Origin of the sequence: Flavobacterium notoginsengisoli (genome assembly GCF_042686225.1) — a bacterium.
GTDB lineage: Bacteria > Bacteroidota > Bacteroidia > Flavobacteriales > Flavobacteriaceae > Flavobacterium > Flavobacterium notoginsengisoli.
The window spans coordinates 1-230,686 of the sequence record NZ_JBHUOT010000003.1; the positions used below are offsets into that span (position 1 = coordinate 1).

Here is a 230,686-nt window from a genome sequence, read left to right on the forward strand (position 1 = left end):
ATGAAAATCTTTGCCAGCAGCAGAAATTAATAAAATCTGTTCCTGGAGTAGGTCAGGTTTTATCTTGGACATTATTATCAAAAACAGAAGGTTTTACAGTTATAACAGATCCAAGAAAAATGGCATGTTACAGCGGAGTCGTTCCTTTTGATTTTCAATCTGGAATATCATTAAAAAGAAGACCCAAAGTATCAATGCTTGCTGATAAAAACTTAAAGACTATTTTGCATATGGCTGCAATGAGTGCAATCCGATTGGATAATGACTTAAGAAAATACTATATCAGAAAGGTTAATGAAGGGAAAAATAAAATGAGCGTTTTAAACGCTGTAAGAAACAAAATAATCCATCGAGTTTTTGCAGTAATAAAAAACCAAACCTTTTATAAAAAAGACTTGGTTTTATCATAGAAATCGGAATGACAAACTGTGTGGGACTAAGCATGAGAAACTAAGTGTTTAATGTTACGTACAGTAAAAAAATAAATTATATTTGAAACTGCTTTACAACTGTATTACATGCCAAATAGCACAACTGCTTCGGGCTATTTTTTAGATAAAATAGCATCCTTAAACTTTGATCTGTTTTTTACCAAAAGAAATAGAATTTTACTACATCTTTTAATGTGGCTTGGATTTTCTGTTTTACTGTTTTTAAGCTATGTAATCGGTTATCATTTGGTGTATTCTGATGCTGTTTTGCTTACGGTCAGAATGGCTTTGGTTAATATCATTGTCTTTTATATGTTGTTTTATCTGTTGCTTCCAAAGATTTTTTCGGGAAGCAAAACCAAAATTATAGTGCTTTTAATCTTGGTTTTTCCGATTTCGATCTTTCTTTGGATGGCTTCTACGTACTTTATTTCCCTTTTGTATTATGCTTTAGGTCTTGAAGTTAATTTTGGAGAATTAAAAGGCGTAATCAAAATGAGTACAGAACAGACTTTTTTGGAAGCTGTTTCCTTAAAAAGAATACTTTCGCAGACGATCATTATTATTTCATTGCTTTCTCCTTTTTGTTTTGCTAAAATTCTGGTTGAAATTGTAAAACTATACCATAAGAAATTTCAGGTAGAGAAAGAGAAAATGGCATTGGAAATTCAGAATATTCAAATGGAAAAGGATTTTCTGAAAGCGCAATTGAACCCCCATTTTTTATTTAATACTTTGAATAATTTATATGGATTAACGGTTAGAAAAGACAATCTCGCTCCTGAAATCATTCTAAACCTTTCGGATATTATGAGTTATACTTTGTATGAATCAAATACTGAAATTGTTCGTTTGGAGAAAGAACTGGATTTTATCCAAAATTATATTGCATTAGAAAAGATGCGTTATGCAGATGAAGCCAATATTCAGGTTAACATACAAGGAGAAAATCAAACAGCAGGACTTTTTATCGCTCCGTTACTGACTTTCACTTTCATTGAAAATGCTTTTAAATACGGATTAAAAAGCACTCAAAATGCCTTTGTAAAACTGGATATTAAGATTGAAAACAACACGTTTTGGCTTAGTTTAGAAAATGATGTTGATGAGAGTTTTACAACTGAGAATTTCGGTGGAATAGGAGTAGAGAATGCCCGTAAACGTTTGGAATTATTGTATCCGAATCAATATGAACTGGAAATTAAAAATCTAAAATCTTCTTTTAAGGTTGATTTAAAAATAGTTTTAAGAAAGTAATGGAAAAGTTGAAATGTATTGTTGTAGATGACGAACCGATTGCGAGAGATATTATTGAATCTTTTATCAGCGAAATCGCTTTTCTGCAATTGGAAGCTTCATTTGGAGAACCTGCAAAAGCTTTAATGCACCTGCAGGAAAATACAATTGATATTGTGTTCAGTGATATCGAAATGCCTAAATTCACAGGTTTAGAACTGGCACAAGCGCTTACCAATCCTCCTGTTATTATTTTTATAACCGCACACCGCAATTTTGCTTTGGACGGATTTGAAACCGGTGCTTCAGATTATCTGGTAAAACCCGTACGTTTCGATCGTTTTTTAAAAGCGGTAAATCGCGCCAAAGAATACCTTTCATTAAAGAAAACAGCTTCTGTGCATCAAATCAATTCAGATCGCATTTTTATTAAATCGGAAGGAAAACTGATTAAGATTTTATTGAATGAAATCCTTTATGTAGAAGCGCAGGACGATTATTTGAAATTTGTCATTAACGGCGGATCTTACACGACTTTAGGGACTTTAAAAGCAATGGAAGAAGTTTTGAAACTTCCGATGTTCTTTCGCGTTCAGCGTTCTTTTATCCTAAATCTGGAAGCAGTCAGAAGTCTCAACGGAAATATGATCGAATTGATTGATGGGAAAAACATTTCTGTGGCTTTGAATAAAAAGGAGGAATTGTATTTGTTGTTGGGAATTAGATAATTTTTTTTAACCGCAATCCCGATAACTATCGGGAGCAAAGGATTTTCGCAAAGAAACGCAAGGTTTAGTTATTACATTTTATTCTAAGTTCGCAGAGAGATAACTAAAAGCTCCAATTTTCAAACATAGCCCGCGGTTTCAACCGCGGGGACGTCCAGATATGCATTGTGCTATATACATTGCGTTCCTGCGGTTGAAACCGCAGGCTATGTTTTTAAAAACATTCTGCATTTAGTTTTTATAACTCTATACTATTCCTTAAAGTTTGGCATTAAAAGAAATGTAGCAAAGATTGGCAATTAAGCAATTGCTATGTGTTTTGATGCAAATGAAATGCCTTTTTGCGTTAGTAATATCTATGTTTCTATGTGTTTAAAAAATGGCTTTGCGAAATTTGTTTTTTAAAGATTGTGTTACACGTCCCATTTTCAAATATAGCCCGCGGTTTCAACCGTGTGGACGTCCAGATATGCATTGTGTTATATACATTTTGTTCCTGCGGTTGAAACCGCAGGCTATATTTTAAAAACATTTTGACTTAGTTTTTTATAACTCTTTACTATTCCTTAAAGTTTGTCATTGCAAGAAACTCAACAAAGATGGCAGTTAAACTTTAAACTATTGCTATGTGTTTTGATGTAAAAGAAATGCCTTTTTGCGTCAGTAATATCTATGTTTCTATGTGTTTAAAAAATGGCTTTGCGAAATTTGTTTTTTAAAGATTGTGTTACACGTCCCATTTTCAAACATAGCCCGCGGTTTCAACCGCGGGGACGTCCAGATATGCATTGTGTTATATGCGTTGTGTTCCTGCGGTTGAAACCGCAGGCTATATTTTAAAAACATTTTGACTTAGTTTTTTATAACTCTTTACTATTCCTTAAAGTTTGTTATTGCAAGAAACTCAACAAAGATGGCAGTTAAACTTTAAACTATTGCTATGTGTTTTGATGTAAATGAAATGTCTTTTTGCGTCAGTAATATCTATGTTTCTATGTCTTTAAAAAATGGCTTTGCGAAATTTGTTTTTTAAAGATTGTGTTACACGTCCCATTTTCAAATATAGCCCGCGGTTTCAACCGCGTGGACGTCCAGATATGCATTGTGTTATATACATTGTGTTCCTGCGGTTGAAACCGCAGGCTATATTTATAAAGATTATAGAATTAGTCAATTACTCTAATTATCTAATTGGCATATTATTTAATCAGCGATTCGTCTGAATATAATCCGATGGCGACATATTAAAATGCTTTTGGAAATTTCTCCCGAAACTTGTTTGTGATTTGTAACCTACCATTTCGGCGATTTCGTACATTTTATAGTTTTCATTTAAAAGTAGTTCGGCGGCACGTTTTAAGCGAACGATATTAATTAACTCGTTTGGACTTAAATTCGTGATGTCTTTGATTTTTCGGTATAAAGTCGAACGGCTCATGTTCATGATTTCGGCAAGCGATTCTACACTTAAATCCTGATCCGTGATGTTTTTCAGGATTTCGTCGTCGAGTTTTTTCAGGAACTTTTCGTCGGTTTTATTGTGGGCGATGCTTTTAATGTGCGAAAGGGGAGAACTCGCATAGTAATTCATAATCTGTCTTCGGTTTTCGATTAGATTATTGGCCTGCACTTTTAAATAATCCATAGAAAATGGTTTCGCGATATAAGCATCGGCGCCCACTTCGAGTCCGTCAATTTGTGATTTTAGAGAGTTTTTAGCAGTCAATAAAATAACGGGTATATGACTCGTTTCCAGATTGGTTTTGATGGTTTTACACATCGTAATTCCGTCCATAATTGGCATGGAAACATCTGAAATTACCAGTTGAATGTTTTCGTTATGAATAATTTTTAATGCTTCTACGCCGTTTTCGGCCTTTAAAATAGCGTAAGTTCTAGCCAATTCAGTAGTAATAAAACTCAAAAGATCTTCATTATCTTCAACCACCAAAATCTGTGCTTTTTCGTTTTTGATTTCAACAGTCTCTTTTGGGATTTCGGTTTCTTCTTCCTCTTTTTTAGAATCGGCATAAAGCATAAATTCCTGTTCCTGATGTAAGGGAACGGTCAATTCGAAAATGTTATAATTTAAATCTTCAACTAATTTCAAATTTCCGTTATGCAATTGTGCCAGCGAATGCGCTAGCGAAAGCCCAATTCCAGTTCCTGAAGCCGTACTCCTGTCGTCGACTCTAAAGAAAGGCTCAAAAATTTTGTCTTTTAAATGAATCGGAATCACATTTCCATCATTTTTTACAATTAAAGTCAGTTTCTTTTCATCTCTAAATAAAGAAATGATGACTCTTTTATTAGAATATTTAATGGCGTTATTAATTAAATTGCTCAGAATCTTTTTAAAAGCTTCCTTGTCTACAAAAGCATGAATGTCTTTTTCGCCCAATTGTAATTCAAATTCCAATTCACGTTCTTCAATTAACTGGCTGAATCTTAGATGAAAGTTTCGAACCATGGACGAAATATTCGCTTCGACAAAAGTCAGTTTCAATCCACCGATTTCAGATTTTCTAAAATCAAGTAATTCGTTAACCAATTTCAATAAACGGGAAGTGTTTTTCTTCATAATCGAAAGATGCTGGGGTACTTCTTTCGATTCGTATTCCATGCCTAAAAGTTTCTCCAAAGGCCCCTTTATCAAAGTCAACGGCGTTCTGATTTCGTGTGCTACATTCGTAAAAAAATCAATTTTAGCCTGATAGATTTCTTTTTCTTTTTCGTCATTCAAATGCTTGATTTTGCGGTTATTCTTAATTTGAGTCAGGTTTTGAGAATAACGAATGATGTAGTAGAATCCGGCACAGATTAATATGAAATAAAGAATATAAGCCAAAGTACTCGCATAAAACGGTGGCAGAATCGTGATTTTCAGTTTCACTTCCTTACTCCAAACGCCAAAACTATTTAAGGATTTTACTTTAAAAACATAATCGCCAGGCGCCAATTCGGTAAAGAAAACCTTGTTGTTTCTTCCTAAATAAACCCAATCATTGTTTACGTTTTCCAATTGAAACCAATATTCGGTCAATTCTGGCGCGGTATAGTTTAAAGAAGCAAATTCGAGATTAAATGAAGACTGACTGTTGTTGAGTTCCAATTCGTCCAGAAACGAAATTGATTGCGAAATAGGCGAGTCGGGACTGTTTACTTCGATATCCTTATTATTAATCTGAAGATTGGTGATATAAATAGAAGGAGTGTATTTGTTCTTTGTAAAATGCTTCGGATTAAAACTGATCATTCCGTTTAGGTTTCCAAAATACATATCGCCGTTTGCATCTTTAAAAGCCGAATTGTAATTGAACTGATCGCTCAATAAACCATTTGCAGTAGTAAAAATCTTGATGGTTTTATGATCCGGGCCAAATTTTACCAAACCTTTAGAAGTCGTTAGCCATAAATTTTTAGCATCATCTTCTAAAATGGAATAGAAAACGTTGCTTGGCATTCCGTTTTTGGTCGTAAACTTGGTAAAAGTGTGTTTTTTTCGATCCACCAGATTTAAACCGTTTTCAGTCGCAATCCATAAATTTTTGGAACTGTCTTCAAAAATAGCATTCATGGTATTGTTGCTGATTCCTTTCGGATTTTTATAATCATAGGTAAAAACCTCTTTCTTTTTGGTTTTTGGATTATAAAACAACAAACCGTCGCGATAACTTCCCGCCCAAAGATTCCCGTGGCTGTCTTCTTTAAAATTGGTATAATGAAAAGTCTCCGGAAAGAATTTCAGGATTTCAAAATTATCAGCCTGTTCATTATAACGGTAAAGTCCGGATGTAGTCACGACAATCAGGTCGTCATTTTTCATTTCATAAAAAGAAAAAATAAAGTTGCTGTGCAGACCGCTTCCATCATTGGCACTGTAATGTTTCAAAACTCTGCCGGAATTTCGATCCAAAACATCTAGGCCATGTTCAAAAGTTCCGACCCAGATTTTGTCTTTTCTGGGCATTAAAGCATGAATATTATAATAAGAAACCGGATAAGAAGTAAATTTTTGTGTTTTCGGATTGAAACGATTTACGCCTGCATCTTCCGTTCCAATCCACAAATCACCGTGATCATCTTTGTGAATTTCTCTGACAGCGCTTCCGCTAATGGAATTCTGACCTTCCTGCGGAAAGTATTTTTTAAACTGGGTATATTGTTTTTGATGGTAATTGACACCGCCAAAATAAGTTCCAATCCAGACACCATTTTCCTTATCAATTAAAATAGAGTAGGCCGCATTATCTGAAATCGCGTACGGATCATTATAATTCTTTTTAAGATTAATAACAGTTTTTGTCTTTAGATTATAAACATAAACACCGGATTCGCTGGCAATCCAAAGTTCATCATTTCCTCTTTTTTTGAACTGACGTACAAAAACGGGTTCTTTAATGTCAAATTTAAGTTCGTTTGTCGTTTTGTTTTTTCTATTGTAAATCAGAATTCCGTCGTCTTGTGTTCCAATTACGATGTTTTCGGGATCAACAGCATAAATTACCGTAATTCTGAAATTCGCTTTATTCGCTGGCGGATTTAAGGTAATATTTTCAAAAGAATGATTTTCTTCTGAATAATGATAGATTTTATTTAAAGAAGAAGCCCAAATTTCTCCTTTATAATCTCGTGTTATAGAAGTAGACACAAAATATTTGTTTGGGTTGAAAGTGGTCATTTCTTTCTTATTTGGTGCATACTTATACAAAATGTTGCCCGAAATGAACCAAATGTTGCCTTTTAGGTCGTGATTGATGTCATTGATACGATCATTAATGGCTTCATTCAAAATCGAGAAACGATCCAGCTTCTTGTCATAATGATATAAACCTTTATCGGTTCCAACCCAGATGGTGCCATTATTTTCATGTAATGACTGAATATAATTGCTTCCAAGACTGTGAATCGGATCTCCATTGCTTCTGTATGTCTTAAAACGATAACCATCGAAACGGTTCAAGCCATCTTTTGTGCCAAACCACATAAAACCGTCATTGTCTTGTAATGAGGTTAATACGGTATTGTTAGAAAGCCCTTCTTCGACCTGAAAATGTTTAAAATAATATTCCTGAGCATTTGAAAAATGTATCGAAAAAATGCTGAAAAGTAAAAAAAGAAAGAATTTACGCATAAGCTGTTTTTTTAGGCTGAAATCAATGTTTCTGCAAATCGTCTCAATATTCTACAAAATGTTGCAAGGCTTGTTGATATTGACCTTTTTTGTACAATTTGAATCATTTGCGAGAGATATTGACACAAATGAAGCATTTTATTTTGAATAAAAAGCGCCTAATTTGAATTTTCAAATAAATGATATTGATAAAATTTTAAGGTTAAAAATAAACTATCAATAAAATAAAGTTTGAAAAATCTAACCATTAATAATTTTGAAACAAAATGAACAATTTATTACTAGAAAAGAATATTGATTCTTTACTTGTTCGATTTCCGGACGATTAAAAACGCAATATTTCCAACCAAACCACAAAAAGAAATGAAACTATCTAAAATGCAAAAATCAATGAAAACAAAGCTCACTCACTTTTTAACGAAGAGATATTACCTCTTAGTTTTCTTTAGTTTATTACTGCAGTCCGCTTTTGCCCAACAGATCACGGTTACGGGAAAAGTCACAGCCGCTTCGGGAGAAGCGATTCCTTTTGCGAATGTTTTAATAAAAGGAACACAAAATGGTGCCGCTACAGATTTTGACGGAAGCTTCAAAATTGCAGTCGGCGGGAATCAAACATTAGTTTTCAGCTCGCAAGGCTACAAAACGACAGAAGTTGCAGTTAACAACAGAACTTCAATCAATATTACTTTAGAAGAAGATGCCATGAAACTCAATGAGATTGTTGTGGTAGGTTATGGATCGCAGCAAAAGAAAGATCTTACCGGAGCTGTTTCTTTAGTAAAACCGGAAGAAATTCAAAAACGTCAGGTTACTACAGTGGCAGACGGATTACAAGGTTTAGTTACGGGAGTTAAAGTTCGCGGTGGAGGACGTCCCGGGCAGGAAGCGAATATAGAGATTCGTGGTCTTAAAAATCTTCAAAATACAAATCCTTTGTATGTAATTGATGGCTTAGTAACCACGGGGAATAGAGATTTTAATCCAAATGATATCGAAAGTATTCAGGTTTTAAAAGATGCTTCAGCAGCCGCTATTTATGGTTCAAGAGCAGCAAATGGAGTAATCATCATTACAACTAAAAAAGGAAAAAAGGGCCCGCTTCAGGTTGAAGTTTCGGCAAAAAGCAGTTTTCAAATCATGCCGCGCTACAATTTGATGGGAACTGAAGAGTTTGCCAAATGGAATAATATGGCCTACGATAATGCTAAAGCAGATAGTGGAGGAAATACTATATACGATAGGCAAAATCTTAACATGGCAGTAAATACGGATTGGCAGGATGCTACATTCAGAACCGGAATGATTCAGGACTATAATGCTAGTTTCTCCGGAGGAAACGAAAATTCTACGTTTTTTATGTCCGCAAATTATTTTGGAAATGAAGGAACTGTTATTGGAACTGATTTTGACAGAATTTCATTCCGCGTTAACTCAAGTGGTACAAAAGGAATTTTCAGTATTGGAGAAAACTTGGCCATCAGTAATTCTAAAACAGATGAAATGTCTGGAAACCCAATTATTGATGTGTATAGAATGACACCAACAATTCCGCTTTATGATGCTTCAAATCCAGGAGGATATGGTTACGGAAAACAAGGAGTTGCAGATACTTTTGGTACAAACCCTCTGGCAATTGCTGATTTTGCGAATACAACAAATGAAAATTTCAGAATTAGAGGAAACATCTGGTCTGAATTAAAATTTGCTCCTTGGTTGAAATATCGTTTCAATTTTGGTTATGAAACGAGTTTTGATTCCTATAAATTCATGAGAAAAGTAGGAAACTGGACTTTAAACCAGCCGATAGATCCATCCCAGACAGATCAGAACAAGGGAAGATCGCAGACAACATTGTTTGAAAATACTTTGACTTTCAAAAAAGAATTCGGCAAACATGATATTACAGTTTTAGTTGGTCAGACTTTTCAAAAAGACAAATACGATCAAATTTATGGCACAAAGAGAAATCTTCCAATGAATTCTGGTACTGGACAGTATTATGAAGTTTTAAATCAGGGAGATTCGCCGGTAGTTGGTGGTTTTATTAATGAAGCAGCACTTGCATCATATCTGGGAAGAATTGAATACAATTATGACAATCGTTATTTATTGAATGCTGTTTTAAGACGTGACGGATCATCAAGGTTCAGTGATGAAAACAAATGGGGTAATTTTCCTTCTGTTTCTGCAGGATGGAGAGTAAGCAATGAATCTTTCTTTAAATCTGAATTCATTAAAGATTTGAAGTTACGAGCAAGTTATGGAGAATTAGGTTCGGGTAATATTGGTTACTACGAATACAAAAGCTTTGTGAATAATTTTGGAGCTATTGTGTTAGGTAATGATCAGAATCTATTTTCTTCTGCTGCTCAGGTAAAATTATCGAATTCACAACTGCGTTGGGAAAAATTAAAACAAACCAATTTTGGATTAGATTTAGCGGTTTTAAATAACGATTTACGTTTTACGGCAGATTATTTTATTGCCCGTACACAAGATGTATTGTTTGGCTTCCCGATTTTATTGACTACTGGAAATGATGGCGGAAATCCAATTTCAAATGCTGCAACTGTAGAAAATAAAGGCCTTGAATTGGAATTGGCTTACAGCAAAAAAATCAACGAATTTTCTTTTAATGCTTCTATCAACTTTACAAAAGTAAATAACAAGCTGGTTTCGTTAGGAAATGGTCAAAATGAAAACATTTCAGGAAATACCATCACAAGAGCAGGTAATCCAGTTGGAATGTGGTATGTGCTGCAGACTGATGGATTGTTTCAAAACCAACAGGAAATTGACAACTACAAAAATGCAAATGGTCAGGTAATTATGCCAAATGCTGTTCCAGGAGACATTCGTTTTAAAGATGTGAATGGAGACGGACAAATTACAAGTACAGATAAAGCTATTGTGGGAAGTCCGTGGCCAGAATTTGAAATGGGTTTAAATGCAGGAGCAGAATACAAAGGTTTTGACTTTTCTATGAACTGGATCGCTTCGCATGGTGCCACTGTTTACAATGGATTTAGAAGTGTTGTAGACAGATTTGATGATAACAGTAATTACAGAGCTGGAATTCAGCCTTGGACACCAGAAAATCCTAATACTGATTTTCCTAGAGTGACAAAAGGTTCTACACTAAATTCAAGAGGAGATAGTGACCGTTTCTTAGAAAACGGAGATTTTATCAGATTGAAATATATCGGATTTGGATATAATCTGCCTCAAAGTGTTTTAAAGAATTCAGGTATTTCGAGAGCGAGATTGACGTTGTCGGCACAAAACATTCTTACCATTACAAAATATAAAGGTTTAGATCCTGAATTTACAAATAGTAATATTTTCGAAAGAGGTGTAGATAATGGTGCTTTCCCAAATCTTAAAACGTATTCACTTGGTGTTGATTTTAGCTTTTAATTAAAAAAATAGCATAATGAAAAAAATAATTATACTAACCGCAGCTTTTCTAGGTCTTATTTTTACTGCTTGTGAAAACGAACTAGACCTGAACAGCCCTAATGATATAACAGTTGACCAATATTGGAAAACTGAAAGTGACGCACAAGCAGGTGTGAACTCCATTTATGCCATGTTTTACAAAGATGGTCTTTGGGCAAGATGGATGTATTTCCGTTTAGATTTGACTTCTGATGAAGGTTATAGTGTGAGTCCGTGGACGGAATTGGCAGATTGGACGAGGTTCAATTACATCAATTATAATTTTTGGGAAGGAAACGCTGTAACATGGAGAGACAGCTATAAAGCAATTTTTAGATGTAACCAGGTTTTAGCGAATGTTCCAAATATCACTTTCCAAAATGAAGATGATAAAAAGAAGATTATTGCTCAGGCTAAGTTTTTCAGAGCCTTACATTACTATTATTTAGCCGTGATTTGGGAAGATGTTCCATTGGTTTTAGATCCGTCTACACCAGCAGATTTGCCACAACAAAAAAAGGTGGATGAAATCTGGGCTCAGATTGAAAAGGATTTGAATGAATCTTTTGATGATTTACCAGCAAAATGGGGAGCAGATCAGACAGGAAGACCTGATAAAGGAGCCGCAAAAGCATTTTTAGCAAAATTATACATGCAGCAAAGAAAATGGTCTGATGCGAAAACAGCTCTTGAATATTTAATAACAGGCCCTGGAGCAAGATACAGTTTGGTGGCGAACTACAGAGATAATTTTACAGACGTAAATGAAAACAACAGCGAATCTGTTTTTGAAATCCAGTTTGGAGATCAAAGAAAAGGAGGAACTGACGAAGCACAAAATGCAGCAGTTTCCAGTAACCGTTGTCAGTTTTTTGCGCCAAGAGGAATTGGATGGTCTGATGGACAAGCTCGTTTTTGGTTAGTGAATGCTTTCAAAGAAGAAAAAAATAAAGATGGCAATCTGGACATTCGTTTAAGATGGACTTTATATTATCCTGATTTATTAGCTGATTTTGGAGACAAAACCTATAACAGAAACTGGGAATGGAACAATAATGAAGCCTGGTTCAGAAAAGGAAGCCGTGATTATTATAGAGATAATGAAGACTACTACAGCCAGGTAAACTACAGATTGGTTCGTTACGGTGATATTTTATTGCGCTATGCCGAAGTTTTAAACGAATTAGGAAGTACTGCCGAAGCTTATCAATATGTTGATCAGGTAAGAGCTCGTGTAAATATGAATCCTTTAGCAACAGCGCATCCTGAAATTGGAAACGACCATGACAAGTTCCTAGAGCGTTTGAAAATGGAAAGAGTTTTAGAATTATGTGGAGAAAGTGTTCGCTGGGAAGATCTAAAACGTTGGGGAGATTTAAATACTCAGGCTGCTGTTGATAAAATTGCGCTTCGTGATTCTGATTTTAAAAACTTCAAAGTGGGGAAAAATCACAGAATGCCAATTCCGCAAAGCGATGTAGATAATAATCCAAATCTGGAGCAAAACTCAGGATATTAAAACTAATTTTTTGAGGGAATCAGATTTATTGGTCTGATTCCCTTATCATAAAGAACAATTGTTCATAATAACAATATTGAAATGAAGAAAGTAAAATTGTGTCTGACAGTAATGTTGGCAGGATTAGTATTGCTAAGCTGTAACAACAAAAAGAGTACTTCTGAAGAAAAGAAAAATGAAACCGCTGCGGTTGAAAAAAGAGAAATCTGGACAAAAGATCAGGCCAATAAATGGTATGCAGAACAGCCTTGGTTGGTTGGGGCAAATTATTCTCCCAGCACAGCTATAAATCAGTTAGAGATGTGGCAGTTGGATACTTTTGATCCAAAAAGAATTGATCAGGAATTAGGCTGGGCAGAAAATTTAGGCATGAACGTTATGCGTGTCTATCTGCACGATTTGTTGCATGAACAAGATGCAGAAGGTTTGTACAAACGCATGGATCAGTTTCTTGAAATTGCAGATAAGCATCACATTAAAACGCTTTTTGTACTGTTTGATTCTTGCTGGGATCCGTTTCCTGCTTTAGGAAAACAAAGAGCTCCAAAACCGCATACTCACAATTCAGGCTGGGTGCAGTCTCCGGGACAAAAAGCGCTTCAGGATAAAACACAATATCCTCGTTTAGAAAAATATGTAAAAGAAACGGTAGCTCATTTTAAAGATGATAAAAGAATCTTAGGTTGGGATGTTTGGAACGAACCGGATAATATGACAGGACCATCATACGAAAAAGTAGAAATCAAAAACAAAGTCGATTTGATTCTGCCACTTTTAAAAGATGTTTTTTCTTGGGCGAGAGAAAGCAATCCATCACAGCCATTAACTTCAGGAGTTTGGGTCGGAGACTGGAGCGACGAAGCGAAAATGAAACCAATGCACAAAATGCAGATTGAGCAATCTGATATCGTTTCTTTCCACAATTATGATAAACCAGCAGATTTTGAAAGAGTGGTGAAACAATTACAGCGTTATGGAAAACCATTGATCTGTACAGAATACATGGCAAGACCAAACGGAAGTACTTTCGAAGGATTTTTGCCTCTTGCCAGAAAATACAATGTTGGTATGATCAACTGGGGATTTGTGGACGGAAAAACACAAACCAAATATGCGTGGGACAGCTGGACAAAAACATATACGGCAGAACCAAAACTATGGTTTCACGACGTATTGCACACAGACGGAACGCCATATATTCAAGCAGAAACAGATTTGATTAAGAAAATGACTGCTGAAGCGAATAAGAAGAATTAGATAATTGTTTTTGCCACAGATTAAAAGGATTTTTTTAAACACATAGAAACATAGTTTTTGATTGTCTATAAAAAAGGCATTTCATTGTAAATAAAGCACATAGTTCTATGTGTGAAAGCTAGCTTCTTTTGTAATCTTGAACAGAAAGAATAAAATCTATTTTTCTATGTGTTTAAATTTTCAGCACAAAGATTAAATCATTTTAATCCTTTTAATCCTTTTAATCTGTGGCAAAAAAAAATAGTGAAAATTAGTTGAATTCGTGGCAAAAAAACTAAAACTTATCAGCAATGAAAACACACAAAATAAAACAACTCTTTTTTCTAGCGGTGATTTTTGCCAGCTTTTCAGCGAAAGCACAACAGCCAGACCCGCCTGGACAGGTAAAAGGAAGCGAAAAACCAAAAAATGAAGCCTATCTTTTTGCGCATATGACGCATAACGATTACGGCCGATTGTATTATTCCGTAAGTTTGGACGGATTGCATTGGGAAAATCTAAATAATGGAAAACGCGTTTTTGAAGAATACAAAGGACACCCGGATATCTGCAAAGGACCAGATGGGAAATATTACATTGCAGGAAATACAGGAGACGATGCGAAAAGTATCAATATTTGGGTTTCTGACGATTTAATAACCTGGAAAAAACACTCCGATTATACGCCTGATTTAAAAAGCACGCCTGATTATTCAAACGCTTTACAGCGAATTGGCGCGCCAAAATTGTATTACGACAAAGATTCAGAAAAGTTTATCATGACTTGGCACACGCCACATTTGGAAGGAACCAAAGAAGACGGAGAACGTTATTGGGCAAGTCAGCGCACTTTGTATGTTTTGTCTAAAGATTTAAAAACTTTCGAAGGAACGCCAAAACGTTTATTCGATTGGGATATGGGAACAATTGATGTTTTTATTCGTAAAGTCGGCGATTCCTATTACGCCGTGATTAAAGACGAAACGTATCCAACTTTATATTGGACAACCGGAAAAACCATCCGAATTGCCAAATCAAAAAATCTTTTAGGACCTTATTCTTTGCCCCAGCAATCTATCAGTCCAAACTTTAGAGAAGCGCCAATGTTGATTCCTTCTCCAGATGACAAAATATGGTACATGTATTACGAACAATATCCAGGAGTTTCATATGGATTATCTATCGCGGATAACCTAAACGGACCTTGGTTTCAAGCTTCAGGCTACACTTTTTTCTCGGATTGGGACAAATACAGTCTCCCGGAAAAAGTGCGCCACGGCTGCATGATTACAATCTCTAAAAAAGAATACGACAGTTTGGTGAAGAAATTCGGAATTGTGAAAGATGTTAGAAGTAAAAAGTAAAAAGTTGAGAAGGAAAAACTCAGTAACATTTTACATTTTCACATCTCACATTTTACCAATTAAAAATATGGTTAGTTAAGTTAGTTTAGTTCAGTAATTATCGGGCTTATGTGGAGATGAGCCCGGTAATTCATTTTCATTTAGAAGAAAATCATGGCATTATTTAATTAAAAAAAGCCAAAAATATATACAGCATGAAAAGAAAAAGTATCCTTTTTTTAGCGTTGTTATCCATGTGTGCAGTAAATGCGCAATGGAAACCTCAAGGCGATAAAATCAAAACCAAATGGGCAGAACAGGTTGACCCGAATAAAACGTTACCTGAATATCCTCGTCCAATTATGGAGCGTAGCCAATGGAAAAACCTGAATGGTTTATGGAATTACAGTATTCAGGAATTTGGAAAAGCAGCACCTTCAAAATATGATGGGCAGATTCTGGTTCCGTTTGCGGCCGAATCAAGCTTGTCTGGCGTGATGAAAGAAGTTGGTGCTAAAAATGAACTTTGGTACGAAACTCAATTTTCGATTGAATCGGGCTGGAATGGAAAAAATATTCTTTTACATTTCGGTGCTGTAGATTGGAAAACAGAAGTTTTTATTAATGATGTAAAAGTCGGTTCGCATACGGGAGGTTATACACCGTTTTCATTTGATATTACGCCATTCATCAAAAAAGGAAAAAATCAAAAACTGGTTGTAAAAGTTTGGGATCCTTCAAATGACGGGCCTCAGCCAAGAGGAAAACAAGTTAAAAATCCAGAAGGAATTTGGTATACGCCAGTTACCGGAATCTGGCAGACCGTTTGGATTGAGCCTGTAAATGCTAAAAATATTACAACATTAAAAACAACACCAAATATCGATCAAAATGCTATCAGTATTAAAACTGAGGTTAACGGAGCGGAAAAAGGAGATTTAGTAGAAATTTCTGTTTTTGATAATGGAAAAGAAATCGCTAAAGAAAAAGCGGTTGTGGGCGAAAGCAATGATATTGTTTTGAACGCACCAAAATTATGGTCGCCTGAAAGTCCGTTTTTGTATCAGACCAAAATTAGTTTAATCAGCAAAAACAAAGTCGTTGATGAGGTGAAAAGTTATTTTGCGATGCGTAAAATTTCTTCCAAGAGAGATGAAAATGGTATCATGAGAATGCAGTTAAATAACAAAGATTATTTCCAGTTTGGGCCGTTAGACCAAGGCTGGTGGCCTGATGGATTATATACAGCGCCAACTGATGAAGCTTTGAAATATGATATTATTAAAACCAAAGAATTAGGTTTCAATATGATTCGTAAACACGTAAAAGTGGAGCCGGAACGCTGGTACACACATTGCGATCAGTTAGGGATTCTAGTTTGGCAGGATATGCCGAGCGGAGACGATCAGCCGGTTTGGCAAAACAGAAAGTATTTTGAAGGCACAGAATTACAGCGTTCGGCAAAATCAGAAGAAATCTATAGAAAAGAGTGGAGAGAGATTATGGATCATTTGTATTCGTATCCAAGTATTGTGGTTTGGGTTCCGTTTAACGAAGCCTGGGGACAATTTAAAACCGTTGAAATTACCGAATGGACGAAAAATCACGATTCAACCCGTTTGATAAATTCTGCCAGCGGTGGAAACCATTTCCAAACAGGAGATATTTTGGATTTACACAATTATCCGGGACCAGATATGTATTTGTATGATGCCAGAAGAGTTACGGTGTTAGGAGAGTATGGAGGAATCGGTTTACCGCTTGAAGGACATCTTTGGAGAGCAAATGACAACTGGGGTTACATCAAATTTAAAAATGAGATAGAAGTTACCGCCGAATACAAAAAGTACGCGGAAATCCTTCGAAAATACGTTAAAACGGGATTCTCTGCTGCAGTTTATACTCAGACAACAGATGTGGAAGGTGAAGTAAACGGTTTCATGACCTACGATCGAAAAGTAGACAAAATGGATTTTAAAGCTGTGAACAAAATTAATACGGAGGTTATCAATGCTTTGAATTAGAGTTAAATTTATTTCTCTCGCAGATTTTGCAGATTACGCTGATAAAAAAGATCTGCAAAATCTGCGAAATCTGCGGGAGAAAATTCAAAGACTAACAAAAAACTAAAAATGAAAAAATATCTAATCCTTTTCCTGTTCACAACAATAAGTTTCGCACAACAGAAAACATTCACAAATCCAATATTGCCGTCGGGAGCAGATCCTTACAGCACGTATTACAAAGGATATTACTATTACACCAATACGCTCGGAAATAAACTGGTTTTATGGAAAACAAAAGACCTTTCGGATATCAAAAATGCCGAAAGCAAAGTGATTTGGACACCACCAAAAAACACGAATTATTCGGCTGAAATCTGGGCTCCTGAATTTCATATTATAAACGGAAAATGGTATTGCTATTTTGCTGCAGATAATGGCGATAACAACAATCACAGAATGTATGTTTTGGAAAATAAATCATCAGATCCTTTTAAAGGGAATTTTGAGTTTAAAGGAAAAATTGCTGCCAAAACCGATAAATGGGCAATTGACGGAAATGTTTTCGAATATAAAAAACAGCTTTACATGATATGGGCAGGCTGGGAAGGAGACAAAAACGGACAACAGAATATTTACATCGCTAAAATGAAAAATCCGCTGGAAATTGATGGCGACCGCATTATGATTTCTGCTCCAACAAACGATTGGGAAACGCACGGTGCTTTGCATGATGATGTAAATCCGCCTCAGGTAAATGTGAACGAAGGACCGCAGTTTTTAGAAAGAAATGGTAAGATTTTCATTGTGTTTTCTGCAAGCGGGTGCTGGACCGATTTTTATGCTTTAGGATTATTAACCTTTAACGGCGGAGATAATCTGCTAGATGCGAATGCCTGGAAAAAATCTCCTGAGCCTATTTTTAAACAATCAGAGAAAAATAAAGTTTACGCGCCGGGACATAATTCATTCTTTAAATCTCCAGATGGAAAAGAAGATTGGATTTTATACCATGCCAATTCAAATCCTGGAGAAGGCTGCGGCAACAAAAGATCACCAAGAATGCAGAAAATTGAATGGGATGCCAACGGATATCCAGTTTTAGGCGAGCCAGTTAGTGAGGGAACGCCATTGGCTATTCCTTCAAATTAAATCATTTCAAAAAGATAAAAATGAAAAATATTCAAATTGCAGCAGTTTTGTTGCTGGCACTTTTGCAATTCAATTGTAAAGACGCTAAGAAAGGAAATACAACTTCAAAGGAAACTTCTGAAATTACTACAGATTCAGCAAAAACAGTTTTAGAAACCAAAAATTTCGATACGATTATCGACGGCAAAAAAGTGGGTTTGTACTGGATTGAAAATAAAGGAATAAAAGCCGCTTTTACCAATTACGGCGGACGTTTAGTAGGCTTGTGGGTAAACGATAAAAACGGAAAACCTACTGATGTAGTAGTGGGAATGAACAGCGTAAAAGGCTTTAAAACTTCAACTGAACCTTACTTTGGTGCAACAATTGGGAGAGTAGGCAACAGAGTTGCATTAGGCAAATTCACACTGGAAGGAAAGCAATATCAGATTCCGTTAAATAATGGAAAAAACGCATTACATGGCGGTGTAAAGGGATTTCAGGATGTAGTTTGGAATGCTGAAAAGACTAATGAAAATACTTTGGTTTTTACCTATGTTTCTCCAGATGGTGAGCAAGGTTTTCCCGGAAATTTAAACGTAAAAGTAACTTATACGCTTACTGATGACAATGCTGTAAAAATGGAATATGAAGCCACTACAGATAAAACGACGATTGTGAATTTAACCAATCACGCCTTTTTTAACTTAAACGGAGAAGGAAGCGGTACAATTTTGAATCACGAATTACAGATTTACGGAGACAAATTCACACCTGTTGATGAAGGTTTAATTCCGAGTGGTGAATTAAAATCAGTACAAAATACACCTTTCGATTTTACGTCAAAACATAAAATTGGCGAAAGAATCGAAACTAAGGACGAACAATTGAAATTTGGAAAAGGTTATGATCATAATTATGTCCTTAATTCGAATAAAAAGGACGGATTTGTTCATGCTGCAACTATTAAAGGAGATATTTCAGGTGTTACTTTAGATGTTTGTACAGAAGAGCCTGGAATACAGTTTTATAGCGGAAATTTCATGCAGAGTAAAAACGTCTTTAAATCGGGGGCTAAAGATGATTTTAGAACTGCCTTTGCTCTTGAAACACAGCATTTTCCAGACGCTCCAAATCAGCCAAAATTCCCTCAAATCACATTAAAAGCGGGAGAGAAGTACCACACGGTTTCTTTGTATAAATTTTCTGCTGAAAAGTAGGGTATAAAGTTATAAGTTAGGGGTTAAAAGTTAGGAGTTAGATAATGTTTATAGAGAGACTTTTTTTGAAAATAGAAATGTCTTTTTTGATGCAAAATGATTGTTCTTTTATGGATTTCTTGTCATAGAGGTTTTCTATAGTAAAGGTTTAACTATTTGATTTTTAGTTTTTAAATAAAATTAATTAAATAAAAAGTTTAATAATGATTATGAAAAAATATTTTAGCTTGTTTGCGCTGTTTTTTGTCTTTGTCTGCTGTTCTCAGGAGAAAGAAACGGCAAAAAAAACGACTTCAAAAGACAAACCAATCTTGTTGGCAGATCCAACAATTTTTTACGAAAATGGAGTTTATTATTTGTACGGAACAACAACCGGAGAAACACCATTAAACGGAGAAGGTTTTATGGTTTATAGTTCAAACGATCTTAAAAAATGGAAAGGTCCTGTTGGAGCACAAAATGGTCTGGCACTTAAAAAGGGAGACGCTTTTGGAACGAAAGGTTTTTGGGCGCCACAGGTTTTTAAATACAATAATAAATTCTACATGATTTATACTGCAGATGAAAATATTGCCCTCGCAAGCAGTGAAAGTCCGATTGGGCCATTTAAAAGCGATTTAAAAGCTCCAATGTTTAATTTGAGGAATCAGATCGATCCATTTGTTTTTGTTGATGAGGATGGCAAAAAATACCTTTATCACGTGCGTTTGACTAATGGTAACCGAATCTTTGTTGCAGAATTGAAAGATGATCTCTCAGGAATTAAAGAAGAAACACTGAAAGAATGTATTTCAGGAGTTCTTCCATGGGAAAATACAGAAAATGTTTCATGGCCGGTTACAGAAGGACCGACTGTTTTAAAGCATAATGATGTTTATTATATGATTTATTCTGCAAATGATTTTAGAAATCCGGATTATGCAGTTGGTTATGCGACAGCAAAAAGTCCATATGGCCCTTGGGAAAAATCTGCGGATAGTCCAATCATAAGCAAAAAAGATGTCGGAATTAACGGAGTTGGTCATGGTGATGTTTTTTATACAAAAGATGGAAAAATGAAATATGTTTTGCATACACATTATAGCAATAACGGGGTTTCACCAAGAAAGGCAGGAATTGTCGATATTGATTTTGAAGGCAATAAAATCGAAGCAAATACTAAAAGTTTTGTTCTGCTGAAGGAATAAAAAATGCGATGATTTTAGAGTTAGTAACGAGAAAAGAGATGCTTTGGACATCTCTTTTTTTTGGAATCACTTTATCGGTTTTTATAGTATTTAACAGAGATATAATCTAAAAAATTGTCTATTTCAGTACAGATTCGTAAATTGTTGCAAATTACAAATCATGACTCAGAAAATTGAAGATTTAATTCCACACAGAGCCCCATTTTTATTTGTTGATGAAATTATCTCTTATACAGCAGAAACTATTATTGGTTTAAACACTTTTACCCAAAAAGATGCATGGCTACAGGGCAGTTTTCCGGATTTTAATTATGTTCCGGGAACTATTTTAATTGAAGCTATGGCGCAATGCGGCGGTGCAGGCGTAAAATTGCTAGGTCTTGCTGATGGTGTTTTTGGTTTGGTGAGTTTAGATAATATTGAGTTTTTTGCTGGTGTCGAATTTGAGAAACTAGTAAAATTTGTAGTGAAAAATATTCGCATAAGCGAAAAAATTATCAAACAGTCGGGAGAGGCTTTTTCAGATGATAAGCTGATTGTAAAAGGAGAGTGGCTGTGTGTTAAATTACAATAATCACAAAATAATTTTAAACATAAGGGTTTTGAGCACAATAGAATTCTTAACACGACTTGTTGTAGCGGCCATTGCAGGATTAATAATTGGTTTTGAAAGGCAATGGCATCATAAAGAAACGGGATTGAAAACCAATACGCTTGTAGCAATAGGAGCTGCTGCTTTTGTACTTCTTTCAATTAAAGTGGCGGAAACCGAAGCAATATCGACGTTACCCGAATCACCGCACAAGTGGTTATGGGAGTTGGTTTTTTGGGTGCCGGTGTTATCTTTCGCGAAGGTGACAATGTGCACGGATTAAATTCGGCGGCTACAATATGGTGTAGTGCTGCAATTGGAAGTATTGCGGCTTCGGGTTATTTTTTGGAAGCTTTGATTTGTACATTTTTGGTAATTGGAATTAATACGGTTATTGAACCTATTGATAATTGGCTAAAAAACAGAAAAGGTTAAATATCAATTGCAATGACAATAGCAATATCAAAAAAACAATATCAAATAATCTAAAATCTTAACATTACATTTTGGTGATGATGAATTCGCTTCTTCGGTTCATTTGATGCTGCACATCGGTACAAGGAACACCGTTGGAGCAGTTATTAATTAGTTGGGTCTCTCCATAACCAATAGCACTTTCAATTCTTTCAGGTTTAACTCCCTGCGAAATTAGATAATCTCTTGTGGCTTTTGCTCTTCTGTCGGAAAGTTCGAGATTGTATTGATCGTTGGCACGAGAATCGGTGTGAGACTCTATTTTTATTACAACATTGTTGTACTGATGCATTAAGAGAACGACTTTATTTAATTCTATTGCAGCATCGTAGCGAATATCTGATTTGTCTAAATCAAAGAAAATAATACCGATTTTTATTTTTAAAACACCATTTTCTCTTGCTATTAAAGCGGGATCTAAGCCAATTAAGGCTTCAGTTTTTCCGGAACTGTTTGCGGTGATGATGGCTTTTGTATTCTTGTTATAGTTTTCTTTTGAAACTTCGATTGTATAAGGAGTGTTGCAATTTACATTGTTATTAAAATCAAATTTCCCGTCCAACTGGGAAACGGTTTCAGCGACTTTTATACCATTTGAATTTTTTAGAGTTACCATTGCGCCAGCGATTCGATTGTTTGAAATAGCATCAAAAACATAACCGTTTATGATTTGATTGCAGGAACGTTCAAAGGAGTAAATATCATCATCGCCCTTTCCTGTTTTTCTGTTAGAACATACAAAACCTTTATTAGTGGTTTCATTAACGATATAACCAAAATCATCTCGATTACTGTTTAAAGGTGCTCCGAGATTGGCAGGATTATCAAAAACACCATCATTTAATCGACTTTCGAATACGTCCAGACCTCCTAAGCCTAAGAATCCGTCAGAAGAAAAATAAAGCGCCTGATCAGTAATGTATGGAAACATTTCGCGACCGGGTGTATTTATTTTTTCGCCCAAATTTTTAGGTTCAGAAAATTGGTTATTACCTAAAATATCAACCACAAAAATATCCGTAGAACCTATTGTTCCCGGCATATCAGAAACAAAATAAAGCTTTTTCCCGTCTTTACTAACTGATGGATGTCCAGCCGAATAATCATCACTGTTAAAAGGCAGTTCTTTAATGTCTGTCCATTGTGTGGTTCCGCCTTGGTTTTCGATAGCCGTAGCCGAATATATTTTAAGATTATTGATGCCTTTGCTGTCGCGTTTTAGTTTGCCGTTATAGTTATTTCGGGTAAAATAAATCGTTTTTTCATCGGGAGAAAAGGCAATGCAGGCTTCATGATATTTTGTGGTAATATCTTTTCCGAAACGCTCTTTAAAAGTAACATTAGACTGTGTTTCGCTTATTTTTCCTAATTGCATGTTGAGATAAGGCTGATCGTTCCAGCCGTATTTATCTGTTTTTAAATAAGAAGAATCAATAGTTGTAGAATAAACCAAATCACCTTTGTAATACATTGGACCAAAATCAGAATAGGCTGAATTAATATCCAAATTTTCGAGTATAAACGAAGGTTTGATGTTTTCAATATCTTCTAATGTGATATTTTTAAGAGAAAAATTCTTCGCTCTTGCATCGGTTGATTTTTGTTTCTCAGCGAAAGCCTTCATCCATTTTTTTGCCAGTTCATAGTTTTGAATTCCCTGTAAGGATTGCGCATAACGAAATAGATATTCAGCAGAAACCTCATTTGGGTATTCTGAAATTAGTTTTCCATACCATTTTGAAGCACTTGACATTCTGGTATTGAAATAATAAGCATCTCCAAGTTTTTGAAGTATTTCTTTTGAAGCATCTCCGTTGTTTATAGAAAGTTCATACGATTTGGCAGCCTCAACATAATACATCTTATCAAAAAGAGCATCGGCAGTTTTGTTTTTGGTTTGTGAATAAATTAGCTGCGCAACCAATAATGCGAGTATAGTAATTGTTCTTTTCATAGACTATCCGTATTAAAAGAATCTTGGTGATTTTAATCCTTTTTTGCGTGAAACCAGTTCAAAACGAAGCATAATTTCGTGCGTACCGCTATTGTAATTCTGTAATGCGGTTGTAGTATAATCATAAGCATAACCAGCCATAATCATCGGTGTGATTTGTATTCCGACAAGTCCGCTTACAGAATCTGATGTTCGGTAAGAAGCTCCGAGTGTTACGGCATTGTTGAACATGAAATTGGCTGAGAAATCGGCAATGATAGGAGCACCTGCAACATATTTTACTAAAACAGCAGGTTTGAATTTGGTATGTGCCGAAAGATCAAAAACAATTCCTCCAATCAAATACAGATGGATTCTTTCATTAACAAGATCATCGGCAATATCATCGTACGTATAACGCTCTCGGGTCATAAAATTGGGAATCGAAAGTCCAATGTAATCTCTCTCTCCATGCCAATATAATCCGGCACCCACAACAGGGAGAAATTTATTAGTTATGTTTTCACGAAATTGCACATCGGGATCTTTATGGCTTCCTTTAGACCAATCGATATTTATAACGCGTCCACCGCCTTTTAATCCGAATGAAAGCTTATGTGTTTCGCCCGATTTAATGGTATAAGAAAAATTAGCATCTAAGTATTGCTCTTCAGTTGGTCCGATTTCTTCATTTACGATTGAAATCCCAAGGCCTACATTTTTTCCGAGAGGTGTATCTAATGAAAAACTTTGTGTATCCGGCGCACCTTCAATTCCAACCCACTGTGTTCTGTAAATTCCTGTTATAGCTAAATGTCCCAGTGAACCTGCATAGGCAGAATTCACCGTGAGTGTATTATACATGTACTGTGTATATTGCGGGTCTTGCTGTGCAAAGGCTCCATATACCGAGAATAGAGTTATTATCGCGAAAACCTTTTTTATATTTTTAATCATAGCCAATTATTTTTGGTTAATCCTGATTTTAATTTTGTTTTTCTGAATGATTTTATTTCAGATAAATCCATCCGGAGGTTTTTTTAGATCCATCTCCTAAATCGAGAATATAGAAATAGGTGCCTTCGGGAAGCGTTTTGGCAGAACCGTCAGCTTTTCCGTCCCAAGTATTGTTATAGCCTTTTTTATAATATACCAGATTCCCCCAGCGGTTAAAGATCTCCAGTTGATTGTTTGGATATCTGTCTATACAGTCAATGTAGAAGAAGTCGTTCGTACCATCGTCATTTGGAGAAAACTCATTGTAAATTTTCAAACAATTTGGAGAAACGGTTGCACTGTCCTGATTGTTTGATGAATTGGTGTCAATCTGATCCAGTTTTATTAAATGAGCTGTATTTAAATAATCATTAAAGTCAACCACTTTTACGACAATCGTCAGCGTTTGTAAAGTACCACTATTGATTGATGGAATATTCCACAAACCGGTTTTAGCATCATAAGTTCCAGAAGAGAGCGTTGAACTGACAAAGGAATATCCTTTTGGAAGCAGATCCTGAACTTCTACATTCGTTGCCGTAATATTTCCAAAGTTTTCTGCTGTGATGGTAAAAGTTACCTGACTGTCCATAGGGACATCCGTTTGGTCTACTGCTTTGTTTATAGCTATATCGGTAGAAGGAATATTGATGAATTCAGAATCTTCGTCATCTTCACTTTGATCTCCGTTATCATTGTTTGGTTTACTATCCGGATCAAAATGATCACTGGCTGTTACCTGTGCAATATTAACATAATCCTCGCTTTCAAGTCCAAGCGGATTTGATACTGTTACCTGATAGGTTAAAGTGATACCACCTACAGGAACCGTTAGATTGACCCACTTTATTCTGTTATTACTAAAAATGCCGCCATTATTAATATTGGAAATGTTTTTATAACCAAGTGGTATGATATCTTCAACAGCAACTCCGGTAGCAATACTCGGTCCTTCGTTATTCAGTTGTAAGGTGAATGTTACGACTTCATTTACATTTGCATTTTTATTGTTGACCGTTTTTTCTAAGCTCAAATCGGCAATAGCGACTTTGATTTGTAAGCTGTCATAATCATCTTCTGTGGTAATTCCGTTGTTTGGAGTCGAATCAGGATCAGGAAGATTGCTGGCGATAACCTCAGTTGTATTGGTGTATTCACTTGCCACTCCTGATGGAGGATTAACTCGTGTATAAATATCTAACGATTGGTCTGTTCCGGCAGCAACATCGCCGGTGTTCCAAACTCCGGTAACGTAATTGTATAAGCCACTTGTAGGACTGCTCGTTAAATAGGTAAATCCCGGTGGCAGTAAGTCTTTAACCATTACGCCACTCGCATCAGCAGGACCATCGTTGGTAACCGTAACAGTAAAAATAACGGTTGAGCCAACATCATGAATAGCTGTTTCATTGAGTGCTGTTTTTTTAATAGATAAATCGGCCATTACAATAACAGGTGTTACAGAGATGCTGTCGTAATCATCTTCCGTAGTGATGCCGTTGCCGGGTGTACTATCAGGGTCAAATTCATCAGATGTCATAATTTCGGCAATGTTCAGATATTCATTTGAAGCACCAGTTGGACTTTTTACATTCACATTTAATAATAAAGTATGACTGTTTCCCGGCAGAATAATTCCCGGATTCCATTCGCCAGTGGAGCGGTCATAAGCTCCGGAAGTCGAATTGTAAAATATATAATCATAGCCTGATGGAAGTATATCTCTTACTGTTACTCCCGTGGCGATGCTAGGACCTGAGTTGGTTACGGTAATTGAGAATGTAATTTGTGATCCTACATTTGGTGTCAGAATATTATTAATTACCCTTTTCTCAATCGAAAGATCAGCTACTGCAGGAACCGGATTTAGTAAGATAGAACTCATATCGTCTTCACCGCTGACATTATTATTTGGCGTCGAGTCCGGATCTAATTCATTAGAAGCATATACTTCAGCTATATTTTGATAAACACCGGTAGTATTAACTTTTGCAGAGATTAGTAATGACTCAGAACCACCACTTGGAATTGATCCGATATCCCAGATTCCGGTGGTGTTAAAATATTGTCCGGCTGTTGAACTGTATACAATATAATCGTAGCCACTTGGTAATAAGTCTATCACTTTTACTCCTGTTGCAGTTTGTGGTCCACTGTTATTTACTGTTATTTCAAAAGTAATAGTTGCGCCAAATATTGGACTTAAATTACCTCCTATAACTGCTTTCGTAAGTGATAAATCGGCCATAGGGACAACTGGTGTTGTGATGGCTCTTGCATAATCATCTTCGGTAGTAACTCCGTTATTTGGAGTTGAATTTGGATCTGGAAGACTACTCGCGGTTACTTCGGCTGTATTGATGTAATTGCCTGCAGCCTTTACAATTGCTGTTAATTGAAGCGTTTGCGAATCGCCGTTTGCTAAAGAACCAATATTCCATTTACCGGTTGTACTAATATAAGTTCCTTTTGTAGCTGTAAAATTGCTAAATGTATAACCTGAAGGCAGTAAATCAGTAACTTCAACCCCAGTGGCATTTTGCGGACCTTTGTTTGTGATAATTATTTCAAAAGTTACAGCAGATCCAATTAACGGAGTGGTATTACTTACTGTTTTAATTAATGATAAATCTGCAGATTGTCCTAAAGGAGCAGTTGTAACGGTTGCATAATCATTTTCTGTTGGAACCCCATTTCCTGGAGTTGAATTTGGATCGGGCAGACTACTTGCGGTTACTTCAGCAATATTTTCATAATTTCCTGTCGGATTTACAATGGCAGTTATTCTTAATACTTGTGAATCTCCATTGGTAAAGGAACCAATTATCCATTTTCCTGTTACTGCATTATAAGTTCCTTTTGTAGTGCTGTAATTCACAAAAGTATAACCGGAAGGCAGTAAATCGGTCACTTCGACTCCAATAGTATTTTGAGGGCCGTTATTGGTTGCAATGATTTCAAAAATAACCGGTGAGCCTACCAATGGAGTAGTGTTATTTACTGTTTTGGTTAAAGTTAAATCAGCAGCTTGTGCATTTGGGGTGATTGTTGCTGTCCCATAATCATCTTCTGTGGTAATTCCATTATTTGGAGTAGAATCCGGATCAGGAAGTGTGCTGGCTGTTACTTCGGCAACGTTTACATAATTTCCTGTTGGATTTACCAAAGCCAGAATTTGCAAAGTTTCGGATTTTCCATTTACTAAATTGCCTACCGTCCATAATCCTGTTGCTGGATTATAAGTTCCTGTAGAAATCGTAAAATTAGAATAAATATAACCAGAAGGAAGTAAATCTGTAACGGTTACTCCCGAAGTATCCTGCGGGCCATTGTTTGTTACAACCACTTCAAAAGTAACTAGTGAACCTACTAATGGATTGGCGTTGTTTACCGTTTTAGTTAAAGATAAATCTGCAGTTTGTGCGGTTGGTATTATGGTAGCTGTTGCATAATCATTTTCTGTAATAACACCGTTTCCTGGTGTAGAGTTTGGATCCGAAAGATTTGATGCGCTTACTTCGGCTATATTTAGATAATCTCCGGTAGGATTTATAATGGCTGTAATTTGAAGTGTTTCTGATTCGCCATTAATCAAATTGCCAACATTCCATATTCCTGTAGTCGAATTATAAGTTCCTGTAGAAACAGTGAATCCACTAAAAGTATATCCGGAAGGCAATAAATCGGTTACCTGAACTCCTGTATTGTCCTGTGGACCATTATTGGTAACAACAACTGTAAAAGTAACCGGTGAACCTACTAACGCAGTAGTATTGTTTACGGCTTTAGTTAATGATAAATCGGAAGACAGAGTTATCGGAATAACCGTTGCGGTTCCGTAATCATCTTCAGATGTAATTCCATTGCTTGGAGTTGAATCGGGATCGGGTTGATTACTTGCGGTAACTTCTGCGTTATTGATATAATTTCCTAAAGCATTGACTAGGGCATTTATTTGTAAAGTGTAAGAAGTATTTTGCGTTATACTTCCAACGCTCCAAAGACCTGTTGTCGAATCGTAGCTTCCTGCTGTTGTATTGTAGGAAACATAAGTATATCCTGTTGGCAGTAAATCTGTAACTGTAACGCCGTCTGCCGTCTGTGGTCCGGAATTAGTTACCTGAATACTGAAGGTTACCTGTGAACCTACAAGAGGCATAGTATTATTTACCGTTTTTGTCAAAGATAAATCTGCAGCTGTTGCAATTGGAACTGTTACAGCTTCTGCATAATCGTCTTCTGTCGTAATTCCGTTGTTTGGAGTCGAATCAGGATCGGGCTGACTGCTTGCTGTAATTTCCGCGCTGTTAGTATAATTTCCAGTGGCATTCACTACAGCCGTTATTTGTAATGTATAAGAATCAGATACAGGGATATTTCCAACTGTCCAAAGACCGGTTCCCGAATTATAATTTCCTGTAGTAGCACTATAGGAAACGTATGTATAACCAGAAGGTAATAAATCGGTAACAGTAACACTATTTGCTTCTTGCGGTCCAGAATTCGTTACCTGAATACTGAAAGTTACCTGAGAACCTACAAGTGGAGTACCATTATTTACGGTTTTAGTAAGAGATAAATCTGCTGATGTTGGAATAGGAACAGTGGTTGCTGTTGCGTAATCGTCTTCAGTTGTACTTCCGTTGTTTGGAGTCGAATCAGGATCAGGCAGATTGGCAGCCGTTATTTCTGCAATATTGGTATAATTTCCTGTTGGGTTTACTGTTGCTATAAGCTGCAATGTTTCTGAATCTCCATTTACTAAATTACCTACAGTCCATAAACCAGTTGACGCATTATAAGTTCCAGTTGACGCCGTAAATCCCGCAAATGTATATCCTGACGGAAGCAAATCTGTAATTTGAACACCAAAGTTGTCCTGCGGGCCGTTATTAGTAACGACAATTTCAAAAGTAGCAAGTGAGCCAACCAAAGGTGTCGAATTGTTTACAGTTTTAGTCAATGATAAATCAGAAGACTGCTGAATTGGGGTAGTGGTTGCAGTTCCATAGTCATCTTCCGTTGTACTTCCGTTATTTGGAGTTGAATCTGGATCTGGAGTGTCGCTGTTGGTAACTTCGGCAATATTAATATAATCTCCTGTTGGATTTACGATTGCATTAATCTGTAAGGTTTCAGATTCACTGCTTTCGAGTATATCCAAAGTCCATAATCCTGTTGTACTGTCATAAGTTCCGCTTGTTGCATTAAAACTGCTGAAAGTGTAGCCGGAAGGCAGTAAATCGGTTACCTGAACTTGTGCTGCATCTTGCGGGCCGCTATTTGTTGTGATGATGGTAAAAGTTACGGTCGAACCTACTAAAGGAGTTGCATTACTTACGGTTTTAGTTAATGATAAATCTGCTGATGGAAGAACAGGTACAACAACGGCATTATCCTCATCGTCTTCGCTTTGATCTCCGTCATCATTGTTTGGGGTACTGTCAGGATCAGGAAGATTACTCGCAGTTACTTGAGCGACATTAAAATAATTTCCCGTTGGAAGTACTTTAACATCTAAAATAAGCGATTCTGAAACGCCCACATCAACTGTTCCTACGTTCCAAATTCCTGTAGCGCTGTCATACAAACCAGCAGATGAACTGTAATTTACGTATTGAAAACCTGAAGGCAGTAAATCGGTTATCTGAACTCCCGTAGCATTATTTGGACCAGCATTAGAAATAACAAGTTCAAAAGAAACCTGACTTCCAACGACAGGACTTGTATTGCCTGCAACAACATTTTTAACTAAGGATAAATCAGCAGATGGACCAATAAAAGTAATTTCTGTATTATCCTGATCGTCTTCTGAAGCTACATTGTTATTTGGTGTAGAATCAGGATCGGGTAAGTCACTGGCTGTTATTTGTGCGATATTAAGATAATTGCCTAACGGATTGACAAGTGCGCTAAAAGTCAGATTTACATTAGAATTGGCAGCAAGATATAAGTCTTTCCATTCTAAAGTAGCGGTAGCAACTTGATAAGTACCGCCTGTTGAAACTGATCCCGGAATGAGTGTATATCCAACCGGAATTACATCCTGCACATCAACTCCGGTTGCATTTCCAGGACCTCTGTTTAATACATTTAAAGTGAAATCGACTTGCTGTCCTGCTGCGGCAGAAGTTGGTGTTACAGATTTAGTAAGTTCTAAATCGGCTGGTTTTAATGAAACTGTAGCACTGGCCATATCGTCTTCAGGTAGTCCGTTTCCAGGAGTACTGTCAGGATCAAGCTGGTGTGCAGTTTGTATTTCTGCCACATTAATGTAATTGTTTCCTGTTGAAACTACATTCACTTTAGCAGTAATCTGTAAAGCAAGTGAGTTTCCGTTGTTTAAATTGCCAACATTCCAAATACCGGTAGTATTATTATATTTTCCGGCACCATTATCACTTACGTAAGTATATCCGGGAGGAAGATGGTCTGAAACTGTAATCCCTGTTGCATTATTAGGGCCACTGTTAGTTACTCTAATAGTAAATATAACATTGTCGTTTATACTAACCGTTGCAGGTGAAACTGTTTTTTGTAAAGATAAATCGGCAACATCTAATATTATAGAAGCATCATCCTGATCGTCCTCGGTCGCAATATTATTATTCGGTGTACTATCAGGGTCAAATTGATCTGAAGCTATAATTTCGGCATTATTAACATAAGAACCTGTGGCTTTTATTAAGGCTTGAAAAGTGAGAGTAACTCTTCCGCCAACAGGAACCGTAAGGTTATTCCAGGTCACAGTATTATCTCCTAAATTATAAATACCGGCCAGATTAACTGTACCTGGTAATATGGTATATCCGGACGGAATATAATCACGTACTGAAACACCAGTTGCAGTTACGGTTCCGCCTAAAGAATTATTGTTAAATACCTGAATGTTAAAAGTAACTGTATCTCCGGCACTTCCTGTAACTGGAGTTAGTGATTTAGTTAATTCAAGATCGGCCACAGACAATATGGTTAATGTCATGGTATCTGATGAAATCGCACAATTTCCATTACTCACCGTCCATTGTAGCACATAAACTCCAGACACAGTTCCTGTAACCGCTGTAGTAGGAGAGCTGGCATCTGTAAACCCGACAAGACTTGGCCCCGAAACTTGCGTCCAAATTCCTGTACCAACTGTCGGAGCAATTGCATTCATGTTTACAGGAGAAAACTGCGGAATTATTTGATTTGGACCTGCATTGGCAGTTGATGGTAAATCATAAATCGTAATGATTACTCTGTCTTCAGAAGTACATCCTGTAGTTGCAATGGTCCAGCTAAATTCATAAGTACCAGCAATTAATCCTAACATTAAAGAGTTTGGATTGTTTGGAGATGCTATTGTAGCTGTATTTGGTCCCGAAATCTGAGTCCATGTTCCCGTTCCAATACTAGGAGTATTAGCTGCCATACTTACTGAGGCAACATCACATAATTCCTGATCAGGTCCGGCATTTGCAACTGTCGGAGGATCGTCATTGAAAGTGATATCAACAGTATCCGAAGAGGGCTGACACAATGATGGGCTTGTAAATGGACCGTTTGTAACAGTCCACGTTAATGTGTATGTACCTAAAACAGTAACATTTGAAAGGGTTGTCGTTGGACTGTTAGGACTGTCTATCACGGCTACAGCTCCCGCAGGTTGACTAGTGATGGTCCATGTTCCGATACCAACAGTTGGTGGTACGGCATCTGTCTGATAGGTAGTTTGACAAGCTACGGCATCATCTGGTCCTGCATTGGCGGTACTTGGTGCTGCGTTCATTTCTATTCTGACAATATCGGACAATGTTCTACATGATGGACTTTCAAAAACCCATTCTAAAATATATAACCCCGGCACCGTTAATCCCGTAACAGTAGTCAAGGGAGCACTAGGAGTTGTGATTACAGCTACACTTCCCGGCGGTTGAAAGGCAAAACGCCATTCAAAAACAGAAACATCAGCAGGAGGAGTATTTCCTGACAAGGTAGCAGTTCCTCCAACATCAGAAATACAAAGTGTTTGGTCTGGACCAGCATTTGGCGGAATACTTGCTCCGCTGAAAATTTCAACATTAACAGAATCAGATGATCCAGGACAAGTAGAACTGTCAGGAAAAGTTGTTGAGGTAGTCGTATAGGTAAAAACATAACTCGTTCCAGGGACTACAGTGGCATTTGCGATATAGCTGTTAGGCGGTGATTGTGTAATGGTGACGGCTGCAGGGTTTCCAGAAGTACTCGTAAGAGTCCATGTTCCGGTTGAGTTTTCATTTCCTTTCAACTGAATACTGGTTACATCACAATACGTTTGATCTGTTCCCGCATTTGCTGTTGGACTAACTACAACCACCATATCGTCAAAAGTACCTTGGCACAAGAAAATACTTTTAGCAGTAACTGTCCATCTAAATGTATAAGTACCCGCTATGAGTCCGTTAATTACAGTATTCGGATTGGTTGCATCAACAATAGTAGGCTGATTTGGAGCTCCTGTTAAAACAGACCATTGTCCTGTTTCAAAAAAGCTGTCGTAAGTACTGCCTGCCATTGTCACGCTAGTATTGTTACAAATGTTTTGATCTGGACCAGCAACAGCTTGATGAGGAGGGATTCCGATAGTTAAGTTAACATCGTCAAAAGCTTCACCGCAGACTTCAGCATCTACTGTCCATCTAAAAATATAATAACCGCTGTAAGTAAAAGTAAAAACGGCATTAGGATCGTGTATATCACTTATGGTATAACCACCGACACCAGAAATTCTTGTCCAGGTTCCAACTGCACCGCTGCTTGTTGTGGCAGCCATTGTAACGGTGCTACCGCAGATTTCCTGATCGGGCCCCGCATTTGCAGCAGGCGGAGTGTTAGCGATGGTAACGGAGACCTGACTTGTATTAGGCGCACACAGTCTTGTAATAGTTTCTATAGACCAGGTGAAAACATAAGTTCCGTTTCCGGGAACGGTTACTAAAGTGTTTGGATCACTAGTATCGGCAAAAACAACTCCCGCGGTTGGAGTAACAGACCAAAGTCCTACTTCAAATATTCCTGGAGTATTTCCACTCAGATTGAATGAAGTTGTTCCTGCTGGATAACAGGCATCAGGCCCTGCATCAGAAGTTGAGGCTGCTGTAGCATTATTGGTAGCAATATTTACATTATCAGAAACGGCAGCACTACAGGAAGGACCTGGATGAAGATAAGAGATGGTCCACTGTAATTCATATAAAGATGAGTTGGATGTAAAACCAGTGGCTACAGCATTTGGATTATTGACATCTGAAAAAGTAATTGTACTTGGTCCCGAGACTTGACTCCAGGCACCAACTTCTCCACTTTGTACAGGTGTCGCGCCAAGAACTACCTGAGCATTAGCACAAACAATCTGATTTGATCCTGCATCTGGTGTAGCTAATGAACTTCCCGAAACATGAATTGTTACAGTAGAAACCGAAAAACCGCAGGTTGCACCGCCACCTTTTGTAATATATTGAAAAACATAAGTTCCGGGAATAAGCCCTGTTACTTGTGTATCTACGGCAAAATTATCAGCAATTACCGCCGTATTAGGACCGCTTAGCTGACTCCAAAAATGCATGCCGTCACCTGTAATAACACCAGAAAGCAATGTGCTTGTATCTCCACAAGGCAGACTTATATCAGATCCGGCATTGGAAGGAGTTGGATCACCGGAAACCAGAATATTCAAGGTGTCAAAACCCTTATCACATCCAACAGGTGTGCCATTCTGACTTCGTATAAATTCAACCGTATAGTCTCCAGGAGCTGTAAGTGTTAGGGTTAATGAATTTCCCACATCTTGCAAAGCCGTTGGAAAAGGAGCTAGAGGAGAAGTAGAAGGACCGTTGACAATCCTGTATTGATTTACGCCTGTTCCTGTTACAGTAAGCGGAATCGTAAATACTGTAGCATCACAGCTTCCAACAATATCATTACCATTATTGGCAACAATAGTTCTTGTAGGGCCATTATATTGAATATTGTAATCTTTTGTAAAAATACAGCCTGTATTACTATTTGTAAGTGTATATCTAAATGTATAAGGATCACCAGAATCTGAAATATTAGTAACCAAAGTTGTCGGATTGGTTGGTGAAACAATAATGGCACTTGTGTTTCCGGCGATCTGTGTCCATTGTACAGTTTCGCCGGCGTAAAGAGGCGTTTGCGCTACCAAGGTAGCCTGAGTAATAGTATTGTCACAAAAGAAAATATTCTCATCGCCTCCCGGTAATGTTGTGACATCTTGCGTTGCTGCAGGAACAGTGATAGTTACTAAATCATTTCCCGAAGCACAAGGTCCTGTAACTGTCCATCTAAAAGTATATGTACCTTGTACAAGATTAGAAATCGGTGTATTATTAGAACCCGGACTGCTTATAATTGGTGTATTTGGGCCACTGACAAATGCCCATTGCCCATTTTGTCCGTTTAGACCGCATCCTCCATAAGTACCATTAAGGTTAGTACTTTGAGTAGTAGTGTAACAATTACTAAGCGTTTGATCTGGACCTGCCGATACTGGAGTAACACCTCCATAATTTGTTACAGTAATTTGAGACGTAGTCCTACAGCGTTGTCCAGGGGCGTATTCAGCGCCTTCTATTACCCATTGAAGAGTTGTTACACCACAGCTCGTCGCAGGAAGGCTTATTGTTGAGGTTGGTAAATTTGGAAAGTTAATTACAACCCCTGCATTGTTGGCGCCTACTATTTCCCAATGACCTGTTTCTCCCGTGTTTTGGGGAGTATTTGCTGTAATAGATAAGTTTCCGGTACTATTTGGACAACTGGCAATATTACCGCCGGCATTAGCAATTGTTATAGGCTGAACGTTTACTACTTTATCCTGATAGGCTAAAATTCCATCGCCGCAGGTTGCACTGTATCTAAATATATATGTATTTCCTCCTGTATATCCTGTAATTGTTGTGCTTGGACTATTTGGAGTATCAATAACAACTGCCGGACCTGAAATTTGTGTCCATAATACATTGCCTATTATAGGAGAAGGATTATTTCCGGTTAAAACCAATGCATCGGTTTCGCAAATGGTGACATTAAGTACTCCCGCATTCACAGTACAATTTTGAGCACTTATTTTACTAATGTGTAAGACCAATAAAATAAATGCTAAAAAAAGTTTTTTGGAAAAATTACGAAAAGTCGAAGAAACGTAAAATTGAGCCATAAGCAATCAGAATAAAAAAGGCGCTATCATTAATTTTGAAAGCCACCTTAAATTAATAAATTGGGTTATGTATTAATTCGGAGTGAGGTCAAGAAAGAATTATAGGGGTACCTCAAAATTAACGAATGTAGGCTATAGGGTTAGCCGTTTCGATGTTGCATATTATAAAATGAAACAAGAAAATGCATATTGAAACAACTATAAAGTAAAAAATATCTCACATTTTAACTTTTAAGACAGCATTTCGTCGGGTTTAGATGAATGTTGGTTGAAAATGGCTTTAAATTAAATAGTTAGATCAATTGTATTATTTTGTAGATTAGTATCATTACAAAACCTAATTAGTATATTAATTTTAAAACTAGATTGTTATGATTTCAAAAAACACAGATTTTGGATTATTAGTATTGCGTATTAGTATTGGAGGCTTGATGCTTTTTCATGGTGTATCAAAAATTTTGCACGGAATTTCATTCCTTGTAGAAAATATGGGAGCGTTTGCTTATGCTGTTTACATTGGAGAAGTTTTGGCGCCATTGGCCATTTTATTTGGATGGAGAACCAGAATTGCTTCGGTAATTTTAGCAATCAATTGTATTGTAGCAATTGCTGTAGCACATTCAAAAGATATCTTTTCAATTGGAGAACAAGGCGGATATGCAAACGAATTAATAACACTTTATCTTTTAGGTGCCATTGCATTATTTTTTACGGGTGCAGGAAAATATGCAATCTCAAGTACTAATAAATGGGATTGATCTTACTATAAAACAAAACAGAAAAGCTCTAAATCACTGTATTTAGGGCTTTTTTTAAAATTAGATGTTAAATTAAGATACATTCATCTTTAAAAATCTGTTTTTGAGATACTTGTAAATTTAATTAAAATAAATGTAAGTTCTTGTAATAAAGGTTTTTAATCTTTGTATCTTCTTTCGAAAATGCTAACTAATCTTTCCAATGCTTCTTTAGAATGCAGCTGGTCACTATTTTCTAAAGTGTCTTTTGTTGCTTCTGAAGCTCTTTCGATCATTCTTTTTTCAAAATGAGAAATTGCGGTTTTACGATCAGTAAATTGGTCATTTGTTAGAAATTCAGCCAATTCAAGTGCGTCAAGCATAGCAAGATTCGCACCTTTACCGGCAAATGGAGGCATTCTATGTGCTGCGTCTCCAATCATAGTTACGTTGCTTTGAGTTTCCCAAGTTTGATTTAGAGGGAAATAATATTGAGGACGCGGTATAAAATACAATTCTTTAGCTGTCAGAAGTTCATGCCATTCTGAACTCCAGTCTTTATAAACTTTTTTAAACCACTCATAAACAGCTTCATTGTTTTTGAAATCTAAATTTCCTTCCCAAATCCAGTTTTCGGGTAATTTACAGCTTAGCAGAAACATAAGAGAACCATCTCCCTTAGTACCGTACAGTAAGCTTTGTTCATTTCCAAAAGCCAGTACTTTGCCGCCTTTAGAAAAATTGAAAAGATTCGGTGCATTTTCCTCAGCATTGTAAATGGTTCCTTCAATTAAAGTAATTCCCGAATAAATAGGTTTCTCTGCACTTATATAAGGGCGAACTTTAGAATTTGCCCCATCGGCTGCAATAACTATATCGGCATAAGCGGTCGAACCGTTTTTAAAATGTAGTTTCCAGCCTTCTTTTTCTCTTTCCATAAAATCAAACTGACAGTCCCAAACCATTGTTTCGGGTAAAAGGGAATTTAGAAGGATGTTTCTAAGTTCAAAGCGGTCAATTTCTGGTTTTGGTTTTGAAATATCGTCAAGCGAATTTATTACAGTATTTAATTTCTTATGATACTGCTTTTCCTGAAAGGCATGTTCATCAAACTGTAGTTCAAAATCTTTAGTTACAATACGTGCTTTACTCGCGTTAGAACGGACATTAGCATAGAATTCATTTAATAAATCGGCTTCGATTATGGCTTTCAAACCTGAATCTTCATGTAAATCGAGCGGAGAACCTTGTATTCGAATTTCTTTATTTAAATCTCTTTCATAAACCTTTACATTGCTGTTTTTCAGCTGTAAAAGCCGGGCTAAAGTTAAACCGCCCATTCCACCGCCAATAATGGCGACTTGTTTATTTTGTAAAAGCATAGTTTTTTGTTTTAAATCTATGCCGCAAAATTATTGAGACGAAAGTGCCGATAATAGTATAAATCGGTCATTTTTGTTTTGGAACAATTCTTTCGGAAGCGAACCTGAAATCTTTTTAATTTCTTTAATAAAATGAGTCTGGTCTGAAAAATTTTCTTCCGGAAACAATTTTCCCTTTGCTATATGTTCCAATGAAATACGAAAACGAAGAATAGAGCAAAATCCTTTCAATGAAATTCCAAAATATTCAGTAAAATAGCGATTGATCTGTCGGCTGCTCCAGTTCGATTGCTCTGCTAATTCTTTTACTGTCATAGCGCCATTAGTTTCATAGATGAGGTTGAATAGTTTTTGTTTTCGGCTATCGATCTCTTTAACTAATAAAGATTCTATTTTCATTGAAGCTTTTTCGCAGAATAAGTCAAAATCTTCTAAATCAGATTCTTTAAAATCCCAAAAATGATCTTCGAGTATTTTTGCTTCGTTTACAATTGCCGAAATGGACTCATGAAGAATATATTCTACGGCAGGAAGTTTAAAACTTATAACAAAAGTCTGGCTGTTGGCAGGAATTTTTCCCTTTTCGTATTGATGTGTTCCCAAACCTAAAAGCCGAATACTAAAAGGCTGTTCAGGAGACTGAAATAAAGACAAATCAATTCTGCCGTCCGGAAGACCAATTGTTTCAATATCCCGATTTGATTTATTGTGCATACACCAAAAACTATCGACAAATAGCGAAAGATCTTTGTTGGGCTTTTTGGATTTGTAGGCTAAATCATTATGCATTCGTTAAATTTTAAAGCGAAATTAAACAAATTAGTATTCATTAATTTAAAGTTTGATCACTCTTAGACGGCTTATAAAGGCATTTCGAATGTAATAAAAATTACGATGAAAAACTTAACATTGGGTAATGTGTTGGTTTTTAGTTGTTTGAAGTAGGTTTTTTGGTGACATGAAAAACTTAACATTGGCGAATGTGTTTTTCAATCTATCTTTGTTTATTATTTTTTGATGTTAATTTAATGATTTAATAACATTAAAAATTAGTTTATTCAAAAATAAATTTAATCAATTTCTTAAAATTAACAGAATAATGGCAAAAGAAGTGCTTACTAATGAAATCGAGCAAGAGGTAGAAGCTGTTCCAGTTATCTCTAGTGAAGAAAACGAGCAAAAAGATACTCCGGCTCAAGAAACAGAATCAGTTGTAACTGATGCTCCAGAATCTAAAACGAAAGTAAAAAGAGCTCCAAGAAAAACAGTAGAAAAAGAAGCTGTTGTTATAGAAGAGGTAGAAGAGCAAGAAAAAACAGAAGAGGTTGAAGAAGCTGTTTCGTCTGAGATCGAAGAAGAAGCAGTAGAAGAGAATGAAGATAAATCTAAAAAGAAAAGTAAAAAGATGAAAGAAAAAGAGAAAAAACAGGTAGCTGAGAAAAAAGAAAAATTGAAAAAGAAAAAAGCTGCCGTAGCTAAGAGAAAAGAAAAAGCGAAAGATAAAAAGAAGGAAAAAGCTAAAAAAGCAAAACTTAAAGCAAAAGCTAAAAAGAAAGACAAAGCTAAAAAAGCAAAAGATAAAGCAAAAGCGAAAAAGATTGCTAAGAAAAAAGCGAAAAGAACTAAAGCTAAAAAGAATAAGAAAAAATAGTTTTACAATTAAATAGGATAGCAAAACTATTTAGATCAAAAAGTGCCTCTAATTGGAGGCACTTTTTGTTTTTTTCTTTAACATCAGCGTGTCTATTTTTTGAAGAAATTCAGGATCAAACTGAGAATAGGCTCTTAATCTGTATTTTTCATCCCTAATTTTCATGACCAAACGTATTTTTTGCACCATTAGCCAGATGGGTTCATATCTTTTGTGTCCTAATAAATATTGAATTTTAAGAATTGACATTTTTCTATGCGATAAAGTCATTAATTCGATACAGATCATCCAGTATCGTATGGGAAGATTGGAATTTTCCATTACCGTTCCGGATCTTAAACTAATACGGTTGCGGCATTTACGACACTGAAATTTTAAATCATTTTGTCTGAAGGAGTGGGTGTCATGTCCACATTTATTACAAATGATGCCATTTTGTAAACGCTGTTTTTTAAGCTCTTCAATACAGGTAGCTTCATCGTGATATTTTTCGAAATACGCGCGTAATTCCATTTGTCGTTTGGGGTCGTTTGGTTCCCGAAATATAAAATATTTTGAAGAAATGAAAAGAACTATTTTGTGAAAAAATAAAAAAGGAATATTCAATCTGAATATTCCTCTCTATCAGGGTAATAAAAATACGGGTACTACAGTTTTGTTGCGATTTCTTTTTTGTACTTATTTAAAATCGATTTTGTCATACCTAAATTAGCTTTAGTAGAATCTACAGCTAAATAAATAAAGTATTGTTGATTGTCAGAAACGTCAATAATGTGTATCTGAGAGCTCAGTGTAATCATAACATTGTCCACAACCTGGCCTTGTAAATTAAGAGCCTTGATAGCATTCATTTTTGCTTTAACCACTTCAAGGTTGTAGGCTGATGCTAATTCAGGATCAAAATCTGCAACAACAGACTGAGAGTAGTATGACATACCGCTTGCGATTTCAGCTACAGATACAGCGATAAAACCCGGGACGTTTTTTTTTAGGTCTTCACCAAATTGAGTTAAAAAATCAGACATAGTGCTAGAATTTTAATGTGTTGTAATTAGAATGAATTGTTTTGGATCAGACAAAATTAGCTATACAATATTATTTAATTATCCGCTTTTTGTACCTTTTTTGGGTTAACTGATAAAATTAACACTATCTGATTTTTATCTAATTTCATGATTTTTTGAATTTGGATTAATTAAGAGTTCAAAATGAAATATTTAAAAGAAAAATGCTTCTGAAAAAGCATATTCAGCAATTTCAGAAGCATTTTTAACAAAGTGAAAAATTTAATTTTTTACTTGATTTCTGTGATAAATTCGTCCTGTGGAGTTCTTACTTTTTTAAGGTTTACCAACCAGTCGCCCGCTTCGTCTCTGTAACCAAGAGGAAGAATCAAAACGCTTTTAAGTCCTTGCTCGCTTAAACCTAAAAGTTTATCAACTTCAGCCGGAATAAAACCTTCCATTGGAGTAGCATCTACCTTTTGTTCAGCTGCTGCAGCAACAGCTGTTCCAAGCGAAATATAAGCTTGTCTTCCAGCATGGTTTGCGTGCCATTCCTGACCAAGAGGTTCGTACATTCCCCAAAGTCTTTGTTTGTATTCGTCCATTGCACTTGCAGGAATACCTCTTTCTGCAGTTGTTCTTTCAAATACGGCAGAGATTCTTTCTAAACTATATCCGTCCCAGGCAGCCCAGATTAAAACGTGAGAAGCATCTGTAACCTGACTTTGGTCAAAACTTACTGCTCTAATTTTTTCTTTTAAATCTTGATTTGTGATTACAAAAATTTTGTATGGCTGTAATCCAGATGAAGATGGAGCTAGTTTTGCTGCTTCTAAAATATAATCTACTTTTTCTTGCGGAACCACTTGTCCGTTCATTTTTTTTGTAGCGTAACGCCAATTCAATGCTTCTATTAAGGCCATTTTTTTTCTAGTGTTTAAAATAATAATTCAAATGTAAAAACTTTAAGTGTATTTTTGTCATCCAATTACCAAAAGTAACTGTAACATCGAGGTAACTAACAGACACAGTATGATAAAAGAGGCTTTACACGATAAGACAACATGCAATCAAAGATTATTAGCCGTTCAGGATGCAATGGATGTGCTGAATGGAAGATGGAAAATTGCCATAATCGCATCATTATGTTTCAACACTTTAAGATTCACTGATCTTTTACGCGAAGTAGAAGGAATTTCTGGTAAAATGCTAAGCAGGGAACTGAAAAATCTGGAAGAAAATCAATTGGTTACCAGAACGGTTTTAAATACACAGCCTATTACCGTAGAATATGAACTTACGCCATACGGACATACCTTAAAAGAAGTGATTGATTCTCTGGCGAAATGGGGAACAAAACACCGAAAAAAGATTACGGGAAGAGAGTAAATTGAAAAAAGGTTTTAATTTGATTTTAATATATACAGCTAGATTTTAAAATCTCATTTTATCTGCTAATCTGCTATCCCGATAGCTATCGGGAGCGTGAAAAAATTTTTCCCGCAGATTTTGCTGATTCAGCGGATATTTTAAAAGCTAAACTTAGCCTTTCAATTCTAAGGCCCTTTGAAAAAATCCCTGACGTGTTAGGTTTTCTTCGGCCTCTTCAATTGCTTTTAAGAGATTGTTCTGAGTATTCGTAATTTCATTAAGCGCTTTGGACATAATTTCCCAGACGGGCTGCATTTTTACTACTAATTCTTTCCCTTTTGCTGTTAACACAATCAGTCTTTTGCGTTCATCGAGTTTGTCTTTTTTAGAACTGGTGATTTTTTGCTTTTCTAATTCCTTTAATAAACTGATTGTGGAAGGATGGCTGTAACCGATTTCATTGGCAATTTCGACAACGCTCAGCATTTCTTTTACATGCAAAGTATAAATTACAGGAAACCATTTTGGTTCAAAATCAATATTATTATAAGCATAAATCTGTGCGCCGTCTTTGCGTAACTGTTCGCTCAAACGCTGCAATCGGGTAGATATGGCAAGTATGCCGATTTCGTCAATTATATTCATTTTGTTGGTTTTAAAGTCAATTGGCAGAATACATTATCAGGCTTCATTAATGGAAAATCATTTGGAAGTGCTTCCTTTGGAATTGTGATGAAACCATTCTTTTCATAAAAGCGCAATGCTGCCTGTAAGATAGAAACCGTTCCTAAATATAAGTTTTTAATTCCGTTATCCTGGCTGTAAGCAATCAATTCTTCCAGTAATTTCTGGGCAATACCAAATTCTTTTCCTCTAAATTCTTTCCTTACAAACATTTTTCTAATAGCTCCAGCTTCAGGATTAAATTTTACTAAAGCAATAGTTCCAACTAATTTATCATTGATAAATGCGCCAAGAAAAATACCGCCCGGCTTAAAATAGAAATTCTTAATATCCAATAAATCCGGCTGATCTTCTAAAGTCACAGGAACATTAAATTCTTTTTGCTGAATGTTTAATATTAAGTCTACGATTTCTTTTTCGTACTCGTTTTGTATAGGTTGAATTTGCATTTTATTTCTAATAATTAAATATGAGTACAAAACTACGTAGTTGACTACATATATACAAATAAAAAACTGCTGAAGACAGCAGTTTTAAGTGTTTTTTATGATTTTTAAAGTTTAGCTATGTGTTTTATTAAAAGTGAAACGCCTTCTATAAAGCTATAAAATCTATGTCTCTATGTGTTTAAAAAGAAAAGCTTATTCTTTAACCAAAACAATAACAGCCTTATAACCCGTTCCAACATTCCATTCGCTTGACGAAATAACCTGACCTTTATCGTCATAAACTTTAAATTCCGCTGTGTTTGGAGAAGCAAAACCTTCGTTCAACGCTTCAATATCAATTTTGTTGATTCCTTTTTCCAGATTTATTTTCACGCTTTTAAAATCGCCAGTTAGAAAAACTTCTGGTTCAATCACTTTATCGTTCAAATATACTTTTACTTTATCGCCATCAACAAAAGCAGCATCTCGATACATAATGGTAGAAGTAACTGCAGTGGTATTGAAGTTTCCTAAAAACTGATTTCTTCTGTAAAAAATACCCTCGACATTTGATTCTTGTTTGTATCGGTTGGTATCTTTAAAAAGCTCATCCGGATTCACCTGCAACGGTGCTGGTTTCTCTATTGGTGCAGGCGGATTTTCTTTTGGAGCTGCTTCTTTAGGCGGTACAACTTCTTTTTTTTCGGTATTTTTTGGCGGAATGGCTTTGAATTTACTGTTTAACTCCTGAGCATAAATCTGCCCTGAGAAACAAGCAATGGCAGTTATTAAAAATATTTTTTTCATGTTTTATATATTAATCTTGGGGATATTGATTATTAAAAGATTAGACTAATTAGATCTTTATATATAAACATTTTATCAAAACAATTATTGCCTTCTTATGTATTTTTTGTCTAAAAATTAACGTATTTTATTGTTTTTTATAAATTGAATTTTTGTTTTTAAATTAATGATTTTCAGTGTTTTATGTTTATATTTGAATAAATAAAACGAACTGTTATGAAATTGAGTTTTACCTTTTTTCTTTTGGCAATTGGCATGTTTGCTCAGGAGAGCAGAATCAATGCTAATATTCGTAAACAGATTGAAGAATATAACGCTTCTTTTGCTTCTTCCTTCATTAATAAAAAAACAGAAGATCTGATGAAATCTTATACCGATCAATCGATTTTGATGCCGGAACACAGCAGGCAGAGAATCGGTAAAAAAGAGATTGTCGATTTCTATAAACAATGGAAAACCCAAGCCGTCATTACTTCCTATCAAAAAGAAATTGTTGACCTGCAAGATTTTGGAAATTATATTCTTGAAATTGGAACTTTTAATGAAGATCTCAATGTTAAAGAACAAAAACCTTATAGCTATTCTGGAAAATATATGGTTTTGTGGAAGAAATCTTCCATGACAATTGCGTCAGAAATATGGGGATCCAACACTTATTTTGACGATAAACTGATTCCGGAAATTGATGATAGTGCCGTTTCTCCAACTCAGGAAGATACAGCTTCGGATAAGCTTACACTGGAAGTAAAAGAACGAAATGATAAGATTAAAGAATTGGTTCAAAAAAGGCTAGGAGAGGAGCATGCTAAAATGTTCCTGCCAAATGCGATGTATTTAACGTATTACACGCCAATCCTTTCAGGAGAAAAAGAGATAACGCCTTATTTTACAGAACATGAAAAGCCTGGAACTTTAGTCATTGAACAGATTTCAATTAAAACTTCAGGAATTATTTTTGCACAAAAAGCAATTGTAGAATTCGGTTTTTACAGCGTAGATTGGAAAGATGGTGACAGCAAAGGCAATGTAAAAGGAAAAAGCATGAATGTCTGGCAAAAGAATGATAGTGGAGAATTGATGCTTTTTAGACAAATGGTAAATCATGATTGATTGAAATAAGTAATATCAAAAGTTTAGTTTTTTGATTAAGTAATATTTGTAATAGAAATATAAGCAAAAGCCCCAGCGGGGTAAAATATTTATAGAAATCCAATTAAGGAAATGAAAAAAAAGCTCCAGCGGAGCGACATATTTTTTACAATTTATAATATATGTCGCTCCGCTGGAGCTTAGGTTATAGATGTTTTTTTTTTTTTCTATAAATATTGCGCTTCTCCGAAGCTTAAAAAAATGGTTAACTCCTCTCTTTTGTAGTTTTTTTACTTTAAATTATTGTCAACAAAAGTCCTGCAATATTCTTTTATAAGATTTCTAACGTTTCTAAATTGTTCTTCTATTTCAGAATCTGTTCCCGTTGCTTTGGCAGGATCGGGAAAATTGTAATGAAATTTTTGTGCCTTAGTTGGAAAAAACGGACATCTTTCTTTGGCATTGTCACAAACCGTAATAACATAATCAAAATCAATATTATAGTATTCGTCAATGTTATTTGAAGTGTGATTCGAAATGTCAATTCCATCTTCTTTCATAATAGAAATGGCTTTCGGATTTACGCCGTGTGTTTCTACACCAGCGCTGTAAACCAACGCTTTATTACCTGCAAAATCCCTCATATAGCCTTCTGCAATCTGGCTTCTGCAACTATTTCCGGTACACAATATTAGTATTTTCTTTTCCATAATTTAAACGAACAGCCAAATTATATTGATGATGCAGAATTTTGGATCGAATCCAAAAATAAGCTGTAACAACATAACAGAGCTGGTAATAATAATTGGTTTTTTATATTGAATAATTTTGACTTTCATTTCTTAACAGCGTCCTGAATCTGGCGTACAACAAGAAGCATTATCCTGTAATCCTCTTAAGGCTATTTTTTGTTTTTCAGCGGGAATCCCGCACGAATCCTGAGCTAAACAAGCTGTTGTTTTGTTTTTAAGAACAAAGTTTTTTCCGTTAAAATCCAAATCATATTTCCCGATGGTTTGGTTTTGGTATTCTACTTCGATTTCAAGATTTTTAATACCCAGTTTATCTTCAGAAAGCTGAATAATATGCAATAATTTGTTTGGTTTTAAGCGATGCTCAAAATCGTCAGCATTCCAAAGCTGAAAATTTACCACTTCTTCATTCCTAATTACACCACCGCAATCAATAAAATTTTTAGTAATCATTCCGACTTCCGTTACATGGAAATGTTCGGGAACAAAAGTTCCGTTCTCCAATTGAAATTCAACATTTTCTAATGTGGGTAAAATTTCTTTAATTTCTGATAGTTTCATATTATTTATATTTGTTAATTGCAATATTACGATATATGTTTTCAAAAAAAATGCCTTAACAGCATTCTGATTTTGAAAGAGTTTGAGTGATGTTTAAAAAATAAGCATTTAGAATTTCTATTGCTTTTTCATCAATACAGTAACATATAGAGTTTCCTGAGATGTTGCCTTTGATGATTCCGGCATTTTTAAGTTCTTTTAAATGCTGGGAAACGGTTGGCTGTGCCAGTGGAAGCTCATTTACAATATCACCGCAAATGCATTCATTTACTTTAAGTAAGTATTCTAAAATGGCAATCCTTGCAGGATGTCCCAATGCTTTTGCAATAGTTGCAATTTGGTTTTGTGCATCAGTAAAATGTTCTGTTTTAGTTGCTCCCATTTTTTATAAATTTAATATTGCAATATTACGATATAAAGATTTGACGGCAAAGGAAATTTTGAGTTTTTTTTATTTCAATTATTTTTAGCTTAAATGTAATTAAGAATATTCTTGTCAATTAGAATGAAGTATTTATATTTACTTTACATTTTTAAATACTTGACCACAAAAGTTTTAAAATAAACTAACTAACCAAACCAACCCAAAAACAAGATGTCTAAACTAAAAAATGCTCTTTTATTTTTACTGATTTCTACCGCTTCATTTGCACAGCAGATTACCATTAAATATGTCGGAAATAAAGAAACTGTTATAAATCTAACCTCGCAGTCAAGAGAAAATATTTATGATCGCGCAGTTCTGAATACAAACAATCGGGAATTAAAAGTGGATAATAATTCGACTATATCTTGCAACGATATAAATAGAGCCACTTCTATCTATGCGCTGCCAAATGAAACCATAGAATTTGATCTCGACGATAAAGGATTGATTCATTATTATTGTAATGAAAATCCAATCCGTAAATCTGAATCGGAATTTTTAAATGAATCTTTTATAAAATATGGTTCAACTAAAAATCTTCCGAGTTACAATCAGTTAAAAATTATTATGGCATCTGCCAAACTCAACTCTTATTTTGATAAAGATTACATCAAGCAGAAAGAGTTATTAGAAACGTATTATAAAGAGAATAAACTTTCGAAAGAGTTTTACGAATATTTTACTGCTATGTATTGGAGTTTGACTTTATACAATGCTCTGGAAGCTCAACCTTTAAATCCAGCTACATTTACCGCAATAGAAGAGAGTTTCGATCAGGCTGATGTTTTGCTTGATGTACAGGCTTACAGAGAACTTGTTGAGAATTATGTCAAAAAACGAATGAACTTTTTAGGTTTAAAAAAGACTCTTCCGAATGTATTGAACTTTATTTCGGTAAATTTTAAAAATCAGGCTATTATTGATTATTTATTGTACATCAATATGTATTATCCTGTAAACAATAGAGACCAAAAAGTTGTTTTTGATGCAAAAGCACTCGAAATATTTAGAAACAACTGTAAAAATCAAGCTTTTATTTCCAATATAGAAGAGGAGTTAAAACCAACTGCAACACCTTTAGTTTTAAAAGATATAGTGAAAAAATACGAAGGAAAACTGGTTTTGATCGATTTCTGGGCTTCGTGGTGTATGCCTTGCCGAGAGGAACTTCCGAGTGAAAAGAAACTGATGGAAAAGTATAAAGACGTAGCTTTTGTATTTATTTCTATTGATAAAAGTGCAACATCATGGAAAAAAGCAATGTTACAGCACAAAGATATTTTGAATGCGGAAAACAGTCTTCTTATTGCGAAATATGAAAAAGATGAATTACTGAAACAAATAAATGTAACTACAATTCCACGTTACGTATTACTGGGGAAAGATGGAAAAATTATTCATAAAGACGCGCCAAGACCTTCTACGCCTGAAATTGAAACTTTGATTGAAAAGTATTTATGATGTTATAAAGTCTTTCTCATTCGTACCGATAAACTTTTTATTTTGTAAAAAAGTTCTTTCGAATTTGCAGACCCATTATATGCGCCCTATATTTGCGCCTGATTTTGGTCTGTTTTTTCGTCAGAAAAAATAGTTAAAAGGGAATCAGGTGCAAATCCTGAACAGACCCGCTACTGTAAGTTCTACACAAAGTCTTTAAACATTACTAATGTCATTGTCCGCCGCGGCGGATGAGAAGGCCGTTTAAAGATAGAATAAGTCAGGAGACCTGCCACGATCACATAGTTTAAAACTTTCGTGGTATGAAGTTGATGACAAAGATAATGACCAGCTGTTTTACAGCGGGGTCAATTCTACGTTTGTATAAGCATCACAGAAAGTTGATTTAATTCAATTGTGATGTATAATTTGAAAAAAACTTTACTTACCGTTTTTATTTTAGGTCTTCCTTTTTGGCTTCATGCACAAACGGAGAAAGATAGTTCGCGTGTTTTAAAAGAAGTTGTTTTAAAAGGAAAACCGTATCAGGAAGTGATCCCTGTGCAAAGTCTCTCTGGCGTTCTGCTCGAAAAAATGGCGAGTCATAATGTGGCCGATGCGCTTCGTTATTTTGCCGGAACTCAAATTAAAGATTATGGAGGAGTCGGCGGACTAAAAACTGTTGATGTCCGCAATATGGGTACACATCATGTTGGTGTTTTTTATGACGGAATCCAGCTTGGAAATGCCCAAAACGGCGTTACAGATCTCGGAAAATATTCGCTTGACGATATGGAATCGCTTACCATGTATAATGGACAAAAAAGTGAAATTTTCCAGTCGGCTAAGGATTTTGCTTCGGCTTCAGCCATTTATTTAAAAACAAAACGTCCTGTTTTTGCTGGTGATAAAAAGACAAATTTATTGGTTCGATACAAAACAATGTCCATCAATTATCATGATCCGAGTTTTAGATGGGAGCAGAAACTGAGCGACAAGGTGAGTATGAGTGTCAGCTCAGAATACATTAAATCTAACGGACAGTATAAATTTAGATATAAAAGAAAAAATCTCGACGGCACTACCGCTTATGATACCACAGCCACAAGATGGAACAGCGATATTGAAGCACTTCGGTTTGAGTCTGGAGTTTACGGAAAAATCAATAACGGTTCCTGGGATGCCAAAGTGTATTATTATGATTCTGAAAGAGGTGCGCCAGGAGCTATTGTAGAAAATAAATTCAGAGACGGTTTCCGACAGTTTGATAAGAATTTTTTCGGACAGGCTTTTTTAACGAAAGACGTTTCAGAAAAGTATAAATTTCAATTAAAAGGAAAATTCGCTTACGATTATACCCATTACATTGCAAGAGATACAACGAATGTTTTAGGAGAAACGGTAACCGAAGGTGTTCAGTCTGATGACAGTTACTATCAGCAGGAAACCTATTTTTCGGCAGTCAATATGTACAGCATTTTACCAACCTGGGATGTTTCGCTTTCAACCGATTTTCAATACAACAAATTAAACGCAACGAGAAGAGGAATTCAGACACAGTTTTCTTTTCCAGAGCGTTATACGGCATTAGTTTCTTTGGCAACTTCCTATCGATATGAAGGTTTTAAAGTTTTAGGAAATGTACTCGCAACAAGAGTGATCGAAGAAGTAAAATACAATGTCAAAGCACCCAATAAAACCGAATTTACGCCTGCATTATTCCTCGGTTATACTCCTTTCAAGAAATACGATTTCAATTTAAGAGCGTTTGCCAAACGTATTTTCAGAATGCCCACTTTTAATGATTTGTATTACACCATGGTCGGTTCAAGCACTTTGCGACCAGAATATATGAATCAGTATGATGTTGGTTTTACCTATAATTTTCCTGTAAAAGAAAGTTTTCTGGATAAGTTTTCCATTCAGGCAGATGGTTATTATACCTATACGAAAGACAAAATTGTAGCCGCGCCGACAGGAAATCTATTCCGCTGGATGATGACCAATATTGGTCAGGTTAAAGGAAAGGGAATTGAAACCGTTGTGAATTTGGGAACTCACATTCACAAAGTAAATCTGCATGCCAATTTGACTTATACCTATTCTCAAAGTCAGGATTTTACCAAAGTTTCCGGTTTGCAAATGTCTTCTTACGGTGACCAGATTCCATACACGCCTTGGCACAGCGGTTCAGGAATTTTAAATGCGGGTTATGAATCCTGGAATTTCAATTACAGTTTTATATACGTTGGAAAACGCTACAATGGAAACGTCAATAATATCAAAGTAAATGAAGTACAGCCTTGGTACACGCACGATTTGGCGGTTCAAAAATCTTTCCTCTTCAACAAATACAAATTAAATGCAACGGTAGAAGTAAACAATGCATTCAATCAGCAATACGAAGTGATTTACAATTATCCGATGCCGGGCAGAACATTCAAATTTATAATTGGTTTTGATTTATGAAAAAGGGTTTTATAAAAATAATAATTAGCTTATTTACAGCTATAGTATTGGTTTCCTGCAGGGAAGATGAAACAATATTTCTGTCTTCAGATACGAATGTTGCCGTGCCTACAAATGACGGCAATATTGAAGGTTTTTATCTGCTGAATGAAGGGAATATGGGAATGAACCGCGCGAGCATCGACGTTTTCAATTATAGAACAGGAAATTATACCACTGATGTTTATTCCGAAAGAAATCCGTCAGTTGTAAAAGAATTAGGAGATGTTGGAAACGATATTCAAATCTATGGCAATAAGGTTTATGCCGTTATAAATGTCTCCAACAAAGTAGAAGTTTTAGAAAAATGGACGGCAAAAAGAATCAAAAAAATTGATATTCCAAACTGTCGTTATGTTACTTTTTACAAAGACAAGGCTTATGTAAGTTCCTATTCAGGCCCGGTTGCCATTAATCCCAATGCAGAAATTGGTTTTGTTGCCGAAATCGATACAACTTCATTAGAAATAAAAAGAAAAGTGACCGTTGGATATCAGCCCGAACAAATGGTTGTTCATAATGGTAAATTATATGTTGCTAATTCAGGCGGTTATCGTGTTCCAAATTACGATCGAACGGTTTCAGTTATTGATTTAGAGACTTTCACAGAAATTAAAAAAATAGATGTCGGCATTAATCTTTACAGCATGGAGATTGACAGCCGCGGCGATATTTATGTGAGTTCACGAGGCGATTATTACAATACACAACCCAATCTTTTTGTGATTGATACCAAAACAGACGAAAAGAAAATGCAACTCGATATTCCGGCTTTGGGAATGTGTCTGGTTGATGATCTGCTTTATTATTATAGTGTTTCGTGGAGTTATCTCACGAACAGCAATAAGATTACGTACGGAATTTTGGATACCAAAACCAAAAAGATAATCAGCGATAAAATCATTACGGATGGAACCGAGAAAAAAATCATGATTCCGTATGGACTTCAGGTCAATCCCGAAACCAAAGAAATTTATATAACCGATGCCCAAAATTATGTGGTAACGGGTTATATCTATTGTTTTACGCCAGACGGCCGATTAAAATGGAAAACTACAGCGGGAAATATTCCTGCGCATATTGCTTTTATAACCAAAAAATAAAGATATGAATCAGAGATTTTTAAAGTATTGTCATGTATTAACGCTCGCTTTTTTTGTCATTTCACTTGCAAATTGTTCAGGCGGAGATAATGACAATCCGGATTCTGGCGGAGAATCGGTAACGAACGAATTTAAAACCACTCGTTTTTCAATTATTAGTTTGAGTGCTAAAACAAATGTGAGCGCTGATGCCCTTTACAATTGGACAGTTGAAAGTGTTTCTTCAGAGAATTATTCTTTGGTCAACACCACTTCAAAAGAAGCTTTGTTTGCTTCAACTGCTGAAGGAACTTATGAATTTAAAGTTGTTATTACAGATAAAGGAACAACTCAGACTCAAAAAGTGACGGTAATTGTAACGGCTGAAACGAAAGAATTAAAAACATTTATTTCGAAAGTGTTCGAATTTAAACCTGCGCCAGGGCAATTTGTAAATGATCTTCCTGTGGCCAATGACGGCGACTCGGCTGATAGAGTTTTGACAAGAGCTAATTCGTATTTGGCAAAGAAAAACGGCGATCTTATTTCGCTTGGTGCTTTTGGCGGTTATGTGGTTTTTGGTTTTGACCACAGTATTGTAAACCTAAAGGGAAAACGTGATTTTAGGGTTTTAGGAAATGCTTTTTGGGCAGAAGCCAATCCGAATCAGAATGCGGAATTACGAGGGGGAAGCAGTGAAGCGGGAGTTATAATGGTTTCTTATGACAAAAATAAAAACGGACTTCCAGATGACGAATGGTACGAAATTGAAGGTGCCGGCCATAAAATGGAAAAAACAATCCGCAACTACGAAATAACCTATTACAGACCAGATCCTAATAAAATTCCAGTTCCAGGCGGTGGAACAGGAACGGTAACTTTTACCGATTTGGAATACATCTACTGGAAAGACAATCAGGGAAAAGACGGTTATCTGGCACAGAATAATGCTTACAATCATTCCTTGGAATATTGGCCGAAATGGCTGAAAGATCAGGCTTCTATTACTTTCAAAGGAACAAGATTACCAGACAATGCTGTTGATGAAAGCGGTAACGGAAGTTATTATGTCCAATATGCTTTTTTATACGGTTATGCAGACAATGCTCCCAATAATGATGACGATTCGGCAATTGACATTGATTGGGCAATTGACAGCACGGGGAAAAAAGTACAGCTTCCGGCAATAGATTTTGTAAAAGTGTATAACGGACTCAATCAGCAGGCGGGCTGGCTCGGAGAAACTTCAACCGAAATTATGGGAGCAACGGATCTGCATCTTTCAGGAGAAAATATCCCAACAAGATAATTTAACTAGTATCAAATCAATTTATTATAATCATTTTATGAAAAAAAAAGTTACCCAATTTTTATTGTTGGCATTCGCGTTCACTTTTATTGGATGCAGCAGTGATGATAAAGATGAAAACGCTAATGCGATCGACATTACGCTTCAGGAAAAATATGAAACGCCAACTTTTACGGTTTTAGATATCACAGCTTCTGATGCTGGCGCTACTGCAAAGTATGAATGGATTATGACTAAAAACCCTGTAAATCAAGTAACAGATTCAATTGTTGGAGATACAAAAGATTTAAGGTTTACAGCCATTTATGCAGGTTCTTATGAATTTACATTGAACGTAGCAGCAGATAATAAAAAAGGAAGTAAAAGTACAATTGTAACAGTTGTCAACGAAGCTTCAAATTTCAATCCGTACATCACTAGAATTTTTGATTTTGATCCTGCTCCGGGAATGCTTGCCAACGATATTTACAAAGAGGGCAATTCTAAAGAAGATGTAATGAAAACGGCTTTGGGAAGAATCAACGAAACCAATGTAGGCTATTTATTAGACTTAGGCGGTTTTGGAGGTTCTATCGTGGTTGGGTTTGATCATACAGTTTTGAATGTTCCTGGAACAAGGGATTTTAGAGTATATGGAGGAGATGTTTCAAATCCGACAGTTGCAAAAGCCAATCCTCCAGCTCCAGGATTGATTTATGTAGCTTATGACAAAAATAAAAACGGAAAACCGGATGCAGACGAATGGTATGAAATTATCGGAAGTCAGCATGCTAAATCAACTACTCTTAAAAACTTCAAAGTTACTTATAACAAAAAAGCAGCTGGAGAACCTTTGGTTACTTCAAGTGCTCTTTGGACAGATTACGAACATGTTTATTGTGAAAACAGTAAAGGAGACAAGTATTATCTGGAAAGACCAAGAGGTAAAAAAGAATTTTATCCGTTATGGGCAACGCAGACTTCAGTAAGTTATGAAGGATTAAAACTCGATGTAGATTTTAAAACAGCACGTGCAGGCCAAACAACATTATGGTATTCAACACCTCCAGAATGGGGTTATGTAAATGCTGTAAATCCAGATATCGATATTGACTGGGCGGTAGATAAAAACGGAAACAAAGCCAATCTTCCGGGAATCGATTTTATAAAAGTAGTCAACTGTGTAAGCGAACCAATGGGACGCTGTCTGCAGCAATCTTCTATGGCAACTGTATTTGCAGGTGCTGCAGATCTTCATATAGTAAAAAAATACAATTTAAAACAAGCTAATAAATAAGACCATGAAAAAGTATTTAAAGTATAGTTTAGTGCTAATCACTCTTGTTAGCTTTTATGCTTGCAGTAACGACGATTCAAAACAGGACGAAATTGTAGCACCAGTTAAAGATCCTTCGATTACTATAAAGCTAGCATCAGAATTTGCAGTGCCACAATATAATGTTGTTGAAATAGCACCGGAAGTAACATTAGAAAATGCAGAAGGAAAAACTCCAGCATATCAATGGTCTGTAAAAGTTACAAGTAAAGATGGTGCTGTTAAGGATTCAATCATCGGCGAAAGCAAAAACTTATTATTTATTACGCCAAAAGCAGCAGATTATGTTTTAGCTTATAAAGTAACGGTAGATAAAATTGTAAAAGAAGCGTCTGCTAAAGTTACGGTTTCTGAAACTGGTAAAACGTATACTGCTAAGGCTTTAAAACTTATCGATTATTTGCCTGCACCAAATTACGCAATGGAAAGTTATGCAACAAAAGAAGAATCTTTGCAGGCAGTACAAACAAGTTTAAACGAAGAAAGTTCAGTTTATTTAGGAACATTTGGCGGATATATTGTAACCGCTTTTGACCATACAGTTGTGAATGCGTATGGCCAACGTGATTTTATTGTTCAAATGGAAATGGGAAGTGCTACTGTTAAATATTCTCCAGTAAGTATTGCCGTGGCTTATGATGCTAATAAAAATGGGAAACCTGATGAAAATGAATGGTATGAAATCGCAGGAAGTGAGTACTATAAATCAACAACAGTTAAAAACTACGAACTAACGTATAAGAAACCGAATTCAACCGCAACTCCAGTAACGGGAACATTAAGCTGGCAGTACGATACTGCTTATCTTCCTTGGACTGATAACAAAAATGCTTCAGGTAACATTACAAGAACCAATACTAGAAGAAGAAGTAATTACTATCCGGCATGGGTTGGGGATTCTTATACTTTAAAAGGAACAAAAGTTTTTATACCAACAAAAGATGTAAGCGATGGTGCGGGTACAAGTTACAATGTTGGCACTTTTGACTGGGGTTATGGCGGTATTAAAGATCCTTCAATTGATATTTCTTGGGCAGTGGATAAAGAGGGTAAAAAAGTGCATTTACCGGGAGTTGATTTTGTAAAAGTGTATGTACCAACATTTACTGCTTTAGGATCCAGCGATTTGTTGATGAGCATTTTTAAAGAAGTTTCGGATTTAAATTTTCCGAAGAAATAAAATGGAATATTAACCCTAAATTTTATAAATAATGAAAAAAGTAGTTTATTTTTTGACCTTAGGTCTAATGCTTGGATTTTCATCCTGTAGTAGTGATGAGGATGTTTTAAGCAGTGAAAGCGTTAATTCAGTAGTAAATTCTACATCGAAAACAGCAAGAACAGCGGTTACAGATCCTGCAATTGGAACCACAACAACGCTTAACCTAACAAGCGCTTTATTAAGCAGCGGTATTACCACGACAGGAGGAAAGTATTGGGAAAATACCTATGTGGCTAACACCAATTTAAGTGTAGATATTTTTACATTTTCTCACACTGGTACATCGGCTGGTTACAATTACTGGGACGGATTTATTGTGTCTAACGTAAATGATATTACCAATTACGGTTCTGGTGCAGGCCCAGGCGGATCTGACGGATGGGTGCCTCATCAATGGGGGACTATGGCAGGAAGTGGTTTTGGAACTTCGACTACAATTACTCCTGGAACACCTGGAACATCTGGCGATCCATATATTGTGGCCTATTGGTCAAGTTATTTAGATCCTGTTTCTCCACAAGGAACTACTTTTAGCGAATCTAGTTTTTCTAACTGGATTAAAGTTGGAAACACTGGAATTTATGAAGTACTCGGATTAAAAATCAACATGCATCCTTGGCCGTATTATGGTTGTTTGAGTGGAGACGGATTTGCACGAGCTTTTTCTTCAGGAGATCATTTTGAATTGCTGATTTATGGTGTTGATGAAAACGGAACTATTTCAAGTCCGGTAACACAGTCTCTGGCAGATTATACAGGTTCATCTTTAGTTATGCCGACTGGATGGGTAAATGTGGCGGCAACTAAACTTCAAGCTTTAGGAGATGTTCAGTACTTGGTTTTCCAAATGGCTTCAACAGATGCAGACCCACTTTATGGAATGAATACAGCAGCTTACTTTTGTTTGGATAAACTTTCTGTTAAGAGAGTTGATTAAATAAAATAGAAGCTAATTTTTAAAGAAACCCCTTTGCAAATTTTGTAAAGGGGTTTTTCTTATATTTACTAAAACAATCTTTTTTTGTTGTTTTAAAAAAGTATTAAACACATAGAAACATAGTTTTTTTGTTTTACGAAAGAAATAAGAAAGAAACTAGTTTCTAACACATAGTTCTATGTGTATTAATGCAAGTGAAACGCCTTTTTTGACAAAAAAATCTATATTTCTATGTGTTTAATGAATTGCACAAACAGTAAAACAATTGAATTATGAAAGCACTGGTAATTGGAGCCACTGGTTCTACAGGAAAGGAATTGGTTGATAAACTTTTAGAAGATCAAGATTATACTTCGGTTGCTGTTTTTGTGAGACGTCCTTTTGGAAAATCCCATCCAAAGCTTACCGAACATATTGTGGATTTTTCAGATGTAAATTCGTTTCAGGATTTAATTAAGGGAGATGTGCTTTTTTCCTGCATTGGAACAACCTTAAAAGATGCAGGTTCTAAAGAAAAACAATGGAAAATCGATTATGATATTCCAGCCGATTTTTCAGAAATTGCTGTTAAGAATCAAGTCAAATCTCTTGTTTTAGTTTCTTCTTACGGCGCTTCAGCTAAAAGCAATGTTTTTTATTCTAAAATGAAAGGAGAACTAGAAGAATATATTAAAAAACTTAATTTTCCTCAATATATTATTTTCAGACCAGGGCCGTTAATTCGTGAAAATACAGATCGTTGGGGCGAAAAAATTTCTATTAGAATTATTAAAGTCTTCAACGCAATTGGACTTTTTAAGAATTTAAAACCCATTTCAACTGAATTTTTAGCTGGGAAATTGGCAAAAGCTCCAAAAGTAATTTCGTCAGGAACTACAACTTTGGAATTGAAAAATATTTTAAAACTTTAAATAAATCAAAAGAAGCGCCTTTTTCAAATTAAGAAACTGCTTTTTCTTTATAAATCGAAAAACAAACTATTTTTTATCTTCAGAGATAATTAAAGTCGATGGAATATTAGTTAACCAAGGACTTTTGGTATTCCTCTTTGAAACAAAAAAGGGCAATCCAAACTGTAATACTTAAGTCACATTTGTCATAATTCTGCAATAAACTCACTGCAAAACAAGTGTTTTCACTTAAATTGATTTACCTTTGCCTGCTTTTCCTACTGTAATAAAAATGAATAACGATTACCCAATCCCAGATAACGAATTACAACGTTTAGCTGCTTTAAAACGTTACAATATACTTGACACACTTCCTGATCACGCTTTTGATGATGCTACAAAATTAGTTTCTTACATCTGCGGTGTTCCTATTGCACATATTTCCTTTATAGACGAAAACAGACAATGGTTTAAATCTGAAATAGGAATAGGTGTTTCTGAAGTTCCCAGAGATATCACTTTTTGTCGTTACACTATTTTGGATACTAAAATGGTCGAAATTAACGACACGCATTTAAACGAAAGATTTAAAGATGATCCAAACGTTACGGGCGGATTTAATGTTAGATTCTACGCAGGAATTCCAATTACAACTCCCGATGGATATAATATTGGAACATTGTGTGCTATAGATCATGTCGTAAAAGAACTGAATGAAAACCAGCGTAATGCCCTTTCTATTGTAGCCAAACACGTAATGGCACAATTAGAAATTGGTACAAAAAACATTCAGTTAGACGCTCAGAAAAAAATTGCAGAAAAAGCAGTTTTGGCAAAAGACAGTTTTTTGGCAAATATGAGTCACGAGATCAGAACGCCTTTAAACTCAATTATTGGGTTCACAGATCTTTTGGCGCAGACCGAACTAGATGATGTACAACGCGATTATATCGAAAGTGTTCAGATTGCAGGAGAAAACCTGTTGCTAATTGTAAATGATATTCTGGATCTTTCTAAAATAGAATCCGGAAATTTGGTGATCGAATCGGAACCTTTTAATTTAAAAAAGACATTAAAGCACGTTTATAATTTATTGAAAGTAAAAGTTCAGAAAGATGTCGATTTTAATCTCTTCTTAGATGCCGAAATGCCGGATAATGTGGTTGGTGATCAGGGAAGATTAAATCAGATATTGGTGAATCTGATCGGGAATTCTTTAAAATTTACAAACGAAGGGGTAGTAACAGTTTCGGTTAAAAAAGTGGAAGAAACAGAAGATAATTATACCCTTAAATTTTCTGTAAAAGATACCGGAATCGGAATTCAGAAAGATAAACTAACTACTATTTTTGAAAGATTTACGCAGGCTGAAGAAAGTACTACCCGAACTTACGGAGGCACAGGATTAGGATTGAACATCGTAAAACAGTTAATCGAGCTTCAGAATGGTGATATTCAGGTGAAAAGTACACTGAATCGAGGTTCTGAATTTTTCTTTACCTTAACTTATAAAAAGGCAAATCCTACTGAAACTGCTCCTAAATTGGTAACTAAAAATAGTTTGGGACATCTTAAAATACTGCTTTGCGAAGACAATGTTTTAAATCAGAAATTAGCCAAAAGCGTTATTAACAACTTCGGTTTTCATCTTGATATTGCACAAAATGGAGAAGAAGGTATTGAACTTTTGTCCCAAAATGATTATGATTTAATTTTGATGGATCTTCAAATGCCTCTTAAAGACGGTTATCAGACTACAGAATACATTCGTAACGAAATGAATTCTAAAATTCCTATTATTGCCATGACAGCGCATTCTTTAGTGGGAGAGCAGGAGCGTTGTTACAAATCTGGAATGGATGCTTACGTACCAAAACCTTTTAAACAGGCGGTTCTTTTAAAAGCGATAAAAACAGTGATGAATCCGGATTACGAGCAGACGCACAAAAGAACTGTAGACATGTCCTTTTTAGACGAAATGGCTTGTGGTGATCTTGAATTTAAAAAAGAAATGATTCATCTTTTTATAGAAAAAATTCCAGGTCAGACTACACAATTAGAAGAAGCATTTCATAAAGGAGATCACGATACTGTAAAAAGCCTGGCGCATAATATGAAATCCAGTCTGGATATTTTTATGCTGGACGACCTGAGTAACTGTGCTGCTATTATTGAAGAAGAAGCAACAGCGGGAGAATTTACTACAGAAACTTTAGACAAAGTGAATGTACTGCATTGTGGCGTTATTGAGGTAGTAAAAATTCTAAAAGAGCTATGATAAAAGAGAAATAAGCCCTAGCTTTACATATATCATGCAATAATTAAAGTTTGCCCCCAAGTTTAAAATTTGAAAAAAATGAGAATTATTTTAGCAGAAGATAATGATATCCTACGCAAATCGTTATCTTTTTTCTTAGAATCAAAAGGATTTACTGTTGACCAATTTTCGGATGGAAAAGATGCCTTAGACGCAATCGAAATCAACAATTACGATTTAATCCTTACCGATATCAACATGCCGGGAAGAAGCGGAATGGAGATTACCCAATATGTAAGACAAAGCATAAATTCTGAAACTCCTATTATTATACTTACTTCTTCAGGTGTAGAACAGACAGAACTGGACTCCTTCGATATTGGTGCAAACGAATTTATTGCAAAACCAGTAAGTCCGGCCGTGCTTTTAGTGCGAATTAATAAATTACTAAAAACACGTTTCTAATGAAGTATTTATTTTATTCCATAATCCTTTTATTCGTTTCGTCTCTTACTATTGCTCAGGAAATTAATGTTGATGAGACTTTGGCAAATGTTAAACATGAAGTTGAAAAAGAGAACTACGATAAAGCTTTATCACTCATTGAACCTTTGCGGGCTAAATTTCCTCAGGATGAAGACATACAAATCTATACTGCACGTATTTACAGCTGGAAAAAAGAGTATAAAACAGCAATAAAAATTTTGTCCCCAATGACTGACAGGATTAATCCAAATCCGGAAGCTTTGCAGGCTATTGTGAATGTTTATTATTGGACAGAGCAATATGAAAAGTGCATTGTATATTGCGATAAATATTTGGTATTAGATCCCAAAAACCTTGATGTTTTAAAAATAAAAGCAAGCTGTCTGGAAAAACTAAACCGGGATCAGGAAGCATTAGAATTAATTGAGAAAGCGGCTTATATTGACAACAGTACTCAGGCTTTTAAAGGAATACGAACACTTATTGGACATAAATCCAAAAATGCAGTTTCGGTTTCATATTTAAATGTTTCAACATCAGAACCGGGACAATCTCCTTTTCATTATGGTTATGTGGAATATTCACATAAATTCAATAAGTCAGCAATTGTCGGGCGTGCCAATGTTGGAAATGTTAGCAACGATACTCAGGCATTATTTGAAGTTGATTTTTACCAGACATTCTCCAATAAAAGCTATTTATATGCAAACGGAGGAGTTTCTACAGGCGAAACTATATTTCCTGTAGCAAAAGCAGGTTTAGAATACTATTTTAAACCACATAAAAAGTTTGATTATTCCCTTGGAGCACGTTTTATGCATTTTGAAAGTGATGATATAACACTGCTTACAGGACAATTGGCCTATACAGCAGGAACTTACACCGTTGCTTACAGACCTTATTACGATACTTCAAACGAATTGTTTTCTCATGTTTTAAGTCTGCAAAAAGTAAATGAAGAGAAAGAAAGCCTTATACGATTTGAACTTCAATACGGAAACGTTCCTTATTTGTATCTGTATAATAATTTTACCACGCCTTTAAAGGCGTACAGAGCCGGAATTCAATACCAGCATCGTTTAGGAGAATCGTTTTTTGTACGTCCGATATTTCTTTATGAAAGAGAAGAATATATTCCGGGAGAGTACAGAAACCGATTTAATGTCCAGTTAATCCTGACCAAACGTTTTTAATATGGAAGAAATCTGGGAACTATATAAAAGCGGTAGTTGGGTAGTACCTTTTCTCCATTTTGCGATTTACTTTTTTGTAGCCGCATCTTTTGTCCTGTACTTGTATATTGTAGCGAGCCGAAACCGAAAAATAAAAAGAGAAAGGCTTGAAATTGAGTATAATGCAGAGATAGAAAAAATAATGTCTTCGGTAATTTTTGAAGATGTTTCTTATTCGGGAATTAAAAATAATAAGAACTTTTTGGTGCTTTTTGATACTTCTTTTTTTAGGGAAGTGTTCATTGAAAATATTATAAATCTTCATAAAAACTACGAAGGGATTTATGCGCAAAAAATAGAACAGTTTTACAAAGAATCAGGATTGATAAAAGATTCGTTTAAAAAACTAAAAAGTATTAAAAGGGAAGTAAAATGCAAAGGAATCACAGAACTTGCCGAGTTTAATATTTCTGATGCTTTTGATAATATAATTGCATATTCTAAAGCACGAAATAAAACTTTAAAAATTACAGCCATAAATGCATGTATTAAGCTTGCCGGAACTCAAAGTATAGTGTATCTCATAGAACATTCTGACCCAATTGATGACTGGACGCAACTAAACATTATTGGTGCTTTTAAAAAACACGATATTGGTGACACTGAAGGAATTGAACTTTTACTGGAATCAAAAAACACAACTGTTGTTGCACTTGGATTGAAGTTGATAAAAGAATTGAAACTAACACAGAAAGTTCCTTTTGTAGCGGAATTGATTGCCAAAGCTCCCAACATTACAATAAAGTACGAAGCGCAAAGTATTTTGCAGTCACTAACAGTTTAATTGATAAGAAATGACTTTTTTTACTGACGAATTAATTTGGTTTCTGGATGTGTACATACTCCTTATTTTAGGATATGCTATACTTATTATGTCTTCTTATTTAGTACTGGCTTATCTTTCTACAAAAGAATTAAGAGGTTATTTAAAGAAAAACAGCTTTGTAGATTATGATGTGCTTTTAACCAGCGAATTTGCTCCAAAACTTTCGCTAATTGCACCGGCTTACAACGAAGGTTTAACAATCGAAGAAAATGTAAAATCGCTTCTTTCACTTAATTACAATAACTATCAGGCCATTGTGGTGAATGACGGAAGTAAAGACAATTCGATGGAAATCCTGATCAAAAAATACGATTTGATTTTGTCTGAACGTGAATTTCATCCTCAAATTGAAACCAAAAAGATAAAAGGAATTTATGTTTCCCGAAATGCCGCATACAAAAAATTAATTGTTGTCGACAAAGAAAATGGAGGTAAAGCCGATGCATTAAACGTTGGATTAAACATTGCCGAAAACCCTTATGTAGTTTGTATTGACGTAGATTGTATTTTAGATAAAGATTCGCTTTTAAAACTGGCAAAACCATTTTTAGAATCTCAAGGAAAACGAATTATTGCGACTGGTGGTGTAGTAAGAATTGCGAATCAGTGTGTGATAAAAAACGGTCGTTTGGTTGAAGTAAATATTCCCGATCGAATGTTGCCCAGAATTCAGGTTTTAGAATATCTAAGAGCTTTTCTATTAGGAAGAATGGCGTGGGGAAGACTGGACGGTTTGCTATTAATCAGTGGTGCTTTTGGTGCGTTTGACAAAGAAGTAGCGATAATGGCAGGCGGTTACAGCACCAAAACGGTTGGCGAAGATATGGAACTGATTGTAAGAATGCGTCGCTATATGTTGGAAAACAAACTTCCGTATGCTGTAAGTTATATTCCGGATCCGCTTTGCTGGACAGAAGCTCCGGAAGATTTTTCGATCTTTAAAAAACAACGCAGCCGCTGGATGCGTGGAACTATAGAAACACTGAGTTTCCATAAAAAAATGTTCCTGAATCCGAAATACAAATTGTTAGGAATGCTGAGCGTGCCCTATTGGACTTTGTTTGAATTTCTGGCTCCCGGAATTGAGTTTATTGGTTTGGTTATAACCGTATTATTTATAATATTCGGTTTACTCAATTGGCATTTCTTTATTTTGCTTTTATTGTTTGTGTACACTTTTGCTGTTTTCTTTTCGGTTATTGCTTTGTTTAGTGAAGAGAAAACCTATCATAAATACCCAAAACAAGCCGATTTCTTTAAACTTTTAATGGCTGCTTTTATCGAGCCAATCTATTTTCATCCACTAACAGTATATTCGGCGCTGATTGGTTATAAAGAAAAAATCATGGGAACCAAAGGCTGGGGCGAAATGACCAGAAAAGGATTTACGAAGAAGTAGGTGGGAAGTTATGAGTTATGAGTTAGGAGTTAGGAGTTAGGAGTTTGACATTGACATTGATTTTTGAAATTGACATTGATTTTTGAAAATATAAAAAAGCGTTCGTTGATGCGAACGCTTTTTTAGCTTTAATACTTTGCTTTTATTCGTATTTTAAATATTGTAATACATCAACTTTTGTGGCTTGATAAGCTTTTGTCAGAACAATGCATAGTGTTAGAAAAAGTAAAAACACAAAAGAAATTACAAAAGGTAATACCGGAATTTCTATTCTAAAAGCGAAATTATTCAGCCATTTTTGCAATAAAAGATAAGCAGGCAAAATCGCTAATACAAATCCGAGAAAACAATAAAGAACGTATTGTTTTGATAATTCTTTCAACAAAACATTAGTTTCTGCCCCCAATGTTTTTCTAATAGCAATTTCTTTCATTCTTCTTTGAATAGAATAAGAGGCCAAAGCAAAAAGACCAAAAAGTGCAATAAGAATGACAACAATATTCAACAGCGAGAATAAATTCTTTTGTTTGACATATGCTTCGTAAGTTCTGGCGTATTGTTTGTCTACAAAATCGTATTGAAAAGGATTTTCAGCATCTACTTTTCTTTTCCAGAAATTTTCTATGTCTGCAATAGTATTCTGCATATTTTCAGGTTTGATTTTTATGTAAACCATATTCATTTCTGCCGCCATATGTAAAGATTTAATATGATAGAAAGTTATGGGAACAATATCAGATTCGGGGCTTAATAAATTAAAATCTTTGACAACGCCTATAATTTTCATGGGTTGATTTCCAATTTTAATTTCAGTATTAATCGGATTCTTAATATTCATCAGTTTTAATGCGTTCTCATTTATCAAAACAGAATTCGTAGTATCCGAAGCCAGTTTTTGATCAAAATCTCTTCCCTGAAGTATTTTAATTTTCATCAAATCCAACATTCCATAATCAATTCCAATTGCTTTTTGTTTAAAGAGTTCTTCCTTATACCATATAGGCCACAATGAATTGTCATTTCCGTCGAATGCAATTAAACCCGTCGAAACTTTAGAAACCCCTTTTATCTTATATAATTCTTCTTTTATCGTATTATATCGATTATATATTTTTTGATCGCTTTTTTCTTCATTATAATAAGAAGACGGAAAATTTAATGAAACAGCCAATACCTGATCTCCTTTAAAACCTAAATCTTTATTGTTTAAATATTCAATTTGCCTGTAGACAATAATTGAACCAATAATAAAAAATGCAGCAATTGCGAATTGCAGGATCAACATTCCGTTTCGGAACCAGACACCACTTTTACTTCTTTCATAATTGCCTTTTAATACATTTAAAGTTTTAAAATTTGAAACATAAAGTGCAGGAAATATTCCGGCAAATAAAATGGTTACGGCAAAAACTAGTAACAATTGAAGGTAAAACTGACCCTGAACCATTTTTAAATTTTTCTCTAAAAAGGAATTATAAAAAGGAAGTGTTATTTCAACAATCATCAATGCTAATAAAATTGAAAAGGTTGTTATGAGAATGGTTTCAAAAATAAATTGGTAAACAATATGTTTTTTTGAAGCTCCCAAAACTTTACGAACTCCAACTTCTTTAGCTCTTTTAATCGAATTTGCAGTTGCCAGATTGATATAATTTACAATAGACAGAATTAGAATCAAGACAGATAAACAAGCCATAATTACCAAAAACTGATAATTTCCTCTGCCTTCAGGATAACCATCGGTTGCAGAATGAAGTCTTGCGGTTGAAAGCGGTTCCATGAAAACTTTAAAACTTCCCATTTTCCTGATCATTTCTGCAGGTGTAAAACCCGCTTGTTTGGCGGTTCTTACAATAACTTCGTCATAAAAAACTTTTTCAAGCATTTTTCGGGTTAATTCTACTTTTGATGGATCTTTTAGTTTTACTAAAATTTTTAAAACAAAAAGACCCGGATTTTGCGCAGGATCTGTTAGATCTTTCATACGGTTTACCACAATATTTGGCGCAATCGATGAATTTCCCGGAATGCGATATACAGCTTCAATTGTAAACGTAGAATTAAAACATTTAATTTGCTTGCCTACAGGGCTTTTGTCACCAAAAAAACGTTCTGAAAGTTTTTCTGAAATGGCAATACTATTTCCATCTTTTATAGCTGATTTGGCATTTCCATAAATAAATTTAAAAGGAAAAAGCGAAAAGAAATCCCGTTCAACATTTATGATTTTATCTACAGATTCCTTTTGTCCATTATAAATCACTTTGTCTTTTTGATACCATTCATCTGCAAAAACGACAGTTTCAACATTAGGATCATTTTCTAAATGAGGTTTGAGACGTACAGGATTATTTGTTGTTACAGGCATCTCACTTAATTGAGCTAATACCTGATAAACATGATCCTTTTCCGGATTCCAATCGTTGTAATTATGTTCGTCGTTCCAATAAAGCATTGCGAAAATTAATCCCGAGATACCAATTGATAATCCTAGAATATTAAGAGCAGTAAAAAGTTTACTGCTCTTTATTTGGTATATAAAAATGTTTGTCCAGTTTCTCAGCATCTTATTCGTATTTTAAATAACGTAAAACATCCACTTTTGTAGCCTGATAAGCTCGCGAAAGAACTACTGCCAGCGTTAAAACTAATAAAGCGGTAAAGCCAATTAGAAACGGAGAAATAGAAATAGAAACCCTGTAAGCAAAATTCTCCAGCCATTTGTTTAATAAATAATAGGCAGGAAATAAAGCAATAATAAAACCTAATGTGCTAAAAAGAATATACTGTTTACAAAGTTCTTTTAGTAAAACGATAGTTTCTGCTCCAAGTGTTTTTCGAATAGCAATTTCTTTCATACGTCTTTCGATGGAGTAGGAAGCCAAAGCAAATAATCCGATAAGAGCAATAATGATAACGATTATATTTAAGAGTGAAAAAAGATTTTTCTGTTTAACAAAACTGCTATACGATCTTTCATATTGTTTGTCTACAAAATCATAAGCAAAAGGGTATTCCGAATCAATTTTCTTTGTCCATAAACTCTCTATAGAAGCAATAGTCTCGGGCATAATTTTAGAATCTGCAGTTACATAAATATTGTTTACCAGACCGGGAAACCAGGGTATGCTTTTAAAATGGAATATCGACACAGGAGGTATAACTTCGCCGGGATTTCCGATATTAAAATCTTTTACAACACCCACAATAATAGCTTCTTTTCCGTCCCAGTTTATTTTTTTTCCTATCGGATCTTTTTCATTCAGTAGCTTTAAAGCAGTTTCATTAATCAACATAGAGTTAATTGTATCCTGAGCATATTGAGGTTGTAAATAGCGTCCTTTTACCAGTTTTATTTTTAGCATTTCAAGAAGCCCAAAATCTATTGGAATATTATTCCCATCGATATTAATGTCTTTATGATGGTATGAAATGACAGATTTTGCACCGCCTCCCATCACAAAACCACCGCCTGCAACTTCTTTAACGCCTTTTATACGAAGCAGTTGATTTTTGATAGTATTAAGTTTATCGTTTTGGTCTTGAACAGTAATTTTTTCACCATAGATATTGCGATAAGAAATGCTCAGAATTTGGTTTCCTTTAAAACCCAAATCTTTTGAATTCATATAATCGATCTGCTGATTTACAATATAAGATCCAATGATAAAGAAAGCAGCTACAGCAAACTGGAATATCAGCATTCCGTTACGAAGCCAGACACCGTTTTTGCTTCGTGCAAAATTGCCTCGTAAAACTTTTAAAACCTCAAAATTTGAAACATAATAGGCCGGAAATATCCCTGCAATAATTACAGTTACAATAAAAATGCCGATTAGCTGAAGATAAAATTGTCCACTTTGTAATGTGAGTGTTTTTTCTAAAAAAGTATTATAAAAAGGAAGAGAAAGTTCAACAATTACAAGAGATATTAAAATAGAAAACAGTAAAATTATGGCTGTTTCAAAAATAAACTGTTGTATAATATTCGCTTTAGAGGCACCAATTACTTTTCGAACGCCAATTTCCTTAGCTCGTTTTACAGCATTTGCCGTAGCAGAATTCACATAATTGACAATAGAAAGTGTCAGGATTAGAATCGACAAACTGACAAAAATTAACAAAAGCTGATAGTTTCCGTTGCTTTCTACGAGACCACCGGTCTTGGTATGAAGACGAATAGAAGATAAAGGTTCTAAATGAGGTTTTGTTTCTCCAAATTTCTTAATCAGTTCTTCCGGAGTAATGCCCTGAAATTTGGCACGTGGCACGATCATATTATTATAATAAACCCTGGCCAGATTTTTTGTAACTAAATCAGCATCAGTTGGCTTTTTTAGTTTTAATAAAAGAATAAATTGAAAATTACCCCATTGCTGAATTGCATCTTTTATTCGTGCATCCATGAAATTGACTACACAAGACGGATTAAAAATCGATTTTTTATCCAGTTTATAAACACCCCGAACAACCAGAACCTGGTTTTTCATTACTATTTTTTCCCCAAGGGCACTTTCTTTTCCAAAAAGCTGTTCAGCGAGATCTTGAGATAAGGAAATACTATTACTGTCTGATAAACCAGTTTTTGCACCACCTTCGATAAATTGATACGGGAAATAATCAAAAAAGTTTTTTTGTGCTACAAGAACTTGGTCAGACTGTATTTTTTTTTCATTAAAATGAAGTATTTCACTATTGTAATTCCCGTTTACATAACAATAAGATGCAACTTCCGGACTTGCATTTTTTATAGTAGCTCCAATCGGTGCAGAACTTGAAGCCCAGTAAGTTGTGGGGTCCATTTGGTTAGTTACTAAAAAGACATGGTCTTTATTAGGGTTCCATTGATCATAGGAATGTTCGTCATTCCAATATAAAATCGCAAAAATTAAACCTGCGATTCCGATACTCAATCCTAAAACATTCAAAGCCGTAAAGAATTTGTTGTTTTTGATATGATATATAAATATGTTGATATAATTTTTTAGCATGTTATTCACTCTTTAGATATTGTAAAACATCGACTTTTGTAGCCTGATACATTCTGGATAAGACTACGATTAAGGTTAAGAATAATAAAACGGCGAAGCCAATTAAGAAAGGATAAATTGAAATATCAATTCTAAAAACAAAATCTTCAAGCCATTTATTCAGTAAATAATAAGCCGGAAACAATGCAATTAAAAAACCGGTTAAACAAAAGATAATGTATTGTTTAGAAAGTTCTTTTAGTAAAACAGGTGTTTCTGCGCCTAGTGTTTTTCGGATAGCTATTTCTTTCATTCTGCTTTGAATGGAGTAAGAAGCTAAAGCGAAAAGTCCGAACAATGCAATCAGGATAACGATTACATTTAACAGTGAAAAAAGGTTTCTTTGATTTATGAATTCTTTATAATTTCTGGCATAAGCCTTATCTACAAAGTCATATTTAAAAGGAAAATCCTGATCTATATTTTTTCTCCAGAATTTTTCCAGATCAGGAATTGTGTTTACCATTTTAACCGGATCTACTTTTACAAATATTCGGGAGACATTTATGTTCATCCAATCGACAGTTTTGAGATGAAAAAAGAGCATCGGCGGAATTTTAGCTTTTGGTCCCCAGAGATTAAAGTCTTTTACGATTCCGATAATTTTTAATTTACGGTCATTCCAGTTTACAATTTTTCCAATCGGATTTTTCTCGTTCATTATTTTCAATGCCGTTTCATTGATTAGTATAGAATTTACACTGTCTGACGCAATTTTTTCATCAAAATAACGGCCTTCTGCCAATTTGATTTTTAGCATTTCGAGCATTCCGTAATCAATAGCCATATTTTGACTTTGAATACTTTTATCATGGTAATTAAACGTAGAGGCAGAAGTTCCGCCACCTCCAAACGAAAATGATCCTGTACTTACCTGCGATACGCCTTCAATCTTAGCAATTTCCTGTTTTAGGGTTTTGTATTTGGGATATAACCCTTTAAGAGCTATAGAGTCATTAAAATCGATTTCTGGTTTTTTGTATTTTATTTCTAAAACCTGGTCACCTTTAAAACCTAAATCTCTTTTGCTTAAAAATTGCACCTGATCGTAAACGATATAAGATCCTGTAATAAAGAAAGAAGCAATAGAAAATTGCAAAATCAACATTCCGTTTCTAAGCCAGATACCGTTTTTACTTCTTTCAAAATTTCCTTTTAAGACTTTTGAAGCTTCAAAATTAGAGACATAAAGAGCCGGAAGTATTCCTGCGACAATTACAGTAACAATAAAAATGCTCAATAATTCATAGAAAAATGAAGTGCCGCTAAGACTCAGTTGTTTCTCCAGAAAATTGTTGTAAAAAGGCAATGATAATTCAACAATAACCAGAGATAATAATATCGAAAAAGTGGTGATAATAAAGGTTTCAAAAATAAACTGGCCTATAATATTGCTTTTCGATGCTCCTGCTATTTTTCTAATTCCAACCTCTTTAGCTCTTTTAATAGCATTTGCTGTTGCAAGATTGATATAATTAAAAAGCGATAAGATGAGAATCAACACCGATAATCCCATCATAATCATCAAAAAATCATAATTGCCTTTACCTTCCGCATAACCATCAATAAGCGCATGCAATCTGGCGTCTTTCAGAGGATCTAAAAATATCTTCATATTTTCGGCTCCATTTTTCTTCTCCCATTCTGCAACGGTCAAACCTTCTTCTTTTGCCCATCTCACGGTTCTGTTTTGATACAACAGATTGCTCATTTTGGCGGCTACTTTATCTTTATCAGCAGGATTTTTTAATTTTAATAACAATCCCATATTAAAGTTTCCCCAATTGTCTTTTTCTTTAGGAACTCTTTCTGCAATAAAATTGGTAACTGCTTCCGGCGCTATTGAAGACTTTCCCGGAATAGTATAAACGCCCATTACGATAAGTTTTCGATCATAATATCGAATCGTTTTCCCTAGTACATTTACACTTCCAAATAATTTTAACGCGGTTTCTTTAGATATTGCAATACAAGTTTCATCTTTTATGGCCGTTTTAGCATTCCCCTTAATAAAGTGAAAAGGAAACATATCGAAGAAAGCTTTTTGAGCATCAATTATATTAAAAATGCCTTTTTTATTATTGTATTGCAGTACTTTTTGAGCATACCAGGTATCCAAATAGCAATAACTTTCCAGTTCTTTGAAATCGGTTTTGAAATAATCTTCAAAGGTTAATACATTGGTTACCCATAAATTGGTTTCGCTGACCTGGCTTATAGATTGAAAAACAACTTCTTTATTCGGATTCCACTCATTATAGCTCTGTTCGTCGTTCCAGTATAAAATAGAAAAGATCAAACCCGCAATTCCGATACTGAGCCCTAAAATGTTTAAGGCTGTGAAAAGCTTGTTTTTTTTGATATGAAAAATAAAAGTATTAATCCAGTTCTGTAACATAAACCTAGTTTTTAGCTGTTACCAGAACATCTACATTTCTATTATTCATTTTTTCAGACAAAATCATTCCGTCTTTCATTAAAATGGTTTTCTGTGAAAATGAAGCGTCATAATCAGAATGCGTAACCATAAGAATAGTCGAACCGCTCGCATGAAGATCAGTCAGTAATTCCATAACCTCGTTTCCGTTTTTACTGTCCAGATTTCCGGTTGGCTCATCGGCCAGAATAATTTTCGGATTATTGATTAAAGCTCTCGCCACAGCCACACGTTGCTGTTGCCCGCCCGAAAGTTGCTGCGGAAAATGTTTCAAACGATGTGAAATTCCCAGGATTTTTGCAATTTCGTTTACTCTGGATTTTCTTTCTGCAGTTGGAACATTACTGTAAATTAAAGGCAGTTCGATATTATCAAAAACCGATAATTCATCAATTAAATTGAAGTTTTGAAAAATAAAGCCAATGTTTTCTTTTCGGGCTTTTGATTTTGCTTTTTCTTTTAAACCGACCATTTCCTGATCGAGAAGTTTATAACTTCCGTCTGAAGCGCTGTCCAGAAGTCCGATAATGTTTAGCAAAGTTGATTTTCCGCTTCCTGAAGGTCCCATAATCGAGACAAAATCGCCTTGATTGATCGTTAATGAGATTTCGCTTAAAGCTCTTGTTTCTAATTCCTCAGTTCTAAATACTTTTGAAAGTTTTTTAATTGTAATCATAATTTGACTGTTTGATTTTTGATTGATTTTTCTTTTAAAATTTTAATGCCTTCGGAAATGAAAGAAACAAGTCTGAAAATTAAGATATTTTCAATGTAATTTGTACTTAATTATTTTGTTATTTTTACTTCCGAAAGGCTTTAATTAGTAATGATTTATCAGTTCTAATGTGATTTTCGTGCCAATAATTTAAACATTGTAAACCATTCGTTTTTAATGATTTATTTGGAAATAAAATATAGAACTGTCCATTAATGGACACCTTTCGTCCAAAACCGAACAACAATGAAAAAAACAAACGCATCAATTTTAATCATAGACGATCAGGAAGACATTCTTTTTGCGTCAAAAGTCTACCTGAAAAAGTATTTTGAGAACATTTTTACGCTCAATAATCCGAAAAATATCGTCGAATTATTGTCGAAAAATACCATTGATGTCGTTTTATTGGACATGAATTACAGAATTGGTTTTGAAGATGGGAGAGAAGGGTTGTATTTATTAAAAGAAATTAAAACACTTTCGCCAAAAACCGTTGTGATTTTAATGACCGCTTTCGGAAAAGTTGAAACAGCTGTAGAAGGTTTAAAATCGGGTGCTTTTGATTACATCTTGAAACCCTGGGAAAATAAAAAGCTTTTAGAATCGGTAAAACAAGCTGTTGACAAAGCCAGAAAAGAGCAGAAAAAGAGTAAAGAAATCGAGATAAAAAATGACTTTTTTATTGGAAGTTCTGAGACAATAAAAAAAGCTTATTCTCTTGCCGATAAAGTAGCCAAAACCGATGCGAATGTTTTAATTCTGGGTGAAAACGGAACAGGGAAATTCGTTTTAGCACATCATATTTATTCTCAATCCGAAAGAAAAGAAAAGCCTTTTATTGCTGTTGATTTGGGTTCGTTAAATTCGAATATTTTTGAAAGTGAATTATTCGGTTATGCAAAAGGTGCTTTTACAGATGCGAAAAACGATACGCCCGGACGTTTTGAAATGGCACAGAACGGAACTATTTTTTTGGACGAAATAGGAAATGTACCGCTTCAGCTTCAATCCAAACTGCTTCAGGTTATTCAGACCAAAACGGTAACAAGATTAGGAGAAACCAAACCGAGACCATTAAATGTGCGAATTATTACAGCAACCAATCTGAATCTGAAAGAAGAAGTTGCCGATAAAAACTTCCGTGAAGACTTGTATTATCGCATTAATACGATGGAAATTGTTTTGCCTCCTTTGAGAGAAAGAAACGAAGATAAAATTCCGCTGGCAGAATATCTTCTCGATAAAATGATTGAAAAATACGGAAGAGACGAAATTGTTTTTGATCAAAAAGTATTAGAACAAATTGAAAAACACGCCTGGAACGGAAATATCCGCGAGATGGAAAATAAAATCGAGCGCGCTGTGATTCTTTGTGAAAACAATAAAATCAACGTTTCTGATTTAGATCTGGAAATCATCACGCCTTATGAAGATAGTTCTGATGATATTCAGCTTTCTTCTGTCGAAAAAGCAACGGTAGAAAGAGCTCTTTTAAAAAACAGCAATAATATTAGTAAAACGGCAGAAGAATTGGGGCTTTCGAGAGGCGCTCTGTACCGACGTTTAGAAAAATACAATATCAATATCAGCTAATATGTTTAAGACATTACAAACTTATAAACTACTTTTTCTGCGATTGATCCTGATCGTTGCCGGAATTGAACTTTCTATTCATTTCTTTAAAATTGGGTTATTGTTTACAGGCATATTCGGGCTCTGCATCGTCTTTCTGATTGTTCGCGAAATGTATTTTTACGTTCGAAATTTTGTGCTTATTTATGATAAAACGATTGCTTCGATATTGCAAAATGATTTCTCTTCAGATTTCTCCAAACATCGGTTCAATAAAAGTTACAATGATTTGTTCAACTTATATGAAACGCTGAAAAACAAACAAAATGAACAGATTTCAAAGGACATTATTTATCGTTCGATCTTAAATAATATCGAAACTGGAGTTGTGATTTTGCAAAAACAGGAAAGCGATTGGAGCATTTTTTTAATGAACGATTATTTTTCTAGTCATTTTAATGTTCCGAAAGTTTCAAAATGGAAATACCTTAAAAATCAGTTGCCCGCTTTATGCGAAATTATTGAAGAAGATGATTTTCATGAAGTTAAAACCTCCATCGACATTAGTATTAACGAACAGCACAAACAAACTTTTGTTTTACAGGCCTCGCGTACCGAAATTTTTGAGCAGGATTATTTTATCGTTTTATTAGATTCTATTCAGAATGTGGTAGAGAAAAAAGAGAAAGACGCCTGGATTAATTTAATGAAAGTGATTTCGCATGAACTTCTAAATTCGATTACGCCAATTCGTTCTATTTGTCAAAACCTGCAGGATTTGGTAGAACAGGATTCGCTTTCTACAGAAGATTTGGAAGATATTAAAACCAGTGTCGAAACGATGTTAAGACGAAGCGATCATTTACAGAAATTTATTGAAGGTTATCGAAAATTGGCCATGCTGCCTTCTCCTAAAAAGGAAAAAATAGAATTACAGCATTTGGTAGAAAATACACTTCAAATCATGAATCCGTTACTGCGAAAACAGAATATTGAAGTGGTAAATTCAATCACACATAATTATTTAATTAACGTCGATCAGCAACAACTGGAACAAGTACTGATTAATTTATTGGCAAATTCAATTAACGCGTTGAGTCAAAACGATCAGAAACAGATTTTTATTTCGGCTGAAGCCAAAGAAAACAGATTCTTTATAAAGATCGCAGACAATGGAAAAGGAATTGAAAAAGAAATAGAAGACAAAATTTTTCTTCCTTTTTTCACCACTCGAAATGAAGGTGCCGGAATTGGTTTAACGCTTTCTAAAAACATTGTAGAAGCACACGGTGGTTATATTCTAAACAAAAATGAAAAAGGGCAAACAACTTTTGAAATTTGTTTGGTAGAAGATTTTTATTAGAAAAGCTAAAAATATTTAAACACATAGAAACATAGATTTTTATTTTAAATATGCTTAAGATTTTAAAAAATGACCAGTCAAAATGGTAAGTCCCAGAGGGACGTAATATTTATAGAAATCCAAATAGGACAACGAAAAAGAGCTCCAGCAGAGCGAAATGTTTTTTTAGGTAATGCTAATATATTTCGCTCTGCTGGAGCTGTGCTATTAATGATAAATAGAACTTCTATAAATATTTTGCTTCTCCGAAGCAATTTTTGTTTTTAATCTAAATCAGTTTTCAAAACAGCGCCAGTACTGGCGTTAGTTACCAATGCTCGATATTGGCTTAACCATTTAGAATTTAAAGGCTTTTTCAAAGGTTTAAAAGCTTCTTTTCGGGCTTCTATTTCTTCATCGGTCAAATTAACAGACAGAATATATTGATCTACATCGATATGAATTTCGTCACCATCTTTAACCAAACCAATCATACCGCCTTCAGCAGCTTCAGGAGAAACGTGACCAATTGAAGCACCTCTGGTAGCACCGCTAAATCTTCCATCCGTAATTAGGGCTACGGAACTTCCTAATCCCATTCCCATAATTAAACTGGTAGGAGAGAGCATTTCCTGCATTCCTGGTCCGCCTTTTGGGCCTTCGTAACGAATAACCACTACATTTCCGGCTTTTACTTTTCCCATCATAATTCCGGCAATCGCCTCGGCCTGACCGTCAAAACAAACTGCTTTTCCTGTAAAAACTCTTCCGCCTGTAAGTCCTGCCGTTTTAATAACAGCGCCTTGTTCAGCCAGATTTCCGTATAAAATAGCAAGTCCGCCCACATTACTGTAAGGATTGTCTATAGTGTGGATGATAGTAGTGTCCTTAATTTCTGCATTGGCGATTTTTTCCAATAAAGTTTCTCCGCTTATGGTTAAATTATCCAATAAAACACCAGAACCTCTTTTATTCATTTCTTTCATAACAGCGTTCACACCTCCGGCCCGATTAATATCTTCCATGTGAACGGTGCTCAAACTCGGAGAAATTTTAGCAATATGAGAAATGTTTCCGGAAATAGTATTGATGTCTTTCAGTTTAAAATCGACGTTGGCTTCGTTTGCAATTGCAAGCATGTGTAAAACGGTATTACTGCTTCCACCCATTGCCATATCAACAGCAAAAGCATTTCTTACGGCATTTTCGTTAAGGATATTTTTAAGTTTGAATTTCTCAATTTCCTGCTGATCTTTCGCGATAGCACAAATTCTTCTTGCAGCTTCGCGGTACAATTGTTCGCGTTCCGGAGTCTGTGCCAAAATGGTTCCATTTCCCGGAAGTGCGATTCCCATGGCTTCCATCAACGTATTCATTGAGTTTGCAGTAAACATTCCGGAACAGCTTCCACCGCTTGGGCAGGCATTACATTCAATATCGTACAATTCTTCGTCTGATATTTTTCCGGCTTCGTGTTTTCCAACCGCTTCAAAAGCAGAAGCCAAATCGATTGCCGTTCCGTTTTTAGTATAGCCTTTAGACATTGGTCCTCCACTCACAAAAATCGTCGGAACGTCTACGCGAAGTGCACCCATAATCATTCCCGGAACAATTTTATCGCAATTCGGAATCGCGATCATGGCATCTAATTTATGTGCGTTCATTACGCTTTCGATCGAATTGGCGATAATTTCACGACTTGGTAAGGAATATAACATTCCGTCGTGTCCCATGGCAATTCCATCATCAATTCCGATAGTATTAAATTCAAATGGAACGCATCCATTGGCGCGAATTTCTTCTTTAATGATTTCGGATACTTTGTTCAGGAAAAAATGCCCCGGAATGATTTCGATAAACGAATTGGCAACACCAATAAAAGGTTTTCCGAAATCTTCGTTTTTTAAGCCCGTAGCACGCAATAGGGATCTGTGAGGTGTTCGCTGAACGCCTTTTTTTACTTCATCACTTCTCATGATAAAAAATGTTTTTTAAGGTTGTTTTTTGTTTTTCTTTTTTGATAGTTAACAGATCATCAATTAGATCTGTGATTTTATTCTGCTTAAGGTTTCCGGAGAAATATTAAGATAAGCGGCCAGATTTACGTTGGATAATCTTTGCACTAATTCGGGATTGTTTTTAAGGAGATTGCGATAACGCTCTGCAGCATTTTGAGTCAGTAAACTACTGAGTTTAGAAGTAATGACCGTTAAACCGTATTCGAGTATATAGATGTACATTTTATCCCATTGCGGAATAGTGTTTCTAAGCCTGAAAAAATTATCATAAGAAATCGCCAGAAGATCAGATATTTCAACAGCTTCTATGTATTCTGCGCTAGGTTCGCGGGAAATAAAACTAACAATCGAAGTTAAAAAAGTACCTTCAAAAGCCATAAAACGTGTTGCAATAGTATGATCTTCGGTGCTATAATATAAACGCAGACAGCCTTTTTTGATAAAAAATATTTTGTCTGCCACTGCACCGCTTTTCAGCAGCTGTTCGTTTTTCTTTACTTGTATTAATTTAAAGCAGGAAAGAATAGTTTCGAGTTCCTCATTTTTTAATTCTATTTTGCTTTTAATTAAAGTCTCAAGTTCACTTATCATCGGTCAGTTTTTAATCAATTTCAAAATTAAAGCTAATCAATTAAAAAAACATTGACGAATGTCAAAATCGTATAAATTATTGCCGACTTTAACTCAAAAACTAAAAATGAGAAGGGTTATTTTTTATTTTAGCGCTATTATTTTTTGTTTAAATTTGTGAAAAGAGCTTTAGAAAATATGGCTCATAAACCACACAATATACTATAATGAGTACACATACAAATTCTGCAATAGCCTCAGATTTTCTTCATAATCTAAAAACGCAAACAGCTGATTCTCATAAAAAACTGGAAGATCTTTCGGTGTCAAAATCGATTATGTCGCCAGAGATGAAACTGGAAGATTATACTTTTTATCTCAGTTTAATGCACGATGTTCATAATGATACAGAAGAGATTGTTTTTCCTTTTTTCTCTAACCTTATCGAAGATCTGGAACAAAGAAGAAAGAAACATCTTATAGAAGATGACCTTTTATTTTTAAATTATACAAAAAAAGATTCGGCTAAAGTTTTTCATGCAGCAGAAATGTCGGTTCCTTTTGCACTTGGTGTTTTATATGTTGTTGAAGGTTCTACATTAGGAGGAAGATTTATCTTGAAAAACGTTTCAAAATGTCCTGAGCTTTCCGGTGAAAAAGGCGTTTCTTATTTTAATGGTTACGGAGAAAAAACAGGAAGTTTCTGGAAAGCTTTTTTAAATTTTCTTTCAGAATATGAACAGAAGCATGAATGTGGAGATGAAATAATTAAAGGAGCAGTGTTTGCTTTTGACAGCATTTATAAACATTTTGAAGGCAGGTAGAAAGAATGAAATTTAAAGATATAGTTAATCGTGATATAGTCACGTTAACCAATTGTGAGCACGAACCCATACATATTCCAGGTCAAATACAGCCGCATGGTTTTTTGATTGGTGTCACTTTAGATTGGAAAATTGATTACTGCACAGAAAATATAACTGTATTTTTAGATCTTACTCATAATCAGGTTTTAGGAAAAGATTTTGCTACTGTTTTTGGTGCTGATGCCGAAAAACAGATTTTGGATTATATAAATAAAATTCAGGATGTTTTTCCGCTTCAGATAGAATTATTGGGTAAACTATTTCAAATCTCAATTCATAAAAGTTTCGATATTTACGTTCTGGAAGCAGAACCACAGTTTTCTGTAAAAGAGAAACTGGCAGACGTTTATACACAGACGATTCAGTTTGTGACACAGATGAACAATACCAAATCGCTTAAAGATTTGTGCGCACTTGTAGCGCAGGGAACCCGCGAAATTACAGGTTATGACCGTGTTATGATTTATCGTTTTGATGAACAATACAACGGAGAAGTTTTTGCTGAAAGCTGCAGGGAAGATTTAGAGCCATTTTTAGGATTACATTATCCGCATACCGATATTCCGGCACAGGCCAGAGAATTGTATATAAGAAATCAACTGAGACTTATCGTAGATATTGGTTATAAACCAGTTCCGATTTTTACGGTTGAAGATGAGCAGGAAAATAAGAATCTTGATTTAAGTCTCTCGATTTTGAGAAGCACGTCGCCAATTCATGTGGAATATTTAAAAAATATGGGCGTTGGCGCAACACTTACCATTTCGCTTATTCACCATGGGAGATTGTGGGGATTGATAGCCTGTCACCATTATTCAGAAAAGAATATTTCGCCTGAAATTCGATTGGCTGCTAAACTTCAGGGACAATTTATTACTTCTCAAATCGACATTAGACAATCGAATGATGAGAATATCAGTGCACAAAAAACAAATTTAGCATTAGAACAATTAACAGGACTTGATCTTCCTATTTCGCAGGATTCTTTAGAAACTATTATTACTGCACCACAATTATTAGAGATTTGTAATGCTGCGGGAGTTTCAATTGTTTCAAGAGGTAAAATTTATAAAAATGGATTAGCGCCTTGTGATGAGAAAATTATAAAGTTAATTGAAGAAATTTATGCTAAAGGTAAAAATGAGTTTTTTACAACGAATAAAATTTGTGATGAATTTCCCGAAATTGCACAAGACTCTAATTTCGCAGGAATTGTTTATCATTCTCTCGGAAATGACGATCATATAATGTGGTTCAGGCCGGAAACGGTTACTGAAATTAATTGGGGCGGTGATCCTGAAAAAAGCATTATAAAAGATAGTAACGGACTTCATCCGAGAAATTCTTTTAATATCTGGAAACAGATTGTCAAAAACCGAAGCAGTATTTGGAGACAGTATGAAATTAATGCTGCTGTTCAATATGCTCACGCTTTACACAATCAGCTTATTTTGATTATGTTGAGTGAGGAAGAGGAGAAATATCGTAACCAAAGTGAGATCTTGAAAGAAACCAATTCTGAGCTTGAAAATATAAACTGGATTAGTACACATGATTTACAGGAACCGTTGCGTAAAATTCAGCTGATAACTTCTAAAATGCTGACGGAACTTGATATTATTTCTACCGAATCTATTTCGAATTCTTTACAGCGCGTTTCTAAATCGGCTAATAGAATGAGTGGTTTGCTGGAAGATATTTTGAAATATACTCGCATAAAAAATACAAGAGATAAACTGCAGGAAGTCGATTTAAATAAAATTTTGAAATCTACTATCAGGGAAATGCACGAAAGTATTGCAGAAAGCAATGCCATAATCGAGCATGAAAACCTTCCGGAAGTTCATGCAATTGGTTTTTTAATGCGACAGTTGTTTATTAATATACTTCAAAATTCATTAAAATATGCTTCAACAGAGAGGCAGCCAAAGATTCGAATAACAGCTTCTCAGGAACCTGTTATTATACATGACAGGTATAAAGTATATTGTCACTGGGTTCGTTTTTCTGATAACGGAATCGGTTTTGAACAGCAATACTCGGAATCTATTTTTAAAGTTTTTACCAGACTTCATACGCAGGAGCAATATACAGGATCGGGTATAGGCTTGGCTTTATGTAAAAAAATTATGCAGGCCGTTGGAGGAGATATTCGTGCAGAAGGAAAACCAAATGAAGGTACGGATATCATCATTTATTTTCCTTGTGATCCTGAAGATACGCTTTTGCCTTTGTAAATGTAAAAGATTATTTCACTCAGATTTGGCAGATTTAAGCAAATTTTAGCAGATTTTAGCAGATTCAAATAGAATAAAAACCAGCCTATATCAGCTTAAATCTGCCAAATCTGCGTGAAACTTTTTTAAAATTATTCAACTCTTTTTAGTCAAAATCCTAAGTTTAGGGCTTTTAAAATTGACTTCAGAAATAATAGTTCCGGTAAAAATAAGGCTTCCGCCCAAAAGCAAACGCCAGGAAATATCTTCTCCCAATATAAAGAATGCTCCAATAGCACCAAAAACAGGTTCAAACAGATAAATTACGGCTACACGTTCTGCTGATAAATAACGTTGTGAAATGTTAGAAACGGTGTACATATAAGCAGTAGAAAACAAAGCGCAGTAAACAACACCCATCCAAAAAGTATTATTTTGAGGAAACCAAACCGCTTTAGAATCTGTAATCGCCAGACAAAAAGTAAATAAGGCACAAAAAGCAAACATAGGAACGATGGAATACAAAAGATTTTTGGAAGCCGAATGCTTTTCGACCGCAATCAAATAAACTGCAAAGCCAAACGAACCTGCAATAGTAAACAAATCGCCTATATTTACGGTAAATTTATCCTGTATTGCAATAACAAATAAACCCGTTAGCGCCGTCAAAGCGGCAATCCAGATTTTTAAAGAAGTATTGGTTCTATAAATTCCTAATTTTAGTAAAGGAATAATAATAACAGTCAATCCAGCAATAAAAGAACACTGCGAAGCATTTGTATATCTTAGTCCTACAGTCTGAAGCTGAATTCCTAAAAACATGGGAACGGCTAAAATTAGCCCCGTTTTGATGTTCTCTAAATTTGTTTCTCTAACATATTTCCAAAAAATAATGGAAAGCACAATAACAGCCAAAAAGAAACGATAAAATAGAAAAGTGTTGGGCGAATTATCACCAATAGCCATTTTCGTTACCGAATAGGAAATACCCCAGAATGCGGTTCCAATAATTAATAAAATTAGTAAAAGTTGTCGTTTTTCCATTTGGATTTATGTGGCTTTTTTATTGTTATTTTAAAAATTTTCCCCAAACTTGTCATTCCGAGGAACGAGGAATCACACTAGAAACTCAGCACAGTATAGCGCCAATCTTTGTCGAACCCCGAGTGTGATTCCTCGTTCCTCGGAATGACAAATTAGATACTTAAACTTAGTTTCATAGTTTATAAAACTTTTTTCATCAATAAATCAGTTTGTTCGTCGTTGCCCAAACGAAAGATATGTGTGTCGAATTGAACAAAACCATTTTTAGTATAAAAGCTGACTGCTCTAAAATTCTTTTCCCAAACCCCAAGCCATATATAAGATGTTTCCAATTGTTCGGCAGTTTGTAAAGCCTGAGTATAAAGTGCCTGCGCAACCTTTTTGCCATGAAATTCTTTTGCAACGTAAATGCGTTCTATTTCAAGAGCGTTCTGGTCTTGTTTTTCAGTTTGTGCGTTTCCGGTATTTAATTTTAAATAGCCAATAACCTTATTTTCTAAAACAGCTAAATAGAAATGCGAATTTGGATTATTTAATTCTACTGTCAATTTCTCGTCAGCAAAACTTTCTTCCAGATATTTAATCATATTTTCTTCGCTGTTCACTGCTGCAAATGTTTCAGAAAATGTTTGTCTTCCAATTATTTGAAGTTCGTTTAAATCTTTTACAGTTGCTTTTTTTATTTCTAATGAATTCATTTTTTATTCTTTAATGCATGAAAACTTATTTTTGTCTGCTTTGTTAAGTGCAGTAAATTTTAAACACATAGAAACATAGATTTTATTAACGTTAAAAGGCGTTTCACTTGTTTTAAATTCACATAGTTTAGCTATGTGTGGAAACTGTTTCTTTTGATTTCTTTTTTAAACAAAAGAAAACTATGTCTTTATGTGTTTATTTTTTTGATGCTCTAATAGGTTTTTATCTTCTAATAAATGTGTAAATTGCATCAATGGATTTACAGCAAATTAAATATTTTTTAGCCTTATCTCGTGAACTTCATTTCTGGAACACTGCCGGAAAAATGAATATCACACAGTCTGCTTTAAGCCGTCAGATTCAGTCCCTCGAAAATCAGCTTGGCGTTCAGTTGTTTGAACGAAATAAACGCAATGTCAAACTTACTGCTGCCGGCCAGTTTCTTAAAGAAAAATGGGAAGTCGAAATGAATAAACTAGAATTTATTCATCAATCGGCTCGTCAGATTCAGTTAGGCGAGAGCGGTACGATTACCATTGCACATCCTGATTCTATTTCCGCTTCGCTAATGCCTGATATTTTATCCCGTATTTCTGATGCTTTTCCGAAACTTAAAATCAAACTGGTTCAGGTATTGTATGAAAATCAGCAGGAGTATCTTCGGAATTATAAAATAGATCTGGCGATTACCAGAGATATTAATATGGCGAAAGACATTCATTCTGAAAAAATTTATACTGATCATCTCGCTATTGTGGTTCCCGAAAATCATCCGTATCGAACACCTGAAGATCTGACGAAAGAAACTCTTGCCTCTCAGAAATTTATCTTGCCCACCAACGATGAAGGCAGCAGTTACAGCGATTTGATTCGGCGTTTATTTAATTCTTTAGAAAATGCTCCCGAAGTTTATCTTCACTCTGAATTTGGATCGGCTATTATTGCTTTGGTTCGAAAAGGACTGGGAATTGCTATTCTGCCCGATTCTTATGTTTTTCATGAAATTTCAGGTATCCGATTTATTAAACTTCCGTTAGAAACCGATCTGTATATCAATTGGAGAACCGAAGATCATAATCCTGTTTTGGCCAATGTTTTAAAGCTGATTATTCCGTAAATACAATAAGTTTTAAGCTCTAATCATTCCAATATGCGGAATTCCGTCTTCGTCATACACTTCGCCGTATTCTGCAAATCCTAAAGATTGATAGAATTTGGATAAATGATATTGCGCACTAATTCGAATTGGTCCTTTTCCAAATTTTTCTTCACAGCCTGCAATTGAAGCTTCCATTAGTTTTACTCCTAAACCTAATCCGCGGTGAGATTTAGCAATTACAACCCTTCCAATTGAAATTTCGTTGTATGAAATACCGGCAGGAAGTAAACGTGTACAGCCTGCCAATTCATCATTTACATAATATAAAAGATGATAACTCTTTTGGTCTTTATTGTCTAAATCGAGATAGGGGCAATTTTGTTCAACAACAAAAACATCACTTCGTAAACGAAGCATATTGTATAATTCATGATTGGTTAATTCGTCAAATGATTTAATATTATGGCTAAAGGTCATGTTTTAATTTAATTCTTTATTTCATGACAAAGATAGGAGAGAGAATAATGATTAAAAATGCTATTTTTTTATCATGTGATGCGAAAAATGCATTAGTAGATTTAGGCAAAAAAATAAGCGAAATGTTGAATTTCGCTTATTTATTTTTGACTTGAATAACTTTGTCAAAGTTTCAAACTTTGACAAAGTTTATGCGCACAATTAATGAGAAACCGCCTTTAAACCCACAATAGATCCAACCAAAGTAGCCAGAAAAAACAATCTCCAGAATGCAGCAGGTTCTTTAAAAACAAAAATACCGACCAGAACTGTTCCAACGGCACCAATTCCTGTCCAAACAGCATAAGCTGTTCCTAGCGGTAATGTTTCTGTGGCTTTCATTAATAAAAGCATACTTACGGTTAATGAAATAACAAAACCAATATACCAATAATACATTTCTGTTCCTGTGGTTGTTTTTGTTTTTCCGAGACATGAAGCAAAAGCTACTTCGAATAATCCGGCAATGATTAAAATAATCCAGTTCATAAAGTTAAATTTTTATGGTGCAAAGTTCCTCTTTGGAACTCAGAAAAAATTTAACAAATGATAAAAAATGAAATTATTTCAATTCTGCCCGTATTCTGCTTAAACTGACTTGTGTGATTCCGAGATAAGAGGCGATGTGTCCTAACTGTACTCTCTGGAGCAATTCAGGATGATCTTTCATTAATTCAAGGTAACGTTCGGAAGCATTTTTGAATTGTCTGGAAATCAATCGCTCTTCTGTTTTGATTAATTCTTTTTCGGCAAATTTTCTTCCCCAGTTAGCAATATGAACGTCTTGTTCGAATAGTTTTTTCAGATTTTCTGTTTTTAATTCATATAATTCACAGTCTTCCAAAAGTTCAATGCTTTCGTATCCAGGTTCTTCTTCTACATAACTTTTCATAGAAAGAACCGTTTCTCCTTCTTTTCCAAACCAAAAAGTAACTTCGTTATCGCGGTCTACAAATGCTCTTACTAATCCTTTTTTAATTAAATAAATATTCGATTCTACTTTATTGGCTTTTAGTAAAATGTGTCCTTTTGGGAAAGCTATTTCTGTGATATTGTTTTGCAGGGCAAGTTTAGACTGCTCAGGAAGTTTGTATATATGGTCAAGAATAGTGGAAATATCCATCTTTGGGAGTTTATAAATTTAGAATAAAGATAAGAGTTGTCCGGACGAACAGAAAATTTAGTCAAAAAAAAATCCCATTCGCCGAAACAAATGGGATATAAAAATTGTTTTCCTGATGAGCTAAAAAAGAGAGACAATTTTTTGACCAATATATAAACCTAATTAATTCCGCCGCCTAAAGCTTTATATAACAAAACCTGAGAGTTTGCATTTTTAAGCTGAATATCTACAAAATCAAGCTCTGCCTGCAATTTGTTTTTCTGTGCATTAATAATTTCCAGATAATTGGCATAACCACTTAAATACAAATCGTTTGAAACATTAACGGCAATTTCTAAATGATCAATTTCTTTTGTTTTGTATTTTAAAACATCTTCAAAAGCTTCATTTCTATGCAATAAAGCGCTTAATTCATTGAAAGCCGTTGTAACTGTATTTTGATATTGAAGAAAAGAAATTTCCTGTCTTCTGTTAGAAACATAAAATTCCTGTTTAATCTGACCTTTATTAAAAACAGGTGCGGTTAAACCACCTAATATTTGCCAGGCAAAAGATCCGGCATCAAAAAGTGTATTGAAAGAAAACGAATTGAAGCCTGCATAGCCACCCAGATTTACAGTTGGAAAAAAGGCAGCACGAGCCGATTTTGCATCGGCATTACTGGCTAATAATTCGAAATAAGCTTCAGAAACATCCGGTCTTTTGTGAATGATAGAATCGACACTGATTTTTTGATTTAAAACTTCTAAATGTCCTGCTAAGAAATCGGAGCTTCTTTCGATTTTACCTCCGTATTCGCCTAAAAGTGTCAATAAAGCTTTTTCAGTCTGGTCAATACTTAATTTGAGTTCCGAAGCTTCAGCATGAATATTATTGTTTTGCGCATTAAATTGTTGTACGGCCAATTCTGTTGCTTTTCCAACCGATCTTTGTGCCGAAACAATATCCAATGCTCTTTCCTGTGTCTTAAGATTTTTGTCGTAAATCGCTGCTTGTTTGTCTAAAGCAACGAGTTTGAAATACAAATCGGCTACATCACCTAACAAGCGGGTTTGTAGCAAACGCATTCCTTGCTGTGAAGCAAAATAACGTTGTTGAGCCGCTTTTTTACGGTTGCTCAGTTTACCCCAGATATCGGCTTCCCAAGAAACTTTTCCACCTAAAAAAAGGTTAGGCGTTACATCTTCGTTGATTCTTTGTTTATCGGTAATATTCTGCGAAAAGTTGGTATCGTAGTTACCAACTCCATCCATTGTATATTTTCCGTAATGTGTTCCGGAAGCATCTGCAACTAAATCTAAAGAAGGAAGTAAGGCCAGTTTTGCCACTTTTAAATGTGAATTGGCTATCAGAATCCTTTCCTGCATGATTAAATAATCAGGATTTTGAGCAATCGCTTTTTTTAATAACTGCTCTAATTTTGGATCTTTAAAAAAGGTTTCCGTTTTTAGCGGAATAAAATTCTCGTCTGAAGCTTCCTTTCTTTGTACATCAAAATTTTCAGGAAGTTTTGCGGCGTCTAGTTTCGTACTGACTTTTGGTGCAGAACAAGCTGTCAAAAGTAAAACTCCGGTTATTAAGACGGCACTTTTGGTTGTCCTTAGAAACTGCACATCAGCATTTTTATATTGATTTAATATCTCTTTCATTGTTTAGTTTTATTTGTTCAATCTTTTGTCTAAAGTTTTATTTTAACACATAGAAACATAGATTTTTCTTTTCAAAAGAGAGTTGAAAGAAACTAGTTTCTAACACATAGCTATGTGTGTTTATGCTAGTGAAACTCCTTTTTTGCACTTTTTTATTCTATGATTCTATGTGTTTAAAAAATGACACATTAAGATTTACTCATTCTTTTTTCCAATTTTGCAAACAGTATGTAAAGTCCCGGAATAATTAAAAGACCAAATACAGTTCCAATTAACATTCCACCTGCAGCCGCTGTTCCAATCGAACGGTTACCAATTGCACCCGCACCGGAAGCGATACACAACGGAATTAATCCTGAAATAAAAGCAAAAGAAGTCATTAAAATAGGTCGGAAACGGAGTCTGGCACCTTCAATCGCCGCTTCGACAATATCGCGTCCGAGTTTATTCTGTGCCATAGCAAATTCTACAATCAGAATAGCATTTTTGGCGAGCAGACCAATCAGCATGACGAGTGCCACCTGAGCATAGATATTATTGTCTAATCCAACCATTAAAAGAGCAAGATAAGAACCGAAAACACCAACAGGAAGACTTAGTAATACAGGAAACGGAAGCAATAAACTTTCGTACTGCGCCGCTAATAATAAATACACAAACAGGATACACAAAGCAAAAATGTAGATGGTTTGGTTTCCTGATAAAATCTCTTCACGTGTCATACCAGACCATTCCAATTCGAAACGGCTTGGAAGTTTTTCCGCAGCAATTTTTTCAACAGCGGCAATGGCATCTCCGGAGCTGTAACCTTCAGCAGGTTCACCGTTAATCATAGCCGACATGTACATGTTGTAACGCGTTAAAACTTCTGGCCCGTAAACTCTTTCTAATTTGATAAAAGTTGAAAACGGAACCATTTCGCCTGCATCATTTTTCAAATACATATCCAAAATACTTTCCGGATTTTGACGGAACTGCGGACTCGCCTGAACCATTACTTTATACATTTGAGAAAAACGGATAAAATTGGTTGCATAAAAAGAACCTAACATGGTTTGTAAAGTACTCATGGCATTGTCAACCGAAATTCCTTTTTTAGCAGCTAAATCATAATCAATATGAACTAAATACTGTGGGAAAGTGGCATCAAAACTGGAGAATGAGTTCTGAATTTCCGGTGAGGCATTTAATTCTTTAATAAAGTCTTTTGTTACTTTATCGGTGTTGGTAATGCTTCCTCCGGATTTATCTAATAATCTTAGTTCGAAACCACTTGTATTACCAAAACCAGGAACCGTTGGCGGAGCAAAAATCTCGATTTGAGCATCGTTGATATTTTTTGTTTTTTCTGTTAATTCCGCCATAAATTCGGTTACAGAAATATCACGTTCGCTCCAGTCTTTTAAGTTAATCATTCCCATTCCGTAGGAAGCTCCTGCAATTTCTGTTACAATGCTATATCCGGCAAGAGTGGTTACGTTGTCAACACCCTTAATTCCTTTTGCGATTTTAGTTACTTCATCCAGTGCTTTTTCAGTACGTTCTACGGTTGCTCCCTGTGGGGTTGTAACACTAACGTAAACCATTCCCTGATCTTCAGTAGGGATAAATCCTGATGCTAAAAATCGGGTTGTTCCCCACGTCAATATGCAGAATAACACTAATAAACCAACCGTAACGGTGTTGCGATCAGCAAATTTTACCAGTACTTTGATGTATTTGGAAGTAATATTATCAAACCAATGATTGAATCTGATGAAGAATCTGTCCAATAACGATTTTTTCTCTTTATTTGGATCGTGCGCTTTCAGCATAATAGCACAAAGGGCAGGAGTAAGTGTTAGCGCGTTAATACCCGAAATTACGATACTTATTGCCATTGTCAGAGAGAATTGTCTATAGAAAACTCCGACCGGACCACTTAGAAAAGCAACAGGAATAAATACAGCAGCCATTACAATGGTGATTGCAATAACGGCTCCGGTAATTTCTTTCATGGCGCTGATTGTAGCGTCCATTGGCGACATATGTTCTTCGGAAATTTTGACGTGAACGGCTTCGACGACGACAATGGCGTTATCCACTACAATTCCGATAGAAAGAACTAAAGCAAAAAGCGTCAATAGGTTGATAGAGAATCCCATCATAGACATAAAAGTAAACGAACCAATAAGCGCTACAGGAACTGCCAATACAGGAATCAAAGTCGATCTCCAGTCCTGAAGGAAAAGGAAAACTACAAAAGCCACCAAAATAAAGGCTTCAACCAAAGTTCTTAAAACCTCGTGAATAGAAGCGTCAAGGAAACGCGAAACGTCATAAGCAATATTAAATTCCATTCCCGGAGGAAAAGAAGATACTTTCAACTCAGCCATTTTTTCTTTTACGCTGGCAATTACTTCAGAAGCGTTAGAACCCGGACGCTGTTTTAGCATGATGGATGCCGAAGGTTTTCCGTCGGTTTTAGAAACCATTCCGTAACTCATCGCTCCAAATTCAATTTTCGAAATATCTTTTAATCTTAAGATTGTTCCGTCTGAATTGGCTCGTAACGGAATTTCTTCGTATTGACCTGGTTCAAAGAATTTTCCACCATATTTAATTACATATTGCAACTGATTGTCCATTTGCCCTGAACCTTCACCCACTTTACCAGGCGCGGCAGAAATATTTTGTTTTTGAAGTGAATTAATAACTTCATTTGCAGATATATTATACGAAAGCATCTTTTCCGGATCCAGCCAGACACGCATCGAATATTCTTTCTGTCCCATAATTTCGGCACGTCCGACACCATCAATACGTTTTAATTCCTGCAGGATATTAATATCGGTAAAGTTGAAGATAAACTGCTCATCCTGCGTTTTGTCTGTACTTGTAATGTTTAAGTACATCAACATACTGTTAACCTCTTTTTCGGTCGTAACTCCGGCACGAATTACTTCTTCGGGAAGTTCGTCCAGGATTGTAGTTACACGGTTCTGAACGTTTACGGCCGCTAAATCTGGATCGGTTCCTACTTCGAAGAAAACCTGAATTAAAGTTAAACCATCATTTGATGTTACGGTTGACATGTAGGTCATCCCCGGTACACCATTTATGGCTCTTTCTAAAGGTAGTGCCACGGCATTGGCAGAAACCTCTGCGTTGGCACCTGTATATTTTGCTGTAACAGTTACAGACGGCGGTACAATGTCTGGGAATTGGGTTATGGGAAGCTGGAACAACGCCAGTAATCCCAAAAGTACTATCATAACCGAGATGATTAATGACAATATTTTTCTTTTGATAAATAACTCTATCATTGGATTTTTTTTAGATAAATAATTTAAATAACTGTTTTACAACTCGATAAACTACATTTGTTTAATGTTGATTTTATCTCCGTCTCTTAATGACTGCGTGCCTTCCTGAACGATAAGGTCATCGCTTTTTAGTCCATCGTTTAAGATATAGACATCATCAAGAGTACTTCCAATTGTAACATTGGTCATTTTAACTACTCCATCTTTTTTTACCAGAAATACATATTGTTTGTCCTGAATAGAAAAAACTGCTTTCTGCGGAATCAACATGGCATTTTTCTTTGGTTCTGAAATAATCAGTTTACCTGAGGTTCCGTGTTTGATAAATCCTTGTGGATTGTGAAATTTTGCTTTGTATTGAATAGAACCGGTTTGTCTGTCGATTTCTCCGTCGGCAGTTCTCAGTTCTCCTTTTTGATCGTAAACCATTCCATTTGGCAAAACGAGTTTAATATCACCTTGTGTATGAAGGCTTTTATCTTCCATCATCTGGAAATAGGTATTCTCAGGAATTGAAAAATAAGCATATACATCATCCAGTTGCGAAACGGTTGTCAACAGCGAACCATTTTCTACCAGACTTCCTTCTTTAAACGGAATTCGGTCAATTGTACCGTCAAAAGGTGCGCGGATTGTGGTAAAACTAATCTGCTGATCGATAGCCTTTTTTTCTGCCGCTGCATGAGCCAATTTTGCAGAAGCAGCTTCATGTTTCGCTTTAGATAATTCTAATTCTTTGTCGGCAATTACTTTTTTATTAAAAAGCGTTTGTGCCTGTTCTAATTCTACGGTTGCAATTCTTAAATCGGCTTTTGCACTTTTAAAAACGGCCTCGGCTTTTAAGAGTTGTATCTGAAGTTCTACATCGCTTATTTTAAATAAGATTTGTCCTTTTTTTACTTTTTGTCCTTCGCTTACATAAACTTTGTCCAGTAAACCAGGGATTCTAACGTGAATTTCTACATTGTTTTTAGCATGTACATCGGCTACAAATTTGCTTGAAACAATAGTATCTTTTAAAGTGACTTTGTAAACGGGAAGTGTTTTAATAGTATCTGAATTCTTTTTTGCTTTATCTCCACACGAGACTAAAACGAACAAAGCCAGGGTGTATAAAAGAAAGTGATTTTTATAAGTGCTCATCATTAGGTTTTAAATTTTTGAATAAATAGATGTTCTCCCTTATACTTAAAATACAGGGAGTATGAATTTGGAATTTGTTTCCGATAATAACCGGAATAAAAAATAATAGGTGTATTCGGAATCTTTTCTTTAGAAAAGTACCGTTTTAGAAATGTTTTTATAGCAATGACAGCTCAATTACAGTAGTAAATGAGTTAAACAGAAATATAAAAACGACGAAAATGTGAAGCCTAGAACAACTGATACAAATGAAGATAAGTATGTCTTTGAACCTGGTATATCTTAGCTATACCATAGATTAAGCTTTTTTTGTAAAGCCTGAAGTTGATTAAATTACTAAAATAGGGGGCTTTGATTGTACTTTGTTCTAAAGTAGTCGCTCTTCCTTTAATCTTCTTTTTTACGATGCAATGAAGATCAATCGTTTTGGAAGTAGAAAAATCTGATGAAAAACTAAGTACGTCATCTGCTGCAACACTGTCGAGTGTAATACACGGATTAAGTTCTATAGGTAGCGTATACGTTTCGGTGCCTCTAAAAAAAGAAAGCAGCGACAGTAAAACGATATATAGGAACTTACCAGGTTTCATTTACAGTAAAATGGATTATAATTGTGACTAAAAACAAATAGTATAGTTGTTGATAGTGCGCCAAATATAGTAATTTGAAAAGCAAGGATTCTTAAAATTTTCTAAAAACGTTTTAAAATTAAAGGTTTGATAATAATCGAAGTTGATTTTTAGGGTTTTAATTTTTAAAGAGGTTTAAAATTTGACTTTGTAAATTGAGATTTGATGTTTCATTAAAAATTAAAGCCAGTTTTATTTAGTATCGTTTAATTTTTTCTTGTATTCGTTTGATATTCTGCTTAATTCATCCAGAATTTTTTCAGTTGAAATGTCAATATTAAAGTTTTCCAGAATTTTTGCCGGATCCTGCTTCTCCTGAAAATAAACAAAATCTTTATTAAAAAAAGCACAGACTTTCCCCATTAAATGAAAATCGATTTTTTTGGCTTTTCCATTTTCAATTTTTGACAATTCGCTTTGTGAAATGTCTAACGCTACAGCCAATTGGTCTTGTGTTAAATTTCTTGACTCTCTTAATTTTTTGATTTTGAATCCGATATCCATAATGAACATGTTTTAAAAGGCGATTAGTTAAAAACGAATATATAATATTTTGTTTTAATTAACAATATTAAACTTATATAAATATGTTTGTTTGGTGAAAAAATCTTTCATTTCAAAATAAAAATGTGAGAATAAATACTAAAAAATAACAGTTTTAATTATGAAAAAGATAGTCTTAATATTATTGTTTTTGCCTTTTTGTCTTAAGGCACAAAGCAAAGTTTTGTTCACATATGATACTGCAGGTAATCAAATTGTAAGACAACTTTGTATTAATTGTTTAACTGGAAAACAAAGTATTTCCAAAGAGGAAATAATGGCATTAAGAGAAGAGGAAAAAGAAAAGTTTTCACCCGAAGAAAATTTTTCCTTTTATCCAAATCCAGTGCAAGAAGAACTTTATTTGTTTTGGACTCCAACAACTTCGGACACCCCTAATTCTATTCAGGTTTATTCCATCAGCGGACAATTACTTTATACTACAACCGCTATTTTAAACAATACCAGCTATCAGATAATTCCTTTCAGTAATTATTCTTCAGGTGTTTATCTGGTGCATATCAATTACCCTTTAAAATCTTCAAAATCTATTAAAATAATTAAAAAGTAAATTTTATGAAGCAATATTATTCTTATCTGTTTTTATTGATTTTTAATATAGTATTGGGTCAGAATTTTACTGACACCAAAGGAGAATTACAAATTTCAAACGGAGGTACAGCAATTTATAATTTACCAATTGCTATACCTCCATCAATTCAAAATGTTGCTCCTGTTATAAATTTGACATACAGCAGTGGAGTGAGAGGAGGCATAGCAGGACAGGGCTGGAGTATCAACAGTATTTCTGCAATTTCAAGAATAGCAACACGTGTTGATATTGATGGGTTTGTAGATGGTGTCGATTTTGATTCTAACGATAAGTTAGCACTTGACGGACAACGTTTACTTTTAAAAACAGGAGTATACTGGGCAAACGGGTCAACTTATGAAACGGAATTTAAAAGTAATTTAAGAATTGAACTTAAAATTGAAAATGGCTTTCTGTTTTTTGTTGTTACTGCCCCTGATGGCTCCCGTACATGGTATGCCAGCAGAGGGGCAGGAACTTACGAAAATGCAGTTTCGGTAAATGCCTGGTATATTGTTCATTTTGAAGATGCAAATGGAAATGAAATTAACTATAATTACAGTAATGTAACTTATAATGGCACTAATCAGCTTTACATTAAAACAATAGATTTTAGCGGAAATTCATCAGCAGGAATCGCTTTTCAAAATCAAATAGAGTTTAACTATAAAGGAAGTAGTAGGATAGAAAGAGATTTTATTAAAGGTTCTGCTATTTATGCTACACAAATTCTTGATAATGTAATGGTTCGCACCAACGGCAATCTTTTCAGGAAATACCAGTTGCAACATCAGACCGATTCAAGTTTAGGTTATCAGCGAATAAGTAGTATTCAGGAAATCAATGGTTCAGGTGAATTATCAAATCCGGTTACCTTTACATATAACAATACAGCAGAAACTTTAACCAGAATTGAAAAAGAGTACACTAGTACATTAGCTTTTGATAAGGCCAATATAGCAGGAGATTTTGATGGAGATGGGAGATTGGACTTTGTTGCGGACAAAAAAATTTATACAAACTTGTTTACAGGTAACACAGGCAACACAGGTATAAATTTTCCAACAATTAGACCTGCTCTGATATTTCCGGCAACAATAAGGCAAAACTATAAAATAAACCAATTTCAGTCCATAATAGAGCCAGTTGCAACCACTTCACAAATTCAGTTTGTAGCTTATAATATTGTTGACAGTAATTTAAATTTTACTGGTTTAACTTCTTCTGTTGTGCAAACAATTAATTATAATAACACTATATACATTGATCCTTCCTATATGGATGAAGATGAGAGTTATGTTCCTCCTGTAGCTGCTCCCAAAGATACAAGAACGAATGAGTATTTATCAGGAGATTTTGATGGAGATGGTATTTCAGAAGTATTGATATTGTCCAAAGATGAACGATATGTTTGGGAGCAATATATTAATTCAAGCGGTTATTCTGAGGGATACTATTGGAAACTTTATTCAAATACTAACAGTGATTATAGAAGAGAGGCAAGGCTGGCTTATCTCTCTACAGGTGCTTCAACGGTGTTGCAGGGAGATGCAGCCTATATCTGTATAAATGGAAAACGATACATTGCTGATATGAACGGTGATGGAAAATCGGATATCATAAATATAAATCAGCACGGACAGTATTCTATTGTTGAAATAAATAAGCTTCCAACCGGTGGAACAGAAGTTAATAGAATTGGCTATGGAACTCTTTCTAATTATTCCCATACAAAGCAAATTCTTTTTGGCGACTTTAATGGTGATGGGAAAACAGATATTATGCTGCCAACCTCAGAAGGAGGTGAAGGTCAAACCGAATGGAATATTTATTATGCGAATCCAAAACCAAATGGTGGGGATTTTTTCTTTAAAGAGACATTAAATATTATAGAATACAGACCAGACACAGGTTCCGATTATAATACTCAAAGACATTGGAGCAATTATTATGCAATTGACATCAATGGAGATGGTAAATCTGATTTGGTAAGGGTTTGGCGCAAATATTTTAAAGCAAGCTGGACTATTAACAATCATGATACCCAGTGGAGAGTTACCGGCTTTACAAATAATATTGGTAAAGCAGGTGCATCAGGTTTTCCATTAACTTATGATTCTGGAACGTATGAATCAGGTTCTCCTGATATTCCTATCCCAATCGTTTCAAATTATAAGTATGATGGAGGCAACAGTGAACTGGTTGTCGTTCGCGGCCATTATAATAAAATTGAATATTATCAGTTTGGTAAAAACGTGGATACTGATAATCGATTAAAATCTGTATCGGAAGCTGGTGGTAATATTATACAGACTATTGACTATTTACCAATGGCGGCATCAAATGGTGCAGTGAGTAATAATCCGGCAGATTTTTATTCTGCGTCATCATATGGTTCATATTATCCTTTTATAGCCTTAATAAAAAATGAAAACAGTTATTTGGTTTCCCGTTTGACTGCTACTACAAACGGAGTGTCAAAATACCAGGATTTTAAATATAGAAACTTTGTTTCGAATTTTTATTATGGAGCCATTGGATTTGAACAAACGGCTCGTAGCAGCTGGTATTTAAGTTCGTCTGATACTAAAATCTGGTCTGTCAATACTTATGGTTATGGTGGTAGGGGATATATCACTTCAACTTTTACACATAATGACAGTAACAATATTTTTAATTTTTCTCCGGCTAGTGGTAGTGTGATTTCCGAGAAATCATACAACTTCAGTGATTATAGTGATGGATATGTTGTTAACTATCGCTTAGACGATGTATATTCTATTGATAAAATTTCCGGGGTTGATATTTACGAAAATTACTTATATGACCCTGACAATTATGGATTGGCTGAAACCAAAACAGTTGAATCGTATCTAAATAATACCCTACAGAGTAAAACAATCACAAACACTTCTTATGATAATAATCCTAATGGAACGGGAACGAATTATTATATTGGACGTCCTAATGAAATCAGTACATCCACAACTTATGGTGGTGAAATGCGAACTTCTGAAGAAAAATTGTTCTACACAAATGGAAATGTAACACATACTGAGAAAAAAGGAAATAATACCTATGCTGTTGTAGAGGATATGACTTATGATGCAGTTGGCAATTTGTTAACCAAGACTATTAGTGCTCCAAATGCTCCAGTCGTTCCAACACCCAGAACGATTACTGACGAATATGATACCTCGAAAAGGTTTGTAATCAAAAAGACCGATCATCAAGGATATGTTTCATATTTAAACTATAATGCCTTAGGGCAGGTAACTTACAGTAAAAACCACTTAAATGTTATCAGTACTACTGGTTATGACAATTGGGGGAAATTAATAAGTGTGTCGACGGAAAATACTTCGGCTACACCAATTACTTCAAATATTGTTTATTCAAAATTATCTAATGGAGGTTATACTGTCACATCTACAAATAATCTGGGTGAAAAAACAATAACGGAATATGATGTTTTGGGTAGAAAAGTGGTAAACTCAGTTCAGGGATTTGCGACAAACAGTTTATTGTCAACCAAAATCGTTTACGATGCTTTAGGCAGAAAAAAACAGGAAAGTGAACCATACGCCACTTCTCCGACTTTATGGACAACTTATCAATATGATTATTTAAACCGTCCCGTTTCCATTACATCACCTACAGGAAAGATACAAAGTTTTACCTATTCTGGAGTTACTACAACTTCTGATGATGATGGTAAAAGTACTACTGTTACTGTAGATGCTGTTGGTAATAAGGTGCAGACTACTGATGAAGGGGGACAGTTAGTTTCACTTATTTTGCTAATGGAAGTCTGAAAGAATCTAATTTTGAAGGTCATAAAATAACCAATACAATTGATGGTTGGGGGAATAAGACTTCAACAACAGATCCTAATGCAGGAACTTATACCTACTCGTACGATGCTTTTGGGCAAATGTTGCAGCAAACAACACCTAAAGGTACGACAACATACACATATGATAACACAGGAAGATTATTAGAGAAAAAAGAATTAGGTGATTATACTAATAGTACACTAACTTATTCTTATGATATGGCTACAAATTTAGTTACGTCAACCACTTTTGTGAATGCTCAGGAAAATAATACAACCACTACTAATACTTTTTCTTATGATAACTACCATCGATTAACCACTAAAACAGAATCTAATTCGTATGCTACCTTTGTTAGTTCCTGCTCTTATGATAATCTTGGAAGATTGGATACCGAGACGAAAAGTGCTAGTGCAGGAGGTAAAAGCAGTGCTCGTACTACCCGTAACACCTACCAAAATGGTTATCATTGGCAAATTATCGACGTATCAACCGCACAAATACTTTGGCAGGCCAATTCATTCAATGAAAGAGGACAGTTACTTACTGCCAGTTTAGGAAACGGAATAGGTATATCTAACAGTTATGATCAATATGGTTACGTAACTCATAATAGATTTGATAAAACGGGGTCTTCTCCAATAAACATCCTGACTTTAACAAATGATTTTGAGCCTAAACGTGGTAATTTAAACAGTCGTTCCAATTCATTATATGGATGGAGCGAAACGTTTTCTTATGATAATTTAGATCGCTTGATTAGCAATAGTATAACCGATTCATTCCTGAAAAATAGTTTTGATACGACCGATACAGAAGGTTATGTTTCTGTTGGAGGTTCAACAGTTAGTTCATCAGGAGGTACTTTGTCTGTAGTGGGTGCAGCCCAGGATTCAGGTGTAAAGAAAGAACTGATAACGGGTGCCAGAACAGGAAATCAAGTTTTCTTAAATTTAAGTATCGTTAGAGCTGTTGGTGCAGATATATTAAATGTTTATATAGAAGAGGTAAACCAGACAACGGGAGCAGCGACCAAATATTTAAAGACAACAAATGCTGCAAGTGGCACGATTAATATTTCGCATACAGTAGTTCAAAACGGAATGGTTAATTTAAAAATTGAAAAAACGACCAATTCTGCAATGAATGTCTTTTTACTTGACAATGTAACGGCTACCAAAAAGTATACAGTAGCACAACAGTATGACAATAAAGGACGTATTACCGCAAACCAAACAGGAACTTATCAATATGGTGACACCAACAAAAAATACCAAAACACGGCAATTACCATTCAAGATGATTATTTAGCATATTACACGAATAGATTTAACCAAAATATTCAATACAATGCCTTTAAAGCACCTTATGAAATAGAAGAAACGGGTATCGATAAAATTCATTTTGCATACAATCAGGATAATAATCGTTCGATGATGTTTTATGGTAGTCTGGATACAAACATACACTTGCGCCCTTTGCGCAAATATTATTCGGCAGATGGTTCTATGGAAGTAAAACAAAACCTCACAACCGGTGCTGTAGAATTTATTACTTATATTGGTGGAGATGGATATACTGCTCCTGTCATACTAAAAAGCGATGGTAACACACAGAATTTTTTATATTTACATCGTGATTATCAGGGCAGTATTTTAGCGATTACCGATAATAACGGGACAGTTCTCGAAAAACGTTTGTTTGATGCCTGGGGATTGGCATTAAAAGTACAAAATGGAAGTGGTCAGGCTATAGCGCAAGGTTCATGGCTTTTGGATAGAGGCTATACAGGTCACGAGCACTTACAAAGTGTTGGATTAATAAATATGAACGGAAGGATTTACGATCCTTTACTGCATCGTTTCTTACAGCCGGACAATTTTGTACAGCAACCCGATAATACCCAAAATTACAACCGTTATGCATACGTTCTTAATAACCCTTTAAAATACACAGATCCGACTGGAGAAGCTTATGAATTAGGGATTGCAGTTGGTATTGGAGTTGCTATAGCAGCATTAACTTACACTCTTACCGCCGTACTTGCTGATGTTCCTTTTACACTGGGAGGACTTGCAAAAGCTACTTTTATAGGGGCCGCCAGCTCTGCCGTAACTTTTGGTATTGGTAGTGCAGTTGGAACCATTGGTAACTTTTATGTAAGGACGGCTGTTGGAGCCTTGGCACATGGCACTTTCCAAGGTAGTATGACTGCGATTTCAGGAGGCAAGTTTTGGAGTGGCTTTGCTGCTGGAGCTTTGAGTAGTATTGCAGCTAGTGCATGGAGTGGTGGAGGAGAAAACAGTAATTATCATGGAGCTGGCAGATTTGCGAATTCAGATGTAGGGATGATTGCTTTTGGTACTGTTTCCGGTGGTGTTGGTGCACAACTTACAGGCGGTAATTTCTGGCAGGGAGCGGTTACAGGTCTTGTTGTTAGTGGGCTGAATCATTTTATGCATAAAATTAGAGGAAATAATAAGTTAACAAAAAAATATGAAAGAGAAATTAGGAGTTTAAAAGGTAAACCGATAGCTGGACAAGAAGCAATTGATGTTATTATGGGATTAGATACTTTTAGTACTATTGCTAGTAATTCAGGAAACCCAGATGTTAATTTTGTTGATACAGTATCAGGATTAAGTGAAGGAGGTACAGGTACATATGGTGATACTGCTTTATATACTACGCCAGCAAATGTTCGAGGTGAAAATTATACTGGTTCTAACGGGGGATTCATAAATGTTTATAAAGCCGCTTTTTCTTCTTGGAAAGCATTAGGTAATAGTATTATTCACGAATTAGGTCATGCATATAGTAGATACTCTGGAGGTTTTGCAATTAGATATGAACAGATGGGACGTAATTGGGGCAAAGCTATTGCAATAGATGAGGTTTATGCATATTCTTTTGCCAGACAATTTGGAGTATCATTTTATCAGCCAGGAAGTACTCTCTTTACAAGTGGATTACAAAGTGCATTAAATAAACTTAACATAAATTAATATGCAAAAATTAAGACTTATATTTTTTTATACTCTTTTATTGGTTTCATCTTGTAAGCAAAACAGTGAATTAGTTATTGAAGATTATCAAATTATGACTCGAAATTTTAACTTTCAGAATGAGTCAGTCAACCTATTTAAGCAAAATGTTATAACAAAAAAAACAAATGATTTTATGTTATTTGTTTATAAAACACAAAAGAAAAATGATTCTTTAAAAATTTGGAAAAATAATAAAATGTATTATCTGGGTGTACTTTTAAAAGAAATAGATTCTAAAGTTCTAAAAATAAACAATTCAAATTTTGAGATTGGTAAATATTATTATGAGAATGAAAAAGATTATAGAACTGATTGTTACTTATTTATTAATAAGGAAAAAGGATTAATATTCATTGAGTCACTACATTCTGGTACAATGACAGAATTTGATATTTTGAAATTTAACAGTATACAAAAAGCGATTGCATTAAAACGGCTTGGTTTTAAAGATGGAAAGTTTGAGTTAAAGTTTGCTAAAATGAATTACCCTTCGCTCCCGCAAGAATCCTTTCGTGTGGAGCAAACAGTTCATTGATAAAGAATATAAAAAAGAAGAAATCAGCTTGGGGTTCTAAATCAAGGGCAATAACTGAAACAAGAGCCTATGAAATGATGTACTACTTGGACAATAATGTTTTTAGCAATGGTGATCATTCACATTACTATAATTTATACAAGGGAATGGCAAATCAATCGGGATTTAATAATTTTAGTATACGAAGTTATCCTATGTTTTTTAATAATATCCAAAGATAAATAGAATGAAAAAAGGTATTCTGATCATAATATTTCTTAGTATGCTAGTGTCTTGTCAAGAAAGTAAGCTAGAACTTAAATTAATAAACAAAGAAATTCTTAGTAAAGGATTTTCTATTGATACAATAAATGCTTTTTACGATCATTGTAAGTTTAATAACGAAAATGAAAAGTATCTTTTTACTAATGTTGTAAAATTTCAATTATCAAATAATACAGATAAGAAATATCTCCTTTACATTAAAGATCTAAAATTGTCTGATATCTATAATTTTGAGATACTAATTGAAGACGAAAAAGGTAATTTGCTTCAAAAAAATCGGCCATTAATTGACCCTTCATATACTTGTAAATTGGGTAGCTTGATTGAGCAGAATTTTTATGAACAACATGAAAAAGAGTTTTTGTTGCGAAAAAACGGTTATAATATAAAAAACGAAAATTTGAATTTTCATAATCAAGAGATGATTATTTCTCCTAAAGAAAGTTACATTTTTCATGTGTCTTTACCTCTTCCATTTATGGTTGAGGATAAAGATGAAAATATAAGAAGACCGGTTTACTTTAAATTAAATCCTAAAAAAAAATATACATTTCGTTTGAAGTACAAGTTAAAAGATGATATAGAGAAAATTATACCCAAAGATATTATGTCTAATTATAAGGAGAATAATATTGAGATTTTTAAAGGAGAAATTGAAACTCAAAAAATACCAATTATTTTTAAATAAGATGCAGAAAAATCAATCGCTCAGATATGTAGACAACGATAGCGCGGAAATTTTTTCCGTGCCCATAAAGTGTATCTACAAAGTGAGAGAAAAAATTGTGAGAATAAATAAGATTTGATAATTGGAACGGGCATGGATTGGAAATACGCGCTATTAGGTTTTTAGGGTTTTAATTTTTAAAGGCTATTTATTTTGACAAGAAATATTTCTACTTTAGTTCAATAGAAAAACGTAAAGAATAAAATCATGTTAAATCAGCATAAAGAAGTAATTAGGAAGGCATATAATGCTTTTAATGAGCGAAATATCGATCATTGTTTGTCTACTATGCAGGAAGACGTTCAATGGTCGAAAGCCTGGGAAGGCGGTTATATTAGCGGTCATGAAGAAATCAGACAATACTGGACCAGACAATGGGCTGAAATTAATCCAAAAGTTGAACCTGTTGGTTTTGTAGAAAGAGACAACGGAAGTCTGGAAGTTCTGGTACAGCAAAATGTAAAAGATCTTCAAGGAAGTTTAATCTTTGACGGATTGGTAAAACATGTTTATACTTTTGAAGATGGTTTGATAAAGACAATGAATATTGAGTTGGTAGAGAATTAGCTGTAAGAGAATTATTATTTTGAATATGTTTAACGAATATTTGATGACACAAATAATCATAATATCACTATTTATGATGGCTATCGGCGCTTTTATTTATATCAGAAAATATAAAGAGAGTGGAAAGCCTAAAGTTGGAGTAAAGAGAAACAATCTTTCCGAATATTATAATGATTACAGTAATATTAAGTTGTATTGGAGTTCTATCGGTTTATTTTTCTTTGGTCTGATTAATTTAATTGTCATTTTGATATTAGAACTGATTTTTTAGCTAATACCGTATCTTTGCGTTTACAAAAATAAATTGAACAGGAAAGATTCAGTCTTCCTGTCACAAAAGAATAAAACGTGAATAACTTAAAACTTTTTGCAATACCATTACTACTGATTATACCCATAATTGGTTTCAGTCAAAATCTGGACAAAATACTAAAAGAAAATACTGGTAAACGAACCGATACATTAATTCATTTTAAAACTGATCCACCTTACAATTATATTCCGTTAACTATTATTTCAGGGAAGGAAAAAGGTCCGGTTTTTACCATAATTGCAGGAATACACGGTTACGAATATCCTCCAATAACAGCCGTTCAGGAGTTAATTAAAGAAATAGATCCTCAAAAACTAAAAGGAACTTTAGTTGTGATTCCAATTGCGAATATAGCTTCATTTTATAAAAGAACTCCATTTGTAAATCCGCTTGACGGAAAAAATCTAAATAATGCTTTTCCGGGTTCTGAATCTGGAAGTATTACGGAGCAGATTGCCAATTATATAACAAAACAGATTATTCCGTTTTCAGATGTTTTTCTGGATATTCATGCAGGCGATGCCAATGAGGACTTGTTACCCTTTGTTTGTTATTACAACAACACTTCAGAAGAAAAGAAAACACTTTTGAGCAGTAAACTTTCGGAGATTTCGGGAATCAATCATATTGTTTCGTATCCTTACACTATTGCCAAAACAGAGCCAGCAAAATATGCTTTTAAACAGGCTTCTCAGGACGGAAAAACAGCTTTAAGTATCGAAGCAGGAAAACTGGGAAATGTTCAGGTAAAATCGGTTAATTTAATAAAAAATACCGTTTACAATATGCTTAGTTATATGGAGATTTATTCAAGAGATAAAACTCCTGTAAAAAATCCTTCAGCTGTTTATTTAAATAATCAGGAATATGTAAAATCAGATTATAACGGAATTTTCCACAGCAGTCTAAAAAGCGGCGATTACATTAAAAAAGGCGATAAAATCGGATTTATTTCAGATGAATTTGGTCAGCTATTAACAGAAATTAAAGCACCGGCAACTGGCGTTATTTTGTATAAAATTGGAACACCACCTGTGAATAAGGGAGAAACGGTTTTTTGTATTGGTTTTTAAATTTCATTCCACAATACTTGAAGAAGATATAATCATAATATCAGCAAATCTCCAGGAATTATCAAATGCCGTTTTAATTTTGAAAGCCTCTTTTTCTTTTTTCTGAAGTGTTAAAGTATTATAAAGTCCGATTAAGGCAAAGCCGTTTTTAGGGAGCGTTTTCAAATCTTGTAGATAGACTTTTTCTGCTTCGTTATATTTACCCGTTTTCAGTAACACCGTGCCCAAATAGTGTCTAACAGAGAAAAACCAGTCAGGAGGTTCGTTATAATTTAGATGATCTTCGATTTCTACAGCTTTATTTAAAAAAACAATTGATTGATTAAAATTGTTCTTTTTGGCTTCAATTCCGGCCGAAAGAACATTAGATGCAATCTGAACAAGGTCATAAGTGGTATTGATATTCCAAATAGTAATCTCTTTTAAAGCTTTATATTCCGCCAATTTATTGAGTGAAGCCAGTTGTTTTTCGGCATTGCTTAAATCATTTTTCCCAAGATATGCCATTCCTTTAGCATAATGCCAGATTGCTTTTGGATAAATCAAATCATCTTCAGGTTTCGGAAGTGCCATAATCTTGTCCCACATAGAGAATTTTACCGCTATGTAATACGGAATACTATAATAATGCTGTAAAGTTCCCCATCCGGCTTCACGCATAATTTTGGGCGATATATGTTGCTGCATCTTAAGTGCCGATTCCCAGGCTAATTTTGAGTTCCCTTCTAAAGCTGCAGTTGCCGTTAAAAAATGATAATTGTGAGGATAATAGGCGAGAGGATAAGCACCCTGTGCATGACAGGCAGTTGTGTACAAACTATCAATTCTGATCGCTTCAATGTTGGAAAGCGAGCCTTCATGATAATCTCCTGTACGAATGTAAATATGAGAAGGCATGTGAATTAAATGACCCGACCCAGGAACCAAAGTTTCCAGTAATTTAGCACTTTGCATTGCTTTTTCAGGATGAGCAGAAGCTTCTAGAGCATGCACTAAATAGTGATGTGCTCCGGGATGTTTCGGATTCTTCCGGATCAATTCGTTTAAAACGCGGAGTATTTCCGGAGTCCATTTTTTTGGTATTTCAGTATCTTTTTCATACAAATCCCACGGATGTAAATTCATTAATGATTCGGCATAAAGTGTCCCAATATCAGGATCTGAGGAGAATTTTAAATAAACCTTTTTCATCGCTTCGGAATAAGCAATGTCAAGTGGTTTTCTGTCGCTAGGAGGTTTAGCTGCGTATCGTACCATTAACGCCTCTATCATTGCTTTTTCTTTCGGTGAACAATTAGCAGAAAGTTTTTTAGCTTTTTGAACCGCATCATAAGCGCGTTGGAAATTATCTTCTTCCATTCCGGCATTGTAATTCGGGCCTAAAACATAAGCAAAACCCCAATATGCCATGGCACAATTAGGATCTAAACGTGTAGCTTCATAAAAAGATCTGGCTGCTTCGGCATGGTTAAAGCCATATGCAAGCATTAAACCCTGATTGAAATATTCCTGCACTTCCGGATTATTGGTAGAGATTTTAAACATCACACCATCCCAACCTTTAAATTTTGGTGCTTTTTTGTTTTGTGTGTACCAGTCTTTATCATTCGTTTGAGGTACAAAACAGCTTTTTACAGCATTTACTTTATCAACTGATTTGGGTTCAGCGGTTTTATCTTTACAACAAGTCAAAAGAAAAAAAACAGCCATTAGGGAGTAATTATATTTCATTGCAAAATGGATTTGAAATTATATAATCAGTATAAAAGCCTTGAAGAACAAAATGAAGGTGTGTAATCTAAGAAATTGAATAGGAGTATATTAAAAACAAAATTAAGTAAAAAAGGAATAGGTTTTTGTAAGTATTTGTTTATCAGTTGTGTATGTTGGATTTTGGTTTGAACTGTCTGTTTTTTAATTTACCTAAAATGGTATTATTTTATGAGACAAACAGCATTGTTAAAATTAATTTTTTGTAGGAAAAAATAAATATATTTGAAAATCAATTACAGGTATTTATTTATAACTCAAAAACCACTAAACCAAAAACAAATGAAGAAAATCCTACTATTATTACTTGCCATTACTGCTTTTAGTTGTTCAACCGACGATCCAAAACCGGAAGAGATTGTTGAAAAAGCTTATACCGGAAATATAGTACTCAAATCTCAAATTGAAGTGGATGCTTTTGTCGGACAAAAATATACAGAGATCAAAGGATATTTAACTATTGGAAATACTCAATCTCAAAGTAATGAGATTACTAATATATCCGGATTAAAAAATATTCGGTCTGTCAGATCCTTATTAATAATAAATAACTCAGCTCTAAATAGTCTTGATGGATTAACCGGACTGACAGAGATTACTGACGGTAATTTAGAAATTACGGATAATGCCAAAATCCAAAATTTAAAGGGACTGGATAATTTGCAGGAAATTAAAGGAAGCGTGTATATTTCGGGAAATGATGCTTTGCAAAACTTATCGAGTTTGAATAAACTAAGTGTAATGACCGGTATTTTAAGTATAACAGAGAACAAAGGACTACAGGCTTTAAAAGGATTAGGTGCTTTAAAAGAAATTGGAGCAGGTATAAATGTTTCTGATAACGAAAAATTAGTTTCATTAGAAGGTTTAGAAAGTTTAAAAAAAGTAGTGTTCAGTTTGAATATTAAAAGAAATAACATTCTGGAAACAATTAAAGGATTAAGTGGTTTAGAAACCATTAGCCAAAATGTTGAAATAACTGATAATCCAATTCTGAAAGATTTAAACGGACTGGAAAAACTTTCGTCTATTGGACAAGAGGTATTGATCGCAAGAAATACTCAGCTAAAAAATGTTGATGGGCTAAAAGGTTTAAAAACAATCGGAGGTTCACTTTATTTGAGATTAAATCCTGCTTTGATGAATCTGGATGGTCTTATTAGCCTGACTTCAATAGAAAAAGGATTAGAGATTACCAATAATTCAGAAGGATCACTCACAAGTATCAGTGGTTTAAAAAATCTAAAGTCAAATAATTTGACAATCAGGATTGCGGGTACTGCAATTACTAGTTTAACAGGTTTAAATGGTATTACAAGTGCCAATTCTATAAATATCAACAACAATAAAAATTTAAAAGATTTAACTGGTTTAGAAAATCTGACTACTGTAACACTTTCATTATCTATTCTTAATAATCCAATCGAAAACCTGCAGGGACTTAGTAAACTTGCCAGTATCGATGGAAATTTTTCTCTTTCTGAAACTACCAAAATTACTAATCTTGATGCCCTTCAAAATTTGACGTCTGTTAAAGGAAGTATTAATATATATAATAATACAATGCTTACGAGCTTTTGCGGTTTAAAAGCCTTGTTAATAAAGGGATTGCAATATAGTTTTAAAGCAGAAGGTAATGCTTATAATCCAAGTCTTCAGGATGTAATTACCGATAAATGCAGTAAATAAAATATTCTTATAATAAGAAAAAAGGTTATTCTCCTGAAAATAGAGAATAACCTTTTTTTATAAGATATTGTAAACTTTTTAGTTTGTTCCGGCAGCCACTTTATCCACCAAAAACAACAATTCACCCGAAACAGGTTTAATCAGTTGCATTGGATATAAAGTCGGATTGTATTCTCCTGTTGTAACTTCTTTCAAAGCGTTAATTTTCTTTTCTCCAAAAGCTACGACTACAATTTTTTCAGCTTTATTGATTAACGGAGCCGTAAGCGTAATACGATACATTTTCTGAGGTGCTAAATAGTAAGCATCAACCCATTTGGTTTGTTCTTCTAAAACTGCCTCGCCCGGGAAAAGAGAAGCCGTATGTCCGTCGTCTCCCATTCCTAGTAAAATCAGGTCAAATTTACCTTCTTCGCCTAAAACAGTTCTGATTGACTTTTCGTATTCAGCTGCATAATCTTCAGGAGTAACACCGTCTTTATACATTTCAAAAATGTTTTCCTGCGGAATAGGAACGTGGCTTAATAAGGTTGAATAAGACATTTTAGCATTGCTCAAATCATCGTTAAGCGGAACCCAGCGTTCGTCTCCCCAAAAGATAAAAACTTTGCTCCAGTCGATTTTATTTTTGTAAGCATTAGAAGCTAATAATTTGTAGATTCCTGCCGGAGAAGAACCTCCTGTAAGAACTGCTGTGAATTTACCTTTTACTGCAATGGCTTTTTGAGCCGATTCTATAAAAAGATCTGCTGCTTTAGTATTAATTTCGTCTGTATTATTGTATATCTGTACCATTTAAAACTTCTTCTTCTTTTTTAACGTTTTGTGTGTTTGGAATCCATTTGTGTCCCTGACGAGCCAATAATTCATCGGCTTCTTCCGGTCCCCAGCTTCCCGCTTTGTAATTTGGGAAATTGGTTGGTGCAGTTGTTTTCCATACCTGCTGAATAGTATCAATTGCATCCCAGGCTTCTTCTACCTGATCCCAACGCATAAATAGGGTAGGATCGCCTAACAAAGCATCTGCCAGTAAGGTTTCATAAGCTTCCGGTGACATAGTTGAACAGGCAAAATAATCAAAAACCATTTCGGCTGGTCTTAAAGACATCGATAAACCAGGTTTTTTGGTCATGAACTGCAATTTAATGTCCATTGCCGGCTGAATATTGATAATCAAACGGTTTGGAGTCATTCCTTCTTTTCCGTAAGAAAATGCAGAATGCGGAACCGGTTTGAACTGGATAATAATAGAAGATTGTTTTTCTTCCATTCTTTTTCCGGAACGCAAGTAAAACGGAATTCCCTGCCATCTCCAGTTGTCCAGATAAATTTTCATCGCAACATAGGTTTCGGTATTAGAATCCGGTGCAATTCCTTTATCCTGACGGTAACCCGGAACTGGTTTTCCGTTAATTTCTCCTGTATCGTATTGACCTCTTACAATATAATGATCTACTTCCTCAGGTTTGATTCGGCGAATTGATTTTAAAACATCTGCTTTACGATTTCTAATGTCGTCTGCTGCTAATGAAGCAGGAGCTTCCATAGCTGTCATACATAAAATCTGAAACAAATGGTTCTGAATCATATCTTTTAAAGCACCGACACCTTCATAGAATCCGCCTCGTTCTTCAACGCCGACTTCTTCTGCTACAGTAATCTGAACAAAATCAATAAAATTACGACTCCATAAAGGTTCAAACATTGAATTTCCAAAACGGAAAGCCAAAATATTCTGAACCGTTTCTTTTCCTAAATAATGATCGATTCTATAAATCTGCTCTTCTTTGAAAGTCTGCGAAAGCATTTCATTCAATTCAATTGCAGAAGTTTTATCGTAACCAAATGGTTTTTCAATAATAATACGGTCTTGTTTTGCATTCGCTGCAAGGCCGATTTTTTTGATATTGCTCGAAATAGTGGAGATAAAAGAAGGCGTAATCGAAAGATAGAAAAGACGATTGGCACGTTCGCCAAAAGCCAGATCAAAATTGTTGATTTTTTCGTTTAAGCCAATATATGATTCTTCTTTGTCAATATCAAGACTGTGATACGTGATGTGTGAAAGAAATTTTTCTGTTTCTTTATCCGAAAGCCCTTTTTTTCTGGAAAAAGTATTTAGATTTTCTAAAACATAACTGCGGAATTCTTCGTCGCTTTTTTGAGCTCTACCAAGCGCAATAATCTGAAACTTCTCAGACATACGGTCGTCGAGGTACAGATTTTGAAAAGCCGGAAAGAGCTTTCTTTTGGCTAAGTCTCCGGTTCCTCCAAAAATTACAATAATCGTTGGATTCATTTTTTTATTTTTAGTCATTGTGTGTGTGGTTGTGTTGTTTTAGTTTTGTTATTCAGCCCATTGGGTGTGGAAAACACCTTCTGTGTCGATACGTTCGTAGGTATGCGCTCCGAAGAAATCACGTTGTGCCTGAATTAAGTTTGTTGGCAGATTGGCAGATCTGTACGCATCAAAATAAGCCAGCGAATTCATTAATCCCGAAGCAGGAATTCCTTTTTGAACAGCAAACTGAATTACAGCACGCATTCCAGCTTGATTTTGGGTTAGTTTTGAAGCAATTCCAGAATCTAAAAGCAAGTTTGGTAAATCTGATTTTGCTACATATGCCTTTCTGAAATCTTCTAAAATTGTTGCACGAATGATGCATCCGCCACGCCAGATTTTAGCAACAGTTTCCAGATTTAATCCATAGTTGTATTCTTTAGAAGCCGTGTGAAGCTGAGCTAATCCCTGTGCATATGTAACTACAATAGAAAAGTATAAAGCCGATTTTAAAGCTGCAATCGCTTCGTTTGTGTTTACATCAACAGGATTAGAGTCCCAAACTAATTTTTGAGCAGCTTCAATTCTTTCCGGTTTGGTTTTAGACATATCGCGCATGTTAACCGCAGCATCGATAGTTGGAACCGGAACTTGCAAATCCATTGCGTTTTGCGAAGTCCATTTTCCTGTTCCTTTTGATTTTGCCCAATCCGAAATTTTATTGATTAAAAGACTTCCGTCTGTATCTTCTTGTTTTAGGATTTTTCCAGTAATTTCAATCAGGTATGATCTTAAATCGTCGGTCTGATTCCATTCTTCAAAAGTTTTCTGAATCGTAGTATCATCCAAATTATAACCTCTTTTCATTAAGTCATAAATTTCAGAAATCAACTGCATAATTCCGTATTCGATTCCGTTATGAACCATTTTTACATAGTTTCCGGCAGAACCGTTTCCAAGATATTCTACGCAAGGTTCACCTTCCACTTTTGCCGCAATTGCTTCAAAAATTGGACGTAATCTTTCGTATGCTTTTTGATCGCCTCCCGGCATCATAGCAGGACCGAAACGAGCTCCTTTTTCACCGCCTGAAATACCCATTCCGAAGAAGTGAATTCCTTTTTCAGACAATTCTAAAAATCTTCTGTCTGTATCTTTAAAAAAAGTGTTTCCACCGTCGATTATAATGTCTCCTTTGTCTAAGTGAGGCAGTAAGCTTGCAATAGCGCTGTCAACTGGTTTTCCCGCAGGAACCAATAACATAATTGCTCTTGGCTGTTGAATTAGACTTACAAAATGTTTTACATCTGTTGTCGCTTCAATAGTGTGATTAGCGTCGGCTTCTTGTTGAAGAGAGTTGACTTTTTCTGTGTCTAAGTCTAAACCTGCAGCCGCAAAGTTATGGCTGGCGATATTTAAAAGTAAGTTACGGCCCATTACACCCAGACCTACAATTCCAAAATCAAATTTGCTCATAGTTTTCAATTAACTAAATTATTAGAAGAAATGTTTTAGCAGCAAAAAGTAAGAGAAAGTATGGTAATTCTTTTTCATTCAATGTTTTGCAGCAAAACAAAGTTTATTTTAATCTTACATTTCAAAATGTAGAGTGCTAAGTTAGAGAAAAATGCTGAAAAATGAGGGGTAAAATCGTTCACTTTTGGTCTTTATTGTGATACTTTTATAGGTGTTAAAAATACACTTATAAGGCTGTTTTTGAACTATATCGTTGTAATTAAAAAATGGTATACTAATTTTTTAAACACATAGAGACATAGTTTTTTGGAACGCTTAAAAAGGCATTTCATTTTTCAATAAATAACATAGCTATATGTGTTTATCCCAATTGCCTTAAACTTTGACAAAGTTTTATAACGCCATATAATTTTCTAGCAGATTTAGCTGATAAAACAGATTTTTGATCTGTAGAATCTGCAAAATCTGTGGGAGATTAATTTTAAAAGTTGGATATGAATTTTTCTAAAGAATTAGAAGCTCGCTTAAAAAAAATGTAAAGGCATTTTATTTGTTTAAATAAAGATAGGTTTATCATGTTAAACTTTGTCAAAGTTGGCCTCGTAAACACAAAGCTATGTGTTAGAAACTAGTTTCTTTCTGCATTCTGTTTTTATATAAACAGAAGATAAATTCTATGTTTCTATGTGTTTAAAAATAATTTTTTAAGGATAAATCATCAAAAACATAAAAGCAAACAAATTCACTAAAAGCACAACGCCATAAACAATATTCGATTTTCCTTTGCTAAGAGAAAGCATTACGGTAAAAACAGATAATGCCAAAAGCACAATAGATTTAATATCGAGTCCCAAAACAATCGGCATTCCCATAATAATACAAACTGTGGCAACACTCGGAATTGTTAATCCGATACTGGCTAGGGCAGAACCTAAAGCTAAGTTTAAACTCGTCTGCAATCTGTTTTTTCTAGCTGCAATAATAGCTGCAATCGCTTCGGGTAATAAAATGATAATCGCGATAATAACACCAACTAATGATTTTGGAAGATTATAGCCTATAATAATAGTTTCAATTGTAGGCGAGAGCGTTTTGGCTAACAAAACTACAATTCCTAAACTGACTAAAAGAAAAACAAGACTGGTATAAAATGTTTTATTATTGATTTCGATTGGATGTGTTTTCGATTCATCTTCATTTGTTCCGTTCGTTAGAAAATATTGACGGTAACCTTTTGTCTGTGCAAATAAAAAAGAGCCGTAAATAACCAGACAGGCAATAGAAGCAAAGATTAATTGAGGTGTTGAATAATAAGAACCATGAACACTTTCGGTAAATGTAGGAAACACTAAAGTAAAGACAATAATAGAAATCAATGAAACCAAACCAATAGTTACTGAGGAAGTGGAGAAATTCTGTTCGTAATGTTTAATGCTTCCAATAAGAAGACACAATCCGATAATACCATTTAGAATAAGCATGGTAGCGGCATAAACGGTATCTCTGGCTAAAGAAGCGGCTTCAGAACCTTCAGAAAGCATTAAAGAGACAATTATAGAAACTTCAATTACAGTAATAGAAATAGCCAAAATTATGGTTCCGTAAGGTTCTCCCACGCGTTCTGCAATGATTTCAGAATGATGAACGGCTGACATTACACTAAGAATAAGCAATATACTCGCAGCAATTTGAAAAATACTGCTGTCTTTTATCAGCCCGCTAAATAGGAGAGCCCACGAGAGGATCGGGATAATGATGGTCCACTGTAATAATTGTTTCATTTTTTGTAGTTTTTAAAATTGATAGCAATAATGCCGATAGGGCCAACGGAATCGGCTTTTGTCTTTTCTGTAAGATAGGGCTTTTATAGCTAAAAATCATAAAAAACTACATTTTTAAGCACTTTTTAAGTTTTTTACATTATGCTTTTATTATTCTTTAGTCAAAATGTTGCTGTGCTTTTAAGAGCTCTCGATGATTTAATTTCGGTGTTAATTTTTTAATAGAGGTTATGTGTATTTCTCCCGCAGATTCAGCTGATCAAGCAGATTTTTTTTGACTTGTATAATCTGCGAAATCTGCAAAATCTGCAGGAGAATATTTTAAGAGTTTCGAATGATTTCTTTCCGATGTGATTTTCCCCATTTTATCATTTCTTCGATTACAGGAGCAAAAGATTTACAATATGGTGTTGATTCGTATTTAACCTGAATTTCAGCATCGCGGTCTTCCGTTCTTTTAATCAGCATATTGAGTTCCATCTCTTTCAATTCTCTAGAAAGCATGCGCGTTGTAATTCCGGGAATACTGCGTTCAATTTCCCTGAAACGATTGTTTCCGTTGCAAATGGAGTTGATAATCGGTAATCGCCATTTACCGCCTAAAACATGTAAAGTGTCCTGAAGCGCCTGTACTTCTTCTTTTTGATTTCTTTCCATAACCGCTTTGCATTAGTTTAAAAATGACTGGTTACAAAGTTATACCATAATTCTAAAAGAATGACAGAAAGTAAAGATTTAATTAAAAGTTTAAAACGAAATTTACGCTTCAATAATACTTAAAATAGTTTTCGGAATTTCAGCGAAAGCTTCAAAAGAATACGGTTTAATCAGATACGCTTTTACACCCAGATCATCACATTTTTCTTTATAAGATGGATTAATGCTCGTTGAATACACAAAACATGGAATGTTTTTTAATTCATTAGTATTAAGGATTTCTTGTAAAGCTTCGATACCATCAATAATAGGCATGTTGATATCGGTAAGAATAACGTCGGGATTTTCGTTTGAAGGATTTTTGAGATAATTCAGCAGTTCTTCGCCATTGGCAACAAGACTTACTTTGCTAAAATTGGGATTATTGGTAAAAGTTTCTGTGATAACATCGGCGTCGTCCATGTCATCTTCGGCAATTATGATATGTAAGTTGTACTTTTGTGGCATTTTATACGATTGGGAAGTAAAGGTTAAATGTTGTGCCTTCGTTCAATGTGCTTTCAACGGTAATGGTTCCGGAATGGTTTTCCATAATCTTTTTACAGATTGCGAGACCAATACCGTTTCCAGAATATTCATTACGGGCATGCAGACGCTGAAAAATGATAAAGATTTTAAGCAAGTGGTTTTCTTCCATTCCGATACCATTATCTTTAATCTGCACTTTTACAAATTTAGCATTTTGATTTGGTATTTCAGCATCTAAATTTTCTTCCTGCAAAATTTCTATTATGGGAGCAATATTTGCTTTGCTGTATTTGATCGCATTTGAAATAAGATTCGAAAAAAGCTGTCTCATCTGTACTCTGGAAGCCTTAATTATGGGTAGTTTTCCAGTTTTGATATGTGCTTTTTTATCCGCTATTACAACTTCAAAATCCTCAATAACCTGAGCAATAATAGTTTCCAGATTTATTTCAGTACGTTCTTCCTGCGCCGTATGCGACGAATATTGAACCAAATCATCGACAAGCGAATTCAAACGTAAGGCTGATAATTTCATTACGTTTATGGCTTTAGCATCGGCTTCTTTAAAATAACTTCCGTCAATCCTGCTGGTATTCATGACGATTTTCCGCAACGGTTCTTTCAAATCGTGCGAGATCACATGAATAAACTCTTCAAGATTTCGATTGGTTTTGTTGAGTTCGTTTATTTTTTGTTCTAATTCTTTCTGATGGCGGAATAAAGCTTCTTCGTGCTTTTTCTTCTCCGTCAAATCGGTAATTACAATTCCAATCGCTTCTACAGCAGGTTCCAAATCAGTTAAAGCAATGTAGGCAGGAAAAATCTGTTTTTCGTTTTCTGATTTAAAAAGAATTTCATGTGTTGTGATGCCGTATCGTAATGCTTCAATTAACGAAACAAACTGCTCGGGATTCACAAAATATTCATTCAGGTAATTCCCTATTATTTTTTCTGACGGAATGCCGACCAATTTCGAAAAATATTCATTGCAATATAATATAAGTCCTTTTCTGGTAATGCTTAATGCGCCCTGTCCAAATTTTTCAATAAGAAGACGATAGGTGTAATCGGCAGTTTCCAGAGAATAAATCTCGGGAACTCCGTTACTGCTTACCACAAGCGCATCTACATCTCCTTGTTTTATGGCATTAACAATGCTGTTTGATTCATAAAGTTCTTCCTTTAATGATTCAATTTCTGCTAATAAATCGGCTATATCTTTTTTATTCTCCTTCAAATTACTGGCTTAAATTAAGTATGTATAATACTTTTTCTTTGTCTGATAAATCGCCGAGAATAATCCTTTTGGGTTCTGGCTGTGTTTTTATCAATGTCGGAATGGCTACAATTTGATGAATTACAGCTTGTTCTTTATCACGACCGATATCGACAATCTCTAATTCATAATTGTTTTTAAGATAGGTATCGCAGATTTTGCGTAAGTTTTCGATTGCATGTCCTGATTTAACAGACATACCGGAAACAAAAAGTTTAAACTTATGTTTGGTTGTACTTGTGCCATCAGATGAATCTTCCATGATTTAAGATTTTATAGGTTTAATGTTAAGACCTACAAGTACTCTTTCTTCATTAGAAAGGTCACCTATGATTTTACGGATAGGCTCAGGAAATTTGCGCACCAAAGTAGGTACGGCCAAAATCTGATCGCCTTCTGCCAATTGCGGATTCTTCAGCAAATCGATAATCTCGATGCTGTATTTTCCTTTTAAATGTTCCTCGGCATATTTCTTTATGTTTTCGAGCGCCTTGATCGATTTTGGCGTTTGCCCTGCTATATAAAGCAATAATTGCCATTCGGCTACTTCTTTTTTCATTTTGTTTATTTTTTCTTAGAAGACAGTTTTTCCTGCAATTCTTCTGTTGCTTTAAGGATACTCAGTTCTTCTTCTGCCGATTCAAATTCATTTCTTAAAGATTCAATATTAGCTTCAAGAACTTTGCGTTTACGTTCAATTTCCCTGTCTTTTCTGCTGATTTCGTTTTGAAGCTTAATGTCAGACATGGTTTTTTTGAATTGATAAGACTGTCTCGCGGCACCCGTTAAAATTCCCTGCGGTCCCAATTCTACATCCAGTAATTCAATTCCGTTACTGGTGATTACAAATTCTCTTACTTGGTTAGAATGTCCCATTCCGCGGGCTTTGATGATAAAAATACCGCGGTTTCTTTCGCCAATTCCTTCCATATCGCGAACCGTAATCCAGGTATCGACCAATGATGAAACCGATTCTTCTGCCAGATCTGGTCTAAAATTATCCGTCTGTTTGTTCAGAGACGTAAACATGGCCGTAATATTATGGGCTTTCAGCATATCAATTAATCGAACGAGCATAGAGCGGACTTCATGTTCGCTTCCTACCGAAATCAGATTACTAATCGGATCAATGATAACAGTAGTAGGCTCAAACTCTTTGATTAATTTTCTAAGCGTAAGCAAATGCAGTTCCAGACCATTTAATGATGGACGTGAAGAATGTATTTGCAAAATGCCTTTTTTGATGTGTTTTTCCAGATCAATTCCGATTGATCTCATGTTGCGTACCAATTGATGCGGTGATTCTTCAAAAGCGAAATAAATTGTTCTTTCGTTCTTTTCGCATTGTTCATTGGCAAAATAACAGGCAACTGTTGTTTTTGCCGTTCCCGCAGTTCCAGAAACCAAAATGTTGCTGCCGCGATAAAACCCGCCGCCATGAAACATTTCATTTAGTCCGGGAACACCTGTAGAAATAATATCTGAGGAAACTTCATTGTCCAATTTCAAAGAAGTAATTGGAAGTACCGAAATACCATCTTCATCAATTAAAAACGGGTATTCGTTTGTTCCATGTGTTGAACCTCTGTATTTTACAATTCGAAGTCTTCTGGTTGAAACCTGTTCAATGACACGATGATCGAGAACGATTACGCAGTCCGAAACGTATTCTTCCAAGCCTTGACGCGTTAAGGTCGCTTCACCGCGTTCTCCTGTAATTACGGCAGTTACGCCTTTGGTTTTCAGCCAATGAAATAACCTTCTTAATTCTGCTCGTAAAATAGCCTGATTGTCCAGACCAGCAAACAACGATTCAATGGTATCCAATACAACACGAGTGGCTTTTATAGAATCTATGGCATGTCCTAAACGAATAAATAAGCCGTCCAGATCATATTCGCCTGCTTCTTCAATTTCCGATCTTTCCACACGGACGTGATCTACAACCAGTTTTTTATCTTTTTTAAGCTGTTCTAAATCAAAGCCTAACGATTTAACATTTAGCGTAAGATCGTCCGAAGGTTCTTCAAAAGACATGAAAACTCCAGGTTCGTCATATTCTGTAATCCCTTTGATAAGGAATTGCATGGATAATAATGTTTTGCCGCATCCAGCGCCACCGCAGATTAAGGTTGGTCGTCCTTGCGGAAATCCTCCTTCCGTAATCTCGTCTAGTCCGTCGACTCCAGTAGGAGTTTTTGGAAATATAAAACTATGTGATTTTGTTTTTTCTTGCACGATAATAAAATTCAGTATTACTCAAATATACCTTTTTCTCCAGAATTTTCAATGAATTCTTATTAAGATTTAACAGGCGTTTAATGAAGTTTTAAAAATAAATTAAGAAAAATGAGTTGTAAATCTGAATAAATCGAAGAATTTTAACTAAAAAAATAAAAAATGCGAACTCCATATTTAACATAAAAAACTAGCTTTTGCATAAAACTGATTTTTTGATGCCTTTTTAATGTTAAAATGCACTTCTGGTATACTCTATGATACTGGTTACAAAGTTATACCATTTTGAATTTACCTTTGTCTTATCAATTTAAAACACAAACAAAATGGACAATTTAAAAAATAAAGTGGCAGTAATAACAGGCGGTAACAGTGGAATAGGATATGCCACAGCACAACTATTGAAAGATCAAGGCGCAGAAGTAATTATTACAGGAAGAAGAAAAGACGCCATAGAAAAAGCAGCTTTAAATTTGGGTGTTAAGGCCATCACAGCCGACCAATCTAATATTTTGGATATCGAAAAACTGGCAGAAAAAGTAAAAACCGATTTCGGTTCGGTTGATATTTTGTTTGTTAATGCAGGAATTGCGGGCTTAGGAACAATTGAACAAACTACAGAAGAATTGTACGACAATATTATGAATGTGAATCTAAAGGGTGCTTTTTTTACTTTAAGTAAATTTATCCCGATTCTAAAAGAGGGTGCTTCAGTGGTATTTTTGTCTTCGAATACTGCGAGCATGCCAGGGCCGGGCTCTTCGGTTTATTCGGCGAGTAAAACGGCTTTGAATTCGTTTATGAGATCGGCGGCTTTAGAATTAGCGCCAAGAAAGATTCGTGTCAATTCGGTTAGCCCAGGGCCAACTCAAACCGAAGTCATGAACAAAGTAGGCCTAGACGAAACCACCGTAAAAAGCATTATGGATGTCGTAGTAGAAAAAGTCCCGCTAAAACAAATGGGAAGGGCAGAAGATGTGGCTAAAATGGTTTCGTATTTGAGTAGTGATGCTGCGGTGTTTATGACTGGAGCGGATGTTATTATGGATGGTGGGATGGTTTTAGCATAAATTAAAATCAGTTCTTAATTAAGCAAAAAGAAAAAGCGATCGGTTAGGTGATCGCTTTTTTGTTTCAAATTAGTTTACTTTGAAAAAAAACTTCATTCAAGAATGATAAACTCAATATGCTCCAAAAACTACTCCATTTGAATTTACAGCATTCCCTTAATCCGTTTTGTTAATGTACGATAAATTGGATAGTACGGATTTGATTTTATATGAAAAATAGGGTAATTATTTTGATTCTAAATAATTTATGCTTTTGAGAGACCATTGTCAAAGTTTCAAACTTTGACAATGGTCTCACTAGAAACTAAAAATAAAATGAAGTAAAGAGTATTTCTAAGGTATTTTCTCCAAATCAAAAAAACAAAACCCTCAATCTTTCTTTCAAAGACCAAGGGTTTTAATTTTTTTTTCAAAAAGAACAAACCTTTACTCCAAATCCAAATAAGGATTTAAAGTTTCAGCTAATTCATTCAGCCAGATAAAACTGTCTCGCAGTGTTTTTTCGGGAGCGAAGTTTTGATCGTTCATGACATTTAATGCGAGATTGAAATTGACCATTCTTATGGCTTTTGCCATATCGTCTGGGGCAATTCTGTCGTTGAAGAAGTTCATCAACCTGATTTCGGCTTCTTTTGAAAGGGTTTTAGTACTCATAACTCTGTAATTTAGGAAATATAAAACCCATGTAGCTTAGGTGTCCTACGCTTACAGAAGCGTTACGGTTGTTTCCAATGCCGCCACCATACCACATGGGCAAGAAGTTTTTTAAGTATCATATTTCTGTAATTTAGGAAGCGCAAATATATTAAAAAACAGCTTGGTTTTTATAATCTAAAAAGTAATACAATTCCTTAATAATATCCCAAAAATTTCCTTTTGAAAATGAGTGCCCTAGCCCTGATAGGAGCGGCATCCTTTTTCTTGCTCCTTTAGCAAGGAAAAGATATAGCGGATAGCAGGAAATAGCTCCTTATAAAAAAAACTACACCAAAAGCCCTGTCCACTTCACCCATTAATCTGTCCGTTTCGGCTATTTTCTGATTTCGTAAGAAGGGTTATCGAAATACTTTTGACGAAGAAATTAACAGAAAACAACTATTTAAAACTAGAAGTTATGGAAACGAAAAAACAAAAAACTTGGGTCATAATCGCGATTATCGTTTTGGGAATCATTGCCTTTTTGGTTCCGAATCAGATTGCAGCACAGGGAGTAAAACGTATCGATTTGCAAAAACATGATCTCAGTGTTCCGGGAAGCGAAATGGTTCAGGCACGAATCGATTTTGACGGGCATTCGGCTTTTGGGAAACATTCTCATCCAGGCGAAGAAGTCATTTACGTTGTTGAAGGTTCATTGGAATATCAAATTGAAGGAGAAAAACCAGTGACTTTAAAAGCAGGCGAAGTCCTTTTTATTCCGGCAGGCCTAGTGCACTCGGCTAAAAATAATACGAATGCTAAAGCTTCGGAACTGGCGACTTATATCGTAGAAAAGGGAAAACCGATACTTGTAATGAAAAACTAAAAAAACTTTATGTTAATTTTTTACCGCAAAGCACACAAAGGTTTTTCGCAAAGTACGCTAAGTTTTTTGAGTAAATGTTAAGAACATTAAGGTCGCAAAGCTTTGTGCTGATTTTTTATCGCAAAGCACACAAAGGATTTTCGCGGAGGACACTAAGTTTTGTTTGAGATAAATGTCAAGGACATTAAGTTCACGAAGCTTTGTCTTTAAAACTTTGCGACTTAGCGTCTTTGCGAGATTAAAACAGCATTAATCAACAAAAAGCTTTGTGTTCTCAGTCTTCTCTTTTAATAAATAAACTTAGCGCACTTTGCGAAAACCCTTAGCGTCCTCTGCGTTACAAACACATTTTACAAATCACATCTCACATCTCAAAAAAATAATTATGAAAACACTATTCAATATTCTAATCGCTATTCTTTTTATGAATGCTTCATTTACTAATGCACAGACTTCACAACAAAAAATAATTGAAGTAAACAGTTCTCTTGGAACTTTAAAACAAATTAATGCCGGATTATTAAACGTGGGTTACACCGAAGCAGGTCCGTCAAACGGAACACCGGTGATTTTGCTTCACGGTTGGCCTTATGATATTCACAGTTACAACGAAGTGGTTCCGATTTTGGTTTCAAAAGGCTATCACGTTTTTACGCCTTATTTACGCGGATTCGGGACAACGACTTTTTTATCGAAAGATACTTTTAGAAACGGTCAGCAGGCGGCTTTGGCGAGTGATATTATCGCTTTTATGGATGCGCTGAAAATCGATAAAGCCGTGATTGGCGGATTCGATTGGGGAGCGAGAACGGCTGTTGCGGTATCGGCGCTTTGGCCAGAACGTGTAAAAGGTTTGGTTTCGGTAAGCGGTTATATCGTAGTGAATTTGGAAGCGAACTTAAAACCGCTTTCGCCAACGGCTGAATTGGGCTGGTGGTATCAGTATTATTTCGCAACCGAAAGAGGAAAAGAAGGTTATACTCAAAACACGTACGATTTCAATAAACTAATCTGGAAAATCGCTTCTCCGTTATGGAATTTTGATAAAGCCACTTACGATCAAACGGCGCAGTCTTTTAACAATCCGGATCATGTAGCAATTGTGATTCACAATTACAGATGGAGACAATCTTTGGAATCTGGCGAAGCGAAATACGATAATCTGGAAAAGCGCTTTGCTGCAAGACCTGTAATTAAGGTGCCAACGATTACAATTGGAAGCGATTTTGACGGCGCTTTCGCGGATGGAAAAGCGTATGCAAACAAATTCACGGGGAAATATGAGCACAGAGTTTTAAAAGGAATCGGACATAATGTTCCTCAGGAAGATCCGAAGGCGTTTGCGCAAGCGATAATTGACGCAGATAATCTGAAGTAAATTCCAATTTTTTAAATCCCAAATTCCAAATTGAATTGCAATTGCAATATCAAAAATCAATATCAAGAAACATTTCACTTTTTACAAATAACATTTTACACAAAAAAATCATGGAAACAAAAGTTTTATACACAGGAAAAACACATACAACAGGCGGTAGAGAAGGAGCTTCTCAAAGTTCGGATGAGCAATTGAATATTAAGTTAAGTTCGCCGGGATCTTCGCGTCCGGGGACAAATCCAGAGCAGTTGTTTGCTGCGGGATGGTCGGCTTGTTTTATTGGGGCGCTGGGAATCGCTGCTTCGAAATTAGGAGTAAGACTTCCAGCTGAAACCGCTGTAAATGCCGAAGTAGATTTGTGTGTCGAAGAGGGTGAATATTTTCTTCAGGCGCGATTAAACATCAGTCTTCCGGGCTTGGATTTGGAAACTGCTGAAAAATTAGCGTCTCAGGCGCATCAGACTTGTCCGTATTCTAAAGCGACAAGAGGAAATATAAACGTTGAGATTAATATTCTTTAAGAGAAGCTAAGAGTTATAAGTTAAAGGTTAGGAGTTGATGCGAAACTTAACTTTTAACAAACCCGACAGGTTTTTAAAACCTGTCAGGTTTAACAAATAGAAATATATGAAAAAGATAAAATTATTAATTAGCTTTTTAATGCTGTTTCTTTTGGTTGGAAATGGTGTTTTCAGTCAGAACGCAGATAAAAAAGGTTTTGCGCTTTTGGAATTATATACTTCAGAAGGCTGTTCGAGTTGTCCGCCTGCAGACGAATTACTGGGCAAAATTCAGAACGAATACCGTGATAAAAATGTTTTTGTTTTGGCTTATCATGTGGATTATTGGGATAAACAGGGCTGGAAAGATATTTTCAGCAATGCCGATTTTACCAAAAGACAATACGATTACGCTCAGTTTATGGGAAAAGAACCAATTTATACGCCTCAGGTTATCATTAATGGAAAAACAGATTATATCGGTTCTCAGGAAACGAGCCTTCGAAATGGAATTAAATCGGTACTATTGAAACCTGCTTTGGCTAATTTAAGTTTAGAAACTTCTCAAAACTCGAATATACTTTCAGTACAGTATAATGCGGAAAGTACTTCAAAAAATAGCCGTTTATTAATTGCGGTTGTTCAGAAAGAAGCAAAAAGTAATGTTCGAAGAGGGGAGAATGCTAATCGGGTTTTATCGCATTATCAAATTGTACGTCAATTACAGCCGGTTAATTTGAATAAAGGCAAGAAAGGAACGGCAATAATTTCTCTTCCTAAAAATTATAATGCACAAGGTTTTGAAGTAATTGGCTTTGTTCAAGATGCGGATTCTGGTGTTATTTTGGGAGTTAAGAGAGTTTGATTTTTTTGTTGCAAGCAGATTTGCAGATAATTTCTGTTAGTTTTTAATCTCGCAAAGACGCAAAGTTTTTATTCTCATTTTTTGTCATTTCGACTGAAAGGAGAAATCACACTAGAAACTCCGCAAAGAATGTCGCCAATCTTTGCCGATATACGTGTGTGATTTCTCCTTTCAGTCGAAATGACAAACTGTGCGGGTACTAGAACAAAAAAATCTGCGCGCATCTGCTAAAATCCTATAATCCCGATAACTATCGGGAGTGTGAAATCTTTTTCAATAAAACTATACTAAAAAATATACTCTCGCAGATTTGGGAGATTTAGCAGATAAAAAAATCTCCTAGATCTGCTAAATCTGCGAGAGAAATTTAAAAAGACTATTGTTTATTTAAATTAAGTGAAATGCCTTTAAACACAAAGTGAAATCCTATGTCTCTATGTGTTTAAAAAAAATGAAAATAAAACTATCTTTGACTATAAACTACAATTATGGAAAAACCAAAACGGTTTCAGGTTTCGCTCAAAGTGATTTGGGGAAGTTCGATTGCTCTGGCGGTTATGGCTTCAATACCTAAATTATTTGATGCCGATTCTACACCTGGGGATCTTATTATAAACTCTTCGATTACGCTGTTGTTTTCCCTTTTTATCTGGTATTACAACATTTACAGCTTACCGAAATTTTCCTCAAACCGAACAACCAAAAGTCTGTTTAACTGGAAACTTTTACTGAGTGTTGTTTTAGGGATTTTGTTAATGGTCATTCTGGTTATCGCGCATCAGGAATTATTTCAGGTTTCGAAAATGGATGCGCCTATTATGTTCGAACTCCGAGGAGTTTTGATTAATCTGATTGTATATATGTTTCTGCATCTGCTTTTTCAAAACTATCAAACCCAGCAAATGGGAGTCGAATTAGAAAGAACAAAAGCCGTTAATCTTGGTGCTCAGTATGAATTACTGAAACAGCAGATCAATCCGCATTTTCTTTTCAATAGTTTGAATACTTTAAAATCGATGGTGGATATGAACGACGAAAATAGTTCCGATTTTATCCTGAAATTATCTGATTTTTATCGTTTTACCTTAGAAAGCCGAAAACTCGATTTGATTCCGCTTCGCGAAGAAATTCAGATTCTCGATTCGTATGTTTATTTGTTGAAAGCCCGTTTTGAAGACGGTTTTGTGTTGGAAAATGAAATTGATGAAAAACAGTACGAATCAGTTATTCCGCCTTTTGCTTTGCAGTTGTTGATTGAAAACTGTATCAAACATAATGTTGTTTCGTTAGACAAACCTTTAAAAATTAAGCTTTACAGCGAAAAAGATTTTCTGGTGATTGAAAACCCGATTCAGTTGAAAAGAGGCGCTATAGTTTCTACTGGCGTTGGATTGGATAATATCAACCAGCGTTTTATGCATTTGGTGCACAAAGAAATCGAAATTGATAAAAACGAAACCACTTTTAAAGTAAAAATACCACTCATTTATGACCATCGTAATAATTGAAGATGAAGTAAAAACGGCCAAAGCACTTGGCCAGCTTATTCTGAGTATCAGACCCGATGTTCAGATTTTGTCGTATATACAAAGTATTGACGGCGCTGTGAGTTATCTTTTAGAAAACGATCAGCCCGATTTGATTTTTATGGATATTCAGCTGGCAGACGGCCAATGTTTTGAGATTTTTAAGAATGTCGAAGTGTTGTCACCTGTTATTTTCTGTACTGCTTTTGATGATTATGCGATTGAAGCTTTTAAGTCAAACGGAATTGATTATGTTTTAAAACCTTTTTCGAGAGAAAGCATTTCGCAGGCTTTGAAGAAAGCGGGAGAACTGAAAAACTTCTTTCAGCGCAATAAAAAAGCAATGCCCGATTTTGATTATTTGTTGACCAGAACTGGCGAAAATAAAGGAAAAAGCAGTTTTTTGGTTTTCAAAAACAATAAATACCAAACCGTTTTAACGGAAAATATCGCCTTTTTTTATATCAAAAATGAAATGCCAACGATTATGACTTTGGATAAAAATGAATATCCGCTAACACAATCTTTGGATGATATTCATAAACTCTTAGCGCCAATTCAGTTTTTTAGGGTTAACAGACAGTATTTGGTTAATTTTTCGGCTATACGAGAGGCCGAGCATTATTTTTCGCGAAAGATATTAGTAAAACTTACTGTTCCAACAGAAGAAAAAATATTGGTTGGAAAAGAAAAAGCAACGGCATTTTTGAGTTGGCTGGAAAACAGATAACCAATTAATTTATCGCTGATTCAGATAAATTAATTGGCTTAAAATTATAATCCCGGAAACATAAAACAGCTGATAAAAAACAAAGCTGATAAAATGAAACAAAGAATGAGAATGACTTTTTTCATTGGAAATAATTAAAGTGAAATTTATAAGAAGCTGTCTCAAAAGGACGGCTTTTTCGTAAGCTTCGGAGAAGCGAAATATTTATAGCAAAGAATAAACATTTACAATATAAAGCTCCGGAGGAGTGACATATTTTTCAAGATCTGTATGTCGCCACGCTGGAGCTTTTTTTGCAGTTCTATAAATATTTTACTCCGCTGGAGTATAAGTAGCTGTATATAACTTTCTATACATTGCGTAAGTAACGCTGACCATTATAAAGGCAACAATGGCATCAGTCGCAGCGCCAAAACCTAAGACCGCTATTTTTGAAAAGAAAGCAAAAATGATATCGAAAAATACACCTGCGAAAACCCATTCTTTCAATCGCAATAATTTGTTCGGAATTAAAAGTGTAATAACTCCTGCTACTTTAAAAACGCCTAATATGTAAATAAAATGTGCCGGATATCCTAGCTGTTGTGTAATTCCCCAAACCAATGGATTGTTGGTTAATTCGAAGAAACCGCTTGCGCCGAACCATAAAGAAGTTAATATTGCGCCTGTCCAATAGATAATTTTTGTTGTTTTTGAGTTCATGATTTTGATATTTAAAGTTATTTAACGGTACAAAGCTGCGTTTAAAGCGTTAAAAACGAAATCAGAAACTTGTTGAAATGGACAAAGTTTGAGGCGAACTGGACAGGTTGCGGGGTGATGTTTTTTTAACGCAAAGTGCGCTAAGTTTTTTTTGATTTTGATTGTGTTTTAAGTTCGCAAAGCTTTGTGTGGAAATATTATATTTTTTATTTTTTAATCTCGCAATCCCGATAGCTATCGGGAGTAGAGTCGCAAAGTTTTTTTATTTCTCGCAGATTGAGCAGATTATATTTTTAAATATGAAAAAAATCTGTTAAATCTGCTAAATCTGCGAGAGACAAATTCCTTTAATCGCAAAAATCTGTGGCTTAAAAAAAAATCCTCTGTGACTCTGCTAGATTTGAAAAAGTCTGAGCACAAAGCTTTAAGTCTAGTGAGAACTTTGCGAACTTAAAATCTCCAGCATTTATAAAAAAAATAAACTTAGCGTACTTTGCGGTAAAAAAGCTAAACAGACATTTCAGCAATTAAAGCCTGCATCAGCTCACTTGCTTTATGATGTTTTAAAGTTGAGGTATTTTGCCCTGACCAAAAATTAACCAAATCAGTTCTTCCTTGGTTCAAAGCGGCTGTTTTTAAAACGGCCATTAGTCGGGTTTGAAGTGGAAAAGGAAGTACTTCAGTTTCAAAAGGAAATGCATCAGATATGGTATTGTGGATCATTCGTCCCATCCTTCCGGTTAAGGATTTTGAAACTGTAGTAGAAATATTAGGCTGATTAAAGAGGATTTTTTTATGAACATCTAAAGCGGCAGATTCATCAGTAGCCATAAAAGCAGTTCCTAGTTGTACAGCATCAGCTCCTAACGTCATAGCGGCTTTTATTCCTTTTGCATCAATAATACCACCGGCGGCAATAATGGGTGTTTTGGTTTTGGCTTTGAGCTGTTGTATCAATGTAAACAAACCTGTAAAAGAATCTTGTGCCGGTTTTAGGAATGATGGTCTGTGTCCGCCGGCTTCAAATCCTGCGGCAACAATGGCATCGACTTCAGCATCTTCGAGAGCAAGCGCTTCTTCCAAAGTTGTTGCGGCTCCAATGGTTTTTATTCCTAATCGTTTGCTTTCTTTTAGGATTTCTTTGGAAGGAATTCCGAAAATAAAACTAAAAGCAGCAGGTTTCAGTTCGAATAAAACTTCAACTTGTTTTTCAAATTTAGAAGGAATATCCGAAGAAAGATCAGGAAGCGGAATTCCTAACTCATCAAAATAAGGTTTAAAAAGCAGTTTGATCTTTTCTAGTTTTTCCGGAGAATAATCAATTAGACTTTTATCGACATCATTCACCCATAAATTGATGTTATACGGCTTGGATGTGGTTAGTTTGATTTCTTTTCCAGCTTCGCGAATTTCGTCCGGAGTTAAGGTATATGCACCGTAACTGCCTAATCCCCCAGAGTTGCTTACGGAAGCCAGTAAGGCAGCGGTTGAAAAACCACCTCCCATTGGACCTTGTAAAATTGGATACTCAATACCTAGTAATTCTGTTATTTTGGTTGAATTCCACATTGTATTTTAGTTTACTTTTGATGCTAGTTTGTTAATAATAACCCATTTGTTATCAGTGATAATAAGGCTTAAGAAGTCATAATAATCAAATTCAAATATTGGAACCTGTACTTTTGCAACAGCAGTATTATTAATAATTTCTACAGATAGAATTTTCATTTTGAATTCTTCTCCCAGTTCTCTTGGACTTTTACGGTTTTTTACACCTTCCAAATATTGGTTTAAGGTTTTAAAATGGGTTTCTCCATTGATATCAAAACCAATCAATGCCTGCGAATGAAAAACACTTTGAAGCAAAGGAACATCTCCATTATAAATTCCGTTAAAGTAATTCGTAAGTAAATCTGAGATTAGTGCTTCATTTGCTGCAGAATTTTCCATGATTTTAGATTTTTATTTGCTACAGAAGTAGCGTTTTGTCTAAATTACTAATTTCTCTTCTAATTTTTATAGCTTATAGAAATTATGAAATCAAAATTTTATGTTTAACATTTTTTCTTGTGTTTTTCTCTAAATAGCACCATGAAAAGAGGTTAGTCGGAAATCCCGAAATACCACTTTTTCGTCTAGTTCGCCTTCCTAATTAATTTCTTTTTTCATAAAATTTATTTATACATTTTTAACCAACAGATTATTTATGCTTTTTGAGGTAAAGAAATTTTTTTTATTGGTCTGAAAAATAGTTTAAACTAAGTACTTTGGTACATTTCGCTTTCAGCTTCTAAAAAGTTTTTAACCACAAATCACACAAATTTCCACAAATTAATTTGCGAAAATTTGTGTAATTTGTGATTGAAATTAAGCTTTACAACCTTTTAGACTTTAAGTCTGCCAATCAAACCTTTGGATTTCAAGTCGATAGTGGTTAAGTTCTAAATTAAAGTTTTCGGCACCTTGCTTAAAAGGATGAAATCAGATTTTTTAGTTAAAATTACAAAATATTAAAACCTGGATTTCTATTCTTTTATTTGTTTTTTAAAGTACTAAACAAAAAAGGAAAGCTTGTTTTTTCAGAAACGAATTTTTACGGTTGGGGCTTAAAAAATGATCTTTCAGTAATTTAAAAACTTAAACAAGTGTTTAATTAGCCAATTTTGCAAAAAAAAGTTTAATTACTATTATATGATTCCACAACTAACTATAATCGCCGCGACCAATTTTTCTGCAATTGCTAGCAATGCAGTAAATTATGCTGCAGGACTTGCCAAGATTACAGGAGCAAAATTAGTTTTATTTAATTCATTCTCTTTAAGTGTGCACAGTGCAAACTCGCATATAACCGCAGATGCTATGCAGAAGCAAATTGAAAAAGCGATTTCCAGACTGGAAAACTTGGCCAAAGAAACAGCCGATTCATTTAAAATTGAAACGTCAGCCATTTGCACTTATTCTTTTCTGGAGGACGAATTACCAAGAATTATTGAACAGACAAAAGCAGATGTAGTAGTAATGGGAATGGCAGAGCGTTCTTTTGAGCAGGAACTATTAGGGAATTCAACTACAACAGCAATCAAAAACCTCCATATTCCGGTTTTGGCAGTTCCTCAAAATGCACGTTTCCTGAAGATAGAAAAGGTCTTATATGCTTGCGACAGCCTAAGTTTTTCGGCGATTAAAAAATTCAGCTGGATTAAAAATGCTTTGGGTGATTTTGGAGCGGAAATCGAATTTTTCAGTGTAGACGAAAAACTGGATGATCTGAAAGAAGAGCAACACAGAATTTTAATGAATTCGAATATCGAAAAAGAATTTGAAGATGTTAAATATTTGTATAAAAGCGTAAGATCGAATGCAGTAATTAACGAAATAAAGAAGGAAATTAAAAACTATGAAGCCGATCTTTTGATTATGGTACCGCAAAAATATGGTTTTTGGGATTCTTTAGTACACAGAAGTAAAACGAGGATTTTGGCAGCCGGACTTGATATTCCTTTATTGTCGTTTCCGAATTATTAGAAATTAATTTGATTTAAAAGTAATGATATAAAAATTACAAGGTTTTTTTGAAGAAATTTTATCAAAATAAATTTTAACAGATTTTTTTTGATTTTAGGGATTCTATAATTTTTAGTGTCTGTTGTCCGATATCAAAAATATATTTTAACATTTTAGCTGGTTTTGTTAATTATTCTTAATTCCCTGCTTGATTAAGATATTTTTAAATTAATTTTGTGGCACTTTAAAAACTTAATGCAGATAGTTTTTTTATCAGAAGGGCAACAGCTATAATTGGAATTATATACAAACAGAAACACATTGTATGATTTTAAAAGTAAAATAAATTAAGATTTTATACCGAGTAACACCGAGAAAGACTTTGTGTAGGATTTTAATTTATTTTGGTTGGATTTTTTATAATGGTTGAGTTTGTAAACGATAGTTTCTCAAAAATAGTTATTGTCAGTAGATTTAATCCGCTTTTAATGGATGCTGTTATGGTTTCCTGTTGTCAGTTCTAAAAAAGTATTTTGTTAATTCAATATACGATAGAGAATTGCTTAAAAGAAGAAAAAAGGTATAAGCATTGGGTTCTTGAGAGGACAAAGCTTAAAAAAACAAAAAACAAATGAGCGCAGTAATTACAGCTATAGGTGGTTTCGTACCATCATCAATTCTGACCAATAAAAAGATTTCAGAAACGGTTGATACATCGGAGGAATGGATCATTAAAAGAACTGGAATCAAAGAACGAAGAATCGCAGACGACGAAACGGCAACTTCTGATCTTGCCGCTGCTGCAATTGAAAACCTATTTAAAAATTATAATGTAGATCGTGGCGAAATTGAAGCTTTGCTTGTAGCAACAGCAACTCCCGATCACATTTTGGCACCAACAGCGAGTATTGTGTGCGAGAAAAGCGGTCTGACAAATGCCTTTGGAATCGACATGAATGCAGCCTGCAGCGGATTTTTATACGCGCTGGAAATGGGAGCAAACATGATCGAAAGCGGCCGTTATAAAAAATTAATTATCGTTGGAGCTGATAAAATGAGTTCTATCGTAGATTATGAAGACCGCAATACTTGTATCCTTTTCGGAGATGGTGCAGGAGCAGTTTTGTTAGAAAAAACAGAATCTGATTACGGTTTAATGAAAACGATTCTGAAAACTGACGGAAGCGGTGTTTCTTCTTTGGCTGTACCAGCCGGAGGTTCAAGAAATCCAACATCAATGCAAAGTCTTTTGCACAGAACGCATTATTTAAAACAAGACGGAGCTTTTGTATTTAAAAGAGCCGTTGCCGCTATGAGCCAGGTTTCTCAGGATGCTTTGGTTAAAAATGAATTAGAAGCAAACCAAATTGACTGGGTAATTCCACATCAGGCAAATTTGAGAATTATTACTGCTGTAGGGGAAAGTTTAAATATTGATTTCGATAAAGTGAAGGTAAATATAGATCGTTACGGAAATACAACGTCTGCAACAGTTCCTTTGTGTTTATGGGACTTCAAGGATGATTTCAAAGAAGGTCAGAATTTATTGATTACCACTTTTGGTGCAGGATTTTCATGGGGAGCTACTTGTTTGAAATGGGGAGTAATGCGTGAAAAAAAAATAGTTCGAAAAACTAAAGATTCGAAAGCAGAAGAAATTCTGGTGGCACACTAAATCTGGCCACGCAGATTTTCGATTCAAAATAGAGATGATTTAATGGGAAGACAGAAGCAAAATAAAAAATCAGGGAAGAACTTTTTCTATAAATATTACAGAGTTATAGTAATTCCTGCGGTTTTTTTAGTGTATTTGTCTTCTTATTATTTCTTAAATCCCTATAGAAATTTTGAAGAAGAAAGCCTGCTTGATCTGGACCAGACTTTTGATATTTTTATTATTTTACTGTATTGTGCAATCCTTACAGAGCTGACGCTTTTTGTTGGCAGAAAATTAAACAATTATATACGTTGGGAGCAAAATCCCTTTTTTAGAGCAATAGCGCAGTTTATCTGTTTAATTGCCGGAAATATACTTTTAAATTACTTTTTCTCTTGTCTTTGGGATTATCTCTATCCCTGCACAGCTTTAGAAGAAAATGATTTAGTTACCATTTGGCAGTCCAAAATTATGGCCGCCATTATCTCTCTTTTTATCAGCGCCATTCATACCGGTATATTTCTTTTAAACCGTTGGCGTGTAAATGCTATAGAAACAGCCGAATTAAAAATTAAAGCTTCAGAACTTCAGGAAGCTGTTACGCGTTCGAAACTGGAATCCTTAAAAATGCAGTTAGATCCACATTTTGTTTTTAATAATTTCAGTACCCTGACAGAGCTTATTTATGAAGATCAAAAAGAAGCCGCTTCGTTTTTAGAAAATATTACGAGAGTGTATCGTTATATGATTTCAAACTCGAATAAAGATACTATTACTGTAAAAGAAGAAATTGAATTTCTAAACGCTTATTTTTACCTGCTAAAGAAAAGACTGGGCGATAAAATTGATCTTAAAATTGATCTTGAACCTTCGTGTCTGTCTTTGCATTTACCACCTTTAACATTGCAATTGTTGGTCGAAAATGCTGTAAAACACAATATGGCGACTTTAGCCAATCCATTGACTATTTCTGTTTTTTGTGATTCGAATGATATTATTGTCCGAAACAATCTGCAGCGAACAGCAGGAAAAAGTCTGGTTTCTACCGGAATAGGAAATAAAAATATTGAGTTTCGTTATAAAATTTTATCTGAAAAAATGCCTGTTTTCAAAGAATCAAACGACTTTTATGAAGTACGTCTGCCATTAATTGAAGTGTTATGAAAATTTTAATTGTAGAAGATGAAAGTATAAACGCCAGCCGTTTAAAAAGACTGTTGGAAGAACTCGAACCTAATTGTGAAATTTTAGGAATCATTGATACTGTTGTCGATACGGTTGCCTGGTTGAAATCAAATCCCGCACCCGATTTAATTACATTAGATATTCGTTTAGCGGACGGATTAAGTTTTTCAATTTTTGATGAAATCAATATCACTTGTCCCGTTATTTTCACAACAGCTTATGACGAATATGCGATTCGCGCTTTTAAAGTCAACAGCATTGATTATTTGATGAAACCCATTGATAAAGCCGAACTGGAATTTGCTTTAACAAAATTCAAGTCTTTATCTAAAACTGAAACCAGTGTTTCTAATATTGCTGGAATTTTAAAAGACCTTATTCATAAACCAATTTATAGATTACGCTTTTTGGTGACGTATCGTGACGGTTATAAAAGTGTAGATGTTTCTGATATTGATTTCATTTATTCGGAGTTTAAAACGAGTAATTTATTTCTAAAATCGGGAACAATTATTTCGATTCCACAAACGATGGAAGAACTGGAACAGGAATTAGATCCTACTATCTTTTTTAGGGCAAACCGTCAGTTTTTTATCCGTGCAGAAAGTATCAAATCTATTGCAAACTACTTCAATGCAAAACTTAAAATCCAACTCAAACTTGATCCTGAAAGAGAAGTGATTATTAGTCGTGAGAAGACACCATTTTTTAAACAGTGGATGGATCGATGAAAAAGTTGCTAAGTTTTTTTGCCGCAAAGGCGCTAGGGCGCAAAGTTTTTTTTAAAATCCTATTTTTTTAAAATCTAGTATGTCATTTCGACCGTAGCGAGAAATCTCCGCAAGTAGCTCTACAAAAGTTGGAGATTCAGTTTGTGCAGATTCTTCCTTGCTCCGTAAGGATGACAAACGGTGCGTTAAAATCTAAACAACCTGCATAAAGAAATCTTTTAATCCTTTAATCTGTGACAAAAAAACTTTGTAGAGCTACTTTCGGAGATCCTTCCTCCGTCAGGATGACAAACATTGCTTTAAAATCTGCGCAATATGCATAAAGAAATCTTTTAATCTTTTAAATCTGTGGCAAAAAAAGCTTTGCGACTCTGCGACTTCGCGAGATTAAAAACTCCCAACAATCTTTTAAAAAAAAACTTTGTGCCCTAGTGCCTTTGTGGCAAAAACACCCCATACGTTTCAGTATCAAAAAATGTCGTTTGGGTAAAATTCTCCACTAAAAAAGCGGTTTTGAGCTGTTATTTTGCGGCCAAATATGAGGTAATTCATTTAAAATGAAAAGTAAAATGACAAAACAGTTTTTTCAAAATAACACAGCAATTGGCAGGATTGCGGTTTTATTGATTATAATTTCTTTTTCTTCCTGCGGGAAAAGTGCGGATGCCCAGATGGCACCTCCAAAGCCGGAAGTTGACTTTCTGCAGACCACTTCAGTGACAGGAGATGTGGAAAAAAAATATCCAGCAACAGTCGAAGGTACTGTAAACGTTGATATAAAAGCACAGGTTTCAGGATATCTTGAAGCTATTTATGTCAAAGAAGGAGATTATGTAAACAAAGGACAATCCCTTTTTAAAATTAAAGGCGATGTATATGCCGAGCAGGTAAACAACAGTCGTGCCGCTTACAAAAGCGCTTTGGCGAACCAGGCCAATGCCAAATTGGAAGTAGAAAAAATCAAACCGCTTGTGGACGGAAAAGTTTTCTCTGACATGCAGTTAAAAACAGCACAGGCTAATTTAGAAGCTGCGACGGCACAAGTAGCACAGGCTAAAGCCGCTTTAGGATCATCTCAGTTAAATGCCGATTTCTCTTTGATCAAAGCTCCTGTAAGCGGCTATATTAGCCGTATTCCTAATCGTGTCGGAAACTTAGTAACGCCAAACGATGCCGTTCCGTTAACAACACTTTCTGAAATTAACAATGTATTTGTGTATTTCTCTCTTACAGAAGCCGATTATTTAGCTTTTTCTAAAGATTCAAAAGCCAATCAAACCGTAAGTTTAATTATGGCCGATGACAGCGAATACGATCAAAAAGGAAAACTGGAAGTAGCCAGCGGAAATATTGATCGTGCAACAGGTACAATTGCTTTAAAAGCGATTTTCCCAAATCCGAAGAAGATATTGCGTTCAGGAGGTTCGGCAAGAATTGTATTGAATAAAAGTTTGTCATCTGTCATTACAGTTCCGATGGCAAGTGTAAAAGACATTCAGGATAAATTCTTCGTTTTTGTTTTGAAAGAAGGGAATAAAGTAGCCATGGTTCCAATTGAAATTGCTGGAAGTGCCGGATCAGATTACTTCGTAAAAGCTGGATTGCAATCTGGGGACAAAGTGGCTTTAAATTCTATAGATGTTCTTTATGACAGTATGGAAGTGGTTCCTAAAACCGCTGGTAAAGCCGTAAGCAGCAAATAATTTTTGATTTAAACATATAATAACATTTTCCATGTTAAAGAAAATAATAGACAGGCCGGTATTGGCCACAGTTATCTCTATTGTATTGGTAATCTTGGGGATTATAGGTCTTACGAGATTATCGGTAACGAGATTCCCTGATATTTCGCCGCCAACTGTAATGGTAAGCGGTTCGTATCCGGGAGGGAACAGTGAAACCGTTATTCGTTCGGTGGTAACGCCATTAGAAGAACAGATTAACGGAGTTGAAAATATGCAGTATATTAAGTCTACTGCGAGTAACGACGGATCTTTTTCGATCAGTGTCATTTTTAAACAAGGTGTTGATCCAGATCAGGCAGCAGTAAACGTACAGAATAGAGTACAGCAGGCTACGCCAAAATTACCGCAAGAAGTTATTCGTATGGGACTTACGACTTCGAAACAGCAAAATAGTATGATCGTTATCTTCAACTTATACACTGAAGATAATGTTAAATATGATGAGTTATTTTTGCAGAATTATGCTAATATCAACTTAGTACCTCAAATGAAACGTGTTCCCGGAGTGGGGCAGGTTCAGATTTTCGGACAAAAAGATTATTCGATGCGAATCTGGCTGGATCCGCGTAAAATGGCGAATGCAGGATTAGTTCCTTCAGATGTGACGCAGGCAATTGCAGAACAGAGTTTAGAATCGGCTCCAGGGAAATTGGGAGAAGAATCCAAAGCAGCTTTAGAATATGTAATTCGTTACAAAGGAAAAAAGAACAAACCAGAGCAGTATGAAAATATTGTAGTTAAAAACAACGGAAGTAATGTTCTAAGACTTAAAGACGTTGCAAGAGTTGAATTTGGTTCTATTTCGTATAGCGGAGACAATAAATCGAATAGTAAAAATGCCGTTACGATGGCAATTTTACAGACTTCAGGTTCTAATGCAAACGATATTGAAATCGGGATTAATAAAGAAGTAGAAAGATTGTCTAAATCTTTCCCTCCAGGTATTAAATACGTAAATGTAATGAGTACCAAAGAGCGTTTGGACGAAGCAACAGGGCAAGTAAAATCGACTTTATTTGAGGCTTTTATTCTGGTATTTATCGTAGTATTTATATTCCTGCAAGACATTCGCTCGACTATAATTCCAGCTATTGCAGTGCCAGTAGCGATTGTAGGAACGTTTTTCTTCTTATTGGTTTTTGGATTTACCATTAATATTCTAACGCTTTTCGCTTTGGTACTGGCAATTGGAATTGTGGTCGATGATGCGATTGTCGTCGTTGAAGCCGTTCACAGTAAAATGGAAGAAGATGCAGGAATTTCAGCCAAAGAAGCGACTCATGGTGCGATGGCAGAGATTACGGGAGCTGTAATTTCGATTACTTTGGTCATGTCGGCGGTGTTTATTCCGATTGGATTTATGACGGGATCTTCAGGAATTTTTTACAAACAATTTGCTTATACATTAGCCATTGCGATTATCATCTCGGCTGTAAATGCCTTGACGTTAACTCCTGCATTATGTGCGCTTCTGCTAAAAAATCATGGAGATAAACATGGAAATCACGAGCATAAAACCAGTTTTAAAGATCGTTTTTTCATTGGATTTAATACAAGCTTCAACAATTTTACGGGAAGATATATCAAAGGCGTTCGTTTCCTTATCGGAAGAAAATGGATTGCAGCTGGATTTGTTACAGGAATAACAGCTCTTGCAGTTTATATGATGATGTCAACACCAAAAAGTTTCGTTCCGTTAGAAGATGACGGATTTATGGTGTACAGTTTATCGATGCCTCCGGGAACGGCTCTTGATCGTACGACTGAAGTGGTACAAAGAATGGAGAAAATTTTAGAAACAGAAGAAGCAATCGATGTCAATACCAGCATTACCGGATTTAATATTTTGAGTAACAGTGCCAGTACAGCTTACGGATTAGGATTTATCAAATTAAAACCTAAAAAAGAAAGAGGCGCAGTAAAAGATATTGATCAGATTTTAAACAGTGTTACAGGCAAATTATCGGCAATTAAAGAAGGTTCGATTATGGTGTTCAGAATGCCGCCTGTTGAAGGATTTGGTGTAACGAGTGGTGCCGAAATTGTGTTGCAGGACAGAATGGCAAGAAGTCCGGAAGCTTTAAAAGCAATGTCGGATAAAGTAATCGGACAAATTATGCAGCAACCGGGCGTTCAATATGCGTATACGACTTTTAGAGCCGATTATCCGCAGTTGGAATTGGAAGTTGATGAAGACAAAGCCCGCCAAATGGGAGTGAATGTTAAAGACCTTTTAGGAAACATTCAGACGTATTTTGCCGGAGATCAATCGTCAGATTTTACAAGATTTGGGAAGTTCTACAGAGTGAATGTAAAAGCTGACGGAATTTTCAGAATGGATCAGGATGCATTTAATGAGATTTTCGTTAGAAATGCGGATATGCAGATGGTTCCAGTAAAATCAATTGTGAAATTCCATAAAGTATACGGGCCAGAATCGGTAAACCGATATAACCTTTATAATTCGGTAAATATTACAGCAATGGCATTGCCAGGTTATAGTAACGGTCAGATTATGGGGAATTTAGAACAAGTTTTAGATAAACTTCCAGCTGATTATAGTTACGAATGGACAGGTTTAAGTCTGGAAGAAAAAGCAGGAGGAAACCAGACTGTTGCCATTTTTGGATTATGTCTTTTGTTTGTCTTCTTCTTATTGGCTGCACAATATGAAAGCTATTTGTTGCCATTGGCCGTTTTACTTTCAATTCCGACAGGAATTTTAGGAGCTTTCGCTGGAGTAAAAGCAGTTGGTTTAGATAACAATATTTACGTACAGGTCGGATTAATCATGCTGGTTGGATTGCTCGCTAAAAACGCCATTTTGATTGTGGAATTTGCGCTTCAAAGACGTTTAGCCGGATTGAGTATTGTCGAAGCAGCAATCGAAGGAGCAAGATCAAGGTTACGACCAATTATTATGACTTCATTGGCCTTTATTGTAGGTATGATTCCGTTAATGTTTGCTTCTGGAGGAACTGCTGTCGGAAACAGATCCATTAGTGTCAGCGCTGCGGTTGGGATGTTGAGCGGTGTTATTTTGGGAATTTTCGTGATTCCGTTGCTTTTCATTGTATTCCAGTATTTACAAGAAAAAGTATCAGGAAAGAAAATTGCAGTTGAAGTTCAAACGATAAAAGAATAATAATGAAAACACTATATAAGATTGGAATTGTTTTACTTACCGGAACGATCATGACATCGTGCGTGGTAGGAAAAAAATATTCCAGAGAAGATTTAAAAGCGCCGGAAAAATACCGTGAAGAAATTGCGGTTACGGCAGACACGGTTTTACTGCCGTGGAAAAGCTATTACAAAGATCCTTTGTTGGTTAATTTGATTGAAAAAGCCCTCGTTAAAAATAACGAGGTGCTTGTTGCAGTGAAAAGTATGGAACAGCTTGACCTTAGTTACAAACAAGCCAAGCTGTCCTTACTTCCAACACTTGATTTTGATGCAGGAGCAAGCCGTTCGTATCAATCAAAAAACTCTTTAAACGGCTCATTAAGTGCTCAATTTATTGGTAAAGATTATATGGATGATTACAGTGCGAATCTGCGTCTTTCATGGGAAGTTGATATTTGGGGGAAAGCAGCCATGCAGAAAAGAGATGCTAAAGCAGCTTATTTCGCTCAGAAAGAAAATCTTTCGGCATTAAAAACCAGAATTATTGTTCAGGTGGCACAGGCTTATTACAATCTTTTAGGTTTAGATGAACAGCTTAAAATTGCAGAGAAAAATATTGAATTGAGTACCAGTACTTTGGATATGATGAAGCTGCAGTACAATTCGGGGTCCATCAGTTCTTTGGCAGTAAACCAAACAGAAGCGCAAAAGAAAACAGCCGAATTATTAGTGCCTTTAGCGAAAGCGAATATTGCAGTTCAGGAAAATGCTTTGCAGATTTTGTGTGGCGAATATCCAAACAGCATAGAACGTGCAGGAAATATTGATGCCGCTGAGATAAATGTTGTTTTTCCAACAGGAATTCCAGTTTCGCTTTTAAGCCGAAGACCGGATGTAAAAGCAAGCGAATATGCTGTAATGTCGGCTGCAGCAAAAACAGGTTTGTCAAAAGCAGCGATGTATCCAACTTTAAGTTTAAATCCGTCAATTGGAGTGAATTCATTTGAATTTGAAAAATGGTTTGATTTCCCGGGATCGATTACTAAAACTATTGCAGCAAATCTAGCGCAGCCTATTTTCAGAAAGAAAGCATTACGAACGGCTTATGAAGTGGCAGTTTTAGAACAGGAAAAAGCAGCAATTCAGTTCAAACAGTCTTTTATAACAGCTGTTGGCGAAGTAAACGATGCAATGTCAAGATTAAAATATGCTGATGAAAGAATTGTTTTAGCCAAAGAAAAAGCAACGTCTTTAGACAAAGCCACTTCTGATGCTTCATTACTTTACAAAAGTGGTATGGCAAATTATTTAGAAGTGATAACAGCTCAAAATAGTTCGCTGCAAAATGATCTCGATGTCGTGACCATAAAACTGGAAAAACTAAATGCTGCAATTAATCTATACCGTGCCTTAGGAGGCGGTGTAGAGTAGAAGCCAATAATTTATTACAATTCGCTATCTCTGTAAGGAAACTTTAGAGGTAGTGAATTTGTGTTTTAATTGATTTTGAATTATTGAGATGGACAAAATTACTTTTACCCGTTCAGAACTTTATGGTTTAGTTTGGAAATTTCCACTTGTACAAATTGCAAAACATTATGAAATTTCTACGATGGGAATCAAAAATGCCTGTACTAAATTGGAAATTCCGCTTCCTAAAACCAAACATTGGACTAGACCTGAATACAAGCGAATAAATACTCCAAAATTAACTTTAGACTATAAAGGAAATAATGAAATTAGTATTTTCAAAAAAAGGTACGAAATGCAGTTTAGAACTACTTCTAAACCCACACCTTTACAAGAATTGGCTGGAAAAATAAAAAGTGACGGGAACGCGCCTTTACAAGTTTCTAAAAAGCTGAAAAATCCTGTTACTATTGTAAAAACAACAGAAAAACATTGGATCAGTAAAGCATTAAACGATGGGATTTATGAACCTAAATCTAATGTTTTAGACTTAAATATTTCTGTTGACAGTATAAATCGGGCTTTATTATTTATGGACGCTTTTATAAAATTGATAGAATACCGCGGTCATAAATTTGGAAAAAGTGGAGACGGTTTTGATACTGTTTTTTTCAGCAACGGAATTGAAATTAAAGTAGATTTAAGAGAAGCTTTAAAGCGAATTACAGCAAACGGTTTAAGAGAAACTACTGAATATGTTTTTACAGGCGATTTTATTTTTAGAGTATCAACAGGATCTGATAAAAAAGAATGGCGCGACGGACGCGTTTTGTTAGAAGATAATCTGGCAATCATTACAGCCAAACTAGAATTAATGGCCGCAGAGCAGTTATGATCTCTAGGTTAAAATGTTTTCTATTTTGGCCTATATTTGTTTAGAAAATTAAAGTCTTATTATATAAAAAACTATAATTATTTATTAAAAATGAAAAAAGTACTAAGCGTATTATGCCTGATAATGGTGTTTACAGTTTCTTGTGATAAAAAATCAAATGAGAAAGAAGTTACAGCAAAAGAGATTAGCAATACTTCTAATATAGTCACTTTGGCAGGTAAAAAAGCAAAACTCATTTATCCCGAGTTTGAGGCAGAAGTAAGTTATATTTCTGAAAATGAACTTCACTGGAAAACAGTTGATTCTTCAGGAAAAATACTGGAAGGAGATGAAAAAATAAGCAGTAAAAAAATTGGAAACTCCTTATTTTTTATTAATTGGATAGAAAAAGACGGCATAACGGTAAGCCAAGTTATAGATGTTGATAAAAAGAGTGTTGTCGTTTATATGAGTTATCAGGATGAAAAAAGCTCACGTGGCAATCGTTCAGCCGATTTTATTGAAGGCAAATGGGAAGAAATTAAATAATTGAATCTTATATAAGAATGGCGCGACCAAATTAGAGTTAATGGCTCTTGAAGAATAATAACCTGCTGGAATCAATTACATCCAGCAGGTTTTTTTATTTAATGGATTTCCTTTTTTAAGAAAAGTTTTTTTACAGGAAGATTTTCAGCTACAGCTTCAGAATAATTGAATATTATATAGCCCATTTCAATTAAAGTATCTTTCAAAATCAAATCAGTTTCAAAGATTTTGACCCAAATAAAATCGTGTTTTCTTTGTTTGGCGATTTCTTCAGCACGATTAAAAAGCAGCTGAATTTCTTCAACATCTAAATGAACGATATGTTCGATGCATATTGGTTTTGAAGCTTCTATTTTCTCATTAAAAATTCGGGAAGAATTCAATTGAAGAAAAGAAGATGAAGTTTCATTTTCGTGAATCATCAAAACTTCAATATTAAAGTCATTCTGCACTTTAAAAAGTTCCGAAATAGAAAGTTTTTCAGAAACGTATTGTTCGCCAATTTCTTCGGATAAAAATAAATTAGAATAAAACTTTTTGGCTTTAGCTTCCATATCGGTAGCTGTATCAATAATTATAACTACAAATTGTGCTTTTTTAGACATGTTTTCAGGTATTGAATTTCAATACAAAACTGCAGTTATTTCTTTTGTAAAGAAAGGTAGAGAAGTCTGAAATGTTCGTCAGAAAGGCGGTTTTCTAGATACCGTTTCGATATTCCAAAGGAGAAAGATTAGTATAGTTTTTAAAGAATTTACCAAAAACAGATTGATTAGAAAAATGTAGTGTATCGCTGATTTGATTAATGGTTAATGATTTATTCTGAAGCAGTACTTTGGCTTCTAAAATTATCATTTCATCAATCCATTCGCGGGTTGTTTTGCCACTGTTATTTTTAATCACCTCCGAAAGGTATTTTCGCGTCACATTCAGATTTTCCGCATAATACGACGGAGCACGATGTTGGATAAAATCTTTGACCAAAAGTTCTTTAAATTTTTCAAACAAAGGATTTTGAATTTCTTTTTGCGGAAGATTTTTTTTCATCGAATCCAGTTCAAATATCAAAACATACAAATAACTTCTGAGAATAGAAGCCTGATGAAAATGATCTGTTCGAAGATTTTCCTGAATTAAGCTAAAAAGCTGTTCGAATTTGGTTTTGTTCTTTTTCTCTAAAGGAAAGACGTGCATTTCACTGTTTTCAAAAAAATCATATTGAGAAAGAAAAAAGACATTGGTTTGAGTTTCCAGAAAAAACTTTGGTTTAAAAAATATAATATCCATTAAAATGCTCTCACTGTCTTTGCTGAAACTTCTAATAACATTGGGGCCAAGAGCCAATATTGCCGGTGCTTTAATCACGATTTTATCCAATCGAGTCTGCAATATAATGCTTCCTTTTTTCAAAAATTCAATTGCATAACTTTCAGCCCGATACGGAATATCAATGTACGGATGCTCTTCGATTTGTACATAAAAATAGTCTTTGTTGTCGTTTTCGTCTGTAAACAAACTTTTATGATGCTCTAGCGTATAGGTGTAAATTTTGCTCATTTTCTATGGAGCTTTTTTGGAAGTTTAATTTCTCAAATATAATCAAAATTCCATATTTCGCAGAGAAATGAGCCGTTCCTATGGAACTCATTTGATTGCGATAATTTTTCTCAACGGATTGAAATCCGTTGCTACAATATTTTTCATTCCTACGGAATTCATTTTCCCAAAAGCCAGTTTGTTTTTATGATTATTTGTTCCGTAGGAACATTTCATCGGTAGAATAAATGATGATGATTGTTTTACGTTCTGTAGGAACGTATGATATTTTGGCAAAAAAACGTATAAATTAAACGTTCCTACGTAACGAAAATCTGGCATGTCTATATTTTTTTCTACCAACGAAACATTCCTACGGAATGATGGTTGGATATAGAAATGATAATTTTAATTAGTAATAAACGAAAATGATTAAAGTAATAAAGGCTGTCTTGTGGACAGCCTTTAAAAACTAATTAAAATAAAAAAAATAAAAAAATCGATAAGAATATTTTAGACCTTGAAACTAATGTGGTCTAAAATGAATTCTTACTTTGCTTTCATCAGCACTTCTACGCTGTTGGATTTTTTCAAAGCGTTTACTGTAAATTCTTTTAGATCTTTTGCAGTGATTGTGCTTAGTGTGTTTTTAAGAAGTTCCATGTCAAAAGGTGTTTCGTCGTTTCGAACATACGATGTCAGCGCGCTTAGCCAGTAACTATTTTCTTTAATTTGTTCCTGATGATTTTTGATGATTGATTGTTTAATGTCTTCCAGCATATTAGCAGGAATGTTTTCGGTTTGTACTCTTGCCAGTTCAGCATGAACAATTTTTACTAAAGCATCAGCTTTATCCGGATTACAGTCAAAATTGATTTCTAATGAAAATAATGGAGTAGGAGACTGTGATAAGTTTGCTCCAACCTGAACGCCGTAACTGCCGCCTTCTTCTTCACGAATGGTTTCCAAATAACGTTTGGTCAGCCATTCAGAAACCATATAACTTAATATTTTGTTCTTTTTAGAATAAGTTACGTCTTTGTTTTCCAAATGAAGATAAACCGTTGTTTTTGGCGTATCCATTGTTCTGAAAATCGTTTTTTCAGTCTTTCCTTCTTTCATGAAAATTTTATGATCCACGTATTTTTCTGTTTTTGGAGCAGAAGGAATATTACCTAAATAGGTATTAATTAAAGCGATATCCTTTTCAGAAATATTTCCGACAAATAAGAAAGTGAAATCTCCTGCATTAGAAAAACGTTCGGTGTAGAATTTCTTCGCTTTATTCAGATCAAAAGCATTGATGAAATCCTGATTTAATAACCAGTTGCGTTTGCTGTAATTCGTGTTTAAAACCGAAATCGTATCGTTTAAAGCTTTTTCATTGCTGTTGTGAGCGTTGTTCAATTTGTTTTGATATTGCTCTTTGATTTTATCAAAAGTGGTTGTATCAAATCTTGGATGCTGGAAATAAAGGTAAGTCAACTGCAATAAAGTAGTTAAAGATTCTTTGTTGCTGCTTCCATTAAAACCTTCGTATAAACCTCCAATATATGGACTAACACTAGCCGTTTTTCCTGTAAGTTTCTTTTTTAAATCGGTAAACTTATAATCGCCCAATCCAGAATAGGAAGCTACAGCCGTTGCAATCTGTGCTGATGGAAGTTCCTGCCAGTCCACAAGCGAATTTCCTCCAGCGCTGTAAGCTGAAAATAAAATTTGGTCTTTGCTTAAAGTAGTTGGATATATAATCACTTTTGCTCCGTTTGCCAAAGTATATTGTTTTGCATTCGCGAATGCTTTAATGTCGCTTGTTTTTAGAATTGCCTTTTCCTTCAAATCATCTTTCACTAAAGAAGCTGTTAATTCTTCTTCTTTGTAAGGTTCTAATTTGCTGTTTGAAATGGTTTTCATTGCATTCCAATAATCATTTGCTTCTGGAAATTTAGTCGCGGCATCTTCTGGAGCAGAAACCGATAAGATTAAGTTTTGTTTCGGTTCTAAAGCTCTAAAAGCAGTATTAATTTGCTGTAATGTTACTTTATCTAAGAAGCTGTTCATCCATTTGTATTCCTCATCCATTGTCATTACCGGATTGGCTTCTAAGAAATACATTTGTAATTGTTCTGCCCAGGATCCGTTGCTGATTTTGTCTTTATTTGCCAGACGATTGTCATAACTGCTGCGCATTTTGGTTTTTAGACGGTCTAATTCCTGCTGTGTAAATCCGTTTTGAATGGCTCTTTCATATTCTTTGTAGGCTTCTGAAAAAGCTTCTAAAAATTTGCCTTTTTTAGGTGTAATATTCAATGAAAATTTACTGTCTAATCTCGAAAGATTATTATTTGAAACTCCAAAAGATAAACCAGCCGTTTCATTGTTGATAATGTATTCTCCAAAGCGAATATTCATCAATTGCATAGCCAGACTTTCCTGCATGCTTTTGGTCATTTCAGCTTCATCTTGCACCAATGGTTTTGGCATAGTGTACGAAAGCGAAATTCCAGAACGTTGTAATTCTTTGTCGGTTGCCAGTACATAACGGTTTTCTTTCAGCACCGGAATTTTTTCGTATTCTCTTTTATTGATTTTTTTTGGAGTAGGTATCGAACCGAAAATCTCTTTAACCCTTTTTTCGATTAACGCCACGTCAATGTCCCCTACGATAACGACAGCCTGATTTTGCGGTTGATACCATTTTTTATAATAATCTCTTAAAACCTGATATTTGAAGTTGTTGATGACATTCAAATCACCAATTACATTTCGTTTAGCATATTTTGAACCTTGAAAAACTACTTTGTCGATTTTTTCTCCAGCTCTGTAATCTGCATTTCTTCTGGTGCGCCATTCTTCACGAATTACGCCTCTTTCAGCATCAATTTCGTTATTTGCCAAAAGCAGAGAACCGGACCAATCATGTAAAACATACATGCAGGAATCTAATAAAGTTTTGTTGTCAGCGGGAACATTACTGATGTTGTAAACGGTTTCATCGTAAGCGGTGTAAGCATTGATGTCTTTTCCAAAAGAAACACCTTGTTTTTCCAGCATGTTGATGATACCTTTTCCTTTAAAATGTTCTGTTCCGTTAAAAGCCATATGTTCCAGAAAGTGAGCTAATCCGTCCTGATCGTCGTTTTCTAAAATTGCTCCGACATTTTGAACGAAATAGAAATCGGCTCTGTCTTTTGGCCATTCGTTATGCATGATGAAATACTGCATTCCGTTTGGCAATGTTCCGTGCGCCACTTCTTTGGGCAATGGAAAAGTAGTTTTAAACTGCGCCGAAACCTGAGTTAAACCCAAGAAAAGAAAATGCGCTAAAATTAATTTTGCTTTCATTGTTGATCGTTATTGTTCTTTTTTTTTGATTGAATTTTAGTTGGAATTGGGTATAAGTAGTCCCTGCTGTTGATTTGAAGGTCTCGTAAGAAACCCTCAAACAACAGTTTTTTTAAACACATAGAAACATAGTTCACAAACTTATAAAAGGCGTTTCACTTGAATCAATTCACATAGTATCCTATGTGTGGAAGCTAGCTTCTTCTTTGCTCTTAAAAAAAGGAGAAAAATCTATGTTTCTATGTGTTTAATAATTTTAATACAATTACATCCAGTCTGGTTTTGCGGAAGCTTTTAAGTAGTAATCAAAATACTGTTGCATTTTGAGTGTCCAGTCTTTTCTGTTGGCAGCATCGTCTAAAGTATGTCCTTCCTTTTTGTAGTTTACTAATAAAGCAGGTTTTCCTAAACGACGAAGTGCAAAGAATAAAGATTGTCCTTCCTGATAAGGAACTGCGCGGTCATTATCATTATGGAAAATCAAAATTGGTGTTTTGATGTTTTTCGCAGAAAATAGAGGCGAGTTTTTAATATATCCGTCCAAATTATCATGCATTGAACTTCCCATACGGTATTGATCGGCTTCGTATTTAAACATGGTTGAAATACCATTCGATCTCATAACAGGATAATTGGCAGTAAAGTTGCTTACGCCAGAACCTACAATTGCACAAGTGAAAAGATCTGTTTTAGTGGTTAAGAAAGAAGTTTCGTAACCGCCAAAACTATGTCCTTGAATTCCGATTTTACCTTTTTCAGTAATACCGTTTGCAATTAAATATTCAACACCACTCATAACATCGTTGTAAACGCTGTTGCCGACATCTCCGTAAACATAATGCACGTCTGGTTGAAATACGATATAACCTCTGCTTAAATAGGTTGGGATATTAATGTTAGAAGAACTTACTTCCGGTTGTTGATAGGTAGTAAAATCTGTAGTGTGTTTTTCATAAAAATGAACAATTACAGGATATGTTTTTTTGCTGTCGTAATTGTCCGGAAGATATAAGTTTCCTTGATTTTCTTTTCCGTTAAAGCTTTTCCAGGTCAATACTTTTGCAGTTCCCCAGGCATAATCTTTCTGTTGCGGATTGATATCTGTTATTTTAGATTGTGATCCAAAACTTGATGTTCCCCACCATAAATCCGGAAAAACCGTATAACTTGATTTTGAAAATAAAACACTAGAATTATCTCCGGAAACGGCTTCAATTCTTGCGCTGTAATCAGGGTTTGCAAATATTTTTGTTACTGAATTATTGTTATTTAATTGGTAAACGCCTTTAGATTTATGATCGAAATCAAAGCCAACTAAAGTAACTATTTTCTTTTGGTCTAAATTGCCTATAAAACCTTCTTCTCCATAACGAAGTTCCACTTTGTTTTTTCTTCCGTAACCTTGACTTAGAGAATACGCTTTTTTCTGATTTGTAAGATCAATAGCCCACAAATCAAACTGATCGTACAAAACAACTGTATTTCCGTTGTTCAACCAGCCTGCAATTCCGTAAGCTGTATTAGCCGATTTCATGTCTACATTATCATCTGAAAGTGGAAAAGGAATCTGAGCACTAATGTTTTTAAATTGCATAGAAGCAGGGTCAAAAACAGTCCATACTTTTTCTTTTTCGTCATAATAAACAGCAAAACTTCCCTGTGGATTCCAAGTTGGATTTCCAAAAACGGCTGTCAATACTTTTGTAGATTTTCCTGTTGTAGCATCAATCCAATATATATCGTTGCGTTCGTTAAAAGTCCAGTCGGTTTCTACTGCATACGGTTTTTTATCAATCGCAAAAACACCTTTAAAATTACCAGATTCGGGAATTAAAACCTGATCAAATTCGCCTGTTGAAGCGACTTTGATTACTTTTTTGTTTTGGATGTCATAAATGAATTTCTGTTCGCTTGGAAGTGTTTTAGAACTTCTCAATAGTTCCTGTCTGCGTTCCATAGTTCCCTGATTGGATCTCCAGATTTCAACATTTGATTTTGCAATCTGTGTATTTTCCGGGCGTTTATTCGAATTTACTAATAAAGTAACAAAACGAGTGTTTTCGTTTAAACCATAAGCGGTTTTTGAAATCGAAAAATTGGAATCGTTTAAAGTAATCTCATCATAATTAAATAAGACTTTTGTCGAATTGTTGCTCAAATTAAAATAATAAACCATATTAAAATCGGAACTGTTGTTTCCTTTTAAAGTAAAAGTACCGCCGTTTTCTTTATCATTTAATTGAAAATCTCCAAAATCTGATGCTTTTCCGCTGTAAACAATTTCTTGTTTTCCACCGATTGCTCCATGTTTTAGGAAAATTTGATCTTTTTCAATCTGAACATACACGATTGATTTGTTCTTTAAAAAACGAGACGACTTAATGTTGCTTACAAAAGTACTGTCATTACTTTCTAAATTATAACAAACCAAACGTTGCAAGAAGAATTCTCCTTTTTGAGATTCAGGACGAGTATAGTACAAGAAATCGGTTCCTTCAAGTGCATTGGTGTAATGCTTGCTCTTCCAAAGCTTTTTAACGCCTGTTTTTAAATTTTGCAAAAGCGTACTATCGTTTTTACTGTACTGAATCCAGTCTTTTTTCCCGATGAATTTTAAGTCATTAATATCATTTAAAACCAAACGTTTTCCCTTTGGAGCTTCCTGAATAATGATTTGTTTTTTGTTTTCTTTTTCTTCATCCTGAAAAACAGTGCTGTACGACATCCATTTTCCGTTGTATGACAAAGCTTTAGAGTTAATTCTTTGCCAAGATTGGTAAGCCGATTCGTCTACTGCTTTTTTCTGTGCAGATAAACTATGTACACTCAAAGCGAGTGTACATAGTAAAACTATTTTTTTCATAATTTTTTTTTGATTTTCAAGAAGCAATTATTCGTTTTTCAAAGTATTGATAACGTTTGTAAGTTCGTCCACTAATTGTCCCGGATTTCCAGAATATCCTTCAGATGTAAAACGGATTTTTCCATCTTTTATCACTACTTTTCTTGGAATACCGCTTGATTTAAAGATTTGAGCATAGTTGGTAAAAGAAGCGTTATTTGTACCGCCTCCTTTTTTAACTAAATCAAAATGAGTAGTGATTTTTAAACCTTTTTCTTTTAGATAAGCCAAAGCTTCTTTTTTGTAGCCTTCTTTAGTTTCCTGAGTGCTAATGAAATAAATTTCAACTTGTTTGTCTTCTTTAAAATTGTTTACCAATTGCTGCATAGCTGGAAACGCTTTTTTACAAGGCCCGCACCAGGTTGCCCAGAAATCAATTACAATGATTTTACCACTGTTTAAAGCCAAATCTTTTGTTTTTCCGTCTGCAGACTGCACTTTAATTGCAGGAGCAGCGATGTCAATTAAGGCTATTTTTTCTTCCGCTTTGTTTTCTTTTTTCAATTGCTCTAAATATGCAGGGAAATCAGCTTCTTTTTTGCCTTCTTTCAAATACAATTCTTTCAGTTTTGCGGTTGCTCCTTCAGATAAAGTATTGGCTCTTGCTGCATTTTTCAGAACCTCAATAATTGGTTTATTAAATGCTTCTAAAGCTTTGATGTGAATATCGTTGATACTTGCTTTTTCATAACGTTTTTCGAATGGTAGCAAAGCAAAAGTTTCTAAAACTTCTTTGTATTTTTTCAAAATATCGTACATACGAATCTGAATTACCAATTCGTTGTCAAGCTGCGTTTTTGCATTTTCTGTTGCCTGATTTGGCGACCAGTAAAGTCCTGACATATAAGACATGTCATTTACTTTTTGCTGCATTTGCTGAATCATTGGCACTGCCATAGTTTCGATTACAGCAGGATCAACTACTTTTAAGTATAATGCTTTCGAAATATTCTGGTGGTAAGCATCATTTAAATTAGCAAAATTCATTGTTTGAATCATTGCCAAAATGGTTTTGTAATCTTTCGTTTCGAAATAGTAGCCAAACTGCATTTTTACGATATTGTCATAAAAATATTTTTGATGTGGCGGAACTTCCGAATTGTTTGGAAAATCAGCTAAAAACTGGTTGATTACTTTGTTTCTTTCTGCAGCATCCTGAATAGGCATAATTTTTTGATATGCTTTGAATCTTACATGGCTTCCTTTTGGAAATTGTTTTTCGATTACTGCTTCAAGAGAATCTGCTTTTGTTTTATTCTTCAGATCAAATAAATAAATGTGGTGTACTTTTGTGTACACTTCTTCAGGAAGTCCTTTCATATTCTTTGTGAAGTCGGCTAAAAACTTGCTTCCCAATTCCTGAAACTTTTCAGGTTTTTGTTTTTTCAATACATCGAAGTATGTGTCAAAAAACTCAGGAAATCTATTTCCGTTAGCTGAAACTTCCTTTTTTAACCAATATTCTGTAGCATCTCCATCAATAGAAAAATCTTTGAAATAACCGCCAAACTGACCGTTGAAATCCTTATTTCTAAAAGTCGCCCATGCTAAATCTGCGCCCGGCATTTTTACTTTAGGCTCTTTAAAAGCCACCAGCATATATCCTGTATCCTGATTAGTATCGGTAACTAAGCCATTTTCGGTATTGCCGTAGAATTTGAAGGCCATAAATGCACAGTTTTTTGGAACTGTAAAATCGGCGCTGTAAACAGCGCCATTTTTTTTCATTTTCAGGTCTTCGATTTCCCATCTGTAATCATTGAAAACATAAGCATAACCGCTGATATTTTTAACGTTTTCTAATGGGCCGCCTTTTGGATCATAAGTCATGCTGAAAGATGCTCCGGGAATCGGAATGTCTACCATTCCCTGTAATCTCGATTTAACTTCTTGACTTGTAACTTGTAGGGTAAAAGCGCAGAACGCTAATACCAGTAATTTGATATTTTTAATTTTTGTAAACATTGTACGTTTTTTTATTTCCCTAATTCAGGGTTTAGATCGATGTAATTTTGGTGGATTGGGAATACATATCCAGCACTATTAGGCGCTAGAGTAAAGGTTTCGTTTTTGAAAACCCTTGTATAGGTTTTTTGGAAATTTGGATCCAAGTTTAAACGACGTTGATCAAACCAACGGAATCCTCTTCCGATGAATTCTTTTTGTCTTTCTGTCAAAACTAGATTTAAAGCTTCCGTGTTGGTAGTCGCGCTTACTTGATACGCAGAACCTGTTTTGTATCTTTTGGCTCTTAAAATGTTTAGGTAATCGACAGCTTTTTGAGGTTGTCCTAATCTGGCATAACACTCAGCAGCAGTTAAATACATTTCAGGGACAGAAACTCCAATGTTGATCCCAGTAGTATTGCTGTAAGTTGCAATTCCAAAACCTCTTCCTGTATGCGAAGGAAAGAAGTTGTTTCCTGCAATGGTGTAATAATTGTAACGTAAATCGTTACTGCTAAAACTATTCAATAAATCCTGAGCTAATGGTGCTCCGTTGTAAGTGGTCAGTAAGGTTTTAGAAAAAATCACTTCTGGATTGCTTAATAAAACCGGGTAGCTGTAAGCTGTAGCAAAAGAGTTTAAATCGATTAATCCGTTTTGCATGTTTAACGCTTTTTCAGCATTATCTAAACTCAATTGGTATTGTCCCATGTATAAATAGGTTCTGGCTAAAATACCATAAACGGCTTTCTTTGATGGAAGTACATTAAAATCTGGAGTATCTACAAGATCATTGGCTAAAGCGCCTTGTAGATCAGAAAGGATTTGTTTGTAAACGACATCCACAGAGCTTCTTTCTAATGACGAAAACAATTCAGGTGTCACTAAAAGCGGTACAGCTTTTTCAGAGTTTGCAGTAGCTGGGTCAAATTGAGGGCCGTAGATATTTACAAGCTGTAAATAAGCAAATGCTCTGTGTACCAAGGCTTCTGCATAGATTTGTTTTTTCTCTGCTTCAGTTCCTTTTTCGCTTGTCATTACACCTTTAATGATCGCATTATTGTAATAAATAGTTCTGTATAAATTGATCCAGTCAGAATCCCCCTGAGATTCATCAAAAATTCTAGATTTCCAGGTATAACTGTTTGCCCAGATTGTAGATACCTGATTTTGATAAGCTATCGGAAAGTCTACATCGGCGTTAGAAAGAAGATACATTCCTCCAGAACCACTGTAAGTGCTGTAGCCATTTACTAATGCTCGGTAATCTGATGTGTATTTTAAAACTCTATTGTTTCCAACAGGTTCAACTTCAACATAATCCCTGCAGGAATTTAGCAGCAATAATGGTAAAATGATATATAATGTGATTTTCAAAAATTTCATAATAAGTTCTTTTTTAATTAAAAGCTGCAATTAAATTGTAACGTATACGTACGCTGTGGCGCAAGAGTGTTATAATTGTTTGAAGAAAGATATTGCGGGTCAATTCCCTCGTCATTTCTTACCCATAACAATCCTAGGTTTCTTGCTGCAAAATTGAAACTCAACGATTTGAAAAATGTTTTTTCCAACCACTCATTTGGTACTGTATAACCCAATGAAATTTGTTGCAAACGAATATTATCAGCAGATAAAACATTAATATCTGAATTTTGAAAACGATTCAAACTATTATAGTTGATGTTTGCCAATCCAGGGACATTTGTTATCGCTTCATCTCCAGGCTGTCTCCAACGATCTGCAATAATTTCATCTTTGGCAACTGCACCATATTGAACACCACTGTAAGATGGATAGTTCTGCATTAGTTGATTTCTAAATACAGCTCCCATAAAGTACGTAACCTGAACTCCTAAATTGAAATTTTTGAATGAGAAGTCGTTCATGAATCCTCCAAAGTAAGGCGCAACTGTAGTTCCCATATATTTTAGGTCATCTTTAGATACAGCATTAATACCTTTGGAAGAATCTATTATACTTCCGTCTTTAGCATAAATCTGAGATTGTCCGTTACTATCTAATCCTGCCCATCTGTATGCGTATAAATAGCTCACATTAACACCTGTGATAGGAGAGCCTCCAAGATATTGATTGGCAGCTGTTGCATTAAATCTAGAATCGGTAACTTTATTATTGGTGTAGGCAAAATTAAATGAACTGTTCCATTTAAATTTTCCGTTGAAAATTGTTCCGCTTAATCCTAAGTCCACACCATTTCCATCTAGAGTTCCTGCATTGTATATTAAAAAAGCCCATCCGTAAGTAGGGTTAAAAGGAAGATTTGTGATGATGTCGTTTGTCTTTTTGTAATAAACATCAACATTACCGCGAAGTCTGTTATTAAAAACGCCGTAATCTAAACCAACGTTAAAAGTAGCGGTAGTTTCCCATTTGATGTATGGATTTTCTGGTAATGATATTGTTGCTGTTGGCAATTGCGTATAAAAATCAATACCTCCTAAACCAATAATAGCATTATTGCTTCCATATCCTCCAGCAGGAGCGCTTCCGGCTTTACCATAAGTAACACGGGTAGAAAGAGTGCTTAACCAGCTGACTTCTTTTAAGAAACTCTCTCTGTTAACATCCCATTTTGCCCCAACAGACCATAATGGTAAAGCTCTATTTCTTCTAGAAGCACCAAGTAAATTGTAATCGTCAAAACGAACACTTCCAGAAATATGGTATCTGTTTTTAAAATCATAAGATCCAAGTGCGTAGTAAGACAAATAGCGGTCTCTGTATTTACTAATACTAGTGTCAAAGTTTCCTATGTAAGTTGACCAGCCGTAAACGGTATTGTAATATTGTGTTGGGTTTACTGCTGTGTTCGAATTAGTGTCGGTATTATAACCATAACGGGTTTGCGTAGAGCCTTCTCTGCGTTCTTCTCTAGTTTCGGCACCAGCCAAAAAGTTTAAAGAATTATTTTCATTGAATGATTTATTAATGTTCATTTGAAAACGTAAACTCTGAGATTCATTTTTTTGATTGGTATCTCCTAAAGTAGCACCAAGAGGAACTCCATAAACCAATTTTCCGTTTGCTATAGAAGTAGCTTCGTTAATCATGTTTCTGGTATAGTAGCTTTCTAATTCGTTCAATGTTCTGGTTTTGCTGAAGATCGAAGTATACATACCTGAAGTTTCTACATTTAACCAAGAGGTAATAGTTGCCACTAATCTTGCATTCAGTCTGATATTTTCGCCATTTGTATTAACATTAGAAAAACCAAGCTGATCGATATAATTATATGTCCAGGGAAGATATCCTTTTGAATCAAAATCCTGAATTACCTCTGGTCTGAATTTGATATAATAATCTAAACTTTTGCCATTTTCGTCTACGAGCATATCATAAGGTCTCAATGCAGAAGTAGAAACATTTGATAAAGCTTCATTTGCAGTAATATTGGTCTGATATTTAGATGAAAGGTAATTAATACCCGTTTCTAATTTTAGGAAACTCTTTAATTTGAATGTATTGTTTAAGGTAACATTATACGATTTAGAGTTATTTCCCTTCATTGCGGCATCATCTTCATTATAACCTAAACCTAAGTAATAGGTGCTTTTATCAGTTCCTCCAGAAACAGAGAAATCGTATTGCTTTGTGATCGAATTTTGAAGTAGATATTTGTTAATCTGACCTAAATTATCTCTTTGAGAAAGCGATGACAGCATTTGGTCTCTTTGTGCTGTGGTAATTTCGCCTCTTTTTTCTCTAAACATAATTTCCTGTGCAGCACTTGGGTTGGCCGCCTGCCAGTTCGAGATATTATCAGCAACAAATCCTCCGTTTACAAGGTCTTTTTCATAATCTACATATTGAGCGGTATTCATGACTCTCAATTTAGACAAATCCATTTTTTCTCCAAAAGTTGTGGTTGTGCTAAAGCTTACAGCAGGTTCTTCAGATTTTCTTCCTTTTTTAGTAGTTACCACAATAACTCCGTTAGCCGCTCTCGAACCCCAGATAGAAGCTGCTGCCGCATCTTTCAGAACAGTAATGTTTTCAATGTCATCAGGATTTAAGAAACTCAAAATTGAGGATCCGGAAACACCTCTTCTGCTAAAAGCAAAATCATTCATGGATTGCGGAAAACCATCAATAACAACTAGCGGTTGTGAAGTGCCACTGTAACTAGTTGTACCTCTAACGCTTATGTTTCCAGTTCTTGGATCAACCATAACACCAGCGATTTTTCCTTCTAATCTGGCATTAATATCTACAGTAGGAACTTTAGCAATATCTTTGGCGCCTATTACTTCTATAGCGCCAGTAGCTCTTTCTTTTGGAATTTCAGTATAACCGTTAGAAGCAGGAATTTCAACAGAATGAAGTTCCATAACATCCGGAACAAGTGTTGCATCGATCACTCTTTTATTGTTAACGGCAACCGTTACAGTCTTATATCCTAAAGAACTGAAAATAATAGTATCATAAGGAGAAACCATCATTCGGTATTCACCTTCTTTTCTTGTAATATCCCAGCTTTGTTTTCCTTTTAAAATTACATTTACACCAACAAGCGGTGCACCCTTTTTATCGGTTACTTTCCCGGTTAGTTCATATTCCAGTTGTTCGGCTTTCTTTTTATTTCTTTTTACAACAACTTGTTTATCAATAATATCATAAGTAAGATTGTTACTTCTTAAGGCATTATTCAAAATTTCTTCTATAGTTGCGTCCTTATCCAATGTAATCGTATTGGCCGATTTCAGCACATCGTCATTATAGAAAAAGACATAATTAGTCTGTTTTTCTAAAGTAGAAAATACCTCGGTTAACGGAGTGTTCTTGAAACGAACATGTATTTTATTTTGTCCTAAAGAAGGGTTCGCATATAAACTACACATACTTATCCAGATAAATGCAGTAACAGATCTCATAAGCAGCAGATATAGGTAATAGTGGTATCGTCCAGAAAAATACTTTTCTGAATTATGTTTTTTATTCATAATTTTGTTTTGGATTTAATATGCAGTCGATAACGTAGACTGCAGTTATACAACTCGCCAAAAGATGCGCCAACATCTTTTGGTTTTTTTTTGGTTAGTTTTTACAAATAAGGTTGATATGTTTATTTCTGGTTTTATATCATAGGCTTTGGTGGTTTTTAGAATTGATTTTTTTATTTATTTAATTGTAATAGTTCTTTGGTTTGCGTTAACAGTACAGTTACTATTGGTAATACTTGATAAAGTACTGGCCAGATTATTTAAATTTTCATTCAAAGCAAATGCTCCTGAATAATTAGCATCAAGATTTAAATTTTCTCCTTTTATAAATTCAAGTTTATAATATTTTGAAAGTTTCCCTAAAATGGTATTCAAAGACTGGCTTTTGAAAGTAAAATAACCTTCTCTCCAGGATAATATTGAAGCAACGTCTTTTCGTTCTACTTTAAGCTGTTTTTGATTTTTGTTGATCGTGGCAATCATTCCCGGCGTTAAATCTTCCTGAATTTCTTTATTGTTTAACAGTCCTTTTTTGTTGTAGGTAATTCGGACTTTTCCTTGTAATAAAGCAGTTTGAACCGTTTCGTCTTCAGGATATGAGCTCACATTGAAAACCGTTCCTAAAACACGGACATCGCATTCTTTTGTTTTTACGAAAAAAGGTTTGGCTTTGTTGTGTGCTACATCAAAAGCGGCTTCACCAGTTAGATACACTTCACGAATTGATCCGTCAAATTGAGTTGGATAAATTAAAGAAGAACCCGAATTCAGCCAAACGGTTGTTCCGTCAGTTAAAACAATTTGAGTTCTTTTTCCGTAAGGCACTCTAACGGTATTAAAAGAAGAACTGTTAGAGTTGGTATTAATGGCTTGTTCTCCAATTGTAACTTTTTTACCGTTTTTTCCATAACTGATGATAGAACTGTCCTCTACAGCAATAGTTTTCTGATCTTGCAGTACAAGAGAGATATCCTCTAAGTCTGCATTAGATTCAGTTGTTGCTCCTTTTTCTGCAAAAAGCTCTAAATCGGTTTTAGGTTTGCTTTCCGGAGTTTGGTTTATAAATAATCCAGCTAAAAGTGCTACACTCGCGGCGGCAGAAAAGGCGATTAATCTTTTCTTTTTCCTGCGTTTGTTTTCTTTTTGTTCCAGCTCGATTAATCCGTGACGAATTTGATTCTTTAAAGAATCTTTTTCATCGTTCGATATTTTATTAAAATTAATTTGCAAGGCGATGTTTTTATGGGGTATATAATACTAAGAGAACTACTCTTGTAAAACATAGACATAAAAAATAACCTTTTTTTAAAGTTTTTTTCTTAACTCTTTCAAGCACCTGTATATCAGTGTTCTGCAGGACTCGATAGAAATGCCTAAAATAGAGGCAATTTCTTCATAAGGTTTGTCTTCGTTAAATCTGTAGAATAAAGCTTTGCGTTGTTTTTCGGTAAGTTCTTCCATTGCAAAAGCCAGCCTGGAGTTTAGCTCTGCATCATTTTCTTCTTCGATTAAAGTTTCTTCAAAAGAAAGTTCTTTTAATATAACCGAATCGTAATCAGTATTTAAAGAGAATGTTTTCTGAGAAGCTTTATGTTTTTTTAAAACATTTCGCTGTGTGATTTTAAACAAATACGATTTTACATTGACGCTTTCGGCAAGACCGCTTCGGTATTTATAAATGTCTAAAAACACATCGTGAATTGCATCTTTAGCAATCGAAGTTTCGTTAGTATATTGTAAAGCAAAAGTAAGCAAAACATCAGCGTAACTATCATACAGCTTTTCAAAGGCGGTAATATCACCTTTTTTGATCTGCTGCCATAATAAAATATCTGATGTGGTATTCTCCATTTAAGGAATAAAATTGTTCTTGTTTTAAGAGCAAATCTATAACTTTTATCAGTTAATTGGATATTTTTTCGATTATATCGCATGAATTTGAAGATTTTGGTCAAAATAATGGCGATTATTTTGTTAAAATGAAAGTGTTTTGAATGGTATTTATGAAGAGATGAATTGTGTCAGATGTTTTATTAACAGTTAAATAAAATGCAATTGACAGAGCAGAGAATATAGTCCGTATATTTTATAAAAATATTTTCTTTAAAAGTCTAATTCAGAAAATGAAAACAAAACTATGATCAGATTACCTTTTTTTATACTTCATTTTTTTATTGTAGGACTGAAAATATATTTTTAATATATAAATAAGTAAATTTTGTCTTACTTTTTGATGATTAAATATTTTTTCATATTAAAAATTTCCAGATATATAATTCTTATTATATGTCGGTAAAATCTTCTGTTTTTATGCTTTTTCTTTTAAATCAAAACAGTATGTTTGTAGAAGTTGTATTACAAAATTAAATCCAAAAATTATTATGAAAAAAATGTATTTTAGTAAAACTATGGCGGTTTTACTATTCGCAACTTGTATTTTGTCATGTACAAATGACAATGACGAGCGTGATCTATCCACATCGGATAAAAATGATTTAACTCTTGCTGAAGCAAGACAGTTTGTAAAAGAATTTACTAATGCAGACGGGGCTAGTCAGGAACAGATAAAAGCAAGGTTCAGTAAAAAAAGCAGTACTGTAATAGATGAATCAGAAGCAGTAAGTGCAGCTGTCTTGAATGACTATTCTTTAGAGCAGATGGGAGAGATTATACCTGTTTATGGTGGAGCTCAGGGTATTATTCCAACCTATGATATGGCAGGAAGTCAGCACAGACGTAATGTGGAGTGGATTGTCGCACAAAACCCGCACAATCTTTGGAGAGTTAAAGCTTTTGAAATTGTAACGCACTCTCTTACCGAGATAATTCAGGTGTTGCATCAAGGAACACGATTTGAAGGAATACATCTCGGACTTATCAATTGGGTAGATAATAATTCTGCAGGGGATATTTTGATTACACCAATGGGCCAGTTTGTATCAACTGTAAGAGGAACAATACATATTGTAGGCTGGCGTGATACTCCAATTGATAATTACTGCGTCTTTAGGATTTATTAAATTAATTTTTATGTTCCAAAGAATTGCTATTCTAGGATTACTTTTAATTATTAATTCATCCTGCTCACAGAGTTCAAAAAAGTTTTCAGGCTACATTACTCTTAAAAGTGAAATATCTTCCGGATCCGTTGCGCAGGCTTTTATGCCACCAGCAGTTTTAATTGTAGATGCTCAGGCAAATGCAATAGAGTTCTTAACTAAAGTTAAGCTTGAAAACGGTGAAATGAAAGGATCAGATACCTTAAACGTTTTTTTTATAAATTTTAAAAAAGGTAATTATGCATCCTACAAGAAATTAGATATTAATGAGAAACCTTATGCTAAAGAAAAAATTGACAATAAGAAAGAGGGTATTAGTTTTTTTTCAAAAAAAGTTGATTTTTTTTCAGGTGTGACAGATATAGTAATAAAAGATTCTATTATTAAGAATATTAGCTATAAAGTCGCAAGAGGTTTTAAGAAAGTAGACCATTACAAATTTAAGTATGAAGCCTATGTTTTAAATTCTCCTAAAAAGTTTCCTATTCAGATAAGTAAAATTATTTCAGAAAGGACGGAAGGAGGTTTTGTAGCAGAAGTTAGGATAACTGACTATGCGAATGATAAGCTGTTGATTTTTAAATGTGATTATATACAGAAAAATCTTCCCGAACGGCTAGAGAAGTTAATGAAAGTCTGGGGAGGAAATTGAAGTTAAAACGTTTTGAAATTTATTTAAACAAAAATATTAATCCAATGTAATACCAACTGATAAGGTGGACAATTAATTTTGTCTGCCTTTTTTTATTACATGATTTTGATTCGGTTAATATCTGTTTGAAATAAAAAGAGTTCATCCTTATAAGTAATCTTTTTTCTTAACATTTTGCGAAAAAAAAATAAACTCAAAACAAGCCCAACACATTCAATATCTTTAAACTAATCTTTAAATTAAAAAAGTATAACCATTTACGCTACCTCATTATTATTTTGAAGATAAGTAATAAAAGCCAACGGAGAAACGCCCGTTATTTTTTTGAATGTAATTGTAAATCGGCTATGAGATGCAAAACCTGCCTGATCAGCAAGATAACTGATTTTATACTTTAAATAATCCGGATCATTTTTCAAACGATCTACAATATAATTTATTCTTAATTCATTAATGTATCCCGCAAAATCCTTTGATTTGTGTTTGTTTATAACATAAGATAAATAGCGATGATTTACATTTAGTCCTGAAGCAACAGAATTAATAGACAAGGTTTTGTTAAGAAAGGAGAGCGAATTTTCAAATTCTTTTATGTTTTCTAAAATAGCATTTTCGGTTGCCTCCGACATGTATTCTTTAGTGTCTTTCTTTATTTCAGTATTCGTTTCAGTAGCCTTAATTATTTGGCTCTGATCGATAAAAGCCCTGATTTTTTTGTAGTCCTGTTTTCTTTTAAAAACGTACATCAGCACAGTAATGGATATTGCAAAAAGACAGATACCGATAATAATGATTTTATTCTTTTTGTATTGTGACTGACTGTCCAAATGACTTCTGCGAAGTGATTTGATCAGATCATCTGCAATAACTTTTTTATTGTCATTTTCGGCTTTGCTTAGTTTTAAGTTCTTTTCGTTATAAACGATATATTTTTTAGTATCCGCTTTTTTGTAAAACTCCATAAGAGAATTATAAACTTCTTGTTTTAAAGCTGAGTAATCTGATTTTTCAGCGACTTCTTCGGCTTTTTTATAATGCAATAGTGCTTTTTTATTGTCTTTCATGGTGAAATAAACATTAGCCAGACCATTATAAATAAAACCTCTTAACGGACTGTCAGAAGACAATGATTCCTGAAGTTCTTTTTCTGCTTTTTCATAATGAAACAAGGCAGAATCTGCTTTTTTTAATTCAAGATAGTTTCTCGCAATAAGTTCGTCATTAATAGCAATTTGATAGTTTTTATCACTAACAGCTGCAGCCTTTTCAAATAATTGAATGCCTTTTTTAAGATGCGTAATGGCTTTAGAATAATTAGAATTATGTAATTCATAACAGGCAAGTTCCTGAGATAAATTTCCCTGAAATCGGTACATTTCACTTTTATCCTTTATTTTTCTACTCACAGCAACGGCTTTGTTAAGAAAAGTTTTCCCAATGTGATAGATTTCACTTTCACGATAAAGGGATGCCATAAAACCATAAATCTTAGCCTGAACAGCATAATCTTTGCTTATTAATGCCAGGCTGTCTGCATCTTGTAAAGCATTAATAGCTTCATTGTGAATTCCGTATTGATACAAAATATGAGCTTTGAGCATTCGTGTTTTTATTCGGTCCGGATTGTTTTTTGCAATTTTATAAAGATAATCAGTATTACTGAGTGCTTTTTTTGGATTAGAACTTAGCAGGACCTGATAGGTTTCGGTATAAATATGTTCAAAGGATTGCTGTGGATAGCAGAGGTAATTTGTGAAAAATAAAGTAAAAAGGAAAAGGGTATTTTTTAAAGGCATGTGGTATTTAGTTATAATTTAAAACAAACAGTTTTATATTAAAAATATATATTCTGTTCTTGTAATATAATTTGAGTATAGTAAACGGGGAATGTAGGTAAAATTTTTCAAAATACGGTTGGGTATTTGTTTTCTTAACAACATTAAATTTTTATGTGTTATAAGTTTCTTTCTGATGTATGTGGTTTCCCTTTTTTTTGAGACCAAATTGTTTCAAATTACTACATTTTGTTTCATTTAGGTCTATGAACTGAAATTTTTAAAAAATAACAGGTTTTTGTTTAAAGTGTTGAAAATGTATTTTTTGCGGTTTTTGTTAGCTTGCAAATATTTTACTTATTACGTAAAAGATAAAGAAAAACCCTCTTTTTGCCATTCTCAAATTAGTAGTTTCGCAATCCAATTTTGAAGAAAAAGCTTCATTTTTTTTAGAGCTATTTTTTGTTGGACTGCTGGTTTCGTACAACAAAGCTGCAAAATTTATCCCTAATTATTTAGTACCTATTATTACCAATCCTGTCTTGTACAGGCTCTAGAGGGGTCCGGAGTTTATTTGGTTGAATGTGTATGATAATTGGTTTGAACTAAGCACCTGAAACCAGCAGTTTTTTTTCAATAAGAAGATGTAAAGTACTATACCGTAATGAAAAGAAAATATACAAAATCAGCATTATTGTTAATAGAAATACAAAATGATTACTTCTATAAAGGAAAAATGGAATTTAAAGGAAGTTACGAAACAGCAGCAAGAGCTAAAAAAACTTTGGAGGCTTTTAGAAAGAAAAGAAAAACCATAATTCATTTACAGCATATTGCCGTAAATAAAAATGCCTCTCATTTTGTTTCGGGCACTTACGGAGCCGAAATATTTGAAGAAGTTACCCCAAAGGAAGGGGAAAAAGTAATTATTAAAAAAACTTCTAATGGTTTTGTAGAAACAGGTTTGTTTGAATATCTGAAGGATAATCAGATTGAAAATTTAACCATTATCGGAATGTTAGATAATATGGAAAATGATTCCACTGTGCGTGCTGCAAGAGATTTAGGATTTAATGTACAGTTAGTAAAAAATCAAAATACAGCAGTTTGTATGATTTAAAAACTATTGAATCTCAGGTAGCTCATTTTCGGAAATCTTCAATTCATCAATACTTACTTCAGACGTGCATTTTTCAATCTTATCATCCCAGTGTCCCCAGTCTCCACGATAAGATCGTATAAATACCAATTCATTATTATCCCCATTATGTACAATTGTAGTGCAAACAATAGGTCTTTTACTGTTGTTAGTTGCAGGAGTTTCCATGGTAGTAAGTTGTTAAGTTAAGTCTTTCAAAAGTAAAAAGATGGCAAGTGAATAGGTTATATAATAAACTTATTTTATTGTCAAATTATCATGTAAGTTGTTTATAAACAGTGTTTTTTGACGATTAGAGTTTTCAATTTTTAGGTTTGAAAAGTTTCTCAAAAAAAAAGAAAAGAAGATGTTTTTGTCTTTTATTAAATAAAAAAGCACTTTTAGTTAAAATAAATACAAAAATGTATGTACTTTTGTCACCAAAATAGACAACAAGCAGTTGAAAAGGTTAATTATCATAGTACTTTCGATTTTAATTTTATCGCCATCATTTGGCAGCTTGTTCGTTTATGCATCATTCAAAATCAATCAGAAAGAAATTGCACAAACAATTTGTGTACAGCGTAAACAGGTTTTTAATAACTGTAACGGTAGATGTGAACTTCAAAAAAGTATCAAAAAATATTCTGATAACGAAAAGAAAATGCAGGACAGCCTAAAAGAGAAATCAGAGCTGGTGTATGTTCAAAATACTGCTGAAGTGGTTTTAAATGTAATTTCTGTTGTTGAAGTAAAAGAAAATACTTCTACTTTGTTTGAAAAGAAACCTATTGGAACTTCTAATCCTACTTTTCACCCTCCACTCGTATAATTCGGGATCATTTTTCTGTTTTTCAAATCGAAGTACATTGTTCATTTTTTGGATGATGTAAAAAATGTACTATTTTCAAATCTTCAGTTTTTAATCTTCAGGAAATTCAGTTCGATAATTGAAAACAGTTTATCCGGGCTTATTCTTTATACAGAAAATAGATCTTACTTCTATAATTGAAATGCTTAAAAATGCATTTTCAATTCAAAATATTCATTAAAATTTCACGGCATTTGAACTTTCCAAAACGGATTGTTTTGTGCTGCATTTTAAAACGTTTTCTAACATTCATTACAAATGAAATCTTTCAATTTTTTAGTGATTGCACTATTGGGTGTAATTACTTCCTGTACAATCGATAAAACAGATTATGAAGCTGAGATCGATTCTCAGGTTCCGGAATATTATGAGTTTAAAGAAGCCACTTCGTTAACAAGCGGTAACTATAAAATTAGCATTGAAGCTTTAAACGGAACTTTCTATAAAGGTTATAATGAGCTTCATCTGAAAGTGGTCAATGCGCAGAACAACCAAAGCATAAGCGCAACTGATGTTACTTTTTTGCCAATATTGAGTAATAACGGAAGCACAAGTTCTTGTCCGCACGATTACAATCTGGCTTATGATTCAACCAATAAATATTTCACGGGCTATTCTGTATTTACAAACGAAAGCGCAGCAGGAGAAAGTTGGAAACTGTATGTAAGCTTTACGGTTAATAATCAAAAATATGAGGTTAACAAGGAGGTTTCAGTTGAAAAACAAAACAATAAAAACCTCAATATGACCACTTTTACCGGAAAAGATAACGAGCAATATGTGATTGCACTGATTGCTCCACAAAAGCCAAAAGTAGCTGAAAATCCATTGGTGGCAGGAATTTATAAATACAATAAACCTGTAAATACAACGGGAACTTTTCCGGATCCTTCACAGTTTTCTTATGCTGAAGTGGCTGGTTATACTTTAAAATTAGATCCAAGAATGCCTGAGCCTTCAATGGGAAATCACTCTTCGCCAAATAATCAGGATTTAACGCAGCAGAATGATGGTTTGTATCATGGAGTGGTCAATTATACCATGACAGGAAACTGGACTTTGAATCTAATTCTGCTGAACCAAAACGGACTGATTTTAAAGGGAACTGTTGTTCCAACTGATTTTACGCCGGGAGTAGAAGGTGTGAAAAGTGAACTTTATATTGATACTTTATTCTAAAAACATGAAATATATACTAATGTTGCTTTTTTCAGGAATGTCTGTAATGGCTCAAAATCCGCATGCACATCATGACAGCATCAAAAATTTAGAAGAAGTAACAGTTAAAAACGCAACCAAAAAGAAAATCGAAACCGAAATGAAAATGGCTGTTTCGGTTGATGAATTTTTGTCTTCGGCAGATAATATTAGTTTTATCAAGCGCGGTGCTTATGCCTGGGAACCTTTGCTGAATAATATGAGTACAGAACGTTCTACAGTTACGATTGACGGAATGCACATTTTTGGTGCCTGTACCGATAAAATGGACCCAATTACCTCTTATGTAGAAAGTAATAATCTTTCGGCAATTGATATAAAATCCGGGCAGGAGGGAAGTCTTCATGGTTCAACGATTGCGGGAAGCATCGATTTAAAAAGAAAAAGCACGCCTTTTGGCTTAGCCAAAAAATGGAACGGAGCCTACCAAAGCGGATTTGAGTTTAATAACAAACAGTTTTTTAATCTTGGAAATGTTTCTTATTCCGGTGAAAGATTTGTTGCTGAAGGAAGTATTTCGTACCGAAAAGCCGATGATTATTACGATGGAAATAATGATGAAGTAAAACATTCGCAATATAAAAAGTTCAACACTTCATTTGGTTTTGCTTATAAAACGACTGATTTATCTTCAGTAAGATTAGATGCCATTTTTGATATGGCAAAAGATGTGGGGTATCCGGCGCTGCCGATGGATTTATCGCTTTCCCGTGCTCTAATTACATCTGCTTCATACAAACAATTATTTGAAGATGGATTGGTAAAAGTGATTGATTCCAAGATTTATTTCAACGCTATCGAACATTATATGGACGATACAACGCGTCCTGAAAATCTGGTTCACATGGATATGCCGGGCTGGAGTACAACTTACGGTCTGGTTTCGAAGGCTAATTTGAAAAAGAATAGTTATTCGTCTGAAATACAATTGAATGCTTACGATAATTTATCAATTGCTGAAATGAGAATGTATCCGCAGGATAGAAGCGAAAGAACGATGTTTGCTTACAGCTGGCCTTGGGTTACAACTCGTTATGCGGGGCTTTCGATGAATAATTCCTGGGATATTTCAGAGAAAAGTCAGGTGAATTTAGGAGGTTCTTTGGGGGTGAATTACAATTATTCTAAGTATGTCGAATTCAACTGGATTTTCCATCCTGGAGCACCGCAGGAAAAAACAAGATTTTTACCAAGTTTACATGCTGGTTACAATTTAGATATTGATCAGTTTAATTTTTCAGTCGGAACAGGGTACGGACACAGAGCACCTTCTGTTTCTGAAGGTTACGGCTATTACATTTACAATAGTTTTGATCGTTATGATTACATCGGGAATCCTGATTTGAAAAATGAAATTTCGTATGAAGGAAATGCATCGGCAGGATTTAAAAACGAAAGATTTAGCATTCAGGGAAAAATCAATTATTTCTACATTGAAAACTATATAATCGGAAGAATTCTAAGTATGGGAAGTCCGATGAATTATCAGTCGGTTGGAGTAAAAGGGTATACTTCATTAGACTACGCTACGCTTCTGAATATGTCTATGAATCTAAGTTATGATATTTTAGAACATTTACACTGGAATGGAACTTTGACTTACGCACGAGGAATGGATAATAACGGTGGTAATCTGCCCTTTATTCGTCCGTTGAGTTATCTGACTTCACTTCATTTTATGCATAAAAATTTCGGAATCCAGACTTCTGTAAATGGTGATTTTGAGCAAATCAATTACAGTCCGGAATATGGTGAAGATTTGACAGGAGCTTATGTGATCTGGAATCTTTCGGCAAATTATTCATTCAAAATTAATCAGGTAAAAACAGTTGTTCAGGTTGGTGCGGAGAATTTATTAAATGAATATTACAGCACTTATGCCGACTGGGGAAATATTCCGAGAATGGGACGTAATATTTTCACTTCTTTAAAATTCAACTTCTAATAAAAATGAAAAAAGTTTTTAGTATCACAATGATAATCTTACTGCTGTTGGTTTCTTTCCAGCAGGCATTGATTATTGTGCACTTTAAACTGAACCAGCAAAATATTGAAAAGGAATTTTGTGTTAACAAAGCCAAACCACAATTGCAGTGTCATGGTAAATGTCATCTTAAAAAAGAGTTGGAAAAATCAGATCATAACAGTGATTTAGAACTAACGAGTATTAGTAAAAATATTGATATTATTTTGACTTCGGAAATTGAGTTTACATTCCACATTATAAAAGCATTAAATTCTAATAAAGTATTGATTTACAAAGAGACAGGACAAACAGAACCTTGTCTTGAAATTTTTGTACCACCGCCTATTTGCTGATTAATTCCCCTCAAATAAAATTAATTTAAACACATAGAAACATAGTTTTTCGGAGTGTAGAAAAGAGGCGTTTCACTTGCATTAATACACATAGCTATGTGTTAAATGACTTGCCATTTTATTTAATCTTTATCAGGTCAAATAAAATCTATGTTTCTATGTGTTTAAAAATTCTTACTGCTAGATCTCAATGAAAAAGATGTACTAATAACATCTTTTGAGTTTATTTAATACAAAAATTTAAAAATCACAAAATGCAAAATTTAAAAAAATACCTTTTATTATCCCTTGCTTCTTTAGCATTCGTATCGTGTTCAAGCGATGATAACAATCCAGCGGCGAATAATGTAACCTTAGAATTCAATAATACTTTCAAAAATACTACGATTGTTTTAGGAAATGCGGCTTCAACTTCGGCTACAGCCAATACATCTGCAGCGGGACAAATACATCATTTTTCTGAATTAAAATATGTCATCAGCAACATTCGTTTGGTAAAAGACAATGGAGATGAAATTCCATATAACGTAAACGATCTGGATAAAGGAGCAGCTGTAATCGATCAGGCAAAAACGGCTTCTTTAAGTTATGTTTTGAGTAATGTGCCATCTGCAACTTATAAGCAGATTAAATTTGGTTTAGGAATCAAACCAGAACAAAACACTTTAGATCAAGTAAGATTTCCAAATTTCTACGCAGCTGCTGGAGCAAACGATACAGCCATGATGTGGGAATGGGGAAGTGGTTACCGTTTTACAAAAGTGGAAGGTTTTTATGCTGCCGATAATAAAGCCATGTCTATTCATACCGGAAGCACAGTTGAAGGAACTGCTCCAAACTACACCCAAGGCGTAAATGCTTACAGAGATATTACTTTAAACCTGACAACAAATGCAATTGTAGGAAGTGCGGCGCCTAAAATTAAAATAAAAGCTGATTTCGACAAATTGTTAAGTGGAAAATCGAATACAATCACTTTATCAACTGGAACGGGAATGAATGATAATGCAACTCCAAACGTTCACACTGCTGCTCAAATGGTAAAATTTGTAGATAATTTAGGAGGAAACGGATCAAGCGATATTACAGGAATGTTTTCTGTAACTGCTGTAGAAAACTAAAAAAAAGTACGCGGATAAAACTGATTTACTTCGTAAAGTCACGGATAAACACAGATTTAAAAAAAATCCGTTTGAATCTGCCTTTTCGCGATAGCGAATCCGTTTAATCCGCGTCCTAATTTTCAGAGCTGTTTATACTAGACCAAAAAACAGTTCAATTTTTAAAATTCATTTAAAATGAAAAAAATAATTGGTATCATATCGCTTTTAGTATTGCTGACGTCTTGTAATAATGATGACTCAGATATGATTGCTATTGATAATCCTGAAATTGATTTGAATATTCCGTCTGGTTTTCCGGAACTAAATGCTTTTGTAAATCAAAACAAACCAACTAAATACGGTGTGGAATTAGGAGAAAAACTGTTTTCTGATAAACGATTTAGTGCAGACAATACGATTTCGTGTTCCAGCTGTCATATTCAGGAACATGCTTTTACAGATCAAAAGCCTCAGGGAGTTGGAATTGAAGGAAGAATTGGGCTCCGAAATACGCCTTCTATCCAAAATTTAGCTTTTATGAAGTTTTACAATTGGGATGGAAGTAAACAACAATTAGAAAATCAGCCTTTAGTACCGATTATTACACATGAAGAAATGGATTCGTCTATTTTGGAAGTGATTGGTAAAATTAAAGATGATGCGGTTTACAAAGATTTGTTTCGAAAAGCTTTTGGAGATGAAAATATCACTCCTGATAGAATTTACAAAAGTATTGCACAGTTTGAATACACCCTAATTTCTGTCAATAGCAAATACGATCAAGTAAAACGAAAAGAAACGTCTTTTACCGAAAGTGAATTACAAGGTTATCAAACTTTTCAGCAGAAATGCGCGAGCTGTCACGCAGGAGAATTATTTACCGACCAGAGTTTTAGAAATATCGGTTTTCCATTAAATACAGATACCAATGAAGCGGGACGCGGTAGAGTTACAGGAATTCCTTCTGATTTTATGAGCTTTCGCGTTCCAACTTTGAGAAACATTGAATATACAGCGCCTTATGGAAGTTTTGGACAGTTTTCAACTTTAAAATCTGTTTTAGATTATTTTGATAACGGTGTTTTGGATGCCGAGAATCTAGATCCTATTTTTAAAGGAAATGGAAAAAAGATTCCGCTCACAGAAGAAGAAAAGATAAATCTCATTGCATTTATGAAGACCTTGAGTGATAGAGAGTTTATACAGAAATGATAGAAAAATGCTAAACAATTAAGTTTAGCATTTTTTTTATTTTACAGCAAAGACTATAACTATTTTCATTTTGAAATAGAAAAATCAATTGAAATAGGTTTCAAGTTATAATTTGCAACCAGTTTTTAAAATTGCCAGACCCTATAAATTGTAACTTTCTGAATCAAAATAAATTATCCTCCTAATGAAGGTTTGTTAGGTTGCTGCCTTTTACTTTTCGCCTAAAGATAAATTCCATGCCATTTTAAGATTTAAGATCTCTATACAACTATATAATCATTAAAACTTTAAAATCATGAAAAAGAATGTCTTACAATTGTTTTTTACAGGTTTTCTCTGTTTGACTTTAATCGGTTTTGTTAATGCTCAGACGAAAAAGAAACCAAACATTATTATGGTAATTTCTGATGATACAGGCTGGGGAGACTTAGGTGTATATGGTGGAGGTGTCGGCCGAGGAATGCCAACTCCGAATTTGGATAAAATGGCAAAAGAAGGAATGCAATTTTGGTCTTTCTATGGACAGCCAAGCTGTACACCTGGAAGAGCCGCCATGATTACGGGAAGAATTCCGAATCGAAGCGGTATGACAACCGTAGCCTTTCAAGGGCAAGGAGGCGGACTTCCGGCTGCTGAATGGACTTTGGCTTCTGTGTTAAAAAAAGCAAATTACAAAACCTATTTTTCAGGAAAATGGCATTTAGGAGAAGCAGATTATGCTATGCCAATTGCGCATGGTTTTGATAAAATGCAAAATGTCGTTTTGTATCACTTAAATGCGTATACCTATTGTTTTCCTTCATGGAATCCTGACATGGCACCAGAAATATCAAATTTTATTAAAAAATCTACTAAAGGAATTTTAGAAGGAGAAGCAGGAAAACCAGCTCGTGATACAGGCCCAGTTACGGAAGAAAATATTGCTGAACTGGATATTAATATGGTTGATAATAATTTGAAACAGCTTGATGAATACGGTAAATCCAAAGATCCATTTTTTATGTGCATCAATTTTGCCAAAAACCATCAGCCTAACTTACCATCCAAACAATTTGTGGGTAAATCGCCGGCCAAAAGTAAATATGGTGACGCTGTTGTAGAAATGGATTATAACGTAGGGCGTATTATGGATAAAATTCGCTCTCTTGGAATTGCAGATAATACAATCGTTATTTATACAGTTGATAACGGTGCCTGGCAAGATGTTCATCCAGATGCGGGATATACACCTTTTAGAGGTTCTAAAGGAACAGATAGAGAAGGAGGAAGCCGGGTTCCTGCCATTGCATGGTGGCCGGGACAAATAGAAGCAGGAAGTGTAAGCCACGATATTGTTGGAGGTTTAGATTTGATGGCAACATTTGCAGCTCTTGCAGGAGTTGAACTTCCTAAAAATGACAAAGAAGGAAAACCAATGGTTTTTGACAGCTACGATATGTCGAATGTTTTGTTTAAAAAGGGAAAACCACTTCGTGACAGATGGTTTTATTTTACAGAAAACGAATTGTCTCCGGGAGCAGTACGTATAGGAAAATGGAAAGCGGTATTTAATACAAGAGGCGATAACGGAGCGCAGGCGGGAAGCGATACACCAGGACAACAATTAGGCTGGAGAGGCGATCAGACTTATATCGCAACGGTTCCCGCAGTTTATGATTTATGGCAGGATCCGCAGGAACGCTATGATCTTTTCATGAACAGTTTTACAGAAAAAACATGGACAATGGTAATTTTTGATCAGGTTATTCTGGAACTCATGAAAACGTATGCCGCAACTCCTCCAAGACCGCAACAGAGTGGTTCTTATGCGGGACCAATGGAAATTGGGAAATACAGAACTATTGAGCAGGCAAAACAATTACTGAATAGTAAAGAATTGGCATTACCGCCTTTAAGTGTTGATCCGAAACAATAAAGTATTGAATTATAGTAAAAAAGGGGAAATAAAATCCCCTTTTTCTATTAAATTATGTTTTATAAATTTAATTGATTTTGATGCTGGATTCATTTTCCTTTTAATAAATTGATGCTTACCGTTGCAGTATCGGCATCCGGAAATCGTTTAAAAACGGATTGATCCGGAAATAGACCAGCTTCCGCAGCGATTTTATTGAACACATCAATTTCAACAATATATTGATCCGAAAATCCGTGAGTGGCATCGTAAGCTGTTGCGGCAGTTTTTCCTAGATTTTTGGCAGTTAATTTCGGATTTATGGTATGCAGTTCTATTAACAGTAAACCAAATTTATGTACATAAGGCGACCATTTTTGTAAATGTTCCAAAAGATTATCTTCGACCAGATTGTTACTGATTCTTTTTCCTCCTGATGCAAATGCTCCGCTGGAAGTACTAATTCTGTTCAAATGAATTTTTTCCGGATCCTGCCAAATTCGGTTGTGATCGAGAAACGTTCTTACATTCAATAAATCTTTTAAATCAATATTGTAGTTTTCTTTTAAATCAGCCGAAAGTATATCTGGACGACCAATATCACCCCAAATTACTTTTGCCCAAATATCTGCTTTAATAAGATTGGCGCGAGTCACTTTTAAAGCGGTCTGATTATAATCGGCACCAACTAAAAATAACGGATATTCATCAAGCATTTTTCCTCTTAAAGTTTGTCGGTCGATCACTTCAAAAACATGTTGTAAGAAGGCACCGTTTCCACATCCCATATCCAGAATTCCTTTTGGCTGTTCTTCAATTGGGAGATTGAAGAGTTGAATTAGAATTTCATCCACTACTTTGAAATAGGTATCGTGTGCGCCGCCGCTTCCCCAGACATTCATTTCGCGATCCACATGAATTTCAGTTTCGCCTTTATCAGTTTGTAAAATATCAGGATTGCCAAAAAGCAATTCATCCATTTTAGCAAAAGTCGGAAGATAAGAAACGGTCACGCCATAAGCGCTGGCTCTTTTGGCAAAATATAAACCTGCCTCGGTAAACTGATAATTTCCGTTTTTTTCTAAGAACCATCCCAGATGCACAAAAAAATCTAAAATCTTTTTAAAATTCTCAGGCGATTTATGAAATTCTTCTGGTCTAAAAGAAGTTTCCATAAAGTATTTGTGAAACATGCCGTTCATTGCCAAACGAACAATGGTTGGGCCAATCAAATAGCCTTCAATGTGTTTTAAAATCTGGTTCTGAATTTCATTGATTAAAGGATCGTCTGAAAGTTTGATTCCATATCCCTTTTTATATTTTTCAAAAATAAGGTTGAGTTTTTCAAACGGAATATCTTCAAATTGTCTCGGATGAAATTGTGTAGATAATTGAAGCAGATCAACTACATCTTCGTAAAGATAAAACAGTGAAAAAGCGGTTTTGGTCTTTTCATTTACAGTAATTGTAATTTCCTGAGTCTGGTTATTCACTTCGTATTCCAGAAAACCTTGTGAAGCCAAGATTCGCAAACCAATATTCAGATAACCTTCGTTGGCGTTAAAAGCATTTACAAGTTCAGCTAAACGCATCTGTTCTTTTTCTAAAATAAATTCTAAAACAGATTTTTTCTTTAGTGCAATTGCTACCGGTGCAGTAACTAAGCCGTCAAGATGCCTGAAAATAGAACTTAAAAGTTGTGATTTATCGCTCATAAATGCAAGAATGAAGGTTTAGTTTAAAAATAGTGAAATTTTTTGAAACTAGCCGTATTCAAGTTTGCTACAGAGGAGGAAAATATTTATAGCAAATGAAATCACATGTAGAACAAAGCTCTAGCGGAGCGATATATTTTCAAGACTTCATTTTTTGTCACGCCATTATTTTCAAACATAGCCTGTGGTTTCAACCACAGGGACACAATGAAAAAACGATACGTTTCCCGTGGTTGAAACCACGGGCTATGTTTATGCAGATTGTGTTAGCGAGATATTCAAATTTGCGAAAGAAATTATGTTTCGAACTAAAAAAAGCAGTTAAATATGACTGGAAATATGCGTTCCTTATTTTTTGGTTGCTTCCAAATAAATTAGCAAAAAAATAAAACAATGGAAATGATTGAAAATCTAGAAAATCTTAAAAAATTAACTGTTCTATATTTAAATACTTTGAAACCTGTATCTGAAGAAAAGAACATGTATGAAGCAAAAATCAAATTGTCTAGTTATACTGAATTAAGTTCTATAATTACTCAAATACTAAAGTCGTGTATTTTAGTACTGGAAATTAATGCAAATACAGAGACGGATGTTTCTTTAATGCTGGAAATGGTTCTTCAGTTACTTCCTGTAGATGAATTTGAATTATTGGACAGAATAAGTGAGATTGTAAATGTTCAGGATTTAGAAGAATGATCCAAAAAGATACGTCCTTGAGTAACTGTCGACTTAATTAACTCTATGTGCTAGTAGATTTATTAAGTTTTTTAGCAATGATTTTAGTCCTTTATTCTTGGCTTGATTCTATTTTTAAATTTAATTTGGAGCATAAAAAATTTAAAAGATTTTCATAATTTGTTCATTAATAGATTTTAAACCTTTATTGTTTATCAAAAAACAGAATTATAATACTTGAATACAATATAAAAGTAAAGAACTAAAAAAATATGAATTGATTTTTTATAGATTTGTATACTCTCTATATTCATTATGCAAAGAATATTTGTAGAAAAATTAAAAAAGCAAATTCAATGAAGTCTGTCAGATTACTATTTATCTTTTTACTATTTGTTTGTTCTAACTCTTATTCACAATTAAGTTCGCAAAAAATATTCGAAAGTTTTAAGCAGGGAGAGCGGACCAATTGTTCCTCAATTGCTTTTATCAAAGCTTCTTTAAATGTGTACGGATTAGACAATCTCTTTGTTACGGATACTATAAATAATAATGTGTTTAAAATAACATTGAAAAATAATGATTCGTTTGATCTTAAAAGCGAAGAATTGGACAGAGCCAGAATTTCTGCAGGCTTTGTGTATATCAAAGACAATTGCGATACCGAAAAAATAACCGATTATGCGGTCTTAACTTATGCCGTAATGGCAAAATACAAACAAATTATTGACAGAGAATCTACTTTTGATAAAGCATTAGAAGATCTGGAAGATGGTACGGTATATACACCAACAATCTATAAATACTTAGGTTTTTCAGTAGGTAAACAGGTTCAGAAATTAAAGCGCGAATCCGGTAGTGAGTTCTGCGGTGTTGTAGCCTGGTCAAAAGCACATGCCGTTTTTGTCTGTGAAGAATTTATGGATTATTACGGAAACAAAAAAAGCATCTGGATCAAATATCCAGGACGTTTTAGAATTATTAAATCGTAATCTAACAATTTTACTATTACCAATAAGGCGTTTTAAACTTATATTTTTGTAATATAAAACTCTTAATAGAAATAAATAATTCGCTGTAAATTCTGTTAATATTTTAATTTGTTAAAATTTTCAAAAAAAAACAAATCAATAAACTTGCAATTTAAGTTAAAATGCATATTTTTGTCGTCAAACAACACCCAAATCCAAATTCATAAAATGAAAAAGATAATTTTACTAAGTTTCCTTTTCTTATTGGCAACTGAAGCTGTGTCAGCACAGGCAAAAAATGCTCCAAGAAGTATTATCAGTACAACAGCGTTAATCCGTAAATACCATGATCAAAAAGAATTAAGTGGTATGCAAAAAGGAGAGCTTTTAGAATTGTATATTGAGCGTATTAAAGTATTAGTAAAAACTCTTCCTTATATTGCTTTGGTTACTAAACCAGGTGTTACTATGGCTGACTTAGGTATTCCGGACGATGGAGACCACAAGAAAATCTTAGACAATCAGGCAGTTGGTACAACAACTTTCTTAGATACTACAGTAGAATTCCAAAGAAAGATGATGCCTTATTCTGATAAAGGAAATCTTATCGCAGCAATTTTGTTCTACGAAAACACATTAAAATCTCTACACGAATTCAACGATTTGAACGAAATGTAAGATTTACATAAAATATTTAAAAACTCCAAAGTCAAAGATTTTGGAGTTTTTTTATTTTAAAACAATCTGATAGCTGTTAAGCGTTAATTGTTTAATGTGCAGTTTATTACTTTAGAACGAATAAGCTTTGTAAATAATTCTACACAGTTTTTTAAAATATAGCCTGTGGTTTCAACCACAGGAACGCAATGTATGTAATACGTTTCCCGTGGTTGAAACCACGGGCTATGTTATATAGGGTGAATATTAAAACTTGACAATTGCTATTGAAATTATTATTTTCATTGTCATTGTCATTGAAATTGCCATTGAAATTGTTACAACTCATTTCTCTTAAGACATTTTCCTCTTGGCTCGTTACCTTCATAAAGCGCAACATCAGAATGGAGGAATTCGGCAGCAGCGGCAGAATCTTTCACTTTGGAAGCACTTCGTTCAATCATTTCTGATTCAAATTGATCTAAAGCACTTTTTCTGACACCTTTGTCTTTCCAATGTAATGGAGATTTACATCCTTTTGCGATCTCACGAGCCAGTGAGAGCGCGTCCAGTAAAGCCTGATTGGCTCCTTGTCCTTTAAACGGACTCATGGGATGTGCAGCATCTCCAATTAGTGTTACAGCACTGGCATTTTCCAGCAATTCTTTATGGATTAATTCACGATCGTAAACAGGATAACCTGAAATCTGCATTTCTTGTGTCGCTGTTAGTATTTGCGGAATGGGATCGTGCCACTGTGTTCTTCGGCAGGCTTCTTCTTTTAGTGCTTTTGTTCCTTTTGCGCTCAATTCCTTCGCCTCTTCTTCAGACATAGGAAAACTAAGTTGCCACATAATCGAATCGGATGTGTAGGGCATCATATAAATTCGTTCGTTTCCATTTGCGGTCTGGAAAACAGTAGCAGAATCTAATAAGGGACTTTCGAGATTTTCCAAAGAATGTAAAGGGCAAATGCCTAATATTACAATACAGCCTAAATAGCGTAATGGTGTTTTTTCTTCGCCGATCAAAAGTTTGCGAACCGAACTTCTAATGCCATCGGCTCCGACCAGAATATCTGCTTTTGTCGTTTTTATTTCTCCATTAACCTGAAAACGCAAATCAATGCCTTTAGCTGATGATGTAAAATCTAATAATTGATGTCCCCATTGAACGGTATTATTGCTTTGTAGCTGTTTTAATAAAGCCAGACGTAAAGATTGTCGGGCAATGTGAATGTTAGTGCGTTTGGGCAAAGCATTTATATCACTTTCGAGCCATTTTCTAAAACCCCATTCGGCAACTACTTTTCCTTCTGTATTGTGAACAATATGTTTGGTCGAAACTACGCCATCTTCTAAAGCCGTAATTCCGAATCCTTCCATTGCTTTACTGGCTTGCTGTAAAGTTAGTCCATAGCCTTGAGAACGTGCATCGAAGTTAGGATCACGTTCGTAAAGTGTAAAAGGAATTCCTCGATGTAAACAAGCTACGGCAAGGGCGACTCCACCAATACCGGCACCAATAATTGCTACATGCGGATAGTTTTCGTGATCTGCTTTCGGCAAACTTTCAGAAGGAATTAAACCGGATCCGTTGCAGTTAGTACACGAATATAAAGGAGCTTTAGGACGAACAGGTTCAGTGCCTTGTTTATCTGATTTTTCAAACTGGCTCTTCGCAGCTTCAAAATCCAGTCGTACTTTTTTATTGATTCTACGGCTCTTTTTACCGCGTCCCTGACATTCTGGGCAAATAGTCCACATATTCTATTTCTGTATTTTTTATTGTAAAAATGGAAGAACAGGAAACTATTCTTTTAAAGCTGCAAAATTAATTAAATTATTTTAATAGAATTTTGACTGAAAAGAATGATTATCGAAAACGTTTGATTCCTCATAAGCTGCTCAATTCTTCATTTAGATTTGTTTTAAACTAAATTTTGTACTGCATCATCTTTTAGCTTTTAACATAAAAAATGTTTAATATTGCCTTTTTGATTATCAACCCTTCAATTTAATGTCTGTTTATCGTAATTATACTGATGATTTCTTATTAAATCTTCTCAAAGAAGATAATCAGTCTGCGTATACAGAGATTTTCGAACGATATTCCAAACTTTTAATTAATCATGCTTATAAAATTCTTGAAGATCAGGATGAAGCAAATGATGTAGTACAGGAGGTTTTCTTGTCGATCTGGAATAAACGTTACGAATTAAACATTACAGGGTCGCTTTCTTCTTATTTATACAAAGCTGTAAAAAACAGAGTACTCAATCATATTGCTCACGAAAAGGTAGTTTCTCGTTATGCTGACTCTATCTCAAACTTTATCGAAGAAGATTATGTCTTTGCCGATTCTAATATTCGCGAAAAAGAATTAGAGGCTATCATTGCTAAAGAAATTGCTTTACTTCCGGAAAAAATGCGTGAAGTTTTTCTTTTAAGAAAAGTAGAAGAGCTTTCGTATGATGAAATTGCACTTCAATTGAATATTACAGATAAAACAGCCAAGCAACAAGTGTATAATTCGTTGAAAATTCTTCGTGAGAAGCTAAAATCTATGATGAATTTCTTTATTTGGTGAATTATTTTTAAGCTTTTTGTTAATTTTTTCAAATGATTTTCATTTTTGTAACTGCTTCATTAATAAATAGAAAGCTAACAAATTGTTCTGTTTCTTAAACATATCATAATAATTTTTTAATTTTTTTTTGTCATTGCCTATGACAAAAAACATTTTTAACTGTCTTACTTATAAACAAGACAAAATTTCGTGTTGTAATTATGAACAAAACCCAAATCTCAGAATTACTGAAAAAATATCAGGATGGAACTTTATCTGCTGAGGATAGAGACAAACTTGATGCCTGGTATCTGCAAAAAGCTTCGAACAGCAATTTACAGCTTAACGAATATGAGCTGGAAGATAGTTACCAATACTTAAAATCAGAGTTGCCACTGCAAGAAGAAACAAAAGTGGTTAGTCTTTGGCCACGTATTGCTGTTGCGGCATCGATTGCTGTACTATTAGGTACAGGAATATTTTACTTCGCACAGCCAAAAGAACAACAGGTTCAAGTTACAGCAAAACCACAGGAAATTGCTCCTGGAGGAAATAGGGGAGTATTGACACTTTCAAACGGAAAACAAATTGTGCTTTCTGAAATTACAGCAAAAGACACCATTGCAAAAGAAGGAGAAGAAAACGAGGTTACGATTAAAATGAACGCCAAAGGAGAAATCACTTATGTGATCAATCCGAATGCAGAAGGAGCTAAAGATGATAATTCATTCAACACACTTGCTACACCAACAGGCGGACAATACAATATTATTCTGGCAGACGGAACAAAAGTGTATCTAAATGCTGTTTCTTCTATAAAATATCCAACGCAGTTTAATGGAGATAAAAGAATTGTTGAGCTGGAAGGAGAGGCTTATTTTGAAGTTGCCAAAAATAAAAACAAACCTTTTATTGTAAAATCGGATAACCAGTCTATTGAAGTATTGGGAACACACTTCAATGTTCATTCTTATAATAACGAATCGGTTGTTAAAACTACTTTGTTAGAGGGAAGTGTAGCGGTTACTCATAAAAATCAAAAGACAATCCTGAAACCGGGACAACAGTCTGATGTGTCGGATAATTTCTCTAAAATTAAAGTAAGAGAAGTAGATACAGAGGAAGCGGTTGCGTGGAAAAACGGTCGTTTCAAATTTGATAATGCTGATTTGAAAAATGTAATGAGACAACTGGAACGCTGGTACGGAATTAAAGTTGAATACCGAGGCGATGTCTCAGATGTTCGTTTTAACGGAGGTACGTTTAGAAATAAAAATTTGTCTGAAGTATTAAAAGTACTTGAGCTTAGTAATATAAAATTTAAGGTCGAAGGAAAAACTGTTATTGTGTATCCCTGATTTTAAGTTTAATCGAATATACTGTGACTATAAATTAAAAAACCAGAGGCAGTTGCGATGCTTCTGGTTGTTATAAAAGTGTATAGCCAGTATAAGTTGTCCACCTATTGTTTAACTATAACCAATGTAAATGTATGAAATTAAATTTACAACCAAAAAAACCTTACAAAAATCTTGGAAAAAAGATTCCCAGATTTAATTTTTCCAATTATTTAAATGTTTTTGCCGTGCTTTTTATGCTGTTTTGCAGTTTTTCAGCGAAGGCACAAAATGTTACGATTAATTTTAAAGACGCATCACTTGAAACGGTGCTGAAAGAAGTGGCAAAACAAGCTAATTACGAAGTTTTGTACACGCAGAAAATGCTAAAAGATGCTAAGCCGGTTACAATCAATGTTAAGAATTCTACATTAAAAGAAGCTTTAAATAAAATTTTCAGTGGTCAGAATTTAAAATACAATTTGGCTAATCAGACTATTGTTGTAGCAGCTTCATCAAAAGACAAAGCAGAAAGCTTGGGAAACGACCTAATCCGCGTAAGCGGAAAAGTTACAAACAATAAAAATGAGTCATTTCCTGGTGTCACTGTAACTTTATCAGGTACAAATAGAACAAGCATTACCGATTTTGATGGTGGTTTTATTTTTGAAAATGTACCTTCTACTGGGATTTTGGAATGTTCCGGATTAACAATTGAAACAAAGTCAATTGCTATTAATGGCCGAAATACACTAACCATTATTGTTGAAGACAAAATCGCAGCAATGAAAGAAGTGGTAGTTACCGGTTATCAGACTATTGCGAGAAGTAATTTTACTGGTGCCATCTCTAAAATTGATGAAAAAACGTTAAATGAAAATATCAACTCCAATTTATCAAGTGCGATAGAAGGACGTGTTGCGGGTTTGATGTTTCAAAAGAATCCAAGTGGCATTGGATCAGATCAACCAATCTTAAGGGGTATTGGTACTTTTTCATCAGATCAAGTTGGCTACAGCCCGCTTGTAGTAATAGATGGTTTGCCAACAGAGTTGACTTTAGATGAAATTAATCCGTATGATATTGAAAGTGTAGATGTTCTTAAGGATGCAGCAGCAGCTTCTATCTATGGTTCAAGAGCGGCAAATGGTATTATCGTTTTAACAACCAAAAAAGGAAATGGTAAGTTAAAAGTAACAATCAATTCCGATTTCTTTATTTCAGATAAACCAAACTTGAGAGATATGAACTACGCCTCAACAAGCGATATGATCGATTTTGAGCAGGCAGTTTACAACAGAGAAAGAGCAAGATTTGCAGATACGGCTACCATGTTTAGCAGTTATGGAGATATTGGAAACAGTAATCCGAAATATTATAGTCCGCTTTATCAGTTAAATAGAAATCTGGAAGAGGGAAAAATAGATAATACAACTTATAACAGCACTCTGGCACAATGGAGAAAGAACGATTATAATAAAGATTATCGTGATAATGTTTGGCAAAATGAATTAAGACAACGTTACAATGTTGCTTTTTCTGGCAGTACAAGTAAACAAAACACTTATGTGTCTATTAATTACGATCAATCAAAAAATCGTATAAAATACAATAACGGACGTACATTCAACCTTTATGCAAAAAGTAGTTTTCAGGTAAATAATTGGTTAAACGCTACTTTTGGAGTGAATGGTACATACAGTAATGATGAAGTTACAGAATTCGATCTTGGTAATTACGATATTCAAAAAAGATACGAACGTATTACAGATGATAACGGAAATCTAGTGCAATCTTCATTTTCATCAATTAGAGACGGTTTTACTTCCGGTGGTGCTCTTAACCCGGCTATGGTCGAAAAATTAGCAGGTTTAAGCGGTTTTAAATCAACGAATTTTAATGTTTTAGATGCGCTTAGAGAAGGTATTGAAGAACAAAATTCATTGAGTCTAAGAACCTTTGCTAATATAAAAGCGAAATTATGGAAAGGCTTAAGTTATAATACACAATTTCAATATGAGGTAAGAAAAAATGATAAAGAACAGTATTTCGATGTTAATTCTTATAGAATGCGTTCTGCAATCAATGCATTAACGGGTTATAATCCAACTACAAATGCATACACTTATGTTGATGGTTTTTCTACTGGAGGAAGATACAAGCAAACAAGTTCTCAGGCCAGTAATTATTCTTTTAGAAATCAATTAGATTTTAATCAGGAATTTGCAGAAGGTAAACATTCTGTTAATGCTTTAGTTGGTACTGAAATGCGAGAAACTTTTGTTCCAAGATCTATCGAACAGTTGCGATATGGTTATGATCCTGTGACGTTGAGTTCTGCAGTATTGAACAATCTTGCACTAAGCCAAACGGGAGTTTCCAGCTATATATTTGGAAACAACAGAACGTTATCAGCTTTAGGAAGATCGCAACAGGAAATATTACATCGTTACTTTTCAATTTTTAGTACTGCCAGTTATACTTATTTATCTAAATATAACATTACAGGAAGCTATCGTGTTGATAAAGCCGATTTATTTGGAGTGGATCCGAAGTATAAAAACCGTCCATTATGGTCTGCAGGTTTAGGATGGAACATCAGCAATGAAGATTTTATGAAAGAAGTAAAATGGGTAAGTATGCTGAAATTGAGATCAACTTACGGTATTAACGGGAACGTAGATCAAAGCACAACACCTTACATTACAGCGACACGAAGAAATGATAATTTATATCAATCATTGCAATATACTAACATCACTGCTCAACCAAATCCAATGTTAAGATGGGAAAAAACTCAAAGTACCAATCTTGGTGTAGATTATAGTTTGTTCCGAGCTAAGTTAAATGGTACTATCGATGTTTATCGTAAATATAGTAGTGATTTATTAGCTACTACAGATCTTGATCCTACTGTTGGTGCATTGTCAAGAAGAATTAATGCAGGTGCACTATTGAATAAAGGTGTTGAATTTAGTGTGGGTTCTGAATGGTATAATAATGGCAGTTTCCGTATTAATTCAAATTTAGTTTTAGCGTTCAATAAAACGACAGTAAAAAAAGTGACAAGAGCTCAAGCCAGAGCTTCTGAATACGTTTCTTCTCCAGGTAATTATTTTTTAGAAAATGAATTATTCAATAGTTTGTATGCTTACCAATATGGCGGAATGGTAAATGGTTATCCTTATGTCTTGGATGAAAATGGAAATCCATCTATCACTTTTGATGCCAATGGAAATCCAGTTTCAACAAGTATAAAAACGATTACTAATCCAGATGCCTTAGTAAATGTGGGCAGTTTAATGCCAACTTACACCGGTTCATTGTCACAGCGTTTTTCTTATAAACAATTCGATTTAAATTTCTTATTTGTTTTCTCTGGTGGAAATGTAATGCGTAAAGAAACTATTGATATGAGTTCTGATGCTGTAAATCTTTCTGGTATTACAGATCGTTACACTGATACAAACAGAAATGAAAATACTCGTTTATATGTAGATTTAGATGAAAGTGTTAGGAATTATGCACCAACTATTAGCAGCCAATGGAGAAATTCAACTGCAAATGTTGTAGATGGCGATTATATTAAACTAAGAAACATTTCTTTAGGATATAATATTCCAAAAGCTTTTGCTACTCGAATGAATATTACATCAGCTAAATTTACTTTTCAAATGAACAACATTTGGTATTGGAGTGCTGCCGGAAATCGTATCGATCCTGAAGTATATACAGTTAATTCGGGCACACGTAATTTGCCATTGCCAAAAACATATCTGTTAGGCTTTAATCTTACTCTTTAAATTATGAAAAAGATATATATAACACTGCTTTCTTTAATGATGTTAACGGTGTCATCATGCGAAGAATATACAGAAATAACACCTAAGGGAGCTTTAGTAATTGAAACTCCGGAACAATTCCTTGATTTAGTATCGCTGCCAGGACGCGGTTATCCAATCAACAACTTTCAATACTTGTCAGACGATCAATGGATGAGAGAAGCGAATGTGATTGGAAGAACTCCAAACATAGATATTCTTAATTTTACTTTTGATGAAAGCGTAGATCGAGTTTCATTGTTGACAGGTTCTAGTTTTTATAATCAGGCTTATAGTTATATCAATAGATGGAACACCATTATTTCGTTGGTAGACAATAGTAAAGGTGATGAAAATATTAAACGATTGGCAAAAGCTGAAGCTAAGATTTACCGTGCTTATGATCATTTTTTATTGATAAATACCTATGCAAAGGGTTATGATCCTCAAACTGCTGCTACAGACGGAGGTATCTGTATTATGGATAAATTTGATTTAGAATCACAGCCTTCAAAATCAACAGTTGCACAGGTTTATGATTTTATCCAGAAAGATATTGAAGATGCGTTACCATATCTTAAAGAAAAACCAAGCGATGTTTACCATCCATCGTTAGCTTTTGCTTATGCATTTAAGGCGAAAGTACATTTGTTTAAACGCGAAATTGCAAAAGCGCAGGAAGCAGCTGAAAAATCATTAAGCTATAACAATCAAATTTTTGATATGGTGGCTTACAGTAAACAGGGCGGACCAACAGCCGTTGCTGTTCCGGCTGCTAACAATATAGAAGTATTAAGTTATATGTATATGACAGGGTATAACGAAATGAACTTTGGACAGCTTTATATCATCAGTCCGGAATTGAGAACTTTATTCGGAACAAATGATGCCCGTTTTAATCTATTCTTCAATTCTACCAGCACAACCAATTTAGATCAAGGTTCAGGTACAGCTTATTGGGGAACGCAGTACACCAGATTTTTCTACCCAACAGTGGGGATGAAAACAACCGAAGTTTATTTAATTCTGGCAGAATGTTATGCTAGAGATAACAAATTTAATGAAGCAGTTGGAGTTTTAAATACCTTAAGAGCAAAACGTATTCTTTCAGGTACGGTAAATTTAACGGTTCCGGCTACCAGAAAAGAAACAATGGATTTGGTAATCAATGAAAGAAGAAAAGAGTTGCTTTTAGGTTTTAATCGTTTCTTCGATTTAAAGCGATTAAATACGGAAACTGAATTTGCTAAAACGGTTACAAGAGTATTCCCAATAGTAAACAAAACCGTTCCTCAAAAAACATACACGTTACAGCCAAATTCTAGATTATACATTATACCGTTCCCATTATCGGCTTTGCAGAAAAATCCAAAACTGACATTAAATACAGACGAAAAACTTCCATTTTAATTCGATGAAGAAATTATTTATTTTACTAATCATGCTGTCTTTCGGACAGCATGGTTTTGCTCAAACTCCGGAAAAAAAAGCCGATAGCACCAGCACACAGCCAAAAGGAATGCAGGCTTACAATAAAGTGATCACAGACAAAGCCAAAAGCAAGTCGGGTCTTTTTATGGTAAGTCAGGTGGATACGAAATACTATTTTCAAATTCCGGACAGCTTATTCAACCGATATATGCTGGTGGTAACCCGATTTCTTTCGACACCAGAAGGAATGGGAGTTTTTGGAGGAGAAAAAGCCAACGAGCAGACTATTTATTTTGAAAAAGGGACAAATAACACCGTTTTTTTAAGATCATTACAGTACAGACAAGACGTTCGTTCTGCCGATTCAATGCTGGCAAAAGCATTGGCTGGAAGCAATGAAAATCCGATTGTTGCCGCTTTTCCAATTAAAACAACCAATCCGGATAACGGAAATGTGGTTATCGATGTAACCGATGTTTTTAAGAAAGACAATGCGATGTTTGCTATTGAAAGCAAAGAAAAAACAGAGAAAAAATTAACGGCTCTTGCAGATGATAAATCTTTTATTGAAAGTATCGATACTTATCCAATCAATATAGAAGTCAAAACAACAAAGACGTATACAAGTTCTACAGCAAGCAGCGGCAGTATTACATTACGATTAAATACTTCAATTGTATTGCTTCCAAAAACGCCAATGCGTAAACGTTTCTTTGACGAAAGAGTAGGCTATTTTGCCAATAAATATGTTTTGTTTGATGATGATGAACAAAGCGCACAGAAAAAATTTATTGTGCAGCGTTATCGTTTAGAGCCTAAAGACAAAGACATCAAAAAATATCTAAGAGGCGAATTGGTGGAACCCAAAAAACAGATTGTTTATTATATCGATCCTGCAACACCAAAAAAATGGAGACCCTACTTAATTGCAGGAATCAACGATTGGCAGAAAGCTTTTGAAGCAGCAGGTTTTAAAAATGCAATTGTGGGTAAAGAATGGCCGGAAGATGATAAAACAATGAGTCTGGAAGATGCAAGATATTCTGTAGTAAGATATCTGGCTTCTGAAACACCAAATGCTTATGGGCCAAGAATCAGTGATCCAAGAAGCGGCGAAATTATGGAAAGCCATGTAGGCTGGTATCATAATGTGATGAAATTAGTGCAGAGATGGTATATGATTCAGGCTGGGCCATTAGATGCAAGAGCCAGAAAAATGCATTTGGATGATGAATTAATGGGACAATTAATTCGTTTTGTTTCTTCGCATGAAATTGGACATACCATTGGTTTACGTCATAATATGGGAGCAAGTAGTGCGACTCCGGTAGAAAAACTTCGTGATAAAAAATGGGTGGAAGAAAATGGACATACCGTTTCAATTATGGATTATGCTCGTTTTAATTATGTAGCACAGCCGGAAGATAATATTAGTCCAAAAGGAATTTACCCAAGAATTGGAGCTTATGACAAATGGGCTGTAGAATGGGGGTATACCTATTATCCAAACGCCAAAGATGAGTTTGAAGAAGAAAAGACCCTTGCTAAATTAACAACTGACAGTTTAACGGCCAATCCTAAATTATGGTTTGGAGGAGAAGGAAAAGACGAAGATCCGCGTAGTCAGTCAGAAGATTTGGGAGACGATTCAGTAAAAGCAAGTGATTACGGAATTAAAAATCTGAAAAGAGTAGTTCCAAATTTGATTCAATGGACGTATCAGCCAAACGATGCTTACGATAATCTATCGGATATGCATAAAGCCGTTGTATCGCAGTATAGTCGCTATTTGTATCATGTACTGAAAAATATTGGTAATAACTATGTAACCAAAAGAACGGTTGACGAAAAAGGAGTAGTGTATCAGCCAATTCCGAAAGCAAAAGTAAAAGCATCAATCGATTATGTTGGCAGACAATTGTTTACAGCACCTTTATGGATGTATCCAAAGGAAATTGACCAGCTTATTCCTTTAAAAACGGCAGACCAAATATCAGATCAGCAGAATCAGATTTTAAATATGCTTTTAAGTTCTGGAATGCTTTACAATATTAGCGTAAAAGCAATACAGTTTGAAGGAGCTTATACCGTTCCAGAGTTTTTAAATGATTTAGGTCAGACGGTTTGGGTAAAATTCAGTGGAGATGAAAAACAAGATTTTTATAGAAGAAGTTTACAGCGTGCTTATGTTGAAAAATTAGGAATGCTTTTACTGCCAAAAGAATTAGAGCCTGGAAAAGCGGCAAATGCAGCACAGCGAAGCGATGTAAGATTGTACGGAAAACAGCATCTGGTAAAATTAAAAGAGGATGTTACCAAATTAATGAACGGAGCAACCGGTTTAAGCAAAGATCATTACGAAGCAATCCTGATCGAAATAGACAAAATAGTTTCAAAATTAAATTCAACAACAACGATATGAAAAAATTAGTAGTTATCGCATTCATTTTTATTAGCGGTTTCACTCAGGCTCAGGTAACCTCAAAAGAAGAAGTAACAGCAGATTTGGTTCAAAAAAGGGAAGAACAAAAAAAGGAAATTACTAAAAATTATCTGGCTTTAAAAAACAGCTTAATAACATCAGATAGTCTTGCTGTTGTAAAAAATGCAGAAGCTTTGAAAAATTCTTTGAAAAATTTCAAGTTTAAAAAGTTAACCTTGGATCAAATGAACGCAGCAACTACAACAAGAAAAGCAATTTCGGATTTAGCAGCTGAAATGGCAGGAACTAAAAACATTAATAAACAGCGTAAAATTTTTGAAACACTTTCGGTTAAATATTGGGATGTGGCTTCAAAATTCAAAGCAGCTGATGCAACATTATATTTACAGATTTGTCCAATGACAGGCGCTGTATGGACAAGTGATAGCAAGGAAATCAAAAATCCTTATTATCCAAAAAATATGCTGACTTGTGGAGAAGTAAAAGCAAGTTTGTAGTTTTTTTTAATTTGAATTAGTTTGATGAATACGGTATTCTAACAGAAGCCGTATTTGTCGTTTCTACTATATTTTTCTTTTAATGCTTTTTTATAAAGTACTAAAAGATCAAAATGCCAAACCGAAAGGTTTGGCATTTTTTTTTTAATAATATTCGAAATTCGTATAAAATTTTGCATTTCAATAGTCCCTTATTTCATTTTTAAATGCCTTTAACTTCAGTAAAATAAACTAAAAAGATAATTCTTCTGACTGAATATTGTTTTGAATTAGTAAAATTCTTATTAAGTAGGAAAAAATATTTGCATTTGTAATCTATTTGTTTTCAGTTATTTATGTTTAAGGCATCGTTTTCGTTAACATTTTTTTTGCAAAAAAATGGCATTAAAACTTTCATATTAAATTTTTTAATTTACTTTTGTTCTATCAAATTAGTAGAGTTTAAAATTTCCAATAATGAAGACAAGTAAAAATATTTCACTTTCAAACAAACAGAAACCTTTTAGCTGTTTCAATCTCATGTGCAGCTTCTGTTAAAAGTCTTCAATTCCCAATTTCAATAAATTTTTATTAGAGTGAAACCTTAGTAATAGGGCAGATCTTGTATAGGCCAATCGAAAAAATAATAACCAAAAAAAGAAGAAAAAATGAAAAAACGAATGTGTAGCCGGTAAAGAAATATACCATTCCTGTAGTCACAGAAATGGTCGAGCTTAAAAAAAATATACATCACTGGAAGGGAAGCAACAACAGATTTTTTTCTGTTTAATGCGATCCTTGATTTATTAAACTTAAAAGAACTAATGAAAAAAATATTAAATAGATATATTGGATTATGTATTTTATTGGTTTCCATCGGTGCGACAGCTCAGGAAACTCAACCGCTGATCCAGTCAAAAATTGGTGGAACAGTTATAGATGCCGTTACAAAAGAACCTATTATTGGAGCATCAATTGTGATTAAAGGTACCACGCATGGCGTTCAAACTGATTTTGATGGTAAATTTTATTTCCAAACTGGACAAAAACTGCCTTACACCGTAATAGTAAGTTATCTGGGTTACAAAAAGAGAGAATTTGTAATCAATGAAAATTCAGTTGTAATTGATCTTACAGAAGAACAAAATCAATTGTCAGAAGTAGTGGTTACGGCACTTGGGATTTCAAAAGAAAAGAAATCTTTAGGATATACCACTCAGGCACTTAAAAACAAAGATATTGCTGAAACAAAAGAAACCAACTTCTTAAACAGTCTTAGCGGAAAATTAGCCGGAGTTCGAATTACAAACTCTCAGGGAGATATGGGATCTTCTCGTATTATCATTCGTGGGGAAACTTCTATTGCCGGAAACAATCAGCCTTTATTTGTTGTGGATGGCGTTCCGGTAGACAACTCACAGTTAGGAAGTGTTGGTGGAGCAACCCGTGATTTTAAAAATGCAATTGCCGATTTGAATCCAAATGATATTGAGACGTTGACGGTATTAAAAGGACCTAACGCAGCTGCGCTTTACGGATCACGTGCTGCACATGGTGTTGTTTTGATTACTACAAAATCAGGAAAAAGTCAAAAAGGATTAGGAATTACTGTAAATTCCGGTATTACAATTTCTCAGGTAGCAACTTTGCCAAGTTTTCAAAATTCATACGGTCAAGGTTCAAATGGCAGATTTAGTTTTGTTGACGGAAAAGGAGGCGGAATAAATGATGGTGTTGATGAAAGCTGGGGACCAAGAATGGACGGACGTTTAATTCCACAGTTTTTTTCAAATGGTCAGGCAGTGCCTTTTGTAGCGCATCCTAACAACGTGAAAGACTTTTTTAATACAGGAGTTACTTACGACAATAGTGTTTCGGTTGCAAGATCAGATGAAAAATCAGATTTTCGTTTGGGAGTAAACAATCAAAAGCAATTAGGAACAGTGCCAAATAGTGAAGTAAACAAAACAAACTTTACCATTAACACGAATTACCAAATTTCAAAAAGCATAAAAGTAGGAGTTACAGGTAATTATATTACAACTAATGCTCCAGCTTTACCAGGTGGACCATCAGGTAACCGTGCTGCAGGTGTAATGCTTCAGTTTTTATGGTTCGGTCGTCAGGTTGATATTAATGAGCTTCAAAATAACAGAGATGTGAACTGGAACAACAGTTACTATAGTAACCCTTACTGGAATGCGTATTACAATACAACAAGCCAGCAACGTAACCGTTTTATCGGAGATGTGCATTTGGATGCAAAATTGGCTGATGGACTTAATTTTAGATTCCGTACAGGAGTTGATTATTATAATGACCGTAGAAAATACACAATCAAATATGGTACAAACGGAACGCCTTTCGGATCTTATGCTGAAGATGCTTATACTGTAAACGAACAAAATACGGAAGGTATTTTTACATATACTAAAAAACTGAATGACGATTTTAGTTTAGATGCTCTTGCCGGATTCAATATTCGTAATCATAGCGACGCCAACAACTATCAAAAAGCACCACGTTTAGCGGTACCTGATTTGTACACTTTAACGAATTCAAGAGATCCGTTGACATCATCAAATACATTGTCAAGATTGAGAGTATATAGTGCTTATGCTTCTGCACAATTAGGATATAAAAACTATGCTTACTTAAACTTAACAGCGCGTAACGACTGGTCATCTACATTACCGAGCAGTAACCGTTCTTATTTCTATCCTTCTATTAATGGAAGTTTGGTTTTATCAGAAGCTTTAAATTTAAAAAGTAATACACTCGATTTCTTAAAAATACGAGGAGGTTGGTCTGAAGTAGGTAATGATGCAGATCCTTATCAGTTATCAACTATTTACAATTTCCAGACCGCATTTGACGGAAATCCAATTCAGACTTCTTCACAAAAGAAACTGAATGAGAATTTGAAACCGGAAACTACACGTTCTACAGAGATTGGTTTAGAGGCTACTTTCTGGAAAAACAGATTGCATTTTGACGTTGCTTACTATAACACAAACAGTTTTGACCAGATTTTAGAAATCAAAACTACGGCTTCAAGCGGATATAATTCACAGTTAATTAACGCTGGAAAAGTAAACAATAGAGGTTTAGAAATTCAATTAGACGGAAGTCCAATCCAGACTGAAAATTTCAAATGGAATATTGGAGCAAATTATTCAAGAAACAGAAGTAAAGTAGAGATTTTGGATTATGCAAGACAAATTCAAAACTATACAATTGGTACTTCAGGAGGTGTTGATGTATTGGCTTCTGTAGGACAAGCTTACGGAGCACTTTATGGAACTGCGTATTTACGTGATGCCAGCGGAAACATTGTAGTGGGATCCAACGGTTTACCAAAAGCAGATCCGACAAAAAGAGTTTTAGGACATTATACTCCGGATTATTTAGCAGGTGTTACCAATACATTGACATACAAGAATCTTGAATTATCATTCCTTGTTGATGCAAGTGTAGGTGGCGAAATTTTCTCAGGAACAAACAGAACAGGAACTTATACAGGAGTATTAGCTTCAACGCTTCCGGGACGTGGTGCTGAAAATGGTGGTTTAACTTACTATTTGGATGGTACAACAAAAACTCAGGTTCCAAACGGAACTACAGCATATGATGATGGTATGATTTTTAAAGGAGTATACGAAAACGGAACTCCAAACACTACAATACTAAGTGCACAGGAATATTACAAAGCATCATATAACATTAGTGAAGCTTATATCTATAGCTCAACTTTTGTAAAAATGAGAGAAATTAAACTGGCTTACAATTTCAATAAATCATTTGCAAGAAAACTGGGGTTAGAAGGAGCAAGTATTACTGCTGTTGGACGTAACTTATTCTTTATCTACAAAGATGCACCGAATATTGATCCTGAAACGGCTTTCAATACTGGAAATGCACAAGGTTTGGAAAGTTTGTCTTTACCAACAACCAGAAATTTCAGTCTTAATGTTAATCTTAAATTCTAAAAACAAGAAATCATGCTAAAAAAGCTATCATATATAATCTTATTTGGATTGACACTGACTTCGTGCAGTGATACTTTGGATGATATTAATAAAAATCCAAATGCAACCGAAACGCCATTGGCACCTTACTTGTTGACAGGCTCATTAAAACAAGGAGCTGATTTATACTGGGGTTCAGAAAATAACTTTAATTCCTCTTTACTATTTGTACAGCATTGGGCTAAAATCCAATATACGGAACCAGACAGATACGATGTTTCAAACACTTCATTTACTTCTTTGTGGAATACAGGTTATGCAACCCTAATCACAGATTTAAATACGATCATTAATTTCCCGGATGCTCAGGCCAATTCAAATTACAAAGGAATTGCTTTAACACTTCGTTCTTGGACCTTTTTATTGCTGACAGATGCTTATGGAAGTATTCCGTACAAAGAAGCAGGACAAAAAGTAACTCCGGCCTACAACACTCAAAAAGAAATATACACAGGTTTGTTAGAAGATTTAGCAAAAGCTCAATCTCAATTAGGAACAACAAATGGTACCGTAACAGGAGATTTAGTGTATAAAGGAGATGTTGCAAAATGGAAAAGATTCGTGAATTCGCTTCGTCTGAGAATTGCATTAAGAATTGCAGATAAAGAACCAGCTTTGGCAAAACAAGCAGCTATCGATGCTACAAGTGATGCAGCAGGAGTTTTAAGCAGTAATAATGATACCTTTAAATTTACATACATTAGTTCGCCTCAACAGAATCCGGCTTCAGCCTGGTTTGAAACTCGTGATGATTTCCGTATTTCAAAAACGATGGTAAATAAATTAAAAGAATTTTCAGATCCGCGTTTACCGGTTTATGCCCAATTGCCATCAGATGCAACTGTTGGCACATACGTTGGAGGTGGTAACGGATTATCAAACAGTGATGCGAATAGCCAGGGTTTTGCTAAAACTTCAAAACCGGGAACTTATTTCCTGACTTCAACATCTCCGGCGGTAATTTATTCTTACTCTGAAGTATTATTTAATCTGGCTGAAGCAGCTGCAAGAGGATTTATTTCAGGAGATGCAGAAACACTTTATAAAAATGCCATTACAGCATCATTCAATCAATTTGGTATTACAGATGCTACCGTAATCTCTAATTATTTGAATCAGGCAAGTGTGAAGTATGATGCATCAAATTATGCCAAATCTATCGGTACACAAAAATGGATTGCTTTCTTCGGACAAGGTTTGGATGCCTTTACAGAATGGAGAAGATTAGATTACCCAGTTTTGACAGCTGGACCAAATACAGTTTTAGACGGACAGATTCCTTCGCGTTTTTTCTACCCTGGAACAGAGCAGTCATTAAATGGAGTTAGTTATCAGGCAGCAATTGCCACTCAGGGAAAAGACCTGTTGACAACAAAACTTTGGTTTGATGCCAAATAGATAATATTTTTTTGTTCTTTCGCTAAGAAACAAAACTAATTTTAAGAAAGAAAAATCTTAACTAAAGTCCCTGCATCGCCCCAGCGATGCGGGGTTTTTTATTTCTAATTCGTATATTTGTGATTAGTAAAAAAATATTCTAAGTATATAAATGCACGAATTATCACCTCTAGATCCTAAAACGGTTTTTTTTCTATATTTCTGGGGAAATTTATTTGTTTGTATTCTTATTTTCAGCTATTCTTTATCGTATGCTTCGACAGAAAATAGAAAAAAATTAAATACGTTTGGGTTTGGAAAAGTTTTACTGACTATAGGCTGGGTATTTATTTCGTTACGAAATATAGTCCCGGATTTTATTTCTATTAATATTGCCAATACGATTATTCTTTTAGGATGCTGCTGCGAGACTCTAGCAATTATCTCGATGAATAAAGCAAAGTTCAATAAACGTTATCGGGTACAAATTGCTTTAGTTGTTATGGCAATGCTGGCATTTAATAGTGCAGCAATTTTGGGAGTTACAATCAGTACGCGAATTGTCATTATGTCTCTTGGAATATTTGCTATTTATCTGCCTCCAACAATTGGGTATTTTAGGGAGAAAGCCACCAATTTGTTCCGTATTTTTTATCTTCTTTGTTATGTTTCTTTTGAAATTTTAATTTTTCTAAGAGCTATTTATACTTATTTATATCCACAAACAGAATTCTTTAGACAGAGCAATTTTGATAGCTTTTATAGCATCGGATTGTTTTTACTTACTCTTATTGGAACAGTTGGTTTTTTACTGCTGGTAAAAGAGAAACAGGATCTTAGAATACAGAAACTGCTAAAAGACAAAAATCTTTTCTTTTCTATAATTGCTCATGATTTAAAAGGACCATTGGGGTCATCGCTTGCCTTATCCGAAATTTTAGCTCATGAAATTGACACGTACAGTCGTGAAGAAATAAAAGAAATTACGGAAATGCTTCATGATTCTAACAGAAACATTTATAAACTGTTGGAAAACCTTTTGAACTGGTCACGAATGCAGACAGGAATGATAGAGTACAATCCGAAAAAAGTGGATCTAAACAGTTTAATTGAAGAAAATATAAAACTCAATATCAATACGGCATTAAACAAAAACATCGATTTAAGATTTGAATCAACAGAAATTGTTGTTGCATCTATTGACAAAGATATGATTGATACTGTACTAAGAAATCTACTGACCAATGCTATCAAATTTACAGAGCAACAAGGCGAAATTGTAGTCAGTCTTTATAAGACCAATAAAAAAGCAGAAATATCTATTCGTGATAACGGTATCGGAATTCCTGCAAACATACAAGAAAAGCTTTTTAAAATTAATGAAAAAGTAATCCAGAAAGGAACAGAAAATGAAATCGGAAATGGATTAGGATTACTGCTTTGTCATGAATTTGTAAAAAAACACCATGGCGAAATTTGGGCTGAAAGTAAACTGGGAAAAGGCAGTACTTTCAAATTTATACTGCCATTAGAGAAATAAAAAACAGATTATCACCCAAATTTGATTTCCGAAATTCCCTAAACGGTTTCTTTAGTTACAGTATATAATTTCCCCCCTTCAGAAAGAAAATTATTAAAAGAATCAATTAATACAATCGCTTTTTTTTGAAGTTGATACAAGCTCATAAATCTATAGATTTAATTTGTTTCAAAAATAAATTCTAATAATGTGCCAGTTCCTTTTTTCTTTGTCTGTTTAGGTTTTATGAACTCATCATAAATAGTATCTGCGATATATGATGAATTTGCGAAATATAGTGAATATGATAATTGATTTTTATTGTATTTGGCTGATATTTAGTAAATTAGTTGTTTAGCATGCTTCTTGTATTTTCTTTTTCACTATCAGATGGCTAAAAAAAATCGTGATTTTTTCTTGCATTAGGAATAAGCACGGCTTCCATATTTGATTTTCGATACAGTTTAAAAGAACTGAATTGTCTATAATTATAAAAAGCTGTTTACTAATTAAATATCAATTTTATGACAAAATCAAAATCCATTATTCTTATACACGGAAACTTTGTAAACGACGTTAGCTGGGCAAAGTGGAAAGAACGATACGAACAAAAAGGCTATACGGTTTACACACCGGCCAATCCTGGTCATGACGGAAATCCTGCAGATTTAAGAAAAACAGTTCATCCGGATCTTACCAAAACCGGTTTTATCGATGTAGTAAATAATATTGCAAAACTGGCAGACAGTCTGTCTGAAAAACCTTTGGTAATTGGGCATTCAATGGCGGGAATGGCGGCAATGAAGTTATTAGAACTGAATAAAGTGGCAGCGGCAGTAAGTATAGACGGCGCACCACCAAAAAATGTATTTCCGCCCTTTACCACCTTAAAGTCTGTACTTCCTGCTTTTGGGTTTTTCTCTTCCGGTAAATATTTTATGGGAACTCGTGAGTGGTATGACAAATGCTTTTTTAACACCTTACAACATAGGGACAGGGCAAAAGCTTTTGATACAATTGCGGTGCCTGAAAGTTATAAAGTAAGTCGGGAATTGGTCTTAAATTCATTTTCAAATATTGATTTTAGTAAACCACATAAACCTATTTTGTTTGTAGGCGGGACAAACGATGCAATTTTTCCGGCTTCGCTAACTACAACGCTGGCAAGAAAATACAAAGACCAAAACAGTCAGGTGGATTTAAAAATTTTTCAGGGAAAAAGTCACTTTATCTGTGGAGAACCAGGCTGGGAAGCAGTCGCAGATTATATTTTAGAATGGTATGAAAATCTATAATAATAACTAAAAGAAAATTAAAATGGCTAAAATTAAAGTAAAAGACGGAACAGAGATTTATTACAAAGACTGGGGAACAGGAACACCTCTTTTTTTTCATCACGGCTGGCCGTTATCAGCAGATGACTGGGATGCACAAATGTTATTTTTTCTGGATAAAGGATATAGGGTTATTGCACATGACAGAAGAGGACACGGAAGATCTACGCAGACTTATACGGGCAATGAAATGGACACATATGCAGCAGATGTTGCAGAATTGACGGAATTTTTAGATCTAAAAGATGCCATACATATTGGACATTCTACAGGTGGAGGTGAGGCGATTCATTATGCTGCGAAATATGGTAAAGGTCGTGTATCTAAAGTAATTTTAATTAGCGCCGTAACTCCGTACATGATTAAAGATGCTAATAATCCTGATGGTGTACCAATTGAAGTTTTTGACGATATTCGTTTTAACACGGCAAACAACAGACAGCAGTTTTATCAGGATATTACTTTTCCGTTTTATGGTTACAATAGAGAAGGAGCCAATATTAAAAAAGGAATTCAGGACAATTGGTGGCGTCAGGGAATGAACGGGGGAATTAAAGCACATTATGACTGCATAAAAGCATTTTCTGAAACCGATTTTACAGAAGATTTGAAAAGTGTCGATTTTCCTGTACTGATAATTCATGGGGAAGATGATCAGATTGTGCCTTATAGTGTAACAGCTTTAAGAGCAGCAAAATTGGTAAAAAACGGAAAATTAATTACTTATCCGGGTCTTTGTCACGGAATACCAACAACAGATGCAGATAGAGTTAATGCAGATATTTTAGATTTTATCAAATAAGCAGAAATATATAAATTGAAAAACTCCAATTTCGTTTGATTTTGGAGTTTTTTTTAGAATCAGACAAAAAATCTATTTTATAACATCTTAAAAATAAAAAACTGGACCAGGTAAATTGATAGTATTCGGTTTAATTTAGCTGCTCAATAACATTTCTATAAATGATTTAATAATGGCTAAAAAATTAAATATTCACTGTTTGCAGCATGTTCATTTTGAGGGTTTAGGGTCTATGGAAGAATGGATTTCAAAAAACAGTCATAATTTGACTTATACTCGTTTTTATAATAATGAAATACTTCCGGATATAAACGAGACAGATGTTTTAATTATAATGGGCGGGCCAATGAGTGTTCACGATGAAGCTAATTTTCATTGGCTTAAAAAAGAAAAAGAATTTATTAAAAAAGCTATCGATTCTCAAAAGATAGTAATCGGGATTTGTTTGGGCGCACAGCTTATTTCGCATGTTTTGGGAGGTACAGTTTCGAATAATAGAGAAAAAGAAATCGGCTGGTTTCCTATTCAGGTTACAGATGTAAAATTACCAGTATTACAAAATGTTCCGAAAGTTTTAAATGTTTTTCACTGGCACGGAGAAACCTTTACAATTCCCGAAAATGCAGTTCGTTTATTTCAATCAGAAGGATGCGAAAATCAAGGTTTTTTACTGAATAATCAGGTTCTTGGATTTCAGTTTCATTTTGAAGTTACAGACAAAACTATGCGAAACATGGTTTTGGAAGGAAAAGACGAATTAATTGAAAATAAATACATTCAGTCCTCTCAGACTATTTTAAGTCAGACACAATTTATAGAACAGAATAATAAAATCATGGCTCATTTTTTAGATTTTCTGATAAAAGATTAGTTTGAAAACATAATGACAAAAGCCTTCAGGTAATGAAGGCTTTTATTTTTGAAATATAGTTACAAATTTTTATCTTTTAAAATCTGAGGATATTTTATGCTCGTATGTACTATCATTTCGCCAAACAATGTATTCGCCCAGGCAAACCATTTTCTGGTAAATTTGGTCACATCATCTTTATGAAAAGATTCGTGCATAAATCCGGTACCGGCATTGGTTTTAATTAAAGTGCTGATACAGTTTTTAATTTCATTTTCATCAATACTGGTAATGGCTCTCAAAACGATACTCATAGGCCAGATCGTATCGACACCTGTATGTGGTCCTCCAATTCCTTCTCCCGCAGTTCCTTTACAGAAAAACGGATTATTTTCAGACAATACCAGTTTTCGCGTATTAAGATACAAAGGATCGTTGGGAGCAATAGCCCCTAAATAGGGAAGTGATAAAAGAGAAGGAACATTCGCATCATCCATCATATGAAAACTTCCGTAACCGTTTACTTCAAAAGCAATAATTTTCCCATACTTAGGATGATCAATAATTCCGTGTTCATTTAATCCTTTCTGAACTTGTGCTCTAAGTTCTGTTGCCTGATTAACAATTTCGCTGTCTTTTAAAGCCGGAAGCGAGAAAATCTCAATTAGATAACCCAATATTTCAATCGCAAACATATTGCTTGGAATCAGATAGCCAAAAAGCGTAGAATCGTCACTTGGTCTGAAAGTAGAGACAATCAGTCCGCAAGGTTTTACAGGATAACCATAACCCGAAAGCGGAACTCCGTCTGTAGCCCAGGCCGTCTGACGCTGAAAACTGTAAGGACCACCTTTGCCATCCATTCGCTGTTGTTCTTTGAATGTTTTCAGGATTAGTTTCATGGCCTCTTTCCAGTGGCTGTCAAACATAGAAATATCGCCCGTTTCTTTCCAGTAACCGTGAGCCAGTCGAACAGGATAACACAAACTGTCTATTTCCCATTTCCTTTCATGGATTCCCGGTTTCATATCCGTTAAATCATTTTTCCATTCGCTTTCTTTGTTGAAATCTTTATAAAATGCATTCGCATAAGGATCTAAAAGGATGCATTTCGCCTGACGATTGATAACACCTTTTACCAATTCGGCCAGTTTTGGGTCTTGTTTCACAAACGGAATATAAGGCCAAATCTGAGCCGTGCTATCGCGAAGCCACATTGCATCAATGTCACCTGTAATAACATACGTATCAGGTTTACCATCTATAATTTCAAATTCAACTGTAGTATCGAGAGTATTGGGAAAGCAGTTTTCAAAAATCCATGCCAGCTCTGGATTTGTAATCTGTTTTTTAACTTTTACAATAGCAGCCTCAATTGCTTTGCTGGTAAATTTACGTTCTGCCAAAGGCGGTCTTTGGCTTATAAAATCTTTTAGAGGAAACTCAAAAGGATTCGAATTAAATCCAAAAGCTTCCGATTGAATAGCCAATAAACCTGCCGAAAAAATGCCGGCATTTTTGATGAATTTTCTGCGAGACTGCATATTTTTTTTGTTTAGAAATAGGTTAGTATACTTTAAAGATAGTCGAAACTTAATTACACTAATTAAATAATCTTTTTCTTCATTTCATTTAAATTTAGACAAATGACATTTACAGTGCTTCAAACAACCTTTTACAGGATAAAAAGACTTTTATAAACCTTCAAAATCAGCTCTCAAACCTTTTTCTGATTTAATTAGAGCAATTCGCGGACTTTTGACAAATTCGATCATTTTATATTCCATCAAACATTCTATTAAAACATCAATTTCTGTTTCCTGTGCTGTTATTTCAAATATGGTGTAATCCCTTTCCAAAACGCTGTATTTTGCATTGTGTTTTTGCATTAGTTCCTGAACATTATTTCGAGTTACTTCATCGGTTGGAAGTTTAAATAATGCCGTCTGCACGCTTACTATTTCAGAATTTGTACTAAAGTAACATTTATAAACATCAATGATTTTCTCGATTTGCAAGGTCAGGTTTCTTACTGTTTCGCGGGTTTCAGTAACGACAATTGTAAATCTGTACATACCGTTAATTTCACAAAGAGAAATGTTGAAACTTTCAAAACAAATTTTTCTTCTGGAAAAAATAACAGCAGTTTTATTGATTAGTCCCATTTGATCTTCGGTGTAAAACGTTAAGGTGTATTGCTCTTTCATTGAATGTTTGGTATTTATTAGTGATATAATTTGTTGAATAATTTTCGGAAAGGATCAAAAAAAAACCTTTCTCAGGAAGATGAGAAAGGTTTCTATTACGCAATAAGATCCTGACTCATCAATGGAGATGAATAATAATAATTGCGATAATAATTGATACTACGTTTTTCATGTCGGCTCTAAACGAAAAAACCTCCCGGAAAGGGAGGTTTTAAAAATTGTACTGTAATACTTTTATATAAAATTCCCTTTACTAATATCGGTCGATAATAATAACGTTGATAATAATAAGGGTAATAATCTGATTGCTCATTTTGTTCAATTGTGAGTGGCAAATATATTGTTTTTTCTTAAAATCAAGAGGGATAATTTCTTTTTTAAGAATTTAATTTAATCAATTAAAACAATAAATTGAGAATTTTCTGAAAGCTGAATTTATTTTATTTACTTTTTTATAAAAAATAGTTGAAGCTTAAAATTCAGATTTTAAGTGTGTTAAATGTGTTTTGATAGATAATACATCTTTATTTAACAAATTAGCATAATATTATTATCTATTAATTCTATAGAATTTATATAAATTTGTATTTCAAAAATGTATTTTAAAAAGAGAATAAAAAATAAAACGTATCCAATTGATTGGTTTGTGCAGAATAGTCTGTTAATTTTTTGATTATAGTTTTTGAATATATCTCGGAATGTGAGATTATTAAATGTTAAAAATGTTGTATAATCTTACTTTAGGTATTAAAAGTGTAATTTTTGTTTAAATTAGCTTTTTTCTAAATCAGGTAATTTTTGATTAAAATTTATATCAAAATCGTAAAAAAGGCAGTATTTGACGAGTTTACAGGATGTTAATTCTAAATTTTTCATAAAGTAAACCAAAGTAAAGACATTTTTCTAAGGGATGACACTTTGTGCGTCAATTAACAATTTATTTATATTAGCATTAAAAATGACGATTTAAATTATTCCTAATTATGCAATTTCTTAATAAAGAGATAAGTGAAGAGGAATGAAAACTTGAATTTTTTAGGCTTCAAAAAAGGAAATATGGGAGTGCAGTCTTTAACATTAAAGGAATATAAAAGCGTTTTTAATACGCTCTATCCTTCGTTATGCTTATTTTCCAACAAGTATATTGAGAATTTAGAAGTATCAAAAGATATTGTTCAGGAAGTTTTTATTAAGATTTGGGAAGACAAAACCGAATTTCAGGATGATGCAACAATTAAATCCTACTTGTATACTGCTGTAAAAAACCGTTCTCTTGATTATTTAAAAAGCAGACATTACAAAATTACAGAGTCAATTGGTAAAACTGATTTTGCTCAAATAGAAACGGATCCATTCTTTTTAAGAGAAGTGGTTATTTCCGAAACTTCCCAGCTGATAGAAAAAGCTGTAAATACACTGCCGGCAAAGTGTGCCCAAATTATAAAATTGAGTATTAAAGGATTAAGTAATACCGAAATTTCAGAAGAATTGGGCGTTTCTTTAAATACTATAAAAACACAAAAAAAGATCGCTTACAAGCGTTTAAAACCGCTTCTGAAAGACTGTTTCTTCATTATTGCATTTGTATTTGAGATTAGAAATTAGTGCTTTTTAAGCATGTAATTATTGATATCAATGTCAAAAAATCATGGTATTTAGAAATAACTTAAAAAAAATATATTTTTTTTTTTAATCTTTTTTCACCCTCCTTTTTCTTTTCGTCGTCTTAGTAATATATAACACATTATAAGATGTCTATTTTCAATAAAATAATTGACCTATCCAGTCGTACTGCTTCCTCCATTTTAAAACGTGAGAAACCAGAAGCCCTCGCTGATTCTGATCTTTTTGCAGAATCAGACAAAGAATATATACTGGAACATCTTACCGATGAAAAACTTTTAAAAGAAAGAGCTGCTTTATTACAGCAGATTAATAAAAAGGAAGGCTGGGCAGCCATTCAAAATAAAATTGACGTTCCGGTGAAGAAATTACCAATCTGGAAGTATGCCGCTGCGGCTGCAGTTCTGGTATTGGGATCGACTATTTATTTTTCGAAAAATCATTTGAACGAAAAACAACCAGACAAAGTTGTTGTAACTAAATCGATTATTACTCCGGGAACAGATAAAGCGATTTTAGTTTTGGCAAACGGGCAGCAAGTCGCTTTAGGCAAAGGATCTGTTTATAATGGAACAGGAGTGCACAGTAACGGAACCGAAATTATTTATAAAGACAATCAGTCTGGAAAAGAGGCTGTTGCCTATAATTATTTGACTATACCACGAGGCGGACAGTTTTTTATAAAATTAGCTGATGGTACTAAGGTTTGGTTAAACTCAGAATCAAAACTAAAATTTCCTGTAAGTTTTGTAGATGGAGAACCACGTCAGGTTGAACTGGTTTATGGTGAAGCTTATTTTGACGTTTCGCCAAGTACTGCACACAAAGGTTCACATTTTAATGTAATAACACAAAACCAGAATGTAGAAGTACTGGGAACCGAATTTAATATCAAAGCGTATCAGGATACACCAACCATTTATACAACGCTTGTGGAAGGAAAAGTACACTTATCAGGATCATTTAATTCTACTGTTCTAAAACCTGGAGATCAGTCCGTATTAGAAAATCATCGTATTCGTGTCGCGACTGTCGATGTATTTAATGAAGTTTCCTGGAAAGAAGGAATTTTCAGTTTTCAGGAAATGCCTTTAAAAGATATTATGAAAGTACTGGAAAGATGGTATGATATTAAAACTGAGTTTAGAAACAAAGCGATCGAAAACAGTACGTTTAATGGAATATTAGATAAAGATCAGAAAATAGAGGAAATTTTAAATATAATTAGTAACACAAACAAGATACCGTATGAAATAAACCAAAAGACTGTAATTTTTAAGTAAGAAAGGAAATTATAAGCTGATAAAAAAAGGGAAAAGTGGTTAGTGGGTCGAAGTACAAACCATCTTTTCCCGTGATAGGACTTATAATTAATTCAAGATTAACTGATAAACCAAAACCAAAATTATGAAAATTAAAATTATTAAAGATGCTTTCTTGACAAGAAAAAGCATTTCTACTTTAATTATGCGAACCATTATTCTTTTTCTTTCTCTGGCGCTTTTCAGCTTTACTCCATTAGAACTTTTATCTCAAAATGTAAAAATTGTAATTAAGAATGACCAAAAAGCTAGTGTTGACCAGATTTTTGAGATCATCAAAAAGCAGACAAAATACAGATTTGTGTACCGCTCAGATATGTTTGATAATCTGCCTAAAATAGAACTTGAAAAAGGTACAATAAGTGTAAATACACTTCTGGAAAAAAGCCTTTCGAAAGGAAATTTTAAATATGAAGTGGCTTCCAATAATACTATAATTATTAAAGAAATTCCGGTTCAAAAAGGACCAAAAACGGAAATTGCAGAATCTATTGAAATAAAAGGAAAAGTAACCGACGTAAACGGACAACCAGTTCCGGGAATTACAGTCTACGTTTCCAGTTACAAACCAACTGGGGCAGGAAATAACAAAAACTTCGTAATTAGAGGAACTACAACTGATTTTGATGGAACTTTCAGTATCACAGCCGAAGTTGGTTATTATATCGTAGCAAGCGGGATTGGCTTTCAGTTGTATACTGAAGAAATCACGAAAAGTAAAACCACTTATTCTATTGTACTGAAAGAAGAAGTAAGTGCTCTTGAAGAAGTAATGGTAGTGGGATATGGAACGACGAAAAAGAAAGATCTTACAGGTTCAGTAGGTTCTATAACTTCAGAAGATATTCAGCAGATTAAAACACAAACAATTGATAATGCATTGATCGGAAAAATTCCGGGAGTGAATGTATCGAGCAGAGGCGGGGCTCCGGGAGCAGGTTCTTCTGTCAACATTCGTGGTTTAACACAGATTAGAGGGGATAACCAGCCTTTATATGTGATTGACGGAACACCAATCTCGATTACACCAAACTCTGAAAGTTTAGGATTAATTAATTATGGTTCAAGAGAAAATCCGCTTTTGGCAATTAATCCGGATGATGTAGAACGTATAGATGTTTTAAAAGATGCTTCAGCAGCAGCAATTTACGGATCAAGAGCGGCTAGCGGAGTTATCATTGTAACAACTAAAAGAGGAAAAAGAAATCAGGCACCAAAGTTTTCTTTTAATGCTGCAAGTACATTTCAGAATCCGGTAAAAACATACGATTATTTATCAGCAGATGATTATAAAAATTTTGCGACTGTACAGGCACAAGCGACATTAAATGCTTATCCGGAAATGTATTGGCCTTATTTTCCGCAACAATATGCTATAGTTAATAGTCCTGATACCTATTTTGGAAAAGCCAATACCGACTGGCAGGATTTGATTACCAATAAAAATGCCTTATGGACACAATATAGTTTTAATGTAAACGGAGGAACGGATCGTGTAAATTATATGATGTCTGCAGGAATCTCTGATCAGGAAGGTGTTATGATCGAAAATGATTTTAAACGTTACACTTTTAGCACTAATTTAGATGTCAATGTAACCAATTCTTTCAAAGTTGGAGGATCTGTTAATTACAATTATTCAGTTAATAAAAATAAAGGATTTTCTTCTCTTGCCCTTGGAAGTTTCAGACCAGATCTTCCGGCATATAATGAAGATGGTTCTTATTCTACTTTCGTAGGAAACTATGGTGAGCAATACACTGCTTTAGGAGATGGTATGCAGACCAGAAAAAAAGCAATTTCCAAAAATTTACTGGGTTCGATTTATGGAGAAGTTGAAATTATTAAAGGACTTAAATTTAAGTCTCAGTTAAATGCTTCTGTAAATTCGGATGAATCCAATTCTTTTGATACTTCAAAAAGTACAAATGCATTGTTTTATGCATTATACTATGACAGACCTGGTGCAAGACTGGATATACAACACAACGAAGGGTGGACAACAGCTTTTGAGAATACTTTAAGCTATAATAAAACCATTAGCGAAAATCATAGAATTGATGCCGTTGCCGGTGTTTCCTGGAATCATACACGATATGATGCAGATGCTCAGCATTACAGAGGTTTTCCTGATGATGATACTTTAATCAATATAGGTTCTTCTAATTTTAGAGACGGTGTTGAAAGTGAAAGTATAGAACAGGGACTTAACTCTATATTTGGAAGGGTAAATTACAGTTACAAATCGAAATATCTGGCAACCTTTACAGCAAGAAGAGACGGATCAACCAAGTTTGGACCAGATAACCGTTATGGATTTTTCCCATCAGGAGCTTTGGCCTGGAATATGCATAACGAGGATTTTCTAAAAGAGGTGTCTTTTATCAATCAGTTAAAATTAAGAGCTTCAATTGGTAGAACCGGTTCTGATAATCTTCCGTCTTTCACCTATTTAGCTTATTATCAGTCCTTAGAAAATAATGATTCTTTCTATGATGGAAAAAATGGTATAGCAGTTACAGGAGTTCCTAATTCTAAAATTAGATGGGAAGAAACGCAGCAGCTGGATTTAGGAGTTGATTTTAGTTTATTCAATAACCGTCTAACAGGAGAGCTGGTTTACTTTGAAAAAAATACTTCAGGAATTATCTTATTTACACCGCTTCCATACGAAACAGGATCAATAAGCTGGAATACCAATGTGGCCGATGTATCTAATAAAGGATGGGAATTTTTAATTGGCGTAGATATTTTTAGAACTAAAAACTTCAGATGGAATTCTTCATTCAATATTTCAACTGTAAAAAATAATGTAGACAATCTATACGGAGGAAGTGCAGGGTCTCAAACCGTTATTCAGGGACAGCCGCTTGGTGTAATTACAGGATATAATGTTGTGAAAATTGCGCAGACTCAGGAAGAAATTAACGCATTGAATACCGCAGCAGGAGGTGTGTATCAAAGCTCTCTGACACAGCCTGGAGATTATATTTTTAAAGATATTGACGGCGACGGAAAAATTACAACCTTAGACCGTGGTCCGATTGGAGACATTAATCCGGATTATTTTGGAGGCTGGAACAATACGGTAACTTATAAAAATTGGGATTTTATCATGAACTGGAACTTCTCTCAAGGGGCTCAGAGACAGTACGAGAAAATCTCCAATCTTTATTATACTGACGCAATTACAAATCCTACTCATGAAGTTTTTGAGACATGGACACCAACTTATACAGATGCACCTTACGCCAGATATGGCTCTCCAACAAATGGCTATACTGCTACTTCGAGAGCAGTTGTAGATGCTTCGTACATTAAATTACGTTCCGCTTCTATTGGGTACAATTTACCATCAAGTTTATTTAAAAATACAGGTCTTAGTAAAGTAAGATTGGCTGTAAGCGGTAATAATTTAATCACAATAACCGATTACCCTGGACTTGATCCGGAAGATGTTATTATGAGTTCTTTTGCAAACAGAACGACAGGTTTTACAAGAGACGGAGGAAATTCTTATCCAAATGTCAGAACTTTTACATTTTCTCTAAATGTTACTTTCTAATTCATAGTAAATAATTGTAAAAAAGATAGAAATGAAAAATTTAAAATATATATACATAGGTTTAGTAAGTGCAGCATTGTTTACTACTGCTTCCTGTCAGTTAACAGAGGATTTGGACGATTATAAGCCGCCTTATGCATTAGAAGCTGAAACAGCAATCAATAGTGAATCGGCGGCAGAATTAGCATTGACTGGTGCTTACGCTACTTTTAGACAAAAAAGTTCAGGAGGTGCATTTCCTATATTCTATTTAGTACCCGATATTATGAGCGGTTACAGTAACAATGGTTCAAGCAGTAATGGGCCTGAGCCATTAGGTTGGGCAACAAATAATCCAATTGCAAGCGGAGGGAATGACACTGGTAGAATATATGGTGGCTTGTACGACTTGATTAATAGAACCAATTGGCTTATCGAAAAAGTAACAGTATTAGACGAGAAAGTTTTTACTACTCCGGGAAGAAAAGCCGAGATTTTGGCTGAAGCTAAAATTTTAAGAGCGTTGGGTCATTTTTACCTGCTTCGTACTTTCGGACAGTTTTATGATGTGAATTCAGAGTACGGAATTTTAATTCGAACAGCACCGGTAAAGAATTCTGATATTAGTCCAAGAAATACCGTTGCCGAAACGTATACTGCTATAATCGCAGATTTGGATGAAGGAATTGCAAATGCTCCGGATCTTAGAAGTAAAAAATACACCAATAAAACCTTTGCTAAAGGTTTAAAAGCAAGAGTATTATTGTATAAAGGTGATTATGCTAATGCGGCAGCTTTATGTCAGGATATTATAGCTAATGCGGGATCGAATTTTAAGCTGGAACCTACTTACGGCGCTATTTTCGATCAGCATGATTCTGAGGCTATTTTTACAAGTTCAGAAATTTTATTTGGGACAGCGGGGGCATCAGATGCAGGATTAGGAATTGGGAACTATTACAGCGGGTTTTCGGCAAATATTTCGCAGGTGTATAAAACCGCTATTGCAGGCAATATAACGGTTGGTTCACAAACGATTACTTATGATAATGCAAGAACATCTATCTTTATAACCAATTCACAATATGGCGGTTACTATACGACTAAATATACTAGTTATTTCACGACAGGAACAAATGAATTGTTCTACCACATGCGTATAGCAGAAGTATATTTGATTTTAGCAGAAGCCAGCGCAAGAGCTAACAATGCTGTAACTCCGGAAGCACTTTCTGCTATAAATACGATCAGAACAAGAGCAGGAGCTGTAACAACTGGCGGAAATGGATTTGAAACTTATCCAAACACCATTTCCTTAGCACAATTTTTAACAGCAGTTCGTTATGAAAAATTAGCCGAATTATATGCCGAAGGCGGTGAAAGCTGGTTTGATTTAATCCGATATGATTACGCTGACGGATTTGGTTCAGGATTTAAAGTATCTGATGTAAAAGCATCGGCTACAAATTCAGATAAATTTATTCTGCCAATTCCAACAGAATCTATAGATGCAGGAAATCATGTTATTAAACAAAATCCATCGTATTAAACTTTAAATTACAGGTTAGAGAAGTGCTTTTTCCTCTATAATACTTCTCTAGCCTTGTATTTCATTTTGAATTTCAGAATATAAGAATTCGCTTATTTTTTATAAGTGAATAGCCCAATCTATGTCTTGTAATTAAGGCATTTTTAAAAGAAAAAAATCATAACAACAACAAATCTTAATCAACAAAAAATGAAAAAAATCGCAATTGCAGTAGTAATGTTATTGGTACTGCCAAAATTGAGTGCACAGGGAATTTCCTTTGAACACAGCACATTTAAAGAAGTTTTGGCAAAGGCCAAAGCAGAAAAGAAACTGGTTTTTATGGATTGTTTTACTACTTGGTGCGGCCCTTGTAAAATGATGGCCAGAGATATATTTCCACAACAGAATGTTGGAGACTATATGAACGCCAATTTTGTAAGCATCAAGATGGATATGGAAAAAGGTGAAGGAATTGAATTAACGAAAACATACGATGTAAGTGCTTATCCAACACTGCTTTTTATGGATGCTGACGGGAAAGTGGTACACAGAGCGACAGGTGCAGAAAAAGCAGAAGATTTTATTGAGCAGGCAAAAATTGCTTTCGATCCTTCTAAACAATTAGACAATCTGGAGAAACAATATCAGTCAGGAAATCGTGATTTTGCTTTTTTGGCGCAATATGTAAAAGCTTTATACACAGCCTATAAATTGGATGCTATTGAAAAAGTAGGTAAAGAGGTCATTCCAACAATGAAACCAGAGCAGTATCTAACAGAAAATGGATTTACAGTTATTGCACATGCTGGAGTTGACTACAAAAGTAAAGTTTACAATTATTTAATTAAAAACAAAAAAGCCTTTATCGATAAACCGTACATCGGAAAAGAAAGTTATGATTATGTAGTTGGAACTGCAATTTCAAAATATTTAGTAGAAGTAGCGACCAAAAAAACATTACCGGAACTGGATAAAGCGATTGCAGAAACAGAAAAAGATTATGTGTCTCCACAGCAAAGTCAGTATAAAACATACTACTACGGACAGCATTATTTAGCTCAAAAACAATACGACAAATGGTTTGAGTTTAATAAAAAACAAGCAGATGAGGCATTTGCAAAAAATCAGAAAGAAGCATTAGGTTCATACATCAATACAGCTTACAGTGTGGCGGTTAATCCTGATTTAGATAAAGCAGGATTAGAGCAAAAAGCAATTGCAATGGTCGAAAGCGTGAAAAATACAGATCCGGAATCACTGGCTGTAAATTTTTGTCTGGCAAGTCTTTATTTGAAAACTGCCAATAAAGAAAAAGGTTTGGAAAACATCAACGCTTACATCAAAAAAGCTACTGATAAAGGAGACGAACCAAACGCAAGGGTATTGGCATTAAAAACCAAAATTGAAAGCTTATAAAACCTGGAAAACTTAAAAATAAACAACCATGAAATATTTAGGTGTAATCAAAATAACCATTTTAAGTCTGCTTTTGTCCGTTTTTAATAGTGCAGTAGCACAGCAAAAATTCCATATAAACGGTACAATTACAGGATTGACTAACGGGAAAATCTATACATATAAGAACAATGCAGTTGTCCCTGTAGAAGTAAAAAACGGCAAGTTTCAAATTGAAGGAGAAATGGACGAACCAGTCTATAATCTTAGTGTGGCAAAAGATGCTGAAATCAATTACAGAGACGAAAAAACCTTTACCTCTGTTTTGACAGAACCGGGAACGCAGACTTTAAAATTAGATTATTCAAATTTTAGAAAAGCTATTTTGACAGGATCAAAAACTCAGGATGACAGTTATAGATATGATGCTATTCGTGATAAAATCATGAAAAAATATCAAAAGGAGTTTGATAAAGTTGAAGCACTTCATAAAAAGTTTGATGATGCCGTAGCAGCAAAAAAAGACGAGAAAACGACAGAGGCAATCAAATACGAAATCAACGACGCAAAAGAATTGCTGGAACCCGCCTATAAAGAGATTACAGCAGCTACATTGAAATTTCTAAAGGACAATCCGAAGTCTTATTTTAGTATGAGTACTTTATTGTATTATCTAAACGGAATGACTTATGATGAAGCTAAAGGCTATTATGACAGTTTTAATCCGCTTTACAAAGAGACTAAAACGGCCAAATATTTAGCAGCTGAAATTGAAAAAATGAAGAAAGGTATTCCTGGTGTACCAGCTGGACCTTTTAACACAAAAGACATCAACGGAAATCCGTTAAAACTGGAAGATTTTAAAGGAAAATATGTTTTAATCGACTTTTGGGCTTCATGGTGTGTACCGTGTCGAAAAGGAAATCCGCACTTATTAAAATTATATGCTGAATATAAACCAAAAGGCTTAGAGATTTTAGGTGTTTCTGATGATGACAGAAACGAAGATAAATGGAAAAAAGCAGTCGAAAAAGACGGAATCGGAGTATGGAAGCATGTTTTGAGAGGACTTCAGTATAAAGAAGGAACTTACGAAAGAATAAATGTAGATCAGGATATCAGCGAAGGCTACAATATTCATTCGTTGCCAACTAAAATTTTAGTAGATCCAAACGGAATTATTGTGGCAAGATACGATGGAGGCGAAGCTGATGATAAAAAAATGGACGAAGATCTAGCAAAGATTTTTAAGACCAAATAATGTCTAGTTAAAACTAAAAAGAAAGCAAATGAAAAGTTTAAATATAATAAAAACAGCACTTGTATGCTTGCTGTTTCAAGGTTTCGCAAATGAATGTGAAGCTCAGGGCAAATTTAAAATAGACGGAACTGTTACAGGTTTAACAGATGGTAAAATTTATTTTTTACATGGAAAAAAAACAGATACTGTTCAGGTCACTAAAGGAAAGTTTCAAATCAGCGGAGAATTAGAAGATCCTGTAGAATACATTGCAATTGCCAATACTTCAGATCAAAGAAAAATGACAGATAAAGCGTATGTGTCTCTTTTCGCAGAAGCGACACCAATGACTTTACAGTTAAACTACGCAGATTTTAAAAAGACAAAACTAAAAGGTTCTAAAGCACAGGATGATGCTTATAAGTTTGATGCCAGTATCGACAAGATTAAATTAAAATATAAAAAAGAACTCGATCAGTTTGATGCCATTAGAAAAAAGTATGATGATGCCAGAGCGGCCAAAAAAAGCGAAGAAGTTCTGGAAGCAATAAAATATGAAGATAATGATGCCAGAGGACGCTTAGAACCAATGTATAAAGAGTATGAAGATGCAGCTTTCAAATTCATGAAAGAGAATCCGAAATCGTACTACAGCTTACAGTTATTAAGAATGAATTCGAGAAATCTGAAATATGACGAAGCTAAAGCTTATTATGACAGCTTCAATCCATTATACAAAAAAGGAGAACTGGCTAAAGATTTAGAAAAAGAAATCGAAAACATGAAAAAAGGTGTTCCTGGTGCACCGGCTGGGCCTTTCAATACTACAGATATAAACGGAAATCCAATTAAACTGGATGATTTTAAAGGAAAATATCTTTTGGTTGATTTTTGGGCTTCATGGTGTGTGCCTTGTAGAAAAGGAAACCCGCATTTATTGAAACTGTATGGCGAATACAAATCAAAAGGATTAGAAATCTTAGGTGTTTCAGACGATGACAGAGCGCATGACAAATGGAGAAAAGCTGTCGAAAAAGACGGAATTGGAGTTTGGAAACATGTGCTTAGAGGATATCAGCTAAAAGAAGGAACTTATGAAAAAATAAACCCTGAAAAAGACATCAGCGACGGTTATAACATCCATGTACTGCCAACCAAAATTCTAGTAGATCCAAACGGAATTATCGTTGCGAGATATGACGGAGGCGAAGAAGACGATGCCAAAATGGATAAAGATCTGGCTGCAATTTTCGCTGGTAAATAATATCAGGATTTTAACAAACGGTAGAATGAAGATAATTCAAAAATATGTTTGGCTGCTGTTTTTAGTCCTTACGATTAAAACGTTTGGCCAAAATTCTGTAGATCCGTCTTTTGTAAAAAAAGTACAAAAAGCAGCGGGAGCTTTTAAAATAAAAGATCCCGTTGCTTCAGATCCTGTTGCTGTAGATGCAAAGTTAGTATGGAACAGTAAAAAAACTCAGGCAGCGGTAATTGTTAAAGCTAAATTATTGGAGGGCTGGCATATCTATGCATACGTTCCAAGTACACAGCCTTACATTCAATATAAAATGGTACTGGAACTTCCGGAAAGTATAAATCCTTTGGGAGACTGGATTAAGCCCAATTCGTATCCCTATGAAGACAATATTTTTGTTTACAAAGGAGAGATTTTCTTTATCAGATATTTTTCGGTGGAAAATCTGAAAAAAGATGCTGTAATAAAGGCGGGACTTTTTTATCAAACCTGTGATATTAAACAGTGTTTACAGCCCAATACGAAAAGCAGAGATTTAAAATTATAATTTAAATAAGATATAATGAAACAAATAAGAGTTCAAATAGTATTGCTGGCAGTGCTGTTCTGTACGGCTGTTTCAGTTTTTGCACAACAGCACACAAAAGAAAAATTGTCAATATTATATGTAGGATATGACCCTGCGATTCCTTTAGATGATGCATTTATTAATGCTTCAACAGGTACGGGAGGTTATTCTCCTGAGCGTTTTAGAGAAGATTTTAAAACTCGTTTTAATGCATTTGAAAGTTATTTAAAAGAATATTTCACAAACGTTAAAGCAGTAGATGCCAGAAGTTATACAATGGATATGTCTGTATCTTATGATGTTACCATTTTTGATCAGAGAATTAACCCTTGGGAAAAAGGAGAGCGAACACCAACATATAAACCTGCAAAATACTTGAAGGAGGATTTTGATTTTCCTACAGTTTTTATTGGTCATACCGCACCAATGATGGGAGAAACTATTGGCCTTAAATTAGATTGGCTGTGTTTGTGTTTAGATGCCGATGCTCATCATTTAAAAACAGAGCATCCCATTTTTAAAGGCCCTTTTGCTGTAAATCTTACAATGGTTACGAAACCAACTCCCGACGGAATTTTCCATTATCCGTCAGGAAAAAATGTGCCAAAAGAAATTCCGATGTGGCGTGTACAGAAAGAAGGATATATGGAAGGAAAAGGGTATCGTGTTGGATTGGTATCAAGAGGCGACGGATTTTTGGATTCTCCCGATGCGGAATACATTTCTAGCGGTGTAAACAGTAAAGATGTGGGAGCGGTTGCGATTGGACGTCATGGGAATTTTCTATTATGGGGATTTTCAGCTTCGCCGGATTATATGACAGAAGAAGCGAAACAGGTTTTTGCTAATGCGGTAGTGTACATAAAGCAATTTAAAGGACAAAAACCTATTGCAAGAAAGTACAATCAAAGGATTGCGGTTAGAGCAACCTATATTGATGATATGATTGGTAGTTTGAACAAAGAATCTTTTGAACATTATAAATCTTATATAAACGACGTAAATGCGCAAAGCCAAAAGACAATTAAAGAAATACTGGCGAAGAAAGATAAAGGCGAGAAAGTAAGTGAAATGGAAGAAGCCATTGTAAAAGCACAATCTACACCAATTCCTATTCCGACTTGGGAAGAGTATGTAAAACAGCAGTCAGGAAAATTCTTTAAACCTGAATATGCAAAAAACGTTGAGAAATTAAAGAAATATTTAGCAGACAACAAAAAGTACTTGTATTCTGAACCTGATGGTTTCTATGAATTAAAAATGGATGATGATATTAAAAAGCTTGGAATTGGGAATAATGACAAAAAACTTTTAGAGAAGTGTATTGCACTTTTAAAAAGCGGTAAGGAAACAGATCTAGCCAATAGAGTGCTTACCCATTATACAGGTTTAGAGAAAAATCCGCAGGAATGGGAAAAATGGTTCAATGACAATTCATCTAAATTATTCTTCACAGAATCCGGAGGTTATAAGTGGTTAATCGATACCACAAAGTAAATAGTACTGAAAAAATAAAAATATCAAAAATGAAAAAAGGAATTGCAATACTGATGATTTTGTTTTCAGGAGTTGTCAGTGCACAAGTATACAATCCGGTAAAATGGACGACAAGTGTCGTGAAAATATCAGAATCAGAATATGAACTTATAGCCAAGGCTGCGATAGAAAAAGGCTGGCATTTGTATTCACAGACCGTTCCTGAAGACGGACCTCTGCCAACTAAATTCTCCTTTGACGGAAAAGGAGAATATCTCAAAAAAGGAAACACCAAAGAAGAAGAAGGCCATGTCGTGAATGATCCGATTTACGGAATGAAAATTAAGTATTTCGAAAATAAGACGATTTTTAAACAGCGCATTAAAATTAAAGACAAAGCACCAAAACAAATTAATGCAAATGTAGAGTTTATGGCTTGTGATGATACCAAATGTCTTCCGCCGAAGCAAGTGGAACTGCTTTTTAAAATTAAATAAAGAGCTGTTTTTATGAAAAAAATAATTTATTTACTCTTCTTCTTTTTGACCTTTACTTTTGGTTACGGACAAAAAAAAGATTCGGTACTATGGAAAACTGCTGTAGAAAAAGTCTCTGACAAGGAATATATTTTATCTGCAGAAGCGGCAATTGCTTCAAACTGGCATTTATATTCTCAGAATGTTCCGGGAAAAAGTACTGTTGCCACAACTTTTATGTTTGATGACAGTGAAGGCGGTTTCACTCTTTTAGGAAATACAACTGAAGATGAAGGCAAAATAATTGAAGATTCTATTTTAAAAACCACAGCAAAAGTTTTTGAAAAGAAAGCCATTTTTAGACAGAAAATAACAGTTTCAAAAAAACTAAATTCAGTTAATGCTTTTGTTGAATTTACAGCAGGAAATGAAAAGGAAGTTTCAGAACTTCAGAGTGTTGAATTGGTTTTTGATTTAACTAAAACAGTTTCAGAGAAAAAGACTGATGCTGTTTCAAACACAGCCAAAAATGATTCAGATCAGGATAAAGGACTTTTGGCTATTTTCATTGTTTCGTTTCTATCAGGTTTTGCGGCCTTGCTGACACCTTGCGTGTTTCCAATGATTCCAATGACAGTTAGTTTTTTTACCAAACAAAGTAAAACCAAAGCGGCAGGAATTAGAAATGCAGTAATCTATGGAATTTCCATCATCATTATTTATGTTTTACTAGGCTCGCTTGTAACGGCTGTTTTTGGAGCAGATTCTCTCAATGCGCTATCTACGAACGTTTGGTTTAACCTGATATTCTTTGTGTTATTAGTTGTTTTTGCCATATCATTTTTAGGCGCTTTTGAAATTGTTCTTCCAAACAAACTGGCTAATAAAGTAGATTCTCAGGCAGACAGAGGAGGACAAATCGGAATCTTTTTTATGGCTCTGGCTTTGGCAGTGGTTTCATTTTCATGTACTGGGCCAATTGTGGGGACATTGTTGGTTCAGGCGGCTTCAAAAGGAGGAATAGCACCAATTGCAGGAATGCTGGGGTTTTCTACGGCTATTGCACTTCCGTTTTCGTTGTTTGCCGCTTTTCCGGGTTGGTTAAATGCATTACCAAAATCCGGAGGATGGCTCAATACCGTAAAAGTAGTGCTTGGATTTTTGGAACTGGCGCTGGCATTTAAATTTCTATCGAATGCAGATTTAGTGTTACAGCTTCACTTGCTGGAAAGAGAAGTTTTTCTGGCAGTATGGATTGCGGTTTTCGGGGCTTTGGCTTTTTATTTATTTGGGAAAATTACGCTTCCTCATGATTCGCCACTGAATCATATTTCAGTTGGCAGGCTCGGATTTGGACTTTTGGTTTTAACTTTTACCATTTATTTAATTCCCGGACTTTGGGGAGCACCTTTAAAATTAATCAGCGGATTTCCACCTCCAATGCATTACAGCGAATCACCTGATGGAATTGGTTCTTCAAAAAGTACGGTTTCTATAGCAGAATCAGCTCTGCCGGATGGAGCAGAACAAGGACCGCATGATATGGTTACTTTTCATGACTATGAAACAGGAATGGCTTATGCTAAAAAACAAAATAAACCCGTAATGCTTGATTTTACAGGATATGCCTGTGTGAATTGTAGAAAAATGGAAGAAAAAGTATGGCCGGATGAAAATGTCTTAAAGCATTTAAAAAACGATTTGGTTATAATTTCGCTATATGTTGATGACAAAAGAGAACTTTCTGAAAAAGAACAAATAGTCTCGAAAATTACCGGTGAAAAACTAAAATATACAGGTCAGAAATGGAGCGAATTTCAGATTTTGAAATATAAAACCAACGCACAGCCTTACTATGTCCTGATTGATCATGAAGGAAAAGAACTCAATGCTCCAACGGCTTACAATCCGGATATTGAGTTTTACAAGAATTGGCTTGAGCAGGGAATAAACAATTTTAAATTGTTATAAAGGTTTTTCTAAGTTTCATTTTTTATTTTGAATTAGTAAGCAAAAGTAATTTAACAGAAAAGCCTAATAAAAGAGCTGTGAAAAGGCAGCTCTTTTAACTCTTATTTTAAATTTAGAAACCCTTTTGGCAAAAGCTTGCAATGAAAACAACTTCTAAAATTATGAGACATTATGAAACCATGGAAACTGTTTAAGAAATATTGGCGTGAAAAATTAGAATTTAAAAAAATTAGTAGTTGTGAACTCTCAGCTATGCTTTCAAAAGAATCATCATTGGTGATAAAAACATATTTTAAGAAAACTTAGTTTCAGTATTCAGTCTCAGTTTACAGTCACAGTATTCAGTCCCAGTAAAAACTGAAAACTGAGACCGAGACTGAAAACTAAAAAATCTCAATCAATAACAAAAAATGAAAAAGTACATCTTTCTAGGCTATTGCTCACTCGCATTCTGTACGCTTATTTCGGCGCAGAATAAATCGGTTAATTTTAAGAAAATAAAAGAATTAGGCGGAATAGAAGAATATCTGTATCAGCCCAATGGTATGAGTGTTCTGCTATTGCAGGATAATGCTTCTCCGGTTGCAACCGTACAGATTGTATACCGCGTTGGGTCTAAACATGAAGTGCTGGGAAATACGGGATCAACGCACCTTTTAGAGCATTTAATGTTTAAAGGAACTCCGACTTTCAATAAAAAAAATGGTACCACTATTACCGATGTTTTGCAGAATACGGGAGCACAGTTAAACGCTACAACCTGGTATGATCGTACGAACTATTTTGAAACACTGCCAAGTGATAAAATAGAACTGGCACTTCAGATCGAAGCCGACAGAATGCGTAATTCTTTATTAACTAAAGAAGATAAAGAAGCTGAAATGACTGTGGTACGTAACGAATTTGAAAGAGGAGAAAACAATCCGAACAGTTTACTGGACAAAGAAATCTGGGCTTCGGCATATATTGCACATCCCTATCATCATTCGACAATTGGATGGAAATCGGATATTGAAAAAGCACCGATTGAAGTTTTGAAGAACTTTTATAATACTTATTACTGGCCGGATAATGCGACTTTGACCATTATTGGAGATTTCAGAAAGGAGAATGTTTTTGAATTAATCGAAAAATATTTTGGGAAAATTACAAAAGCACCGCATGTAATGCCTCAGCCTTATACAGAAGAACCACAGCAATATGGAGCACGTAAAATTGTGGTAAGAAAACCGGGTGAATTAGGCGTTGTCAACAAAGCGTACAAAATTCCGGGCGCTCTAAATGAAGATTTGCCTGCCTTAAATATTTTAGCAGAAATAATAAGTTCAGGCGCTTCATCCATTTTAAATAAAACATTTGTAGACAGCAGAATGGGAATTTATGCTTTTGCAAATGCCACTAATTTTAAAGAGGTAGGATTATTTACGATTGGAGTAGGATTTCCAACCACTTCAAAACATGAAGATATTGATGCTAAAATCAGCGAGGTTGTGGCAAAAATCCAAAAAGAGGGAGTAACTCAGGATGAGGTAAACAGAGTGGTAGCCAATATCAGTGCACAGACTGTTTTAGCCCGTGATGGTTCAGGTGTAATTGCATCAGAATTAAATGAAGCCATTGCATCGGGAGACTGGACAGATTATGTTACAGGAATTGACCGACTGAAAAAAGTAACTCCGGCAGATGTTCTTCGTGTAGCCAATAAATATTTGGTAGAAGATCAGAGTACAACGGGGTATTTTATTCCGAAACAATCTGGCTCGCAAGACCAAAATACAATACAGGCTGGCAATTTTATGCCGGAAAATGGACCGTTTTATTACAGACATACAGAAGACGGACATGTACATGAAGAAAGCCCCGCTGATGTTTCTTCATCAATGAAAAATAGTTTAGATGAAAAGGTTTCAAATGAAAATATTGAAAAATCGTCGTCGGCTTATAAAAGAGAAAAAGTTTCCGGAATTGATGTTGTTTCAGTAAAAACTTCTGCTAAAGATTTTGTGACTGTTGCAGCGAGCATTTCATTAGGAAATTATGCAAGCGAAACAAAAAATGATGTTATTCCGGCTTTGACAGCTTCGATGCTTTCAAAAGGAACAACGCTTAATGATAAATTCAAATTCTCAGAAAAACTACAGAAACTGGGAGTGACTTTAAATGTAAATGCTTCGACTTTCAAAATTAATATCGGATTTAAATGTCTGAAAAAAGATCTGGATGAGGTTGTTGCTTTATTGGCTGAAGAACTAAGAAATCCTTTGTTTGATGCTAAAGAATTTGAAAATTTAAAACAGCAGTTTATCGGGAATACACAACAGAGTTTAAATGATCCGGGCGAAAGAGGAGACATTGCTTTATCTCAGTCTATTTATCCAAAAAATAATCCGAATTACAGTTTAAGCGTTGAAGAAAATATCGAAAATATTAAAAAAGCAACTTTAGATGAAGTAAAAGCTTTTCACAAAAAATATTTTGGTACTGCATCAATGCGACTAGTAATTGTGGGAGATACAGAAGGAGCGAATTTAACTAATTCCTTAAAAAAATCATTCAAAAACTGGAATGGTGGAGTATCAGAAAAACTAAAATTTGAAGAAGCTTCAAAAACTGCAGCAAAGACAGAAGTAGTGACAATTCCGGAGAAACCAAGTGCTGAATTATTCATCGGACAATTCACAGGTTTAAAAAGAGCCGATGCTGATTATATTCCGTTTTATATTGGAAATTATACTTTAGGAGCCGGATTTGCAGGACGTTTAATGCAGACGGTTCGTGACAACGACGGATTGACCTACAACATTTCATCCGGAATTGGAGGAAATATTGAAACTGGAGGTTACTGGTTTGTAAATGCTTCTTTCAATCCTAATTTATTCCAAAAAGGTCTGGATGCCACAATGGTTCAGGTTGACAAATGGGTAAAAGACGGAATTACAGCTGAAGAACTGGAAAACAAGAAAACCAATTTAATAGGAAGTTTTAAGGTTGGAATGTCAACTACAAACGGAATGGCGAGAACAATTTTAAGTTTTATCGAAAGAGGATTAGAACCAAACTATATTGACCAATATCCAAAAGACATCGAAAAAGCTACGTTGCAGCAGGTAAACGATGCAATCAAAAAGTATGTTAAGCTGGATAAAATGATTGTTATTAAAGCCGGTTCTCTTGATCAGAATGGAAATCCATTGAAGTAGTGGTAAATATTAAGGTTTTTAGTGTTCATCTTTAAATCTGCAAGTCTATACAAAAGCTCCAAATTTTATTTGGGGCTTTTGTGTTTTTGAGTTAAGATAAGTTTCATCATGGCCTTATCATTTTGAATAGCTAACCCTATCATTTTGATAAGTATTTGTAATTAAAGTAATGGTTGATTTTTTTTATTCTTTTGATAATTAGTGATTTATTTTTTGTTTTAAGTTTTGGTACAGCCTTTGTTTTTTGATAGAGACAAATTAATAAAGACGTAAAATATTTAATACAATGAAAATCAGTCAAACAAGAAATAAGCAGATCACAAAACAATATTTATCAAATAAAGCTAGACATAACAAAGACAGAATTATCAATTTAATGGTATTTACACTTGTCTTTTTTATTGCGCTTCTGTTACTCTCACAAATAGTTTAAAATTAGCTAAACTATTATGAAAACGGTAGAAAACACAAAAGATACAGCTGTTATTTTTCTCAATTCTGAAACAGAAAACTTCTCTGATTTTATTATTGAAAAAACAAGAGCTGTTCACACCTTTTGGATCAAAGAAATCTGTCAAGTCACACTATCATCTGCTATAGCGCGTGGGACTGGTATATCCGGCCGTTCTCCGAAACTGTTGGAATCAAAAATAATAAAGGGAGAAGCCATTATTGCATTTGCTGCAGACGGCAGATGGGCAGGTTTTTCCTTTATATCTTCTTGGGAAAACGACAGTTATGTTTCTAATTCCGGATTAATTGTAGCGCCTGAATTCAGACATACCGGACTTGCCAAAAGAATTAAAAGAAAGATTTTTGAGTTAAGTCGGGAGAAATATCCAAATGCTAAAATTTTTAGTCTGACAACCGGATCAGCAGTTATGAAAATGAATCATGAATTGGACTTTAGACCTGTAACTTACTCAGAACTTCCTAAAGATGATCTTTTTTGGGAAAATTGTAAAACCTGTGTCAATTGTCCAATATTAATCAGCAAAGAAAGAAAAAACTGCTTATGTACTGCAATGCTTTACAATCCAAAGGAAAGTAGTAATTGTTCAGTCGTTTCCTGAACAATTACTATTTGTTAATTATTCCTTTTCAATTGACGCTTTCAGCATTAAATAATGAAGATCGATGTTTTGTACAAAAGGTTTTAATAATTCACTTCCGGGACCATACATGGCCAGTTCAACGTAATCACCTGAATGATCCATACTGATCCATCCCACATTATTATGTTTTTTCTGAATTTCTGAATAGGCTTTAAACGGCAGCTTTTTATAATTATATAAACCGTCTTCCTGTTTTTCAAGTCCGGAATAAAAATTCAGTAAATGTTTAGCTTCGTCATCCGTTAAACTAATTTTATTCGTTTCTTTTATCCAGTCTTTAATTTGCTGCAGATTAAAATCGGCATGGATCGAATTTAAAATATATTCGTTGGTATATTTATAATCAGCAATGCTGTTGAAATTTTTTACCGCATCGCTACCATATATAAGCCCAGGATTGGCATTTCCATGGTCTGTGGTAATGATCACAAGGGTTTCTTTGTCTTTTTCAGCAAAATCAATTGCTGTTTTTACCGCTTCGTCAAAAGCCAGCTGATCATGAATTAAAGCTGCAATATCATTGGCATGTGCTGCCCAATCTACTTTTCCGCCTTCAATCATCAGTACAAAACCATTTTCATGATCTTTCATTTGGTTAATTGCCGCTGTGCTCATTTCTGCCAGAGTAGGTGTATGTTGTAATTCCGGAATATTGTTTCTGTCAATAGTGTACGGAAGTGCTCCTGTATTAAATACTCCAAGTGTTTTCTGTCCCTTTTTTATGTTTTTTAAATCCGATTTTCCTTTTAAAATCTGATATCCTTTTTCTTCGTAAATTTTATAAATATCTTTTTTATCTGCTCTTTTTGAAGCATTGAAAAACTCATCACCTCCGCCCATCATAACATCAAGGCTAAGATTGGCGTACATTTCGGCAATTTCATTTTCGGCATTTCTGCTGTCAGAATTCACACAAAAACCTGCCGGAGTAGCATGAGTTATCGTAACTGTCGTAACACAGCCCGCTTTTTTTCCGGCGTTTTTAAATTTTTGCCAGATAGGAAGATATTTTTCACCATTAGGACCAATGTTCAGAACACCATTTTTAACCCGGTGGCCTCCGCCAAAAGAGGAGCTTGCAGCTGCAGAATCAGTAACGGCAGAACTTGCAGAAGCCGTATCCATCAAAGCTCTTGAAACTTTATTTTCTTTGTAAAGATTCATCCAGTTTCCATTTTTCCCTAAAATATTCTGAGAATACAGATTAGCCATTTGAAGGGTTCCGGAACTCATTCCGTCACTAATCAGGAAAATTATATTTTTTGCTTTTTTCCCTTTTTTAGATATGGATTCTATATCATTAGCAAGAATAACCGATGGACTAAGCGTAAAAAGTCCTGTCAATAGTGTTGAGCCTTTTAAAAATCTGCGTCTGTTCATTTTAATTTATTTAGTAGAATGTAAATTAAAAACATTTTTTAATCTAACGCAACTTTATTGCATTAAATAATTGTTTCATTTTTATGAATCTATTTCTATCTATTAAATACTGGTATTAAGCAGATTTTTTATCTCAGATATTACAGTTTTATACTATAAATTGAAACGGACTGGCAGATTATTTTTGAAGTGTTTTTTCGAAAGCTTTTCTGGGGTTTCCTCTAAAAGTTACTTCACCGCAATACACATAACCATTCTTTTCAAATACTTTAAGCATAGCAGTATTATCAAAATTAGTGTCTGCTTTGATGCTGAAAATAGTATTTGAAACAGCATACTCTTCCATATATCTTAGCATTTTTTGAGCTAGACCCTGACCCAGATATTGATCCGAAATTGCTACCCGATGCATTACGATGAAATCTTCATTAGTTAACCATTTTCCTTTGATATTGGCATATTCGGGTTCATCGTTAATTAAAATAGCGGCATAGCCAACAATCGTTTCGTTTTCATTTACAAGTACAAAGCCATTTTCTTTATTAATATCGTTCTGAACTATAGCAGGATTTGGATAACCGTCCTGCCATTGGTCACTGCCTTCTTCTTTTCTTCTTTGAATTGCGTTTTCGAGAATCTTCCAGATTTGCTGTTGCTCTTCTGTTTTTGCTTTTCTAAATGTATAGTTCATTTGTTTAATTATCAGATGATTTAATTTTAAGATTTTTTTTGTAAACTAAAACTATTTTTAAGTTATGTTGACTATTTCTAAGAATGCATAAAAGCATCTTTCATAAATTCCTGAAGTCCTGATTCTTCCAGTATCTCAATTGAAAACTCTCCAAAACGTTTAGGAAGCCAAATGATTCGTACTCCACTTGGCGAATTAAGCTTTTCACGTGTTAAAGGATTTCCATTTTCATCTTCTGGCTGAACACCTGAAGCGATCAATTCATCATAAGCGACTTCAATATCAGGAGCCGAATAACAGTGACGATAAATAGTTCCTTCGCCTTTTGTATCTAAAAGATTTTTAAGATTTCCGGAGAAAGGCTGCACAAGCATGAATTTTTCTTGTCCAATTTTTACAACAGCATACGTCACATGAAGATCGTCTCTCTGCCAAGTAAACTTTTTTGAAATTTCTGCCTTTAATATTTTTGAATAATAATCGCAAGCCGTTTGAAGATCTTTTACTAAAATATCGATATGACTAAATTTTAAGTCCATTTTTTACTTGTATATAATTTTAGATTAGATACAAAATTATCATTTCAGAAAAGAATGACAAATAATCCTATTAGTGTTTTTAAATTAAGATTATCAGGAATATTAAAGAGAATTCAGTTTTAACGATAAACTTTTCAAATCCTGTTCTAGAGAGCGGATAGTCGCCTGCAATTCATTAAGCATATTTGCCCTAGTGTATAAGTCATCTGCAGTATAAATACCGCCGTCATCAAAAAAGAGGGTTTGTGTTTTTGCATCTATTTTTCCATCAAAATTATATTGAAGCCATCTGTTTTTTATACTTTCCTGCAGATCATTTTTTCCAGAATTGCTAAACTGTTTTTCATTTATAATTATCCATATAGAGTTAGGATAAGCCCCATTAGAATTATCATTATACCAAATATTTCTCAGCAGATTCCGTTGCAATTTTAATTCAATTTTTTTTCCTTTTGGAGCAATAGTAAAAGCTCCCAATCCTGCACTTAACAATCCGCCGCTTACAGCAACTGCATTACTAGAATTATTGTTTTTGACTAAAACGGCTGCAACAGTAGTTAGAGCACCTATAGTTACAGAAGCAACAGTAAGGTTTTTAGTTTTTTTATTGTTCAAGCCGTTGACATAATCGGATAGTTTGTTTATACGTTCGCCATTACAGTCTAATTCAGAGGCTAATGCATTTATTTCTATGCTGGTAAGTATTAATCGATCAGTGATTTTTTGCTTTAACACCAGTCTTTTTAAAGTGTCTTTTTTTATTTGAAGATATTGTGTGAGATACGTTTCGATCCCAATTGCATTGCTAATTAATATATCGTGTAGGGACAAATTTGCTTTTAAAATGCTATCCTGTTTAAGATTTTTTTGTTTAGGAATTTCTAATTTAGAATAGTCGTACTCGATAGTAGGCTGGCAATAATTGCTTGTTAGATAATCAATTTTTGTACTGTTTAACACACTGGAACAAGAAGAAACAAAAATGGATAGCAGTAAAAAAATCAGTTGTTTCATATTGATTTTGTTTAACGTTGAAATTATAAAATTCTTCCTTATTGTTGTGAATTTTGTTTAATTAATGATTTTTATTTCTATATATTAAATATAACTCATTTTTTGTTAAAATCAGCCAGATATCTGTATTGACGGGCAATTTTCTTCTTTTTTTCGGAGTTATAAAATAAAACTAATCTTCCCAAGCTTTAACAAAAGCTTTTAAATTTTCAAGTTATAAGATTTCGGTAATAATTTAATTTTGTCTAAGAATTAAATTTAAAAGTTAAACATAGTTAGGTATACGCCAAAAATTAGAAATATGAAGGGAAAAAAAATTGAAAGTTTAAGAAATGATGGAATAGAGAATATATACAAGCTTATTTTGAATTATGTTGAAATCGACGAATCAGAATGGCAATATTGCTGCAGTAGGTTCAAAAGCACATTTTTTCCTAAAAAGAGCATGCTTTTAAAGCAAGATGAAATATGCAGTAGGATATTTTTTGTAGCAGGAGGTTTACTTCGGATTTATTATGCTGATGAAAAAGGAGAAGAAAAAACCTTTCATTTTTGTATGGAAGGGACTTTTGGTGTCGATTATGAAAGTTTCTTAAAAAATTCTCCTTCGAGTTTTTCCATACAAGCGGTAGAAGATACTTTGGTAATAGAAGTAACTTTTGAAATGCTCCAAAAATTATACAGTACTCTCAGAAATGGTGAAAAATTAGGAAGACTTATTACAGAAGATTATTTCTTCATTCTAAATGATAAAATTAAAGCATTCTACATGCATTCTCCACTGGAAAGATATGAAACAATGAATGCACAGTTTCCCACTTTACTCCAGCGCGTTCCGCAATATCATATCGCTTCTTACCTAAATATAAGCTCGGTGCATTTAAGCCGTTTAAAATATGCCAGTAAAATAAAAAATACTCCAAACGATTAACATTTGTTATTGTGAAGGTTCGTTTTTGATTATTTATTTGCAATTATCATTTGTAAATAGATAGGAAATTAATTAATGAGGTACAATTTATAAAATTTAAACAGATGGCAGTAAATATAAACAATAGTATAAAAAACATCAGAGAACTAAAAAACTATACTCAGGAATATGTGGCGGATAGATTAGGAATGACGCAGGCTGGATATAGTAAAATCGAAAAAGGAATAAGCAAAGTAAGTCTAAAGAAATTACAAGAAATCTCAGTTGTACTGGAAGTCAGCATGCAAAATATAATACAGTTTGAAAGCGAGCAGTATTTTGAAAAGAAAACTAATGAAAGCAATACTATTAAAAGTACAGATTATATTTTTGTATGTCAGTTGTTAAAAGATAAAATAATTCTTTTGGAGAAATTGCAATATACAATGGATTTAGAATTGAAAAGTTATCGAGATAAATTTGGAATGCTTTAGTTTAAAATAGATTAAAAAAATAGAATTAACTATTGGGATCTTTTCCATTAAAGAACCAATAATGATGCGTATATTTGAGATTGTAAAATATATACTGTAGCTATGAAAAAAATAGGATTTTTATCGTTTGGACATTGGGCCAATCATCCTTCCTATAAAGCTCGTACAGCAAGTGATACACTGCTTCAATCCATAGATTTAGCTGTTGCCGCAGAAGAAATAGGTATAGATGGCGCTTATTTTCGTGTCCATCATTTTGCACGACAGCTGGCTTCTCCATTTCCTTTGCTTTCAGCTATTGGTGCTAAAACACAAAAAATAGAAATTGGAACAGGCGTAATCGACATGCGATACGAGAATCCTTTGTATATGGTGGAAGATGCCGGTGCTGCCGACTTAATTTCAGAAGGACGCTTGCAATTAGGAATCAGCAGAGGATCACCGGAACAGGTGATTGACGGATGGCGTACTTTTGGTTATGAACCAGAAGCAGGTGAAACCGATGCTGATATGGGACGTAAAAAAGCTTTAGAATTTTTGGATAAACTGAGTGGAGAAGGGTTTGCAGAACCTAATCCGTATCCCATGTTTCCAAATCCGCCGGGCTTGCTGCGTCTTGAACCACATTCAGAGGGATTAAGAGAGCGAATCTGGTGGGGAGCGGCTTCAAATGCTACTGCAATCTGGGCTGCCGAAAACGGAATGCATTTGCAAAGTTCTACTTTGAAGTTTGACGAAAACGGAAAACCATTCCACATTCAACAGGCAGAACAAATTAGATTGTATAAAGAAGCCTGGAAAAAAGCAGGACATGAACGAGAAGCACGAGTTTCGGTCAGCCGTTCGATATTCGCTTTAGTCAACGATCAGGATAAATTCTATTTTGGGGATCAGGGAAAAGCTGCGGATAGTTTTGGTTATATTGAAAGTGATAAACGTGCCATCTTTGGAAGAGGTTATGCAGCAGAACCGGAAGAATTGATAAAACAATTGGCAGAAGATGAAGCCATTCAGGAAGCTGATACACTTTTACTAACAATCCCTAATACTTTAGGTGTTGATTACAATGTGCATATATTGTCGTCTATATTGGAGCATGTTGCTCCGGAACTGGGCTGGCGTTAGATTTTTTTAAATAAATTAAAATATAAAAGACGATTGTAAAAAATCGTCTTTTATATTTTATTGGGTTTACTAACATATTTATTTCCTTTAATAAAAAAACGCCAAGGTAAAAGAGCATCTTCCTGAGCATACGCAACACCAACACGAGGAGTGGCAGCAATTTCTTTTTCAGAATATCGAAGACCATGATCTTCAATCCAAATCTCGTCTCCGTTTAAATCTTTTTTATTAAAAGAGGCATTGATTCCTAATGCCTTTGCCGCAGAACCGGGACCAGCAGAAATAGCTGCTTTAGAAGACAGCATATTTCTTCTTTCTTCCATAATTTCTTTTCCTTCAAGAGGTTCAATGGCTCTTATTAAAACGGCATGAGGTTCATCTTCAACAGAAGTTACAATATTGAAAAGATGATGAATCCCATAACACAAATAAACATAAGAAACGCCGCCGCTACCAAACATTATTTCAGTCCGGTTGGTTCGTCTGCCAGCATAAGCATGAGACGCTTTATCCTGTACACCAAAATAAGCTTCGGTTTCTACAATAATACCAGCTGTTATTTTTCCATCGATTTGGGTGTACAATACTTTTCCTAAAAGATTTTTTGCCAGAAAAAGTACATCAGGATTTAAATAATAGGAAAAAGGTAATTTATAAGGATATTTAGAAGAATCGTTAGCCATTGCGAATTTTGAGTTAAAGAAGAACTAGTTTTAAATTTAAGAAATAAAGCTATTATTTGAACCAAATTGAACTTAAAAAAGACAAAGAAATTAAAGGAGATTGTTTAAATTTAAATAAACTCTCCAATAATTAACGCAGGGTTGTATTAACGATTATAAAGATATTCTTGTAAATGGAAACAGACCTATTGAACAAAACAGAAGAAAAAAAAGAACAAAATGCCGTACATCTTTTACCGTGGGTTACTGCTATAGCAATGTTTATTCAATCTCTGGATGGTACAATTCTAAACACTTCTCTGCCATCAATTGCAAAAGATATGGGATATTCACCAACCGAAATGCATTCTGTAATTGTTACTTATACGCTTACACTTGCCATGTTTATACCGTTGTCAGGCTGGTTAGCAGATAAGTTTGGAACCAGAACAATGTTTATGATTGCTGTTTTTTTATTTGTGACAGGTTCCTTGTTTTGTGCATTGTCTGTTGATTTGCAAAGTTTTAATTTGGCTCGTGTCTTACAAGCGATTGGGGCTTCTATGATGGTTCCAATTGCAAGACTGGCAATTTTGTACCAATATCCCAAAAGTGAACTTTTAAAAACGATGAATTTTATAACGGTATTCGGGCTTTTAGGAATGGTTGCAGGACCAAGTCTGGGCGGATTTCTTTCAGATAATTTTTCGTGGCACTGGATATTTTTAGTGAATGTTCCCATTGGAATTATCGGAATTTCGATGGCGTACAAAATTATGCCCAATTTTAAACATGCGGTTGGTCGTTTTGATTTCAGGGGATTAGTCTATTTTAGTTTAGCATTAATATTCATTACAATGGTTCTTGAACTTATAGAAAGCGGAAGAACCCACATGATGGTTATTTTAGGATTGCTTTTCCTTTCCGGTTTATTGTCCCTTTTCTATTATATTCATTATAAAAGAACAGAAAAACCTATTATCGATTTAAGACTACTTAATATTCGGACATTAAAAATAGGTTTAAAAGGAAGTTTAATAACAAGACTTGGAATTGGCGGACTGCCTTTATTATTGCCCTTAATGTTACAGACCAGTTTTGGTTATTCGGCTTCGGTATCGGGTTTGCTTTTGTTGCCGTCAGCGTTGTCAAATGTGGCCGTAAAACCCTTTATGGTAAGAATTATAAAATTCTTTGGATATAGAACTGTTTTAATTACAAATACAATATTACTTGGAATTATATTAATTGTTTTAGGCTTTGTTACAAAAGAAACGCCGCTGCCTTATTACATTGTTTTAATGATTTTTTATGGTGCTTTTACGTCTATTCAAATGTCGGCAATGAATACCATAACGCTGTCAGATCTCGATCAGGATACGGCAAGTGGCGGAAATACGATGCTGGTAATTATGCAGCAGTTATCGGTAAGTTTTGGCGTTTCTGTGGCAAGTTTGGTGTTGTCTTTATTTCAGTCCGGAATATTTGAATTGAATACAACAAAAGCATTTCAGTATACTTTTATCGTTTTGGCTGTGTTTACTATTTTATCGAGTATAACATTTTCACGATTAAGTAAAATGGATGGAGCGGGTTATATGTAAATTGTATTGATTTTGGTTGTAGTGCTGGTTTTGTAACTTTTAAAAGTGATTCTGTAAGCATACATTTTAAGAATTCAGGTAATTTTATAAAAAATTAAAACTTGCAGATTATGAAAACAAACAATCAAAATCCGGATAACGCTAAGAAAAGCGGTTCTGATAATCGAAGTGATACAAGAAAACACCAATATAGAGATCATGATGAAGTTCTAACAAACGATGAAAATTATGATACTGATACTCATAAATTCAAAGGAAAAGAGCCTGATTTCGATGATAAATTGGACAATGAAGAAAAAAATTAAGAATTAAGAATTAAGAATTAAGAATTAAGAATGTCCCTGATAATATCCGGGACATTTTTAGTTTCATAGAATTCGTAAAATCTTTTTTATCCTTTAAAGTCTGTCTAAAATAGCTCTAGCTGATTAGGATTTGAAGGTTTATTTTTTGGAGGTTTAGCATCTCCAAAAACAGTTTTTCCTCCATATCTATACGATTCGTTTCGTTCTTTTTGGATTAAAGCATCGAAGTTGGTATTGGGCGTAAAGCCCTGTTCTGCCTTTCTTGAGATTTCGGATAGTTTTCTTATAGCATCAATTTTGTCGCTATTGCCAATTTTAGCACGGTTTATTGCTCGTTGCAAGGTATCGATTGTCTCATCATAGATATTTACAGGAACGGGAAACGGATGTCCGTCTTTTCCTCCGTGAGCAAAGGAAAAACGTGCCGGATCTTCAAAGCGGGTAGGAGTACCGTAAATTATTTCACTGACTAATGCTAAAGATTGTAAAGCTCTTGGTCCCATTCCTTTTAAAAGTAATAATTCTTCAAAATCTTCCGGCTTGTTCTCATGAGTTGTCCAGAGCATTGCACCGAGCCTTTTCATATTTACATCTTCCATTCTCACATCATGGTGTAAAGGCATGCTAAGATGTTGCATTTCTTTTATGATTTTTGTTGGGGATTCTTTAACCAATTCTAAAATACCTTCTCTCGATTTTTCAGCCGCGTGAGCAGTTAAGTTTAAAATAGTTCCTTGATTTTCTCCATAAATAAAAGTATGAGGTTCATTTATAAAAGATTTTAAATCCGGTGAATGCCAATGGTATCTTCTGGCTGTTTTAGAGTTAGGATTCATTCCTTGTTGTATAACTGCCCATTGTCCTTTATTGTCCACAATAAAATTGTGCTGGTACAATTGAAATCCGTCCTGAATGGCAGTATTGTCAACTTTGGCTGTTAATCGGCTGCAGTTGGCAAGATTATTTCCGTCGAGACCGGTTTTTTCGCCTACAAATAAAAGTTCTTGTGGCGTTAAAAGTGAATTTTTTCCTTTACCTCCACAAATATATATTCCCAGTTCTTTAGAATGTGGATTAACCGATTTTTTTAAGGCACCAAGTACCGAAGTCGTAATTCCGGAAGAATGCCAGTCCATTCCCATTACAGCACCAAAACTTTGAAACCAAAAAGGATTACTAAGTTTACTGATTACTTCTGAAGTAGAAAATTCCAAAGCAATCGTTTCTACAATTGCAAATCCTAATTTCGACATTCGTTCAGAAAGCCAAAGAGGAACTTGCCCGTAATGTAAAGGAAGATCAGCTGTACCGGAACGTTTCATGTGAGAATAAGTGTGTTTTGACAAAATTAAGTAAAAAAGACATAAAAAAATCCCAATTCAAATGAAATGGGATTCTGGTCTTTTTAGATCTTACAAATTGTAATTAATGTAAATACCTCTGTCCAATCATATTCAAAATATTGTCAGTTACTACTTTTACAAGTAAATACAAGATTGCAATACTAACTATACGAATAATTAACTGGCTCTTTTTTGGATAAAAAACAGAAAAATATTGATAAAAGAATATTATTACATACAAGAAGGTTGCTACAGTTAAGAAATAATTTACTCCAAGAAGAAATTCTTTATTGTCATTAAATAACATAATAAATGGCAAAATAAGACTAATTGTTAAAACTCCACACAACAAATACATATTAAGCACCAGATTCTCGGTAAAATTTTGTTTGCTTTTTTTGAAAAGTAAATAACTTGCCAAAGCAATAATGGGAACGTGAAGAAAGACAGTAATTTTGGAGTAGTGTTTCAGTACCTTAAAAAGCCCAGTTTGATCATACAAATCAGCTACTTCAATTTTGGTCCATTTTTTTAGAAAATAATTTATGGTCAGCAAAAGAATAATTGTGGCAAAATAATTAAAATGCTTTACCCTTTTACCTTGTACATATTCTCTGATACTGTGTCCCGGTCGCGAAAACAGTTCTTTTATAGTGTAGAAAAAGCCGGTGTCAAAGTGAAATATTCCGTGAATTAAATCGTGTTGAAGAACATGAGATAAAGAAAATCTGTGTGTTGATGTTGCCTGACTGCAGTTACTGCAAAAATTTCCTTTAATTTCTTCGTTACAATTTAAACAGTTATTTGTCATTTTTGGTTCTGATATTTAGTCTAATTTATATTTTTTTTGCGCCTAAGATGGTATTTCACTAACATTAATTTACGAAATTTCAAACCAGTTTAATGTGCAAAAAATGTTTTTTTACCTTATTTCGTAAGCGTTTCGCGAATGTAATTATTTTTTTGTTTTTAGTATTTAATAAATTATGAATAGTGCAATAAATTTATTGAATGCAGCAGAGCAGACAGCAAATAATTATAAAAAACGCGTTAAATAACCATGAAATCAGGTATTGTTTTCTGTATTTGGCAGTAGTAAATTTGTTATTAATTAAAAAGCATATTATAAGCATACCAGTACAGATAGTTGTTTGTTAATAAAGAGAGAATATTCAAAATACTTCGATTAGTTTTTGCCCAATTATAGTAATAGAAAGATGAAATTAAATACACTTGTTTTAACACTGATGCTGTTTCCATTTATTGCATTAAGCCAAAAGGAAATAGTACCAGGCAGTAAGGATATCAATACCAAATATATCAAACCAGAAAAGTCGCTTTATACTGTATACTATGTTAAAGGTACAGAATGGAAAAATATGGGAGCGCTGACTTATGATATAGTTGCTGCCAACAATCAATTAACTTTAAACAATACTTTCACTCCAAAAGATAATGGAAAGCCTACCTCACGGATTAGTACAGCAGATGCCCAGACACTTAAAGCTATCAGTTACTCTGATGAAACCAAGAATGCAAAACTGAATCTTAATTTTGGAGAAACAATTACAGGTAATTTTTATTCGAAGAAAACCAAAAAAGATAAAAAACTTAAACTTAAACCTAAGGAGGAATATTTTGACTTTAACTGGACCGATCATCTAATTGGGACATTGCCTTTAGATGTAGGATATAAAGCCCGCTTCCCGCAATTCTATTATAATGACGAATCAAATGTGCTTGTTGAATATTATACGATAAAAGAAGTAAAAAGTTTTGTCTATAATTCACCAAGAACCGGTAAACATGAAACATGGCTGGTTTCTGTTTTAGAAGAAAGTACCAAGGCCTGGTATAATTATATTATAGACAAAAAAAGCCACCGTCTCTGGCAGCGTGAAAT

Annotated in this window: 172 protein-coding genes and 1 riboswitch (1 of these 173 cut by a window edge); of the genes, 105 read left to right on the forward strand and 67 right to left on the reverse strand. The window is 34.6% G+C overall.

Annotation, left to right across the window (positions count from 1 at the left end):
- The 3 genes from ACFS3A_RS08075 to ACFS3A_RS08085 form a co-directional block, all read left to right on the forward strand.
- Positions 1–410, forward strand: a 410-nt coding sequence (locus tag ACFS3A_RS08075) for a transposase (RefSeq protein ID WP_379824854.1), incomplete at its 5' end; no start/stop codon positions are given.
- A 108-nt stretch (positions 411–518) separates the two neighbouring features.
- Positions 519–1,688 carry a sensor histidine kinase gene (locus ACFS3A_RS08080; RefSeq protein WP_379824855.1) on the forward strand — a complete coding sequence of 390 codons (1,170 nt, stop codon included), beginning with the start codon at positions 519–521 and terminating at the stop codon, positions 1,686–1,688.
- The gene (locus tag ACFS3A_RS08085; RefSeq protein ID WP_379824856.1) at positions 1,688–2,395 is read left to right on the forward strand and encodes a LytR/AlgR family response regulator transcription factor; all 708 of its coding nucleotides are present in this window, start codon (positions 1,688–1,690) and stop codon (positions 2,393–2,395) included. Before ACFS3A_RS08080 ends, ACFS3A_RS08085 begins: the two co-directional genes overlap by 1 nt.
- 1,207 nt (positions 2,396–3,602) lie before the next feature.
- Here the strand turns inward: ACFS3A_RS08085 and ACFS3A_RS08090 are convergent.
- The gene (locus tag ACFS3A_RS08090; RefSeq protein WP_379824857.1) at positions 3,603–7,529 is read right to left on the reverse strand and encodes a hybrid sensor histidine kinase/response regulator transcription factor; all 3,927 of its coding nucleotides are present in this window, start codon (positions 7,527–7,529) and stop codon (positions 3,603–3,605) included.
- Positions 7,530–7,919: 390 nt separating this feature from the next.
- On the opposite strand from ACFS3A_RS08090, the gene ACFS3A_RS08095 reads away from it, so the two are divergent.
- The 11 genes from ACFS3A_RS08095 to ACFS3A_RS08145 all read left to right on the forward strand — a co-directional run bounded on the left by ACFS3A_RS08095 (position 7,920) and on the right by ACFS3A_RS08145 (position 21,636).
- Positions 7,920–10,949, forward strand: a complete 3,030-nt coding sequence (locus tag ACFS3A_RS08095) for a SusC/RagA family TonB-linked outer membrane protein (RefSeq protein ID WP_379824858.1) — start codon at positions 7,920–7,922, stop codon at positions 10,947–10,949.
- A gap of 16 nt (positions 10,950–10,965) precedes the next feature.
- Positions 10,966–12,489, forward strand: coding sequence for a RagB/SusD family nutrient uptake outer membrane protein (locus ACFS3A_RS08100; protein ID WP_379824859.1), 1,524 nt, complete (start codon positions 10,966–10,968; stop codon positions 12,487–12,489).
- An 81-nt stretch (positions 12,490–12,570) separates the two neighbouring features.
- Complete coding sequence (locus ACFS3A_RS08105; RefSeq protein WP_379824860.1) at positions 12,571–13,746, forward strand: 1,4-beta-xylanase; 1,176 nt, start codon at positions 12,571–12,573, stop codon at positions 13,744–13,746.
- A gap of 290 nt (positions 13,747–14,036) precedes the next feature.
- A complete protein-coding gene (locus tag ACFS3A_RS08110) occupies positions 14,037–15,089 on the forward strand; it encodes a glycoside hydrolase family 43 protein (RefSeq protein ID WP_379824861.1) in 1,053 nt (350 codons plus the stop codon).
- Positions 15,090–15,283: 194 nt separating this feature from the next.
- Positions 15,284–17,092: a glycoside hydrolase family 2 protein gene (locus tag ACFS3A_RS08115; protein WP_379824862.1), complete on the forward strand. Its 1,809-nt coding sequence runs from the start codon at positions 15,284–15,286 to the stop codon at positions 17,090–17,092.
- 108 nt (positions 17,093–17,200) lie between these two features.
- On the forward strand, positions 17,201–18,223 hold the full coding sequence (locus ACFS3A_RS08120) for a glycoside hydrolase family 43 protein (protein ID WP_379824864.1): 1,023 nt from the start codon (positions 17,201–17,203) through the stop codon (positions 18,221–18,223).
- 20 nt (positions 18,224–18,243) lie between these two features.
- Positions 18,244–19,422 (forward strand): aldose epimerase family protein, encoded by a 1,179-nt coding sequence (locus ACFS3A_RS08125; protein WP_379824866.1) that lies wholly within the window; start codon positions 18,244–18,246, stop codon positions 19,420–19,422.
- Between the two features lie 203 nt (positions 19,423–19,625).
- On the forward strand, positions 19,626–20,609 hold the full coding sequence (locus ACFS3A_RS08130) for a glycoside hydrolase family 43 protein (protein ID WP_379824867.1): 984 nt from the start codon (positions 19,626–19,628) through the stop codon (positions 20,607–20,609).
- 160 nt (positions 20,610–20,769) lie between these two features.
- Positions 20,770–21,183 carry a 3-hydroxyacyl-ACP dehydratase FabZ family protein gene (locus ACFS3A_RS08135; protein WP_379824870.1) on the forward strand — a complete coding sequence of 138 codons (414 nt, stop codon included), beginning with the start codon at positions 20,770–20,772 and terminating at the stop codon, positions 21,181–21,183.
- Positions 21,167–21,484 carry an MgtC/SapB family protein gene (locus ACFS3A_RS08140; protein ID WP_379824871.1) on the forward strand — a complete coding sequence of 106 codons (318 nt, stop codon included), beginning with the start codon at positions 21,167–21,169 and terminating at the stop codon, positions 21,482–21,484. Before ACFS3A_RS08135 ends, ACFS3A_RS08140 begins: the two co-directional genes overlap by 17 nt.
- Positions 21,421–21,636, forward strand: a complete 216-nt coding sequence (locus tag ACFS3A_RS08145; RefSeq protein ID WP_379824872.1) for an MgtC/SapB family protein — start codon at positions 21,421–21,423, stop codon at positions 21,634–21,636. The genes ACFS3A_RS08140 and ACFS3A_RS08145 overlap by 64 nt, the downstream gene beginning before the upstream one ends.
- A 64-nt stretch (positions 21,637–21,700) precedes the next feature.
- On the opposite strand, the gene ACFS3A_RS08150 is transcribed toward ACFS3A_RS08145, so the two are convergent.
- Genes ACFS3A_RS08150 through ACFS3A_RS08160 form a run of 3 tightly spaced genes read right to left on the reverse strand, consistent with a single transcriptional unit; the run spans position 21,701 to position 35,696 of the window.
- Entirely contained in the window at positions 21,701–23,629 is a 1,929-nt protein-coding gene (locus tag ACFS3A_RS08150) for an OmpA family protein (RefSeq protein ID WP_379824873.1), read from the reverse strand.
- 12 nt (positions 23,630–23,641) lie between these two features.
- A complete protein-coding gene (locus tag ACFS3A_RS08155) occupies positions 23,642–24,565 on the reverse strand; it encodes a PorP/SprF family type IX secretion system membrane protein (protein ID WP_379824874.1) in 924 nt (307 codons plus the stop codon).
- A gap of 52 nt (positions 24,566–24,617) precedes the next feature.
- Positions 24,618–35,696 (reverse strand): PKD domain-containing protein, encoded by an 11,079-nt coding sequence (locus tag ACFS3A_RS08160; RefSeq protein ID WP_379824876.1) that lies wholly within the window; start codon positions 35,694–35,696, stop codon positions 24,618–24,620.
- 482 nt (positions 35,697–36,178) lie between these two features.
- On the opposite strand from ACFS3A_RS08160, the gene ACFS3A_RS08165 reads away from it, so the two are divergent.
- On the forward strand, positions 36,179–36,565 hold the full coding sequence (locus ACFS3A_RS08165; protein WP_379824878.1) for a DoxX family protein: 387 nt from the start codon (positions 36,179–36,181) through the stop codon (positions 36,563–36,565).
- A gap of 158 nt (positions 36,566–36,723) precedes the next feature.
- Here ACFS3A_RS08165 and ACFS3A_RS08170 read toward each other — a convergent pair whose 3' ends face one another.
- Both ACFS3A_RS08170 and ACFS3A_RS08175 read right to left on the reverse strand, forming a co-directional pair.
- Positions 36,724–37,926, reverse strand: coding sequence for an FAD-dependent oxidoreductase (locus ACFS3A_RS08170; RefSeq protein ID WP_379824879.1), 1,203 nt, complete (start codon positions 37,924–37,926; stop codon positions 36,724–36,726).
- Between the two features lie 30 nt (positions 37,927–37,956).
- Positions 37,957–38,715 carry a helix-turn-helix domain-containing protein gene (locus tag ACFS3A_RS08175; RefSeq protein ID WP_379824881.1) on the reverse strand — a complete coding sequence of 253 codons (759 nt, stop codon included), beginning with the start codon at positions 38,713–38,715 and terminating at the stop codon, positions 37,957–37,959.
- Positions 38,716–39,025: 310 nt separating this feature from the next.
- Between ACFS3A_RS08175 and ACFS3A_RS08180 the strand changes: the two genes are divergently transcribed.
- A complete protein-coding gene (locus ACFS3A_RS08180; RefSeq protein WP_379824883.1) occupies positions 39,026–39,577 on the forward strand; it encodes a hypothetical protein in 552 nt (183 codons plus the stop codon).
- A gap of 48 nt (positions 39,578–39,625) precedes the next feature.
- On the opposite strand, the gene ACFS3A_RS08185 is transcribed toward ACFS3A_RS08180, so the two are convergent.
- From ACFS3A_RS08185 to ACFS3A_RS08195, 3 genes are all read right to left on the reverse strand, one after another.
- Positions 39,626–40,090 (reverse strand): transposase, encoded by a 465-nt coding sequence (locus tag ACFS3A_RS08185; RefSeq protein ID WP_379824885.1) that lies wholly within the window; start codon positions 40,088–40,090, stop codon positions 39,626–39,628.
- Positions 40,091–40,224: 134 nt separating this feature from the next.
- Positions 40,225–40,602 (reverse strand): hypothetical protein, encoded by a 378-nt coding sequence (locus ACFS3A_RS08190; RefSeq protein ID WP_144213615.1) that lies wholly within the window; start codon positions 40,600–40,602, stop codon positions 40,225–40,227.
- 269 nt (positions 40,603–40,871) lie between these two features.
- Positions 40,872–41,504 carry an NAD(P)H-dependent oxidoreductase gene (locus ACFS3A_RS08195; RefSeq protein WP_379824887.1) on the reverse strand — a complete coding sequence of 211 codons (633 nt, stop codon included), beginning with the start codon at positions 41,502–41,504 and terminating at the stop codon, positions 40,872–40,874.
- 109 nt (positions 41,505–41,613) lie between these two features.
- Between ACFS3A_RS08195 and ACFS3A_RS08200 the strand changes: the two genes are divergently transcribed.
- Positions 41,614–41,970, forward strand: coding sequence for a winged helix-turn-helix transcriptional regulator (locus tag ACFS3A_RS08200; protein ID WP_379824888.1), 357 nt, complete (start codon positions 41,614–41,616; stop codon positions 41,968–41,970).
- A 153-nt stretch (positions 41,971–42,123) separates the two neighbouring features.
- On the opposite strand, the gene ACFS3A_RS08205 is transcribed toward ACFS3A_RS08200, so the two are convergent.
- The 3 genes from ACFS3A_RS08205 to ACFS3A_RS08215 all read right to left on the reverse strand — a co-directional run bounded on the left by ACFS3A_RS08205 (position 42,124) and on the right by ACFS3A_RS08215 (position 43,871).
- On the reverse strand, positions 42,124–42,597 hold the full coding sequence (locus tag ACFS3A_RS08205) for a MarR family winged helix-turn-helix transcriptional regulator (RefSeq protein WP_379824889.1): 474 nt from the start codon (positions 42,595–42,597) through the stop codon (positions 42,124–42,126).
- Positions 42,594–43,085 carry a GNAT family N-acetyltransferase gene (locus tag ACFS3A_RS08210; RefSeq protein WP_379824890.1) on the reverse strand — a complete coding sequence of 164 codons (492 nt, stop codon included), beginning with the start codon at positions 43,083–43,085 and terminating at the stop codon, positions 42,594–42,596. Before ACFS3A_RS08210 ends, ACFS3A_RS08205 begins: the two co-directional genes overlap by 4 nt.
- Before the next feature lie 192 nt (positions 43,086–43,277).
- On the reverse strand, positions 43,278–43,871 hold the full coding sequence (locus ACFS3A_RS08215) for a hypothetical protein (protein ID WP_379824891.1): 594 nt from the start codon (positions 43,869–43,871) through the stop codon (positions 43,278–43,280).
- Positions 43,872–44,087: 216 nt separating this feature from the next.
- Between ACFS3A_RS08215 and ACFS3A_RS08220 the strand changes: the two genes are divergently transcribed.
- On the forward strand, positions 44,088–44,981 hold the full coding sequence (locus tag ACFS3A_RS08220; protein WP_379824892.1) for a YybH family protein: 894 nt from the start codon (positions 44,088–44,090) through the stop codon (positions 44,979–44,981).
- Between the two features lie 269 nt (positions 44,982–45,250).
- Here ACFS3A_RS08220 and ACFS3A_RS08225 read toward each other — a convergent pair whose 3' ends face one another.
- The 3 genes from ACFS3A_RS08225 to ACFS3A_RS08235 form a co-directional block, all read right to left on the reverse strand.
- A complete protein-coding gene (locus ACFS3A_RS08225) occupies positions 45,251–45,670 on the reverse strand; it encodes an arsenate reductase ArsC (RefSeq protein ID WP_379824894.1) in 420 nt (139 codons plus the stop codon).
- A gap of 132 nt (positions 45,671–45,802) precedes the next feature.
- A complete protein-coding gene (locus ACFS3A_RS08230) occupies positions 45,803–46,273 on the reverse strand; it encodes a DUF6428 family protein (protein WP_379824895.1) in 471 nt (156 codons plus the stop codon).
- A gap of 55 nt (positions 46,274–46,328) precedes the next feature.
- Positions 46,329–46,655 carry an ArsR/SmtB family transcription factor gene (locus ACFS3A_RS08235; protein ID WP_289658886.1) on the reverse strand — a complete coding sequence of 109 codons (327 nt, stop codon included), beginning with the start codon at positions 46,653–46,655 and terminating at the stop codon, positions 46,329–46,331.
- 213 nt (positions 46,656–46,868) lie between these two features.
- On the opposite strand from ACFS3A_RS08235, the gene ACFS3A_RS08240 reads away from it, so the two are divergent.
- The 13 genes from ACFS3A_RS08240 (at position 46,869) to ACFS3A_RS08300 (ending at position 63,603) form a co-directional block, all read left to right on the forward strand.
- Positions 46,869–48,161, forward strand: a complete 1,293-nt coding sequence (locus tag ACFS3A_RS08240; RefSeq protein ID WP_379824896.1) for a thioredoxin-like domain-containing protein — start codon at positions 46,869–46,871, stop codon at positions 48,159–48,161.
- An 88-nt stretch (positions 48,162–48,249) separates the two neighbouring features.
- Positions 48,250–48,451: riboswitch (cobalamin riboswitch) on the forward strand.
- Between the two features lie 109 nt (positions 48,452–48,560).
- The gene (locus ACFS3A_RS08245) at positions 48,561–50,609 is read left to right on the forward strand and encodes a TonB-dependent receptor (RefSeq protein ID WP_379824898.1); all 2,049 of its coding nucleotides are present in this window, start codon (positions 48,561–48,563) and stop codon (positions 50,607–50,609) included.
- Positions 50,606–51,751, forward strand: coding sequence for a YncE family protein (locus tag ACFS3A_RS08250; protein WP_379824899.1), 1,146 nt, complete (start codon positions 50,606–50,608; stop codon positions 51,749–51,751). The genes ACFS3A_RS08245 and ACFS3A_RS08250 overlap by 4 nt, the downstream gene beginning before the upstream one ends.
- A gap of 4 nt (positions 51,752–51,755) precedes the next feature.
- Positions 51,756–53,039: a cell surface protein gene (locus tag ACFS3A_RS08255; protein WP_379824900.1), complete on the forward strand. Its 1,284-nt coding sequence runs from the start codon at positions 51,756–51,758 to the stop codon at positions 53,037–53,039.
- 37 nt (positions 53,040–53,076) lie between these two features.
- Positions 53,077–54,315, forward strand: coding sequence for a hypothetical protein (locus ACFS3A_RS08260; RefSeq protein WP_379824901.1), 1,239 nt, complete (start codon positions 53,077–53,079; stop codon positions 54,313–54,315).
- Positions 54,316–54,319: 4 nt separating this feature from the next.
- Entirely contained in the window at positions 54,320–55,534 is a 1,215-nt protein-coding gene (locus tag ACFS3A_RS08265; protein ID WP_379824902.1) for a hypothetical protein, read from the forward strand.
- A 31-nt stretch (positions 55,535–55,565) separates the two neighbouring features.
- Entirely contained in the window at positions 55,566–56,513 is a 948-nt protein-coding gene (locus tag ACFS3A_RS08270) for a DUF4465 domain-containing protein (RefSeq protein WP_379824903.1), read from the forward strand.
- Positions 56,514–56,785: 272 nt separating this feature from the next.
- Positions 56,786–57,424 (forward strand): NAD(P)H-binding protein, encoded by a 639-nt coding sequence (locus ACFS3A_RS08275; protein WP_379824904.1) that lies wholly within the window; start codon positions 56,786–56,788, stop codon positions 57,422–57,424.
- Between the two features lie 271 nt (positions 57,425–57,695).
- Entirely contained in the window at positions 57,696–59,681 is a 1,986-nt protein-coding gene (locus tag ACFS3A_RS08280; protein WP_379824905.1) for a GAF domain-containing hybrid sensor histidine kinase/response regulator, read from the forward strand.
- 78 nt (positions 59,682–59,759) lie between these two features.
- Positions 59,760–60,125: a response regulator transcription factor gene (locus tag ACFS3A_RS08285; protein ID WP_379824906.1), complete on the forward strand. Its 366-nt coding sequence runs from the start codon at positions 59,760–59,762 to the stop codon at positions 60,123–60,125.
- Positions 60,125–61,339 carry a YaiO family outer membrane beta-barrel protein gene (locus ACFS3A_RS08290; protein WP_379824908.1) on the forward strand — a complete coding sequence of 405 codons (1,215 nt, stop codon included), beginning with the start codon at positions 60,125–60,127 and terminating at the stop codon, positions 61,337–61,339. The genes ACFS3A_RS08285 and ACFS3A_RS08290 overlap by 1 nt, the downstream gene beginning before the upstream one ends.
- A gap of 1 nt (position 61,340) precedes the next feature.
- Complete coding sequence (locus ACFS3A_RS08295) at positions 61,341–62,162, forward strand: hypothetical protein (protein WP_379824909.1); 822 nt, start codon at positions 61,341–61,343, stop codon at positions 62,160–62,162.
- Between the two features lie 10 nt (positions 62,163–62,172).
- Positions 62,173–63,603, forward strand: coding sequence for a glycosyltransferase family 2 protein (locus tag ACFS3A_RS08300; protein ID WP_379824910.1), 1,431 nt, complete (start codon positions 62,173–62,175; stop codon positions 63,601–63,603).
- Positions 63,604–63,745: 142 nt separating this feature from the next.
- Here ACFS3A_RS08300 and ACFS3A_RS08305 read toward each other — a convergent pair whose 3' ends face one another.
- From ACFS3A_RS08305 to ACFS3A_RS08320, 4 genes are read right to left on the reverse strand one after another with little or no spacing between them, the layout of a single operon-like run.
- On the reverse strand, positions 63,746–66,169 hold the full coding sequence (locus tag ACFS3A_RS08305) for an ABC transporter permease (protein ID WP_379824911.1): 2,424 nt from the start codon (positions 66,167–66,169) through the stop codon (positions 63,746–63,748).
- A 1-nt stretch (position 66,170) separates the two neighbouring features.
- Positions 66,171–68,594 carry an ABC transporter permease gene (locus tag ACFS3A_RS08310; protein WP_379824912.1) on the reverse strand — a complete coding sequence of 808 codons (2,424 nt, stop codon included), beginning with the start codon at positions 68,592–68,594 and terminating at the stop codon, positions 66,171–66,173.
- Between the two features lies 1 nt (position 68,595).
- A complete protein-coding gene (locus ACFS3A_RS08315) occupies positions 68,596–71,031 on the reverse strand; it encodes an ABC transporter permease (RefSeq protein WP_379824913.1) in 2,436 nt (811 codons plus the stop codon).
- A 4-nt stretch (positions 71,032–71,035) separates the two neighbouring features.
- Positions 71,036–71,746 carry an ABC transporter ATP-binding protein gene (locus ACFS3A_RS08320; RefSeq protein ID WP_379824914.1) on the reverse strand — a complete coding sequence of 237 codons (711 nt, stop codon included), beginning with the start codon at positions 71,744–71,746 and terminating at the stop codon, positions 71,036–71,038.
- 285 nt (positions 71,747–72,031) lie between these two features.
- On the opposite strand from ACFS3A_RS08320, the gene ACFS3A_RS08325 reads away from it, so the two are divergent.
- On the forward strand, positions 72,032–73,381 hold the full coding sequence (locus ACFS3A_RS08325; RefSeq protein ID WP_379824915.1) for a sigma-54-dependent transcriptional regulator: 1,350 nt from the start codon (positions 72,032–72,034) through the stop codon (positions 73,379–73,381).
- A gap of 1 nt (position 73,382) precedes the next feature.
- Entirely contained in the window at positions 73,383–74,723 is a 1,341-nt protein-coding gene (locus ACFS3A_RS08330) for a sensor histidine kinase (RefSeq protein ID WP_379824917.1), read from the forward strand.
- A 263-nt stretch (positions 74,724–74,986) separates the two neighbouring features.
- On the opposite strand, the gene ilvD is transcribed toward ACFS3A_RS08330, so the two are convergent.
- Together ilvD and ACFS3A_RS08340 are read right to left on the reverse strand one after the other, a co-directional pair.
- Positions 74,987–76,678: a dihydroxy-acid dehydratase gene (gene ilvD, locus ACFS3A_RS08335; RefSeq protein WP_379824918.1), complete on the reverse strand. Its 1,692-nt coding sequence runs from the start codon at positions 76,676–76,678 to the stop codon at positions 74,987–74,989.
- A gap of 63 nt (positions 76,679–76,741) precedes the next feature.
- Positions 76,742–77,311 (reverse strand): Crp/Fnr family transcriptional regulator, encoded by a 570-nt coding sequence (locus ACFS3A_RS08340; protein WP_379824919.1) that lies wholly within the window; start codon positions 77,309–77,311, stop codon positions 76,742–76,744.
- Positions 77,312–77,517: 206 nt separating this feature from the next.
- Here ACFS3A_RS08340 and ACFS3A_RS08345 point away from each other — a divergent pair, with 206 nt between their 5' ends.
- The gene (locus ACFS3A_RS08345; RefSeq protein ID WP_379824920.1) at positions 77,518–78,114 is read left to right on the forward strand and encodes a biliverdin-producing heme oxygenase; all 597 of its coding nucleotides are present in this window, start codon (positions 77,518–77,520) and stop codon (positions 78,112–78,114) included.
- A gap of 5 nt (positions 78,115–78,119) precedes the next feature.
- The gene (locus tag ACFS3A_RS08350; RefSeq protein ID WP_379824921.1) at positions 78,120–80,393 is read left to right on the forward strand and encodes an ATP-binding protein; all 2,274 of its coding nucleotides are present in this window, start codon (positions 78,120–78,122) and stop codon (positions 80,391–80,393) included.
- A gap of 135 nt (positions 80,394–80,528) precedes the next feature.
- Here ACFS3A_RS08350 and ACFS3A_RS08355 read toward each other — a convergent pair whose 3' ends face one another.
- Both ACFS3A_RS08355 and ACFS3A_RS08360 read right to left on the reverse strand, forming a co-directional pair.
- Positions 80,529–81,416, reverse strand: coding sequence for a DMT family transporter (locus tag ACFS3A_RS08355; protein ID WP_379824922.1), 888 nt, complete (start codon positions 81,414–81,416; stop codon positions 80,529–80,531).
- 179 nt (positions 81,417–81,595) lie between these two features.
- On the reverse strand, positions 81,596–82,114 hold the full coding sequence (locus ACFS3A_RS08360) for a GNAT family N-acetyltransferase (protein ID WP_379824923.1): 519 nt from the start codon (positions 82,112–82,114) through the stop codon (positions 81,596–81,598).
- 254 nt (positions 82,115–82,368) lie between these two features.
- On the opposite strand from ACFS3A_RS08360, the gene ACFS3A_RS08365 reads away from it, so the two are divergent.
- The gene (locus ACFS3A_RS08365; protein WP_379824925.1) at positions 82,369–83,232 is read left to right on the forward strand and encodes a LysR family transcriptional regulator; all 864 of its coding nucleotides are present in this window, start codon (positions 82,369–82,371) and stop codon (positions 83,230–83,232) included.
- Positions 83,233–83,244: 12 nt separating this feature from the next.
- Here the strand turns inward: ACFS3A_RS08365 and ACFS3A_RS08370 are convergent, their stop codons facing one another.
- The 8 genes from ACFS3A_RS08370 to ACFS3A_RS08405 form a co-directional block, all read right to left on the reverse strand.
- Positions 83,245–83,691, reverse strand: coding sequence for a GNAT family N-acetyltransferase (locus ACFS3A_RS08370; protein ID WP_379824926.1), 447 nt, complete (start codon positions 83,689–83,691; stop codon positions 83,245–83,247).
- Between the two features lie 201 nt (positions 83,692–83,892).
- Positions 83,893–84,219: a DMT family transporter gene (locus ACFS3A_RS08375; RefSeq protein ID WP_379824927.1), complete on the reverse strand. Its 327-nt coding sequence runs from the start codon at positions 84,217–84,219 to the stop codon at positions 83,893–83,895.
- A gap of 73 nt (positions 84,220–84,292) precedes the next feature.
- Positions 84,293–84,853: a Crp/Fnr family transcriptional regulator gene (locus ACFS3A_RS08380; RefSeq protein WP_379824928.1), complete on the reverse strand. Its 561-nt coding sequence runs from the start codon at positions 84,851–84,853 to the stop codon at positions 84,293–84,295.
- A gap of 158 nt (positions 84,854–85,011) precedes the next feature.
- Positions 85,012–86,502 (reverse strand): TolC family protein, encoded by a 1,491-nt coding sequence (locus ACFS3A_RS08385; RefSeq protein WP_379824929.1) that lies wholly within the window; start codon positions 86,500–86,502, stop codon positions 85,012–85,014.
- Positions 86,503–86,690: 188 nt separating this feature from the next.
- Complete coding sequence (locus tag ACFS3A_RS08390) at positions 86,691–89,807, reverse strand: efflux RND transporter permease subunit (RefSeq protein ID WP_379824930.1); 3,117 nt, start codon at positions 89,805–89,807, stop codon at positions 86,691–86,693.
- 51 nt (positions 89,808–89,858) lie between these two features.
- Positions 89,859–90,950 (reverse strand): efflux RND transporter periplasmic adaptor subunit, encoded by a 1,092-nt coding sequence (locus tag ACFS3A_RS08395; RefSeq protein ID WP_379824931.1) that lies wholly within the window; start codon positions 90,948–90,950, stop codon positions 89,859–89,861.
- Positions 90,951–91,180: 230 nt separating this feature from the next.
- The gene (locus ACFS3A_RS08400; RefSeq protein WP_379824933.1) at positions 91,181–91,540 is read right to left on the reverse strand and encodes a hypothetical protein; all 360 of its coding nucleotides are present in this window, start codon (positions 91,538–91,540) and stop codon (positions 91,181–91,183) included.
- A 231-nt stretch (positions 91,541–91,771) separates the two neighbouring features.
- Positions 91,772–92,083: a helix-turn-helix domain-containing protein gene (locus ACFS3A_RS08405; RefSeq protein WP_379824934.1), complete on the reverse strand. Its 312-nt coding sequence runs from the start codon at positions 92,081–92,083 to the stop codon at positions 91,772–91,774.
- 316 nt (positions 92,084–92,399) lie between these two features.
- Here ACFS3A_RS08405 and ACFS3A_RS08410 point away from each other — a divergent pair, with 316 nt between their 5' ends.
- The 8 genes from ACFS3A_RS08410 to ACFS3A_RS08445 all read left to right on the forward strand — a co-directional run bounded on the left by ACFS3A_RS08410 (position 92,400) and on the right by ACFS3A_RS08445 (position 103,076).
- Positions 92,400–92,693 carry a T9SS type A sorting domain-containing protein gene (locus tag ACFS3A_RS08410; protein WP_379824936.1) on the forward strand — a complete coding sequence of 98 codons (294 nt, stop codon included), beginning with the start codon at positions 92,400–92,402 and terminating at the stop codon, positions 92,691–92,693.
- 5 nt (positions 92,694–92,698) lie between these two features.
- A complete protein-coding gene (locus tag ACFS3A_RS08415) occupies positions 92,699–96,529 on the forward strand; it encodes an FG-GAP-like repeat-containing protein (RefSeq protein WP_379824937.1) in 3,831 nt (1,276 codons plus the stop codon).
- A 122-nt stretch (positions 96,530–96,651) separates the two neighbouring features.
- Positions 96,652–99,555 carry an RHS repeat-associated core domain-containing protein gene (locus ACFS3A_RS08420; protein ID WP_449267443.1) on the forward strand — a complete coding sequence of 968 codons (2,904 nt, stop codon included), beginning with the start codon at positions 96,652–96,654 and terminating at the stop codon, positions 99,553–99,555.
- Position 99,556: 1 nt separating this feature from the next.
- Entirely contained in the window at positions 99,557–100,132 is a 576-nt protein-coding gene (locus tag ACFS3A_RS08425; RefSeq protein WP_379824938.1) for a hypothetical protein, read from the forward strand.
- 226 nt (positions 100,133–100,358) lie between these two features.
- Positions 100,359–101,084 carry a hypothetical protein gene (locus ACFS3A_RS08430; RefSeq protein ID WP_379824939.1) on the forward strand — a complete coding sequence of 242 codons (726 nt, stop codon included), beginning with the start codon at positions 100,359–100,361 and terminating at the stop codon, positions 101,082–101,084.
- A gap of 246 nt (positions 101,085–101,330) precedes the next feature.
- Entirely contained in the window at positions 101,331–101,690 is a 360-nt protein-coding gene (locus ACFS3A_RS08435) for a nuclear transport factor 2 family protein (protein WP_379824940.1), read from the forward strand.
- Between the two features lie 43 nt (positions 101,691–101,733).
- A complete protein-coding gene (locus ACFS3A_RS08440; protein WP_379824941.1) occupies positions 101,734–101,961 on the forward strand; it encodes a hypothetical protein in 228 nt (75 codons plus the stop codon).
- A 77-nt stretch (positions 101,962–102,038) separates the two neighbouring features.
- Positions 102,039–103,076, forward strand: a complete 1,038-nt coding sequence (locus ACFS3A_RS08445; RefSeq protein ID WP_379824942.1) for a succinylglutamate desuccinylase/aspartoacylase family protein — start codon at positions 102,039–102,041, stop codon at positions 103,074–103,076.
- A 3-nt stretch (positions 103,077–103,079) separates the two neighbouring features.
- On the opposite strand, the gene ACFS3A_RS08450 is transcribed toward ACFS3A_RS08445, so the two are convergent.
- Positions 103,080–104,807 (reverse strand): hypothetical protein, encoded by a 1,728-nt coding sequence (locus tag ACFS3A_RS08450; RefSeq protein WP_379824944.1) that lies wholly within the window; start codon positions 104,805–104,807, stop codon positions 103,080–103,082.
- Between the two features lie 321 nt (positions 104,808–105,128).
- Here ACFS3A_RS08450 and ACFS3A_RS08455 point away from each other — a divergent pair, with 321 nt between their 5' ends.
- Positions 105,129–106,535, forward strand: a complete 1,407-nt coding sequence (locus ACFS3A_RS08455; protein WP_379824945.1) for a hypothetical protein — start codon at positions 105,129–105,131, stop codon at positions 106,533–106,535.
- A 78-nt stretch (positions 106,536–106,613) separates the two neighbouring features.
- Here the strand turns inward: ACFS3A_RS08455 and pgl are convergent, their stop codons facing one another.
- The 10 genes from pgl to kaiC all read right to left on the reverse strand — a co-directional run bounded on the left by pgl (position 106,614) and on the right by kaiC (position 116,772).
- Positions 106,614–107,330 carry a 6-phosphogluconolactonase gene (pgl, locus tag ACFS3A_RS08460; protein ID WP_379824946.1) on the reverse strand — a complete coding sequence of 239 codons (717 nt, stop codon included), beginning with the start codon at positions 107,328–107,330 and terminating at the stop codon, positions 106,614–106,616.
- Positions 107,311–108,852, reverse strand: coding sequence for a glucose-6-phosphate dehydrogenase (gene zwf / locus ACFS3A_RS08465; protein ID WP_379824947.1), 1,542 nt, complete (start codon positions 108,850–108,852; stop codon positions 107,311–107,313). The genes pgl and zwf overlap by 20 nt, the downstream gene beginning before the upstream one ends.
- Positions 108,853–108,882: 30 nt before the next feature.
- The gene (gene gndA, locus ACFS3A_RS08470; RefSeq protein ID WP_379824948.1) at positions 108,883–110,292 is read right to left on the reverse strand and encodes an NADP-dependent phosphogluconate dehydrogenase; all 1,410 of its coding nucleotides are present in this window, start codon (positions 110,290–110,292) and stop codon (positions 108,883–108,885) included.
- Positions 110,293–110,996: 704 nt separating this feature from the next.
- Positions 110,997–112,073, reverse strand: coding sequence for a calcium:proton antiporter (locus ACFS3A_RS08475; protein ID WP_379824949.1), 1,077 nt, complete (start codon positions 112,071–112,073; stop codon positions 110,997–110,999).
- A 321-nt stretch (positions 112,074–112,394) separates the two neighbouring features.
- Entirely contained in the window at positions 112,395–112,730 is a 336-nt protein-coding gene (locus ACFS3A_RS08480) for a winged helix-turn-helix transcriptional regulator (RefSeq protein WP_179003570.1), read from the reverse strand.
- Positions 112,731–112,832: 102 nt separating this feature from the next.
- Positions 112,833–113,237 (reverse strand): response regulator, encoded by a 405-nt coding sequence (locus tag ACFS3A_RS08485; protein ID WP_379824951.1) that lies wholly within the window; start codon positions 113,235–113,237, stop codon positions 112,833–112,835.
- 1 nt (position 113,238) lies between these two features.
- Positions 113,239–114,495 (reverse strand): sensor histidine kinase, encoded by a 1,257-nt coding sequence (locus tag ACFS3A_RS08490; protein WP_379824952.1) that lies wholly within the window; start codon positions 114,493–114,495, stop codon positions 113,239–113,241.
- 1 nt (position 114,496) lies between these two features.
- Positions 114,497–114,796: a circadian clock KaiB family protein gene (locus ACFS3A_RS08495; protein ID WP_289658983.1), complete on the reverse strand. Its 300-nt coding sequence runs from the start codon at positions 114,794–114,796 to the stop codon at positions 114,497–114,499.
- Positions 114,797–114,799: 3 nt separating this feature from the next.
- Entirely contained in the window at positions 114,800–115,093 is a 294-nt protein-coding gene (locus ACFS3A_RS08500) for a circadian clock KaiB family protein (protein WP_263523365.1), read from the reverse strand.
- Between the two features lie 5 nt (positions 115,094–115,098).
- A complete protein-coding gene (kaiC, locus tag ACFS3A_RS08505; protein WP_379824953.1) occupies positions 115,099–116,772 on the reverse strand; it encodes a circadian clock protein KaiC in 1,674 nt (557 codons plus the stop codon).
- Between the two features lie 326 nt (positions 116,773–117,098).
- On the opposite strand from kaiC, the gene ACFS3A_RS08510 reads away from it, so the two are divergent.
- Positions 117,099–117,842, forward strand: coding sequence for an SDR family oxidoreductase (locus ACFS3A_RS08510; protein WP_379824954.1), 744 nt, complete (start codon positions 117,099–117,101; stop codon positions 117,840–117,842).
- A 426-nt stretch (positions 117,843–118,268) separates the two neighbouring features.
- Here ACFS3A_RS08510 and ACFS3A_RS08515 read toward each other — a convergent pair whose 3' ends face one another.
- The gene (locus ACFS3A_RS08515) at positions 118,269–118,496 is read right to left on the reverse strand and encodes a hypothetical protein (protein ID WP_289659006.1); all 228 of its coding nucleotides are present in this window, start codon (positions 118,494–118,496) and stop codon (positions 118,269–118,271) included.
- A 460-nt stretch (positions 118,497–118,956) separates the two neighbouring features.
- Between ACFS3A_RS08515 and ACFS3A_RS08520 the strand changes: the two genes are divergently transcribed.
- From ACFS3A_RS08520 to ACFS3A_RS08545, 6 genes are all read left to right on the forward strand, one after another.
- Entirely contained in the window at positions 118,957–119,367 is a 411-nt protein-coding gene (locus ACFS3A_RS08520) for a cupin domain-containing protein (protein ID WP_379824956.1), read from the forward strand.
- A gap of 385 nt (positions 119,368–119,752) precedes the next feature.
- The gene (locus tag ACFS3A_RS08525) at positions 119,753–120,745 is read left to right on the forward strand and encodes an alpha/beta fold hydrolase (protein ID WP_379824958.1); all 993 of its coding nucleotides are present in this window, start codon (positions 119,753–119,755) and stop codon (positions 120,743–120,745) included.
- Positions 120,746–120,855: 110 nt separating this feature from the next.
- Positions 120,856–121,266, forward strand: a complete 411-nt coding sequence (locus ACFS3A_RS08530) for an organic hydroperoxide resistance protein (RefSeq protein ID WP_379824959.1) — start codon at positions 120,856–120,858, stop codon at positions 121,264–121,266.
- 106 nt (positions 121,267–121,372) lie between these two features.
- Positions 121,373–122,110 (forward strand): DUF1223 domain-containing protein, encoded by a 738-nt coding sequence (locus ACFS3A_RS08535; protein ID WP_379824961.1) that lies wholly within the window; start codon positions 121,373–121,375, stop codon positions 122,108–122,110.
- Between the two features lie 488 nt (positions 122,111–122,598).
- Positions 122,599–123,618, forward strand: coding sequence for a sensor histidine kinase (locus ACFS3A_RS08540; protein ID WP_379824962.1), 1,020 nt, complete (start codon positions 122,599–122,601; stop codon positions 123,616–123,618).
- Positions 123,599–124,366: a LytR/AlgR family response regulator transcription factor gene (locus tag ACFS3A_RS08545; RefSeq protein WP_379824964.1), complete on the forward strand. Its 768-nt coding sequence runs from the start codon at positions 123,599–123,601 to the stop codon at positions 124,364–124,366. Before ACFS3A_RS08540 ends, ACFS3A_RS08545 begins: the two co-directional genes overlap by 20 nt.
- 312 nt (positions 124,367–124,678) lie before the next feature.
- Here the strand turns inward: ACFS3A_RS08545 and ACFS3A_RS08550 are convergent, their stop codons facing one another.
- The 3 genes from ACFS3A_RS08550 to ACFS3A_RS08560 all read right to left on the reverse strand — a co-directional run bounded on the left by ACFS3A_RS08550 (position 124,679) and on the right by ACFS3A_RS08560 (position 127,018).
- Positions 124,679–125,068: a DoxX family protein gene (locus ACFS3A_RS08550; RefSeq protein WP_379824965.1), complete on the reverse strand. Its 390-nt coding sequence runs from the start codon at positions 125,066–125,068 to the stop codon at positions 124,679–124,681.
- A 507-nt stretch (positions 125,069–125,575) separates the two neighbouring features.
- Positions 125,576–126,637 (reverse strand): NAD(P)H-dependent flavin oxidoreductase, encoded by a 1,062-nt coding sequence (locus ACFS3A_RS08555; RefSeq protein WP_379824966.1) that lies wholly within the window; start codon positions 126,635–126,637, stop codon positions 125,576–125,578.
- Between the two features lie 6 nt (positions 126,638–126,643).
- Positions 126,644–127,018, reverse strand: coding sequence for a nuclear transport factor 2 family protein (locus ACFS3A_RS08560; RefSeq protein ID WP_379824967.1), 375 nt, complete (start codon positions 127,016–127,018; stop codon positions 126,644–126,646).
- Between the two features lie 741 nt (positions 127,019–127,759).
- Between ACFS3A_RS08560 and ACFS3A_RS08565 the strand changes: the two genes are divergently transcribed.
- From ACFS3A_RS08565 to ACFS3A_RS08605, 9 genes are all read left to right on the forward strand, one after another.
- Positions 127,760–128,593 carry a universal stress protein gene (locus tag ACFS3A_RS08565; protein WP_379824968.1) on the forward strand — a complete coding sequence of 278 codons (834 nt, stop codon included), beginning with the start codon at positions 127,760–127,762 and terminating at the stop codon, positions 128,591–128,593.
- A gap of 610 nt (positions 128,594–129,203) precedes the next feature.
- Positions 129,204–130,247, forward strand: coding sequence for a beta-ketoacyl-ACP synthase III (locus ACFS3A_RS08570; RefSeq protein WP_379824969.1), 1,044 nt, complete (start codon positions 129,204–129,206; stop codon positions 130,245–130,247).
- Between the two features lie 42 nt (positions 130,248–130,289).
- Positions 130,290–131,393 carry a sensor histidine kinase gene (locus ACFS3A_RS08575; protein ID WP_379824970.1) on the forward strand — a complete coding sequence of 368 codons (1,104 nt, stop codon included), beginning with the start codon at positions 130,290–130,292 and terminating at the stop codon, positions 131,391–131,393.
- On the forward strand, positions 131,390–132,145 hold the full coding sequence (locus tag ACFS3A_RS08580) for a LytR/AlgR family response regulator transcription factor (RefSeq protein ID WP_379824971.1): 756 nt from the start codon (positions 131,390–131,392) through the stop codon (positions 132,143–132,145). Before ACFS3A_RS08575 ends, ACFS3A_RS08580 begins: the two co-directional genes overlap by 4 nt.
- A gap of 569 nt (positions 132,146–132,714) precedes the next feature.
- Complete coding sequence (locus ACFS3A_RS08585) at positions 132,715–133,848, forward strand: efflux RND transporter periplasmic adaptor subunit (RefSeq protein WP_289659031.1); 1,134 nt, start codon at positions 132,715–132,717, stop codon at positions 133,846–133,848.
- A gap of 31 nt (positions 133,849–133,879) precedes the next feature.
- Complete coding sequence (locus ACFS3A_RS08590; RefSeq protein ID WP_379824972.1) at positions 133,880–137,035, forward strand: efflux RND transporter permease subunit; 3,156 nt, start codon at positions 133,880–133,882, stop codon at positions 137,033–137,035.
- 2 nt (positions 137,036–137,037) lie between these two features.
- Positions 137,038–138,447 (forward strand): efflux transporter outer membrane subunit, encoded by a 1,410-nt coding sequence (locus ACFS3A_RS08595; protein ID WP_379824974.1) that lies wholly within the window; start codon positions 137,038–137,040, stop codon positions 138,445–138,447.
- 88 nt (positions 138,448–138,535) lie between these two features.
- Complete coding sequence (locus ACFS3A_RS08600) at positions 138,536–139,321, forward strand: hypothetical protein (RefSeq protein ID WP_379824975.1); 786 nt, start codon at positions 138,536–138,538, stop codon at positions 139,319–139,321.
- Between the two features lie 90 nt (positions 139,322–139,411).
- Positions 139,412–139,849 carry a MoaF-related domain-containing protein gene (locus tag ACFS3A_RS08605; protein ID WP_379824976.1) on the forward strand — a complete coding sequence of 146 codons (438 nt, stop codon included), beginning with the start codon at positions 139,412–139,414 and terminating at the stop codon, positions 139,847–139,849.
- A 98-nt stretch (positions 139,850–139,947) separates the two neighbouring features.
- On the opposite strand, the gene ACFS3A_RS08610 is transcribed toward ACFS3A_RS08605, so the two are convergent.
- From ACFS3A_RS08610 to ACFS3A_RS08650, 9 genes are all read right to left on the reverse strand, one after another.
- Positions 139,948–140,454 (reverse strand): hypothetical protein, encoded by a 507-nt coding sequence (locus ACFS3A_RS08610; RefSeq protein ID WP_379824977.1) that lies wholly within the window; start codon positions 140,452–140,454, stop codon positions 139,948–139,950.
- 94 nt (positions 140,455–140,548) lie between these two features.
- A complete protein-coding gene (locus ACFS3A_RS08615) occupies positions 140,549–141,406 on the reverse strand; it encodes a helix-turn-helix domain-containing protein (protein ID WP_379824978.1) in 858 nt (285 codons plus the stop codon).
- 528 nt (positions 141,407–141,934) lie between these two features.
- Positions 141,935–144,730 carry a M16 family metallopeptidase gene (locus ACFS3A_RS08620; RefSeq protein ID WP_379824979.1) on the reverse strand — a complete coding sequence of 932 codons (2,796 nt, stop codon included), beginning with the start codon at positions 144,728–144,730 and terminating at the stop codon, positions 141,935–141,937.
- A gap of 265 nt (positions 144,731–144,995) precedes the next feature.
- Positions 144,996–147,593, reverse strand: a complete 2,598-nt coding sequence (locus ACFS3A_RS08625; protein ID WP_379824980.1) for an alpha/beta hydrolase family protein — start codon at positions 147,591–147,593, stop codon at positions 144,996–144,998.
- A 27-nt stretch (positions 147,594–147,620) separates the two neighbouring features.
- Positions 147,621–149,597 (reverse strand): TlpA family protein disulfide reductase, encoded by a 1,977-nt coding sequence (locus ACFS3A_RS08630; RefSeq protein WP_379824981.1) that lies wholly within the window; start codon positions 149,595–149,597, stop codon positions 147,621–147,623.
- A gap of 11 nt (positions 149,598–149,608) precedes the next feature.
- Entirely contained in the window at positions 149,609–150,964 is a 1,356-nt protein-coding gene (locus ACFS3A_RS08635; RefSeq protein ID WP_379824982.1) for a RagB/SusD family nutrient uptake outer membrane protein, read from the reverse strand.
- Between the two features lie 17 nt (positions 150,965–150,981).
- On the reverse strand, positions 150,982–154,542 hold the full coding sequence (locus tag ACFS3A_RS08640; protein ID WP_379824983.1) for a SusC/RagA family TonB-linked outer membrane protein: 3,561 nt from the start codon (positions 154,540–154,542) through the stop codon (positions 150,982–150,984).
- A gap of 177 nt (positions 154,543–154,719) precedes the next feature.
- Positions 154,720–155,772: a FecR family protein gene (locus ACFS3A_RS08645; RefSeq protein ID WP_379824984.1), complete on the reverse strand. Its 1,053-nt coding sequence runs from the start codon at positions 155,770–155,772 to the stop codon at positions 154,720–154,722.
- 75 nt (positions 155,773–155,847) lie between these two features.
- A complete protein-coding gene (locus tag ACFS3A_RS08650) occupies positions 155,848–156,393 on the reverse strand; it encodes an RNA polymerase sigma factor (protein WP_379824985.1) in 546 nt (181 codons plus the stop codon).
- Between the two features lie 530 nt (positions 156,394–156,923).
- On the opposite strand from ACFS3A_RS08650, the gene ACFS3A_RS08655 reads away from it, so the two are divergent.
- Complete coding sequence (locus ACFS3A_RS08655) at positions 156,924–157,562, forward strand: hypothetical protein (protein ID WP_379824986.1); 639 nt, start codon at positions 156,924–156,926, stop codon at positions 157,560–157,562.
- Positions 157,563–157,572: 10 nt separating this feature from the next.
- A complete protein-coding gene (locus ACFS3A_RS08660) occupies positions 157,573–158,253 on the forward strand; it encodes a hypothetical protein (RefSeq protein ID WP_379824987.1) in 681 nt (226 codons plus the stop codon).
- Between the two features lie 257 nt (positions 158,254–158,510).
- Here ACFS3A_RS08660 and ACFS3A_RS08665 read toward each other — a convergent pair whose 3' ends face one another.
- Positions 158,511–160,049, reverse strand: coding sequence for a tetratricopeptide repeat protein (locus ACFS3A_RS08665; RefSeq protein ID WP_379824988.1), 1,539 nt, complete (start codon positions 160,047–160,049; stop codon positions 158,511–158,513).
- Positions 160,050–160,692: 643 nt separating this feature from the next.
- On the opposite strand from ACFS3A_RS08665, the gene ACFS3A_RS08670 reads away from it, so the two are divergent.
- The 8 genes from ACFS3A_RS08670 (at position 160,693) to ACFS3A_RS08705 (ending at position 169,804) form a co-directional block, all read left to right on the forward strand.
- On the forward strand, positions 160,693–161,148 hold the full coding sequence (locus ACFS3A_RS08670; protein ID WP_379824989.1) for an isochorismatase family protein: 456 nt from the start codon (positions 160,693–160,695) through the stop codon (positions 161,146–161,148).
- A gap of 478 nt (positions 161,149–161,626) precedes the next feature.
- Positions 161,627–161,998 (forward strand): hypothetical protein, encoded by a 372-nt coding sequence (locus tag ACFS3A_RS08675; RefSeq protein ID WP_379824990.1) that lies wholly within the window; start codon positions 161,627–161,629, stop codon positions 161,996–161,998.
- Positions 161,999–162,295: 297 nt separating this feature from the next.
- Entirely contained in the window at positions 162,296–163,216 is a 921-nt protein-coding gene (locus ACFS3A_RS08680) for a hypothetical protein (protein WP_379824991.1), read from the forward strand.
- A 19-nt stretch (positions 163,217–163,235) separates the two neighbouring features.
- Positions 163,236–165,200 (forward strand): TonB-dependent receptor plug domain-containing protein, encoded by a 1,965-nt coding sequence (locus ACFS3A_RS08685; protein WP_379825334.1) that lies wholly within the window; start codon positions 163,236–163,238, stop codon positions 165,198–165,200.
- 5 nt (positions 165,201–165,205) lie between these two features.
- A complete protein-coding gene (locus tag ACFS3A_RS08690; protein WP_379824992.1) occupies positions 165,206–165,574 on the forward strand; it encodes a hypothetical protein in 369 nt (122 codons plus the stop codon).
- Positions 165,575–165,828: 254 nt separating this feature from the next.
- A complete protein-coding gene (locus ACFS3A_RS08695) occupies positions 165,829–166,695 on the forward strand; it encodes an MbnP family protein (protein WP_379824993.1) in 867 nt (288 codons plus the stop codon).
- Between the two features lie 177 nt (positions 166,696–166,872).
- The gene (locus ACFS3A_RS08700; RefSeq protein ID WP_379824994.1) at positions 166,873–167,889 is read left to right on the forward strand and encodes a cytochrome-c peroxidase; all 1,017 of its coding nucleotides are present in this window, start codon (positions 166,873–166,875) and stop codon (positions 167,887–167,889) included.
- A gap of 295 nt (positions 167,890–168,184) precedes the next feature.
- Entirely contained in the window at positions 168,185–169,804 is a 1,620-nt protein-coding gene (locus ACFS3A_RS08705; protein WP_379824995.1) for an arylsulfatase, read from the forward strand.
- A gap of 89 nt (positions 169,805–169,893) precedes the next feature.
- On the opposite strand, the gene ACFS3A_RS08710 is transcribed toward ACFS3A_RS08705, so the two are convergent.
- Positions 169,894–171,498 carry a class I SAM-dependent methyltransferase gene (locus tag ACFS3A_RS08710; protein ID WP_379824996.1) on the reverse strand — a complete coding sequence of 535 codons (1,605 nt, stop codon included), beginning with the start codon at positions 171,496–171,498 and terminating at the stop codon, positions 169,894–169,896.
- A gap of 393 nt (positions 171,499–171,891) precedes the next feature.
- Here ACFS3A_RS08710 and ACFS3A_RS08715 point away from each other — a divergent pair, with 393 nt between their 5' ends.
- The 3 genes from ACFS3A_RS08715 (at position 171,892) to ACFS3A_RS08725 (ending at position 173,825) form a co-directional block, all read left to right on the forward strand.
- Positions 171,892–172,197 (forward strand): hypothetical protein, encoded by a 306-nt coding sequence (locus ACFS3A_RS08715; RefSeq protein ID WP_379824997.1) that lies wholly within the window; start codon positions 171,892–171,894, stop codon positions 172,195–172,197.
- Positions 172,198–172,532: 335 nt separating this feature from the next.
- A complete protein-coding gene (locus tag ACFS3A_RS08720) occupies positions 172,533–173,168 on the forward strand; it encodes a hypothetical protein (protein WP_379824998.1) in 636 nt (211 codons plus the stop codon).
- A 207-nt stretch (positions 173,169–173,375) separates the two neighbouring features.
- Complete coding sequence (locus ACFS3A_RS08725; RefSeq protein WP_109193149.1) at positions 173,376–173,825, forward strand: hypothetical protein; 450 nt, start codon at positions 173,376–173,378, stop codon at positions 173,823–173,825.
- 317 nt (positions 173,826–174,142) lie between these two features.
- Here ACFS3A_RS08725 and ACFS3A_RS08730 read toward each other — a convergent pair whose 3' ends face one another.
- Entirely contained in the window at positions 174,143–175,570 is a 1,428-nt protein-coding gene (locus tag ACFS3A_RS08730) for an FAD-dependent oxidoreductase (RefSeq protein ID WP_379824999.1), read from the reverse strand.
- A gap of 253 nt (positions 175,571–175,823) precedes the next feature.
- Between ACFS3A_RS08730 and ACFS3A_RS08735 the strand changes: the two genes are divergently transcribed.
- The 12 genes from ACFS3A_RS08735 (at position 175,824) to ACFS3A_RS08790 (ending at position 195,811) form a co-directional block, all read left to right on the forward strand.
- A complete protein-coding gene (locus ACFS3A_RS08735) occupies positions 175,824–176,393 on the forward strand; it encodes an RNA polymerase sigma factor (RefSeq protein ID WP_379825000.1) in 570 nt (189 codons plus the stop codon).
- A gap of 200 nt (positions 176,394–176,593) precedes the next feature.
- Positions 176,594–177,730 carry a FecR family protein gene (locus ACFS3A_RS08740; protein WP_379825001.1) on the forward strand — a complete coding sequence of 379 codons (1,137 nt, stop codon included), beginning with the start codon at positions 176,594–176,596 and terminating at the stop codon, positions 177,728–177,730.
- Between the two features lie 134 nt (positions 177,731–177,864).
- Positions 177,865–181,512, forward strand: coding sequence for a SusC/RagA family TonB-linked outer membrane protein (locus ACFS3A_RS08745; RefSeq protein WP_379825002.1), 3,648 nt, complete (start codon positions 177,865–177,867; stop codon positions 181,510–181,512).
- Between the two features lie 3 nt (positions 181,513–181,515).
- The gene (locus ACFS3A_RS08750) at positions 181,516–182,940 is read left to right on the forward strand and encodes a RagB/SusD family nutrient uptake outer membrane protein (RefSeq protein ID WP_379825003.1); all 1,425 of its coding nucleotides are present in this window, start codon (positions 181,516–181,518) and stop codon (positions 182,938–182,940) included.
- Positions 182,941–182,944: 4 nt separating this feature from the next.
- Entirely contained in the window at positions 182,945–185,383 is a 2,439-nt protein-coding gene (locus tag ACFS3A_RS08755; protein WP_379825004.1) for a zinc-dependent metalloprotease, read from the forward strand.
- Positions 185,380–185,901 (forward strand): DUF3347 domain-containing protein, encoded by a 522-nt coding sequence (locus tag ACFS3A_RS08760; RefSeq protein WP_379825005.1) that lies wholly within the window; start codon positions 185,380–185,382, stop codon positions 185,899–185,901. The genes ACFS3A_RS08755 and ACFS3A_RS08760 overlap by 4 nt, the downstream gene beginning before the upstream one ends.
- An 803-nt stretch (positions 185,902–186,704) precedes the next feature.
- The gene (locus ACFS3A_RS08765) at positions 186,705–189,869 is read left to right on the forward strand and encodes a SusC/RagA family TonB-linked outer membrane protein (RefSeq protein WP_379825006.1); all 3,165 of its coding nucleotides are present in this window, start codon (positions 186,705–186,707) and stop codon (positions 189,867–189,869) included.
- A 12-nt stretch (positions 189,870–189,881) separates the two neighbouring features.
- Entirely contained in the window at positions 189,882–191,306 is a 1,425-nt protein-coding gene (locus ACFS3A_RS08770) for a SusD/RagB family nutrient-binding outer membrane lipoprotein (RefSeq protein ID WP_379825007.1), read from the forward strand.
- Positions 191,307–191,457: 151 nt separating this feature from the next.
- On the forward strand, positions 191,458–192,825 hold the full coding sequence (locus ACFS3A_RS08775) for a sensor histidine kinase (RefSeq protein ID WP_379825008.1): 1,368 nt from the start codon (positions 191,458–191,460) through the stop codon (positions 192,823–192,825).
- A gap of 503 nt (positions 192,826–193,328) precedes the next feature.
- Entirely contained in the window at positions 193,329–194,099 is a 771-nt protein-coding gene (locus ACFS3A_RS08780) for an alpha/beta hydrolase (RefSeq protein WP_379825010.1), read from the forward strand.
- Between the two features lie 22 nt (positions 194,100–194,121).
- Complete coding sequence (locus ACFS3A_RS08785) at positions 194,122–194,940, forward strand: alpha/beta fold hydrolase (protein ID WP_379825011.1); 819 nt, start codon at positions 194,122–194,124, stop codon at positions 194,938–194,940.
- Between the two features lie 172 nt (positions 194,941–195,112).
- Positions 195,113–195,811, forward strand: coding sequence for a type 1 glutamine amidotransferase (locus ACFS3A_RS08790; RefSeq protein WP_379825012.1), 699 nt, complete (start codon positions 195,113–195,115; stop codon positions 195,809–195,811).
- Between the two features lie 59 nt (positions 195,812–195,870).
- Here the strand turns inward: ACFS3A_RS08790 and ACFS3A_RS08795 are convergent, their stop codons facing one another.
- Together ACFS3A_RS08795 and ilvN are read right to left on the reverse strand one after the other, a co-directional pair.
- On the reverse strand, positions 195,871–197,334 hold the full coding sequence (locus ACFS3A_RS08795) for a glycoside hydrolase family 125 protein (RefSeq protein ID WP_379825013.1): 1,464 nt from the start codon (positions 197,332–197,334) through the stop codon (positions 195,871–195,873).
- Between the two features lie 150 nt (positions 197,335–197,484).
- On the reverse strand, positions 197,485–197,997 hold the full coding sequence (gene ilvN, locus ACFS3A_RS08800) for an acetolactate synthase small subunit (protein ID WP_379825014.1): 513 nt from the start codon (positions 197,995–197,997) through the stop codon (positions 197,485–197,487).
- A gap of 1,008 nt (positions 197,998–199,005) precedes the next feature.
- On the opposite strand from ilvN, the gene ACFS3A_RS08805 reads away from it, so the two are divergent.
- From ACFS3A_RS08805 to ACFS3A_RS08865, 13 genes are all read left to right on the forward strand, one after another.
- Positions 199,006–199,602 carry an RNA polymerase sigma-70 factor gene (locus tag ACFS3A_RS08805; RefSeq protein WP_379825016.1) on the forward strand — a complete coding sequence of 199 codons (597 nt, stop codon included), beginning with the start codon at positions 199,006–199,008 and terminating at the stop codon, positions 199,600–199,602.
- 146 nt (positions 199,603–199,748) lie between these two features.
- Positions 199,749–200,903 carry a FecR family protein gene (locus tag ACFS3A_RS08810; protein ID WP_379825017.1) on the forward strand — a complete coding sequence of 385 codons (1,155 nt, stop codon included), beginning with the start codon at positions 199,749–199,751 and terminating at the stop codon, positions 200,901–200,903.
- A gap of 124 nt (positions 200,904–201,027) precedes the next feature.
- Entirely contained in the window at positions 201,028–204,507 is a 3,480-nt protein-coding gene (locus ACFS3A_RS08815; RefSeq protein ID WP_379825018.1) for a SusC/RagA family TonB-linked outer membrane protein, read from the forward strand.
- 31 nt (positions 204,508–204,538) lie between these two features.
- A complete protein-coding gene (locus ACFS3A_RS08820) occupies positions 204,539–206,035 on the forward strand; it encodes a RagB/SusD family nutrient uptake outer membrane protein (protein WP_379825019.1) in 1,497 nt (498 codons plus the stop codon).
- A 189-nt stretch (positions 206,036–206,224) separates the two neighbouring features.
- Positions 206,225–207,433 (forward strand): thioredoxin domain-containing protein, encoded by a 1,209-nt coding sequence (locus ACFS3A_RS08825; RefSeq protein ID WP_379825020.1) that lies wholly within the window; start codon positions 206,225–206,227, stop codon positions 207,431–207,433.
- Positions 207,434–207,461: 28 nt separating this feature from the next.
- Entirely contained in the window at positions 207,462–208,673 is a 1,212-nt protein-coding gene (locus ACFS3A_RS08830) for a redoxin domain-containing protein (RefSeq protein WP_379825021.1), read from the forward strand.
- A 28-nt stretch (positions 208,674–208,701) separates the two neighbouring features.
- Positions 208,702–209,916 carry a redoxin domain-containing protein gene (locus ACFS3A_RS08835; RefSeq protein WP_379825022.1) on the forward strand — a complete coding sequence of 405 codons (1,215 nt, stop codon included), beginning with the start codon at positions 208,702–208,704 and terminating at the stop codon, positions 209,914–209,916.
- Positions 209,917–209,941: 25 nt separating this feature from the next.
- Positions 209,942–210,457 (forward strand): hypothetical protein, encoded by a 516-nt coding sequence (locus ACFS3A_RS08840; RefSeq protein WP_379825023.1) that lies wholly within the window; start codon positions 209,942–209,944, stop codon positions 210,455–210,457.
- 15 nt (positions 210,458–210,472) lie between these two features.
- Positions 210,473–211,975: a hypothetical protein gene (locus tag ACFS3A_RS08845; protein ID WP_379825024.1), complete on the forward strand. Its 1,503-nt coding sequence runs from the start codon at positions 210,473–210,475 to the stop codon at positions 211,973–211,975.
- 29 nt (positions 211,976–212,004) lie between these two features.
- On the forward strand, positions 212,005–212,451 hold the full coding sequence (locus ACFS3A_RS08850) for a protein-disulfide reductase DsbD domain-containing protein (protein WP_379825026.1): 447 nt from the start codon (positions 212,005–212,007) through the stop codon (positions 212,449–212,451).
- 12 nt (positions 212,452–212,463) lie between these two features.
- Entirely contained in the window at positions 212,464–214,401 is a 1,938-nt protein-coding gene (locus tag ACFS3A_RS08855) for a protein-disulfide reductase DsbD family protein (RefSeq protein WP_379825027.1), read from the forward strand.
- Between the two features lie 410 nt (positions 214,402–214,811).
- The gene (locus tag ACFS3A_RS08860; protein ID WP_379825028.1) at positions 214,812–217,601 is read left to right on the forward strand and encodes a M16 family metallopeptidase; all 2,790 of its coding nucleotides are present in this window, start codon (positions 214,812–214,814) and stop codon (positions 217,599–217,601) included.
- 449 nt (positions 217,602–218,050) lie between these two features.
- The gene (locus ACFS3A_RS08865; protein ID WP_379825029.1) at positions 218,051–218,674 is read left to right on the forward strand and encodes a GNAT family N-acetyltransferase; all 624 of its coding nucleotides are present in this window, start codon (positions 218,051–218,053) and stop codon (positions 218,672–218,674) included.
- Positions 218,675–218,692: 18 nt separating this feature from the next.
- Here ACFS3A_RS08865 and ACFS3A_RS08870 read toward each other — a convergent pair whose 3' ends face one another.
- The 4 genes from ACFS3A_RS08870 to ACFS3A_RS08885 form a co-directional block, all read right to left on the reverse strand.
- A complete protein-coding gene (locus tag ACFS3A_RS08870; protein WP_379825030.1) occupies positions 218,693–220,096 on the reverse strand; it encodes an alkaline phosphatase in 1,404 nt (467 codons plus the stop codon).
- Between the two features lie 178 nt (positions 220,097–220,274).
- A complete protein-coding gene (locus ACFS3A_RS08875) occupies positions 220,275–220,787 on the reverse strand; it encodes a GNAT family N-acetyltransferase (protein ID WP_379825031.1) in 513 nt (170 codons plus the stop codon).
- 77 nt (positions 220,788–220,864) lie between these two features.
- Positions 220,865–221,326, reverse strand: coding sequence for a VOC family protein (locus ACFS3A_RS08880; protein WP_379825032.1), 462 nt, complete (start codon positions 221,324–221,326; stop codon positions 220,865–220,867).
- A 102-nt stretch (positions 221,327–221,428) separates the two neighbouring features.
- Positions 221,429–222,340 carry a hypothetical protein gene (locus ACFS3A_RS08885; RefSeq protein ID WP_379825033.1) on the reverse strand — a complete coding sequence of 304 codons (912 nt, stop codon included), beginning with the start codon at positions 222,338–222,340 and terminating at the stop codon, positions 221,429–221,431.
- A 301-nt stretch (positions 222,341–222,641) separates the two neighbouring features.
- Between ACFS3A_RS08885 and ACFS3A_RS08890 the strand changes: the two genes are divergently transcribed.
- The 3 genes from ACFS3A_RS08890 (at position 222,642) to ACFS3A_RS08900 (ending at position 224,869) form a co-directional block, all read left to right on the forward strand.
- Positions 222,642–223,271 (forward strand): Crp/Fnr family transcriptional regulator, encoded by a 630-nt coding sequence (locus ACFS3A_RS08890; RefSeq protein ID WP_379825034.1) that lies wholly within the window; start codon positions 222,642–222,644, stop codon positions 223,269–223,271.
- Between the two features lie 104 nt (positions 223,272–223,375).
- On the forward strand, positions 223,376–223,744 hold the full coding sequence (locus ACFS3A_RS08895) for a helix-turn-helix transcriptional regulator (protein WP_379825035.1): 369 nt from the start codon (positions 223,376–223,378) through the stop codon (positions 223,742–223,744).
- A gap of 102 nt (positions 223,745–223,846) precedes the next feature.
- Positions 223,847–224,869: an LLM class flavin-dependent oxidoreductase gene (locus ACFS3A_RS08900; protein ID WP_379825036.1), complete on the forward strand. Its 1,023-nt coding sequence runs from the start codon at positions 223,847–223,849 to the stop codon at positions 224,867–224,869.
- 50 nt (positions 224,870–224,919) lie between these two features.
- Here the strand turns inward: ACFS3A_RS08900 and ACFS3A_RS08905 are convergent, their stop codons facing one another.
- A complete protein-coding gene (locus tag ACFS3A_RS08905; RefSeq protein ID WP_379825037.1) occupies positions 224,920–225,552 on the reverse strand; it encodes a DNA-3-methyladenine glycosylase in 633 nt (210 codons plus the stop codon).
- A gap of 173 nt (positions 225,553–225,725) precedes the next feature.
- On the opposite strand from ACFS3A_RS08905, the gene ACFS3A_RS08910 reads away from it, so the two are divergent.
- Together ACFS3A_RS08910 and ACFS3A_RS08915 are read left to right on the forward strand one after the other, a co-directional pair.
- Complete coding sequence (locus tag ACFS3A_RS08910; protein WP_379825039.1) at positions 225,726–227,135, forward strand: DHA2 family efflux MFS transporter permease subunit; 1,410 nt, start codon at positions 225,726–225,728, stop codon at positions 227,133–227,135.
- 110 nt (positions 227,136–227,245) lie between these two features.
- Complete coding sequence (locus ACFS3A_RS08915; RefSeq protein WP_379825041.1) at positions 227,246–227,440, forward strand: hypothetical protein; 195 nt, start codon at positions 227,246–227,248, stop codon at positions 227,438–227,440.
- 104 nt (positions 227,441–227,544) lie between these two features.
- Here the strand turns inward: ACFS3A_RS08915 and ACFS3A_RS08920 are convergent, their stop codons facing one another.
- Positions 227,545–228,762, reverse strand: a complete 1,218-nt coding sequence (locus ACFS3A_RS08920; RefSeq protein ID WP_379825336.1) for a DUF763 domain-containing protein — start codon at positions 228,760–228,762, stop codon at positions 227,545–227,547.
- A gap of 103 nt (positions 228,763–228,865) precedes the next feature.
- The gene (locus tag ACFS3A_RS08925) at positions 228,866–229,594 is read right to left on the reverse strand and encodes a DUF3667 domain-containing protein (RefSeq protein ID WP_379825043.1); all 729 of its coding nucleotides are present in this window, start codon (positions 229,592–229,594) and stop codon (positions 228,866–228,868) included.
- 406 nt (positions 229,595–230,000) lie between these two features.
- Between ACFS3A_RS08925 and ACFS3A_RS08930 the strand changes: the two genes are divergently transcribed.
- Positions 230,001–230,686 carry the 5' portion of a DUF3108 domain-containing protein gene (locus tag ACFS3A_RS08930; RefSeq protein WP_379825044.1) on the forward strand. Its footprint extends 607 nt past the window's final position, so 686 of the gene's 1,293 nt are visible here — the first part of the coding sequence; it begins with the start codon at positions 230,001–230,003; the stop codon falls past the right edge of the window.

What these genes read in the sequence shown, in the direction of transcription:
- ACFS3A_RS08080 (WP_379824855.1), top strand. Translation starts at nt 519, where the DNA reads ATGCCAAATAGCACAACTGCTTCGGGCTATTTTTTAGATAAAATAGCA.
- ACFS3A_RS08085 (WP_379824856.1), top strand. Translation starts at nt 1,688, where the DNA reads ATGGAAAAGTTGAAATGTATTGTTGTAGATGACGAACCGATTGCGAGA.
- ACFS3A_RS08090 (WP_379824857.1), bottom strand. Translation starts at nt 7,529, where the DNA reads ATGCGTAAATTCTTTCTTTTTTTACTTTTCAGCATTTTTTCGATACAT.
- ACFS3A_RS08095 (WP_379824858.1), top strand. Translation starts at nt 7,920, where the DNA reads ATGAAAACAAAGCTCACTCACTTTTTAACGAAGAGATATTACCTCTTA.
- ACFS3A_RS08100 (WP_379824859.1), top strand. Translation starts at nt 10,966, where the DNA reads ATGAAAAAAATAATTATACTAACCGCAGCTTTTCTAGGTCTTATTTTT.
- ACFS3A_RS08105 (WP_379824860.1), top strand. Translation starts at nt 12,571, where the DNA reads ATGAAGAAAGTAAAATTGTGTCTGACAGTAATGTTGGCAGGATTAGTA.
- ACFS3A_RS08110 (WP_379824861.1), top strand. Translation starts at nt 14,037, where the DNA reads ATGAAAACACACAAAATAAAACAACTCTTTTTTCTAGCGGTGATTTTT.
- ACFS3A_RS08115 (WP_379824862.1), top strand. Translation starts at nt 15,284, where the DNA reads ATGAAAAGAAAAAGTATCCTTTTTTTAGCGTTGTTATCCATGTGTGCA.
- ACFS3A_RS08120 (WP_379824864.1), top strand. Translation starts at nt 17,201, where the DNA reads ATGAAAAAATATCTAATCCTTTTCCTGTTCACAACAATAAGTTTCGCA.
- ACFS3A_RS08125 (WP_379824866.1), top strand. Translation starts at nt 18,244, where the DNA reads ATGAAAAATATTCAAATTGCAGCAGTTTTGTTGCTGGCACTTTTGCAA.
- ACFS3A_RS08130 (WP_379824867.1), top strand. Translation starts at nt 19,626, where the DNA reads ATGATTATGAAAAAATATTTTAGCTTGTTTGCGCTGTTTTTTGTCTTT.
- ACFS3A_RS08135 (WP_379824870.1), top strand. Translation starts at nt 20,770, where the DNA reads ATGACTCAGAAAATTGAAGATTTAATTCCACACAGAGCCCCATTTTTA.
- ACFS3A_RS08145 (WP_379824872.1), top strand. Translation starts at nt 21,421, where the DNA reads ATGGGAGTTGGTTTTTTGGGTGCCGGTGTTATCTTTCGCGAAGGTGAC.
- ACFS3A_RS08150 (WP_379824873.1), bottom strand. Translation starts at nt 23,629, where the DNA reads ATGAAAAGAACAATTACTATACTCGCATTATTGGTTGCGCAGCTAATT.
- ACFS3A_RS08155 (WP_379824874.1), bottom strand. Translation starts at nt 24,565, where the DNA reads ATGATTAAAAATATAAAAAAGGTTTTCGCGATAATAACTCTATTCTCG.
- ACFS3A_RS08165 (WP_379824878.1), top strand. Translation starts at nt 36,179, where the DNA reads ATGATTTCAAAAAACACAGATTTTGGATTATTAGTATTGCGTATTAGT.
- ACFS3A_RS08170 (WP_379824879.1), bottom strand. Translation starts at nt 37,926, where the DNA reads ATGCTTTTACAAAATAAACAAGTCGCCATTATTGGCGGTGGAATGGGC.
- ACFS3A_RS08175 (WP_379824881.1), bottom strand. Translation starts at nt 38,715, where the DNA reads ATGCATAATGATTTAGCCTACAAATCCAAAAAGCCCAACAAAGATCTT.
- ACFS3A_RS08180 (WP_379824883.1), top strand. Translation starts at nt 39,026, where the DNA reads ATGGCAAAAGAAGTGCTTACTAATGAAATCGAGCAAGAGGTAGAAGCT.
- ACFS3A_RS08185 (WP_379824885.1), bottom strand. Translation starts at nt 40,090, where the DNA reads ATGGAATTACGCGCGTATTTCGAAAAATATCACGATGAAGCTACCTGT.
- ACFS3A_RS08190 (WP_144213615.1), bottom strand. Translation starts at nt 40,602, where the DNA reads ATGTCTGATTTTTTAACTCAATTTGGTGAAGACCTAAAAAAAAACGTC.
- ACFS3A_RS08195 (WP_379824887.1), bottom strand. Translation starts at nt 41,504, where the DNA reads ATGGCCTTAATAGAAGCATTGAATTGGCGTTACGCTACAAAAAAAATG.
- ACFS3A_RS08200 (WP_379824888.1), top strand. Translation starts at nt 41,614, where the DNA reads ATGATAAAAGAGGCTTTACACGATAAGACAACATGCAATCAAAGATTA.
- ACFS3A_RS08205 (WP_379824889.1), bottom strand. Translation starts at nt 42,597, where the DNA reads ATGAATATAATTGACGAAATCGGCATACTTGCCATATCTACCCGATTG.
- ACFS3A_RS08210 (WP_379824890.1), bottom strand. Translation starts at nt 43,085, where the DNA reads ATGCAAATTCAACCTATACAAAACGAGTACGAAAAAGAAATCGTAGAC.
- ACFS3A_RS08215 (WP_379824891.1), bottom strand. Translation starts at nt 43,871, where the DNA reads ATGAAAAAAATATTTTTAATAACTGCCATTGCTTGTTTCTCAGGGCAG.
- ACFS3A_RS08220 (WP_379824892.1), top strand. Translation starts at nt 44,088, where the DNA reads ATGAAATTGAGTTTTACCTTTTTTCTTTTGGCAATTGGCATGTTTGCT.
- ACFS3A_RS08225 (WP_379824894.1), bottom strand. Translation starts at nt 45,670, where the DNA reads ATGGAAAAGAAAATACTAATATTGTGTACCGGAAATAGTTGCAGAAGC.
- ACFS3A_RS08230 (WP_379824895.1), bottom strand. Translation starts at nt 46,273, where the DNA reads ATGAAACTATCAGAAATTAAAGAAATTTTACCCACATTAGAAAATGTT.
- ACFS3A_RS08235 (WP_289658886.1), bottom strand. Translation starts at nt 46,655, where the DNA reads ATGGGAGCAACTAAAACAGAACATTTTACTGATGCACAAAACCAAATT.
- ACFS3A_RS08240 (WP_379824896.1), top strand. Translation starts at nt 46,869, where the DNA reads ATGTCTAAACTAAAAAATGCTCTTTTATTTTTACTGATTTCTACCGCT.
- ACFS3A_RS08245 (WP_379824898.1), top strand. Translation starts at nt 48,561, where the DNA reads ATGTATAATTTGAAAAAAACTTTACTTACCGTTTTTATTTTAGGTCTT.
- ACFS3A_RS08250 (WP_379824899.1), top strand. Translation starts at nt 50,606, where the DNA reads ATGAAAAAGGGTTTTATAAAAATAATAATTAGCTTATTTACAGCTATA.
- ACFS3A_RS08255 (WP_379824900.1), top strand. Translation starts at nt 51,756, where the DNA reads ATGAATCAGAGATTTTTAAAGTATTGTCATGTATTAACGCTCGCTTTT.
- ACFS3A_RS08260 (WP_379824901.1), top strand. Translation starts at nt 53,077, where the DNA reads ATGAAAAAAAAAGTTACCCAATTTTTATTGTTGGCATTCGCGTTCACT.
- ACFS3A_RS08265 (WP_379824902.1), top strand. Translation starts at nt 54,320, where the DNA reads ATGAAAAAGTATTTAAAGTATAGTTTAGTGCTAATCACTCTTGTTAGC.
- ACFS3A_RS08270 (WP_379824903.1), top strand. Translation starts at nt 55,566, where the DNA reads ATGAAAAAAGTAGTTTATTTTTTGACCTTAGGTCTAATGCTTGGATTT.
- ACFS3A_RS08275 (WP_379824904.1), top strand. Translation starts at nt 56,786, where the DNA reads ATGAAAGCACTGGTAATTGGAGCCACTGGTTCTACAGGAAAGGAATTG.
- ACFS3A_RS08280 (WP_379824905.1), top strand. Translation starts at nt 57,696, where the DNA reads ATGAATAACGATTACCCAATCCCAGATAACGAATTACAACGTTTAGCT.
- ACFS3A_RS08285 (WP_379824906.1), top strand. Translation starts at nt 59,760, where the DNA reads ATGAGAATTATTTTAGCAGAAGATAATGATATCCTACGCAAATCGTTA.
- ACFS3A_RS08290 (WP_379824908.1), top strand. Translation starts at nt 60,125, where the DNA reads ATGAAGTATTTATTTTATTCCATAATCCTTTTATTCGTTTCGTCTCTT.
- ACFS3A_RS08295 (WP_379824909.1), top strand. Translation starts at nt 61,341, where the DNA reads ATGGAAGAAATCTGGGAACTATATAAAAGCGGTAGTTGGGTAGTACCT.
- ACFS3A_RS08300 (WP_379824910.1), top strand. Translation starts at nt 62,173, where the DNA reads ATGACTTTTTTTACTGACGAATTAATTTGGTTTCTGGATGTGTACATA.
- ACFS3A_RS08305 (WP_379824911.1), bottom strand. Translation starts at nt 66,169, where the DNA reads ATGCTGAGAAACTGGACAAACATTTTTATATACCAAATAAAGAGCAGT.
- ACFS3A_RS08310 (WP_379824912.1), bottom strand. Translation starts at nt 68,594, where the DNA reads ATGCTAAAAAATTATATCAACATATTTATATATCATATCAAAAACAAC.
- ACFS3A_RS08315 (WP_379824913.1), bottom strand. Translation starts at nt 71,031, where the DNA reads ATGTTACAGAACTGGATTAATACTTTTATTTTTCATATCAAAAAAAAC.
- ACFS3A_RS08320 (WP_379824914.1), bottom strand. Translation starts at nt 71,746, where the DNA reads ATGATTACAATTAAAAAACTTTCAAAAGTATTTAGAACTGAGGAATTA.
- ACFS3A_RS08325 (WP_379824915.1), top strand. Translation starts at nt 72,032, where the DNA reads ATGAAAAAAACAAACGCATCAATTTTAATCATAGACGATCAGGAAGAC.
- ACFS3A_RS08330 (WP_379824917.1), top strand. Translation starts at nt 73,383, where the DNA reads ATGTTTAAGACATTACAAACTTATAAACTACTTTTTCTGCGATTGATC.
- ilvD (WP_379824918.1), bottom strand. Translation starts at nt 76,678, where the DNA reads ATGAGAAGTGATGAAGTAAAAAAAGGCGTTCAGCGAACACCTCACAGA.
- ACFS3A_RS08340 (WP_379824919.1), bottom strand. Translation starts at nt 77,311, where the DNA reads ATGATAAGTGAACTTGAGACTTTAATTAAAAGCAAAATAGAATTAAAA.
- ACFS3A_RS08345 (WP_379824920.1), top strand. Translation starts at nt 77,518, where the DNA reads ATGAGTACACATACAAATTCTGCAATAGCCTCAGATTTTCTTCATAAT.
- ACFS3A_RS08350 (WP_379824921.1), top strand. Translation starts at nt 78,120, where the DNA reads ATGAAATTTAAAGATATAGTTAATCGTGATATAGTCACGTTAACCAAT.
- ACFS3A_RS08355 (WP_379824922.1), bottom strand. Translation starts at nt 81,416, where the DNA reads ATGGAAAAACGACAACTTTTACTAATTTTATTAATTATTGGAACCGCA.
- ACFS3A_RS08360 (WP_379824923.1), bottom strand. Translation starts at nt 82,114, where the DNA reads ATGAATTCATTAGAAATAAAAAAAGCAACTGTAAAAGATTTAAACGAA.
- ACFS3A_RS08365 (WP_379824925.1), top strand. Translation starts at nt 82,369, where the DNA reads ATGGATTTACAGCAAATTAAATATTTTTTAGCCTTATCTCGTGAACTT.
- ACFS3A_RS08370 (WP_379824926.1), bottom strand. Translation starts at nt 83,691, where the DNA reads ATGACCTTTAGCCATAATATTAAATCATTTGACGAATTAACCAATCAT.
- ACFS3A_RS08375 (WP_379824927.1), bottom strand. Translation starts at nt 84,219, where the DNA reads ATGAACTGGATTATTTTAATCATTGCCGGATTATTCGAAGTAGCTTTT.
- ACFS3A_RS08380 (WP_379824928.1), bottom strand. Translation starts at nt 84,853, where the DNA reads ATGGATATTTCCACTATTCTTGACCATATATACAAACTTCCTGAGCAG.
- ACFS3A_RS08385 (WP_379824929.1), bottom strand. Translation starts at nt 86,502, where the DNA reads ATGAAAGAGATATTAAATCAATATAAAAATGCTGATGTGCAGTTTCTA.
- ACFS3A_RS08390 (WP_379824930.1), bottom strand. Translation starts at nt 89,807, where the DNA reads ATGATAGAGTTATTTATCAAAAGAAAAATATTGTCATTAATCATCTCG.
- ACFS3A_RS08395 (WP_379824931.1), bottom strand. Translation starts at nt 90,950, where the DNA reads ATGAGCACTTATAAAAATCACTTTCTTTTATACACCCTGGCTTTGTTC.
- ACFS3A_RS08400 (WP_379824933.1), bottom strand. Translation starts at nt 91,540, where the DNA reads ATGAAACCTGGTAAGTTCCTATATATCGTTTTACTGTCGCTGCTTTCT.
- ACFS3A_RS08405 (WP_379824934.1), bottom strand. Translation starts at nt 92,083, where the DNA reads ATGGATATCGGATTCAAAATCAAAAAATTAAGAGAGTCAAGAAATTTA.
- ACFS3A_RS08410 (WP_379824936.1), top strand. Translation starts at nt 92,400, where the DNA reads ATGGCATTAAGAGAAGAGGAAAAAGAAAAGTTTTCACCCGAAGAAAAT.
- ACFS3A_RS08415 (WP_379824937.1), top strand. Translation starts at nt 92,699, where the DNA reads ATGAAGCAATATTATTCTTATCTGTTTTTATTGATTTTTAATATAGTA.
- ACFS3A_RS08425 (WP_379824938.1), top strand. Translation starts at nt 99,557, where the DNA reads ATGCAAAAATTAAGACTTATATTTTTTTATACTCTTTTATTGGTTTCA.
- ACFS3A_RS08430 (WP_379824939.1), top strand. Translation starts at nt 100,359, where the DNA reads ATGAAAAAAGGTATTCTGATCATAATATTTCTTAGTATGCTAGTGTCT.
- ACFS3A_RS08435 (WP_379824940.1), top strand. Translation starts at nt 101,331, where the DNA reads ATGTTAAATCAGCATAAAGAAGTAATTAGGAAGGCATATAATGCTTTT.
- ACFS3A_RS08440 (WP_379824941.1), top strand. Translation starts at nt 101,734, where the DNA reads ATGACACAAATAATCATAATATCACTATTTATGATGGCTATCGGCGCT.
- ACFS3A_RS08450 (WP_379824944.1), bottom strand. Translation starts at nt 104,807, where the DNA reads ATGAAATATAATTACTCCCTAATGGCTGTTTTTTTTCTTTTGACTTGT.
- ACFS3A_RS08455 (WP_379824945.1), top strand. Translation starts at nt 105,129, where the DNA reads ATGAAGAAAATCCTACTATTATTACTTGCCATTACTGCTTTTAGTTGT.
- pgl (WP_379824946.1), bottom strand. Translation starts at nt 107,330, where the DNA reads ATGGTACAGATATACAATAATACAGACGAAATTAATACTAAAGCAGCA.
- zwf (WP_379824947.1), bottom strand. Translation starts at nt 108,852, where the DNA reads ATGACTAAAAATAAAAAAATGAATCCAACGATTATTGTAATTTTTGGA.
- gndA (WP_379824948.1), bottom strand. Translation starts at nt 110,292, where the DNA reads ATGAGCAAATTTGATTTTGGAATTGTAGGTCTGGGTGTAATGGGCCGT.
- ACFS3A_RS08475 (WP_379824949.1), bottom strand. Translation starts at nt 112,073, where the DNA reads ATGAAACAATTATTACAGTGGACCATCATTATCCCGATCCTCTCGTGG.
- ACFS3A_RS08480 (WP_179003570.1), bottom strand. Translation starts at nt 112,730, where the DNA reads ATGGAAAGAAATCAAAAAGAAGAAGTACAGGCGCTTCAGGACACTTTA.
- ACFS3A_RS08485 (WP_379824951.1), bottom strand. Translation starts at nt 113,237, where the DNA reads ATGCCACAAAAGTACAACTTACATATCATAATTGCCGAAGATGACATG.
- ACFS3A_RS08495 (WP_289658983.1), bottom strand. Translation starts at nt 114,796, where the DNA reads ATGGAAGATTCATCTGATGGCACAAGTACAACCAAACATAAGTTTAAA.
- ACFS3A_RS08500 (WP_263523365.1), bottom strand. Translation starts at nt 115,093, where the DNA reads ATGAAAAAAGAAGTAGCCGAATGGCAATTATTGCTTTATATAGCAGGG.
- ACFS3A_RS08510 (WP_379824954.1), top strand. Translation starts at nt 117,099, where the DNA reads ATGGACAATTTAAAAAATAAAGTGGCAGTAATAACAGGCGGTAACAGT.
- ACFS3A_RS08515 (WP_289659006.1), bottom strand. Translation starts at nt 118,496, where the DNA reads ATGAGTACTAAAACCCTTTCAAAAGAAGCCGAAATCAGGTTGATGAAC.
- ACFS3A_RS08520 (WP_379824956.1), top strand. Translation starts at nt 118,957, where the DNA reads ATGGAAACGAAAAAACAAAAAACTTGGGTCATAATCGCGATTATCGTT.
- ACFS3A_RS08525 (WP_379824958.1), top strand. Translation starts at nt 119,753, where the DNA reads ATGAAAACACTATTCAATATTCTAATCGCTATTCTTTTTATGAATGCT.
- ACFS3A_RS08530 (WP_379824959.1), top strand. Translation starts at nt 120,856, where the DNA reads ATGGAAACAAAAGTTTTATACACAGGAAAAACACATACAACAGGCGGT.
- ACFS3A_RS08535 (WP_379824961.1), top strand. Translation starts at nt 121,373, where the DNA reads ATGAAAAAGATAAAATTATTAATTAGCTTTTTAATGCTGTTTCTTTTG.
- ACFS3A_RS08540 (WP_379824962.1), top strand. Translation starts at nt 122,599, where the DNA reads ATGGAAAAACCAAAACGGTTTCAGGTTTCGCTCAAAGTGATTTGGGGA.
- ACFS3A_RS08545 (WP_379824964.1), top strand. Translation starts at nt 123,599, where the DNA reads ATGACCATCGTAATAATTGAAGATGAAGTAAAAACGGCCAAAGCACTT.
- ACFS3A_RS08550 (WP_379824965.1), bottom strand. Translation starts at nt 125,068, where the DNA reads ATGAACTCAAAAACAACAAAAATTATCTATTGGACAGGCGCAATATTA.
- ACFS3A_RS08555 (WP_379824966.1), bottom strand. Translation starts at nt 126,637, where the DNA reads ATGTGGAATTCAACCAAAATAACAGAATTACTAGGTATTGAGTATCCA.
- ACFS3A_RS08560 (WP_379824967.1), bottom strand. Translation starts at nt 127,018, where the DNA reads ATGGAAAATTCTGCAGCAAATGAAGCACTAATCTCAGATTTACTTACG.
- ACFS3A_RS08565 (WP_379824968.1), top strand. Translation starts at nt 127,760, where the DNA reads ATGATTCCACAACTAACTATAATCGCCGCGACCAATTTTTCTGCAATT.
- ACFS3A_RS08570 (WP_379824969.1), top strand. Translation starts at nt 129,204, where the DNA reads ATGAGCGCAGTAATTACAGCTATAGGTGGTTTCGTACCATCATCAATT.
- ACFS3A_RS08575 (WP_379824970.1), top strand. Translation starts at nt 130,290, where the DNA reads ATGGGAAGACAGAAGCAAAATAAAAAATCAGGGAAGAACTTTTTCTAT.
- ACFS3A_RS08580 (WP_379824971.1), top strand. Translation starts at nt 131,390, where the DNA reads ATGAAAATTTTAATTGTAGAAGATGAAAGTATAAACGCCAGCCGTTTA.
- ACFS3A_RS08585 (WP_289659031.1), top strand. Translation starts at nt 132,715, where the DNA reads ATGACAAAACAGTTTTTTCAAAATAACACAGCAATTGGCAGGATTGCG.
- ACFS3A_RS08590 (WP_379824972.1), top strand. Translation starts at nt 133,880, where the DNA reads ATGTTAAAGAAAATAATAGACAGGCCGGTATTGGCCACAGTTATCTCT.
- ACFS3A_RS08595 (WP_379824974.1), top strand. Translation starts at nt 137,038, where the DNA reads ATGAAAACACTATATAAGATTGGAATTGTTTTACTTACCGGAACGATC.
- ACFS3A_RS08600 (WP_379824975.1), top strand. Translation starts at nt 138,536, where the DNA reads ATGGACAAAATTACTTTTACCCGTTCAGAACTTTATGGTTTAGTTTGG.
- ACFS3A_RS08605 (WP_379824976.1), top strand. Translation starts at nt 139,412, where the DNA reads ATGAAAAAAGTACTAAGCGTATTATGCCTGATAATGGTGTTTACAGTT.
- ACFS3A_RS08610 (WP_379824977.1), bottom strand. Translation starts at nt 140,454, where the DNA reads ATGTCTAAAAAAGCACAATTTGTAGTTATAATTATTGATACAGCTACC.
- ACFS3A_RS08615 (WP_379824978.1), bottom strand. Translation starts at nt 141,406, where the DNA reads ATGAGCAAAATTTACACCTATACGCTAGAGCATCATAAAAGTTTGTTT.
- ACFS3A_RS08620 (WP_379824979.1), bottom strand. Translation starts at nt 144,730, where the DNA reads ATGAAAGCAAAATTAATTTTAGCGCATTTTCTTTTCTTGGGTTTAACT.
- ACFS3A_RS08625 (WP_379824980.1), bottom strand. Translation starts at nt 147,593, where the DNA reads ATGAAAAAAATAGTTTTACTATGTACACTCGCTTTGAGTGTACATAGT.
- ACFS3A_RS08630 (WP_379824981.1), bottom strand. Translation starts at nt 149,597, where the DNA reads ATGTTTACAAAAATTAAAAATATCAAATTACTGGTATTAGCGTTCTGC.
- ACFS3A_RS08635 (WP_379824982.1), bottom strand. Translation starts at nt 150,964, where the DNA reads ATGAAATTTTTGAAAATCACATTATATATCATTTTACCATTATTGCTG.
- ACFS3A_RS08640 (WP_379824983.1), bottom strand. Translation starts at nt 154,542, where the DNA reads ATGAATAAAAAACATAATTCAGAAAAGTATTTTTCTGGACGATACCAC.
- ACFS3A_RS08650 (WP_379824985.1), bottom strand. Translation starts at nt 156,393, where the DNA reads ATGGAGAATACCACATCAGATATTTTATTATGGCAGCAGATCAAAAAA.
- ACFS3A_RS08655 (WP_379824986.1), top strand. Translation starts at nt 156,924, where the DNA reads ATGAAAAAAATGTATTTTAGTAAAACTATGGCGGTTTTACTATTCGCA.
- ACFS3A_RS08660 (WP_379824987.1), top strand. Translation starts at nt 157,573, where the DNA reads ATGTTCCAAAGAATTGCTATTCTAGGATTACTTTTAATTATTAATTCA.
- ACFS3A_RS08665 (WP_379824988.1), bottom strand. Translation starts at nt 160,049, where the DNA reads ATGCCTTTAAAAAATACCCTTTTCCTTTTTACTTTATTTTTCACAAAT.
- ACFS3A_RS08670 (WP_379824989.1), top strand. Translation starts at nt 160,693, where the DNA reads ATGAAAAGAAAATATACAAAATCAGCATTATTGTTAATAGAAATACAA.
- ACFS3A_RS08680 (WP_379824991.1), top strand. Translation starts at nt 162,296, where the DNA reads ATGAAATCTTTCAATTTTTTAGTGATTGCACTATTGGGTGTAATTACT.
- ACFS3A_RS08685 (WP_379825334.1), top strand. Translation starts at nt 163,236, where the DNA reads ATGTTGCTTTTTTCAGGAATGTCTGTAATGGCTCAAAATCCGCATGCA.
- ACFS3A_RS08690 (WP_379824992.1), top strand. Translation starts at nt 165,206, where the DNA reads ATGAAAAAAGTTTTTAGTATCACAATGATAATCTTACTGCTGTTGGTT.
- ACFS3A_RS08695 (WP_379824993.1), top strand. Translation starts at nt 165,829, where the DNA reads ATGCAAAATTTAAAAAAATACCTTTTATTATCCCTTGCTTCTTTAGCA.
- ACFS3A_RS08700 (WP_379824994.1), top strand. Translation starts at nt 166,873, where the DNA reads ATGAAAAAAATAATTGGTATCATATCGCTTTTAGTATTGCTGACGTCT.
- ACFS3A_RS08705 (WP_379824995.1), top strand. Translation starts at nt 168,185, where the DNA reads ATGAAAAAGAATGTCTTACAATTGTTTTTTACAGGTTTTCTCTGTTTG.
- ACFS3A_RS08710 (WP_379824996.1), bottom strand. Translation starts at nt 171,498, where the DNA reads ATGAGCGATAAATCACAACTTTTAAGTTCTATTTTCAGGCATCTTGAC.
- ACFS3A_RS08715 (WP_379824997.1), top strand. Translation starts at nt 171,892, where the DNA reads ATGGAAATGATTGAAAATCTAGAAAATCTTAAAAAATTAACTGTTCTA.
- ACFS3A_RS08720 (WP_379824998.1), top strand. Translation starts at nt 172,533, where the DNA reads ATGAAGTCTGTCAGATTACTATTTATCTTTTTACTATTTGTTTGTTCT.
- ACFS3A_RS08725 (WP_109193149.1), top strand. Translation starts at nt 173,376, where the DNA reads ATGAAAAAGATAATTTTACTAAGTTTCCTTTTCTTATTGGCAACTGAA.
- ACFS3A_RS08730 (WP_379824999.1), bottom strand. Translation starts at nt 175,570, where the DNA reads ATGTGGACTATTTGCCCAGAATGTCAGGGACGCGGTAAAAAGAGCCGT.
- ACFS3A_RS08735 (WP_379825000.1), top strand. Translation starts at nt 175,824, where the DNA reads ATGTCTGTTTATCGTAATTATACTGATGATTTCTTATTAAATCTTCTC.
- ACFS3A_RS08740 (WP_379825001.1), top strand. Translation starts at nt 176,594, where the DNA reads ATGAACAAAACCCAAATCTCAGAATTACTGAAAAAATATCAGGATGGA.
- ACFS3A_RS08745 (WP_379825002.1), top strand. Translation starts at nt 177,865, where the DNA reads ATGAAATTAAATTTACAACCAAAAAAACCTTACAAAAATCTTGGAAAA.
- ACFS3A_RS08750 (WP_379825003.1), top strand. Translation starts at nt 181,516, where the DNA reads ATGAAAAAGATATATATAACACTGCTTTCTTTAATGATGTTAACGGTG.
- ACFS3A_RS08755 (WP_379825004.1), top strand. Translation starts at nt 182,945, where the DNA reads ATGAAGAAATTATTTATTTTACTAATCATGCTGTCTTTCGGACAGCAT.
- ACFS3A_RS08760 (WP_379825005.1), top strand. Translation starts at nt 185,380, where the DNA reads ATGAAAAAATTAGTAGTTATCGCATTCATTTTTATTAGCGGTTTCACT.
- ACFS3A_RS08765 (WP_379825006.1), top strand. Translation starts at nt 186,705, where the DNA reads ATGAAAAAAATATTAAATAGATATATTGGATTATGTATTTTATTGGTT.
- ACFS3A_RS08770 (WP_379825007.1), top strand. Translation starts at nt 189,882, where the DNA reads ATGCTAAAAAAGCTATCATATATAATCTTATTTGGATTGACACTGACT.
- ACFS3A_RS08775 (WP_379825008.1), top strand. Translation starts at nt 191,458, where the DNA reads ATGCACGAATTATCACCTCTAGATCCTAAAACGGTTTTTTTTCTATAT.
- ACFS3A_RS08780 (WP_379825010.1), top strand. Translation starts at nt 193,329, where the DNA reads ATGACAAAATCAAAATCCATTATTCTTATACACGGAAACTTTGTAAAC.
- ACFS3A_RS08785 (WP_379825011.1), top strand. Translation starts at nt 194,122, where the DNA reads ATGGCTAAAATTAAAGTAAAAGACGGAACAGAGATTTATTACAAAGAC.
- ACFS3A_RS08790 (WP_379825012.1), top strand. Translation starts at nt 195,113, where the DNA reads ATGGCTAAAAAATTAAATATTCACTGTTTGCAGCATGTTCATTTTGAG.
- ACFS3A_RS08795 (WP_379825013.1), bottom strand. Translation starts at nt 197,334, where the DNA reads ATGCAGTCTCGCAGAAAATTCATCAAAAATGCCGGCATTTTTTCGGCA.
- ilvN (WP_379825014.1), bottom strand. Translation starts at nt 197,997, where the DNA reads ATGAAAGAGCAATACACCTTAACGTTTTACACCGAAGATCAAATGGGA.
- ACFS3A_RS08810 (WP_379825017.1), top strand. Translation starts at nt 199,749, where the DNA reads ATGTCTATTTTCAATAAAATAATTGACCTATCCAGTCGTACTGCTTCC.
- ACFS3A_RS08815 (WP_379825018.1), top strand. Translation starts at nt 201,028, where the DNA reads ATGAAAATTAAAATTATTAAAGATGCTTTCTTGACAAGAAAAAGCATT.
- ACFS3A_RS08820 (WP_379825019.1), top strand. Translation starts at nt 204,539, where the DNA reads ATGAAAAATTTAAAATATATATACATAGGTTTAGTAAGTGCAGCATTG.
- ACFS3A_RS08825 (WP_379825020.1), top strand. Translation starts at nt 206,225, where the DNA reads ATGAAAAAAATCGCAATTGCAGTAGTAATGTTATTGGTACTGCCAAAA.
- ACFS3A_RS08830 (WP_379825021.1), top strand. Translation starts at nt 207,462, where the DNA reads ATGAAATATTTAGGTGTAATCAAAATAACCATTTTAAGTCTGCTTTTG.
- ACFS3A_RS08835 (WP_379825022.1), top strand. Translation starts at nt 208,702, where the DNA reads ATGAAAAGTTTAAATATAATAAAAACAGCACTTGTATGCTTGCTGTTT.
- ACFS3A_RS08840 (WP_379825023.1), top strand. Translation starts at nt 209,942, where the DNA reads ATGAAGATAATTCAAAAATATGTTTGGCTGCTGTTTTTAGTCCTTACG.
- ACFS3A_RS08845 (WP_379825024.1), top strand. Translation starts at nt 210,473, where the DNA reads ATGAAACAAATAAGAGTTCAAATAGTATTGCTGGCAGTGCTGTTCTGT.
- ACFS3A_RS08850 (WP_379825026.1), top strand. Translation starts at nt 212,005, where the DNA reads ATGAAAAAAGGAATTGCAATACTGATGATTTTGTTTTCAGGAGTTGTC.
- ACFS3A_RS08855 (WP_379825027.1), top strand. Translation starts at nt 212,464, where the DNA reads ATGAAAAAAATAATTTATTTACTCTTCTTCTTTTTGACCTTTACTTTT.
- ACFS3A_RS08860 (WP_379825028.1), top strand. Translation starts at nt 214,812, where the DNA reads ATGAAAAAGTACATCTTTCTAGGCTATTGCTCACTCGCATTCTGTACG.
- ACFS3A_RS08865 (WP_379825029.1), top strand. Translation starts at nt 218,051, where the DNA reads ATGAAAACGGTAGAAAACACAAAAGATACAGCTGTTATTTTTCTCAAT.
- ACFS3A_RS08870 (WP_379825030.1), bottom strand. Translation starts at nt 220,096, where the DNA reads ATGAACAGACGCAGATTTTTAAAAGGCTCAACACTATTGACAGGACTT.
- ACFS3A_RS08875 (WP_379825031.1), bottom strand. Translation starts at nt 220,787, where the DNA reads ATGAACTATACATTTAGAAAAGCAAAAACAGAAGAGCAACAGCAAATC.
- ACFS3A_RS08880 (WP_379825032.1), bottom strand. Translation starts at nt 221,326, where the DNA reads ATGGACTTAAAATTTAGTCATATCGATATTTTAGTAAAAGATCTTCAA.
- ACFS3A_RS08885 (WP_379825033.1), bottom strand. Translation starts at nt 222,340, where the DNA reads ATGAAACAACTGATTTTTTTACTGCTATCCATTTTTGTTTCTTCTTGT.
- ACFS3A_RS08890 (WP_379825034.1), top strand. Translation starts at nt 222,642, where the DNA reads ATGAAGGGAAAAAAAATTGAAAGTTTAAGAAATGATGGAATAGAGAAT.
- ACFS3A_RS08895 (WP_379825035.1), top strand. Translation starts at nt 223,376, where the DNA reads ATGGCAGTAAATATAAACAATAGTATAAAAAACATCAGAGAACTAAAA.
- ACFS3A_RS08900 (WP_379825036.1), top strand. Translation starts at nt 223,847, where the DNA reads ATGAAAAAAATAGGATTTTTATCGTTTGGACATTGGGCCAATCATCCT.
- ACFS3A_RS08905 (WP_379825037.1), bottom strand. Translation starts at nt 225,552, where the DNA reads ATGGCTAACGATTCTTCTAAATATCCTTATAAATTACCTTTTTCCTAT.
- ACFS3A_RS08910 (WP_379825039.1), top strand. Translation starts at nt 225,726, where the DNA reads ATGGAAACAGACCTATTGAACAAAACAGAAGAAAAAAAAGAACAAAAT.
- ACFS3A_RS08915 (WP_379825041.1), top strand. Translation starts at nt 227,246, where the DNA reads ATGAAAACAAACAATCAAAATCCGGATAACGCTAAGAAAAGCGGTTCT.
- ACFS3A_RS08920 (WP_379825336.1), bottom strand. Translation starts at nt 228,762, where the DNA reads ATGAAACGTTCCGGTACAGCTGATCTTCCTTTACATTACGGGCAAGTT.
- ACFS3A_RS08925 (WP_379825043.1), bottom strand. Translation starts at nt 229,594, where the DNA reads ATGACAAATAACTGTTTAAATTGTAACGAAGAAATTAAAGGAAATTTT.